This window comes from Carboxylicivirga taeanensis (assembly GCF_051851475.1).
Classification (GTDB): domain Bacteria; phylum Bacteroidota; class Bacteroidia; order Bacteroidales; family Marinilabiliaceae; genus Carboxylicivirga; species Carboxylicivirga taeanensis.
This window is the reverse complement of record NZ_JBPUSJ010000005.1, coordinates 115,344-346,029: the sequence shown is the minus strand read 5'-3', so window position 1 is coordinate 346,029 and position 230,686 is coordinate 115,344. Positions and strand designations below refer to the sequence as shown.

Annotated in this window: 186 protein-coding genes (2 of these 186 only partly in view); 78 read left to right on the top strand and 108 right to left on the bottom strand. The window is 42.3% G+C overall.

Going from position 1 to position 230,686, the window contains the following annotated elements; genetic code table 11:
• A protein-coding gene (locus ACSX1H_RS10330) for an acyl-CoA carboxylase subunit beta (protein ID WP_439183792.1) crosses the window boundary here: on the bottom strand, positions 1-218 show its 5' portion. It extends 1,339 nt beyond the left edge of the window; only the first 218 of its 1,557 coding nucleotides appear in the window; the start codon lies at positions 216-218; its stop codon lies off the left edge, out of view.
• Positions 219-1,029: 811 nt separating this feature from the next.
• Between ACSX1H_RS10330 and ACSX1H_RS10325 the strand changes: the two genes are divergently transcribed.
• The 8 genes from ACSX1H_RS10325 to ACSX1H_RS10290 all read left to right on the top strand — a co-directional run bounded on the left by ACSX1H_RS10325 (position 1,030) and on the right by ACSX1H_RS10290 (position 9,188).
• Positions 1,030-1,614, top strand: a complete 585-nt coding sequence (locus ACSX1H_RS10325) for a DUF998 domain-containing protein (protein ID WP_439183791.1) — start codon at positions 1,030-1,032, stop codon at positions 1,612-1,614.
• A 49-nt stretch (positions 1,615-1,663) separates the two neighbouring features.
• Positions 1,664-2,377: an ankyrin repeat domain-containing protein gene (locus tag ACSX1H_RS10320; RefSeq protein ID WP_439183790.1), complete on the top strand. Its 714-nt coding sequence runs from the start codon at positions 1,664-1,666 to the stop codon at positions 2,375-2,377.
• A 241-nt stretch (positions 2,378-2,618) separates the two neighbouring features.
• Positions 2,619-4,037 (top strand): SDR family oxidoreductase, encoded by a 1,419-nt coding sequence (locus ACSX1H_RS10315; protein WP_439183789.1) that lies wholly within the window; start codon positions 2,619-2,621, stop codon positions 4,035-4,037.
• 208 nt (positions 4,038-4,245) lie between these two features.
• Positions 4,246-5,100 carry a helix-turn-helix domain-containing protein gene (locus tag ACSX1H_RS10310; RefSeq protein ID WP_439183788.1) on the top strand — a complete coding sequence of 285 codons (855 nt, stop codon included), beginning with the start codon at positions 4,246-4,248 and terminating at the stop codon, positions 5,098-5,100.
• Positions 5,101-5,226: 126 nt separating this feature from the next.
• The gene (locus tag ACSX1H_RS10305) at positions 5,227-6,564 is read left to right on the top strand and encodes an amidohydrolase (RefSeq protein ID WP_439183787.1); all 1,338 of its coding nucleotides are present in this window, start codon (positions 5,227-5,229) and stop codon (positions 6,562-6,564) included.
• A gap of 11 nt (positions 6,565-6,575) precedes the next feature.
• Positions 6,576-7,241, top strand: coding sequence for an ankyrin repeat domain-containing protein (locus tag ACSX1H_RS10300; RefSeq protein ID WP_439183786.1), 666 nt, complete (start codon positions 6,576-6,578; stop codon positions 7,239-7,241).
• A 649-nt stretch (positions 7,242-7,890) separates the two neighbouring features.
• Entirely contained in the window at positions 7,891-8,994 is a 1,104-nt protein-coding gene (locus ACSX1H_RS10295; protein WP_439183785.1) for a lipid II:glycine glycyltransferase FemX, read from the top strand.
• 35 nt (positions 8,995-9,029) lie between these two features.
• Positions 9,030-9,188 (top strand): hypothetical protein, encoded by a 159-nt coding sequence (locus ACSX1H_RS10290; protein WP_439183784.1) that lies wholly within the window; start codon positions 9,030-9,032, stop codon positions 9,186-9,188.
• Here ACSX1H_RS10290 and ACSX1H_RS10285 read toward each other — a convergent pair.
• On the bottom strand, positions 9,160-9,933 hold the full coding sequence (locus ACSX1H_RS10285; protein ID WP_439183783.1) for a phosphatase PAP2 family protein: 774 nt from the start codon (positions 9,931-9,933) through the stop codon (positions 9,160-9,162). The two genes, ACSX1H_RS10290 and ACSX1H_RS10285, sit on opposite strands and share 29 nt — an antisense overlap.
• Before the next feature lie 266 nt (positions 9,934-10,199).
• Here ACSX1H_RS10285 and nqrF point away from each other — a divergent pair, with 266 nt between their 5' ends.
• Positions 10,200-11,447, top strand: coding sequence for an NADH:ubiquinone reductase (Na(+)-transporting) subunit F (gene nqrF, locus ACSX1H_RS10280; protein WP_439183782.1), 1,248 nt, complete (start codon positions 10,200-10,202; stop codon positions 11,445-11,447).
• Positions 11,448-11,473: 26 nt separating this feature from the next.
• Here the strand turns inward: nqrF and ACSX1H_RS10275 are convergent, their stop codons facing one another.
• The 3 genes from ACSX1H_RS10275 to ACSX1H_RS10265 all read right to left on the bottom strand — a co-directional run bounded on the left by ACSX1H_RS10275 (position 11,474) and on the right by ACSX1H_RS10265 (position 12,950).
• Positions 11,474-12,130: a hypothetical protein gene (locus tag ACSX1H_RS10275; protein WP_439183781.1), complete on the bottom strand. Its 657-nt coding sequence runs from the start codon at positions 12,128-12,130 to the stop codon at positions 11,474-11,476.
• Positions 12,131-12,262: 132 nt separating this feature from the next.
• Positions 12,263-12,643, bottom strand: coding sequence for a DUF423 domain-containing protein (locus ACSX1H_RS10270; RefSeq protein ID WP_439183780.1), 381 nt, complete (start codon positions 12,641-12,643; stop codon positions 12,263-12,265).
• A gap of 49 nt (positions 12,644-12,692) precedes the next feature.
• Complete coding sequence (locus ACSX1H_RS10265) at positions 12,693-12,950, bottom strand: hypothetical protein (RefSeq protein WP_439183779.1); 258 nt, start codon at positions 12,948-12,950, stop codon at positions 12,693-12,695.
• Between the two features lie 71 nt (positions 12,951-13,021).
• On the opposite strand from ACSX1H_RS10265, the gene ACSX1H_RS10260 reads away from it, so the two are divergent.
• The gene (locus ACSX1H_RS10260) at positions 13,022-15,547 is read left to right on the top strand and encodes a DUF3857 domain-containing protein (protein ID WP_439183778.1); all 2,526 of its coding nucleotides are present in this window, start codon (positions 13,022-13,024) and stop codon (positions 15,545-15,547) included.
• Here ACSX1H_RS10260 and ACSX1H_RS10255 read toward each other — a convergent pair.
• Genes ACSX1H_RS10255 through ACSX1H_RS10245 form a run of 3 tightly spaced genes read right to left on the bottom strand, consistent with a single transcriptional unit; the run spans position 15,544 to position 18,010 of the window.
• Positions 15,544-16,131, bottom strand: a complete 588-nt coding sequence (locus ACSX1H_RS10255; RefSeq protein ID WP_439183777.1) for a YiiX/YebB-like N1pC/P60 family cysteine hydrolase — start codon at positions 16,129-16,131, stop codon at positions 15,544-15,546. The two genes, ACSX1H_RS10260 and ACSX1H_RS10255, sit on opposite strands and share 4 nt — an antisense overlap.
• A gap of 44 nt (positions 16,132-16,175) precedes the next feature.
• Positions 16,176-16,448: a hypothetical protein gene (locus tag ACSX1H_RS10250; RefSeq protein WP_439183776.1), complete on the bottom strand. Its 273-nt coding sequence runs from the start codon at positions 16,446-16,448 to the stop codon at positions 16,176-16,178.
• A 41-nt stretch (positions 16,449-16,489) separates the two neighbouring features.
• On the bottom strand, positions 16,490-18,010 hold the full coding sequence (locus tag ACSX1H_RS10245) for a hypothetical protein (protein WP_439183775.1): 1,521 nt from the start codon (positions 18,008-18,010) through the stop codon (positions 16,490-16,492).
• A 178-nt stretch (positions 18,011-18,188) separates the two neighbouring features.
• On the opposite strand from ACSX1H_RS10245, the gene ACSX1H_RS10240 reads away from it, so the two are divergent.
• The 5 genes from ACSX1H_RS10240 (at position 18,189) to ACSX1H_RS10220 (ending at position 25,771) form a co-directional block, all read left to right on the top strand.
• The gene (locus ACSX1H_RS10240; protein WP_439183774.1) at positions 18,189-19,778 is read left to right on the top strand and encodes a DUF2339 domain-containing protein; all 1,590 of its coding nucleotides are present in this window, start codon (positions 18,189-18,191) and stop codon (positions 19,776-19,778) included.
• Positions 19,779-19,878: 100 nt separating this feature from the next.
• Positions 19,879-21,120, top strand: a complete 1,242-nt coding sequence (locus tag ACSX1H_RS10235) for an MFS transporter (RefSeq protein ID WP_439183773.1) — start codon at positions 19,879-19,881, stop codon at positions 21,118-21,120.
• 82 nt (positions 21,121-21,202) lie between these two features.
• Positions 21,203-23,881 (top strand): AMP-binding protein, encoded by a 2,679-nt coding sequence (locus tag ACSX1H_RS10230; protein WP_439183772.1) that lies wholly within the window; start codon positions 21,203-21,205, stop codon positions 23,879-23,881.
• A 44-nt stretch (positions 23,882-23,925) separates the two neighbouring features.
• Positions 23,926-24,909 carry an oxidoreductase family protein gene (locus ACSX1H_RS10225; protein WP_439183771.1) on the top strand — a complete coding sequence of 328 codons (984 nt, stop codon included), beginning with the start codon at positions 23,926-23,928 and terminating at the stop codon, positions 24,907-24,909.
• 4 nt (positions 24,910-24,913) lie between these two features.
• On the top strand, positions 24,914-25,771 hold the full coding sequence (locus ACSX1H_RS10220; RefSeq protein WP_439183770.1) for a 3'(2'),5'-bisphosphate nucleotidase CysQ family protein: 858 nt from the start codon (positions 24,914-24,916) through the stop codon (positions 25,769-25,771).
• On the opposite strand, the gene ACSX1H_RS10215 is transcribed toward ACSX1H_RS10220, so the two are convergent.
• Positions 25,766-27,112: a DUF5723 family protein gene (locus ACSX1H_RS10215; protein WP_439183769.1), complete on the bottom strand. Its 1,347-nt coding sequence runs from the start codon at positions 27,110-27,112 to the stop codon at positions 25,766-25,768. The genes ACSX1H_RS10220 and ACSX1H_RS10215 overlap by 6 nt on opposite strands.
• Positions 27,113-27,197: 85 nt before the next feature.
• On the opposite strand from ACSX1H_RS10215, the gene arfB reads away from it, so the two are divergent.
• Both arfB and ACSX1H_RS10205 read left to right on the top strand, forming a co-directional pair.
• Entirely contained in the window at positions 27,198-27,608 is a 411-nt protein-coding gene (gene arfB / locus ACSX1H_RS10210; RefSeq protein WP_439183768.1) for an alternative ribosome rescue aminoacyl-tRNA hydrolase ArfB, read from the top strand.
• Between the two features lie 39 nt (positions 27,609-27,647).
• Complete coding sequence (locus tag ACSX1H_RS10205; RefSeq protein WP_439183767.1) at positions 27,648-28,115, top strand: hypothetical protein; 468 nt, start codon at positions 27,648-27,650, stop codon at positions 28,113-28,115.
• A 7-nt stretch (positions 28,116-28,122) separates the two neighbouring features.
• Here the strand turns inward: ACSX1H_RS10205 and ACSX1H_RS10200 are convergent, their stop codons facing one another.
• The 3 genes from ACSX1H_RS10200 to ACSX1H_RS10190 all read right to left on the bottom strand — a co-directional run bounded on the left by ACSX1H_RS10200 (position 28,123) and on the right by ACSX1H_RS10190 (position 31,755).
• Entirely contained in the window at positions 28,123-28,710 is a 588-nt protein-coding gene (locus ACSX1H_RS10200) for an RNA polymerase sigma-70 factor (protein WP_439183766.1), read from the bottom strand.
• Between the two features lie 164 nt (positions 28,711-28,874).
• Entirely contained in the window at positions 28,875-30,329 is a 1,455-nt protein-coding gene (gene gnd, locus ACSX1H_RS10195; protein ID WP_439183765.1) for a decarboxylating NADP(+)-dependent phosphogluconate dehydrogenase, read from the bottom strand.
• A 316-nt stretch (positions 30,330-30,645) separates the two neighbouring features.
• Complete coding sequence (locus tag ACSX1H_RS10190; RefSeq protein WP_439183764.1) at positions 30,646-31,755, bottom strand: glycosyltransferase family 4 protein; 1,110 nt, start codon at positions 31,753-31,755, stop codon at positions 30,646-30,648.
• A gap of 163 nt (positions 31,756-31,918) precedes the next feature.
• Here ACSX1H_RS10190 and ACSX1H_RS10185 point away from each other — a divergent pair, with 163 nt between their 5' ends.
• A complete protein-coding gene (locus ACSX1H_RS10185; RefSeq protein WP_439183763.1) occupies positions 31,919-32,983 on the top strand; it encodes an NUDIX domain-containing protein in 1,065 nt (354 codons plus the stop codon).
• A gap of 82 nt (positions 32,984-33,065) precedes the next feature.
• Positions 33,066-34,427: an MFS transporter gene (locus tag ACSX1H_RS10180; protein WP_439183762.1), complete on the top strand. Its 1,362-nt coding sequence runs from the start codon at positions 33,066-33,068 to the stop codon at positions 34,425-34,427.
• Between the two features lie 59 nt (positions 34,428-34,486).
• Here ACSX1H_RS10180 and ACSX1H_RS10175 read toward each other — a convergent pair whose 3' ends face one another.
• Positions 34,487-35,149 carry a Crp/Fnr family transcriptional regulator gene (locus ACSX1H_RS10175; protein WP_439183761.1) on the bottom strand — a complete coding sequence of 221 codons (663 nt, stop codon included), beginning with the start codon at positions 35,147-35,149 and terminating at the stop codon, positions 34,487-34,489.
• A gap of 266 nt (positions 35,150-35,415) precedes the next feature.
• On the opposite strand from ACSX1H_RS10175, the gene ACSX1H_RS10170 reads away from it, so the two are divergent.
• A complete protein-coding gene (locus ACSX1H_RS10170; RefSeq protein ID WP_439183760.1) occupies positions 35,416-36,051 on the top strand; it encodes a MarC family protein in 636 nt (211 codons plus the stop codon).
• Positions 36,052-36,409: 358 nt separating this feature from the next.
• Here the strand turns inward: ACSX1H_RS10170 and mazG are convergent, their stop codons facing one another.
• Entirely contained in the window at positions 36,410-37,195 is a 786-nt protein-coding gene (gene mazG / locus ACSX1H_RS10165; protein WP_439183759.1) for a nucleoside triphosphate pyrophosphohydrolase, read from the bottom strand.
• Between the two features lie 148 nt (positions 37,196-37,343).
• Here mazG and ACSX1H_RS10160 point away from each other — a divergent pair, with 148 nt between their 5' ends.
• Together ACSX1H_RS10160 and ACSX1H_RS10155 are read left to right on the top strand one after the other, a co-directional pair.
• A complete protein-coding gene (locus tag ACSX1H_RS10160) occupies positions 37,344-38,276 on the top strand; it encodes a PhoH family protein (protein WP_439183758.1) in 933 nt (310 codons plus the stop codon).
• An 82-nt stretch (positions 38,277-38,358) separates the two neighbouring features.
• Positions 38,359-39,309 carry a phosphoribosylaminoimidazolesuccinocarboxamide synthase gene (locus ACSX1H_RS10155; protein ID WP_439183757.1) on the top strand — a complete coding sequence of 317 codons (951 nt, stop codon included), beginning with the start codon at positions 38,359-38,361 and terminating at the stop codon, positions 39,307-39,309.
• A gap of 128 nt (positions 39,310-39,437) precedes the next feature.
• Here ACSX1H_RS10155 and ACSX1H_RS10150 read toward each other — a convergent pair whose 3' ends face one another.
• Together ACSX1H_RS10150 and ACSX1H_RS10145 are read right to left on the bottom strand one after the other, a co-directional pair.
• Positions 39,438-40,022, bottom strand: coding sequence for a hypothetical protein (locus tag ACSX1H_RS10150; RefSeq protein WP_439183756.1), 585 nt, complete (start codon positions 40,020-40,022; stop codon positions 39,438-39,440).
• Between the two features lie 237 nt (positions 40,023-40,259).
• On the bottom strand, positions 40,260-42,425 hold the full coding sequence (locus ACSX1H_RS10145; RefSeq protein ID WP_439183755.1) for a S9 family peptidase: 2,166 nt from the start codon (positions 42,423-42,425) through the stop codon (positions 40,260-40,262).
• A gap of 448 nt (positions 42,426-42,873) precedes the next feature.
• On the opposite strand from ACSX1H_RS10145, the gene pflB reads away from it, so the two are divergent.
• The 3 genes from pflB (at position 42,874) to ACSX1H_RS10130 (ending at position 46,736) form a co-directional block, all read left to right on the top strand.
• Complete coding sequence (pflB, locus tag ACSX1H_RS10140) at positions 42,874-45,105, top strand: formate C-acetyltransferase (protein ID WP_439183754.1); 2,232 nt, start codon at positions 42,874-42,876, stop codon at positions 45,103-45,105.
• Between the two features lie 86 nt (positions 45,106-45,191).
• Positions 45,192-45,917 carry a pyruvate formate-lyase-activating protein gene (pflA, locus tag ACSX1H_RS10135; RefSeq protein ID WP_439183753.1) on the top strand — a complete coding sequence of 242 codons (726 nt, stop codon included), beginning with the start codon at positions 45,192-45,194 and terminating at the stop codon, positions 45,915-45,917.
• Between the two features lie 36 nt (positions 45,918-45,953).
• The gene (locus ACSX1H_RS10130) at positions 45,954-46,736 is read left to right on the top strand and encodes a formate/nitrite transporter family protein (protein WP_439183752.1); all 783 of its coding nucleotides are present in this window, start codon (positions 45,954-45,956) and stop codon (positions 46,734-46,736) included.
• 67 nt (positions 46,737-46,803) lie between these two features.
• Here the strand turns inward: ACSX1H_RS10130 and mnmL are convergent, their stop codons facing one another.
• From mnmL to ACSX1H_RS10115, 3 genes are all read right to left on the bottom strand, one after another.
• The gene (gene mnmL, locus ACSX1H_RS10125; RefSeq protein ID WP_439183751.1) at positions 46,804-47,742 is read right to left on the bottom strand and encodes a tRNA modification radical SAM protein MnmL/YtqA; all 939 of its coding nucleotides are present in this window, start codon (positions 47,740-47,742) and stop codon (positions 46,804-46,806) included.
• Between the two features lie 121 nt (positions 47,743-47,863).
• Positions 47,864-48,949 carry a lactonase family protein gene (locus tag ACSX1H_RS10120; protein ID WP_439183750.1) on the bottom strand — a complete coding sequence of 362 codons (1,086 nt, stop codon included), beginning with the start codon at positions 48,947-48,949 and terminating at the stop codon, positions 47,864-47,866.
• 106 nt (positions 48,950-49,055) lie between these two features.
• The gene (locus tag ACSX1H_RS10115; RefSeq protein WP_439183749.1) at positions 49,056-50,198 is read right to left on the bottom strand and encodes a hypothetical protein; all 1,143 of its coding nucleotides are present in this window, start codon (positions 50,196-50,198) and stop codon (positions 49,056-49,058) included.
• Positions 50,199-50,349: 151 nt separating this feature from the next.
• Between ACSX1H_RS10115 and ACSX1H_RS10110 the strand changes: the two genes are divergently transcribed.
• Positions 50,350-51,957: a dipeptidase gene (locus tag ACSX1H_RS10110; RefSeq protein WP_439183748.1), complete on the top strand. Its 1,608-nt coding sequence runs from the start codon at positions 50,350-50,352 to the stop codon at positions 51,955-51,957.
• A gap of 53 nt (positions 51,958-52,010) precedes the next feature.
• On the opposite strand, the gene ftnA is transcribed toward ACSX1H_RS10110, so the two are convergent.
• Entirely contained in the window at positions 52,011-52,514 is a 504-nt protein-coding gene (gene ftnA / locus ACSX1H_RS10105) for a non-heme ferritin (protein WP_439183747.1), read from the bottom strand.
• A 194-nt stretch (positions 52,515-52,708) separates the two neighbouring features.
• On the opposite strand from ftnA, the gene ACSX1H_RS10100 reads away from it, so the two are divergent.
• The gene (locus tag ACSX1H_RS10100) at positions 52,709-53,278 is read left to right on the top strand and encodes a hypothetical protein (RefSeq protein ID WP_439183746.1); all 570 of its coding nucleotides are present in this window, start codon (positions 52,709-52,711) and stop codon (positions 53,276-53,278) included.
• 41 nt (positions 53,279-53,319) lie between these two features.
• On the opposite strand, the gene ACSX1H_RS10095 is transcribed toward ACSX1H_RS10100, so the two are convergent.
• The 3 genes from ACSX1H_RS10095 to ACSX1H_RS10085 form a co-directional block, all read right to left on the bottom strand.
• Complete coding sequence (locus ACSX1H_RS10095; RefSeq protein WP_439183745.1) at positions 53,320-54,543, bottom strand: cation:proton antiporter domain-containing protein; 1,224 nt, start codon at positions 54,541-54,543, stop codon at positions 53,320-53,322.
• A gap of 80 nt (positions 54,544-54,623) precedes the next feature.
• The gene (locus ACSX1H_RS10090; protein WP_439183744.1) at positions 54,624-55,181 is read right to left on the bottom strand and encodes a PhnA domain-containing protein; all 558 of its coding nucleotides are present in this window, start codon (positions 55,179-55,181) and stop codon (positions 54,624-54,626) included.
• A gap of 4 nt (positions 55,182-55,185) precedes the next feature.
• Positions 55,186-56,484: a cysteate synthase gene (locus tag ACSX1H_RS10085; protein ID WP_439183743.1), complete on the bottom strand. Its 1,299-nt coding sequence runs from the start codon at positions 56,482-56,484 to the stop codon at positions 55,186-55,188.
• Between the two features lie 248 nt (positions 56,485-56,732).
• Between ACSX1H_RS10085 and ACSX1H_RS10080 the strand changes: the two genes are divergently transcribed.
• Positions 56,733-58,226: a sulfatase family protein gene (locus tag ACSX1H_RS10080; protein WP_439183742.1), complete on the top strand. Its 1,494-nt coding sequence runs from the start codon at positions 56,733-56,735 to the stop codon at positions 58,224-58,226.
• Positions 58,227-58,302: 76 nt separating this feature from the next.
• On the opposite strand, the gene ACSX1H_RS10075 is transcribed toward ACSX1H_RS10080, so the two are convergent.
• The 3 genes from ACSX1H_RS10075 to ACSX1H_RS10065 all read right to left on the bottom strand — a co-directional run bounded on the left by ACSX1H_RS10075 (position 58,303) and on the right by ACSX1H_RS10065 (position 62,077).
• Positions 58,303-60,015: an acyl-CoA dehydrogenase family protein gene (locus tag ACSX1H_RS10075; protein ID WP_439183741.1), complete on the bottom strand. Its 1,713-nt coding sequence runs from the start codon at positions 60,013-60,015 to the stop codon at positions 58,303-58,305.
• Positions 60,016-60,108: 93 nt separating this feature from the next.
• Positions 60,109-61,128 (bottom strand): electron transfer flavoprotein subunit alpha/FixB family protein, encoded by a 1,020-nt coding sequence (locus ACSX1H_RS10070; protein WP_439183740.1) that lies wholly within the window; start codon positions 61,126-61,128, stop codon positions 60,109-60,111.
• Positions 61,129-61,204: 76 nt separating this feature from the next.
• Complete coding sequence (locus ACSX1H_RS10065) at positions 61,205-62,077, bottom strand: electron transfer flavoprotein subunit beta/FixA family protein (RefSeq protein ID WP_439183739.1); 873 nt, start codon at positions 62,075-62,077, stop codon at positions 61,205-61,207.
• Positions 62,078-62,430: 353 nt separating this feature from the next.
• Here ACSX1H_RS10065 and ACSX1H_RS10060 point away from each other — a divergent pair, with 353 nt between their 5' ends.
• Entirely contained in the window at positions 62,431-62,874 is a 444-nt protein-coding gene (locus tag ACSX1H_RS10060) for a methionine-R-sulfoxide reductase (RefSeq protein WP_439183738.1), read from the top strand.
• 127 nt (positions 62,875-63,001) lie between these two features.
• Here the strand turns inward: ACSX1H_RS10060 and ACSX1H_RS10055 are convergent, their stop codons facing one another.
• Positions 63,002-63,463: a hypothetical protein gene (locus ACSX1H_RS10055; RefSeq protein ID WP_439183737.1), complete on the bottom strand. Its 462-nt coding sequence runs from the start codon at positions 63,461-63,463 to the stop codon at positions 63,002-63,004.
• Between the two features lie 193 nt (positions 63,464-63,656).
• On the opposite strand from ACSX1H_RS10055, the gene ACSX1H_RS10050 reads away from it, so the two are divergent.
• On the top strand, positions 63,657-64,367 hold the full coding sequence (locus tag ACSX1H_RS10050) for a (Fe-S)-binding protein (RefSeq protein ID WP_439183736.1): 711 nt from the start codon (positions 63,657-63,659) through the stop codon (positions 64,365-64,367).
• A gap of 7 nt (positions 64,368-64,374) precedes the next feature.
• On the opposite strand, the gene ACSX1H_RS10045 is transcribed toward ACSX1H_RS10050, so the two are convergent.
• Together ACSX1H_RS10045 and ACSX1H_RS10040 are read right to left on the bottom strand one after the other, a co-directional pair.
• A complete protein-coding gene (locus ACSX1H_RS10045; RefSeq protein WP_439183735.1) occupies positions 64,375-65,136 on the bottom strand; it encodes a Rossmann-like and DUF2520 domain-containing protein in 762 nt (253 codons plus the stop codon).
• 57 nt (positions 65,137-65,193) lie between these two features.
• Positions 65,194-67,587 carry a TonB-dependent receptor gene (locus tag ACSX1H_RS10040; protein ID WP_439183734.1) on the bottom strand — a complete coding sequence of 798 codons (2,394 nt, stop codon included), beginning with the start codon at positions 67,585-67,587 and terminating at the stop codon, positions 65,194-65,196.
• Between the two features lie 226 nt (positions 67,588-67,813).
• Between ACSX1H_RS10040 and ACSX1H_RS10035 the strand changes: the two genes are divergently transcribed.
• Positions 67,814-69,508, top strand: a complete 1,695-nt coding sequence (locus ACSX1H_RS10035) for a chloride channel protein (protein WP_439183733.1) — start codon at positions 67,814-67,816, stop codon at positions 69,506-69,508.
• A gap of 4 nt (positions 69,509-69,512) precedes the next feature.
• Here ACSX1H_RS10035 and ACSX1H_RS10030 read toward each other — a convergent pair whose 3' ends face one another.
• A complete protein-coding gene (locus ACSX1H_RS10030) occupies positions 69,513-70,571 on the bottom strand; it encodes a tRNA dihydrouridine synthase (RefSeq protein WP_439183732.1) in 1,059 nt (352 codons plus the stop codon).
• A gap of 25 nt (positions 70,572-70,596) precedes the next feature.
• The gene (locus ACSX1H_RS10025; protein ID WP_439183731.1) at positions 70,597-70,980 is read right to left on the bottom strand and encodes a co-chaperone GroES; all 384 of its coding nucleotides are present in this window, start codon (positions 70,978-70,980) and stop codon (positions 70,597-70,599) included.
• A gap of 282 nt (positions 70,981-71,262) precedes the next feature.
• Here ACSX1H_RS10025 and ACSX1H_RS10020 point away from each other — a divergent pair, with 282 nt between their 5' ends.
• The 4 genes from ACSX1H_RS10020 (at position 71,263) to ACSX1H_RS10005 (ending at position 76,384) form a co-directional block, all read left to right on the top strand.
• Complete coding sequence (locus ACSX1H_RS10020) at positions 71,263-71,826, top strand: NUMOD4 domain-containing protein (RefSeq protein ID WP_439183730.1); 564 nt, start codon at positions 71,263-71,265, stop codon at positions 71,824-71,826.
• A gap of 171 nt (positions 71,827-71,997) precedes the next feature.
• The gene (locus ACSX1H_RS10015) at positions 71,998-73,776 is read left to right on the top strand and encodes a chloride channel protein (protein ID WP_439183729.1); all 1,779 of its coding nucleotides are present in this window, start codon (positions 71,998-72,000) and stop codon (positions 73,774-73,776) included.
• 470 nt (positions 73,777-74,246) lie between these two features.
• A complete protein-coding gene (glyA, locus tag ACSX1H_RS10010; RefSeq protein WP_439183728.1) occupies positions 74,247-75,527 on the top strand; it encodes a serine hydroxymethyltransferase in 1,281 nt (426 codons plus the stop codon).
• 101 nt (positions 75,528-75,628) lie between these two features.
• Complete coding sequence (locus tag ACSX1H_RS10005; protein ID WP_439183727.1) at positions 75,629-76,384, top strand: sulfite exporter TauE/SafE family protein; 756 nt, start codon at positions 75,629-75,631, stop codon at positions 76,382-76,384.
• 245 nt (positions 76,385-76,629) lie between these two features.
• On the opposite strand, the gene ACSX1H_RS10000 is transcribed toward ACSX1H_RS10005, so the two are convergent.
• The 5 genes from ACSX1H_RS10000 to ACSX1H_RS09980 form a co-directional block, all read right to left on the bottom strand.
• Positions 76,630-77,604 carry a TonB family protein gene (locus ACSX1H_RS10000; protein WP_439183726.1) on the bottom strand — a complete coding sequence of 325 codons (975 nt, stop codon included), beginning with the start codon at positions 77,602-77,604 and terminating at the stop codon, positions 76,630-76,632.
• Position 77,605: 1 nt separating this feature from the next.
• Positions 77,606-78,001, bottom strand: coding sequence for an ExbD/TolR family protein (locus tag ACSX1H_RS09995; RefSeq protein ID WP_439183725.1), 396 nt, complete (start codon positions 77,999-78,001; stop codon positions 77,606-77,608).
• A complete protein-coding gene (locus ACSX1H_RS09990) occupies positions 78,001-78,390 on the bottom strand; it encodes an ExbD/TolR family protein (protein ID WP_439183724.1) in 390 nt (129 codons plus the stop codon). Before ACSX1H_RS09990 ends, ACSX1H_RS09995 begins: the two co-directional genes overlap by 1 nt.
• Positions 78,391-78,392: 2 nt before the next feature.
• Positions 78,393-79,088 carry a MotA/TolQ/ExbB proton channel family protein gene (locus ACSX1H_RS09985; RefSeq protein ID WP_439183723.1) on the bottom strand — a complete coding sequence of 232 codons (696 nt, stop codon included), beginning with the start codon at positions 79,086-79,088 and terminating at the stop codon, positions 78,393-78,395.
• Between the two features lie 113 nt (positions 79,089-79,201).
• Positions 79,202-83,623, bottom strand: a complete 4,422-nt coding sequence (locus ACSX1H_RS09980; protein ID WP_439183722.1) for a translocation/assembly module TamB domain-containing protein — start codon at positions 83,621-83,623, stop codon at positions 79,202-79,204.
• Positions 83,624-83,738: 115 nt separating this feature from the next.
• On the opposite strand from ACSX1H_RS09980, the gene tsaD reads away from it, so the two are divergent.
• The 6 genes from tsaD (at position 83,739) to ACSX1H_RS09950 (ending at position 88,608) form a co-directional block, all read left to right on the top strand.
• Positions 83,739-84,758, top strand: a complete 1,020-nt coding sequence (gene tsaD / locus ACSX1H_RS09975) for a tRNA (adenosine(37)-N6)-threonylcarbamoyltransferase complex transferase subunit TsaD (protein ID WP_439183721.1) — start codon at positions 83,739-83,741, stop codon at positions 84,756-84,758.
• Positions 84,759-84,892: 134 nt separating this feature from the next.
• Positions 84,893-85,174: a PqqD family protein gene (locus ACSX1H_RS09970; protein ID WP_439183720.1), complete on the top strand. Its 282-nt coding sequence runs from the start codon at positions 84,893-84,895 to the stop codon at positions 85,172-85,174.
• Positions 85,175-85,191: 17 nt separating this feature from the next.
• Positions 85,192-85,410: a hypothetical protein gene (locus ACSX1H_RS09965; RefSeq protein ID WP_439183718.1), complete on the top strand. Its 219-nt coding sequence runs from the start codon at positions 85,192-85,194 to the stop codon at positions 85,408-85,410.
• Positions 85,411-85,424: 14 nt separating this feature from the next.
• On the top strand, positions 85,425-86,327 hold the full coding sequence (locus ACSX1H_RS09960; RefSeq protein WP_439183716.1) for a hypothetical protein: 903 nt from the start codon (positions 85,425-85,427) through the stop codon (positions 86,325-86,327).
• Positions 86,320-86,760, top strand: coding sequence for a S24/S26 family peptidase (locus ACSX1H_RS09955; RefSeq protein WP_439183715.1), 441 nt, complete (start codon positions 86,320-86,322; stop codon positions 86,758-86,760). The genes ACSX1H_RS09960 and ACSX1H_RS09955 overlap by 8 nt, the downstream gene beginning before the upstream one ends.
• Before the next feature lie 66 nt (positions 86,761-86,826).
• The gene (locus ACSX1H_RS09950) at positions 86,827-88,608 is read left to right on the top strand and encodes an ABC transporter ATP-binding protein (protein ID WP_439183714.1); all 1,782 of its coding nucleotides are present in this window, start codon (positions 86,827-86,829) and stop codon (positions 88,606-88,608) included.
• Between the two features lies 1 nt (position 88,609).
• Here the strand turns inward: ACSX1H_RS09950 and ACSX1H_RS09945 are convergent, their stop codons facing one another.
• The 4 genes from ACSX1H_RS09945 to ACSX1H_RS09930 form a co-directional block, all read right to left on the bottom strand.
• Positions 88,610-89,938 (bottom strand): porin family protein, encoded by a 1,329-nt coding sequence (locus ACSX1H_RS09945; protein ID WP_439183713.1) that lies wholly within the window; start codon positions 89,936-89,938, stop codon positions 88,610-88,612.
• Positions 89,932-90,483, bottom strand: a complete 552-nt coding sequence (locus ACSX1H_RS09940) for an RNA polymerase sigma factor (protein WP_439183712.1) — start codon at positions 90,481-90,483, stop codon at positions 89,932-89,934. The genes ACSX1H_RS09945 and ACSX1H_RS09940 overlap by 7 nt, the downstream gene beginning before the upstream one ends.
• 159 nt (positions 90,484-90,642) lie before the next feature.
• Positions 90,643-91,104, bottom strand: coding sequence for an SsrA-binding protein SmpB (gene smpB / locus ACSX1H_RS09935; RefSeq protein ID WP_439183711.1), 462 nt, complete (start codon positions 91,102-91,104; stop codon positions 90,643-90,645).
• Complete coding sequence (locus ACSX1H_RS09930; RefSeq protein ID WP_439183710.1) at positions 91,101-91,694, bottom strand: YIP1 family protein; 594 nt, start codon at positions 91,692-91,694, stop codon at positions 91,101-91,103. The genes smpB and ACSX1H_RS09930 overlap by 4 nt, the downstream gene beginning before the upstream one ends.
• Before the next feature lie 281 nt (positions 91,695-91,975).
• On the opposite strand from ACSX1H_RS09930, the gene ACSX1H_RS09925 reads away from it, so the two are divergent.
• The 6 genes from ACSX1H_RS09925 (at position 91,976) to ACSX1H_RS09900 (ending at position 98,733) form a co-directional block, all read left to right on the top strand.
• On the top strand, positions 91,976-92,614 hold the full coding sequence (locus tag ACSX1H_RS09925) for a DUF5063 domain-containing protein (RefSeq protein WP_439183709.1): 639 nt from the start codon (positions 91,976-91,978) through the stop codon (positions 92,612-92,614).
• Between the two features lie 20 nt (positions 92,615-92,634).
• Entirely contained in the window at positions 92,635-93,231 is a 597-nt protein-coding gene (locus ACSX1H_RS09920; protein WP_439183708.1) for a 3'-5' exonuclease, read from the top strand.
• An 11-nt stretch (positions 93,232-93,242) separates the two neighbouring features.
• The gene (locus ACSX1H_RS09915; protein ID WP_439183707.1) at positions 93,243-94,433 is read left to right on the top strand and encodes a class I SAM-dependent rRNA methyltransferase; all 1,191 of its coding nucleotides are present in this window, start codon (positions 93,243-93,245) and stop codon (positions 94,431-94,433) included.
• A gap of 19 nt (positions 94,434-94,452) precedes the next feature.
• Positions 94,453-95,715, top strand: coding sequence for a DEAD/DEAH box helicase (locus ACSX1H_RS09910; protein WP_439183706.1), 1,263 nt, complete (start codon positions 94,453-94,455; stop codon positions 95,713-95,715).
• A gap of 52 nt (positions 95,716-95,767) precedes the next feature.
• Complete coding sequence (locus tag ACSX1H_RS09905; RefSeq protein ID WP_439183705.1) at positions 95,768-97,888, top strand: Tex family protein; 2,121 nt, start codon at positions 95,768-95,770, stop codon at positions 97,886-97,888.
• Between the two features lie 200 nt (positions 97,889-98,088).
• Entirely contained in the window at positions 98,089-98,733 is a 645-nt protein-coding gene (locus ACSX1H_RS09900; RefSeq protein WP_439183704.1) for a Crp/Fnr family transcriptional regulator, read from the top strand.
• 112 nt (positions 98,734-98,845) lie between these two features.
• On the opposite strand, the gene ACSX1H_RS09895 is transcribed toward ACSX1H_RS09900, so the two are convergent.
• From ACSX1H_RS09895 to ACSX1H_RS09850, 10 genes are all read right to left on the bottom strand, one after another.
• On the bottom strand, positions 98,846-99,190 hold the full coding sequence (locus ACSX1H_RS09895) for a TM2 domain-containing protein (protein WP_439183703.1): 345 nt from the start codon (positions 99,188-99,190) through the stop codon (positions 98,846-98,848).
• A gap of 11 nt (positions 99,191-99,201) precedes the next feature.
• A complete protein-coding gene (locus ACSX1H_RS09890; RefSeq protein ID WP_439183702.1) occupies positions 99,202-99,501 on the bottom strand; it encodes a DUF2752 domain-containing protein in 300 nt (99 codons plus the stop codon).
• Between the two features lie 150 nt (positions 99,502-99,651).
• On the bottom strand, positions 99,652-101,010 hold the full coding sequence (locus ACSX1H_RS09885) for a peptidylprolyl isomerase (protein ID WP_439183701.1): 1,359 nt from the start codon (positions 101,008-101,010) through the stop codon (positions 99,652-99,654).
• 163 nt (positions 101,011-101,173) lie between these two features.
• On the bottom strand, positions 101,174-102,028 hold the full coding sequence (locus ACSX1H_RS09880) for a hypothetical protein (RefSeq protein ID WP_439183700.1): 855 nt from the start codon (positions 102,026-102,028) through the stop codon (positions 101,174-101,176).
• Positions 102,029-102,073: 45 nt separating this feature from the next.
• Positions 102,074-103,984, bottom strand: a complete 1,911-nt coding sequence (locus tag ACSX1H_RS09875; protein WP_439183699.1) for a peptidylprolyl isomerase — start codon at positions 103,982-103,984, stop codon at positions 102,074-102,076.
• Positions 103,985-104,272: 288 nt separating this feature from the next.
• On the bottom strand, positions 104,273-105,592 hold the full coding sequence (locus tag ACSX1H_RS09870; protein WP_439183698.1) for a DUF3472 domain-containing protein: 1,320 nt from the start codon (positions 105,590-105,592) through the stop codon (positions 104,273-104,275).
• Between the two features lie 110 nt (positions 105,593-105,702).
• On the bottom strand, positions 105,703-107,190 hold the full coding sequence (locus ACSX1H_RS09865) for a Gfo/Idh/MocA family protein (RefSeq protein WP_439183697.1): 1,488 nt from the start codon (positions 107,188-107,190) through the stop codon (positions 105,703-105,705).
• A 105-nt stretch (positions 107,191-107,295) separates the two neighbouring features.
• Complete coding sequence (locus tag ACSX1H_RS09860; RefSeq protein WP_439183696.1) at positions 107,296-109,116, bottom strand: RagB/SusD family nutrient uptake outer membrane protein; 1,821 nt, start codon at positions 109,114-109,116, stop codon at positions 107,296-107,298.
• A 48-nt stretch (positions 109,117-109,164) separates the two neighbouring features.
• Positions 109,165-112,407 (bottom strand): SusC/RagA family TonB-linked outer membrane protein, encoded by a 3,243-nt coding sequence (locus ACSX1H_RS09855; protein ID WP_439183695.1) that lies wholly within the window; start codon positions 112,405-112,407, stop codon positions 109,165-109,167.
• A gap of 71 nt (positions 112,408-112,478) precedes the next feature.
• Complete coding sequence (locus ACSX1H_RS09850; RefSeq protein ID WP_439183694.1) at positions 112,479-113,489, bottom strand: FecR family protein; 1,011 nt, start codon at positions 113,487-113,489, stop codon at positions 112,479-112,481.
• 274 nt (positions 113,490-113,763) lie between these two features.
• Between ACSX1H_RS09850 and ACSX1H_RS09845 the strand changes: the two genes are divergently transcribed.
• Positions 113,764-115,380: an ABC-F family ATP-binding cassette domain-containing protein gene (locus ACSX1H_RS09845; RefSeq protein ID WP_439183693.1), complete on the top strand. Its 1,617-nt coding sequence runs from the start codon at positions 113,764-113,766 to the stop codon at positions 115,378-115,380.
• A gap of 88 nt (positions 115,381-115,468) precedes the next feature.
• Here ACSX1H_RS09845 and ACSX1H_RS09840 read toward each other — a convergent pair whose 3' ends face one another.
• Both ACSX1H_RS09840 and ACSX1H_RS09835 read right to left on the bottom strand, forming a co-directional pair.
• Positions 115,469-116,506 carry a fasciclin domain-containing protein gene (locus tag ACSX1H_RS09840; protein WP_439183692.1) on the bottom strand — a complete coding sequence of 346 codons (1,038 nt, stop codon included), beginning with the start codon at positions 116,504-116,506 and terminating at the stop codon, positions 115,469-115,471.
• 291 nt (positions 116,507-116,797) lie between these two features.
• A complete protein-coding gene (locus ACSX1H_RS09835; RefSeq protein WP_439183691.1) occupies positions 116,798-117,337 on the bottom strand; it encodes a GNAT family N-acetyltransferase in 540 nt (179 codons plus the stop codon).
• 163 nt (positions 117,338-117,500) lie between these two features.
• On the opposite strand from ACSX1H_RS09835, the gene ACSX1H_RS09830 reads away from it, so the two are divergent.
• Both ACSX1H_RS09830 and ACSX1H_RS09825 read left to right on the top strand, forming a co-directional pair.
• The gene (locus tag ACSX1H_RS09830) at positions 117,501-118,241 is read left to right on the top strand and encodes a lysophospholipid acyltransferase family protein (RefSeq protein WP_439183690.1); all 741 of its coding nucleotides are present in this window, start codon (positions 117,501-117,503) and stop codon (positions 118,239-118,241) included.
• A gap of 116 nt (positions 118,242-118,357) precedes the next feature.
• On the top strand, positions 118,358-120,130 hold the full coding sequence (locus tag ACSX1H_RS09825) for a hypothetical protein (protein ID WP_439183689.1): 1,773 nt from the start codon (positions 118,358-118,360) through the stop codon (positions 120,128-120,130).
• Positions 120,131-120,170: 40 nt separating this feature from the next.
• On the opposite strand, the gene tilS is transcribed toward ACSX1H_RS09825, so the two are convergent.
• The 6 genes from tilS to proS all read right to left on the bottom strand — a co-directional run bounded on the left by tilS (position 120,171) and on the right by proS (position 127,241).
• The gene (gene tilS / locus ACSX1H_RS09820; RefSeq protein ID WP_439183688.1) at positions 120,171-121,499 is read right to left on the bottom strand and encodes a tRNA lysidine(34) synthetase TilS; all 1,329 of its coding nucleotides are present in this window, start codon (positions 121,497-121,499) and stop codon (positions 120,171-120,173) included.
• Positions 121,500-121,505: 6 nt separating this feature from the next.
• Positions 121,506-122,807 (bottom strand): anthranilate synthase component I family protein, encoded by a 1,302-nt coding sequence (locus ACSX1H_RS09815; RefSeq protein WP_439183687.1) that lies wholly within the window; start codon positions 122,805-122,807, stop codon positions 121,506-121,508.
• Positions 122,808-122,923: 116 nt separating this feature from the next.
• Positions 122,924-123,556, bottom strand: coding sequence for a peroxiredoxin (locus tag ACSX1H_RS09810; RefSeq protein WP_439183686.1), 633 nt, complete (start codon positions 123,554-123,556; stop codon positions 122,924-122,926).
• Positions 123,557-123,633: 77 nt separating this feature from the next.
• Positions 123,634-124,863, bottom strand: a complete 1,230-nt coding sequence (pepT, locus tag ACSX1H_RS09805; protein ID WP_439183685.1) for a peptidase T — start codon at positions 124,861-124,863, stop codon at positions 123,634-123,636.
• Positions 124,864-124,963: 100 nt separating this feature from the next.
• A complete protein-coding gene (locus tag ACSX1H_RS09800) occupies positions 124,964-125,653 on the bottom strand; it encodes a hypothetical protein (RefSeq protein ID WP_439183684.1) in 690 nt (229 codons plus the stop codon).
• 115 nt (positions 125,654-125,768) lie between these two features.
• Complete coding sequence (gene proS, locus ACSX1H_RS09795; protein ID WP_439183683.1) at positions 125,769-127,241, bottom strand: proline--tRNA ligase; 1,473 nt, start codon at positions 127,239-127,241, stop codon at positions 125,769-125,771.
• Between the two features lie 231 nt (positions 127,242-127,472).
• On the opposite strand from proS, the gene ACSX1H_RS09790 reads away from it, so the two are divergent.
• Both ACSX1H_RS09790 and ACSX1H_RS09785 read left to right on the top strand, forming a co-directional pair.
• On the top strand, positions 127,473-128,984 hold the full coding sequence (locus ACSX1H_RS09790; RefSeq protein ID WP_439183682.1) for a hypothetical protein: 1,512 nt from the start codon (positions 127,473-127,475) through the stop codon (positions 128,982-128,984).
• A gap of 36 nt (positions 128,985-129,020) precedes the next feature.
• Positions 129,021-130,628 carry an OmpP1/FadL family transporter gene (locus ACSX1H_RS09785; RefSeq protein WP_439183681.1) on the top strand — a complete coding sequence of 536 codons (1,608 nt, stop codon included), beginning with the start codon at positions 129,021-129,023 and terminating at the stop codon, positions 130,626-130,628.
• A 79-nt stretch (positions 130,629-130,707) separates the two neighbouring features.
• On the opposite strand, the gene ACSX1H_RS09780 is transcribed toward ACSX1H_RS09785, so the two are convergent.
• The 8 genes from ACSX1H_RS09780 to ACSX1H_RS09745 form a co-directional block, all read right to left on the bottom strand.
• Positions 130,708-131,985, bottom strand: a complete 1,278-nt coding sequence (locus tag ACSX1H_RS09780) for a sulfate adenylyltransferase subunit 1 (RefSeq protein WP_439183680.1) — start codon at positions 131,983-131,985, stop codon at positions 130,708-130,710.
• 28 nt (positions 131,986-132,013) lie between these two features.
• The gene (cysD, locus tag ACSX1H_RS09775; RefSeq protein WP_439183679.1) at positions 132,014-132,919 is read right to left on the bottom strand and encodes a sulfate adenylyltransferase subunit CysD; all 906 of its coding nucleotides are present in this window, start codon (positions 132,917-132,919) and stop codon (positions 132,014-132,016) included.
• Between the two features lie 175 nt (positions 132,920-133,094).
• Positions 133,095-133,940 (bottom strand): enoyl-ACP reductase FabI, encoded by an 846-nt coding sequence (locus ACSX1H_RS09770; protein ID WP_439183678.1) that lies wholly within the window; start codon positions 133,938-133,940, stop codon positions 133,095-133,097.
• Between the two features lie 130 nt (positions 133,941-134,070).
• Positions 134,071-135,726, bottom strand: coding sequence for a DNA repair protein RecN (gene recN, locus ACSX1H_RS09765; RefSeq protein ID WP_439183677.1), 1,656 nt, complete (start codon positions 135,724-135,726; stop codon positions 134,071-134,073).
• Position 135,727: 1 nt separating this feature from the next.
• Positions 135,728-136,624: a type IX secretion system protein PorD gene (porD, locus tag ACSX1H_RS09760; protein ID WP_439183676.1), complete on the bottom strand. Its 897-nt coding sequence runs from the start codon at positions 136,622-136,624 to the stop codon at positions 135,728-135,730.
• Between the two features lie 28 nt (positions 136,625-136,652).
• On the bottom strand, positions 136,653-137,858 hold the full coding sequence (gene coaBC / locus ACSX1H_RS09755; RefSeq protein WP_439183675.1) for a bifunctional phosphopantothenoylcysteine decarboxylase/phosphopantothenate--cysteine ligase CoaBC: 1,206 nt from the start codon (positions 137,856-137,858) through the stop codon (positions 136,653-136,655).
• Positions 137,859-137,960: 102 nt separating this feature from the next.
• Positions 137,961-138,302 carry a DNA-directed RNA polymerase subunit omega gene (locus ACSX1H_RS09750; RefSeq protein WP_439183674.1) on the bottom strand — a complete coding sequence of 114 codons (342 nt, stop codon included), beginning with the start codon at positions 138,300-138,302 and terminating at the stop codon, positions 137,961-137,963.
• Positions 138,303-138,312: 10 nt separating this feature from the next.
• Positions 138,313-139,146, bottom strand: a complete 834-nt coding sequence (locus ACSX1H_RS09745; RefSeq protein ID WP_439183673.1) for an outer membrane protein assembly factor BamD — start codon at positions 139,144-139,146, stop codon at positions 138,313-138,315.
• A 369-nt stretch (positions 139,147-139,515) separates the two neighbouring features.
• On the opposite strand from ACSX1H_RS09745, the gene ACSX1H_RS09740 reads away from it, so the two are divergent.
• A complete protein-coding gene (locus ACSX1H_RS09740) occupies positions 139,516-140,769 on the top strand; it encodes an aminotransferase class I/II-fold pyridoxal phosphate-dependent enzyme (RefSeq protein ID WP_439183672.1) in 1,254 nt (417 codons plus the stop codon).
• Between the two features lie 72 nt (positions 140,770-140,841).
• Here the strand turns inward: ACSX1H_RS09740 and ACSX1H_RS09735 are convergent, their stop codons facing one another.
• The 7 genes from ACSX1H_RS09735 to ACSX1H_RS09705 all read right to left on the bottom strand — a co-directional run bounded on the left by ACSX1H_RS09735 (position 140,842) and on the right by ACSX1H_RS09705 (position 146,242).
• Entirely contained in the window at positions 140,842-141,687 is an 846-nt protein-coding gene (locus ACSX1H_RS09735; protein ID WP_439183671.1) for a hypothetical protein, read from the bottom strand.
• A 3-nt stretch (positions 141,688-141,690) separates the two neighbouring features.
• Positions 141,691-142,308 carry a cytochrome b/b6 domain-containing protein gene (locus ACSX1H_RS09730; RefSeq protein WP_439183670.1) on the bottom strand — a complete coding sequence of 206 codons (618 nt, stop codon included), beginning with the start codon at positions 142,306-142,308 and terminating at the stop codon, positions 141,691-141,693.
• A 1-nt stretch (position 142,309) separates the two neighbouring features.
• Entirely contained in the window at positions 142,310-143,248 is a 939-nt protein-coding gene (locus tag ACSX1H_RS09725; RefSeq protein WP_439183669.1) for a hypothetical protein, read from the bottom strand.
• A 94-nt stretch (positions 143,249-143,342) separates the two neighbouring features.
• A complete protein-coding gene (locus ACSX1H_RS09720; protein ID WP_439183668.1) occupies positions 143,343-143,756 on the bottom strand; it encodes a c-type cytochrome in 414 nt (137 codons plus the stop codon).
• A gap of 24 nt (positions 143,757-143,780) precedes the next feature.
• The gene (locus tag ACSX1H_RS09715) at positions 143,781-144,659 is read right to left on the bottom strand and encodes a DUF5777 family beta-barrel protein (protein WP_439183667.1); all 879 of its coding nucleotides are present in this window, start codon (positions 144,657-144,659) and stop codon (positions 143,781-143,783) included.
• 11 nt (positions 144,660-144,670) lie between these two features.
• Positions 144,671-145,051 (bottom strand): hypothetical protein, encoded by a 381-nt coding sequence (locus ACSX1H_RS09710; protein WP_439183666.1) that lies wholly within the window; start codon positions 145,049-145,051, stop codon positions 144,671-144,673.
• A 69-nt stretch (positions 145,052-145,120) separates the two neighbouring features.
• On the bottom strand, positions 145,121-146,242 hold the full coding sequence (locus tag ACSX1H_RS09705; RefSeq protein WP_439183665.1) for a hypothetical protein: 1,122 nt from the start codon (positions 146,240-146,242) through the stop codon (positions 145,121-145,123).
• A 353-nt stretch (positions 146,243-146,595) separates the two neighbouring features.
• Between ACSX1H_RS09705 and ACSX1H_RS09700 the strand changes: the two genes are divergently transcribed.
• On the top strand, positions 146,596-147,294 hold the full coding sequence (locus ACSX1H_RS09700; protein ID WP_439183664.1) for a Crp/Fnr family transcriptional regulator: 699 nt from the start codon (positions 146,596-146,598) through the stop codon (positions 147,292-147,294).
• A 2-nt stretch (positions 147,295-147,296) separates the two neighbouring features.
• On the top strand, positions 147,297-148,130 hold the full coding sequence (locus ACSX1H_RS09695) for a UbiA prenyltransferase family protein (protein WP_439183663.1): 834 nt from the start codon (positions 147,297-147,299) through the stop codon (positions 148,128-148,130).
• Here ACSX1H_RS09695 and ACSX1H_RS09690 read toward each other — a convergent pair.
• A complete protein-coding gene (locus ACSX1H_RS09690; protein ID WP_439183662.1) occupies positions 148,127-150,499 on the bottom strand; it encodes a DUF5686 and carboxypeptidase-like regulatory domain-containing protein in 2,373 nt (790 codons plus the stop codon). The genes ACSX1H_RS09695 and ACSX1H_RS09690 overlap by 4 nt on opposite strands.
• 109 nt (positions 150,500-150,608) lie before the next feature.
• Complete coding sequence (locus tag ACSX1H_RS09685) at positions 150,609-151,493, bottom strand: pseudouridine synthase (protein WP_439183661.1); 885 nt, start codon at positions 151,491-151,493, stop codon at positions 150,609-150,611.
• Between the two features lie 265 nt (positions 151,494-151,758).
• On the opposite strand from ACSX1H_RS09685, the gene glmM reads away from it, so the two are divergent.
• From glmM to dnaK, 6 genes are all read left to right on the top strand, one after another.
• Entirely contained in the window at positions 151,759-153,144 is a 1,386-nt protein-coding gene (glmM, locus tag ACSX1H_RS09680) for a phosphoglucosamine mutase (RefSeq protein ID WP_439183660.1), read from the top strand.
• A gap of 111 nt (positions 153,145-153,255) precedes the next feature.
• On the top strand, positions 153,256-154,563 hold the full coding sequence (locus ACSX1H_RS09675) for an efflux RND transporter periplasmic adaptor subunit (RefSeq protein WP_439183659.1): 1,308 nt from the start codon (positions 153,256-153,258) through the stop codon (positions 154,561-154,563).
• 11 nt (positions 154,564-154,574) lie between these two features.
• Positions 154,575-155,954: an ABC transporter permease gene (locus ACSX1H_RS09670; RefSeq protein WP_439183658.1), complete on the top strand. Its 1,380-nt coding sequence runs from the start codon at positions 154,575-154,577 to the stop codon at positions 155,952-155,954.
• Positions 155,955-155,958: 4 nt separating this feature from the next.
• The gene (locus ACSX1H_RS09665; protein ID WP_439183657.1) at positions 155,959-157,455 is read left to right on the top strand and encodes a TolC family protein; all 1,497 of its coding nucleotides are present in this window, start codon (positions 155,959-155,961) and stop codon (positions 157,453-157,455) included.
• A gap of 2 nt (positions 157,456-157,457) precedes the next feature.
• A complete protein-coding gene (locus tag ACSX1H_RS09660) occupies positions 157,458-158,699 on the top strand; it encodes an efflux RND transporter periplasmic adaptor subunit (RefSeq protein ID WP_439183656.1) in 1,242 nt (413 codons plus the stop codon).
• A 171-nt stretch (positions 158,700-158,870) separates the two neighbouring features.
• The gene (gene dnaK / locus ACSX1H_RS09655) at positions 158,871-160,778 is read left to right on the top strand and encodes a molecular chaperone DnaK (protein WP_439183655.1); all 1,908 of its coding nucleotides are present in this window, start codon (positions 158,871-158,873) and stop codon (positions 160,776-160,778) included.
• Between the two features lie 200 nt (positions 160,779-160,978).
• On the opposite strand, the gene ACSX1H_RS09650 is transcribed toward dnaK, so the two are convergent.
• The 8 genes from ACSX1H_RS09650 to ACSX1H_RS09615 form a co-directional block, all read right to left on the bottom strand.
• Positions 160,979-161,800 (bottom strand): EFR1 family ferrodoxin, encoded by an 822-nt coding sequence (locus ACSX1H_RS09650; RefSeq protein WP_439183654.1) that lies wholly within the window; start codon positions 161,798-161,800, stop codon positions 160,979-160,981.
• 198 nt (positions 161,801-161,998) lie between these two features.
• Positions 161,999-163,423 carry an amidohydrolase family protein gene (locus ACSX1H_RS09645; RefSeq protein ID WP_439183653.1) on the bottom strand — a complete coding sequence of 475 codons (1,425 nt, stop codon included), beginning with the start codon at positions 163,421-163,423 and terminating at the stop codon, positions 161,999-162,001.
• 381 nt (positions 163,424-163,804) lie between these two features.
• A complete protein-coding gene (locus ACSX1H_RS09640) occupies positions 163,805-164,437 on the bottom strand; it encodes an energy transducer TonB (RefSeq protein ID WP_439183651.1) in 633 nt (210 codons plus the stop codon).
• 101 nt (positions 164,438-164,538) lie between these two features.
• Positions 164,539-164,979 carry a hypothetical protein gene (locus ACSX1H_RS09635; protein WP_439183650.1) on the bottom strand — a complete coding sequence of 147 codons (441 nt, stop codon included), beginning with the start codon at positions 164,977-164,979 and terminating at the stop codon, positions 164,539-164,541.
• Positions 164,980-165,243: 264 nt separating this feature from the next.
• Positions 165,244-166,644 carry an RNA-binding domain-containing protein gene (locus tag ACSX1H_RS09630; RefSeq protein ID WP_439183649.1) on the bottom strand — a complete coding sequence of 467 codons (1,401 nt, stop codon included), beginning with the start codon at positions 166,642-166,644 and terminating at the stop codon, positions 165,244-165,246.
• A gap of 115 nt (positions 166,645-166,759) precedes the next feature.
• The gene (locus tag ACSX1H_RS09625; protein WP_439183648.1) at positions 166,760-167,317 is read right to left on the bottom strand and encodes a hypothetical protein; all 558 of its coding nucleotides are present in this window, start codon (positions 167,315-167,317) and stop codon (positions 166,760-166,762) included.
• Positions 167,318-168,184 (bottom strand): YkvA family protein, encoded by an 867-nt coding sequence (locus tag ACSX1H_RS09620; RefSeq protein WP_439183647.1) that lies wholly within the window; start codon positions 168,182-168,184, stop codon positions 167,318-167,320.
• A gap of 2 nt (positions 168,185-168,186) precedes the next feature.
• On the bottom strand, positions 168,187-168,603 hold the full coding sequence (locus ACSX1H_RS09615; protein WP_439183646.1) for a hypothetical protein: 417 nt from the start codon (positions 168,601-168,603) through the stop codon (positions 168,187-168,189).
• 779 nt (positions 168,604-169,382) lie between these two features.
• Here ACSX1H_RS09615 and ACSX1H_RS09610 point away from each other — a divergent pair.
• From ACSX1H_RS09610 to ACSX1H_RS09550, 13 genes are all read left to right on the top strand, one after another.
• Entirely contained in the window at positions 169,383-169,766 is a 384-nt protein-coding gene (locus tag ACSX1H_RS09610; RefSeq protein ID WP_439183645.1) for an HU family DNA-binding protein, read from the top strand.
• A 240-nt stretch (positions 169,767-170,006) separates the two neighbouring features.
• Positions 170,007-170,861, top strand: coding sequence for a toxin-antitoxin system YwqK family antitoxin (locus ACSX1H_RS09605; protein WP_439183644.1), 855 nt, complete (start codon positions 170,007-170,009; stop codon positions 170,859-170,861).
• Between the two features lie 4 nt (positions 170,862-170,865).
• Positions 170,866-172,464: a S8 family serine peptidase gene (locus ACSX1H_RS09600; protein WP_439183643.1), complete on the top strand. Its 1,599-nt coding sequence runs from the start codon at positions 170,866-170,868 to the stop codon at positions 172,462-172,464.
• A 4-nt stretch (positions 172,465-172,468) separates the two neighbouring features.
• Positions 172,469-173,854 (top strand): exodeoxyribonuclease VII large subunit, encoded by a 1,386-nt coding sequence (gene xseA, locus ACSX1H_RS09595; RefSeq protein ID WP_439183642.1) that lies wholly within the window; start codon positions 172,469-172,471, stop codon positions 173,852-173,854.
• Positions 173,855-173,910: 56 nt separating this feature from the next.
• Complete coding sequence (locus tag ACSX1H_RS09590) at positions 173,911-176,151, top strand: tetratricopeptide repeat protein (protein WP_439183641.1); 2,241 nt, start codon at positions 173,911-173,913, stop codon at positions 176,149-176,151.
• Positions 176,152-176,153: 2 nt separating this feature from the next.
• Complete coding sequence (xseB, locus tag ACSX1H_RS09585; RefSeq protein ID WP_439183640.1) at positions 176,154-176,354, top strand: exodeoxyribonuclease VII small subunit; 201 nt, start codon at positions 176,154-176,156, stop codon at positions 176,352-176,354.
• A 239-nt stretch (positions 176,355-176,593) separates the two neighbouring features.
• Positions 176,594-177,634, top strand: a complete 1,041-nt coding sequence (locus ACSX1H_RS09580; protein ID WP_439183639.1) for a GMP reductase — start codon at positions 176,594-176,596, stop codon at positions 177,632-177,634.
• 259 nt (positions 177,635-177,893) lie between these two features.
• Complete coding sequence (locus tag ACSX1H_RS09575) at positions 177,894-178,469, top strand: glutamine amidotransferase-related protein (protein ID WP_439183638.1); 576 nt, start codon at positions 177,894-177,896, stop codon at positions 178,467-178,469.
• 202 nt (positions 178,470-178,671) lie between these two features.
• Positions 178,672-180,822, top strand: coding sequence for an ATP-grasp domain-containing protein (locus ACSX1H_RS09570; RefSeq protein WP_439183637.1), 2,151 nt, complete (start codon positions 178,672-178,674; stop codon positions 180,820-180,822).
• Between the two features lie 290 nt (positions 180,823-181,112).
• Positions 181,113-182,150 (top strand): tRNA 2-selenouridine(34) synthase MnmH, encoded by a 1,038-nt coding sequence (gene mnmH, locus ACSX1H_RS09565; protein ID WP_439183636.1) that lies wholly within the window; start codon positions 181,113-181,115, stop codon positions 182,148-182,150.
• Positions 182,128-183,168 (top strand): selenide, water dikinase SelD, encoded by a 1,041-nt coding sequence (gene selD, locus ACSX1H_RS09560; protein ID WP_439183635.1) that lies wholly within the window; start codon positions 182,128-182,130, stop codon positions 183,166-183,168. Before mnmH ends, selD begins: the two co-directional genes overlap by 23 nt.
• Positions 183,169-183,264: 96 nt before the next feature.
• Complete coding sequence (locus ACSX1H_RS09555; protein ID WP_439183634.1) at positions 183,265-185,106, top strand: sulfatase family protein; 1,842 nt, start codon at positions 183,265-183,267, stop codon at positions 185,104-185,106.
• Between the two features lie 103 nt (positions 185,107-185,209).
• Positions 185,210-187,648, top strand: a complete 2,439-nt coding sequence (locus tag ACSX1H_RS09550; RefSeq protein WP_439183633.1) for an ABC transporter substrate-binding protein — start codon at positions 185,210-185,212, stop codon at positions 187,646-187,648.
• A 69-nt stretch (positions 187,649-187,717) separates the two neighbouring features.
• Here ACSX1H_RS09550 and ACSX1H_RS09545 read toward each other — a convergent pair whose 3' ends face one another.
• The 8 genes from ACSX1H_RS09545 to ACSX1H_RS09510 form a co-directional block, all read right to left on the bottom strand.
• Positions 187,718-187,945, bottom strand: a complete 228-nt coding sequence (locus tag ACSX1H_RS09545; RefSeq protein WP_439183632.1) for an immunity 17 family protein — start codon at positions 187,943-187,945, stop codon at positions 187,718-187,720.
• Between the two features lie 18 nt (positions 187,946-187,963).
• Positions 187,964-189,304, bottom strand: coding sequence for a Trk system potassium transporter TrkA (gene trkA, locus ACSX1H_RS09540; protein WP_439183631.1), 1,341 nt, complete (start codon positions 189,302-189,304; stop codon positions 187,964-187,966).
• Between the two features lie 96 nt (positions 189,305-189,400).
• Positions 189,401-191,479: a ComEC/Rec2 family competence protein gene (locus ACSX1H_RS09535; protein WP_439183630.1), complete on the bottom strand. Its 2,079-nt coding sequence runs from the start codon at positions 191,477-191,479 to the stop codon at positions 189,401-189,403.
• 42 nt (positions 191,480-191,521) lie between these two features.
• On the bottom strand, positions 191,522-192,676 hold the full coding sequence (locus ACSX1H_RS09530; RefSeq protein ID WP_439183629.1) for a sugar transferase: 1,155 nt from the start codon (positions 192,674-192,676) through the stop codon (positions 191,522-191,524).
• A gap of 246 nt (positions 192,677-192,922) precedes the next feature.
• Complete coding sequence (locus ACSX1H_RS09525) at positions 192,923-194,380, bottom strand: class I adenylate-forming enzyme family protein (protein ID WP_439183628.1); 1,458 nt, start codon at positions 194,378-194,380, stop codon at positions 192,923-192,925.
• 11 nt (positions 194,381-194,391) lie between these two features.
• On the bottom strand, positions 194,392-195,372 hold the full coding sequence (gene nadE, locus ACSX1H_RS09520) for an NAD(+) synthase (protein WP_439183627.1): 981 nt from the start codon (positions 195,370-195,372) through the stop codon (positions 194,392-194,394).
• 12 nt (positions 195,373-195,384) lie between these two features.
• Positions 195,385-197,355 carry an asparagine synthase (glutamine-hydrolyzing) gene (gene asnB / locus ACSX1H_RS09515; protein WP_439183626.1) on the bottom strand — a complete coding sequence of 657 codons (1,971 nt, stop codon included), beginning with the start codon at positions 197,353-197,355 and terminating at the stop codon, positions 195,385-195,387.
• A gap of 5 nt (positions 197,356-197,360) precedes the next feature.
• Positions 197,361-197,603 (bottom strand): acyl carrier protein, encoded by a 243-nt coding sequence (locus ACSX1H_RS09510; protein WP_439183625.1) that lies wholly within the window; start codon positions 197,601-197,603, stop codon positions 197,361-197,363.
• A gap of 803 nt (positions 197,604-198,406) precedes the next feature.
• Here ACSX1H_RS09510 and ACSX1H_RS09505 point away from each other — a divergent pair.
• Positions 198,407-200,074: a choice-of-anchor Q domain-containing protein gene (locus tag ACSX1H_RS09505; RefSeq protein WP_439183624.1), complete on the top strand. Its 1,668-nt coding sequence runs from the start codon at positions 198,407-198,409 to the stop codon at positions 200,072-200,074.
• A gap of 190 nt (positions 200,075-200,264) precedes the next feature.
• Here ACSX1H_RS09505 and ACSX1H_RS09500 read toward each other — a convergent pair whose 3' ends face one another.
• The 13 genes from ACSX1H_RS09500 to wecB form a co-directional block, all read right to left on the bottom strand.
• Complete coding sequence (locus ACSX1H_RS09500) at positions 200,265-201,230, bottom strand: acyltransferase family protein (protein WP_439183623.1); 966 nt, start codon at positions 201,228-201,230, stop codon at positions 200,265-200,267.
• 49 nt (positions 201,231-201,279) lie between these two features.
• Positions 201,280-202,221, bottom strand: coding sequence for a polysaccharide deacetylase family protein (locus tag ACSX1H_RS09495; RefSeq protein ID WP_439183622.1), 942 nt, complete (start codon positions 202,219-202,221; stop codon positions 201,280-201,282).
• 105 nt (positions 202,222-202,326) lie between these two features.
• Positions 202,327-203,439: a glycosyltransferase family 4 protein gene (locus ACSX1H_RS09490; RefSeq protein ID WP_439183621.1), complete on the bottom strand. Its 1,113-nt coding sequence runs from the start codon at positions 203,437-203,439 to the stop codon at positions 202,327-202,329.
• A 9-nt stretch (positions 203,440-203,448) separates the two neighbouring features.
• Positions 203,449-204,696: a hypothetical protein gene (locus ACSX1H_RS09485; protein WP_439183620.1), complete on the bottom strand. Its 1,248-nt coding sequence runs from the start codon at positions 204,694-204,696 to the stop codon at positions 203,449-203,451.
• Positions 204,696-207,002: a GumC family protein gene (locus ACSX1H_RS09480; protein WP_439183619.1), complete on the bottom strand. Its 2,307-nt coding sequence runs from the start codon at positions 207,000-207,002 to the stop codon at positions 204,696-204,698. Before ACSX1H_RS09480 ends, ACSX1H_RS09485 begins: the two co-directional genes overlap by 1 nt.
• A gap of 15 nt (positions 207,003-207,017) precedes the next feature.
• A complete protein-coding gene (locus ACSX1H_RS09475; protein ID WP_439183618.1) occupies positions 207,018-207,788 on the bottom strand; it encodes a polysaccharide biosynthesis/export family protein in 771 nt (256 codons plus the stop codon).
• Between the two features lie 147 nt (positions 207,789-207,935).
• Entirely contained in the window at positions 207,936-208,877 is a 942-nt protein-coding gene (locus ACSX1H_RS09470; RefSeq protein ID WP_439183617.1) for a glycosyltransferase family 2 protein, read from the bottom strand.
• A gap of 28 nt (positions 208,878-208,905) precedes the next feature.
• On the bottom strand, positions 208,906-210,447 hold the full coding sequence (locus ACSX1H_RS09465) for an oligosaccharide flippase family protein (RefSeq protein WP_439183616.1): 1,542 nt from the start codon (positions 210,445-210,447) through the stop codon (positions 208,906-208,908).
• A gap of 7 nt (positions 210,448-210,454) precedes the next feature.
• On the bottom strand, positions 210,455-211,672 hold the full coding sequence (locus ACSX1H_RS09460) for a T9SS type A sorting domain-containing protein (protein ID WP_439183615.1): 1,218 nt from the start codon (positions 211,670-211,672) through the stop codon (positions 210,455-210,457).
• 51 nt (positions 211,673-211,723) lie between these two features.
• Positions 211,724-212,704: a GNAT family N-acetyltransferase gene (locus ACSX1H_RS09455; protein ID WP_439183614.1), complete on the bottom strand. Its 981-nt coding sequence runs from the start codon at positions 212,702-212,704 to the stop codon at positions 211,724-211,726.
• Between the two features lie 9 nt (positions 212,705-212,713).
• The gene (locus ACSX1H_RS09450; protein ID WP_439183613.1) at positions 212,714-213,418 is read right to left on the bottom strand and encodes a hypothetical protein; all 705 of its coding nucleotides are present in this window, start codon (positions 213,416-213,418) and stop codon (positions 212,714-212,716) included.
• A gap of 220 nt (positions 213,419-213,638) precedes the next feature.
• On the bottom strand, positions 213,639-214,853 hold the full coding sequence (gene wecC / locus ACSX1H_RS09445) for a UDP-N-acetyl-D-mannosamine dehydrogenase (protein ID WP_439183612.1): 1,215 nt from the start codon (positions 214,851-214,853) through the stop codon (positions 213,639-213,641).
• A 144-nt stretch (positions 214,854-214,997) separates the two neighbouring features.
• Positions 214,998-216,116: a non-hydrolyzing UDP-N-acetylglucosamine 2-epimerase gene (wecB, locus tag ACSX1H_RS09440; protein ID WP_439183611.1), complete on the bottom strand. Its 1,119-nt coding sequence runs from the start codon at positions 216,114-216,116 to the stop codon at positions 214,998-215,000.
• A 461-nt stretch (positions 216,117-216,577) separates the two neighbouring features.
• Here wecB and ACSX1H_RS09435 point away from each other — a divergent pair, with 461 nt between their 5' ends.
• Positions 216,578-217,636: a hypothetical protein gene (locus ACSX1H_RS09435; protein WP_439183610.1), complete on the top strand. Its 1,059-nt coding sequence runs from the start codon at positions 216,578-216,580 to the stop codon at positions 217,634-217,636.
• 103 nt (positions 217,637-217,739) lie between these two features.
• Positions 217,740-219,314, top strand: a complete 1,575-nt coding sequence (locus ACSX1H_RS09430; RefSeq protein WP_439183609.1) for a right-handed parallel beta-helix repeat-containing protein — start codon at positions 217,740-217,742, stop codon at positions 219,312-219,314.
• 168 nt (positions 219,315-219,482) lie between these two features.
• On the opposite strand, the gene asnB (ACSX1H_RS09425) is transcribed toward ACSX1H_RS09430, so the two are convergent.
• From asnB (ACSX1H_RS09425) to ACSX1H_RS09415, 3 genes are read right to left on the bottom strand one after another with little or no spacing between them, the layout of a single operon-like run.
• A complete protein-coding gene (gene asnB, locus ACSX1H_RS09425; protein ID WP_439183608.1) occupies positions 219,483-221,321 on the bottom strand; it encodes an asparagine synthase (glutamine-hydrolyzing) in 1,839 nt (612 codons plus the stop codon).
• Positions 221,297-222,520 carry a prenyltransferase/squalene oxidase repeat-containing protein gene (locus ACSX1H_RS09420; protein WP_439183607.1) on the bottom strand — a complete coding sequence of 408 codons (1,224 nt, stop codon included), beginning with the start codon at positions 222,518-222,520 and terminating at the stop codon, positions 221,297-221,299. The genes asnB (ACSX1H_RS09425) and ACSX1H_RS09420 overlap by 25 nt, the downstream gene beginning before the upstream one ends.
• Before the next feature lie 23 nt (positions 222,521-222,543).
• The gene (locus ACSX1H_RS09415) at positions 222,544-223,641 is read right to left on the bottom strand and encodes a glycosyltransferase (RefSeq protein WP_439183606.1); all 1,098 of its coding nucleotides are present in this window, start codon (positions 223,639-223,641) and stop codon (positions 222,544-222,546) included.
• A 304-nt stretch (positions 223,642-223,945) separates the two neighbouring features.
• Between ACSX1H_RS09415 and ACSX1H_RS09410 the strand changes: the two genes are divergently transcribed.
• Positions 223,946-225,016 (top strand): hypothetical protein, encoded by a 1,071-nt coding sequence (locus tag ACSX1H_RS09410; RefSeq protein ID WP_439183605.1) that lies wholly within the window; start codon positions 223,946-223,948, stop codon positions 225,014-225,016.
• 456 nt (positions 225,017-225,472) lie between these two features.
• Here the strand turns inward: ACSX1H_RS09410 and ACSX1H_RS09405 are convergent, their stop codons facing one another.
• A protein-coding gene (locus ACSX1H_RS09405) for a DUF8693 domain-containing protein (protein ID WP_439183604.1) crosses the window boundary here: on the bottom strand, positions 225,473-230,686 show its 3' portion. It continues 4,839 nt past the right edge of the window; 5,214 of the gene's 10,053 nt are visible here — the last part of the coding sequence; the start codon falls outside the window, past its right edge; the stop codon is at positions 225,473-225,475.

Below are 230,686 nucleotides of genomic sequence, written 5' to 3'. Positions count from 1 at the left end.
GAAGGCACCTCAACTTTGTCGAGACCAAAGTTTACTGAGCGATGCTCTACAAACATGTCAACCTCTCTAAAGCTACCTTCGTCAAAAAGAACGTCAAGACGCTCACGAGCCGACAGCTTGCCTTTTTCATGCTGCTTTGCTACACGTGCATCGCCGCCCATTTTTTGGACTTCTTCACGTCTCTTTTTAAGTAGCTCAATCTTTTCAGATACTTTCATAAATACAGATAGTTTACAATTACACCAAAAATTCTTTAATTGTCATTTGTGCTGTCAAAAATATATACTACAACTGATAAGTTGGCCTTTTAAATGTTAAAAAAATGAAAATTCAGGATTTATTTCTTTAATTAAAAGCATTCTACAAAACCTGCCCAAACATTTTATAAAAAATCAGATGGAGGAATTATTTGCTTATAATTTATAAGTATTATGCTGAATTTATTTGAAAACTGTTTTCAGACACTTACCAACTCCCAAAGCACCATTTCAGATGTGATTATCCAGCATGCCGCCAACAATACAGGCGCAAACCTCATAACCCTCACAACCTCAATTCCATTAGCCCATCGCCTTCCTAACTTACGGTCCAATAATCTGTAGATGTTTAAATCCGAACAACATCACTTTTCCTGCCAGGCGTATTGTCATTAACACAAACTATGTCATGCACACACCTCCTTCTGTAAATAATGTTCCAAATAAGTTAATGACCATTTTCAAGGAGATGGCGCATTGAATTTTGCACAGGTAACATCCTTATCAGAAAGACTGTAAGTATCTTTAGCCATAAACAAGAGAAGCCTGCTTGCCTTTAGCACCGTCCATTCGGCGAAATACTTTCTATCTAAAATAATATTTTACATCTTTATAATTTACAATTAACATTAACCGCATGGCACATTATAGAGTATTGTAATTTTCCTCAAAAAATAAGCACCAATGGCGGTTACAAGCAAGGAAACATCCAAACAGCAAACGAACAAAAGCCTTGGTTTTTATTCACTACCTCAAAGAAAATACTAGCACCATGAAAAATCTTCTCATTAAACAAGCCATCTATGTACCCATCCTGTATTTTGGAACAGTGATTATCGCCAGCCTGTTTGCATCAAATTACAGCCATATTGGACAACACGCAAGCGAACTGGCTGTTAATAATGAACAAACGGCGGTAAAGATTTTTACAATTGGCATTTTCACTACCGGACTAGCACTGATTTTTTATAGTCTTGGCTTACTCCTGAAATTCAAGAGGCAATTTCTGCTCACAGCCCTGCTAATTGGTATTTTCGGATTAACATTTCTATTTGGGGCTTGCTATAAAATTGGTTCCCCCTGGCACGGGCTATATGGCATTGGTCTGTCCATTATGCTTCTTCCCCTTGCTTTCCTATACGAGTTACGAGATAAAAACAGGACAAAAGCAACAGAAACGCTTTCAATCCTGGCCACAGTCGTTATTTTTCTCTATTTCTGGGCTATGATTGCCGGCTTAGATCCGATGGAAAAACGCGGCCTCACACAGCGTCTTTTCGGAATAGTTGTTTTCGGATACATTGCCTTTTCAGCCTATACGCTGGCAAAACTAAAACCCGAACACAATCCGCTTTAGTAAGCACCTGAAAACAATAAACATTTATATAACAGACAACAACACGCACATGAAAGTATTTTTAATTTTAATCGCAGGAATTTTTTGGAGTTCCACCACCTTCTCTCAATCGCTATTTGAAGCCATCGAAAACAGAGACCACGATGAATTAGAGCGCCTGATCAAAAAGAGAGCGAAGCTTGATAAACCCAATGCAGATGGAGTCACTGCTTTGTGGAAAGCTGCCTTAATACCCGATACCGTTTCGATGAACATTTTATTAAATAAGGGCGCCAACCCTAATGCTCCTACTAAAGGAGGAACAACACCCATTTTTATTCCCACCTTAAACGGAAAGACTGAGCTCGCCCATCTGCTTATTCAACATGGTGCGGATGTGAATTACAATAACAACCAGTACCATTTAAGTCCTTTGAGAAATGCAGCACGAAACGGGCACCTCAATGTTGTAAAGCTCTTGGTTGAAAATGGGGCCGACATTGATGCCCGGGCTAAAGATGAGGCCACGGCTTTGGCTGTAGCCTGCGGAAAAGGACATATTGACGTTGCCAAATACCTGATTGACCAGGGAGCCAACATTAATGCCGTTGACAAGGATGGCGACACCCCATTAAGCAATGCTTGCGCAAGAGGGCGCTTAGACATTGTGAAACTCTTGATAACCATTGGCGCCGACAAGCACATTGTTAACAACAAAGGATATACAGCCAAAGATGTTGCACGCAACTCTGGTTTTCCTAAGCTTGCTGAACTATTCCAATAACTAAAAAGAAGTCGCATTTCAGTTATCTGAACACAAAAGCCAATAAAACAGTCGAACGAGCATTCATATGGGGCATCGCCCTGAGATACCTGGGATTAAAATGACGGCTTCAGCGCTTTTAAGGCCCAGAGCACAAAATTGCCCTTTTCATTCTCAAAACTTAGCCTTATTTTTAACAGGAGCATGCAACTATCACTGCTTGCTCCTGCTTACGCAATGCACGTACTAAAAAATCACCATCATGAGAATTTTGCTAACCGGCGCCACCGGGTATATTGGAAAAAGACTGCTCCCTGTGTTGGTTGACAAAGGCCATACGGTTATTTGTTGCGTTCGGGATAAAAGCAAATTTCATGTAGAAAGCTCAATCAAACAGAAAATTGAAGTTATTGAAATAGACCTGACTCAAAAAGACAAGCTTAGCAGAATACCCCAAAGTATTGATGTTGCCTATTACCTGGTTCACTCCATGTCCACCTCCAAAAATTACAGCGAACTGGAAAAAGTATCGGCAATCAATTTCAGAGAAACGCTCAACACCACCAATGCAAAACAAGTCATTTATTTAAGCGGCATTGTCAACTCCCAAACCCTATCAAAACACCTTAACTCACGAAAAAATGTAGAAATTGAATTAGGCCGGGGAACATATGCACTCACCACCGTTCGGGCGGGCATCATCATCGGCTCTGGCAGTGCATCATTTGAGATCATTCGCGATTTAGTTGAGAAATTGCCGGTAATGGTTGCTCCGCGATGGTTAAAAACAAAGTGTCAACCCATCGGAATATCAGACGTGATTAAAATACTAACCGGCCTGATTGATAAAGAGCAGGTATTTAATAAAAGCTATGACATTGCCGGCAGAGATATTCTTACCTACAAAGAAATGCTTTTGGCTTTTGCCGAAGTTCGGGGCCTAAAAAGATACATTTGGACAATACCACTGATGACACCAAAACTATCATCGTATTGGCTGTACTTTGTCACCTCAACCTCCTACAAGCTAGCTGTATCATTGGTTGACAGTATGAAAGTAGAAGTAATAGCCAAAGATGACGAAATCAATAAAATACTCAAGCTCGAGCCCTTACCTTATAAAGACTGCATTAAGCAGGCATTTAAAAAGATAGAACAAAACGAAATTGTTTCCAGCTGGAAAGATTCCACCATTAGCGGAAGACTTAATTTTAAAATCTCAGATTACATTAAGGTGCCGCAGTTTGGCTGCTACAAAGACATTCGCATAAAACCGGTAGCCAATCCACCTCGCTGCCTTGAAAAAATTTGGCAAATAGGCGGTTCAACAGGGTGGTATTATGCCGATTGGCTATGGAGACTAAGGGGGCTGATTGATAAACTGTTTGGGGGTGTGGGCCTGAGAAGAGGCCGTACCAACCTGAACAGCATCAAAGCTGGCGATACACTGGATTTTTGGCGAGTACTGTATGCCAGTAAGTCGGAAATGCGCTTACTGTTATTTGCAGAAATGAAGCTGCCCGGAGATGCCTGGCTGGAGTTTCATATTCAGGAGGGCCAGCTCATTCAAACAGCCACATTCCGCCCTAAAGGACTATTGGGGCGAATGTACTGGTATTTTGTACTACCTCTGCATGGCCTAATATTTAAAGGCTTAATCCGGGAATTGACAAAACCATAAAGTCAAAATAATACTTACAAACGTGTTAGACAATACGGCTGATAATTAAACCGGTTGCATTGTAGCAACCTATGTCCTCTTTCTAACGCATTGGGCATTTTCCAGATTTTTTTAATACATTTCATATACTCGTGGACGTTGGCGGGCACAAACTTGCTGCGTAAGACATAATACATCATGCTTTATTACACCTTATAGGTTTACCATTATGCTAAACGAAAAAAAGGGCTCAATACCTGTTATCAACCTAGAAGAATTCAGAAAAGGACAACTAGCCGGAAGAGAAGAAATTATTTTTAATGAGCTAAATGGCGAAAGGCATATAGAAAAGCCACATAAACATGATTTTTTTATCATCATTCTATTTACCCATGGCCGGGGCATCCACAATATCGATTCGGTGGATTATGCAGTGGGCGACCGCGAAGTGCATGTGCTTTTTCCGGGACAAATTCATAAATGGGATATAAAAGCAGAAACCGTTGGCGATCAACTCATGGTGGCTCAACCATTTTTCGAACATTTTGCACCTTATTTCAGGTATTCATTTACCAACTACCAAAGCCATCCGGTTATTCAATTAACCGAGAAAGCGTTTAACCAGCTACTTTATGAGTTCAATGCCATTAAAGAAGAACTAAAAAGAAACAACTCACTGGCACAACTCATCAGCGCCCGTGCTGCCGTAATTGCTGCCATAGTGAGCAGGGAAGCCGAAAATGAGTTTACGGAATTTAAAGTCTATCAATCCAATCCGAGGCTGGCCAGGTTTAACATGCTGATTGATGAGTACTTTAAGGAGCAGAAAAATGTTACTTTCTACGCCGATCAACTTCATATTTCAGCCAATTACCTGAACATCCTGTCGAAAAAACACCTTAAAATACCCGCCACCCAACTGATTCAACAACGCGTATGTACCGAAGCCAAAAGGCTTTTACAAAGCACTCCCCTTTCCATCAAAGAAATAGCGTTTGAATTGGGATTTACCGACCATGCCCATTTTTCAAATTTCTTTAAAAATAAAATTGGCATGCCCCCTTCTGCGTTTCGCGAAAAGTGATAAAATTTACAACTATTGAAAGAAATCGTTCACGTGTTAATGCCACCGGGAGCTTTACCTTTGTCAGTATCAGGGGTTTTTACAATCAATCAGCATAAAGCTGCAAAAACAAGAAATGAATCAGGCATGAAACAGACAAACATAACACGCAAGGATTTCATCAGAAATTCAGCATTAAGCATTGCAGGACTAACACTCACTCCACTACTAATGAACACACAAGCAAGCAATCCCAAACTTAAAGAAAAGGACCTGTCAACTGGTCATTATGTTCTAAAGAATGTACGCCTCGAAACGGGCTTTGAATATGAAGAGGGCGAAGTGAGCGCCACAAAAACAAAGCTTTTCGCTGTTGAAATAGAAAATGGAAAAATAAAAAAAATAAGCGCCAACAAGCCAAATAACAACAAAGCCATTGATGCCAAAGGAATGCTGATGCTTCCCTCCTTTAAAGACATGCACATCCACCTGGACAAAACATTATACGGCGATAGATGGCAGGCAGTAGCAAAAAGAAAAGGTGGCATAAAAGGGATGATCGCATTGGAACAGCAGATATTACCCGACTTGCTGGAGAACTCTACTTACAAAGCCGAAAAAATGATTGAACTGCTGCAATCGAAGGGAACCGCTTTTGCACGCAGCCAGGTCAACATTGAGCCCACGTCGAAACTGCAATCGCTCAAGAATCTGCAGGCGGCCCTTGCCAATAAGCAGAATAGTTTTGGAGCTGAGCTGGTGGCCTTCCCTCAACATGGCGTCTTCTATACCGATTCAGCGGCCTACATGAAAGAAGCGGCTCAAACAGACATCGATTTCATTGGTGGCGTTGATCCATATACGATTGACGGAGCCATTGAAAAAACAATGGACTTCACCATTCAACTGGCATTGGACCACAATAAAGGCATCGATATCCACCTGCATGAAACAGGCGAATCCGGCTTAAAAACAGCTGAATACCTGATCGATAAAGTCAATGAAAATCCAGTACTAAAAGGTAAAACCTATTTGAGTCACTGTTTTGTTCTAGGCAAGCTGGATGCCGCAAAACAAGAAGAAATGGCTGTAAAACTGGCAGAAGCACAAATTGGAATCATCTCAACCATCCCATTCGGCCGATTGGTTATGCCTATCCCCACGCTGTTTAAGCACGGTGTTAAGGTAATGACGGGCAATGATAGTATTGTGGACCATTGGAACACCTTTGGCACAGGAAGTGTGTTGCATAAAACCAACCTGGCGGCCCAATTATACGGACAGGTAACTGAGTTTAATCTATCGAGAATGTTAAAACTGGCCACAGCCGGCCCTATGCCGCTTGATGACAAAGGTAATCGTCAATGGCCCAAGGAAGGAGACGAGGCCAGCCTGGTATTAGTAGATGCCAGCTGTTCGGCAGAGGTAATCGCACGTATGTCGCCCATTCAATCCTTGATTTACAAAGGAAATGTAGTTTATTAACCAGACGAATAATGAGAGTTCTGATTTTTACCCTGCTACTTGCAGCCACATCAGTATTGTGCTATTCAAAAACGACTAAGATGATATTCAACGAGACAGATATAATTGTGTTTGTACAAACCAATAACATAGAAGGCGTTGCGGATTTACTTAACAAAGGCGCCAATGTTAATACAAGCGATAATAATCAGCGCTCCCTGCTGTTAATTGCAACGCAAGAAGGCCTTACGGAGATGGCCGCCTTACTGGTGAAGCACGGTGCCGACGTTAATCAGCAGGCCGATAATTTAGACAGCCCTTTTCTGTATGCCGGAGCAAGCGGGCAAACAGAGTTGGTTCAGCTTTTTTTAGACCATGGCGCCCGGTTCGATATTTTCAACCGCTACCATGGTTCTGCACTGATACCTGCCTGTGAACGCGGCCATGTGGAAACGGTTCGTCTTTTGGCAAATACCAAAAACTTTCCCATCAACCACATTAACCGCCTTGGCTGGACAGCCCTGATGGAAGCTGTTATTTTGGGTGATGGCAGCAAAAAATACCAGCAAATTGTGCAAATACTGAAAGAAGCAGGCGCTCAGTTAGATATTGCTGACAACAATGGCATTACACCACTTCAGCATGCTGAAGTAAGAGGCTTTAAAGAAATTACAGAGCTACTCAAGCGTAAGAAATAGCTGTGATTTGTATTACTAAGTCCGATCAAACCAACTTTATACTGCCAGGCAAATATCCAAAGCAGGAAAAGAAGGTGATTCAATAAGCGTATTTTTAAAAGCTTAGAGAGGCAAATTATTCTATATCTGTCCTATTGCCTCTCTAAGCATCTTTACTTGTATCAATCAATACGCATCAAAGGTTAGAATTTTCTACTCTATCAAAAGGGATTTCATACTTAGAACCATGAAAAAAGATGGCAAGCCTGATAATAGTCACCTGTCAACTCTTAGTTAGCCTACTTATATAATCTCAATTCAATACAACACCAGTCGTGTAACCGTGTGAGAAATAAATACCAGCATGGCACAGCATTGTATGCGCTTCTATATTTAATATAATTTAACACATTTAGCTACTAGAACTCACCACCCAAAAGCGCCAACACGCCAGACGCTCCTGCTTAGCAACTGCCGCATGAATGATTCACTCCCAGGGCTTAGTGTCATTTCTTTTATTTACTAATCAACTATTTAAGCTCATCAGCAAAGCTTCAAAAAGCCATGCCTGAGTCCAATACCCATTAAAGAATATTTAAGAATTCTTTAAAATCATTACTCTACATAAATATTTACGCCCGCTTATTGTTTGTAGCTTTGTAAAAAAAAGATGTTTTGCGAGTTAGAGAAAAAAGACCTTGAAGAGCTAAGAGCTACAAATATTTTACCTCAAACTCCGTTCTGGGGACGTGTAAAAAAAGAGCAAGGTTTTATACCAAAAGGATTTGAATTAACAATTTCGAAAAAAGTATTGCTAAGCAATGGAAGCTCTCTGGAAAAAAAAGACGACGACCTACTCATCTTAATTAATTACATTGATGGTAACCGTTGTTTTGCCTACGTGCCTTATGGGCCCGAGATAGAGCCGAGTTATGAAAATCAGGGCATATTTCTGGAGCAGCTATCTGAGGCTTTGAGATCCTACCTGCCCGGCAACTGTATTTTTATTCGCTATGATCTTAACTGGGAAAACCAATGGGCAGCAGAAGATGACTACTTTGATAATTCGGGCAACTGGGTGGGCCCTCCTCCTATTCACACACAGGAATATCGAGTAAATTTCAACACCATCAACGGAAAACTCAAGAAAAGTGTTGTCGACAATTTACCCAAAAACACCTTCTTTCTGGATTTGACCCACAATGAACAGGATTTGCTTTATAACATGCGGTACAACACCAGGTACAACGTAAAGCAGGCCCTAAAAAAGGGAATTAATGTGCGTGAGTATGGAATTGAGCACATGAACGATTGGTATAAATTGTACACAGAAACAGCCAGCAGGCACAATATGCCCATGCAAAATCAGGATTATTTTTCAACCATTCTGAAGAATCAGGACAACAGTAAAAATGGTGTCAACGTTAAAATGTTAATGGCTGATTACAATGGAGAATTTTTGGCCGCCATGTTTTTGGTACTCTCCAACCAGCGGGGCACCTATCTGTTTGGGGCCTCTTCAACCTGCAAGAATAAACCAATGGCAAGCTACCTACTTCAGTGGGAATCCATCAAAATGGCTAAACAGCTGGGATGTACCGAATACGACATGTTTGGTTCGGCACCCAACCTTAATAAATCGCACCCTTTACACGGGGTTCATGTTTTTAAGAAAGGGTTTGGAGGCGATATCTACCACCGCATGGGCTGCTGGGACTACCCCTATCAGCAGAAAGAATATGATTTATATAGAATTTTTGAAATGAAGAATTAACCCGGTTTACAGCCGGTCAATAAGTGGTACAAAATGTGGACCTGAAGAAAGAAGCGAACATCTTTTTATCAGGTGAGCAGCAATCTCTCACCAGAGATGACAGAACGGATTTGTTCAATTTCCCAACACTATCCGTTCTGCTGCCATCCACCACCAACCCAACATCTACTTCTGTATCAGTTGCCGGTCAATAAATCCGGTTACAATTACCAGATAACCAATAACACTTCCCAATAAAGCCCCTGCATTGACATCAATAGGTGAATGCACCCCCAGATTGACTCTGGAGAATGCTACAAGAACCGCCCATACAAGTGGCAACACAAAGAACATCCTTCTCCTAAAGTCCGAATAGATGTAAAGAATAATGTATGCCATCAGCGTTGATAGCAGAAAAGCATTGAAAGAGTGGCCCGAGGGAAACGAATAGCCTGTTTCATCTATCCAATGCTCAAGCACAATTGGCTGCACAGGCTTGCTATTGTAGGTAATGGTTCTATTGGGTTGGTTCGCGAGAAAACCCTCAATAAACACTTGTCGTTCTTCCTTTTCCTCGAAAGCGTAAAATGTTTGGCTGTCGAACCCCATGTGCTGGTTCAGATACTTAATATTGGGCCGTTCCACCCGCAGCTGTTCTTTGATAAAAAATTCGTTAAGCCGCGCAAATAGTCCTAACACTACCGAAAAAACCAGCAGCGAAATCACAATGGTCAGCAGTTTATTTTTCAAGCCCTGGTAATGCAAACTAATGATTACGCAAAATGCAATGGTTATCAGCGGCACCCCAACCACTCCTCCTGAGTTGGAAATAAACAGCCAAAACGAAGCCTTCCATTGCTCATCGACTGCAGAGAAACTAAAGGGCAAAAAAAACGCACTGGATAGCACCAGTAAACAAATAACTGAAGGAGAAAGGAGTAAACGAATACGCTGCTTCATATTAGTACTTTTATCGGACAGCAAAAGTCCTGTTCTGTCAGGAGCTTTAAGTTAGGTATAATGAAGGAACTAACCTCGTAATTTATTGGCGTTTTAGTAACCCGGGCACAGTCATTAATGTTGCCAGAATACCTCATCGTCTCAAGAGGACAAATTAGCTCACTGCCGATGAGCCATAAACAACAAATAATAGGAGCACTTTAATATTGACACGCGGCTGTTTTTTGCGTAATTAGTAAACAGGGAAACAATTTGCTGTAAAAATAATGCCGGCACCGTATCTTTTATCGGTTGTGCTGCTTAGCATGGTGGTATTCTTTATCATTATTATGCTATTTGTGGTGATGTTGCTAGTTGCCAAAGCCAAACTAACAGCCCAGGGCATGGTAACGCTCACTATTAATGAAGATAAACAGTGGCAGATAGCCGCCGGCACCACCTTACTCAACAGCTTAAGTGCCATCGATATATTGCTGCCCTCGGCCTGCGGAGGTAAAGGCACCTGCGGCATGTGTAAATGCAGAGTTACAAAGGGTGGTGGCAGCATACTGCCCTCTGAAACCATTTTCTTTAACCGGAAAGAACGACTTAACCACTGGCGCCTCGCCTGCCAAACCAAAGTGCAGGAAAGTGTTTCAATACAGATACCCCAGGAAGTTATAGGCATCAAAAAGTGGGAGTGCCGGGTTGTTTCCAATCGCAATGTGGCGGCTTTTATTAAAGAGTGTATCATTGAGCTTCCTCAACACGAAACACTCGACTTCAGGGCTGGTGCCTATATCCAAATTTATGTGCCTAAAATAAACATCGACTACTCTGATATAGTGGTGAACGAGCCATACACCGCCGAATGGAACGACCTGGATATGTGGAAACTGAAAATGACCAATAACGAAGAGACTTACCGCGTGTACTCAATGGCCAACTACCCGGGCGAAGGCGACACAGTGACCCTTAACGTGCGCATTGCCACCCCGCCTTTAACCAAACAAAATAACTTTAAAAAGGTAAATCCGGGCATCTGTTCATCCTACATATTCTCGCGCCAGCCAGGCGATAAAGTCACCATGTCGGGGCCCTACGGCGAGTTCTACGTTAAGGCCAAAGCCCGGGAGATCATGTTTATAGGCGGCGGTGCCGGCATGGCCCCTTTACGCTCGCAAATATTTGATTTGCTGTTTAACAAACAATATCCATACCCCATCGGCTATTGGTACGGTGCCCGCTCCAGAAGAGAAATTTACTACGATGATGATTTCAGGCAACTGGAAAAAAGGTTTCCGAATTTTCGTTTTGAAATAGCCTTGTCTGCGCCCAAACCCGAAGACCAATGGACTGGTCATACAGGGTTTATTTCTGATATTATCTACAAGCAGTATTTAAGCCAACACGAAGAACCTGAAGATATTGAGTATTACATTTGCGGCCCTCCTAAAATGCATGAAGCTACCCTTAAGATGCTTTATAATCTGGGAGTACCGGACGACAACATCGCCTTTGACGAATTTAGCTGATAACTGCTAAAGTGGCTGCTCACACGCTATTCAGTCTGGTTATACTGCTGCACAATCGACAGCACATTGATAAAGCCATTGGCTTTAGTACCCAGTTGATCCAATTGCGCCTGCAAAGAACCTGTTGCTCCAAAAAATTGAACGAGTTGCTCTCTGACTGTATTCACCTGATCATTCTTCAGTTTGAAGGTGACTGGCACCACTACGCCTGCCGCATCAAGATTAGCACGTTTTAGAACGATATATTGGTCGGGCTCGCCGCCAAACCTGGTTATGTGCAGCACATAAGCGTTAACCGTTCCTTCCTCTAGCAATACGCCAAAACAGGCCGGCACGGTCTTCTCTTTCCCATTTCGACCAATCAGGTTCAGCTCAGGCAGGCTATACACATCAGCCTTGCCATTGGTAAAATGTTTAACATCGGCCGGAGTGAGCTTGTCCACACCAGCCCCTTTTTGGGCCTTAAAAAACACTACCTGGTTATCATAAATACTAAACTTAAGCAGGCCGGCATGGCGGGCGTCTGCCCAATCGGTATAAGTGCCTTGCACAAACACAAGGGGATTGAAATCCTGAGCTCTATCCTGCCCCCGAACAACCGTTGAACAAAAAGCCAGGAGCCACACTGTGCCCAAAACGACAATAAGCTCATTTCGATGCCAAATAGGTGTTGTTGCAGCCATAACAAGTAGTTACATCCTTGTGCTAAAATAGTGCTGAAGCAAAGCCATGTCAACCTCCACGACTGGGTAAAAAATAAATAATCATAGCCTTATGGACCGACCACCAAACAGTGCTGCACCAAAGGCTGCCTGCTAGCCACGCCAAACTTGCACGAACAACAAACACCAACCCAAAATCATTAGCAAGCCTCCCAAAGGTGTTACCGGCCCTAAAAATTTAAGGCTAACTCCCATCAGAGGCGATAAACTTAGCAGGTAAATACTAAATGAGAACAAAAACGTACCAGCAATAAAACTCCACCCCATCAGGTGCTGCAGGCGCGTTTCAAAAGTTAAGAAGAAGCCAATCACCAAAAGCACAATGGCATGGTACATCTGGTATTTCACACCTACCTCAAAGCTTTGCAGCTGCGCCGCGGTTAATACTTTTTTTAAGGCATGAGCGCCAAGTGCACCCAATACCACTGCCAAGGCCCCATAAATAGTAGCTGCTATCAGAACGATTTGTTTCATGTCAACCAAATATTGTTACCTGCATGTAACAGGCATCATCTGAAAAGGTTTAGCCCTTTACGTTCACCAAATCTTTAATCTCAAACTGCAGCTTTTGTGAGAAATCAATCTTTAAAGACTCAAACTCCTCGTCCATCACAAATTGATAGCCTTCAACTTTTTGACTGGGTAAAGGCTCTTTCCCTTTGTACTTCTTCCGATAAGCCTTAATTTGCTTACAATCGTCGCGCTCGATAGCCACCAGACATTCCAGACTTACGTTTTCGTAAACCTCGTAGTCACTTTTTATGTTTCGTAGTATACTCATAATTATTAGTATCAGATATAATCTTCGTTTCGTAAATAAACTATATTTTTAAGTCGCAAATTTACTTTCTTATGAGCTTACGAACTAATCTACTTCTCTTTTATTTATTGTTTTGTTGTACTGTTGCTGATTCATTTTCAAATACACCCAATTGGATTAATCCGGTTGCATTTTCCAGTACTCATTCCATCCGTGATAACGAAATACCTAATGGATACCTCTACCTACTTTATGACAACCAGGTTAATATCGACCAGGAAGAAGACTTCTTTCATTATGCTATAAAAATCATCAATTCTAATGGTCTTTCGGAAGCTTCAACCATCAACATCAACTACGATCAAAACTATCAAAATCTAGACTATCACTATGTCAAAATCATCCGCAAGAATGAAACCATTGATGTACTATCAAAACAGCAACCTGAAATACTGAGGCGTGAAACCCGACTGGAAAGTGGCATTATCGATGGAAGACTTACTTCCTTTCTTGAAATACAGGATTTAAGAGTTGGTGACGTTATAGAATATGCATATTCCATTACCGGCTTTAACCCAATCAAAGAAGGCTTATTTTACAATACCTGCAACCTCAATTATTCTATTCCAATTGGTGAAACCTACTTAATGTTTCAAACCAATAATCAATCGCAATACCAATACAAACTAATCAACAATGCTTCGCAACCATCCATAAAAACCAAAGGAGAGACCACTCAATTTGTGTGGCACATTCAAAACCCTGAAGTAATCGATTATGAAGATGATATCCCTGGCTGGTTCACCCCCTACAAACAAGTCATATTCAGTTCAAAAATCAGCTGGCATAAATTAGCTCAATACATATCTGAACTATACAAAACAGATGCACCTTTATCAAAGGAACTAAGCACCTTTATAGCTGAACAAAAGCAGAACTACCAATCCAAGGAAGCTATTGCCAGAAGTATTGTAAGGTATATACAGAATGATATTCGCTACTTAGGCAATGAAGATGGCATCTATAGCTTTAAGCCGCGAAATCCTAACGAAATCTTCAAAAGAAAATCAGGTGATTGCAAAGAGAAGTCCTGGCTTCTAACAACATTACTCAACAAAATTGGCATAGAAGCCTATCCCGCTTTGGTTAACACTTATCTAAGTGATAAAATAAGTGATCAACCGCCAGGTTTTGAAGCCTTTGACCACTGCATAGCTTGTGTAATACTCAACAATGATACCCTATTTATAGATCCTACTATTACAGGTCAGGTGGGTCAATTAGCCACGAACATAATACCGGACTATGGCTTTGCCTTGTTAATCAATGACAACACCACCGACCTCACTCGAGTGAATTCAAACCTGTTTTATGAAACCAAAATAACGGAAGAATATTCAATAAAGGATTATAGCGGGAATGCCCGACTACATGTTACTACAAGATACAAAGGTTACGATGCAGAAATAAACAGGCAACACTTTAAAAACAGCACTACTAATGATATTCAAGAGCAATATTTGCAATTTTATGCCTCTACTTATCCTCAAATAGACACTTTAAAGTTATTGACTTTTAAAGACGATAGTATTAATAACAGTTTCGAAGTGAAAGAGTCCTATCTGATCAAAAACATATGGTCCAGAGAGGATTCAACAACAAGTAAGATTACCGCTTTTTTTAGTGCCAAAGCACTAAACTACGAAATATCGCGAACCGTATACCCGGAACGAAAGAGCCCAATGTGGCAAAAGTTTCCGCTTCGTTACCGACAAGAATTAATCTTAAATCTACCTGAAGAGTGGACCATTTCCGATTCTAGGTCATCGATTCATGGCCCAGGATTTAATTTCTACAACACTATTATCAAGAATGGTAAATCGATTTTCTTGTCCTATGATTATCAAACCACCACTAAGTCGGTTAATAAAGAAGATTACCAAGAATTCATTGTAAAAAACGAAAACGTAGGTGACGAACTCTCCTATGAATTATATAACTATGGAGGACTAACTGACAACACAACTTCAGGGAGTCTAAATATCCAAATGATAATAATCGCTATTTTCACATGCATATTCGGCATTTATCTTGCATCTAAGCTGTATAATTACGACTTGCCATCGCCACTTTCAAATAACGAATCCCGACCTATTGGCGGATGGATTGTGTTAATCGCATTTGGGGTGACTCTTACTCCCTTTATCCTAAGTTACTCAATCTATTCTATTGGCTATTTTCACTTAAACAATTGGGAGCATATTTTTAATGCCTCATCCGATGAATACTCCTTGGAGCTAGGCACTTTTATTATTATTGAAATGGTATTCAACATTCTTTTTCTTATTTTCTCGTGCTTGAATGTGATTCTGTTTTATCAGAGACGCTCTATTTTCCCAAGAGTCTTTATAGCCTACATCACGCTTAACTTCATCTTTATAGTAATTGACAACATTATAGCCACGTCTTTCGACATTGCCTCTTTTGACAATGAAACAAACCTTGATTTAGTTCGTCGAGTAATTTACATGTGTATCTGGATTCCCTATCTTCTGATATCGGAACGAAGTAAAGACACCTTTGTTAGAATACTTAGAACTAATAGAATAAATACCTAGTTAATAAAGCCGATAAACTCCAGCCGTTCGCTGGCAGCCATGCCATTGGGATTACAGCCGGGCTCCCCTTCGGGAATGGCCACTCCCAGCTCCTGGTAATGGTGCTTCCAGCCCTGATGAAAGTCGCCGGTTTGCGGATCGACGAAGGTCATTGGATTTAGGGTAAACACCGAATCGGATGCAAAGGCTTCGTAAACAAACTCGGAGCAATAAAAGCCCTCGTCCTCCAGGATGTAAGAGTAATTGTAGGGCTGCCCCCATTGTTGATTGGCAAACACCAATGCCTGTGTGATGCTTTCGGCGGTAAGGCCTTTAATGCGGTAATGCCCAACAACAACCGAGTCTGTTTCCTCCAGGCAAAATTCGACAAGCAACTCTTTACAAACGCCTTTATCCGGGGCGGCATGCCACACCCACACTGTATCGTCAGCCACCTCAACCAGGCCCATGTGAGTGTAGTGATGGTTATGGTCGGTTTGCGTTACTGCATCAATGGCCTGCGATAGCGAACCATTCTGATACCCTCTGAAAAGAACATCACCCGATTGATAGATTGGATGACGCCCCGGCTGTTGACAACTCATTAACACAAGTATTTGAGCTATAAACAACCACTTTACCAAACTGTTTATTTCCATGTCAGTTGAATTTCGATAGGTTTGGTGCTGAAATCATTCATCATAAAGCGTAAGCCCTTAATATTGCTGGCTTTTATTTGAGGCACGCACTTTTCGAGTGGCTTCCCTTTCGATTGGCCGTTCTCATCTACTACTTCGAGCAGCACATCCTTACAGTTGTGTCGCGATACCTCGATGCTTACCCACCGGGCAGGAACCTCTAACTCCAGGTACGCATTTCGGTTGGCAGCCGACAGATGAACTATTGCCTGATTATTTTCCATGCTGCAAAATTAGAATAATCTGCCACTCCTCACAAAGCTTGTTAAACACTTTGATTCTCAATCAAAACCAAATCGAGCAACACTTTGTAGGCTTCCTTTCCCACAATCTTTGATTTCAGCCAGGCATAGTACACCGAAGCATGTAAATCTTCCTGCTCAATGGGTATCCAGTCAAAAGATGCTTCAACGGCCTCATTAAAAGCTGCGGTAGAAGCCACCGATGGCTCATCAACGATCTGATTAACCAACTGCAGAAACACCTTCACCCGCTCCATTTGGGGCCTCTTCTCAAACAGCTCTTTCTGGCGGAGTAACCCACGAATTTTGTTGGAGGCAATATCGAGCTTACCCAATTCAAATTGAATGTATAAATCCAGAAGTTCTTTCTTCAGAACCCACTCTATACCCGCCACTTTGGTGCACCAGGCATTGCTGTGCTCAATACTCATTAACTCATTCAGGGCCACCTTATATTCCCCATTGAAAAAATGATAGATGGCCTTATTCAGTTTCAGGTTAAGCACCTCCTCCGGCTTCAATCGCAGCTTCTGCATAAAGGCGGCATCCACCATGCGAATGGCCTCATTGATGTGTCCCGTAAAAAAGCGCAAGGCACAATACAACTGGGTGAAGCGTGGTAACAAACGTGTGTATTCACTCCGGGCCACCTGGCGCATTTGTTCCCTTAGCTGGTAAATGAATTCGAGAGACTGGCTAAACTTTTTATTACGAAACAGCGCATGGGCCACCATGTATTGCAAACGGGCTACATATACTTTGTCGTTGGCTGATGGATTGGCCACCAGCTCCATGTTCCGATAGAAGTGTAACAAAACCGGCTCAAACTGGTAGTAGGCTTTGCCCGACTTGGCAGCACTGCGCGCAATGGACATCAAACGGTACACCACCGAAGGCCTGTTGGAGATGGCTTGCGTGAGCTCAAACTCTTCCAGTGTTTGCTCAATGATGTGCTGCAAATTGCTTGTTTCGCCTTCCACTTTAGCGCGCTGCAAATGGTGCTGAATAACTTTGTAAGCCGTATCAATCTTATCGTCTTCAATGGCCAGCTGCAGGTAACGTTTCTTTCGGGATAAGATTTTATCCATTGGCTGGTTGAGCTTCTCCAGAGGCATGTCGAGCTGCAGCCGGCATATTTGATTGGCCAATGCATATAGTTCATTATTCACTGCCAGCTGCTCGGCCTTTTTAAGCTTCTTCCAGGCCAAATAAATAATATCAAACTCCTTAAGGTACCGGGCCATGGCCACCTCAGCCGAAACCAACGCTTCAGCCGTATAATCATTCCGTAGCTGTTTAAAATAGATAAAATCGGTCAGATGCTTCATCAGCTTCTTGCGCAAAGCATGATAAGCCACCTGATTGCCATCGGGATATAGTCGGCGTACTGCTTCAGCGGAGCTCAGTTCCCCTTCTTTGTGCAAGAGCCAGAAAAGTTCCAGATCTTTTCGCTTCGTTTTTTGCTTTTGCCGGTTAATGAACGAGGCAAATTCACTCACCTCCGTTTTCGAAAGGGTATTGATGATATCAACAAGCGCATCCATATACCAATATTAAAAAGTCCTTTAATAATCATCTAAATTACTCTTTTTGTTGAACTATTTGCATATTAAACTCATTTTTAGAAGTCCTTTTTTATCAATTATTGGTTTGCTTTCACCTCTAAAAGCGGCGTAAGTTTACATCGTGAACAAATTAATGTATAACCCAAATTTGAGAGTCATGATTGAATTAATAAAGAAACATTGGATAACCACCTTGGGCATTCTGTTCTTGTTTTCATCATTCACCTACTTTTTAAAGATTGTATTCGAAAACAACTGGTTTCCAGCCGAACTTAGAGTTCTTTCGGGTTTTACCATTGGCTTAACCTTGCTGTTTGCCGGGTTCAGCTATTACCGCAAGAACCAGCTAAACACCTGCCAGCTGCTGACCGGAACCGGTATGAGCGTTGTGTACGCCACCTTCTCTTATGTGGCCTTCAGCACCAGCCTTAACTGGCCCTACAACATTACGTTTATATCAGTACTCAGTCTCACCGCACTCACCACCTTTCTGAGTTACCGATACCACTTGCGTGGTCTCATATTTATCAGCATCATGGGAGGCTTGCTATCGCCACTGTTTATGAAAGCAGAGCCGCATCACGACTGGCTGCTATTTGCCTACGTACTGATTCTGAATGTTGGGGCCTTGTATGTCAGCATCTCCAAGCGCTGGATTGAATTACGCGCCATGGCATTTGCCATTACCGTACTCATCTATGCCACCTACTTTATCTATTTTGAGCCATTGACCTGGGGGCGCCCCTTCTTTTATGCGGCATCGTTTTTTGCCACTTATATGGGCGGAATTATTTACGCCTCTTATTGCGAAAAAGATCGCTTCACAGGCTGGAATCTATACATCAGCTTAATTAACGCCATGCTGTTTATCTTTTGGTCGATATATATCTTAGGCAGCTTCGAAATCACTTTTACGCTTCCTTTATTGATTGTAGGCTTAGGTTTTATGGCAACATCCGCATTCATCTATTACTTATCGGATAAAAAGCCATTTCCGGCCATTATTTATACCTGCCTGGGCTTACTGCTTTTTGCCATATCAGCATCCAACATCCAGCCAATGAGCATTTACGGCCTTGAGTATGTGGCAACGACTTTACTTTGGCTATTGGTGGTTATCAGCACCTACTCCATTGGGCGTTTCACCAAAACATTTGAATTAATTTATGTGAGTTACGCCGCCTGGCTGATGCTGATTATCTACTGGTTTACCGTCGCCTGGGATGTGAAATGGATAGAGCTGTTGGGCATTAAATATCTGCCATTTCTAAATGCCGGAGCCCTCACCTGGATGGCTTTAGCCGCCTTTGGTTTCTATGGTTCTAAAATGGAGCAGGCGAAAAGCCCCAACCTGAGCACGCTGATGGCCATAGCCGCCAATATCATTGTAGCCGGCCTGGTCACCATCCAAATCAAAAACCTGTGGACAGCCTATGACATTACGTTTATGAGTCGTGCTTTGGCGATTTCCATATCCTACATTGTGTATGCACTACTCATCTTTGCATGGGGAGCACACACCCGGGCAGCCGCTTTCAGAGCCATGGGCTCATTGGTACTGATCCTGACTACGGCAAAAGTGTTTTTCTGGGACATAGCGGGAGATGCCAGCATCAGTAAAATGCTGTTTCTGTCCATCATAGGTTTACTGACCTTAGGCATCGCCCGCATCAATAAATACTGGCTGGATAAAGAAAAGGCCGAAGCTGAGGCTATTGCTGATCAACACAGGCCTGAAACCGAGTAGCGTACTTTAATATCCAACCATTAGGTGAAGATCAAGTCTGCATCGTTTATATTTGCAGGGGTAAGTTGCTTCACTGCACTTACCCCTTAAACCATTTGCTATGAATAAAACAGTCAATACAAGCTGGCTTCCGCTTTTCATCACCAACTTTTTAGGGGTGCTGAACGATAACTACCTGAAATACCTGGTGTTTTTTATCTCCACCACCTGGATGATGAAAGATCAGGAGTCCATCGTCATTATGCTGGCATCAGCTTTGTTTGTGGTGCCTTACATTGCCTTTTCACCTATTGCCGGTAAACTGGCACGAGATCATTCCAAGGCTAAAATTATCCAGCGAGCTAAATTGTACGAAATACCTATCATGGCCATCGCATCGCTGGGATTCATCTTACAGAATGTGGCGATTACCATGTTTGCCATCTTCCTGATGGGCCTGCAAAGCTGCCTGTTCTCTCCAGCTAAATATGGCATCATCCGGGATATTGGTGGTAAAGAAGGGATTCCTTTTGGAACCGGCGCCATGGAGATGCTGACCTTTATGGGTGTACTCATAGGGACATACATAGCCGGGGTTACCTCGGACATTAGCCTGGTTGAATCCTTATCGCCTTACAGAACACTTATTGTTTGCGCGGCCCTTATCTTTTTTGCCATAATAGGCTGGCTGTTCAGCTTAAAAATTGCCCCAAAAGAATCGGTGCCTGACGATGAAGATGAGACCACGCTCAATCCAATCCTTTTTCTGATTCGTTCCTACAAGTGGAGTAAACAGATTAAGGGCCTGAATATCGTGATTATCGGCCTGGCTACTTTTTGGGCCATTGGCTCACTGCTGCAGATGAACATCACTGTACACTGCCGCAATATGCTTGACTTATCTGATACGGCCACCAGTACCATCATGGCCTTAGTGGCGATTGGCATCGGTGCCGGCTGTTATGTAACCGGCGTCATCTCCAACCGCAAGCTTAAGATGTACCTGGTACCTATGGGCGGATTAGGCATGTTACTTTGTGTCTCCACCATTTTCATTGTCAATCCATCCACTCTATTATTTACTGTACTAATTGTATTGACCGCCTTTTTTGCAGGCATCTTTAAAATACCCTTAAATTCGTTTATACAAGATCGGGTTCACGGACGCAAGCTGGGACTGATACTGGCCTACAACAACCTGATGCTATTCTCATTCATCCTGTTATCAGCCGGTATTTTTGGGGTGGTTGAATCCATGGCCGACTCACTGATGGTATTTGGTGCGGTGGCTGCTATCACACTCATCATAACGGTTGTGGCCTGGCTGCGCATACCTGGCGCCAACCAACTGAAGTCCTTATAGTTTATCAGTTAAAAGGCAGAAATTTAGTTGCCATAGCTGATAGCCAACAGAAACATTACAGTTATTATCAGAACTAATAACCATGAAACAACATCATCCAATCATAATAGGCATCGCCAAAGCACTGTTTGCACTGCTGCGTTTTATCCTTGGCGCCCGCTACAAGGTGAGCGTAAAGGGACAGGAACTACTGAATACCCCTTCAGCCAAACTGATTCTCCCCAATCATCAGGCCATAATGGATCCCATCCTTCTGTTTGCCTATTTGTACAAGTACACATCGGCCGTACCCGTTATGCTGGCATCCTACTTTGACATACCGGTTGCCAAATGGTTGTTTAAAGCCTGGGGAGCCGTGCGCGTAAGTGATTTAGAGGGTGGCAGCCGAAATACCAATGTACTGGAACAGATTGTTTCGTCGGTTGATAAAGGGCTGATGATGAACAAGAACATTGTACTATACCCCAGCGGGCAAATAGCCGGACAGGGTTACGAACGCATCATCAACAAGCAGAGTGCACAGTTAAGCGTGCAAAATATGCCCGATAATGCCGAGGTGATTGCCGTGCGCATTGGCGGACTGTGGGGCAGCCGCTGGTCCAAAGCCTGGATGGGGAAGTCACCCTCATTCTTCACGACTCTGCTCCAATCAATCGGACTTGTGCTGGCCAACCTCTTGTTTTGGATGCCGAAACGATCTGTAAGGGTTGAATTTGTAAACATTACAAATGAAGCAAGGGCTAAAAGCCATGAAGGCAAAGCAGAATTTAACCGTTACCTGGAAAAGGTTTACAATGTGCATGGAGAAGAGGCCGTATCCTTTATCCGCTACCACTTTTTAGCACCGCAATTAATCAGGGAACTGCCCGAGAACATTGCCGGTTCGGATAAAACACTTAAAAACCAAACCACGCCATCTAATCAAACGATACCAGATGCTGTTTTGAAGCAAGTACGGGCCAGCATTGCCTCCATCCTGGGGATTGATGAGCAGAGCATTCAGCAAGAGAGCTTTTTGCAATTGGATCTGGGTGCTGACTCACTTAATATTGTGGAAATTATTTCTGAGGTGGAGAATCAGTTTCCGAGTTTTTCAGCCCCACAAATCAACGAAATTAGGACCGTAGAGGATTTATGCCTGGTGGCCATGGGTGAGTTTAAAAGCGAAAATGACCTCAAACCATCCACTCTGCATCGTCCACTTAGCGAGGTGAAGCGACTGGCCGTTCCCAATCAGGATACGATTCTAAAGCAATTCATTTCCACCTTTTCGCAGCACGGAAACGATCCGTTTTGCTACGATGCCATGCTGGGCTCTACCTCCCGAAAAGGGTTCTTTTTAAAAGCCTGTGTGGTGGCCGAGCTACTCAAAAAAGACATCAAAGAGCAGCGTGTGGGCATTTTACTGCCTGCCCTGCAAAGCACCACCTTGCTGATTGCCGCCTGTTACCTAGCCGGCAAAGTGCCGGTGATGCTCAACTGGACCGTTGGTAAAAAAGTGCTTCTTCACTGCCTGGAAACCACCGGCGTCAATACCATTCTGTCAGCCGGCGCATTTGTCGATAAGATAGATGAACAGCTGCCGGAGGAGATCAAGCAAAAAATCATCCTGCTTGAAAAGAAAGTCCCACAACTATCGCTGCTCACCAAGGTGAGAGGCGCACTAAAAGCTCGGTTTCCTAAACTGCTGATCAATACCAAAAACAAACCAGATACAGCAGTCATTCTCTTTACTTCAGGAAGCGAAGCCTTACCTAAAGCCGTGCCTTTATCACATCGTAATATAATCAGCAATCTATCAGCTGCCTTTCAGTTGGTTGAAATCGATAACAACCAGGTTTTCTTGTCGTTTCTACCTCCGTTTCACAGCTTTGGTTTTACGGTACTCAACATTATGCCTTTGCTAACAGCAGTAAAAGTGGGTTATACCCCTAATCCAACCGATTCGCGGGAAGTATTGCGCATTCTGAAACACATTAAAGCGAATGTATTACTTGGTACACCTGGCTTTCTAAAGCTCTTATTGACCGAAGGAACCAGTGCTGCCTATGCTTTCAAGTCGGTGAAATTTGCCATATCGGGCGCCGAAGCCATGCCGACCTCGTTAAAAGATCATTTCGAAGCCGTTACCAACAACGGACTTATCCTCGAAGGCTATGGCATTACCGAATGCTCGCCCGTACTAACGCTCAACCCTCAAGCCAAGCAGAAACTCAACAGCGTTGGTCAGTTTCTGCCGGGCATCAACGCTAAAATTCTGGATTTAGAGACCAGACAAGCTCAACCAGCCGGACAAGCCGGGATGATCTACGTGAGTGGCCCCAATGTATTTGAAGGCTATTTGAACCAACCAGAATTGCAGCCATTTGAAACCATTGATGGTAAGCGCTATTACAAAACGGGCGATTTAGGTTACCTGGATGATGAAGGCTATCTGTTTATTACAGGTCGTCTCAAACGATTCATTAAGATTGCCGGTGAAATGATTAGCCTGCCATTCATCGAAAAAATATTGCTCGACAAATACGGTAAAGATGATGAGCAGGTGCTGGCCATTGAAGGCAGCGACAAAAGTGAGCCACCGCGCATCGCTTTGTTTTCCAAAGAAAACATTGACCTGAACGAAGCCAATGACTACCTGCTTAAAAACGGAGTAGCCCCCATTGCTAAACTGCGCGAAGTAATCAGAGTGGATGAAATACCCGTATTGGGCACTGGTAAAACCGACTACAAAGTACTTAAAGCAATGCTTGAAACCTAAAAAAGCAAAATAGTATCTTTGCGCCTCAATTATCACGGGTAAACATGAATCAACAGTTAACAGACATCCTAATACAAGCCACCGGTGCAACGGGCATTGGCAAGATAGAAACCATCCAGAACCTTTGGAGCGGCTACGGTCAAATCATCCGGGTTGAGCTGCATGGCGCGCCATACCCAAGCGCGGTAGTGAAACACGTTAAACTGCCTGATAGCACCAGGCATCCGCGCGGCTGGAACACGAACTTCTCACACCAGCGCAAACTAAAATCCTATAAAGTGGAAACGGCCTGGTACGAGTTCTGGAATAAGGCGTGCGACAACAATTGCCGCACACCACACATTCTGGCCTTAAGGCACTTGGGTGAAGAGGTGGTGATGGTAATGGAAGACTTAAATGCCTCAGGGTTCTCTAAACGGATGACCAGTGTCAGCTGGACCGAAATCCAAACCTGCTTGCGATGGTTGGCGTATTTCCATGCTACTTTTCTGCAGCAATCGCCTGATAAGCTTTGGGAAGTTGGCACCTACTGGCATCTGGATACACGGCCCGATGAGCTCAAAATAATGGATGACCAACAACTTAAGGCAGCTGCTCCGGCCATTGATCGATTACTAAATAGCTGTCAGTACCGCACCTTTGTGCACGGCGATGCCAAGCTGGCCAACTTTTGTTTTTCGGAAGATGGCAAACAGGTAGCTGCTGTTGATTTTCAGTATGTGGGCGGTGGTTGTGGCATGAAGGATGTGGCCTACTTTATTGGAAGCTGTTTATATGAAGACGACTGTGAAGCCATGGAGAAACAGATTCTGGACTTCTACTTTGATGCATTAAAAACTGCCGTAACAAATAAACAACCAAATATTGATTGTGAACAACTTGAACAGGAATGGCGAGAGCTGTACCCGCTTGCCTGGACGGATTTTCATCGCTTCCTGAAGGGATGGAGCCCAGACCACTGGAAAATTAACAGCTATAGCGAACGCCTGGCCCGCGAAGTGATTGCCCAACTCTACAATAAAGACTAAAAAAATGCAACTCACCCAGCAACATATAGAAGAATTAGCCTCCTGTGCCATCAATGCCGCTACCCAAGCCGGTGAGTTAATTCACCAACGCAGTCAGGAACAATTTGCTGTTCACCAAAAAGCAGGAGGCAACAGTTTAGCCTCGCAGGTGTTTACCGAAGTTGATTTGGCCAGCGAGCAACTCATCCTTAACACCTTACAGGCGTCCATCGAAAAATATGACTTGGCACTGCTAAGCGAGGAAACCGCTGACGACCACAGTCGCTTTGAAAAAGACTTCTTTTGGTGCATCGATCCGCTGGATGGCACGCTGCCTTTTATTGAGCAAACTGATGGTTACTCAGTCTCCATTGCTTTAGTGGACAAACAGGGCCATCCGCACATAGGCGTTATTTATAACCCGGTTGAAGCTACGCTTTATCACGCCATCAAAGGGCAAGGAGCCTTTAAAAATCAGCAGCCCTGGACGGTTCATCAGCAAAACGAAGCCTTGACTCTGGTTTGTGATCGCAGTTTGACACTGCACAAAGATTACAATGCAATTATCACCCAACTGAAAAGCTTTGCATCCGGAGAGCTTAATATTATCAGTCATGGAGGTGCAGCCATGAACGCCATGTGGGTGCTGGAGAATTCGCCGGCCATCTATTTCAAGTTCCCTAAAAAGAACGATGGCGGCGGCAGTATATGGGATTTTGCTGCATCAGCCTGCATCTTTAACGAAATAAAAGCCTCTGCTGCCAGCTTTAATAATGACGTACTGGACCTCAACCGCAGCGATTCAACCTTTATGAATCACCAAGGAATACTGTATGGCTCCCATCATTCGTTGGCAATACACTGCAAGCGCTTACTTTCATAGTGAGCCAATGGGAACAGACATTCCAAAGTAAACAAACTGCTGCCCGTTAACCTTGCCTAGTATATTACTTAACACCGTTGAAGATCCAATGAAAAAGTTGCCATAACGAGCTGCAAGCCCCATATTCCATCCTAACACATTGTTATGGCCAAGTGGCAAATAAACGCCAATCTTTCGGGTCTCATATCTCATTGTTAAATTATATTGCCAAATAGATACATTTACAAGGCTAAGCAATGTGCCGTAGTAGTTGGGTTTATAAAGTACCGTTCCATGAATAAACCACTTGGGGTGAACACAGTAATCAGCACTTAAGCCAAAAGAAACTGGTAAATTAGTTTTGAAGTTTCCTCCGACTGTTTCCGATATATCAACCGATTTGATGATTGAATCCTTAAGTGCTTCGAGTGTTGGCACGCCCATAAAGCGACTATAGGGAACATCTTGCATTGCAACGGTAATGGCTGTTCGCTGTTTGGTTTCGCGGTGACGAATGTAACCAATATCTGAAACTACAAACCCCAACTTATACTTATAGGGCAGATCCTTAACACCCGCAAGGTGATCGGGCAGGTATGAATAGCTCACACCCAAATCTAAACCTATGCCAAAATCACCAGACTGCTCAACAATATCGCCACCATCAACTGTTTTGGCCAAACTTTCGTTAAAGCCATAGGACAGATTCATATCGAAATGTGCTATCCGTTCTTTATCAAACATCACATCAATTCCATTCATTTCCAAATAACCGGCACCCGACCCTTGCAAAAGCTTAACCACCGCACCGCCCGTTAGCCAGTGGTTATCATCTCTGAAAAAGGTAGATGACCAAGCAAACCCATATTCAACCCAACTGCTCACCAGCGAACGGAAATACTCATCCTTAATATCTTTTAAGCCATCCGGATCATCAATCCCTTTGAATATTTTAAGGAAATCATCGTTGGAGGAATTATAAATTCCATCGGCACGCACACTCATGGTCAAGCCAAACGAATGACGCTCATTCAACTTATAGGTAATTGATGGAATGATCATGCGTCCCTTAAGGTAGAGCAGCGACTCTTCTGCTGCCAGAAAATACTTTAAATCGCCCATCCCTACCTTTCCCAACATATCCCAAAATCCGTGCGAAGCGAAGCTCTGACTTTGCAACAAACCAGCATTAGCCATGAGGAAATTAATGTTCCATCTGGCATTGTGCCTGGCTAGCTCAGCTGGTTGATTGCTTAAGCTCACAAAGGGCAGGTATGGACTGGTATGAACGCCAATAAACTCCTGACACATACTACCCATGGTTACAGATAGTGAAAAAATGATTATGAGTAGATGCCTCATGTCGAATGGATAAATAAAAATAAAGTAACTACAAATTACTGTAATCAAAAATCAATTTAAATACCTTTACTCAATAATTTGTCACATGCGTCCAATTAATAACAGAAACTTTATACCCGAACTGGACTTCCAATCAGCCAAAAGCAGTGGCCCCGGTGGTCAGCACGTTAATAAATCAAACACGAAAGTTATTTTACGATTTAACATCGAACACTCCCAGCTGCTTAGTTTAACTGAAAAAAAGCGACTTATTGAAAAGCTGAGCTCAAAACTCACTTCAGACAACGAATTGATTATCACCAATCAGGAGAGTCGTTCACAAATAAGAAACAAAGAAGCGGCCATCGAGCAGTTTTACATGCTCCTGTCAAAAGCTTTAGCACCGGTAAAAAAGCGCTTTAAAACCAAGCCAACACGAGCATCTGTTGAAAAGCGTTTGAGTAATAAAAAAAATCAAGCCTTAAAAAAAGCCAGCCGACGCCTTAAAGGCATCTGATAATTAGCTACTTTTGCAACAAATTATAAAGACAACACAATGAAAGAAATTTCCTTAGGACAAGGCCTTGATACTATTATATTTGGCTTATCGCGCCCTGAAGTTTTAGAACTTTTGGGAGAGCCAACAGAAGTAGAGCCGATGGATGGCGATGATGAATCGGGTGCGATGGAAGCCTGGCACTACGACAATCACCATTTATCATTGTCGTTTGAAGAAGACTGTAACTGGCGCTTAACCTCCATCACCACAGCATCTCCAGAAGTACTATTCGAGGGCATTGACCTGATTGGCCTTAGCCAGGGTGAAGTGATGGAGCAAATGGAAGTGTTTAACTTAGGTGATTTTGAACTCGAAGACCTATCGACAGAGGTGGTCCCTAACCAGAGCTTAGCCTCTAATTCGGATTTCAGCCTAAACCTGTTTTTCGACCATGATGTGCTAACAGAAATTCAGTGGGGCCCGTATTGGGATGATGAAACAGAAATGCCTCTCTGGCCCGAATAAGCACTAATTAGTGCAAGATATTATAAAGAACAAGTGTAATGGGTAAAAACTCTTGAAGTTCCTTTCGGGCAACTTTTAGGGCTTTTCCCATTTGATTTTCAACTGTTTTTTCAGCAACGCCCAGCTCCTGGGCAATTTCCTTGTAGCTTCGCCCCTCGAATCGACTGAGAACAAATACATTACGGCATTGAGGTGTCATTTTATCAATAGCAGCATGCAAGCGCTCCATTATTTCTGCCTCCAGCAAGCGCTCTGCACTTTTATCCTTCAAGGCTTCGTAGTTTAGGCTCATCACACTCACCTGTCCGACATACCGGTCGGCCACCTTCAAGTGACGCAGGTAATTCAGACAATTATTACGTACCGATTTAAATAAATATGCATTGAGAACGGTACCCTCCTTTATGCCATTACGCCTTTCCCACAGCCCCAGAAAGGCTTCCTGCACCAGATTAGCCGCCATATCAGCATCAATCACATATTCTTTGGCATAACTCACCAATGCCGGTTGCAATTCAGTAAAAATCATTTTATACCACTCTTCATCTCCCTTACGCAAACGAACGAGCATCGCCTTATCAATTGTGATTGACATATCTATTCTCCCCAATGACATTTCTTATGCAATAATAAAAAAAATAAGGTATTGAAAGGATGATAAAACTTATCAATTTACGAATCCATTCTACAAGGGGCAAAAAAAACCGCCCAATCAAGCATTTGACTGGGCGGTTTTATCTCAATTTCTTATATCAGGACCTAAACATTATAGGTTGTACTCGCTGTATCGCCTCCTCTACCAGTCCAGTTGGTGTGAAAAAACTCGCCACGAGGCTTATCAATACGTTCATAAGTGTGTGCTCCAAAATAATCGCGCTGAGCCTGCAACAGGTTGGCAGGTAATTGAGCTGAACGATACCCATCGTAGTAACTCAGTGCAGTCGCAAAAGCCGGTGTGGGAATTCCATTCATTACCGCCGTTGCCACCACCTGACGCCAGCCCTTTTGGGCCTTATCAATAGCTGCCTTAAAATAAGGATCGAGCAACAAGTTGGTTAGTCCCGGTGCCTTATCAAATGCATCCTTGATCTTACTTAGGAAGGCGGAACGAATTATACAGCCACCCCGCCACATTAACGCGATACCCCCGTAGTTTAACTTCCACCCATACTCGTCGGCCGCAGCCTGCATCAGTGCGTATCCCTGGGCATACGATACAATTTTTGAAGCATATAAAGCATCCTTAATGGCGGCAATAAACGCTGTTTTATCACCTTCGAAAACAGGTTTTGGTCCGGTTAATATGGTTGATGCCTCTACCCGCTCATCTTTAATGGCTGACAAGCAACGCGAGAACACCGCTTCGCCAATTAAAGTTAAAGGAACGCCTAAATCCAGCGCGGTAATACCGGTCCATTTGCCCGTTCCTTTCTGGCCTGCTTTATCCAGTATTTTTTCAACCAATGGCTCTCCATCTTCATCTTTAAAAGCCATGATATCGCGAGTAATCTCAATCAGGTAAGAATCCAGTTCCTGCTCATTCCACTCTTTAAATACTTCATGCATTTCATCAGCCGACAAGCCCAACAAATCCTTCATAATGTGATAGGCCTCCGTAATTAACTGCATGTCGCCATATTCAATGCCATTATGCACCATTTTTACAAAATGGCCGGCACCATCCTCTCCAACCCAATCGCAACAAGGCGAGCCATCTTCAACTTTGGCTGCTATGGACTGAAAAACAGGTTTAACAGATGCCCAGGCCGCCTTTGAGCCACCAGGCATAATCGATGGTCCCAACAGAGCCCCTTCTTCTCCACCCGAAACACCAGCGCCGATGTAATACACACCTTTGCTTTCTACGTATTGAACTCGTCGGTTGGTATCGGGATAATGGGTATTTCCTCCATCGATAATAATATCACCGGGTTCCAGCAACGGCAACAATGCATCAATCGTTGCATCAACGGCCGCTCCTGCTTTAATCATCATCATCACCTTTCTGGGGCGTTCAATGGAGTTCACCAATTCTTCCAGCGAGTAGGTACCAACAATACTTTTTCCCTTTCCTCTGCCATTTATAAAGCTATCCACCTTTTCAGTTGAACGGTTGTAAACGGCCACGTTGTAGCCTTTACTTGCCATGTTTAGCACCAGGTTTTCTCCCATCACGGCTAAGCCAATCAGGCCTATATCTGATAATGTTTTCATGTGTTTATGTTTTCAATCTATTGCCTTTACTAGTACCGCCTTGGCGGCTTAGAACTTACCGATTATAACTGCAGTTTAATGTTTTGCGACCGGCTTGCTTCATTAACTTTTTAACCCTGAAATTTATGAATTTTGCTTTACATCTCAATAACTCCAAACGCTATTCAGTAGCAAGGGCCTTATCCATAAATATCAGACTATATAACAGCAATCTAAAGCCAGATGTTTACACCAATAAACGCCATACAACTTATCAGCCTGATAAACAGTGGGCCCTTTTAAAAAAAAGCGCCCAACCAGTAAGCAAAGAGAAGTATTATCTCACTTTTTTTATACTGCGCAATCGGCGTATAAAATGTCGGCGTTTGTAGGCCAGTACTATGGATGGCACGTAGGCCACTGTAAACCCTAATGAAAGTACGAATATACTTAATTTGAGCATGCCCCAATTACGCAATAGAAAAGCGATAATAACAAATGCGATATTGACAGCCCCAATGATTAAACTAATCTGTAAATGCGTTAAACCTAAAGCCAGCATTCGGTGGTGAATGTGATTCTTATCGGCCATAAATGGCGAATTTCCCTTAGCCACCCTCAACATAAAAACGCGCATCGTATCCACGATTGGGACAATCAAAATAGCGATTGCCACTGCCGGTGCACTGTTCATGGTATGCAACAGTTTATACTGGTTATCAGGACGATTAAACTCGCTAAAATGGACTGCCACCACTGCCACCAAAAAGCCCAACACAAGAGAACCGGTATCGCCCATAAATATTTTCTGCCGTTTCGAAAAAATATTATAGTAGGCAAACGCCAGAAGCCCGCCCACTAGAGCAGCAGCCAGCGTAGGAATGTGGTATTCCTCATTAACGAAGTACCATACAGAAAAGGATATCATGGTAATAATGCCAGTGATAGCAGCTAACCCATCAATCCCATCAATCAGGTTAAAACCGTTGATGATAAACACCATTCCAACAATGGTTAAAACGGTTCCCCAGAAAGGGTCAGGATGCAATCCGAAAAAACCATGAAAATCGGTAATTTGCAGGCCTCCCAAACCAACAACAATAAGCACAGAAATAAGCTGTCCTGCCAATTTTACCATGGGTGCGGTCACTAGTATATCATCCTTAATACCAATGCCAAAGATGATGAGCAAAGCCGGAATCAGGAACGGTATCTCAATAAACTTAAACCAGTCGACAAACAGCGAATAGGTAAACAAGAAGCCGATAAATACGGCTAACCCGCCAAGTGTTGGAATACGCATGCGATGTACACTCCGCCGGTTGGGTTCATCAAATAAATTTTTAGAATGGGCCACCCTCAAAATGGTTGGTATTGACAAGAATACCATCATAAATGAGATGAAGGAAGCAAATGGAATCAGTAACTGAATTGTATAACCGTTCATAAGTAATGTTTCTCCAGAATCAGTAGGCAAAAGTAATAAAAAGGATTGGAGCAAGGTCTAAAAACATTAAATATCGAGCACTATAGCACCACCAGGAGACGATAAAAAACAAGCTTGTAATTAATTAGGTGTTTCTTATCTTCGCAGCTCAAGCGAAGCATTTATGAGTAAATTACAACTGCTAAAACAGCTACTACCGGGCTTTTTGCCAATCATTGTTTTTATTGTTGTTGATGAAATTTGGGGAACCATCTACGGGCTGATTGTAGCCATTTCAATTGGGTTGATCGAGCTCATTATTGAATACATCAGAAACCAAAAAATAGAACGCTTTATTCTATTTGATGTAGGTTTGATTATCGCGCTGGGATTAACTTCTATCGCATTAAACAACGACTTGTTTTTTATGCTCAAGCCAGGCATCATCAGCCTCATCATGACAGGATTAATTGGGTTTTCGATTTTTTCGAAGCATAACCTGATGCTACAGATGAGTCAACGCTATTTAAAACACATCAACATGAACCCCTACCAGATATGGCTTATGCAGCAAAGCATGAAACGATTATTCTGGCTCCTTTTGGTTTATTCTCTGGCTACCATCGCGTCGTCTTTTTTAGAAAACACAGCCATCTGGAAGTTTTTAGGCAGTGCCGGCTTATTCGTGGTGATGGGTATTTTTCTGGCATGGGAATGGTGGTCTAAAAAAAGACAGAATCAACAACTCAAAAACGAAGAGTGGCTCCCTCTGGTGGATGATGCAGGACGCATTATCGGCTCAGCGCCCCGCAGCCATGTGCACAACCATTCGTTCCTGCTTCACCCGGTAGTTCACCTTCATGTAGTGAATGATAAGGGCCAAATTCTGTTACAAAAACGCCCCATAAACAAGCTGATTCAGGCGGGTAAATGGGATACTGCTGTAGGCGGCCATGTGGCATCGGGCGAAAGTATTGAGCTGGCTCTCCAACGCGAAACACACGAAGAAATAGGCCTGCAGCAGTTTAATGCTCAAGCCATTAAACAATACATCTGGACAAGTGAAGTTGAGAAAGAGCTGGTTTTTGTTTTCAAAACTCAGCATAAAGGTCCATTTCAGATTGATACAAACGAAGTTGATGAAGTCCGTTTTTGGTCGGTTGACGAAATAAACAGCCAACTAAGGAAAGGCATCTTCACTCCCAACTTCGAATACGAGTTTGAGCATTTCAAAACCATGCTGATCTAACTTCGCTATCAAAAATCAGACAATAAGATAGCGGAATTAGCTATTTTGCCAACTAATTCAAAACCAATACTAGATAAAACCAATGGATACAATAAAAAAAGCACTGAACGAGTCACCTGCCATGCGCTGGGGCGTTCTTCTTCTGGTTGGCTTTGTTCTCTCAGTCAATTATTACTTTTACGATGCCTTTTCAACTTTAAAAGACCTGCTTAGAGCCGAATTTGATTTTACCAATAAAGACTACGGCTTATTCGTGTCTTTTTACTCCGTGCCCAACACCTTTCTTTTAATGGCAGTTATTGGCGGGGTTATTCTCGACAAGCTGGGAATCAGACGAACCGGCTTTTCTTTTGTATTTTTCATGGCCCTGGGCGCAGTTCTAACGGCCTATGGCGCATCCGATTATTACGGCAATGACGGCTTTGGCTACCAGTTGATGGGTGCCTTCCTCCCGAACTACTCCCCCGAATTAAAAATGATGCTGATCGGTCGCTTCTTTTTTGGCTTGGGAGCGGAAACCAGCATCGTGGTTGTCAGCAAAATTTTGGTCAAATGGTTTAAAGGTAAAGATTTAGCCCTGGCCTTTGGCCTAAAAGTTGCTTTTGGACGCCTGGGAACTTTTGCCGCCCTAAATATTTCTCCGGCTGTAGCAAAAGACGGTGCCAATCTGACCGGAGCCATCTGGCTGGCAGCTATTTTAGTTTGCACAGGCCTGCTGGTGTTTATCATCTACACCCTGCTCGATGCTAAACTGGACAATCAATTACAGGCAGAGACTAAGAAAAGCGTGCCCACCAAATCGTTCGAAATCAGTGACCTTACCAACCTGTTGGGCAACAGAGCCTATCTCTATATTGCTTTATTGTGTGTTACCTTTTACTCCGCTGTATTTCCATTTCTGGCCTACGCACCCGACTTTTTTGCCGATAAATTTGGTTTAACATCTGTCGATAGTGGCAAACTCACCTCGCTACTGCCTCTGGGAACTATGTTTTTCACCCCGCTGTTTGGATGGCTCATCGACCGCAAAGGAAAGAGTGCCACCGCCATGATTTTTGGCGCTTCCACTCTTCTGACTGTGCACCTTATTTTTGCCCTGACCTACTTTCCACCACAGGCTCCAATTATCTTTTTAGGAATCGCATTTTCATTAGTGCCTGCCGCCATGTGGCCAAGCATGGTGAGACTAGTTGATGACAGCCAAATTGGCACGGCATATGGACTTATGTATTCGATACAAAATTTGGGCCTTTGGGGATTCCCCATCATTGCCGGAAGCATTCTTGATGCCACCAATCCAGGCAACCCGGAAGTAGCAGATTATACCGCCACCATTTTAATGTTTGCAGCCGTCAGCCTGCTGGGCTTAATCTTTGCTCTTCTCCTTAAATACGAAGACAAAAAGAAAGGTTTTGGTATTGAACTACCGTTGAATAGAAAATAGCATTAAAAAAGGATGGTGCACAAGCATCATCCTTTTTTTATCTAAAGGCTTGTAATCGCTTATGATAGCATTATAATTCTTTCCAGCTTTTCTTTATTGGCAATAATCAATTCGCGACGATCAAATCGAATGATATCATCATTTTTAAACTCTGTAATTAAGCGACTAACCGACTCTTTTGATGTGCCAATCCACCGGGCCATATCTAACCTTGAGATAACAAGGGGAATGGCTTCATCGGACGACGTTTTAAATGAATCGTGAAGTTTTAGCAGTAAGTTAGCCAAACGACCACGCACCGTTCGCTGCGACAATTCAACAAGCGAATTGTATGAATTCTTCAACTCGTCGCATGTTTTCTTGATGAGTAAATCTGCTAATTCTTTGTTTTGAGTGATGGTCCGCCTAAAGGCATCTCCGGGAATCACACACACTTCACTGTCCGTCAAACTTTCGCAAGCGGTTACTTCGGGCTCATCGCCCAGTAAGGAATGAAAACCAAATAAATCACCTTCTTTCACCAGGCGCACAATCTGTTGCTCCCCCTTAGAGCCTATGCGATAAATCTTTAGCAGTCCGCTGTTTACAAAATAGGCATGTTTCATTTTTGTATCCTGCTCATAAACAACCTCTCCACTTTTATAATACGAGCACTGCTTGATGGCCTGGCTCCATAACTCTTCATCGGCCTGAAGATGTTTTATAATACTATTTAATGGCATATCGACTCTATAAATAAAAGATGAGAGCAACATACAAATTTCTTTTCAGATACGCTGCGTTCGCAATAATTTTTTCAGTTATATCATCCCAAGCCGGGCCAATCTCATCTTCTTTGCGTTGAGGCAAAGACACACCATTCATAGAAACACAAGAACACAATCTCCTTAGGCGCCCCACCCTTCAACGCCTTCTCTAATGACAAAAATCACCCCCGGTATGCAGCTATATATTAACATCGACATATACATTTGCGAAAAATACAAGAATGAGTGAACTAATCCCTTTCGGCATTTTAGCGTTTACATCCTTTTTTACCTTGATCAACCCATTGGGAGTGATGCCCATATTTATGACCATGAGTGCCGACCTCACGGCAAAAGACAGAGCCCAAACGGCCAGAAAAGCATCGCTGGTAGGCTTCATTATTATTGTATCGTTTGCTCTATCCGGCCAGTTACTGTTTAAGTTTTTTGGCATTTCGGTTAATAGCTTCCGAATTGTTGGAGGTGTTATCTTTTTTATCATGGGCATGGATATGCTGCAGGCCCGCCTGACCAAAGTAAAGATTAAAGACTCAGAAGTAAAAAAGTATGTCAACGACATATCAATCACCCCCATGGCCATTCCGATGATAGCTGGCCCGGGGGCAATAACCAACGCAATTGTTTTGATGGAAGATGCCAACGGATTGGCCGGTGCTTGCGTGTTGGTGTTTGCTTTGGCTGTAGTAACACTCCTCACCTACTTTATACTCTTGAGCTCCAGTAAAATAATAAAAGCGCTGGGCGAAACCGGTAATAACGTGCTGATGCGACTTATGGGACTAATTGTAATGGTAATTGCCGTGGAGTTCTTTTTCAGTGGCCTTAAGCCCATTCTGGTCGACATTTTACACCAATAAAAAACCCCTGCAGTAAGGTTATACTGCAGAGGTAAAAGGATGTTGAATAGTGTTGGGTGTTTTATGAAACCGTCCGTTTCGGGTTCATTGAGTGTTTAATGAATTGTGAATTCAATATGGTTTACTCAAACAAACCCCATCATGTTATTTAGTTTTGATAAACAGTAAATTAAATGTGACTAACGATAGTTTTTATTTGATTAAAATATTTTTTCTGTGGATTAAATTTATACTTAAACATTCTTCCTATATAAGCACACAGCCAACCATCATTTTTTTGCCACCACTAAAGACTGTTAATAAAATCCTGTCAAAACCAGGATGTTTGCACAAAGTCGGGTGCAAAGACACGAGAACACTAAAGTTTCTTTGCTTCTTCCCATAGTTCATCCATCTCAGCCAAACTCATCGTTTTCAAATCCCTGCCCACTTTTATTGTTTTCTCCTCAAGGTAGTTAAAGCGTTTGATAAACTTACGGTTCGTTCTCTCCAGCGCATTTTCCGGATTAACGCCATACAAACGGGCAGCATTGATGACAGAAAACAACAAATCGCCAAATTCAGCCTCCATCTTATCCGCATCATGCGCCTCAATTTCTGCCTTCAACTCCTCCAGCTCCTCTTTTACTTTATCCCAAACCTGTTCTTTGTGTTCCCAGTCAAATCCAACACCTCGTGCCTTATCCTGAATACGATTGGCTTTAACCATGGCGGGTAAGGACATTGGCACACCTTCGAGCACCGATTTGTTCCCCCCTTTCTCTTTGAGCTTTAATTGCTCCCAGTTTTCTTCGACTGTTTTGGCATCGTTGGCTTCAACATCACCAAATATATGCGGATGACGATAGATTAATTTTTCATTTAACGACTGAACAACATGCTTCAAGGTAAAATCGTTGGTTTCGGAGGCTATTTTTGAGTAAAAGACAATGTGCAACAAGAGGTCACCCAGCTCCTTTTTAATTGATGCCGGGTCATTCTTTATGATGGCATCGGCCAATTCATAGGTCTCTTCGATGGTTAGCGTACGCAACGATTCATTGGTCTGCTCCTTGTCCCAGGGACATTTCGCACGCAGCTCGTCCATTATCTCCAATAACTCCCTAAACACAATTAAAGTTGACTCGTGTTGATGTTTCCCCATAATACGCGGATAAAAAATTTAATAATTTAAGTGCAAAAGGGGCCTGTTTTTTATCAACCAGACGCAACGAATAGCGTTTTTGGCACCCCACAAATGCAAAAAATATTGTTACTTTGCAAAATACAAAATTAAGGATTTAAACCACTTTATGATAGAAAAGTTAATCTACCTCGAATCAGTTGATTTAGTGGAATTTTTAGGCGTTAAAAACGCCAAACTTGAGCTTATCAAAAATCGCTTTCCTAAATTAAACATTGTTGCGCGAGGCAACTGGCTAAAAGCGATTGGCGATGCCGAAGAGGTGGCTGATTTCGAAGAAAAAGTGAACTTACTGCTTAAACACTACAACAACTATAATGTTTTATCCGAAAAATCGCTAAACGAAATACTGCTTGGCGACCGCCTGACTGAGGCAAGCAGCGACAGCGATATTATTCTTTTCAGCACCAGTGGCAAACCCATTAAAGCTCGCACCGAAAATCAGGAAATACTGGTGAAAAGCTTTAAAAACAACGATTTACTATTTGCCGTTGGTCCTGCCGGCTCTGGAAAAACATATGTGGCGATAGCATTAGCGGTTGCTGCCCTCAAAAGCCGTCAGGTCAGGCGCATCATTTTAAGCCGTCCGGCAGTTGAAGCGGGGGAAAAATTAGGTTTTCTGCCAGGCGATATGAAAGAGAAAATCGATCCCTACCTACAACCTCTTTACGATGCACTGCAGGATATGATCCCTTCTGCCAAGTTAAAAGAGTTTATGGAGAACGGAACCATCCAGATTGCTCCTTTGGCCTTTATGCGCGGACGAACCCTTAACAATGCCTGTGTCATACTGGATGAAGCACAAAACACCACCAATAATCAAATGAAAATGTTCCTGACCCGTATGGGTGAATATGCCAAGTTCATTGTTACGGGTGATGTGACACAGATTGACCTGCCCAACAAACAGCAGTCGGGATTAGTGCAGGCCATGCGCATACTAAAAGGAATAGAAAGTGTTAAGCGAGTGAACTTTACAGTTAAAGATATTGTTCGACATAAATTAGTTCAGGATATTGTTGAAGCATACGATAAAGAGTAAAAACAGGTAATAATTAAGGAAACAACCCAACAGGTACAGAAACATAACTAAAGGAAACAAATATTGATATAAACTAATAATTATGAGTAAAGCGATTGTTAAAACGGATTACAATTTTCCGGGACAAAAAAGCGTATACAAAGGAAAAGTACGCGACGTTTATAACATCAATGACGATTACCTGGTGATGGTTGTATCAGACCGCATCTCAGCCTTTGATGTGGTGCTACCTAAAGGAATTCCGTACAAAGGACAAGTTCTGAACCAGATTGCCGCCAAATTTCTGGATGCAACAGCAGACATTGTTCCCAACTGGAAAATTGCCACACCCGATCCTAACGTGACCGTTGGTCATATGTGCGAAACCTATCCTGTTGAAATGATTGTGCGCGGTTACCTGACCGGCAGCTCATGGCGTTTATACAAAGAGGGTGGTCGCGACATTTGCGGGGTACCCATTCCGGATGGCATGAAAGAACACCAGGCTTTCCCGGAACCTATTCTAACACCAACCACCAAAGCTGAACTTGGTGCTCATGATGAAAACATTACACGCGAAGAAATCATCAAGCAAGGTTTGGTAAGCGAAGAGGAATATAAAGAACTGGAGCGCATTTCATTAGAACTATTTAAGCGAGGCAGCGAAATGGCTAAAGAAATGGGATTAATTCTGGTTGATACAAAATATGAGTTTGGCAAGAAAGATGGCCAAATCTACCTCATCGATGAGATTCACACACCTGATTCTTCACGCTATTTTTATGCTGATGGCTACCAGGAACGCTTCGATAAAGGAGAAAACCAAAAACAGCTGTCTAAAGAATTTGTGCGCGAATGGCTGATGGAAAATGATTTCCAGGGCCGTGAAGGTGATACTCTGCCAGAAATGACCGATGAGTTTGTTAATGAAGTATCGGATCGTTACATTGAGCTTTACGAAAGCATCACCGGCGATAAGTTTGAAAAAGCAGATGTTTCGCAGGTAGTTGATCGCGTTGAAAAGAACGTGACTGAATACTTAAAGTCGCTCTAAAAGCATCGATTATAAAAGTTGAGGGGAGCATTTTGCTCCCCTTTTTTATGAAGATTCCTTTTTCATTTTTACACCAACAGACTTCGCACGATGTGTGTTTTTATACACTTCCCTTGCTCAACGAGACTTTAAAAGGACAACGAAATATTAAAAACACGATAATGACCATCGGCGTGAGGCAGATAGCAGTGTCCGTCTTTGTAATAAAAGCGCCTTCCATCGACCACCCTCACATCACAGTGGCGAGGCAAATGCGAAACTGTTTGAAAATGAATATCCACCAATTGGTAGCCACAACCCGAATGGTAAGCATAAAAATGACCATCGCAGTAGTAGTAGGCTTCATCGCCAAAGTACACCCTGGTGTAATGGCGCGAAGGCAAACAGCTTAAATATCTTACTTCAGAATGCTTGTAGACAGGGTAATGACGACGGTGTTCATGATGCTGATTATGGCGGTGATAATGCTCTCGATCATACTTTCTGTGGTTTTTAGCATGATAGTGAGAAGTTTTATGCCCGTAGTCATCGTGATAATAAGTACGACTGTCGCGCTCACGAACAACTTCGTGCCGATGTTCTTTCGAAGCCTTCCACTTCTTATTTCCTTTATGCCCTTTGCTGTGGCGACTATTTCCCTGGGCACTCACTGGTTCACTCATCACTGACATCAGGAAAAAAGCTATTGCTGCTGGTATATATAATCGTTTCATGACTTTTGTATTTAAGGTTCAACAATCATTCAGGCCCGAATATCTTATATGTTACCCAAATCAAAACAAACCCTATGCCAAAAGCTTAACACTTGTTAACAGACCTACTACTTAAGCCATATAAAAGGTAGCATGCCAAGTCTTTATAAGTGCATATTTTTTTCAGTACAGCCAACCAAATGCAACAAAAAACCCGCCGATTATTAACCGACGGGTTCGCTCTTGCTAAAACTATGCTTATTGGCCGATGCCTTCCAGCATCATCATAAAGGCATACTCCAAAGCTGTTTCACGGTAGCGTTTAAAACGACCGGAAGCTCCACCATGCCCTGCCTCCATATTGGTATGCATCAACAGAATATTATCATCCGTTTTTAGTGCCCTTAGTTTGGCACACCATTTAGCCGGTTCCCAATACTGCACCTGCGAATCAAATAAACCGGTGGTGATTAGCATATGTGGATAGGCTTTTGCCTCCACATTATCATAGGGCGAGTAGCTAAGCATGTAATCATAATACGCCTTCTCCTTTGGATTACCCCACTCATCAAACTCATTGGTTGTTAAAGGGATGGTTTCATCCAACATGGTTGATACCACATCAACAAAAGGAACGGCAGCAATCATGCCATTGTACAGTTCGGGGGCCATATTAGCAACTGCCCCCATTAATAAACCACCAGCACTGCCTCCCATCGCATACAGATGGTCTGATGAAGTGTAGTGGTTGTCAATTAAAAACCTACTACAGTCGATATAATCGTTGAAAGTGTTTATTTTATTAAGCATCTTGCCATCATCGTACCATTGTCGTCCCATGGCCTGACTCCCGCGAATATGCGCCACTACAAAAATAAATCCCCTATCGAGCAAACTTAAGCGGGTAGAGCTAAACCACGGATCCATCGTCGCCCCATAAGAGCCATAAGCGTATAAAAGCAAAGGTGCTTTACCGTTCTTCTTCACACCTTTTTTATACACCACAGACATTGGCACTCTGACACCATCGCGCGCCGTTGCCCACAGGCGCTCTGTTTGGTAATTATCAGGGTTGTGTCCTCCCACCACTTCCTGCACCTTTTTCACTTCCTTCTGCCTGGTATTCATATCATAATCGATAGTTGAAGCAGGCGTGGTCATTGAGCTGTAGCCAAATCGCAACAAATCAGTATCAAATTCTGGATTTGTTGAAATATAGGCCACATACACCTCTTCGCCAAAATCGATATAATGTTCTTCTTTTGTTACCTGATTAATAATGCGCAAATGCGGTAAAGCATCTTTCCGCTCACTTACTACCAGGTGTTCTTTGAATACTTCCATCCCGTCGAGCAATACATCCTCCCGGTGAGGAATCACCTCTTTCCAATTGCTTAATTCGGTCGCATCAACGGAGGTTTCCATTAAGCGAAAATTTGTCGCCTCCCAATTGGTTAGAATGAACCACTTATCCTGAAAATGTTCAATCATATACTCGTGCTTATCTCCCCTTGGTGTAAAACTCATAAAGTTTCCTTCTGGATTATTGGCATCCAGAATGTGGTAGTCACTCACCAGTGTTGAGCCTTCCCCTATCACAATGTATTGATCCGATTTAGTTTTACTAACCCCAATATAAAATGACGGGTCCGTCTCATGGAAAACCAGCACATCATTGGATACAGGTGTTCCCAACTTATGTCGCCATATCTTTTCGCCCAACAGCGATACTTTATTCTTAGTGGTATAAAAATAGGTGCTGTTATCATTGGCCCAGGCGCCCCCCGCCTGAGCATTGGTGAGCTCATCGGGCAGCACCTCTCCGGTTTCCAGGTTTTTAAAGCGAATTGTATAAATGCGGCGGCTCACATAGTCTTCAGCAAAAGCCAGCAACTTATTGTCCTTACTCACGCTGAGACTGCCCAAGGCATAAAAAGCCTGATTTTTCGCCCTTTCGTTTTCATCAAAAAAGACTTCTTCGGGTGCTTCCATCGTGCCTTTTCGACGGCAATGGATTCGGTACTCTTTCCCATCTTCATACTTTGAATAATACCAATAGCCATTTGAATAGTAAGGAACCGACTCATCATCTTTTTTTATCCGGCCAACAATTTCATCAAATAGCTGCTCCTGCAATGGTTCTGTTTTTTTCATAACAGCATCGGTGTAGGCATTTTCAGCATTTAGGTAGTCGATAACCTCCTGCGTCTGCGCATCGGGCGTTTCGGCATTCTTTTGTTCATCGGTCAGGCGCATCCAAAAATAAGGATCGGTGCGGGTGTGTCCATGAACTGTAAGCAGCGAATCCTTTTTCATAGCCACAGGTGCATCAGGTAATTCATCGGGTATTAAAGCTGATTTTTTTGTATTTGTAGTACACGCCACCAGTAAGATGGCACTTAAAAAATAAATAAGTCTATTCATTGTTTATTGTTTTGGTTATAACAGCATTAAAGTTATTGATTAAGACTATTAAAAACATAATCAAACCTTATTTTTTTCTACAACTACACAATAACCCCATCCATTTAAGTAAGGTTTTACCTGTTTAAATGTTAAAAAGATATAAATCTTTCAGCTACTCTTTTTTTCTCCGGAAACAAGTCTGAGACAATTTTGAAAACTAAACATTTTGCTTCTTAAAAATTACAATCTTGAATCTTGTTTGTAATCTGCACATTACAAATTTTATTCGAATATTGCATGTTCATATTCTAATACAAACCCATTGTACTTCCTCTAAATTAAGACCAAAAACTCTCCTTTATCCCTAATAATGAGGATTGCACAGTTAATTAAAAGAACGTTTCTTTGTCGTCTCAATGATGAATTAACGCACAAATAATAATACGTACAGGTTAACAGGTAAATTATGAGTAAAATTAATGAAGCGTTTGTAAAAGGAGAATGGAACGAACGAGTAAACGTTAGAGATTTTGTTCAGAAAAACATCACCCCTTATGAAGGAGATGCTTCCTTCCTATGCGGCCCAACCGAGAGAACAAAAAAACTTTGGGACATTTGTTTGGAAGCCATTCAGGAAGAAAGAGCAAACAACGGCGTTCGTGGGATTGATACCGAAACCGTATCTACAATTGTTTCTCATGAGGCCGGATACATTCAAAAAGACCTTGAACTAATTGTTGGTTTACAAACCGATGAGCTTTTGAAACGTGCGATGAAACCATACGGTGGTATTGCCGTTGTAGAAAAAGCATGTTCAGAGCAAGGCCTGGAAGTATCGGACCGTGTTAAAGACATCTTCCGTAATTATGCCAAAACTCATAATGATGGCGTATTTGATGTTTACACTGATGAAATTCGTAAGTACCGCTCTTTAGGTTTCTTAACTGGTTTACCCGATAATTATGCACGTGGACGCATTATTGGTGACTACCGCCGCTTGGCCTTATATGGTATTGATCGCCTGGTAGCTGCCAAAAAAGCCGACTTAGCTGGTTTAGTAGGTCCAATGAGCGATGAAAAAATTCGCTTGCGCGAAGAAGTAGCAGAGCAAATTAAGGCTTTACAGCAAATTAAAGAACTGGGTAATAAGTACGGTTTAGACCTCTCGCGTCCGGCTGAATCGGCACAAGAAGCTGTACAGTGGGTTTACATGGCCTACCTTTCTGCGGTAAAAGAGCAAGATGGCGCTGCCATGTCACTGGGTAACGTTTCATCCTTCCTGGATATTTACATGGAGTATGACTTGGCCAATGGCAACATCACCGAAGAGTTAGCTCAGGAATTTATCGACCAGTTTGTAATGAAACTGCGTGTTGTACGTCATTTAAGGATGAACGCGTATAACGAAATTTTTGCCGGTGACCCCACTTGGGTAACTGAGGCAATTGGCGGACGCTTAATGGATGGTCGTCATAAAATTACAAAAACCTCATTCCGCTTCTTACAAACGCTCTATAACTTAGGTCCTTCGCCAGAACCAAACATGACGGTTCTATGGTCGCAAAGCCTGCCTGAAAGCTTTAAGGCTTTCTGTGCGCAAGTGTCGATCGATACATCATCAATTCAATACGAAAATGATGATTTGATGACTGAAACACGTAAGTCGGACGACTACGGTATTGCCTGCTGTGTATCTTTCCAGGAAATTGGAAAACACATTCAGTTTTTCGGAGCCCGCACCAACCTGGCTAAAACCTTGCTGTTAGCCATTAACGGTGGCCGTTGCGAGATGAGTGGAAAAACCATTGTAGAAGGCATTCCTGCATTGAAAAGCGATGTGCTTGACTTTGATGAAGTGATGGCCAACTACAAATTAGCAATGAAAGACGTAGCACGCGTGTACAACGAGTCGATGAACATCATCCACTACATGCACGATAAGTACTACTACGAAAAAGCCCAAATGGCTTTTGTAGATACCAACCCAAAAGTGAACCTGGCTTATGGTATGGCTGGTTTATCAATTGTGGCTGACTCATTATCTGCTATCAAGCATGCCAAGGTTACCGTTGTACGTAACGAAGAAGGTCTGTCAACCGATTTTAAAATTGAAGGGGAGTTCCCTTGTTATGGTAACGATGATGATCGGGTAGATAACTTAGCGGTAGACATCTCAAACCATTTCAACCATTTGCTATGCGGATTGGCTACCTATAAGAATGCAGAGCCAACCATGTCTATCTTAACCATTACTTCGAATGTTGTTTATGGGTTAAAAACAGGGGCTACACCTGACGGACGTGCACATGGCGTACCATTCGCACCAGGAGCGAACCCAATGCACGGACGTGATAAAAACGGTGCCATTGCTTCATTAAATTCGGTAGCTAAACTAGACTATAAAAATGCCTTGGATGGTATTTCAAACACATTCAGCATCATTCCAAAATCATTGGGTGCCGATGCTGAAACACGCAGAGAGAACCTGGTAACCATGATGGATGCCTACTTCTCAAAAGAAGCTCACCACCTGAACGTAAACGTTCTGAACCGTGAACTTTTAGAAGATGCCATGGAGAATCCGGGAGAATACCCACAGTTAACCATTCGCGTATCGGGTTACGCCGTGAACTTTGTTCGCCTGACCCGTGAGCAGCAGCTGGAGGTTATCTCACGCAGTTTCCACAGTAATATGTAAAAACACAAATACAGGCTGAAGTAATTGGGCAGAAGAAGGATAACTTTCTTCTGCCTTCTGCCTTCTGGCTCTTAACTTTGAAAACTATGTTACGAGTACATTCATTTGAATCATTAGGCACATATGACGGCCCGGGCATCCGCCTGGTTGTCTTTTTACAGGGGTGTAACTTTAAATGCCTGTATTGCGCCAATGCCGATACCATTGAACTGAAAGGTGGAACAGAAACATCTGTTGATGAGATTGTTGGCATGGCAAAAAATCAAAAACCTTTTTTCGGTAAAAAAGGCGGACTAACCTTCTCAGGAGGAGAACCTTTGGTACAGGCCAAGCAACTGCTGCCAGTGGTGAAAGCCTTAAAAGAGGAAGGTTTTCATGTGTGCATCGACACAAACGGAGGCATCCTGAATGAGGACGTTAAAGCCGTGTTGGAGTATGTTGACATTGTTCTGCTGGATATCAAACACATCAATGCCGCGCAGCATCAGCTCTTAACTGGCAAAAGCAATGAGAAAACATTGGCTTTTGTTGATTACCTGCGTGCAAATAACAAGCCTGTTTGGCTACGTTACGTATTGGTACCTGGCTACAGCGATAATCCGGAGCATTTGCACCAACTGGGAGAACATTTCAAGGATTTTACCAATATTGAGAAGCTCGAAATCCAACCCTACCACGAGCTGGGTGCTCACAAATATGAACACCTGGGCTGGGAGTATCAATTAAAAGGCGTTAAAGCCAATACCCCTGAACAATTGGACGCAGCCTACAACATCCTGACCAAGTACTTTAAAGAGGTAGTCATTAACTAATCCATACGTTAATATTCAACGCTTAAATCTATTCAAATGAACTATTATTCTGCGAAAGAAATTGTAGCGCAGGTAAACGAAGTGGCCAAAGGGAAAGCTAACACAAGCGTGTCAAAAACATTTGTTCTGGCTCTGCTGGCAGGTGGTTACATAGCCATGGGCGGACTATTGGCGGTTGTTATCGGGGGCGGACTTCCAGGCTTAAGTGCCTCTAACCCGGGCATACAAAAACTCCTTTTTGGGGCGGTCTTCCCACTGGGACTCATTTTATGCGCCATAGCGGGAGCCGACCTGTTTACAGGCAATACGGCCTATTTCATTCCTGGCCTTCTGTCGGGCAACACACAGGCAAAAACCATCCTGAAAAACTGGGGCATTGTATACGCTGGTAATTTTGTTGGATCCCTGATTGTTGCATTTCTTTTTGCCTATTATACCGGCCTTTTCGCCGACGACCCATGGCACTCAAGTGCAGTAGCCATTGGTGAATACAAAACTTCGGCACCCTTTCTAAAGGCACTCGTTAAAGGGATTGCCTGTAACTGGATGGTGGCGCTGGCCATGTGGCTGGCCTATGCTGCCAAGGATTTATCAGGTAAAATTTTAGGCATTTGGTTTCCTATTATGGCCTTTGTTGCCATGGGCTTTGAGCACAGCGTAGCCAACATGTTTTTTATCCCAACAGCAATTTTTTATGGTGCTGACGTTAGCTGGACCTCATTCCTGATTGACAACCTGCTGCCGGTTACAATTGGTAACATTATTGGCGGCGCCATGTTTGTGGGAGCAGCCTACTGGTTTATCTATGAGAAAAAATAATATTTGAGGCTTAACTTTCTAATGCAGAACGGGCATCTCCAAATGGGATGCCCGTTCATTTTTGTGCTTATCCGTTATATCTTTTCCCTTGCCAACTATCTCTTTCGGCGAGGCGCTTCTCTACTTTGGTGACAAACTCAAAATTTTTCAGTCCCCATTTGGGAGCAATCAGCAAATCGTGCGGCGCCTGACTAATGAACCGCTCCATTACAATACGTGGGTCCATCAGCTCCAAAAAATCAACCACTAACTCAATAAAATCTTCCGCGGTATACAGGTTGAAATAATCTGGTGACGCATCGTATAGTTTGGCAAAAGCACTGCCTTTAACAATTTGCAGCTGATGCAACTTCAGAAAGTTAATCGGCAATTGACTCACCTCACTGGCGTGCTGCAAAAGCTGCGCCCTATCCTCTCCCGGTAATCCTAAAATCAAATGCAGACCAACCGGTATGCCTACTGCAGCAATGCGCTGAGCGGCATCAACAGTTTCGGCATAGTTGTGCCCACGGTTTATTTGCTGCAAAGTTGCATCAGACGTTGATTCGGCCCCCAGCTCAATGGCAATGTAGTAGTCCTTTTGCCACTCTTTTAGGTGCAACAGTAAATCATCCGAAATACAGTCGGGTCGTGTTCCCAGCACAATACCTGTTACTTGCGGATGATTCAAGGCCTGTTGGTATTGCTCCAGCAGGTAAGCTGTTTCTCCGTATGTATTACTGTAGGCCTGAAAATAGGCCAGATAGCGTTGTGTCTTGTATTTTGGCCGAAAGAAGGACGTGCCCTTCTCAATCTGTTCAACAATGCTCAACTCAGGGCCACAGTACGATGGATTAAAGGTACTGTTATTACAAAACGCACAGCCCCCTTTACCTTTAGAGCCATCCCTGTTCGGACAGGTAAAACCGGCATTTACCGATACTTTCTGTACCCGTTCGCCAAAAGTTCGTTTTATGTATGAACTATAGTCGTTATATCGCTTGTTTTGCCCCCAGTCGTATTGCATCACCTCTTTCTTTTGGGCGACAAAGATACAGATAATAAGTCAATGAAAGATTGAAAAAACAAAGAGGAAAACCTGGTTACTATTACACCGTTCTCCCCTTTCCCAGCCCATAGACTTCGGCCTATTCAAACAGGACACAAACTGGCGTATCAGCGCTAATATCGCTCACATGAGTCAACAGGCCAGACTGCCTGTTGCGCTGAAAAGCTACCAGGTTATCGGAACGTTGATTGGCCACTACCACAAATTTATCATCGGCAGTGAGGGCGAAATTACGTGGCCAGTCGCCTCTTACGTCTTCATGGCCTGCCAGCTCTAGCTGCTCTCCCATCACCTCAAAGATGGCCAATGAGTTATGCCCTCTGTTCGAAGCATAAACAAATCGTCCATCGTTGGTCACATGGATATCTGCACAATAGCTTTCACCTGAATACCCGGCGGGTAGAGTAGAAACCGTTGAACGCACCTGCCATCCATCAACAGTTTTAGCCACCACTGTAACGGTACTGTTCAGTTCGTTTACCACATACATTAGCTCTTTTCCAGGATGCATGGCCAGATGTCGCGGACCGGCACCGTTTGCCAGCTTCAAACTATCCGATTTTTGAAGCTCGCTACCATTCAGGCGATAAAAAATCAATTGGTCGATCCCCAAATCGACGGCCACCGCCTGCTGTTCATCTATAAACCAGGTCGAGTGAGCATGTGGTCTGGTCTGGCGTTCACTCCCTCCTTTTCCGTAATGCTGAGCCAGAGATAGCAGCGGACTCAAGTTCCCCTCGGCATCTGCCTGAACGTATCCAATGTTTCCGCCTGAATAGTTGGCCATTAACACATCTCCATGGGAGTTGGCCGTTACGTGGCAAGGATGCGCCCCGCCCGACTTAGAGCTGGATACTTTTTTGAGTCCATCAGCCTCAATCCTATAACTTTCGACCGTGCCCGTTCCATCAATGCTCACCTCATTAACGGCAATCAGTAGTTGTTGCTGATTGGCAAAACACAAATAGGACGGGTTCGTAGTTTTGGCAGCCAGCTGAATCGAATCGAAAGTACCATCACTATTTAATATTCCCTTGTAAATTCCTTCACTTTCCTTTTCAGTATAAGTTCCCAAATAAAACGGGTAGGTAGGGGTGTCAGTTTTTGTTGAACACGCCACCAGCGCAAGTCCAATAGTCATCAGCAGCAATAGATTTTTTTTCATGGCAAAAATTTTACTTTTAGTTCCCACATGAAACACTCACATAAATCTTAATCAGTCAACTGGAATTAAAATTCCTGCATTCGTTTCATATTTATAATCAATAACCTTACTCTTGCTTGTTAGTGGAATGATGTGACTTAAACCGGGCTTTTGCCAATAAATAGCCCAGTGTAAATGGCAATCCAAAGATAACGGCTACCAAAATTACTACCACAATCACAATCAGCCAGGATATGTTTTGGATAAAACGAATAAGGTTATCGGTTGTTTCCTCAATCAGCACTTTCCCGGAAGATTGCAAATCATCGCGCAACAACACGCGCTGTTCATTCAGATACTTTTGCAAATGCTCGCGCTCCTTCGACAATTCAGTAATACTCCTATGCATACCGCTGTTAAAATCGTAAACAACAGGTGCCAGTTCTTCCCGCAAACGAACAGCAATCACACCCATCATTTCGGGCGACTCCTGAGCGACAATGGCTAAACGATTAAGCATAAGCGAGAGGGAATCAATACGAGCCAGGTAAGGCTCAGTCAGGCTATCATTACCCAAAGTCAATAACAACAACTCCTTTTCCCATGCCAGCTGAGATTGAATCTGTTCATTGTACACACTCATGCGCTCCGTAAAATCATTCATTACCTCTGCTCCTGTTCCAATGGTGCTGGTGTATAAAGAATCAGGAATACCAAGGTGCTCAATCAATTTCAGACGAGTATCTATTTTATTAAACTGCCAATCAGTAATTTCCGTTGGCATGGGATACTGTTCAACAAAGGTTCTTAACTGTTTAAAGTGTCCCTCATCGTTACTCCTTTCTGCTAAATACTCAATCTCATCACACAAATTAGCTGCGCAGTTCTGAGCAATCGGAGCTAACTCTCCAAATACGTTTTCCCCTTCGGCCTGCAGGTAAGCTTCCATCTGACGGGCTAAGAGCCAGGTATCCAAAAGGGCAATTTCAGCATCTGTTTGGAAAGCCGTTCGTGTACAGGCAGCTGTGGCAGCGCCCTTCCACCTGATGGCCTGAGCTTTTACATCGGGATCGTTGCTTAGGTTAGCAATAGAATCGGCCGCCTGAATAACCTCACCACTAAATGTTTTATAATACGAGCGCACCGCTAAACGCGTATTTAGTTCCTGCTTAGGCAAGGAATCAGTACCAAATTTAGGTTGAAATTTGATAAGCGAACAACTGCTAAAACTAACTATCAGCAGACTTATTAAGATAAATTTATATTTCATTACTCATCTTTTATTGTTGATTGTTGCAATATATAAAGGTAAATATTTAGTTGATTCAATGCATAAACAGCTTATCATGATGTTTGTTAGTCTATTAATAGTCAGGTTTTATTATTTTGGCATCCCGTAAACAAGTTAATCGTAAATAGGTATGAAAAAACAACTGACTGCTTTATTACTACTCTTTAACATCATAGGCATGAGTGCCCAAAGCATTTATGACCAGGTAAACGATCCTTACTTTGGAGAAACCTGCACCAGCATATTGGTCAGTAAAGGCGCCTCCACCGATGGTTCGGTGATTACCTCTCACACCTGCGACGGCCGTTACCGCACCTGGTTGACCATTGAGCCAGGCCAGCAGTTCAAAAATGATACCACAACAGTTATCTATAAAGGAAAATTAAAAACCGAAACCGCCTGGGACATGCGAAACGTTAAAGTAGCTGGTGAAATCCCTCAGGCCAAAGAAACCTTCAGCTTTTTGAATACAGCCTACCCTTGCTTAAACGAAAAGCAGCTGGCTATTGGTGAAACTACCTTTGTGGGCCCCAAAGAGCTGGTGAACGAAAACGGCATGTTCCTGATTGAAGAACTGGAGCGAATTGCTTTGGAACGCTGCTCCACAGCCCGCGATGCCATTCAATTGATTGGTGAACTGATTGAAGAATATGGCTATGGCGACTGGGGCGAATGCTTCACCATAGCGGATAAAAAAGAGGTATGGCAACTGGAGATTGTTGGCGAAGGACCAGATCAGATTGGCGGCATCTGGGCCGCTCAACGTATTCCCGAAGGCCATGTGGGTGTGTCGGCCAATATTTCACGCATAGGCGAAATCAACCTGAAAGATAAAGAGCACTTCATGGCTTCTAAAAATGTATTTTCGGCTGCTAAAAAACTGGGCCGCTGGGATGGCAAAGAGCCTTTTAAATTTTGGAAGGTGTATGGCGGGGTCGAAAAACCCTTCAAAATACGCGAGTATTTTATCCTGAATGCCTTGGCCCCATCACTTAAGCTGGATTTTGAAGCCGATGAGCTGCCCTTCTCCGTAAAACCAGATAAAAAGCTGTCGGTACAGGATGTGATGGCCCTTTATCGCGAAACCTACGAAGGCACCAAATACGATATGACCCAGCATCTGTTGGTGACCAAAAAGAAGTACAACGACCAGAAAGAAGAAATTGGCGTTGACACCCTTAAATCGCCTATAGCTAACCCTTGGATGGGACGCAATGAACGTAACCTGTACAATGCCCTCAAGCCTGAAATAGTTGAATTCCAGAGAACTGTTGCCGTGTCGTGGTGCTCGTATTCAGAAATTATTCAATTGCGCGATTGGTTACCTGATGAGATTGGTGGGGTAGCCTGGTTTAGCTTCGACAACCCGGGACAGTCGCCACGTATTCCAATATACGCCGGCGCCACTAAACTTCCCGAAAGCTTTAACTACTGCGGACAAAAGCGCTACCGTGATGATGCAGCTATCTGGCAATACCGCAAAGCCAATAAACTGGCAACGCTGGAATGGCAGAGCACCAAGGACGATTTACTAAGTGAAGTTGCCTATTTTGAGGGAAAAGGACTGACTGAAACCAAAGAGTTGGAAGCTCGTGTTAAACAACTCATCGAAGCTGGAGAAAAAGAACAAGCCCAGAAGCTATTAAACCGCTACACCAAAGATTTTACCGGTGCAACAATGCTGCGCTGGAAAGAACTGGAAGAACAATACTGGGCCAAATTTGGCTTAGGATTTTAAGAGATGACCAAAAGCATCCCTGCCATTTTTGTTGCAGGGATGCTTTTTTTTCTTCACGCGGGAGCCACCACTGCCAGTTTCCCAATCTCCTTATCAACCATATAAAGGCCCCGTCCATCAAAGCCGATCACATCCATCCGGTCAAGAATTCCCATAAATAAGGCCTCCTCTTCGTGCTGCTCGGCTACATACCACTGTAAAAAATTAAAGCTCGAAAAATCCTTTTCACCAAAGGTTAATTCCACCAGTTCATTAATCCTGGTGCTTACCAGTTTTTCATGCTCGAACGTTTTCTCAAACACCTCCCGTAAATCTTTATATTCGGTTGGAGGCGCATCTATCGCACTGATTAAAGCCATACTGCCTGTTTCGTTTATGTAATTGAAAAGTTTGTGCATGTGCATCATCTCTTCACTACTGTGGGCATACAGAAATTTCGCCGACCCATCCAATCCATTGGCCTTGCACCACGAGGCCATTGCCAGATACAAATTAGCCGAATAATGCTCAAGTTGTATCTGCTCATTGAGCTTCTTTAAAACATTGTCTTTTAGCATACTTATTGAGTTTAATAATTGAAACAACAAGTTATTAAGATTCAATTAGAAAGTACAGACGGTTAACAAATGGAGTTTTAAAGAATACCTCAGAGTTAATTTTTGTTTCAGATAGCCTTAACACCCTTTTTATGGAGCCGCCATAAATTGCGATTACACAAAAAGAAAAGATTACTAACTTAATTATTAGCATTATGAAACGCTTTGTAACCTATGGACTATTTATCCTTACCCTTGTGAGTTTTAACAAAAACATGGACGCCCAATCGCGTTTGGCAATACAAAAGGAGCTGCTGGTCAATAATTATAAAAACACGAACCAGCTCATCGATGACCTGGTGCTTGATTTGATTGAGGCAACAAACGGAGAGGTGGTTTACAAAAGCAACTCCAAGGCAACAGCTATTATAAAAGGACAACTGCCTTTGGTTTTATCGGAGTCGTGCAATGATATAGCCAAGCAATTTAACGGTCAGATCAAGTACAAATTAACCATAAGCTGCCAAAAGGATAAACTTGTATTAACATTTGTCGATTTGTACCATCATGCCGCGGCTTCGATAAATGGATTTGATTTTGATTATGGCTTTTTACAAACCAACCATGCCACTCAAAAGCGAGCTATTTATTCCAATTATTTGTATTTAAGTGAGGATTACAATCGTATTCATCGGTTTAGTGACGATCAAAAAATTTCATCCCTTATTCATTCAAAAACTCTTCGCAAAATTGACCAACTGCTGGCAAAGGCGAGTCAAAGCTAAAAGTCTTAACGCCTTTGTTCTTTTTGAATAAGGGCGTTATTTCACTCACTCTCCTGCCCTAAAAGTTTAGGGCCAAACAATTTAATCCCTATAGCTCCAACGGGTGCAGTGGTTACAATACTTAACACGGCCATAGCAAGTATCACCTGACCAGTTTCGATAGGCACATCACCCAATTTCCCTTCCTGTATCAAGGTCAATGGCACAGCTCCAATAGCCGCCTGCACTGTTGCTTTGGGCCAGTAAGCAATCACGCAAAACAGTTTTTCTTTATGATTTAGGCCCGAGCCAACGAGTGAGAGCCAAACCCCAATGCTTCGGGCTGTTAAACCCAGCAAAAGGATGCCTATACCCAGTCCCACAATCGAAGTATCCAACTGGTTTATCTGAACTTCTGTTCCGATATACACAAACAGCAATATTTCGGACAGCACCCATACTTTATTAAACTTTGCAGCCAACCGTTTGGCCAGCTTGCTATACCGCTCCAGAATAATAAAGCCAATGGCCATAATCCCAAGCAGTCCCGCCAAAGGAATAACCGACTTCACAGCCTCCAGTTCTGTCAGCTCATAAAAAACAACAGCCACAATCATAAAGATGATGACCTTTTTAGTATCGCGGATATGAAACTTTTTGAAAAACCAAACCAGTCCCCATCCCAATGCGAGCCCCAATAAAGCTCCCAAGGCAATACCAGCCGGTACGCTCCATATTAGGTGACCAATATTAATCGATGTTCCGGCAGCCAAACCAATAAACACACTGAAAATTGTAATGGCAAATACATCATCCACCGAAGCACCGGCGAGCACCAAAGTTGGTACCTCCTTCTTTTTACCAAAACCTTTCTCTTTCAGATCGAGCATGGCAGGCACCACCACGGCCGGCGAAACCGCGGCTATCACAAACCCTAAAATACCACCTTCTACCCAGCTAAAATCGAACAGGAAATGCGCAGCTGCCATCACAATGCTCCCTTCAATAACTCCCGGAATAAAACTCATATTGATAGCCGGTCGCCCTACTTTATGCAAGGTTTGCCGGTTAATACCTAATCCGGCACGGATGAGTATCACAATCAAAGCAGCTGTTTTCAGCTCCTTTAATAACCTGCCAACTTCGGGGTCCACCACATTTAAAACACCAGGCCCAACAACAACACCGGCAACAATCAAGCCGAGTATACCAGGCAGTTTAACCAGTGAAAATAAATAATACAGTACCAGTGCTAAGGTGACGATTAAAGCGATATTCAGAAGCATGCAATTGGTTTATTAACAATCAAGGGGTGACTATTTAGTTCTAAAGTAGTCACCCCCTGAGTAATTATCAAATACCTTGATTAATTTTTCTTGACATATTTGGTCAGGATAAAAATGGTTTGACCATTTACCTTACCTACGATATGCTCAGGGTCGTCAGCTGCCAAGCCGATATTTCGAACGGCGGTACCACGCTTAGCAGTAAAACCTCCACCTTTAACGTTCAGATCTTTAATCAACACCACAGAGTCGCCCGCTTTTAATTCTACACCATTGCTATCGATGTACTTCAATTCTTCATCTTCCGCCTTGGCCCATTTCAGTGTTTCATCATCGAGGTAGAGCATATCCAACAGATCCTGTGTCCAGTCTGCCTCGAGGCGGTTCAGTAGGCGGTAAGCCATCACCTGTACAGCAGGCTCGGTGCTCCACATGCTATCATTTAAGCAACGCCAGTGATTCGCATCCATTGTTTCAGGTTGCTCTATCTGCGAACGACATATTTCACAGCACATGATGCTATTGGCAACATCTTCACCCTCTACGGGAGGTACTTTATACACGCCTAAGCCATCCTCACTTCCACATAGCTCACACTTATTGCCGCTGCGCGCTAACAGCGCTTTATCAATACTCATTATTCTATTTTTTAAACAATTGATTCAATACCTTTTTCACATCATCTTTTGATGGTGTGATGTCGAACACGTGCACCGGCTTAAGGTAAACGATGTCTTTGTCACTTTTAAAGCGTTTCTCGCCACCACCTGTAATGTTTAACATGATGCAATCAGCCTTATCAACCACTCCATCCTTAACAGCCTGAATTAGGGTTGCTGTTGCAACGGCAGCTGCCGGATGAATATCGTTCCCTTCTGTTTCTTCAAAAATACGAGCGGCTTCCTGAGCGGCTTCGTTAGTGGCAGTTAGTACATCACCGCCAGCCTCTTTCATGGCATCGTACAAGCCTCCAAAAATGGCATAAGGCGGTTTGCGATTTGACAGCACCTTGGCATCAATGGCCTCCACCTGCTTGCGGGCTACATCATCATCCAGAGGCAGCATTTTACGCGAGTCAGCCTTCCAGGCATCATGGATGGGCAGAAACGGGGTGTTTTGCGATACCATCAGCTTCATCAAATTAGTACCAAATCGCCCATCTTCAATCAAGCGCTTATTAGCTTCCCAGGCAGCAATGGCCCCAGTTCCGCTACCCACAGCCTGAAAATAGTATTGAGGAATACGGCCAATGGTTGTTACTGCCGACAAAGTTGTAGTGCCCATACCATCGCGGCGAGCCACATTTTTAGCACCTCCTTCGGCAACGAAACCATCCAACTCACAAGCCAGATTCGACAAATGGATGGCGTCGAAATAGTCACTTCCCGATTTAGTCACCACCAGCTTAACGTTGTCATTTATTGGCTCATCGAACCACATGGCATCGATATTATCCTCAGGCACACAAAGCAATAAAGGAATATTATTATCGGAACAAACACGGGCAAAAGCACGGGCGGTATTACCCGCCGAGGCCACAACCAACACGGTTCCATCCTGATTATTTAATCGACCTCCTACCGAGTAGGCCTCAGTCTCCTTGAAAGAACAGGTTTTGAAATTGGCGCCTTTCTCGGGCCAATAACCACTAAAGGTGATATATAACTGTGATAACCCCAGGTATTTCGCCAGTCCTTCACTTTTGTAAGTCACCGGAGCCGATGAGCCTTCCAGCATTTTATGCACTGGCAGCCAGTCGGCAAAACGAAATACACCGTAGGATTCGTCTTTTACTTCAATCTGTTTCTTGTTGTAGATAGCCCGCACTAAGCTACATTCATGCTCATTGGGCGCATCCAGTGTCCAGCCTTCGTCCTCAAACTGTGCACCGGTTTTAACCGACTCCAGCTTGTAAGGCGTTGCTTTGAATTCTTTAACCATAGTAACGTAGTGTTCTTTGAGCCACAAAAATAGAAGTTTTTAAGCGGCTTGTTAAATAATCACCCATAAAAACATAGCGTTTTAATAGATTAAAAGCACACCCAACTAACTAACAGACTATTAGAAAAACAGATCATCGCTAACAAAACATTAGCTTTTAAACAATATTTGGCTGATTCTAACACCAGCATGCCGTGGTCTACCACATCATTTAATAGTTTTGTACTTAAATCCTATTATTTGACTTAATGAAACTACGCATATTAAAATTATTCATTGTTTGTATCCCGGTATTTATCGGCTGCCAAGAGAAAACAACCACTGTTGCACCAAATATTATTTACATTCTGGCCGATGACATGGGCTATGGCGATGTAAAAGCATTAAACGACGGTTCTAAAATTCCAACGCCACACCTTGATCAACTGGCCAAAGAGGGCATCACATTTACCGATGCGCACAGTAACTCGGCCGTATGCACACCCACCCGTTATGGCACGCTAACCGGACAATACAGCTTTCGAAGCCGTTTGAAAAGTGGCGTTTTAGTTGGGCATGAACCGGCGTTGATCGAAACGAACACCCCAACGGTTGCCAGGCTTCTAAAGGCAGCTGATTACCAAACAGCGTGTGTGGGCAAATGGCACCTGGGACTCAACTGGGCTAAGAAAGACACAAGCCAGCCCCTGTTTCACGGTGGTAACCTGTGGGACATCTTCCACACCGAGAATGTTGACTATGCGACTCGTGTAAGCGGTGGCCCATGTGATTTAGGTTTTGACTATTCGTTCATCATTCCGGCTTCATTGGATATTGCCCCTTATGTCTACCTGGAAAACGATCAGGCCACAGCAGCTGTCACGCGTCAGGTTCCTTTTTTCAAGGATGAAAGTGCTCGTGGCATCTGGTACCGTCGTGGCGATGTAGCCGAAGATTTTGATCACACCACTGTATTGCAAACAATCACCCAAAAAGCGATTGATTTTATTACGAACAGCGAACGCTCTCAACCCTTCTTTTTGTACTTTCCGCTAACGTCGCCCCACACACCATGGTTTCCTAGTGAGGAGTTCAAAGGCCGCTCGGACGCTGGCGTTTATGGCGATTTTGTAGCCATGACCGACGATGTGGTTGGCCAGATTATGACGGCTCTGGAGAAAGCAGGCATCGCCGACAACACCTTATTGGTGTTCACTTCCGATAACGGAGCTTCGTGGCAACCAGCCGATATTGAACAATTTGAGCACCGCGCCAACGGACCTTATAGTGGCATGAAATCGGATGTATGGGAAGGTGGCCATCGTGTCCCTATGATAGCCCGCTGGCCCAAAGCCATTAAAGCAGGCCAAAAAAGTGATGTCCTCATCTGCTCAACCGACTTAATGGCTACCTGTGCTGAGATAATTGCACAGCCACTTCCAGAAGCAGCCTGCGATAGCTACTCGTTTTTGGGAGCACTAACCGGCCAAACAAGTCCTCAAACGCAGCGAACCTCAATCGTACATCATTCTGTAAATGGAACTTTTGCCATCCGCAAAGGAGAATGGAAGCTGATTGATGCGAAGGGTTCTGGTGGCTGGAGTTTACCGGAAGATAAATGCCCGGAGGAGCCCCCTCAACAGCTGTACAATCTGCAGGCAGACCCGCGAGAAACCAACAATTTATATAGCGAATATCCGGAAATTGTAAAGGAGCTAAATACTCTTCTACACCCCTACAAGGCCGGCAACGAGGCCAAATAGTAACAATTATGACTAGTCCTAAAACGGCTGCTCCACCAGGAACAGCCGTTTTATATTTATTTTATTGTGATTTCAATTAGGCATTTGCCAAATCGGGCTTATAGAAACCTAAATCATCAATAGATGAATTGAAGATAAAACCAGCTTTTGCATGGTTATCCGCTTTACCTCTCGAAATAAATATTTCGGCGGAAGTACGGAATTTATCATCACGTTGCGTATCGTGCAACAGCAAATAACCAAAAATGATGTTACCAGCCATTTCCACCATTCGGCGGGCATGGTAATCGATGTATTCGTTATCCTTAACTGCCACAACTGCCTTCACAGCACGCTCATATTCATCGGTCATGCCAATAAGTGTACGTCGCAAACCATGTAATTCAGGTTTTAGCTCCATCATCTCAAACTCGCGGATACGATCCAGATAGCCACCGGTAGTTACCCCACGAATTGCTGCCACCACCTGTAACTGAGTGGTTCCCTCGTAGATAGACGTGATACGGGCATCGCGGTAAATACGCTCCACCGGATAATCTTTCATAAACCCTGAACCACCGTGAATCTGCACTGCATCGTAGGCCAACTGGTTACTGTACTCGCTGGTCATTCCTTTCAACATCGGTGTAAATATATCAGCCAGCTTTTGGTAGCGTTTCATCTCCTGTCGCTCTTCCGGCTCCAGCTTGCGCTCTTCCGAAATGTGCATGTATGTTTTGTAGATATCCACGTAACGCGATGTTTCGTATAGCATAGTGCGTCCGGCATCGAGCTTGGCTTTCATGGTGGCCAGCATTTCATATACCGCCGGAAACTGAATAATTGGCTTACCAAACTGTTCGCGCTCTTTCGCATATTCCAAAGCTTCGCGATAGGCGGCCTCACAAACACCGACTGACTGTGCTCCAATACCTAAACGTGCGCCATTCATTAAGGCCATCACGTATTTGATGAGTCCCATTTTACGCGAACCAACCAGTTCGGCCGGTGCATCTTTAAATACTAACTCACAGGTTGGCGAGCCCTTGATACCCATCTTGTTCTCCAATCGGCGAACGATAACAGATTGATGGTTGCGATCGTAGATAAACATCGACAATCCACGTCCATCCTGCGTACCGCCTTCAGAGCGGGCCAAAACAAGAGCAATGTGTCCATCGCCATTGGTGATGAAGCGCTTCACGCCATTTAACACCCACTGACCATCTTTCATCTCGGCTTTCAGCTGAACCGCCTGCAAGTCGGAACCGGCATCTGGTTCGGTCAAATCCATTGCCATGGTTTCACCGGCTGAAACACGGGTCAGGAAGCGCTCTTTCTGATCCTCATCAGCAAACTCATTAATGGTTTCAGCACAGTCCTGTAAGCCCCAGATGTTAACAAAACCGGCATCGGCACGCGATACAATATCAGCAGCCATAATGTATGGCACAATCGGGAAATTCAAGCCATCGTACTTACGCGGCAGGGTGATGCCCATTAAACCGGCCTTCACCAGTGCATCCAGGTTTTCTTTTGTGCCACGGGCATATACCACCTCGTTATTCACGATTTTTGGTCCTTCCTGATCGACACTTTCGGCATTAGGCGCCACCACATCCCCACATATCTCCCCTACAATCTCCAATGTTTTTTCGTAGCTATCCATGGCATCTTCAAAATCCATGGGTGCGTAATCGAATTTATCTTTATCAGCAAAATTGCGCTCTTTTAGTGCCACAATCTTCTTCATCAACGGATGCTCCAGGTGGAATTTTAAATCCGGGTTATCTGTGAAAAAATTTGCCATTTTTCTTTTTATTTTGAGTTCCTTGCGGAATTCTGATCCAACAATTGTTTTAATTAAGCGGTTAGCCATCAGCTGCCAGCCAATAGCTTTCCATTACTTGGTGTTCTGCTTATAGAACTTAATTAATTTTGGCACCACCTCACCCACATCACCAGTAATGGTATAGTCGGCTAACTTATTGATTGGTGCATTCGGATCATTGTTAATGGCAATGATCATTGACGATTCTTCCATTCCGGCCGTGTGCTGTATCTGACCTGAGATACCACAGGCGATATATAGTTTTGGACGTACCGTTACACCTGTTTGACCAATCTGTCGATCGTGCTCGGCATAACCGGCATCAACGGCAGCACGAGAAGCTCCTACTTCTCCTCCAAGCACATCGGCCAGCTCCTGCAGCATGGCAAAGTTTTCCTTCGAACCAACGCCATAACCACCGGCCACGATGATGGAAGAATTTTTAATGTTCACCTTTGATTTTTCCATGTGGCGCTCAATCACTTTCACCACTAAATCTTCGGGTTTCAGTATTTTATCAACCTCCAGATTATTGACCTTTCCTTTATAGGTCGCATCATAGATTTCTTTTTTCATCACCCCTTCGCGGACGGTGGCCATTTGAGGACGACAGTCGGGGTTAATGATGGTGGCCACAATGTTCCCTCCAAAAGCAGGACGAATCTGGTACAACAGATTTTCGTAGCTTTTACCTGCTTTCTTATCTTCGTGGGGGCCAATTTCCAACGAGGTACAATCGGCAGTTAACCCGCTATATAGAGCAGAAGAAACACGCGGGCCTAAATCGCGGCCAAAAGTGGAAGCTCCTAAAAGAGCCACCTGAGGCTTCTCCTTTTCAAACAGATTTACGATAATTGTTGTAAAAGGCAAGGTTGTATATGGTTCCAGGCGCTCGTCATCACCAATGTGAACGACATCAGCACCATATGGATACAGTTCTTTTTCAATTCCTTTTAAGTTGTGGCCCAGCACTAAGGCCTCCAACTTACAATTTAACTGGTTGGCAAGAGAACGCCCTTTCGTCATTAACTCTAACGACACATCGGCTACTTTTCCCTCATCTATTTCGCAAATAACAAATACGTTGTTCATTTTTTCGATTTTTTACCGGCAATACCGGTCGGTGAAACAAAAGCTATTAGCTAAAAGCTATTAGCCATTAGCTTTATTAACCAATAGTGTGATTAGCAATTAACTCTTTCATTAACTCGTCAATCTCCTTATCGGCAGGCGTCAGACGCTTCGCCTCTTTAGCCTGGAACACGACGTTCTCAATTTTCTTCACCTTAGTGGGTGAGCCTGATAAGCCTAACCAATTCACATCTGTTTCGATATCGTTGACGCTCCACTCTTCAATATTCAGGTAAGGGCGATCAGCTGTTAAATCAATGTAGTCTTCTGATTCGCTCTGACGCTCGGTGATGGTGCGTGCATGCTTAAATTTCATCAGCAGCTTGGCGTTTCGCGGTCGACAGTCGGGGGCACTGGCATTAACCGTGATAACACCCGGCAAAGGCATCTCAACAGTTTCAACTCCACGCTCTAAACGACGCTTGATGACAATCTTATTCTTATCGGCCGACAGAACTTGCTCGGCATAGGTTACTTGCGGTAAGCCCAGCTTTTCGGCTACCTGGGGACCCACCTGAGCAGTATCGCCATCAATTGCCTGACGGCCAGCAATAATCAGGTCACATCCTTTCATTTTCTTAATTGCACACGAAAGTGCATATGAAGTAGCTAGTGTATCGGAACCGGCAAAAGCTCTATCTGTTAACAAGTAACCATTATCAGCTCCACGGTATAAACCTTCGCGTATGATATCCGCTGCGCGTCCGGGTCCCATCGTTAAAATGGTTACTTCTGTACCCGGGTAGTTATCTTTTAATCGGAGGGCTTGCTCGAGGGCATTTAAATCCTCTGGATTGAAGATAGCCGGCAAGGCCGCACGATTCACTGTCCCATCAGCTTTCATGGCATCTTTGCCTACATTTCGGGTATCAGGTACTTGCTTCGCAAGAACTACAATTTTTAATCCCATTGCTTCAATTTTTGGTAAAGAATTATTATCGGTTGACAAATATATAAAATCAGCCCAATTAACAAAGCCAATCGTATATCCCTGTTGGACTGTTAATTATATACTTTCATTTAACATCAAAACTATTAACAATACCTGCTGCAACACCGCCTCACCCTATCTTACTTTTCACATTATCTGAACATTAGAGACATCACTCAAACAAATTCATGCGTAACCGGTATGAGGGAGCTTGATTGAACAAAATTGCCTGACATTTGCTTTATTTAAAATGAGTTTAAGTAACAACACTGATTGTTAGCACTTAATAAGCCAATCGACTAATTTACGGTACCCTATAACGAATAGTTTGTATGAAAAATGCTCTATTTTTTACTCTAATAGCTCTGATGATAGTCAGTAAAAGTATGATGGGACAAGACACGACAAAAATTAAGCTTAACCCCCTAACCGAAGAGGAAAAAAGGGTTATTATCAATAAGGGAACAGAATTTCCGTATACCGGAGAATATACCAACCACAAGGCTAAAGGTCAGTATGTTTGTAAGCAGTGCGATGCGCCATTGTATCATTCAAGCGATAAATTTGACGCTCATTGCGGATGGCCTAGTTTCGATGATGAAATTGACGGGGCTGTTGAACGGATGCCCGACCCCGATGGACGACGGACAGAAATCATTTGTGCCCGCTGCAAAGGCCACCTTGGTCATGTTTTTATTGGAGAAGGCTTAACCAAAAAAAATACCCGCCACTGTGTCAACTCCATTTCGTTAAAGTTTATACCAGATAAAAAATAGCCTTATCAGAGGCAGGTTTAATATTAAGATGGCGTTCCTAAAATTGATGCGTGCTTAATCAGACCTAAAAAAACGTATTCTCCGCAATGGCATTGAGCGCCTCAGGCGGATGTCAGGGCCTTCATATTCAAGCTCTTCGCTTTATGACGCAGCAAACCTCATGTGCATTAAAGAGTGAGCACATCTGAAAAAAAGGACAATGCTGTGGCAGATAATCACACATCTCAAGGTCAACCAGCTGATCTTTAACTGGAAAAACTTGCTGCTCGAGTGCAATGCGTAAATGACCATATTTAATGCGATCACTAACACAGCGTTCAAAAATAGGGTTTAAACCATAGGCTTCGAGCACTTTTGTTATTGTTTTTACCACCTCGGTAACTTCAAAATCGGATAAATAATCAATATTCGGAAAACAGAATTGCTCAATACCAATTAATTCAGACAACTTTACCCCTCCAAGTTCCTCATCCTGAACCAACTCATACTCATCACCTTCAGACACCCAGAAAAAACGCTTCAGGCGCTCCAACGCTTCAAGCTGTATGCTTTCCAAATCTTCTATCAGCTGTTCTATATACCTTTTCATTGTAGCTTATTTTTTTCACCCATGTGCCTTAAACGCAAATCGAACCCGTACAGTTACATAAAATTACAAACACCTCCTAGGGTATTGATAGTATGACCATTACAGCGTAATTATTTTTTAGACTTTTATTAAATTGCTTTTTATTAACATCTTTTATGCGGGTAAGTTTAACTTTGATGCCACAAAAATACTAATGATGGTAGTAGATTTATTCGTTCCGTGCTTTATTGATCAACTATTTCCTGATACAGCATGGAGCACAATTAAATTATTGGAAAAAGCAGGGTGTGAGGTGAATTACAACCCCAAACAAACCTGCTGCGGGCAGCCCCTTTTCAATAGTGGAGATATTAAACACTCTACGCACCTGGCTCAAAAATTCATTAAAGATTTCCCTCACAACCGGCCCATTATAACCCCTTCGGCCTCTTGTGCTGCTTATATACGCACGCATTATGCCAGTATGGTTGACAAAGAGCAAGCGGTGCGTTTGCAAAACAACACCTTTGAGCTGTGTGATTTTTTGGTAAACAGACTAGATACCACCAATTTCAATTCAGTTTTTGCTCATAAAGTGACTTACCACGATGCCTGCTCGGCACTTAGAGAATATGGCCTTAAAAATGAACCTCGCCAGTTGTTAAGTGAGGTTAAAGACCTCGACTTGGTAGAGATGCCGCAACGCACCGATTGCTGTGGCTTTGGTGGTACATTTATGGTGAAGTACGCCCCCATATCCACCGCCATGACAGAGCAAAAGGTTGAAAATGCCTTATCAACGGGAGCCTCCTATATTGTTTCGACTGAAGCATCGTGCCTGCTAAATATCCAAAGCTATATCAACGCCAAGAAACTGCCAATCAAAACTATACACATCGCCGATATTTTGGCCAGTCAGCTCTAAAAGCATGCTAAACTTTGTTTTTTAGAATACTCTCCGATAAAAGACGATAGATGTCCTGCTCCTCCCTATTGTCACTGAGGTAGTGAAGGTGCTTTTGTATAATTTGCTGATCGTTGCGCACTGCAGGGCCGGTTTGAGCATCTGATGGCGACATGCGCAACACTTTATCGGCCGTTTCTTTGATTAATGGATGCAGGAGTTCAAAAGGCAATCCACTACCTACTAATACTTTTTCGCCCAAACGGTACATGTGGTTCACAAAATTACAGGCAAAAACTGCTGATATATGCAAGGCGCCCCGCTGCTCGCTACCTGCCTTTAACACACTACTGCTTAATACCTTTCCTAGCTCAAATAGCAGCTCTGTATTCGACTCGGTATTAGCTTCCACCAAAATGGGAATCGTATCAAAACTCAGCTGCGCCCCCTTTATGAAGCTTTGAAACGGGTAAAAAACGCCATGATTAGCAAAAGTCGATACGGCATTAATGGAAACACTTCCGGCCGTATGCACAACCAAGCCATCAACAGGCGGCATTTGCCCGATTACCTCTGCAATGGCATCATCTTTAACTGAAATAATATATAAATCGGCTGTCTGCTGCATCGCATTCATTTCGGCAATTGGCTCTGCTCCCAGTTGCCGGGCCAACTCACGGGCATTATCAAGGCGACGGCTGTAAACCTGTTTAACCGTATGATTTATTTGACACAAAGCCTTTCCCAGATGCGAGGCCACATTTCCAGACCCAATTAGAACAACATCCATACTCGTCTATTTTTTTTGTAACAAAGATAGAGATGTTAAGCTGATTTATACCAGGTATCAGAATTCAATCATCAACCCAATGGTTGGTAAAATAGTACCCGAGGTATTGTTCAACTCTTTTAACAAATAGCGCTGCTCCTCAAAGGGGGCATTTGGATTTTCGATAATTGGCCTGTTATTTTCATCAAACTGCTGAATCAGTTCAGGTGGCTGAGCAGCTTTCTGGTTATAAAGGTTTTGTATATCGATATAAAATCCGAGTGTTAATTTTTTCAGGTACCAGGTTTTATCAACCCTTGCATCCAGCTGATGAAAACTACTCAGACGCTTGGTGTTAAACTGCGAATAATCAAGATATTGACGATTTTGAGCATCCCAGGCCTGCACCAACGAGGATTTGTTATAGTCATAAGGCGTGTAAGGCAGGCCACCTACAAATCGCCATTTTAGCCCTAAGCTCCAGTTTTTACCAATGTCTTTGTTCCCGGTAAATGTGAAGATGTGGCGGCTATCCCACGAAGATGGAACATACTTATCCTCCCAGTCGGTAAACTCACTGCGCACGTAAGTATAGGCCGCAATCACATTCAGTCCCTTAGTTGTGCGTGTTCGCACTAACAGCTCGGCGCCGTAGGCTTTACCTTTGGAGGTGGAGGTCACTTCCTCATCCCCAAAAACCCCGAAATCACCGCCTTTACTGGCCATGGATATGGAATCCTGCACCGAAAAAGGATAATCATCATACAGCTTATAAAAAGCCTCCAGGGTCACCCGGGTTTTCCTGTCGGGACGGTACTCCAATCCACCCACAAGATGATCGGATCGCAAATACTTTAAGCCATTGTTTTTATTAAGTAACACGCCTTCATTGTCTCTGTAGCCCATTGTTGTATATGCCGGGCTCTGATAATACCGGCCGGCATTCATATTCAGATATAAATCGGGCAGCAGCAGATAAGAGGCCGATAAACGCGGGCTTAGCTGCTTTAAAAGGTTATTCATTTGTGATGAATAGCTATTGGCATCCATGCGAAGACCAAGAGACAGGGTTAAACGATCGTTAAAAAACGGGTGCGACACCGAACCAAAAACAGACCATTTAAAAAAATCAAGCTCCGACGAATAATTGATTTCCATGGGCACATCATCCCTGAAAATTTTATTGTATGTATCATTGAAATATTGAACATACTCAGTTCCGGCGCCAATGTTTATCGTAAAATTATTAGGGCGTGCTGTATACTCTAAGCGAAACTTATTTTCCACCTCATCCGAAGAATAATCTGTCAGTAAATTTTCGGCCGTCTCTATATTATCCTGATATTTGTAGGCTTCATTATTGAGATGGTTACGACTCAAGTAAAGGGATAAATAGCTCTCGCTAAAAAAGTGCTTGTACCCCATGCCTACCGTATAATTCCATTGATTATTAACAGGTAAGTAATTCAGTATATAATTATTTTCCTCGGTTTCTTCAGCATCTAAATTCAACTTAAACTTATCGATGGCACCAACCCCTAAGAATGTGATTTCGTTTTTCGCATTTATTCGCGTTTTGGTTTTAAATTGAAAATCGGTAAACGTTGGCAGAAAAGGCAGCTCCAGAGCTGAAAACAGAAACTGCAGATACGAACGCCGCACCGAGGCAATCATTTCTGTTTTTTCACTTATGGGCGCTGTTGCTGTCAACGATAATTCTGAAGCACCAACAGTCCCTTTAAAATGGGGCTTATCATCCTGCACATCTATTTGTTTAAACTCAAAAACAGAACTCAAGGCATTGCCTTTTGACACCGGGAAAGCACTGGAGTAAAAATCCACTTCCCGAATGAAATCCACATTCAAAATCCCCACCGGGCCGCCAGACGCTCCTTGAGTGGCAAAATGGTTAAGGTTAGGAATCTCTATCCCATCTATAAAAAAACGGTTTTCAGAAGGACCTCCTCCCCTTACAAATAAATCGTTTCGAAAGGTACTGGCACTTCCTACCCCCGGAAAAGATTGTAACACCTTAGAGATATCACGATTGGCTCCCGCACTTTTTTCAATCTGGTCGATACCAATTCGACGCAAGGAAACAGGAGCTTCGGGCTTTACAGCAAAGGGCGATGCCGTTACCTGCACCTCTCCAAGAGTTTCTGAGCTTGTTTCTAAACCAATCTCAATAAAATTATTTCTAACCTGTGAAATATTTAATTCTTCTGTGATAAACGGTTTGTAACCTATGGACGAAGCCTGAACCTGAATGAAGCCAGGCTGCAAATTTTGTAACTCAAAACGACCAACAGAATCTGTTACAGTACCAGTTGTAGTTCCATAAACGACAATATTCACAAACGGAATGGGCTCATTGGTATACTTATCCTTCACTACGCCTTTGAGCGTAGCATTTTGTGCAACAAACGAATGAGTAATAAAAACAAGCACTAACAGCGTTAATATTCGATACATACTTTAAGCAATTAATAGCGGTGTAGTAATACGATGTTTAGTTTTTACATCCATCCTTTAAACAGGAATTTCCTGAAAAAGTTTTTAATATTGTAATGAACCCCTAAAAACAATTAAATCTACAATTTTCATTACCTTGCTCTAACAATCAGTTACCATGAACCGAAAATCCCTTTTCCGACAATTTTTAGTCTGGCGCTTAAGGCATGTAAGCAATCGTCAGTTTATGATGATTTTAAGCATACTGGTAGGCATAGGCGCCGGATTGGGGGCTGTTATCATAAAAAATTCGGTGCATTTTATAAGTGAGCTGGTTCACCATTATACACAAAACAGCAAAGGCTACCTCTACCTTATTACCCCTTCCATCGGCATATTACTATCGGTATTATTTATTAAATATGTTATTAAACGCCCGGTCAGACATGGGATTCCCAACGTGCTGTATGCCATTTCTAAAAGTCAGGGGCAGATGCGGCCCCACAACATGTTCTCGTCCATCATAACCAGTGCATTAACCGTAGGGTTTGGTGGCAGTGTTGGTTTAGAGGGGCCAACTGTATCCACCGGAGCGGCAATTGGCAGTAATGTGGGTCAGTTGTTTCGGCTCAACTATCGTCAGATAAAGTTGCTGCTGGGCTGCGCCTGTGCCGGCGCAATGGCGGCCATATTTAAAGCCCCGATTGCAGCCATTGTGTTTGCCCTTGAAGTCATCATGCTCGACTTAACACTGGCTTCACTGGTCCCCATATTAATGGCCTCCATTTCTGCTGTTGTGACCTCCTATTTATTTATGGGGCAAGAAGTTGTGTACCCTTTTGAAGTGACACATACCTATGAGTTAAAAGATTTGATCTACTACATTCTATTAGGCATTATTGCTGGTTTTGTGGCCACCTATTTCACACGGGTTTACATACTGATTGAGCAGTGGTTTGAAAAGTTCAAGCGGCGGCGTTACAGACTGTTGGCTGGCAGCCTGTTACTAGGGTCACTCTTGTTCTTTTTTCCTTCCCTGTACGGCGAAGGCTACGAGTTTATTAACCTGGCCCTGGCAGGTGACACCAGCCATGTATTTGATGGTTCAATATTTGCGCCACTAACCAATAATTTTGTAGCTCTGGCCAGCCTGTTGAGTATAATTATTTTACTAAAGGTTGTAGCCGCATCGCTTACTTTTGGCAGCGGTGGTGTTGGTGGTATCTTTGCCCCCACCCTGTTTATGGGCGCCAACACCGGATTGCTTTTTGCCACCATCATTAACAAGCTGGGTTTTCACCAATTGCACGCTCCTAACTTCGCTTTAATTGGCATGGCAGGCCTCATTGCAGGCGTATTGCAGGCCCCGCTGACTGGTATCTTTTTAATTGCTGACTTATCGGGTGGCTACCAAATGTTTTTGCCACTAATGATTACGGCAACCGCCTCATTTGCGACTACTAAAACATTTGTTAAACACTCGGTATATACCCATCAGCTGGCCCAAAGACGGGAGCTTATTACGCATGATAAAGACCAGGCTGTTTTAACCATGATGGAGATTAAGAACCTCATAGAAAATGACTTTGCCAAGATTCAGCCCGATGCTAACTTGGGCGATCTGGTGAAAGTAGTTTCTGAGGCACACCGCAATTTATTTCCTGTAGTTGATGAGAATGGGCAGTTGCATGGCATGATTAAGATGGACGACATCCGTAAAATCATCTTTAAACCTGAGCTTTACACCACCACTTTTGTGAAAGACCTGATGTACATGCCCGAATATTACATCAGTCCGGATGACAGTATGGAAGATTTAGTCGAAATATTTCGCAAATCGGGACGCTTTAATATCGCTGTAATCGATAAGGGTAAATACCTTGGATTTATCTCTCGGGCCAATGCATTTACCGCTTACCGTAACCAGCTGAAACAATTTTAATAAACTATAAAGCTTCCTCGTCCGCTCCAGTACCGGCATGCTTTCGCCTTTCCTGTTCGGCCAAAAAATCATTTAAAATTGCTTCGACTTCCTCAAAGCCATTAGTTTCCATTAGCTGCGCCCTTAACTGCACCGCTCCCGGAAAACTATTGGTATATATTTTAAAGAAACGTTTGAGAATCGACCAGGGCTTCACTCCTTGCCAGGTTTGGGCATAAAGTGACGCATGCAGACGCAAAGCTTCTATACGCTCTTCCATATCCGGTTCGTAAGAAGGGTTATAAAACCACGGATTATGAAATATCCCGCGGCCCACCATAACACCATCGACTCCAAACTGATCCACTTTAGTCAAAGATTCCCCAATGGACATCACATCACCATTACCAAGCAACTTGATGTTTGGGTTGATCTGATCACGTAAAGCTACGGCTTTGGCAATTTCGTTCCAATCGGCTTCCCCTTCCGACATCATTTTTTGGATGCGTCCGTGCACAATAATGGCATCGGCTTCAGAATTTAACAGGTTCGTAATCCAAGGCTCGGTCACCACCGATTTAAATCCGACCCGGGTTTTAACGCTCAAGGGTAAATCACTGGCTTCGTGCACCGCTGTTATTATTTCCCGTGCTAATTCGGGTGTATTGATTAATGCCGAACAAGCGCCTTTTTTGATGATGTTTTTCATGGGGCAGCCCATGTTAATATCAATACCATCGAAAATGGTTTCTTCAGCAATGTATTTAGCTGTCTGGTAAAACTTTTCTGGATCGGTTCCCCATATTTGGGCCACCAGTTTAACGTTATCACGTTTTGCAAGCGCTAACTCACTGGCGTTAACATGAAAGCGATGAACCACCTTTTCTTTCCCAACCGGATGACAAAATCCATCGGTCGACAAAAATTCACTAAACAGCAGGTGCAGATTACCGGGCTTTGATAAGCGCATAACCACCTCTCTGAAAACCGTATCTGTTACATCTTCCATAGGCGCCAGCGCCCAGAAAGGCCCATTGCCTTCTTTCCAGTAATTCATCTTATTAGTGATGACTTTTTCTCCCATTTCAATCTTTTTCTGAGCCTTTATTTTAAACAAACAGCCCTTCGTCTCTAATCACCATTAACACCGATGACTGCGAAACAATTACATATTTCTCATTCTTATACTCAATCTCATACCCGCCACTTTGCAGGTAAATGGCCAAATCTCCTTCTTGAGGTTGTAAAGGCACATACTTTACGGCATCGGACTTTTTCTTCCACACCTCATCCTCTTCGGCCACAGCGGGTATCGGGTAGCCAGGTCCCACCTTTACAATGTAGCCGCTATGCACCTTCTCCTTTTCCTGAACACTTGGAGGCAGATACAGGCCCGACTTCGTTTTACTCTGCGGCACGCGGGGTTTTAGTAAAATACGATCGCCAACTAAAATAAATTTTTCTAATTCCTTATCATCTATTCCTAACGACATTGTAATAGCATTTTAGGCCACAAAGATATAAAATGCCGAATATTTTGAATCAATTCTGCTCCTCCAATCAGGTGCGAAGATTCTGAAGTCTTTTAAACTTAACTTTTTTTAACAACACTATAGGTCAGCTGCATATTGGATTGACCAATCCTTTTTATAATTTTGCTAATACTTTTTAACGGTTAGTAGAAATCCCTAAAATTTCTCTCAAAAAAAGTACTATACCCCTGATGGATGCCAGAAAGAGGATATCTGTTATTTTCAACCTTTAACCTGAAAACAATGAAACCAAACATGAATGAGCGCAAGCTTCGAAAAATTGACGACGAGCAGTGGAAAGAGCTTACGTTTACCGACAAAAAGTATGAAATAAGTAACTACGGACGAATAAAAAGCTATTGCTACGACAAGGTTGATGGCCGCATTGTTAAACTTGGCAACATCAAAGGCTTCTTTAATGTGAGCCTGCGGGTACAAGGCCAAAAGAAATCGTTTTTAGTTCATAAACTCACAGCCGAGTACTTTGTTGAAAAAACAGCGGAAGATCAGGATGTTGTTATCCACCTCGACTGGAACAAGCAAAACAACTACTACACTAACCTGAAATGGGTTACCAAAGCCGAAAGCTACAAACGCATGCACAAGGTGCTTCAGGAAGCGCGCAAGAAAGCTGGCAAAGTAGTAACGAGCTCCAAACTATCGAAAGACGATGTAGCTGTAATTAAAGGCATGCTTGAAAAAGGCGTTAAACAAAACCTCATTGCCAAACTTTTTTGTGTGAGTGAGATGCAGGTAAGCCGTATTGCCCGAAAGGAAAACTGGGCAGAGATAGAGCCAAAGATGTAGCCTAAGCTAAAAAATAGAATAACCTGGAATAAAAAGGGAGCTGACAGCTCCCTTTTTTAGTTAAAAAAATTAATGCTTACCTTAACACAACAGGCTATTTCTATTAAGATTCGTTAAAAAAAATACTCCAAAAAATATTGTCGTTGTATTTGTATTACTTTTGTGCCCACTATGAACAAAATCAATCGGATAATCGGGAAAATTCTTATTTGGCGGGTGAAACACATCAGCCAAAAACACTTTATTCTGCTGCTGAGTCTGCTGGTTGGAGTATTCAGTGGCCTGGCAGCTGTAACACTAAAAAACACAGTTCATTACACCCATCATTTCCTGACAGAAAATTTCAGTCTCGAAAATGGTAATTACCTCTACCTGGCCTATCCGATGGTAGGTATCCTGATAACCATCCTGATCATAAAATATTTTGTAAAAGATAACCTGGGACATGGTGTGAGCAAAATCCTCTATGCCATCTCCAAAAAGGGCGGAAATATTAAAAGTCACAACAACTACTCGTCCATTGTTACCAGTACGTTTACCATTGGCTTTGGTGGTTCAGTTGGTGCGGAGGCCCCCATTGTATTAACCGGAGCCTCCATTGGTTCTTCACTGGGGCGCCTGTTCAGAATGAATAACAAAACCCTTATTCTGCTTATGGGCTGTGGCGCTGCAGGTGCCATAGCTGGTATCTTTAAGGCCCCTATTGCCGGGCTGGTATTTACTCTGGAAGTGCTCATGCTCGATTTGACCATGGCCTCATTGGTCCCTCTGCTTATTTCAGCCATTACCGCCTCCACTATTGCCTATTTCTTCCTGGGCAAAGGCGCCGAGTTTGCCTTTACACTGGAAGCTCCTTTTGTCCTAAATAATATTCCCTACTACCTCCTATTGGGAATTATTGCCGGGTTTATATCCCTCTATTTCACCAGAGGCATTATGAGCACCGAAAAGCAGTTTGGCAAAATGAAAAATCCGTTTTCAAAATGGATTGTAGGCGGCTTATCGCTGAGTTTACTTATTTTTCTCTTTCCCCCACTTTATGGTGAAGGATACAATACCATTATTGCCCTTTTAAACGGTAACAGCCAGGCCGTTATGGGCGAGAGTTTCTTCTATGCCTGGCACGATAACACCTGGGCCTTAATCGCCTTTTTGGTGTTGCTAATCATTTTTAAAGTATTTGCTACGGCAGCTACAACCGGTAGCGGCGGTATTGGCGGAATTTTTGCCCCTACGCTTTTTATGGGTGGTGTTACCGGATACCTGTTTGCCCGTTTGATTAATACACTGGGAATATCTAACCTGCCAGCCTCGCATTTTACCTTAGTAGGGATGGCCGGACTGATGGCGGGTGTGATGCATGCCCCCTTAACAGCTATCTTCCTGATTGCTGAAATTACCAACGGCTATGGTCTTTTCATTCCGCTGATGATTACCTCCACCATTGCCTACCTCACCATTATGTATTTTGAGCCGCACTCTTTATACACCAAGCACCTGGCCCAGAAAGGCGAGCTCATTACCCACCATAAGGATAAAGCGGTACTAACGCTCATGCGCCTGGAGAAAGTACTCGAAACGGACTTTAAATGCATCTATCCGGAGATGACGCTTGGAGAGCTGGTTAAAGTAATTTCCACCTCACGACGCAATATCTTCCCGGTTATCGATCATCAGGATAAGCTCCGCGGCATTGTGCTGCTTGATGATATTCGAGAAATCATGTTTAACAATGAACTTTACAGCGAAACCACTGTTGAAGAGCTGATGTCTATCCCGCCGGCCATGATTGAGATTGATGAAAACATGGATCGGGTGATGCGGAAATTTGAAGACACCAGTGCCTGGAATCTACCAGTTGTTAAAGGTGGAAAATACCTCGGTTTTGTATCTAAATCGAAAATATTCTCGGTGTACCGACGAGTTCTCATCCACTATTCGGATGATTAGTGTTACGCCCGGAGCACCTTGTCCGAAGTGCGTGGCAATACTGATTTTGGGTGCAAGGTGTAGATTTAAAGCCCTTGGTTAAACAAAATCAGTTGGCCAACAAAGCTGGGTTAATAGCTTTTTCACAACAATCAACAAAGTATTTCTCCCGAGGCACTTTTATGAGCTTTGCAAGCCAAAAAGATGAATGATATCAATGTTGCTGTTTGTCATTTTTGCATCTCATAAAAAGTTATAAACTGCAATGTTTTTTTTATCGACTGGTTCGCGTAAATTTGTGTTCCCTTGATAAAAACAGCGTGTTGAAGCATGACACCTAAGTGCCATATTCAATAACAGTTGACTTGCAACGGCAGGCAAAAGAGAAATAGTATAAATCAATTATCATAATCAGTCAGTATTCATCACTCAGCAACCAACAGGAGGTTGCCTGGTCTTGATACTTACATCTTGATACTAATATCTAAAAGATGAAAAGAGATACTGTAATTTTCGACCTCATTGAGAAGGAGTACGCTCGCCAAAAAGAAGGCATTGAGCTAATTGCTTCAGAAAACTTTGTTAGTGAGCAGGTAATGGAAGCCCAGGGCTCCTGCTTAACCAATAAATATGCCGAAGGCTATCCGGGCAAACGCTACTATGGTGGTTGCCAGATTGTAGACCAAACCGAGCAGCTGGCTATCGACCGCGCTTGTGAATTATTTGGTGCTGAATACGCCAACGTACAGCCTCACTCTGGTGCTCAGGCTAACGCAGCAGTATTTTTTGCCGTATTGAAGCCGGGCGACACATTCATGGGCTTAGATTTGGCACACGGTGGTCACTTAACACACGGGTCTCCGGTTAACTTCTCAGGTGTAACTTATAACCCGGTTTGCTATCACGTTAAAGAAGATACCGGATTGGTAGATTACGATGAGATGGAAGCCATTGCCCGTGAGCACAAGCCTAAAATGATTATTGCAGGTGCTTCGGCTTACTCACGCGAATGGGATTATGCCCGCATGCGCCGTTTAGCGGATGAGATTGGTGCCTTGCTACTTTGCGACATGGCTCACCCAGCTGGTTTAATTGCCAAAGGTCGCTTAAACAATCCGATTGAGCACTGCCACATTGTAACTACTACAACGCATAAAACATTGCGCGGACCACGCGGCGGTATGATTCTGATGGGTAAAGATTACGAAAACCCATTTGGCTACAAAACACCAAAAGGTGAAACCAAGATGATGAGTGCCGTACTGGATTTCGCCGTATTCCCAGGCCAGCAAGGCGGACCACTGGAGCACGTAATTGCCGCTAAGGCTGTGGCTTTTGGTGAGGCCCTTTCGGATGATTTTGCCGTGTATGTTGACCAGGTACGTTCAAATGCTCAGGCCATGGCAGATGAGTTTGTGAAGCTGGGCTATAAAATCATCTCTGGTGGAACCGACAACCACTTAATGCTGATTGACCTGCGCACTAAATTCCCTGATATCTCGGGTAAGAAAGTAGAAAACACCTTAGTGAAGGCCGATATCACCATTAACAAAAACATGGTGCCATTTGATACCCGTTCGCCATTCTCTACTTCAGGTTTCCGTGTAGGTACGTCTGCAGTTACATCACGTGGTTTGAAAGAGGAGGATATGCGCACCATCGTTGGTTTGATTGATGAAGTAATTTCGAACATCGACAACGAAGAGGCCATTGCCGAAACACGCAAAAAAGTAAATGCACTGATGGCTGACAAGCCAATGTTTGCATGGTAAGTAAAGCTTACAGCTGTTTGCTAAGAGCTAAAATAATATTAAAGAGCCGCTTTCTTTTAGAGGGCGGCTTTTGTTTTGTCTGAAAACCATACATTTACAATATGGATATTTCATTACTCAATGCCTTCTTCCTGATTCTTGCCGGCCTCTTTGCCGGTTTCATCAATACCCTGGCTGGCAGTGGTTCATTAATCACCTTGCCCCTCCTGATGTTTCTGGGCCTGTCGCCACACCAGGCGAATGCGACCAACCGTGTAGCCATCTTGTTTCAGAATGTGGTGGCAGTGCGAAATTTTAAGCAGCAAGGGCTCATCAATTACAGGAGCAGTTTATTTCTGCTTATACCTGCTGTTGTGGGGTCCATTATTGGCGCCTCCATAGCGGTAAACATCAGCGAAACGACATTAAACCTTTTTATTGGCTCCCTGCTGTTTGTGATGTTCTTTGTTATCCTGCTAAAGCCGGATAAGTGGGTAAAGACACAAGCCGGTCAGGCAAAAGAGAAACCGGCCTTCTGGCAGGTTATTATCTTCTTTTTTATTGGTGTCTATGGCGGTTTTATACAGGCCGGTGTGGGCTTCTTTTTACTGGCCGGACTGGTACTCGGCGTGGGTTACGACCTTATTAAAGCCAATGCCATTAAGGTGCTCATCGTGCTGGCCTACACCGCTATTGCGTTGGGTATTTTTATCTGGTCGGGACAGGTTAACTACCTGTATGGCATTATCCTGGCCATTGGCAATGCCAGTGGCGCATTCATCGCATCGAAATACGCCCGGCAAATTGGCGTTAAGTACATCCGCTACATCCTGCTGGCCACTGTGTTTGTAGCAGGTATTAAGGTACTGTTCTTTTGATTTCCGCGGTATATATATCACGCCCTATTCAAACAAAGCCTCTCTCCCTTCAGATTTCTCCCTGAGGGAAAGAACCTGTTTGGGCCAACTGGCATCTTGGCGTTAAAATGCGCCTTCGCTCTGCAAGAGGATGCTCAAAGGACTGGGAATCCCCCCCGCACTTTGCAGCACGGGTTCCAAATACATGGAAGAGCTCCCGCAATTTGCAGGAACTTTATACCCCTTAGTGAATAACCGTTTTGCTCCTAATCGAGCTGGAAATAATAGGTGATGGTACCTTGTGCGTAGGCACTGGCACTCTTATCTGCATTAAACTTAGCCCGGCGGGCTGCCGCTTTGGCATTCTCCACCAGTTCACGATCCTGTGTATTGGACCCCTTCAGCTGAAACTCGGCCGATGTGACGTTACCATTGCGATCAACAGTAATTCCAATCACCACAATGCCCTCCTTGTTGGAGTTGTGTTGGGGTTTAGGCAAACTCCCTATCAGCGAACGTCCCTGCAGATCAAAACCACTGCCCGAATCGCCCAGTCCCGATCCGGTCCTGTTTTTCGAATTAGGATCACCGGTTATATAGCCCTGGTTACCACTTCCACCTGTTTCGCCTTCGGAGGTGCTCTCCCCACTGCCTTTGCCACTAAAGGCCCCCAACACCCGGTTACGTGCCTCGGCTGCCTGTCGCTCCTGCTCCTCACGCTTTTTGCGCTCCGCCTCTTCGCGTGCCCGCTGTTCGGCCAGCTCTTTCTGGCGCTGGGCCTCTTTTTCGGCTTCAATCTGGCGCTGACGCTCCAATTCCTTCTGGCGTTCTATCTCATGTTCACGTTCTATCCTCTCCTGCTCTTCGCGCTCGCGCTGCTCTTTATCCAAACGCTCCTGCTCCTCTTTCTCTTTCTTTTTTTGGGCATCGGATTTTACCACTGGGGCTTCATCAAAATCCTGCGTTTGCACCTCATCTTCACTTTCCGGTTCGCTGACCTTCGGCTCTGGCACCGGCTCTGTTTTAGGTGGCGGAGGCGTTGTTTGCTGTTCAACAGGTGGAGCCTGCGACTCCTTTGGCTCAACCTCTCCCTGTCCTAAAACCGTGTCTCCAAAATTCACCAAAATGCCCTCTTCCTCTTGTGGCAGGCTTTGTAAGCCAAAATACAGTAGAAGTAACAGTATTCCTACATGGAAAATTACAGACCCAATGATGCCGTATTGTTTATCCTTTTCCTCCATATTATTTACCCTGTGTAGCCAATATCAGTTTGTACTTATTGCGGATAGCAATATCCCTAATCTTACCAACCACCGAAAAAGGAACCGACTCATCAACATGCAAAGCAATGTAGGTATCCGGACTCAGCTCAATGATTTCTTTAAGACGGCGTTCTATTTTCCAGAAGGGCACTTGCTCCCCTTCAATAAAGTAGCGCATATCCGAGGTAACAGACAGGGTTGTATTGGGTTTGGCCGATACCTGATGATCACTTTTAGGCAGCACCAGTTCCCGCACTGCCGGTGGTGTTACCAAGGTGGAAGTAATCATAAAGAAGATCAGCAGCAGGAATACAATGTCGGTCATTGATGACATACTAAACCCCGCATCCACTTTACTTTGTCTTTTTAACGCCATTACCTGATATCTAGTATTACTTTAATTCCATTCGACTCCGCGATGTCCAACACACGAGCCACATCGCCGGTAGAAGCATTTTTATCGGTTCGCAGCTTAACGATGGTGCGATCGCTTTGGTTGAATGCGCCCACCAAGCCCGTCTCCACATTGTTTGTTCCAAAGCGCTTCCCCTCTACATAATACCTGCCTGAGGCAGTTACCCGCACATTCAGATACTGCTCAACCACTACTTTTTTGGTGGCTTTTTTGGGAATAAGGAGCTTGATGGCATTGGGATGCACCATGGTTGATGTAATCATAAAGAAGATCAACAACAGGAACACAATGTCGGTCATTGATGACATGCTAAAAGCTGCACTTATTTTTGTTCTTCGCTTTAAAGCCATTATTAGTGAGCTGGTTCGTTGAGTAAATCCATAAACTCCATGGTGCGAGCTTCCATCTTAAACACCACCTTTTCTACTTTGGCTACCAGAATGTTGTAGGCAAAGTAGGCGATGATGCCCACCACCAATCCAGTTACTGTCGTAACCATAGCGGTGTAAATACCCGACGATAAGAGCTGTACATCGATATTATTGCCCGCATTGGCCATGTCGAAAAACGCCTTCACCATACCAATTACCGTTCCTAAAAAACCAATCATGGGTGCTCCACCGGCCACTGTTGCCAGGGTTGGCAAACTTTTCTCGAGCCGGCTAATTTCCAGGTTACCAACATTCTCAATGGCCGTATTCACATCATTAAGAGGGCGTCCGATGCGAGTAATGCCCTTTTCAATCATGCGCGAAACAGGAAAATCATGTGACTGGCAAAGTGCCAAAGCCGATTCAATTTTACCGTCATGAATATAGTCTTTGATTTTATTCATAAATCCTGCATCTTCCATTGCTGCCCGGCGAATAGCCAGGTAACGCTCGATAAAAATATACACCGCCACAAACGACAACAACACTAAAGGTATCATGATAAGACCTCCAGCCTTCGCCATCTCAAAAAGATTCATGCTTTTTTCAGCTCCTTCGGCCAACTCGTCGGCAGGTAATGTTTCGGCATTTGCCTGAATGAATAATAACAAATTCATATTAATTATTTTAGAACAATCACTAATCTTAATAGGGCTTAAAAGCCACTTTATCGAATATTTTATTCAAGGCTAAAATAGTAAAATAGCTACGCAATATAGAACGAAAAAGTTTATTCTTTATTCTCTTCGTCTTCATCCGGCTGGCTCTGCGTCTCTTCCTTTTTACTCTGACCAGAAATTTTCATCCAGTACTTATGCATCAGCTCCTCCAGCGAATCAAACTCCTCCCGGAAGGATATGCCGACACCTTGGGTGGTTGGGGAAATACTGTATTCCGATGAATACAATAAATCGTTATTGGTATGCGTATAGGCTTTGGCCCTTAAACTCCCCGATTTATTCAGTTTGACCTCAACATCAAAATCGCCAATCAGGTTACTGGCCTGCGTTTGATCCTGACCATACCCCACATTGCCATTCACCAGCACCCGGTTATTAAACATTTGGGTAGATAAGGCCACCTCTACCTCATCATCGGTGAGCTCACTGGCCGGCCGGTAACTTACTCCAATATCAATATCACGACTTATTTGCGACAACCAATGGCTTAGCTGGTTGGACAGCATTTCGGTTGTTGTTACCAAAGCCGCATTATTACCCGTAGAAAGGCCATTTGGATTATTGGCAGCCGCACTCTCTGTTGTATAAAACTTATTTAAAACCAGCAAAGAAAGTACTTGACGGTTGGTTTCCTCCTCGGTATTGATATAAGTATCAATAATGTTTTGATTATAATCCTGACTGGATGGTGTTTCAATCTCAAATTTAATATTCGGCTTTGTTAATCGATTACTCAATAACAGGTTACAATGAACAGGAATCCGTCGTCCAAGATCCTTTTGCGTATCCTCTGTGTAGCCCACCAAATCGAGTAAACTTGTTTTTAACTTATAGGTGGCATTGAGGTCGATATTGGCATCGTAAGGATTGCCGTCCCAATTGATAGACGAGCCCTGGTTGATGACAAACTTCTTATTAAGTACATTACGCAGGGTGAACATGTAATCGCCATTGTCGAAATCAAAATCGCCATAGAAGTTGATGCCTCCTTCCTTATCCATCTTGATCTGGAGATTCCCATAACCACTTCCCCGCAGTATATCTCCCACAGTTGAATCAAAAATAACCTGACAGCGGGCATCGGGTGTAATGTCCAAATCCATACTGACAGTCATACCAGCCAAATCCACAGCATAATCGCTACTTTCGGCACTGCTGCCGTTGTCTTTGGCCTCTTCCTCATCGGATGCGCCAATAAAACGAATAAAACTGCTTTCCTCGGCACTCTCTTCATCGGTGAGCGGGATAAAAAACAGTGAATTCTCCCGTGTCCGTCCCGCAATATCAATCACGATATCTTTGGTAGTTCCGGTTATTGACATGTTTCCATCGGCATACACTTCGCCATAATACAAGGGGTTATCCGCATACTTGGTATCAAGCACTAACATGTTGCTAGTGGTTAAGTACAAGTCATACTGCATATCACGAAACCCATTGTGGCGAATTGTTCCGTTAAAAGTACCCTGCTTCCCATTCCTGTCAGCCACCGTTATCTCTTTAAATTCCATCACACCAGGACGGAATAAAACTGAATCGGTAATAGAATAGGTTGTTTTTAATAAGCCTACATCAAAGAATGCTTTATCAACCTTTAGTTTGCCAACCAACTCCGGACCGGTTAACGGGCCTACAACAGCTATTTGACCGCTGGCTGTCCCATTGAGGTTTTGCATTATCTTGCTCAGGTACAAATTAAGAAAGCCAATTTCCAGATGATCGATGTCAAAATTAAGATCGACCTCGCGACTATTAACATCGATAAGTCCCCCTCCGTTTAAAGACTGATGACCATCTTTCATAACATCGGCCTTTAGCTGCACCTGATTTTCTTTGGGCAAGTAGTTCGCTGCAACCGAAAAGTCGCCTACCTTATCATCATTAAAAACGAAATCTCTAATATTTAAGTCGCCACTTACAAAGGGCATCTTATAGAGGTTATGAACATCCAACGCGCCACTGAGAGCACCAGTCATTTTTATTCGTTCCAGATTCTGAGCGCCAATTAAGTCCGATAAGCTGATATTTTGCAAGTGAATACGCAAACCATCTTTAACATGGCGATGGGCGAAACCATTAATACCAACCTCCTGATTACCATGAAACAACCTGAAATTCTTCATCGAAAAGCCATCGGGATGGTAATGCATTGTTGTTGGTTGCATTTCCCAGACACTGTCCCTCACCATGATGTAGGAAGGATGCAGGTTGGTTGTTGCGTAAACCCCGTTGTCCCTGGCTTTAAGACTTGTTGTACTTAATATTGAGCCGCTGTTGGTATAGTCATCCCAGTTATTCCAAAATATATTAAACTGTAAAGTATCGCTATAAGCGGTATGGTGAAAACTCAAGTTATGAAACACGGCTACATTATTAACATTGAGCTCCCTGAAACGCGTGATCACCTTCAACTTGTTATTATCAGCGGTTGAAATATGCACCTCTGGATGACTGGCATTAAGACCTTTTACATCCAAATACTGCAACTCAGCCTCCACATCTAACATGCCGGATGAAGAATTGTAGTTCCCAATTAAAAGACCATGGTCAGAGATATTTAACTCTGGCGCAAACACGGCTACTATATCCGAAATACGCTTAAAAGTGCAGGAGAAAGTAAAATCGTTTTGCGTAAAATCCTTATCCTTTATCGAGAGTTTATTAGTAAAAGCCGGCAGGTACTGCACCAAATTCTTCTTTAACAAATTCCCGATGTGTTTAAAATTATAGACCCCTACCAAATCTCCTTCGGCCACATCCGACTGAAGCACAATGCGTTTCTGTTCACCCTCTCGCACAGAAACCAATAACAATGAATCAACGGCAACATCATGCTCATCCGACACATAGGACAAATTTTTCAGGTGCATGTAGCCCACAATATCATCCAAGTCCTTCCCCGAAATATCAGTTTCTATATCTGCCGTAACGGAGCTGTTTTTATGTTTAGTTGCGAGGTTTAAGCGATCTAATCTTAAATCGGTCAGGCGGGCAGAGAAACTAAAATTGGGTATATCACCCGACAAATCTATTTTCCCGTTAAAACCAACCTGCCCATTGGGATCATCGATTAGAAAATCGCCGTCGAACTTATTATTTTCAAAAAGGCCATTTAACTGAATATTTGTATAATTATATCCATTCAGTGTTAAGGTATCGACGACTCCATTTAAAAAGGCATCAAACTTTTCGCTGGAGCGACGGCGCCCATTTATTGCTACCGACATTGAAACATTTCCAACGAACTGTTCGGCCCCCGCCAACTTCCCAATATTAAACTGCTGGGTTTTTAAATTACCGGAAAACACTAAATCATCATTGCCATCAATCTTTAAACCAATGTCTGTATTAATTTGCCCCAGAACGGTTGTAAACTTACCGTACGCTACCAAGTCGGTTAAAAAACCGGTAAAATTACCGCTGTAATTAATTTCATGAAGGCTGTTTAAGGCCTCCGGCAGTTTTAGGGCCTGCCCTTGAACGTGCGAAAAAAGCTGCTCCAGGTCGGCAGGGGTAGTGCGCAGCTGGTTCACCCCAATATATAAAAACGTTTCATCTACATTTGGGAGGCCGCTTATATCAAAATCCGAAACCACACGGGAGTGCGGACCAAAATAGAGCTTCACATTACGGCCTTTAATATTATCTACTGTTCCATAAACAACACCAGACAGCCCAATATCGGCAGCGCGTTTTAATGGGCTCAATTTCACAATATCAGCAGCACTAAAATCCGATTTGTGAATATTGGCATAAAAATGTCCGATCTGTTCAAGCCCTTTCTTGCCCCTATTCAGCTCCAAAGCCAGTGAGTCAACATGTAATGATGAGTTGCCACTCTGAATCTTAGCCTGGCTCATAAAGATAGCCGAATCACTAAAAGCCAGTCTGGCCTCCACTTTATCCACGCACGAACCTTTACTATGTTTCACATTCAAATCCCGAATATCAACGTGCCATAAACTATCTTTATATATATCATGCAACAATAAATTCGCATCGGTGAGCGAATATCCTGCACGGGTTGTATCATCGCGGTAATGAAACACGCCTTTTTTAACCTCCAGGTTAGTCAGGTCAATGTTCCATGCTACATTGGCTGAGTCGCGATTGACTAATCGTCTGGTTAGAAAGCTGAAATTATAAACCGAATCCTCTTTTAAGATATTTACGGTTGGTTCAGAGATACTTAGCTTACTTAGATAAACTTCTCTTTTTCGGAAATAGAGCGAATCAATATTGGCAGCAAGCCGCTGGATAGCTACCAGCGTATCCTTATTTTGATCGTAGATGACCATGTCATCCATTACCAATGTTTTAAACGGTCGGATATGAACTCGGCCGATCGAAAGCTCCGTATCGAGATCTTCACTTAACTGCCGGGTTACATAATTAAGCACAGTTGTTTGAACTGCAGGTAATAACAAGGCAGAATACAGCAATAGCGGAACTAAAATTAGTCCCACTACCACAGACAATCCTATTTTGATATTTTTTTTTATATTTTTATCCCGTTTTAACCCACCAAAATTAGCAAAAAGGTGGGAATAATAATTTGATTAGGGATAATTCTATCGGACAAAAGTTATGAGTGTGATAATTTTGGGAATTGAATCATCATGTGATGATACTTCAGCAGCTGTTTTTAAAGATGATGTAATTTTATCGAATGTAGTAGCAAATCAGGAAGTTCATAAAGCTTATGGAGGTGTGGTTCCTGAGTTGGCTTCACGCGCTCATCAACAAAATATCATTCCGGTTGTCGAAAAAGCCATTAAAGATGCAGGAGTGAGCAGAACAGACATCAATGCGGTTGCTTTTACACGCGGACCGGGACTGATGGGTTCCTTATTGGTTGGTACCTCGTTCGCCAAAGGCTTTGCCCTGGCTAACAACTTGCCGCTAATAGAAATTAACCACCTGCATGCACATGTATTAGCCCATTTTATTAAAGAAGATGAAAACGATACGAACCAGCCAGAATTCCCATTTTTATGCCTGCTGGTTTCGGGCGGTAACAGTCAAATCATTGTTGTTAGAGACTTCCTGGACATGGAAATCATTGGGCAAACCATTGATGATGCAGCTGGTGAGGCCTTTGATAAATGTGCTAAAATTATGGGATTACCCTACCCTGGAGGCCCATTAATTGATAAGCTGGCTAAAGAAGGAAACCCGGAAAAGTTCAGTTTCAGCAAACCAAAAATAAAAGACTACGACTATAGTTTTAGTGGCTTAAAAACATCGGTTTTATACTTTTTGCGCGATGAATTAAAAACCAATCCAAATTTTATAGAGGAAAATAAAAAAGACATCTGCGCCTCTTTGCAAAAAACCATTATCGACATACTGATGGACAAGGTGATAAAAGCAGCTGAAAAGACCGGCATAAACCAGGTTGCTCTGGCCGGAGGTGTTTCAGCCAACTCAGGCCTGCGTGAGCGTCTGACGCAACTTGCCGAAGAAAAGAACTGGAAGACTTTCATTCCTAAATTTGCTTATACAACTGATAATGCAGCAATGATTGCCATTAACGGCTACCATAAGTACCTTAACAAAGAATTTGTTCAGCAAGATGTTGCCCCTTTTGCCAGAACTGAGTTCTAATTGATTTATTTTATTTAAAATATCTGTTTAAATGGCGAAACGAGTCGTTGGTCAAATTAATTGTTTGTTTTGGCAACGCAAAAGCATTAGATTTTTGATTTTTTATAGTTTTGCCAATGCTTTAAATGTATTTCGTGGGAGAGTTATATAAGAAACAAACCGGGTTTGTAGAAAAAACAGTGGGCGACGAAATGGTCATTGTGCCGCTGGTGGGGAAAGTCGCACAAATGGAGCACGTGTTCTCGTTAAATGAAGTGGGCGCCGCCATCTATAACGCGTTAAACGAAGCAAAAACGCAGGAAGAACTTTTAGCATTAATACTCTCTGATTTTGATGTAGATAAAGAAACAGCCCAGCGCGACATGGAACTTTTTTTAGACAAAGCTGTTGACAAGGGGATAATACAAAAGCTGTAAATAGAGACCAATTAGGTATGAACATTAAAAAGACCTATAAAAAACCGGAGCTGGAAGTGCACCTGATTGACAGGATGATTAATTTAACCGGGGATAGCTGGGCTGAACCTCCTATCGAACCTACGGGGACTTTGGGTCAACCACAAGAAGGAGACCCGCTATTAAAATCAACCCCTAACTACGAGGGAATGCCTTCTCAAATAGATGCTTTTGGAAGCGAATCTCCCGAATATTAATATATGTAGCTTACATGAAAACGGTTGTTAAAACCAATCAATACACTATTGGGGGCATAGGGATACAAGTTAATTTCCTTTGCCCTCTTTTCGACTTTGACACACTGGGAGGCAGTCACCATTTCGCCAGACCAGGCACAGCTGAAGCACCCCAATGGACAATCAACTATCGTCTGACAGACAGCATTCAAACAGAAAACTTTGAAACACTATTTACTGGTTCTGAGGCATTCGATGCAGCAACCCCCTATAAATGGTCAGTAATCAAAACTGAAATGAACGAGGCTATTTACATTGAGTTTGAAGAGGATTCAATGATAAAGAGGGTTTTGGCCTGTGTCGATACCAAGCAGCAAGTGATAGCAGTTAGCCTTTGCCTACAAAAGCAAGCGCCCATTAAAATTGACCCCTTTCTGCATCCGCTTGGAGTTTTAATGCTCCAATACCTTGCGCACTATAACGGTGGATTTATCATTCATGCATCCACTATTGCCTATAAAAATAAAGGCTACCTGTTCTCGGCCGTTTCAGGAACCGGCAAGTCAACAATGGCCGAACTATGGCGACAAAAAGGTGCGACCATCATCAACGACGACCGACTAATCATTTTACCGGATGGCGATAAATTCAGAGCCTGGAACACGCCCATGCCCTACTATCAGGATAAATGTAAAAGTGTAGCACTTCATAAAGCATTTATTATTAAGCAATCGCCAAATAATTACCTAAGGAAACTTAGTGTAATTCAAGGCACATTAGGTTTGCTAGGTAATTGCATGCAATTCCAGTACGATAGTGAACAGGTGCAAAACAGATTGAACTGCCTGCAGGCTGTCGCCCAAAAATGTGAGGTATTTGAATGTGGCTTTAAACCCGATAAGGATATTGTTGAACTAATTTTGGCTGAAGTTGGCTAAACAAAAACTACAACAGACGTTAATTGAGTTGCTTAAAGAGGGACATCAGGTTGAAGTGCCTGCTAAAGGCATGAGTATGTACCCGCTGCTCCAACCGGGCGATAAACTGCTAGTGAAACCAATTAGGCCCCAAGTGGGCGACATTGGTGTTTTCTGTAAAAACAATCAACTCATCGCTCATCGCCTAATACACTTCAGCAATAACACTTATTACTTTAAAGGCGATGCACTTACCAGATATGATTCTGCGACAACCGCGCAAGAGGTTTTAGGGACGGTTATTGCCAGAAAAAGAGGCAAGAAACAAGAGACTTGCCACCAATCAATTTTCAAGCTTTTCAAAATACTTATACCCAAATTTACAATTATCACCGGGCATTTATTCTATTATTGCGGACGCCTGCACAACAAAATTAGTCACCTCCAAAAGTAACACCAACCGCCCACATCTTGTGAAAGATATTATCTTTACAACAACTAATAAACCCAATTTAGCTGAATGAAAAGCATCAACAAGCTATCTCTCAATCATCTTTTAGAATCGTTGCGGATTGTTTACAAAAGTTCGCCCAAATGGACAATCATCAATGCATTCATTACCATTATAAGAGGCTCCATCCCCTTATTGCTACTCTATGTGGTAAAGCAACTTATCGATGTGGTGAGCAACCACATCAGCAGTGCCAACACCACTTCTCAGCATCTGTATTTCACCATTGGGTTAACGGCCTTATTTTTCCTCCTCAATGCCATTAGCGGATCGGTAAGCAGCTTAGTCAGAGAGCGCCAAAGCCATTTTGTAAACGACTATGTACAAAACATTATCCATCAAAAAACGATTAACATTGAGTATAAATACTTTGAAGACGCCAACTATCAGGACACTTTTTACAGAGCCCTGAATGATGCCAATTTCAGACCGGCAAGGGTGTTCAACAGCATTCTTCAATTGGGACAAAACAGTCTTACGCTTTTGCTATTACTGATTATTTTAAGCCACATTCACTGGGCCATGATTCCCCTTTTGATTATCTCAGGGGCGCCAATTTTCTACTTCAGAATTGGTTTCACCCGAAAAATATACCAATACAGAAAGGAACATACCGAAGACGAAAGACGAGTTCATTACTTCAATCGCCTACTCACGGCAAAAGATTTTGCCAAAGAACTGCGGGTGTTCAACCTTGGCCCAACGTTTAAAAACGAATATGAGTATTTTAAACAGGATTTGCGAAACAAGCAATGGGCACTGGCAAAATCAAAAACTGCATACGAAGTGGCCGTGCAGGTGTTTTCAACCCTGATTTTACTTTTAATTATTGCTTACGTGGTGCAACAAACAACAGCAGGCCAAATCAGCAGTGGCTCAATGGCCATGTATTTTTTGGCACTGCAAAGGTCTTATGCTTTGTTGCAAGGACTTTTAAATAGCCTCAGCGCTCTTTACGAAGATAACCTGTTCCTCAAAAATTTTATTGATTTTAAAAATATTGCGATCTCAAAATCACATTCAAGCAAACAGTTCCCTTCTCCAATACAAGAAGCCATTGAGTTTAGAAATGTATCCTTCAGGTACCCCAATACCCACAATTGGATTTTGAAGGATATAAACCTAAGCATCCCTAAAGGCAAAACGGTAGCTCTGGTTGGGAGAAATGGCTGTGGAAAAACAACTCTGGTTAAGTTACTAAGCGGCCTTCACCAACCCAGCAACGGGCAAATACTGGTAGATAATACCGATTGGCAATCCATTAATCAGGAAGAGCTGTCGAAGCACATATCGGTCATCTTTCAGGACTTTACACTATACAATGTGAGTGCCGGCGATAACGTAAGATTTGGCAACACAAGGCATCTCGCCGATAAAAATGCCATTGAAGAGGCAGCCCATAAAGCAGGTATTAAAGAACTTTTTTCCAAGCTACCCAATGGTTTCAATACGCTTCTTGGTACTCTTTTTAAAGGCAGCCAGATGCTGAGCAGAGGCGAATGGCAAAGAACGGCATTGGCCCGCTCGTTTTACAATACCGATGCTCAACTAATTATTCTTGATGAGCCTACAAGTTCACTGGATGCTTTCACAGAGGCCAAGCTGATTGAGCACTTTAAAGACATCACCAAAGATAAAACAGCCATTATCGTCAGCCACCGTCTCTCCACTATTAAACTGGCGGATATTGTGGTCGTTATGCAGGATGCCGGAATAGCTGAAGTGGGCGCACCAGAAGAGCTCCTCAAGAAAAAAGGGGTTTATTATGAAATGATTGAATCCTTAAAGTAACCTATTTGACAACAAATGTAAGTCCGCCATATACACCAAACGAGTAGGGCTGAAAACTTCGATTATCATTAGAACTTACTGAGTTAAGAAAGTATTTAAAACGCGGTTCGAAACTCAGCCTTAATGCTTTAGTAACAGGTATATCAATCCCAACACCAACAGAACTACTAATTACAAAAGGTTTTATATCACTGGTTTCCCCTATTTTATCACGGCCACTCCCGTCTATCGCGTAAGCCGTATTATCCACTAAGAAATTGGAACTAAAACCACCAGCAACTGATAAATAAGGAAATTGTTTAAACAACGAGTAGCGGGCCATCACGGGCACTTCGATGTAATCCAGCGTCTGCTTGAGGGAACCCTTGGCATTATCATAATTCATCACGGCCTCTTCCATCAGATTTGCGCCACCTGCACTCACCTGCTGTTCCGAAAAATTTTCACTGGCAATAACATTCCCCAATGAATTATATACCGCTGCCCTACCGGGAGAACTCTGCGTATAGGCACTACCGGCACTCATTTTTGTCACACTTTCGACCGACTGACCAACCTGCGAGTAGAGTACACCTGATTCGAAACTCCAACGCGACCCTTTACTCACTCTTACCTGCACGCCACCACCCAATGAGCTGATTCCACTTTCATCAATGGCAACATTTGATTTGAGGTAATTCTGAGGGCCACTGCCATAACTAACCTTGGAACTAAAAGCAGGCGATACCACTCCTCCAATACTTATGGTGGCTTTCTGCTTCTCACGGGCAGATGGGGCCGATGGGTAATAAAGCGGATAGTACTCCTGCTTTTTTACTTCCTGCTTTAGTTGCTCGTTGATCTTATAATCGTGTTTAATTTGCACCTCGGTATTAGAAGCCAAGTAAGGTAAGTTTGTTTTAAAACCCTCAATAGCAAACTGCTTAACATCCGCTTGCTTTTCTTCCCGAGCACCGGCAGCAGTGCTTACAATGTTACTTTTATTCACTTCAACATCAGTCTGCCCGCTAGCCAGTGCCTGCTGCGTTTCTCCTAAAACCAGGCGCTGTTCGCTATCCACTGCTTTTTCTCCAAGGGCCGGTTCCATTACAATCATTGTTGACTCCTTGAGTGGTTCACTCACCCTGAAAAGCAAGCCAACAGAAAGACCTATCAGGCCAACAATGCAAGCAGCAGCAAGACTTATCCAAAGAAGCAACGCTCTTTTTTGTTGGCGCTGATGACCTAGTGTTTTCTCTATCGAGTCCCACACGTACCCTTCCGGAACGACTTCATAGTCGGACAACCCTCTCTTAAAAACAGCATCTATGTTCTTTTCGTTTTTTAACATACCACTTGTTTTTTCTCTGACAATTTGTGTTCGATACTCTTTTGTAACCATTGGCGCGCTCTGGCCAAGTTGGATTTTGATGTGCCAATGGAGATGCCAGATGTTTCTGATATCTCTGCATGAGAAAACCCTTCCAGAACATACAGGTTGAAAACGAGTTTATATTTGGGTGGTAACTCCTGAACCATAGCCATCAACTCTTCGTGCGAAAACAAAGAGTCATAGACCTCCTCCTCTCCTCCCTCGGTTAGTAAAGGAAATTCATCAACTAATAACTCAGGCTGTTTTTTGCGGAACATTTCAATCACAGTATTCACCATAATGCGTCGAATCCATCCTTCGAATGAACCCTTAAACCCATACTTATCAATGTTATTGAATACTTTAATGAATCCTTCCTGTAAACAATCTTCAGCTTCTGTTCGGTCTTTACAATACCGCAAACAAACAGCAAACATTTTTGGGGCAAATGTTTGATACAATAGCCGTTGTGCAGAAGCTTTTCTTTTCTGACATCCTTTTATTATGTCCTTAAGATCATTCACAGCAACCCTTAATCAGTTTGTTTGTTGAGAAAAAGTTATTACACCCTGAAACTGAATAAAAAACTGCTCTGTCACCGAATTTAAACCCATCTTTTCATCAAAATATATTTGCCTGTTAGATGGAATAAGAAAAAAGAGGTTGCGTCAAGAAGCAGTGATTTAGTATTTTTTTCGGGCACGATCCATTTCCCGACCGGCATCTTTCCTTTTAAGCGTCTCACGTTTATCGTGTTGCTTCTTTCCTTTTGCCAAAGCAATCTCAACCTTCACGTAACCTCGCTCATTAAAAAACAGCTTGACGGGCACAATGGTTAAGCCTGATTCTTTTGTTTTTCGCTCCAGCTTTTGCAGCTCCTTCTTTTTAAGCAGCAGTTTGCGTTCGCGCTCGGGTTGATGATTATTAAATGTCCCGTAGAAATATTCGGATACACGCATACCTTTGAGCCACAACTCTCCCTTAACAAAGTAACAGTAGGAATCCACCAAACTGGCCTTGCCTAAACGAATTGATTTAATTTCGGTTCCCACCAACTGAACCCCGGCCTTAAAACGTTCGATCAGTTCGTAATCAAATGTGGCTCTTTTATTTCTTATGTTGATGCGTGATGTTGGTAAACTCATACGGTCAGATTACTTATAAAAACAAACAATCGGCTTATTAATGCTGGAATTACTAGAATCAGTAAACTAATTATAATGCTCATTCCAATGCGGCTATCATCCGTTTCCGGCTTCATAACGGTAACCGCCTGCCAAACAAGGTAGATCACATACAAATTAACTAAACTTGCAATAACAATCGTTTCAGGGATTAGAGCTATCACGCTCCCGGTTATATAAGTGATGCCGGCAGCATATGCTAAAAGATGAAACAACTTTTCCTTTTCAACATCCGACTTCATTAATCCCGCAAGCTTAATAAGAATGAAATAGCCTGCATATAAGCCAAAAAAGTTTGATGAAAAAGTAAAAACAGCTTGTTTTAGTGCTGTTCCAAAATCCAATACCTGATGACTAAGCAAGTAGCCAATAAAAATTGTAATTGTATAAACGCCTAATAACGGAAAACTAAACTGAGCCAGCACTTCGTTGATTGTTTTTCGCTCAGAGAATATTAAACTCCATTCTTTCTGTGGGCTAATAACCAATCCCTTCAAGCGACCAATCAAATTTTTGTACATTAAGCCCAAACTAACTGCTTCTTTATCCATCTGTCGTTTTTTAATCCAAAATTTGTTGCCAAACAGTTTTGCTTATGAACATAGCAATGCAAAAGTAGTATTTTTCTCCAACACTTCCGGCCCTTAGCTCAATAGTTCTATCTCTTGCTACTGCGTTAGCTAAACGGCCTGTTGCATACCGGCCGTTTGGATGACTTACACCACGCTGTTAATTGTTTATAGGCTACTCTCAAAGATTAGTCACTAATTTTTTTTACTTTTGCCATTTAACGTCAAATCTGCATTGTCTCAACTTAGGGTGATTATTTAGTATGGAAGAAGCATTTGAGCACACCGTTTATTCTAAAAATGTTATTGAATTTGTTACTGTTGCCAAGGAATACTGCACGTTTCTGGAATCGACAAATGAGCTTAACCGACAACAGTTTGTAACCGTAGCAACCCGTATCATCCCTCTTCTTTATCTGAAAGCCTCTGTATTACCGAAGGTAGAAAGTGAGCTGGAAGACAGTATTGAAAAAACAGTGGATGAAATGATGTACACTCACGTTTTAGATGCGGTAACCAGCAAACTAGGACGCTTTAATGATTATCTGGAGGTATTCACCGCGGATATGCAAAGAAGCGACACACCGGTTATTTCATTTATAGCGGAAGACTTGACAGACATCTATCAGGATATTAAAGACTTCATCTCGGCCTACCGATTGGGCGTTACCGAAATAATGAATGATGCGCTCGCCGAAGTAGTCAGTAATTTTGAACTTTATTGGGGACAAAAACTGGTCAATACATTAAGAGCCTTACACGCTATTCTTTATGGTGATGAGCCGCTGGAGGAAGAAGAAGGTGAAGACACTTTTCAAAGTAATCAGCAAAGGGATAACTGGTATGACCGAATGCAACAAGACTGGCAGGATGACAACAATGAACCGTCCCCACTACTGTAAAATAGCCAACGAAAATTTAAATGGAGAAAACCATTACAAAAGAAGAATTGAACCAATTGCCTTTAAAACACTTTGATGGGCGCGTTGATGTCATTGAAGACAATGATGTGATTGAAAACCTGGTAAATGAGCTGGAGCAACACACATGCATTGGATTTGATACAGAAACCAGACCTTCGTTTCAAAAAGGAAAAATAAACCAGGTAGCACTCCTACAATTAGCCACCAACAAAAAAGCATATTTATTCCGACTGAATAAAACGGGCTTTCACCCCGCACTTATTCGCCTCTTATCTAACCCTAAAATTAAGAAAGTTGGGGTAGGCATCAGAGATGATATTAAAGGATTGAACAGACTAACACCTTTTAAGCAAGCTGGATTTATTGAAATACAAGACCACGTAAAAAAAGTGGGTATTGAAGATACTAGTTTGAAAAAACTGGCGGGCTTGGTTCTGAAGATCAGAGTGAGCAAGCGTCAGCGACTCTCCAATTGGGAGGCTCCTCATTTATCAGAAGGACAGATACTTTATGCGGCAACAGATGCCTGGGTAGCAATTGAATTATTTAATAAATTACAGGAAGCGTTTCCGGCAACACCGGCACAAACAATATAATAATAGCACTAATGGCAGAACGTCCACAATTAGTTCTCAAACAAGGAAAAGAACAAAGCTTAAGCCGTTTTCACCCATGGGTTTTTTCAGGAGCCGTTAAAGGCGTAAAAGGACCTGAATTAATCGAAGGTGATATTGTTGATATCTTAGACAGTCAGGATAATTTTCTGGCAACCGGCCATTACATTATAGGTTCAATTGCGGTAAGGGTACTTACGTTTGAGCAAACACCTATTGACTATAACTTTTGGAAAGAGCGCATTCGAAAAGCCTATGAACTGCGAAAGGCAGTAGGTCTGGCAAACAACGAATCAACCAATGCATACCGTTTGATACATGGCGAAGGGGATTATCTGCCTGGCTTAATTATTGACTTCTATAATGGTACTGCCGTTATGCAGATGCATACCGTGGGCATGTACCTGGTAAAAGACACCTTGGCCAAAGCCCTTCAAGAGGTAATGGGCGATCAGCTTAAGTCAATATTTAATAAGTCAGAGGGAACCATGCCTTATAAAGCCGATATTGAACCGATTAACGGTTATATTTTTGGCAGAAGCACAGAGAAGGTTGCACTCGAAAATGGTTTAAAGTTTAAAGTTGACTGGGAAAAAGGTCAAAAAACAGGCTTTTTTGTTGACCAACGCGAAAACCGATCATTAATTGAACACTACAGCACCAACCGTGAGGTGCTTAACATGTTTTGCTACACCGGTGGTTTTTCGTTTTATGCCATGCGAGGCGGCGCCAAGCTCGTTCATTCAGTCGATAGTTCGGAGCGTGCAATTCAAATAACCAACGAAAACGTTGAACTTAACTTTCCGGGAGACAAGCGGCATGAAGCATTTGCTGTCGACGCTTTTAAGTACCTGAATAAAATTAAAGATAAGTACGATCTGATCATTCTGGACCCTCCGGCCTTCGCCAAACACATTAACGTGGTAAAAAATGCGCTTCAAGGCTATCGCCGACTCAATGCAAAAGCCTTGGAACAAATTCGTTCAGGCGGCATCCTGTTTACTTTTTCCTGCTCACAGGTCATCACCAAAGAACAATTCAGAACAATGGTGTTCTCGGCAGCCGCCAAAGCAGGACGAAAAGTAAGGGTACTGCAACAGCTCACACAACCGGCCGATCACCCGGTTGATATTTACCATCCCGAAGGAGAATACCTCAAAGGGCTGGTTGTTTATGTAGAATAATTATAGTAAAACAAATACCTTGGAATTTAAAGAATTTGGATTTTCGGAAGAGTTGCTGGACGGACTAAACGCCATGCGTTTTGAGAAAGCAACGCCAGTGCAGGAACAAACCATACCGGTTATAAAAGAAGGCAAAGACCTGATAGCCTGCGCTCAAACAGGAACCGGAAAAACGGCCGCCTATCTGTTGCCAGTTTTAGATAAGCTGGTACGAAACGGTCATAATAAAATTAATGCCCTTATTCTGGTTCCAACCCGTGAGCTGGCTATTCAAATTGACCAACAAATGGAAGGCTTTGGATACTTTCTCGACGTCTCTTCAACAGCCATCTATGGTGGGAACGATTCGGGCGAATGGAACAGGCAGAAAAATGCCCTCACAACAGGGGCCGATATTGTTATTGCAACTCCCGGCCGACTGATTCAGCATCTGACCATGGGCTATGTGAGCATGGACACGCTGCAACATTTAATTTTAGATGAGGCTGACCGCATGCTCGACATGGGCTTTTTTGACGACATTATGCAAGTAGTTAAATACTTGCCCAAAGAGAGACAAACACTAATGTTTTCGGCAACAATGCCCCCTAAAATCAGGGAGCTGGCTAAAAATATTCTGGTCGATCCTGATGAGGTAAACATCTCTATAAGCAAGCCTGCGGAAGGAATTTTACAGGCAGCCTACATGGTTTACGACACACAAAAAATTCCACTGCTCAACTCCCTGTTAAAAGATAAAGATTTACCCAGCATTATTATTTTTTCGTCCACCAAACAAAAGGTTAAAGAAATTGCCCGCTCATTAAAAGGCAATGGCTTTAATGCCGAAGCCATCAGCTCCGACCTGGAACAGGCTGAACGGGAAAATGTACTGCGCGACTTCAAAAACAGAAATATTCAGATACTGGTAGCGACCGATATTATTGCCAGAGGTATTGATATTGAAAAAATTGACCTGGTGATTAATTTTGATGTGCCGCGCGATGCCGAAGATTACGTGCACCGTGTTGGTCGTACAGCCAGGGCACAGACACAAGGAGTTGCCATCACCCTGATTAATGACAAAGAGGTATTAGAGTTCCATAAAATTGAGCGCTTAATTGAAACTAATATCTACAAAATCCCCCTTAATCCTGAGCTTGGTGAAGCACCTGTTTATAACCCCGAAGAGCTCCTAAAGGGGCGAAAGCGAAACAAAGGAAATGGAAACAAGAGAAAGCCGGCGGGAAATAATCGAAAGAATTTTAACAAGAAACCTGGAAAACCCAGCAAAAAAGATTAATCATCCGTTTTAGCCAATAACAGCTAAGACCCATCTAGTGCCATCAAACCACATGCAATTAACACAACTAATCGCGCAGGAGTTAAACCTGCCCATAAAAGGTGTTCAAAACACAATTACATTATTTGATGAAGGAGCAACCATTCCATTCATAAGCCGCTACCGAAAAGAAATGACTGGCAGCTTGGATGAGTTGCAGATTGGCGCCATTAAGGAGCGATACGAAAAGCTTCAGGAACTCGAAAAACGGAAAGAAACCATCCTGAAGTCGATTGACGAGCAAGGCGCCTTAAGCGCAGAGTTAGAGCAAAAAATAACAAACTGCTATAACACCACGGAGCTGGAGGACATCTACCTGCCTTACAAACCTAAACGAAAAACAAGAGCCGTTAAGGCCAGGGAAAAAGGGCTCGAACCGTTGGCCAAAATTCTAATGAAGCAATATGAGCGCGACATAGAGGGGCGCGCAGCTGCCTTCGTCAATGATGAGGTGGCCGATGTGAATGAGGCCCTGCAGGGAGCGCGTGATATTGTGGCAGAATGGGTAAACGAGCATCAGGTAGCCCGTGAAATTGTTCGCTCAGTATTTGATAAAGAAGCAACAATAACCTCCAAAGTTGTGAAGGGCAAAGAGGAAGAAGGAGCAAAGTACAAGGATTATTTTGAATGGAGCGAATCGCTTAAGCGCTGTCCTTCACACCGCTTTATGGCCATGCGGCGGGGCGAAAAAGAAGGGTTCCTGAAACTGTCGATAAGCCCCGATGCAGAAAGCAGCATCCACAGGCTGGAGCGCTTTTTTGTAAAAGGGAACACCAATGCATCTGAGCAAGTTGCCGATGCCGTTGCCGATGCCTATAAACGCCTGCTGGCGCCTTCTATTGAAACCGAGTTTACCAAGTTATCTGCAGAAAAATCAGACACCGAAGCCATCCGCGTTTTCGCAGAGAACCTAAGACAACTGCTGCTAGCATCCCCATTGGGTCAGAAAAAAGTTCTGGCACTGGATCCCGGCTATCGCACCGGCTGTAAGGTGGTGTGTCTGGATGCACAAGGCAACCTGCTGGATAATACAACTATTTATCCCCATGCGCCGCAGAACCAGTACCAAAAATCGGCTCAAACAATAACCTCATTAATTGATAAGCACCAGATAGAAGCCATTGCCATAGGAAATGGCACGGCATCGCGAGAGACAGAAGCTTTTGCCAAAGGCCTGCAACTAAAGCATCAAGTTCAAATTTTTGTGGTTAGCGAAGATGGCGCCTCGGTTTATTCAGCCGGGAAGGTGGCTCGCGAAGAATTTCCTAACCACGATGTGACCGTGCGCGGTGCTATTTCGATTGGCCGACGGCTGATGGATCCATTGGCGGAGCTGGTAAAAATAGATCCCAAATCCATTGGTGTTGGGCAATATCAGCACGATGTTGATCAAACACAACTTAAAAAATCACTGGACACTGTTGTTGAGTCGTGCGTTAACTCCGTTGGTGTTAACCTCAATACAGCCAGTAAGCACTTACTGACTTATGTTTCGGGGTTAGGGCCTCAACTGGCGCAAAATATCGTTGATTACCGGACTGAAAACGGACCTTTCGAATCGCGTGATAAGCTTAAAAAGGTGGCTCGTCTGGGCGCTAAAGCCTTTGAACAGGCAGCCGGTTTCTTACGCATTCAAAATGCCAAAAACCCATTAGACAATACCGCTGTACACCCCGAATCGTATAAGCTGGTTAAGCAGATGGCGGCTGATTTGGGCTGCACGGTTGACGACCTTATCAGCAGCAAACAATTGCGCGACCAGGTTAACCTGCGCAGCTATGTCACTGAAACGGTTGGACTGCCAACGCTTACCGACATTATGAAAGAACTGGACAAACCAGGCCGCGATCCGCGCAGTGAAATAAAAACTTTCGAATTTGCTGAAGGGATTTATTCAATTGACGATCTTCATGAAGGAATGGTGCTGCCGGGGCTGGTAACTAACATCACCAACTTTGGTGCCTTTGTCGATATTGGCGTGAAACAGGATGGCCTGGTGCATATCTCGCAAATGGCCGACAGGTACATTAGCGACCCCAATTTAGTGGTTAAACTACAGCAGCAAGTAAAAGTGAAAGTGCTTGAGATTGATCGAATACGTAAACGTATTCAGCTAAGTATGAAAAATATATAACAGTCAAGCATCTGACTATACCAAAGGGAATCGTTAACGATTCCCTTTTTTAGTATCAATTTTATATCCGCCTGTCACCCATTTTGAGGTTTAGAGTGTCTTAATAAGTACAAAAGGTTTGAGTTAATAGGGGTGCTATTATTTATAATCAGTGCCTCTTTTTTTAAAACTTAGAAGTCACACAACCACAAATGAAGCAAATGGAAATAACAACGGAAATCAACGGTCAGATATTCACTTCATTTGATAAATGCTCAATGTATAGAACCGGTGAAGTAATATACGATGCCAATAGCAAAGCCAAAACAGCCTATCTGGTTAAAAAAGGAATGGTAAAACTATTTAGCGTCGGCGCCAAAGGCACTAAACAGATTGTAAGAATGGTAAGAGAGGGTGAAATTGTTGGATATTATTCACAATTTACTGATGAACCAGAAGTTACAGGCTGCGAATGCATGGTTAATTCTGTTCTGTGCGAGCTGCCCGAGCGCAACCTACAGGAAGTATTTAAAACTGATAGCAACCTGGCTTTTACCATGTTACAACGAGCCTGCTCAGAAATGAAAGAGACATGTAACTCAATTATAACAATGAGCCAAAAAACGGTTAGAGCCAGAGCTGCCAGTATTTTGCTCAAACAAATGGAACTGTTTGAGGTTGAAGAAGGTCATGAGTTTCCGGTTCGCATCTCTCGTACCGACATGGCCAGCTGGATTGGCACATCGAAAGAATCGGTGAGCCGCACGCTTAACGATTTTTTGCGTGAAGGACTCATTGAAATGAATAAAGAAACCATTAAAATTACCCACCTAAAAGGACTTAAACGGGTTTGCATCATCAGCTAAAAGCACGCAAATAACACTCAAAAAAACAGGTAAAGCAAACTATTTAGTTGGAACGCTTTGCCTGTTTTTTTATGCAATTGAACCGGATTTTAAAATATCTGGACAATCTTGCTTATCTAATCAATAGTTGAATTTCGCGAGCCACCTGCTGGTTATATTCAAAAGCCAGGTTCTTATGGTTCACCAGGTCGACAATGGTACCGATAAAGCACAAACCAGCAGTAAAGAAATACAAAATTCCCATGCCAATATGGTTAATAAAAAAGCGATGAATACCAGCAAAACCGAGAAAACCAAGCAGAGCGGTTAAAAGAATAGTCTGCGGATCTTTACGGCGCCCCCGGTAAATCAACAGGAAGTTCTGCACTTGCTCCTCATTTAAATCTTTTAGCAGTGAATCCAAGAAGATGGCTTCTTCCCCTTCTACCTCGGGTAATAAGGTGTAAATTTTGTTCATAGCATCAAATGTTATTGTGTATAAATTATACCGTCCTTCAAAATTTTAAATATTCTAAATAGCAGAACTACAACCGCCATCAGTGCCAGGGGATGTGCCTGCCAGGAGTCTGCAAATTGTCCATGAAAAAGGAAGGCAATACCATGTCCTAATCCACATCCGGGGCAAAAATCAAACCCTAAATTTTTAAAAATACATAATGTGTAATGCGTTGCTTGTTCAGGAGAGGAAAGCGCTAGTAAGACAAGGGCGATTAACCAAAAATAAGCTTCTAAATGGGAGTTTTTATACCTGTAGGTTACTCGTCTCACACCTCTCTTGTTGCAATTAACCAAATGTAGGAATTTTTGTTTGTTGTTGCCAAGCTACAACCAGTCTTTTTTCAATAAATCCTGAAAACAAGCATAAAAAAACTCCGATACAAAAATGTATCGGAGTTGTCAATGGCCTTTGATAAGACCTTATTCTTTCACCCAATGGTCATAATTAAAATCACAATTAACCCAATTCTTATCAATGGTAATATAGGTTTCCTGTTGTTTTTCCCTGATCCACTTATCCAAGGTTTCCTGTCGCATGCTATTTTCCAACATCGACTGCAAAAGCTGGTAGTCTTCTTTCAGGTTCGCTTTATGCGGCTCCGACTTGCGCTTTAATTTAACCAGCCTGTAGGTTTCCTGCCCTTTGCGTTCGTCCAACATAAAGAAAGAAGGTGAGATATCTCCTTCGCTCATGCTCTGCAATTGCTTGTTAATCTCTACTGGTATTTGCGACATCTCAAACTTAGAAGTCCCGGTTTGAGGGTTCACCATTTGCCCTCCACTAATGCGAGAGTCTTTGTCCATGGAAAAACGCAGAGCCGCTTCCTCAAAAGACATTGTTTCATCAGTAATTAAATTCCGGATAGTATCTAAACGAGCCTTCGCTTGTTCACGCGCTGCTTCGTTTACTTTTGGTTTTATCAGGATGTGACGACAGTTTATCCGCTCACCTTTTCGGTCGATTAACTGAATAATGTGAAAGCCGAATTCGGATTCTACAATCTTCGACACTTTCTTTTTATCCTGCAGGTTAAAGGCCACGCTGGCAAACTCAGGTACCAGACCTGAACGAGGTGTCCACCCCAATTCTCCGCCTCTGGTTGCCGAACCTTTATCTTCGGAATACAACACGGCCAGAGTCGCAAAATCACGTCCTTCATTCACCTGCTTTTGGAAGTCACGTAGCTGGGCCTTAACCCGATCAATCTCTTTCTGATCAACCTTGGGGTGCAATACAACCTGTTGTAGCTCGAACTGAGTAGGCACCATAGGCAAACTATCTTTTGGCAGATTACGATAGTAGGCTCTGATATCGGCCGTAGTCACCTTTATATTCTTGGTTATTTCCTGCTGCATACGCTGTGTTAGCATTTGTGTGCGTACCATTTCCATTTGGTCGCGCTTTATCTGCAACAGTGATTTATTAAAGTACTCTTCAACTTTTTCCTTGTCGCCAATCTGTTGAATGAAATAGTTAATGCGCTGGTCAACCTGGTTAACCACCTCATTCTCTCCCACCTCTATACTATCCAACTTAGCCTGATTGAGCAGAAGCTTACTGATGAGTGCCTGTTCGAAAAGATGGCATTTTAAATCACCTGCATAATTAGCACCTTCCACCAATGCTTGCTCATATTGGTGCTCAATATCCGACTTTAGAATGGCATTATCTCCTACCACAGCAATTACCTCATCAATAACATTACTTTGTGCATGCAAGGTCTGAAATGAAAAGAAAACAGATAGTAGAAACGCGCTTATCTTAATGAATTTCTTCATATTAAGTAATTTGTAAATCTTTTTCGTAAACAACTTTAATTTGCAGATGCAACACCTGTATCATCTCTCCAATACATGCGCATCTAAAAAGGCAATTGCAAACCTACATAATTTTTTGTTGCTATTACTAATAGTTTATAAGTTTTTAGCCCATTGAACACCACTAATAGAAGGTGATACTTTTATTTTTCAGTGCCTCGTCGTATAGGTCTGTTTCCAGCTGCTTAATAAACTCCAAACGCTTTTTATTGAGCAGAATGGCTTTTATTTTGCTTTCGACAAACTCCACCGGCGCCACCTCGTTACTTAGTTTATACTCCTTAATTGACAAGTAATACTGATACAAGGAATCGGTGGTATGGTAATAGGTGTTGTTCTTAATAAAACGCTCAGGCCTGTCGATGGGCTCGGGCAGCCACTTATTAATATCGTCAATCACTAACCAATGGTCGAGAAACACTTCATACTTTTTGGCATTTTGAAAACAGTAGGCTTCTAACTTTATCAAGTCTTCAGAATCATCGGAGCGATATAATTCTTTTAACACATTGATATTAGGCGCTGATTGTGGCACGATAACAAACACCCCTTTGATAATGGGCCTCGATAATTTAAAATTATCAACCATTTCGGTATAGTACTCTTTGATTTCTGAACCAGTGATTAAGGGGCTGTACTTTTGCTCCAACAGTTTCTGCTGGTACTGATGGATTAACAACGAACGGCGGTACTCTTCGAGCAGCTGGTCAACATTTTTTTCCTCTGGTGTGAGGTTCAAATCAGCTTTACTAATCATGAGCTCCGAGCGAATCCACCTGTTGATGTAATCCTGCGCAAATATAACGCTATCTTCCTTGGATAGACCGTCGGGAATGGCCTGATAAACCATCCCTTTTGTTAGTATTGTTTCATTGATCCGCACTAATGGTTCATCGCTGATTGAATCACCAGAATGGGTACATGCCGTTAGCCACATGACCATAGCAACAAGGCCTGCAAAAGCATACTTTCCTATCATTTGCATTCGTTTAAACAAATTGGTATGGCTAAAGTATATCATTGTCTACTCAAAAACAAAAGTGTCGACTCTGGGTTTATACTTAGCTCTTAGCCGCTCTACCCATTTCTGCTCTAATTCTTCCTGGTAATCAGCTATTACACGCCCTTTAATATTTTCCAGGGGCTGTACCTGTTTTAATACCAGCTGCCCATCTATTAACAGAAAGGGATAAGCTGATTCGGTTTTGGCCGCTTTATCCTTCCACAACTGTTTATCGAGCATGGCCTCATCACCTCTAAAAAATGGCCCTTGCTTAATTAAGAGCTCTTTTCGAATGGATTGATCCAGCGAATCCTCATGCAGCAGTGTTTCCCTTTTTAGCCGCTTTTTTAAGTGCTTATAGGCAGCTTTGGTTTTACAGTAGAAGATGCGGCCATCGAAGTGCTCGTCCAAAATATAATTAGCCTTATTTTTCTCATAAAAATTGACCAGGCCTGTACTGTCGCTGGATGCCTTGTTCCACACCTCATTCTGGCTAATTTCAAATATCAGTAAACCATCGTGGTACTCATTCATCAGGTATTTAAAGTCGAGGTATTTACTTTCAAGGTTCGCTTTCTCCACCTCAATAAGGTGGTTATCGGCATAGGACGTCCACATCTTCTGAAAAACCGCTTCGCTGATGCCTGCCTCTGGGGTATTAAACCGGGCTGCTTCCTTAGCAAAATCGGCCGATACAATTTTTCCGCTATCGTATGAAGCAATCAACCAGTTGGTGGTCTTAAGCTTTTCAATCCACTTATTCTTATCATTTTGACTATTAGATAGGACAAACCTCTTCAATTGTTCAAAGCCCGGATGCTCTGTTTTAAACTGATACTCTGCCTTCAAACGCTTCACCGTGGCTTTTTTCCCGGCAATCGCCCGCTCATCGTTTCTAATTTTTTGCATTATCTCACTGCGGCACTCATCCAAAGGCTTTACAAGACGGCTATCCAGGCGCTTAATAATGTGGTAGCCAAAGGGTGTTTTTACAGGTTTTGACAGCTGTCCATTCTCGCTTAGGGCAAAAGCGGCCTCACTGAATTCAGGTACCATGCGCCCCACGCCAAACCAAGGCAGCTTGCCACCGTTCGACGCCGTTTGTTTATCATCGGAATACTGAGCTACCAATGAACTAAAGGACTCGCCGTTCATGAGTTTCTGATAAATAGAATCAATGGCCAACTTCGATTGATTCTGAATAAGCTCACTGGCGTTATAAGGAAAGGCCTTCATAATATGTGCCACCAATACCTCTCCCCTGTTTTTTCGCTTATCATGTATTTTTATCAGGTGATAGCCAAACGCGCTGCGGGTAATTCCTGATACTTCACCAACCGGAGTTTCATAAGCTGCTTTTTCGAATGGATACACCATCATAAATGCCGTAAAATAGCCCAAACGGCCATTGCTTTGCTGGGCTGATGGCCCTTCGGAGTATGTGCGCACCATCTCTTTAAAATCGGCTCCCTCATCCAGTAGCTGCTTTACTTTAGCAATTTTAGTATATGCCTTTAAAGTGTCGGCCGGCGATGGCGAAGGAGGCAGGGTGATAAGAATATGCGAGGCATCAACCTCCTGGCACATGTGCTCATACGCTTCTGTAACCACTTCGTCAATAGCTTTTTTATCGTTCAGATAGGGCTTAGCCAGCTCATCGCGGTAATAGTTCAACTCTTTTTGAAACGAGGGCAGTGTATCATACCCTAAGGCAATGGCCTCTTCTACTTTTAGTTTATAATTAACAAATAAGTCAATGTATTCGCTTTTGGAAACAGGCTGCTGGGTGAGCGCATTGTTCTTCTCATAGATATAATTAAACTCTTCCAGCGTGAACTGCTTGTCTCCAATGGTTAAAAACGGAGTTTTCTGGGCCGACACAAGCTGCATCATAAATCCCAGTAGGAATAAACTGCTAATTAATTGCTTCATTTTATTTTTGGATGAACTTTATAGATTAATCTTCATTGAAAACGCAAGTAAAAATAGTTTATTGTTGAAAATACGTATGAACCAAAGTTAACTCGATATTTTATAGTCTTATTTACCCTTAAATAACATGAATGCCTCGGACTAGAAACCCACTAAAATACAAATAGTGGTCGCGGCCTAAATCAAATTTTCAGGATGCGGAACTGTTAAACTCCTCAAATTAAAACAAAAATCCCTGGCCAATATTTAATTAACCAGGGACTATACAATTTCAAAGACTGCAAAAAACTATGGGAGCTTTTCCAAATCAATTATGGGCTGAACTCCTAAAGCTTCGCGCTGATGGTAGCTATCAATTTTTGTTGTTTCGTTAAAAAAACCGCAATTACGCATGAAAAATACGCCATCTTCAACACCGCCGGCATAATCCATGCGCGACTCTTTACGAGCAGTGGCATCGGCCGTAAACTTAGCTTCAGTTAGCTCGTGCCAGTTCCCCTTTGTATCGCGCACCCATTGGTTGTTATAATATGCTTTGCGACTAATGGCTCCTGTTTCGGTATGGAAATTTTCCAAAAACGAATACTGACTGGTTAGCCAGGTTTGAGTTTTCGGCCGCTTGAAACTGGCAATTAGCTTCCAATCATTCAGCTCAGGCCCGTTAAACCAGGCAGTGTACTGCGTGTAACCATCGTTCAGAGGCTGTGCTTTCAGTAAAAACTGATAGGTATTGCCTGTTATCCAGTTATACTTCCAGTAACTTTGGCCTCCCGAACCTTCATTACCAAACTCACCCGTTGTTACACCATCTCCCTTTTTATGAAGAAGAATTTTTTCATCCTCAGGAATTGAACTGGGGTCATCAGTATGGTAAGGGCTCCAAACGGAAAACAACACACGGCGTTCGGTTTCTGAATTGACCTGAATACCAAAATACCCTTCGCCAAAGCCATTGGCCATATAATATGAGCCAACCACATCTTCTCCTTCAGGCACTGTTATTTCATTATAGAAATACTCAACATCTGAAGCTGCTTCGGGCACGATATAGCTTAAGTGCACCGATGGACCACGGCGCCCCCAGTAAAACTCGTCTTTCACAAAGTACATGTTACCTTCTGTGGCTTCTCCGCCTAGCAGCACTTCTTTAACGTTAGCAAAAACACCTGCCTCTTTGGATACACCTTCCAGTTCCACAAAATAGTAGCCTGGCGCATCAATTACAAAGGTTCCTGCAAAATGCGATGACAAATCTACACTATTGATGTCCACTTCTTTAGTTACTCCATTTACAGTGCATTTTACAACCGAAGGTTTACCGCCCGATGCTGCATTGAGTCCTACATGCAAGTCGCCTGCTTTTGGCAGTTTAAAGTAGATACGGAATTTATCTGAAGCACTGCTCCACCCGCTTATTCCTTCTTCGCTAATTAGCTGCTCGCCCTTGAAAGGCTGATCAACCACCCAGGTATTGCCTCCTGCCGGTACCCGCACTCCCATGGTTGGCGTTTCCCTATCTAAAGTACTTTTGTCATCCGTACTGCAACTGGCACAGCCCATCAGTATCGCACAAACCCATGAAAAAACCAGGGATGTTAATAATCTCATTACGTGTATCTTTATAGTTGTTTTAACAGGCTATCGCCAAGATGCTTCCTTTGCCCCATGGGCTCAGTTGCACCAATCGTGCCTGTTAAAACAAGTTAATAACTAATGGCTTAAACAGACAATTGCTTTTCTGAATCTGCTCTATTCAGGTTTCGAACCCCTGTTGTGCCGCCTCCTTTTAGGGTGAGCTCAACCGGCTTATTGGTTTTCCATTTACCGCGTGTAAAGTCGGGGATATCAATTGGCTTCGACCCATTTAAAATAGACCATTCGCTTAATGGGGTGATGCAACTCCAGGCGGCAGCATCGTATACATCCATATCCATTGGTAAACCATTTCGTAAACAGTCGATTAAACGCCAGTCCATCATAAAATCCATACCTCCATGGCCACCAACCTGCTTGGCCATTTCACCAATGCGTCTTACAATTTCAGGTGTATATTTTTCCTGCAACTCTTTCATTTTAGCCTCGTCAGCCACATCGTGACCAAAAGCAATGTGCTCCAAAGGCCATTTTTGAGCAAAACATTTAGTGCCGCTCAGCATGTGAATGCGTGAATAAGGCCGCGGTGAACTGATATCGTGTTGAATCATTATGGTGCGACCTTTGACTGTACGAATCATTTGCATGTCCATATTACCGCGCATTTGCTTACCAATAAACTGTTGCAAATCGGGCCTGTCTGGTGCCAGCTCTTTGATGCGGTTAGCCAGGGTGAAATCGTCCGACATCATGGCCGTCAAATAATCCAATCGATCACCCCGATTAATATTCATGGCCTGACAAATAGGTCCTAATCCATGAGTTGGGTACACATTGGCCATGCGTTTGTTTTCGTGCAAGCGCCATAGCTTATCGTAGGCACCGTCACCGCGTGGCTTATCGTCCTTTGGCTTGTTAAAATGCCAATAGTCCAAATCATGAATATAGGCTCCTTCGCCATGAATTAAATCGCCAAAAGCCCCTTGGCGTGCCATATTTAAAGTTAATAGTTCAAAGAAATCGTAGCAGCAGTTTTCCAGAATCACGCAATGCTTTCGGGTTTGCTCCGATACCTCTACCATCTCCCAGCATTCGTCCATGGTTTTTGCCGTTGATACCTCAACCGCAGCATGACTACCGCCCCTCATGGCTGCTAAAGCCACGGGCACGTGCCATTCCCAAGGCGTCGCAATGTATACCAGGTCAACCAAACCACTATCGCAAAGTGCTTTAAAAGCAGTATCGCTGCCGGTAAACTCTTTAGCTTTTGGCAGGCCTGATTTGGCCAACGAAGCCTGCGCACCATCGATGGCTGCCTGACGGGTGTCGCACAAGGCGGTTACCTCCACACCTTCGATAAAACCCATGCGGTCGACAGCACCAATACCTCTGTCGCCAATACCAACAAAACCAACACGCACCTTATCCAATTTTGGAGCGGCATACCCGCACATGTTAAACTCCATTTTTGGCAAGCGTTCGGCATTTTTACGTATATATGCAACGGCTTCTTGCTCTTTTGACTTAGAGCTACAACCTGCTAAAGGGGCGGCTGCCGCAATACCTGCACCCAGCGCCATATTTTTTAAAAATGCTCTTCTATCTGATCCCATAATTATTTAGTTTCTGTCATTTTTTGAAGTTGCCAGGACGCACCTGTCTTATCTGATTAGTAAAGAAGACGATTTAAAAATCGTCTTCTTATGTGTTGTCTTTGCTTATGGATTTTGAATCAAATCAATTTGCGCCTGAATTTCTTTTTCAGGAAGGTATTCAACAATATCGTAGGAGGTTGGTAATATTTCATAGTATGGCTCATTACCCCGCAAGTGAGTGCCCGGGTAGTGACGATCCATTGTTCGGCCATTACGGAATACATCAAATTTACGATGCCCTTCGTAGGCTAACTCTAAACGACGCTCTTTAAGCACCAAATCTAACGCTGAAACTTCAGCTGTAACATCGCTTGCTGTATATTCTGCTTCAACACCAATTGCTCTTCTTCTGATTTCATTTACATTTAATAATGCATTTGAAATATCACCTTTTTTGGCAAAAGCTTCAGCCTTGTTGAGATACATCTCGGCTAAACGAACCACTACAGGTGACCACAAGTGACCTTTACTTTCTTGACCTGAACACTTAGTTATAAAGTACTTAGGGTACGTCTGACGTGTTGCCAGCATTTTATTGATGCGCAGCTTAACAGGGGCATCCAGTTGAGTTGTGGCACCAGTTGATGTATTCACCATATAAGGCATTACAGTGTAATGGGTAACACCAGTCTTAGGATCCACTTCAGCTTTAATAGGCGATGTTTCTGTTATGGTTTCATCTTTGCCATCACCATTGGTATCAATCGTCCATGTCTGTGTTAAAACAGTCATATCTGCATTCACTTTATCCTGGTGAAATAAATAACTGTTATACTTCTTAATGGCCTCAGAGTCATCATTTTTATAGGCATTTAATCCGTACCACACACCGTATAACTCTTTACTACTTTCATCCTTAACCATCGCTGTTACAAAAGCACCACGGGCATCATCTGGCCATTCCTCTACTATGTCACGATAGGTTACTGAGGCATATAACTCACCCCATCCTGCACCGTCTAACGATGGATTACCCTGCGCATCAACAGCTGCATACATTCCCGGGAAAGTATACCAATCGTCCCACTGTCCTGTGTTATCAGCACCATCCACATAACGTAATGCAAAAATTGTTTCGCTGTTTTCATCAGGTGTGAACTTTGGGTATTTCTTAAAGTTCTCTTTTGACAGCAATGAATAGCGTCCTGAGTTGATTACTTTATCAGCATACTCAATGGCTAAATCATTGTTTTCCATATACAGAAAAACCCTTGACAACAATGCCTGAGCCGCCTCTTTTGTAGCATAACTAGCCGTTTGGTTAAGCGTCATTAATTCCTCTGCTTTTTGCAGATCACTCACAATTTGGTCATAGCACTCTTTTACCGTTGAACGAGCTGGCTGATCATCCACATCGGTTGTTAGTTTTAACGGCACTCCCAAATTAGAAACTGCATCCTGATTATATGGACGGCCAAATACATTGGTTAAATAGAAATAAACCATACCACGCAAAAAGTAGTTCTGCCCAATCATATGGTCAATTTCTGCAGAAGCCCCCTCTTCAGCCCTTTCAATAACCGTATTACACCCTACAATTGTTTTATACGATGCGGTCCATAAAGATTGTTTACGATAACCTGTAGTCTGGCGCTTATAGTTATAGATAAACATTAATGGGTCTGTTGTACTACCACTCAAAGCTACATTATCACCAGGATATTCAGCAAAACGATAGAAGTTGTTCACCCATGAATAGCCATCAGCAATACCAGAACCTTTTAGTATTGCGTAGTTTCCAAGCGTTAATGCTTCCAAGGCATTTCCTGACGAGTACACATCGTCCTTTTCGATTGATTCAAATGGCTTTCTGTCCAATTCACAGCTAAACAGCCCCAAAATAATGGCAGGAATCAGCAACCATGTATATATTTTCTTATTCATTTGTTTCGTCTTTTTTGTTACCATTTTGATTAATGCTTATTCAGCCATTTAGAATGTTAAGCTTACTCCAAACATAAAACGCTGCGGAATGGCGTAATCATCATAAGCATCACCTGTTCCTTCTTCACCTACTTCTGGGTCGATACCTGAATAATCAGTAAATGTTACCAGGTTTTCTGCAGAAACATAAACACTCATGTTTTTAATAAACTCAACATTTTTAATGCTGTTCAATCTATAGCTAAGCATTATATTTCGTAAGCGCAGGTAGCTACCGTCTTCTATGTATCGAGATGATGTTTTATTGGATAAGCTATTACCTCCGTTATAAGGTTGCGGATGCGTTGCAATATCCCCAGGCTTTTCCCAACGACTCCAGCCATCAGCCAATGCCATGGAATTAAAAGTAGGGTAAGCGCCATCATTATCATACAACTCACGTGCATAGTGATAAATATTGATGCCCGATACATAATCCAGATTCATCAATAGTGAGAAGTTTTTATAGCTCATGGTTGAGTTGATACCACCAAAGAAATCTGGCGTTGATGTTCCAACTTTTTGCAAGGCTGCCTTGTTGTAATCACTAGTCAGGCTTACGTTACCATCCTCGTCAATGGCCTCCCACTGAGGCATTCCATCATCAGGATTAACGCCCGTCCACTTGCGCATGTACCAGGTATCAATATCTTCTCCTATACTTCTAATTTTGTTACCGGAAATTATGTCATTCCCTTCATATAACTCGGTAATTTCATTGCGATTCACTCCAACATTCGCATCAAGACGCCATTCAAAGCCATCGCCAGTAGATTTAATAATATCGGCACCAACTACCACCTCAAAACCTTTGTTCTTGACAGCTCCAATGTTCTCCCAATAACCTTCAAAACCAGAAGTTGCAGGCAGCGTTACATAGTACAACAGGTCTTTAGTATCCTTTATGTAATACTCCATACTCAAATCAAAACGATTGAAAAAGCGCGCGTCTAGGGCAAAGTTGGTACTAAACGTTTTTTCCCAGGTTAAATCTTCGTTCCCCAACTGGTCGGCTGAGATAACTGGTACTTTATTATACTGGTTGGTTATAGAGTATAATTCTTTACTTGGATGATAATTATCCGGTGTATTTCCGAGCGCACCATAACTTGCTCTGAACTTCAATACATTAATATTATCCAAGGTAAAGAAATCTTCATTATGAATGTTCCAACCGGCACTGAACGAGTAGAAGTTACCAAATTGTGAATCTTTACCAAATTTTGAAGAACCGTCGCGACGGAAAGAAAATTGTGCCATATAGCGGGAGCCATAGGTATAGTTGGCATTGAAAAGATAAGACTTAAAAGCGTACCCGGCCTTTTTTCCTTCAATGCGCTTCATCTCAGAACCTGCATTTAAAATCTCTGTACCCGATACAATACCTTTCTGCTGGGCCAAAGTGGTTAAATACTCAAAGTCGTTAAACTCATAAGCCACTAAACCCGTAAAATAATGATCCCCAATACCTTTCTGATAACGCAATAACTGATTGGTAAAACGGTTCATACTTTTGTAGTGGTAGTTAGTAACAGCCCCTACATCATTTCGTCCAGTTGTTGATTGTGGATCGATATAATCAACTCTACTATGGTGCTGATAATCGAAACTATTTGAAGAAACAAAAGTTAGACCATCTGCTAATTTTATATCAAATCCCATATAGGGAGACAAACGTAATTCGGATGTTTCAGAATAATTCCACTGTAAATTATAGATAGAGTTGCTTTTATCGCGACCAATCCATCCCGATTCAGGATCTGTTGCATCTATAATATTACCCTCATTATCACGCGGACGGTCATATGGCATATTTAGAAACATTTCACCAACGCTCTGCTGCTTATCCATAATATCACGATAAGTAAAGCCTAATTTTGGATGTAGAGTCAACCAAGGTTTGATATCATAGTCAATATTCATACGCCCCGAATAGCGGGTATAATCGTAACCTTTAACAGCCCCACTTTCATCATAGACATTTCCAGAAATATACGTTCGCATCTTTTCGTTTCCACCAGAGAATGAGATACCGTAGTCCTGTACAACACCTAATTTCGTTCCTTCGTCAAACCAGTTGGTATTGCGTGCCTGTGCTTCTTCAGTGAACCAGTCTAAATCAGCATAACCATTGGCAAATGATTTAATATAATCTGTCATCTCAGTGTTATTCATCATCTTGAAATTACCCAAAGACAACTTAGTCACACCTGTTTTAACAGCTACATTGATTTGATCACTTCCTTGCTTAGCCGAACGTGTTGTTACAAGAATAACTCCATTGGCAGCGCGTGAACCATACAAAGCTGTTGCGGAAGCATCCTTCAAGATAGACGTAGACTCAATATCTTCAGGGTTTAACTGAGGTGCTTCGGCCTGAATAACACCATCAACTACCCAAAGAGGATCAACACTACCACTTAAGGTTGATTTACCACGTATACGGATTTTAGGGGCAGAACCGGGACGACCTGAACCTTGAGAAACAAATACACCAGCAGCCTTACCCTGTAACAGGTTACCCACATTGGGCGAAGTAATACCTTTCATATCCTCCGTGTCCAGATTAGCCACCGAACCAGTCAGGTTCGACTTTTTCTGCACACCATACCCAACTACCACAACTTCATCAACCTCTTCGTAAGCCGACATTAAGGTGATATTGATGTTGCTTTGACCAGCAAAGGCCACCTCCTGGCTTTCCATTCCAATAAATGCAAACACCAATGTTTGTGCATCTGTTGGCACTCTCAACTCATAATTCCCTTCAATATCGGTAATGGTACCAACTGTATTATCCTCTTTAAGGTAAATGGCAGCTCCCGGAAGCGGATCGCCATGGGCATCAACAATTTTCCCTTTAACCACTTTGTCTTCCTGCTGAATATCGGCCACCACATTGGGAGCTGAAGGCGTGATAATAACCAAATCTCCTTCTTTCACAGTGAAAAAGATGTCGGTACCATCAAACGCTTCGCTAAGAATAGACTCCAATTCGGCATTGCGCTTGGAGATGCTCACCTTCTTATCAACATCCACCAAGTCTGTTTTATACAGAAAGCGGTAAGAGCTTTGTTGCTCTATGGCTGTAAACACTTCCTGCAACGAGGCATTTTTTAAAACAACGCTTAAGCGCTCTTGCTGCCGGGCAAAAGCGTGTGTGCCCGACAGTAGAATACTTGCCATTAGCAACACTGTAACCTTCCATCTGTTAACAGATGTTAAAGTTATTCCTAATCTGGTTTTTTTCATAAATTTGTATTTAACATTTAGTAACTATATGAGCATCTTTAATTTCCGGCCAGAGATTGGGTGCTCATTTTTTATTGATAATTCTTTTTAGATTTAACATATATTTTTCGTCCTGAAAATTCAACATCGAAAGGAGTGGCTATGGCGAAGTTGTTCATCACCTCCCGCACCGTTTCATCATCAATTTCCCCGGTATAGCGCTGAAACTTGAGCGCGTCATCCATGGTTATTTCCACGTTATACAAGCGCTCAATTTTTGCGGCCAACACATGGAAAGGCATGTCTTTAAATTTCAACTTACCCTCCTTCCAGGCTGCCTGATTATGACCTTTATCTGTCGCTTTGATTTTAAACACGCCACTCGACTTGTGGTAATAAGCGGTTTCACCAGGCTTAAGAAAGGTCCCGTTTACCTTGTTATTATTAGCTCCAACAAATCGAATTTTTCCCTCATCGAGCATAGTCGTTACCATCTCATCATCCTTATAGCACGACACATCGAAACTTGTACCAAGCACTTCAATGTTAACACTCTCTGTTTCCACTAAAAAAGGACTGTCGGAGTTATGCTTCACCTCAAAATACGCTTGTCCGTCAATCTTTAACCGTCGGTTCGTTTCAGAAAAGGTGGAGGGCACTTCCACACGGGTATCAGCATTAATATACAGGTGTGTACCATCGGGCAGAGTCAACTCCGATTTCTCACCTTTTGGCACATAGGTTTCCGTATAAAAAACAGGCGTCTCATTGCCTGCCAAATGCAGCATGGTTAACTTCGCTACACTGCCAATAAGCGCCAGAAAGAGCACAGCGGCTGCAACTTTGAACGCAGCCAATCGACCACTCAAGCGCTGAATCGTAAACGCTTCATTTTTTTTTGCATTCAGCTTGTATAAAAAATAATCGGCATCATGCTTTTGGGCGTTACCTTGCCCAAGAGAGGTGGATACAGCCCATAGATTCTTCTGCCGAATAAACTCTTTCCTGAGTTTAGTGTCCTGCTCGATGGCTGACAAGAAGCTTTCCTTCTCTTCGTCACTCATCCTGTTTGACAGGTATTGTATAATGTTTGTTTCGTCCACGTTAATTTATTCTTCCATTCACTGCTATAACACTCAAACAAGGACTACCCCCCACAGAAAAATTATAAAATTTTCATCTTTTTTTACACTTTTAAGCTATAATGCAATCCCACAGCACTTTAGATAATAATAGAGCAATCTAACACGCCTGACTATCCAAATTTTAAGCATGCTGACACGGAAGAATTGGACCAACCAACCTTTTTTAACACTATAAGGACCCTTATTCAAATAAAACTTTCTACTTTTGCGCCCTGAAAAATCGAGTTGCAACATGATTACAGTTTCTGATTTAGCCATTCAATTTGGCAAAAAACCTTTATTCTCTGATGTTAACCTAAAGTTTACACCTGGTAACTGTTATGGGTTAATCGGGGCCAATGGTGCCGGAAAATCAACATTCCTACGTATCCTTTCGGGAGAATTGGATTCGACCCGTGGTAACATTAAAATGGAACCAGGCGAACGCCTATCGGTTCTTAAGCAGGATCACTATGCTTTTGATGAATTCACGGTACTAAACACCGTGATGATGGGCCACAAGGAAATGTGGAACGTCATGCAGGAAAAAGATGCACTGTACATGAAACCCGACTTCAATGAGGAAGACGGCATGAAAGCGGCTAAACTGGAGGATGACTTTGCGGCCATGGGTGGCTGGAATGCCGAAAGCGACGCTGCCGAGCTACTTAGTGGATTAGGAATTAAGGAGCATTTGCACCATCAGCAAATGAGCAACCTTACAGGTAAAGAAAAAGTACGCGTGCTGCTGGCACAAGCCCTGTTTGGAAATCCTGATAACCTGCTGCTGGATGAGCCAACCAACGACCTTGACTTAGAAACTGTACTTTGGCTGGAAAATTACCTGGCTAATTTCGAAAATACAGTGATTGTTGTTTCTCACGACCGTCACTTCCTGGATAATGTATGTACGGATATTGTAGATATCGATTACGGCAAAATTCGCATGTTCTCGGGTAACTACACTTTCTGGTATGAATCGAGTCAATTGGCAGCCCGTCAGTTAGCTGCCCAAAACAAAAAGGCCGAAGAGAAAAAGAAAGAGCTTCAGGAATTTATTTCCCGCTTTAGCGCCAACGTGGCGAAAAGCAAGCAAACTACCAGCCGTAAAAAAATGATCGACAAGCTGAATGTTACCGAAATACAGCCGTCTACACGACGCTATCCGGGCATTATCTTTCAGCCTTCGCGACCAGCCGGCGATCAAATATTAAAGGTTGAAAACCTGAGCTACTCCATCGAGGGTGAAGTGATGTTTAAAGACGTTAACTTCAATATAGAGAAAGATGAAAAGGTGGTTTTTATTTCACGGGATAACCGGGCTGTAACAGCATTTTTTCAAATAATTAATGGTGAAAAGAAGGCGGATAGCGGAACGTACGAATGGGGACAAACCATTACCAGCGCGTATCTGCCAATGGATAATACCGAGTATTTTCAGAAAGAAATAAAACTATACGATTGGCTGGCGCAGTTTGCCAAGGACACCTCTGAAGATTATATGCGTAGCTTTTTAGGAAAGATGTTGTTTTCAAACGACGATATTGAAAAGAAAGCAACCGTTTTATCAGGAGGTGAAAAAATGCGCTGTATGATTGCACGCATGATGATGGAAGAACCCAATGTGTTGATTTTGGACCACCCAACCAACCACCTGGATTTGGAATCAATTCAAGCCTTTAACAACAACATGAAAACCTTTCCAGGTCAGATATTAATGGCTTCGCATGACCACGAATTTATTCGGACAACTTGTGGACGCGTTATTGAACTGACACCTAATGGCATAGTTGATAAACTGATGGATTTTGAAGAATACCTTTCAGATGAAGACATAAAGGCGGTTCGCGAAAGCAAATATCAAAAATAGGCACACAACAAACCGATATACTACGATAAGGGAAAGGGGTAAACTGTAGCTGTTTACCCCTCTTTCTTTATTATTACCTAATGATGATTTAAGGAAGTGTTGGTAGGATAACCCGATCAATCACATGAATTACCCCGTTGGTACCTTGTATATTAAGCAATGAACCTACCAGGCCAGCTTCCCTGCTGTTAACATCTGTAATCGAAGGCACCGTAACATCAATGGAAAAGGCCTCCCCCTGAAGGGTGGTTACAGAAAGTGGTTCAGCTGGCAAATCGCTCGAATACACCCGCCCATCTACAACATGATAAAGCAGCACTTGCGTCAACAACTCAACAGGAATATCATCGAGACTATTAAACTCAGGTCCCAGTTCATTAAGCAGGGCAACAAAAGCATCATCAGTCGGAGCGAATACAGTATATGGTCCACCGGTTGCCAAAGTTTCGGCTAAATTGGCCTTTATTACAGCCTGCACTAAAATAGAAAACGCCTCATTACCTTGAGCTATCTCCACTAAATTTTGTGTGGGTGGCAATAACACTTCATCAATAATATGAATGATTCCATTCAGCGCACGAATATCTGCATACTGCACATTCGCGTTATTAATCATGACTCCGTTATCTAAATTAACCTCCACAGCTGCACCGTTAAGAGTAGGTACAAAGCCATTAGTAAGCTGGTCTGATTTTACTTTTCCTTCAATTACATGATAAAGTAAGATTGCTCTTAGCTGTTCTACTGGCACTTCGCGAATACTTCTCACGCCAATTTGAGCAAACAACTTCTTAAATGCTTCGTCGGTTGGCGCAAATACAGTCAGCTGATTTCTAACTACAGTTGAAAACAGTCGGGTCTTAAACAAGGCATAAGTCAAATTACCAAACGATGGATAGCGCTTCCAGCGTTTCAAATCACCCTCCCCTGTTTCAGCCAGGAAATCGGGGTTTTCTGTAATCATCTTTAGAGTCGTTTCGATATCATACAGTTGCTGTTCATTTTGAGGCTCTGGCGACACATTAGCATCTTTTTCACATCCTGCAAAAACCAAGGCAAAAGCCAATAACCCCAGCGTAAGAATACGAATGGTGGTTCCTTCTCTCTTAATTGTCGATTTTTTCATACCTCTAAGTTTTAAGTGTTTACAAGAGTGAAACCACGGATGCATTTTTTTGTTTACACTTTAAAAACAACAATTAGTCGTTTATGAATTAATGCAGGCATTTTCATGCAAAAACAGGCATTCTTAAAGGCTTTAAAACACTTGTTAAATATTGTTAAAACAGACGATGGGCTTCATATCTTTAACCCACACACCTTTTCTGGAAGCAGAAAGAACAAGAAGACAACCAATTAGCCATCAAACCATTACAAAACTTGCCTGTAAGTTTATTTAAGTCAATAATGCAGCCAGCTAGTTGGGATCTGATTTTAACTTACTGTAAATCTTCAGGTCAAAATACGTATCTGCATCAAAGCGCTCACCTGCCCGCTCAATTCCTTCAAAAGTAAAGCCCAACCTTTCTGGTATCTTTTGGCTCGATAAATTTCCAACGGCACACTTTATTTGCAACCGGTGAAGCCCCAGCTTATTAAAGGCATGGTTGCACAACACACGAACACATTGGGTTATGATGCCATTTTTTTGGCAAGGTTCAGATAGCCAATAGCCAATCTCCGACTTGCTGTTTATCGAGTCTGTATCCTTGAAGCCAATTATCCCGGCAAACTCATTATGAAACCAAATTGTAAAGATTAACTCGCGCTGCTCAACGGGCTGTTGAACAACCCCCTTAATAAACTCCTCTGTATCGCGGGGCTGCTGCGTGCTTGTTACAAAAGGCAGCCACTGCCCTAGGTACTCTCGCTGCTGATCAATTGTTGTGAAAATAACTGTAGCATCAGCTTGTTTTAGTGGTCGTAAAACGATGTTTGAATTAACGATAATGTTCATTGACTTGGCTTTTTATGGGATTGCAAGATAGACATTCTTTAATAAACATAAGATAATTCGGCAAAATATAGCTGCACCCCGTAATCATATTTTAACTCTTTGATTTGATTTAATAACTGTATTTTTTTTGTTTTTTTGTTCCCGCAATTAAATAAACAGACCAATGAAAACATTTTTAGGCTACCTCTTAACTCCAATATTCCACCTTTACTTCGGTACAGTACTGGTTATCTTTCATTTGCCACAGGTTATTGCCAGGCATGTGTTTGGTGATAATGCCCGTCGCCGTGTTGTAGACAGTCTCAATTATTTTCTGGTAAAAGGACTTTATCTGATGGGCTGTCGCATTCAATTTAAGGGATGTGAACAGGTGCCAGAAGGACGTCCAATCATCATTGTTGCCAACCATCAGAGCTTATATGATATTCCGGCAGTGGTGCAAGCCTTTAAAAAATTTTATCCAAAGTTTATCTCCAAAATTGAGCTGGGCAAGAACCTACCCAGCATTTCGTATAATCTGCGCCATGGGAAATCGGCATTAATAGACCGAAAAAATGGAGCTCAATCGGTCAAAGAGATCTTTAAACTGGGACGCCTGATACAGGCCAACAATTATGCGGCCTGCATTTTTCCGGAAGGCACCAGAAGTAAAAACGGGCAGGTCAAAAAATTTATGACGGCGGGTGTCAATACCCTCTTAAGAGCTGCTCCCAACGCCATAATTGTCCCATTTGTAATTGATGGACATAGCCGCTTAATGGAAAAAGGCATGTTCCCATTAAAATTTGGTGTTAAAATCAGCTACACGGCATTGGCACCAATTGAACCTAAAGGAAAAGATGTTGAAGAGTTGGTTGCTGATATTCAGCTGCTAATACAGAAAGAATTGGGACAGTCAATTTGAACAACAGAGCCAAATATTCTAACTTACTGAAATATAAAAAGAAACGACCTCCGGGTCGTTTTTTTTGTAGCATTTATTAATGTACCTTCGGGCTGTTAATAAAACCATAATAATCAATGGACTTTTTGAACAAACACACTTTCCATATTCCGGTACTCGGACTTGGATATACTTTGGACACACCAATTAAAGTGGCTCCATACGGCATCTCTTCAGTCATTTCGCTGGTTGATGATATGCTCATGGAGCAGTTACGCGAATTTTATTGTCAGAAATTTGATTTGCCATTTAAGGCAATTTCTGAAAAAGCAGAAGATTTTAGAGCGAAGCGCATCACCTCCTACCTAAACATGGTAGATGAAATTGTGAGCTCAAAAGTGGCAGAATTAAAAAAATCAGCTCTTAACAAAGGAAGTGAGCTTGAAAAATATATGCATATGCTGCCTGACTTGAGCGCCATCAAGGAAAAATTTAATCTGGGACAGAAAAGTCGCCAACTGCGCGATGAACTATCGCACTGGATTCAGGATCACCTGCCTGTTGGAAGCATTGATGTCAACATCATGACAAAGCTGGATAAGGTAAATTACAAAAACGGCGAAGCTCTGCCTATTGAGTACAACGATGCCCATGCTGCTGTGCGTGGTTTTGCCAATAGTAAGCTCAGCTCATCATTAGTACTATCGGCTGGTATGAGCCCGCGTTTATATAGCTACCTTGAGCAGTTTGAAGATTTTTACCCGGATAACAACGGCCTGCTGAAAAAGAAAATTATTCTGAAAGTAAGTGATTTTCGCTCGGCTTTGGTACAAGGCAAAATGTTAGCCGCCAAAGGGATTTGGGTATCAGAATACCGCATCGAAAGCGGTGTTAACTGTGGTGGCCACGCGTTCCCAACCAATGGCATCCTATTTGGCCCGATACTGGAAGAGTTTCGCTGTAACCGCGACAAGCTGATTGAGACATGTAAGGCAGCCTACGAATCGGCGTTAACGAAAAAAGGCAAGCCTGTGCCGGCCAATACCCCTGACATAAAAGTAACGGCTCAGGGCGGTGTTGGCACCAATGAGGAACACAACATGCTGCTCGATCATTACCAAATGGATGGCGTAGGCTGGGGAACACCGTTTATGCTGGTGCCCGAGGCAGTGAGTATTGATACGGCAACTCTGAATCTATTAAAAGGGGCCAAAGAAAAAGACCTGTACTTTAGTGGGCTATCACCTTTAGGTGTGCCTTTTAACAGTGTTAAATGGGCCTCTATGAGTGAGCAGCGTCTGGCTAATGCCCAAAAGGGACAGCCTGGAATGCCATGTACGAAGCAATACCTTAAATTCAACACCGAGTATACAGAAAAGCCGATCTGTACGGCTTCCAAGTTCTATCAGAACAAAAAGCTGGCCGAACTCGAAGCGCAGAATCTAGCGAAGGAAGACTATGAAAAAGCCTATGCCTCAATTATTGAGAAAGAGTGCTTATGTGTAGGATTAGGTGTTTCATTACTTCAATCGAAAAGCATTGAAGTAGGTCCAACAGACAAAGTAACAGTGTGCCCTGGACCGAACTTGGCCTACTTCTCCAACGAGATGAGTTTAAGCGATATGGTGGACCATATTTACGGTCGCAAAAACTTACTGGATAATCGTGCCCGGCCACATATGTTTTTAAAAGAACTGGGTATGTACCTGGATATTTTCAAAAAACGGGTTGAGAGCTTTTTGGCTCAGCCAGAAGATGTCAAGGAAAAAAAGCAACTGGTAAGCTTTCAGCAAAATATGCTCAAAGGCATTGAGTACTACACAGAACTATTTAAAGAGAAAAAGCAAGAAGTATTTGCCGAACTCGAAGAGCTAATTAACAGCTATCCTGTTCTGAAGAAAGAGTTTTAATAAAAAGGCCGGAATCACCAATGCGATTCCGGCCTTTTATTTATAGCAGTTTAATTTCTAAAATTCGCTTGGTGCGTTTCATCACTTTAAAACGCTCATCGAGGCGTTTACCTGGCACACAAACAATTTGCTCGCTACTAACCATTAGCCAGGCTTCCTCTTTATCTTTCAACGAATATTTTTCGTCAATAAAAAAATCACTTATTTTCTTAAAGCCTTTCATCCCCAGAGGCATAAATACATCGCCCTGCTTCCAGCGGCGCACCAACAAAGGTAAATCAACCAAGTCAGCATCGAAATGCATTAATCTGGGGTTGCGCGAAAAGGTAAAGTCAGCCGGTTTATCATAGATACGTATCTCCATGGGCAAATCATGAGTTGTCATCCCCTCTTCGACCCAAAAATGCTGCACCCCTAAATCCTCAATGGGCATCACCAACAGGTTATGCCTGTCTTTGATTAAGCGGTTCGAGGCACTAAAAAACTGCTTACCCGACGAGCTATCCAAATGCTGCAGCACCTCACCTACTACAACTGGGTTAAAGCCATAGGGACGCAGCACCTCAAATAACAAGGAGGCATAATGAGGATAGCCTTTTAGTTTCGAGATGGGAATGATGATGGTACCAGCCTCATTAACAACATCTGTCTGGATAAAGCGCTCCACTTCCTGCTCCAACATGTATTCAGCATCTGTTAAATGCTGCATATTGGCTTGCATTGTTTCAAAAAACGATGGATTGATGGACTCCAGCACAGGAATGACCTCATGCCTGATTTTATTGCGAATGAAACGTGTATCATCATTGGAAGCATCGTGACACCAGCTAATGGCATGCTCGAGGCAATAATGCTCAATTTGCTTCCGCGCAAAAGCCAGTAAAGGACGAACCACATACTTATTACGATAGCTTATCCCAGTTAGGCCTTTAACACCCGTTCCACGAACCAGGTTCAGAAAAAAGGTTTCGATGGAATCATTACCATGATGCCCGGTAACCACCAAACTAAAATTATGCTCCTGCAGCAGCTCATTAAACCAGTTATAACGCAGCTCGCGCGCCGCCATTTCAATCGATATTTTATTGGCTGAAGCATGCTCGCGGGTTGCAAAAGTTGTTTTAAATAAGCGTATACCGTTAGCCGTGCAAAAATCGCTAACTAACTGCTCATCGCTATCCGAAGCCTCCCCCCGCAGCTGAAAATTGCAGTGAGCAGCAGCTAACTGATAACCGCCTTGCTGGAGAATATGAAGCAGCGCCATAGAGTCGGCACCGCCACTCACAGCCACCAGCAGTTTATCGCCCATTGAAACATGGCAGTTATGGTCGAGCACCGTTTGAACCAATTGTTGTGTGAGCTTCGGCATAAATTTTTATTGTTCGATGTTAAATACTTTCATTATGGCTGAGGCCTTTAGTAAACACTCTTCGTACTCCTTTTCTGGCTCCGATTGATTGGTGATGGCTCCGCCCACCATAAATGAGGCGCATTGTTTTTTGCGATTATACAAAACACTTCGTATCACTACATTAAAATCAAAATCCCCGTTTGGCGATACATATCCAACGGCTCCACTGTACAGTCCCCGCTTACTGCTTTCATATTTTTCAATCAGCTCCATAGCACTTACTTTTGGTGCACCAGTCATCGAACCCATAGGAAACGATGTCAGAATTGCATCCAGCCAGTTCTTATCCTCATCCAGTTCGGCCGAAATGGTTGATATCATTTGATGCACCTGCTTGAAAGAGTAGATACCACATAACTCGTCGACATTAACAGTGCCGCGCCTTGCCACACGCGATAAATCATTACGAACCAAGTCGGTGATCATGATGTTTTCGGCCTGCTCTTTTTCCGAATTGACTAAATAGCGCTTATTGGCCTGGTCGATAAAGAAATTATTCCCTCGTGGCGACGTCCCTTTAATTGGCTGAGATACAATACGGTTCCCTTCTTTTTTCAGGTAGCGCTCGGGCGAAGCGCCCATCAGAAATTTATCGTGGTATTTAATAAAAGCCGAAAATGGGGTTGGTGAAATTGCTTTTAAGCGCTCATAAACACACTGTGGCACCAGATCAATATCCTGAATAAAGAACTCCATGCAGTAGTTAAGTTCGTAGATATCTCCCCGCTGAATATGCCACAATACTTTTTCTATGGCCTCTATGTACTCGGCGTGCGACACCTGATGATTGAGCTTTAAATTCCCAACCGGCTCTTCTATTAAACAGGTATTCTCAAGCTCATCTATAAAGTCAAAAACAGACTGCTCATCATCATAATCAGATAAATAGCCAACCTGCCAGCTATTCCCATCAAACAAGAAGAGGTAACGGGGCTGGAAGAAGTAAACATCTGGCATCTCAATGCGATCCGGGTGATGGGAAGATAAATCTTCCAGCTGGTTTTTAACATCGTATGCCAAAAAACCGAGTATCCAATCTTTATGCTGATCATGAAAGGCCTTGAGCTCGTGAATATCTTTGCTATAGCTTTCTACACTTTGCAAACCTCCTATAAAATCGTAGTTTTTTTGGCTGCGCACACATGCCGGCGATTCAAATCCGTTACTGTCCAAAAGAATGGCTGCCCCTTCGTTGCGAGACGCCCGACAAATTTGCTCTTTAAAAACCCGATCATCTTTCGGATGAATATTAAGATACTTACGCATGGCACAAAAATAGCAAAAAACAATGGTGTGAGCTTTTATCTGCTATCCGATCTTATTAAAAACAAAGAAGCACCTTGCCAAACAAGGTGCTCCTCAAACTCAGTATACTTTAACTATTAATTACTGCTCAAGTAATCTGCGATACCATCTTGCGTAGCGACCAGCCCTTTATCGCCTCTGTGCCAGTCAGCCGGACAAACTTCGCCATTCTCTTCGAAAAACTGAAGCGCATCTACAATACGAATTGCTTCATCCACACTGCGGCCAAGTGGCATGTCATTCACCACCTGATGACGCACTACCCCTTCCTTATCAATAAGGAACAGGCCGCGGTAGGCCATAGGCGTTCCTTTGAATACAATCTGACCTTCGTCGTTGTAATCATATTCGCCAGCCAGCACATCGTAGTTTTCAGAAATGGTTTTGCTGTTATCTGCTACCAAAGGATATTTAACCCCTTTAATTCCCCCATCTTTTGGCTCTGTTTGCAACCATTTCCAATGCGAAAACTCTGAATCAACAGAAACACCAACCACCTCAACGTTGCGGTCTTCAAACTCCTTCATCTTATCCTGAAAAGCAATAATTTCTGTTGGACAAACGAAGGTAAAGTCAGCAGGATAGAAATACAGAATCACATATTTTTTCCCTCTAAACTGATCCAACGAGAAATTTTCTACAATTTCTCCGCCGTTTACCACAGCACTTGCACTAAATGAAGGGGCTTGTTTCCCTACTAATACAGCCATAATTTTTTATTTAATTGTTCAACTTTCTTTCATTAAGCCAACATTCAAACAAAGATGCTTAAAGGATGTTCAGGCATTTAGTCTTTTTTTGCAACGAGCTCTGCAATTTTTAAAATAACCTCCACGGCCTTTTGCATGCTCTGAACCGGTACAAACTCAAACCGGCCATGAAAATTATGACCGCCGGCAAAAATATTTGGGCAAGGCAAGCCCATATATGACAAACGTGAACCATCTGTTCCTCCGCGAATTGGCTTAACAATAGGCACTACTCCTACCTCTTCCATTGCCTGCTTGGCATAGTCGACCACGTACATTACCGGCTCAATCTTTTCGCGCATGTTGTAGTACTGATCATTGATTTCAATGGATGCAGTACCTTCACCATATTCAGCATTGATTTTATTGACCAAATGCTGCATCTCACGCTTGCGATCCTCAAACCGATCGCGTCTAAAATCACGTATGATATAGACCATTTCGGTTTTTTCCACATGCCCATTAAATGACATCAGGTGGTAAAATCCTTCATATCCCTCTGTATGCTCAGGAGTTTCACTACGGGGAAGCATGGTAATAATCTGATTGGCAATGCGAATCGAATTGCGCATTTTATGCTTGGCATAGCCCGGATGCACCATCCTTCCATTAACAATTATTTTGGCACCGGCTGCATTGAAATTCTCAAACTCCAACTCCCCAATCTGAGACCCGTCAAGAGTATAGGCAAAATCAGCTCCGAATTTCTCAACATTAAAATGATCGGCACCGGCTCCGATCTCCTCATCCGGTGTGAAGCCCAAGCGTATTTTACCGTGCTTTATTTCAGGATGATTAATCAAATATTCGGCAGCGGTTACAATCTCAGCCAAACCAGCTTTATCGTCGGCGCCCAGAAGTGTTTTTCCATCCGTCACCACTAAATCTTGTCCGATGTATTTCTCCACTTCGGGAAAGTCGGCCACTTTTAATACAATACCGTCGGCCTCATTAAGGGTGATATCACCTCCCTGATAGTTATTGATCACCCTTGGGTTAACGTGTTTACCTGAAAAATCAGGGCTCGTATCCATATGGGCCACAAAGCCCACAACAGGCACCTCTTCATCAATAGTAGCCGGCACGGTAGCCATTACATACCCATTCTCATCAACACTCACCTCATCCAAACCAATACTCTTCAGTTCTTCGGCAAGGGCCTGTGCAAATTTCATTTGCCCCGGCGTTGATGGGGTAAGCCCAGTATCGGCATCCGACTGTGTGTCTATCACTACATATTTTAAAAATCGATTTAATACTTGTTCCATAATATTATAAAGCTGAAAGCTATTAGCCGTTAGCTGCAAGCGTATGTTTAAAAATAATTTTTAATTCTGATAGTTTTAAAACTGAATTACAGCACCTCATTTATTGTTTTACATCATCCGCATTATACACAAAGCCCAAACGTTTGCCGGTCTGCATTTTTGAGCTAAGTATTTCGCTGCTCATCTGCATCATTGAAATAATCTTCACATCATCGTAGGGAGGCACTAATAAATCGAATTCCAGGGCGTACAAAATCGCCGTTTCAATTATCTGCTGCCAATTGGCTGCATTGATTAAGGAGCTTCCAAAATGATTAATTCCGGTTCCTTTCTGGCGCTTTCCTTCAACAAAGTAATGACCTTCCCGATTAATAAAAACTCTCGCAATGAGGTATCCTGCATCGTGCTCCCGGTTATACCTGAATGAGTCGTGTAGGAAGTTATAAATATTAACAACACCGCAATACGAGTTGTTTTCATCAACTTGCACGTAGTCGCTTTTCCATACTTCGTGGTCGCGATCGAATTCAAACGTGTTGGTATGCATGTGGAACACCAGCACATCGCCAGCCACTTTTAGCTGAGCTACAAACTCACCTTTATCCTCAAATAGCAGATGAACCCTCCGGTCTGCATCTCCCAGTTGTTCGTTATACTCGCGCTGAACAGTTTTAAGCACCTCTTTGAGTAATTCAAAGTTCTTTTTGGTCGATTCAAACACATCTTGCTTGATGACGGCTTTAGTTTGTAAGATATCGACTATCCCTTTTTTAATGCTTGTATTATTCATAGAAAGTGCTTTTTGTTTAGACTCATTAAAGGTTGGCTAAATTTAAACTTTTTCGCACAAAAAAAGGGAAACCATCATCATAGTTTCCCTTAAGAATATTGTAATTCGAAATCTTTTAATAGGCACGTGCAAACATTACACGCTTATTAGATGGCTTACCTGAATAGATACAAACTCCTTCTTCCTCTGGCTGATCCAATGGAATACAACGGATAGTGGCTTTCGTTTCTTCTTTAATCTTCTGCTCAGTTTCGGGCGTTCCATCCCAATGAGCCATGATAAATCCACCCTCTTCCAGGCGCTCTTTGAACTCATCGTAAGTATCGACAGAAACTGTATTTTCAGCTCTGAAATCCAGCGCTTTTTTGAAGATATTCTCCTGAATCTCATCGAGCAAGTTTGTTATATGCTCATCAATTCCATCCAGGGCAACCACTTCTTTACTGAGCGTATCGCGGCGCGCCACTTCAACTGTTCCATTCTCCAGATCACGAGGTCCCATGGCCAATCGTACAGGTACCCCTTTCAGCTCATACTCCGCAAATTTCCAGCCTGGTTTTTTATTGTCATTATCGTCAAACTTCACATCAATGCCTTTAGCACGCAGCTTAGACATAATACCTCCTGCTACTTCTTTAATTTTTGCCAACTCCTCATCCTTACGGAAGATAGGCACAATCACCACCTGTATAGGTGCCAATTTTGGAGGCAATACCAGTCCATTATCATCGGAGTGCGCCATAATTAAAGCACCCATCAGGCGCGTTGAAACCCCCCATGAAGTAGCCCACACATAATCTTCTTTTCCTTCTTTACTGGCAAACTTCACATCAAAGGCTTTGGCAAAATTCTGCCCTAAAAAGTGAGACGTACCCGACTGCAGAGCTTTACCATCCTGCATTAGGGCCTCAATGGTATACGTTTCTAAAGCACCCGCAAAGCGCTCGTTAGCCGATTTAATGCCTTTTACAACCGGCACTGCCATGTACTTCTCGGCAAAGTCACCATATATATTAATCATGGTTTCTGTTTCCTCGATAGCCTCTGCTTTGGTTGCATGAGCCGTATGTCCTTCCTGCCACAAAAACTCGGCCGTGCGCAAAAATAAGCGCGTACGCATCTCCCAGCGCACCACGTTGGCCCACTGGTTACATTTAATCGGCAGGTCGCGGTAAGACTGAATCCAGTTTTTATAGGTATTCCAAATGATGGTTTCTGATGTAGGGCGAACAATCAACTCCTCTTCGAGCTTGGCCTCGGGATCAACCACAACCCCATTTCCATCCGGATCGTTCATTAAACGATAATGAGTTACAACGGCACATTCTTTGGCAAACCCTTCCACATGGGCGGCTTCTTTACTAAAAAATGACTTGGGTATAAAAATCGGAAAGTAGGCATTCTCATGTCCCGTATCTTTAAACATACGGTCTAATACACTTTGCATTTTTTCCCATATAGCATAGCCATAAGGTTTAATAACCATACATCCACGTACGGCTGAATTTTCGGCCAAATCGGCTTTTAATACAAGGTCATTGTACCACTGTGAATAACTTTCACTCCTAGGCGTTAATACTTTTGCCATTTTCTAATTCTTAATTTGTATCCGTTACTTAACAAGGGCTACAAAAATAACAAAATTTAAGCCAATCTGTTAGGCCATAACCCTTGATTTTTTAATATTGCACTGTTTGCCATTTACCTGGCAAGAGACTGTTAACGTTTACTAAAATAAAATTTACATTTTTTAATACAACGGCATGGTATTTGCTAATTTTTACTTGAGTTTTAACCATGTAAATCCGGAGGATTAGTGATGAAAACCTATACAATATTCAGCTTATTTATCCTGCTTATTTTAAGCGGATGCAGTTCTTCTCAATACCTGGACAGCAGCTATTACGATGACGACTTGTATTACAAACCCAAAAGTAATCCAGTAGTTGTTGACGATTCATATGCCCCTGTCCAACAAGATAAGGCATTGAGAAACGAAGACCGAAAGGCAGAGAATCAACTAAAAACCGATTATAAGCAATCGGAATTAGCCCTTGAAGACAACCGCAATTTTTCCCAGATTCAGTCTGACTATCTAAACCTGCTGGCCAATGATTCACTGGCACAAATGGATACACTGGTTTACTATAACGAAGAAACCGGGTATTGGGTTGACGGATTCGATGGCTCAGCTATGGATCAGGATTATGCCGAGCGACTCATCAAATTTCACGGGCCATTTAACGGCATCCCCTATTGGTCACCCCTATACAACGACATGGTTTACTTCAACAACTGGGATTGGAATGTTTACGTAGATGGTAACTATGCCTATGCTTTTCCAACCTGGAGCAATCCCTGGTACAACGACTACCGTTGGAACTATGGTTACAATAATCCATGGCGCTGGAATTTCTCGATGAGCTGGGGATGGAACTACCCTTATTATGGTTATTATGACCCTTGGTATTCACCTTGGCACAATCCATGGTATTATCCCTACTACGGACATCATCACTATCACCCACACTATGGCGGTGCCTATTACCCACCTGCCCATTATCCGGGTGGTGGCGGCATGGCTCAGCGAAAAATTAATGCCCCCAGAGGAGGTAGTTCAACTGCTATCAGTTCATCCAGAGAGCAGAGCAGTTCTTCAACCAGATCTTCGGCTACGCGCAGCAGTTTAAATTCATCCAACACCTCCGCCCCTTCAAGAGGCAACTATACCCTTGATAATAACAATACGGATAGAACCAACACACGTACCGTAACAAGCCAAAGAAGTGGCAGAACTTATACTTATACAAATAATCAAAACCCACAGAAAAAGAGCACGATAAGCAATTCTAACACTCAAAATACCAACACCGGAAGCAGGACGATACAAACGACCAGACGTAGTTACACGCCCAGCTACTCTAACACAAGAAGTAGTTCGAGCCGTTCTAGCTACAACCGCAACGCCACCTACTCTCGCCCCTCAACAACGCGCAGCACGGGCACATCAAGCAGAGTAAGCAGGCCCAGCACAACCAGGTCGCAAAACTCTTCGGGCAGTTACAGGTCCAGCAGCAGCTCGCGCTCATCCTACTCATCAGGTAGCAGAGGTAGCAGTTATTCGCCTTCCAGATCATCAGGTAGTAGTTCGAAGAGCAGCTACACACCAAGCAGATCATCGGGCAGCAGTTCGAAAAGCAGCTATACACCTAGTCGCTCATCCAGCAGCTCGAGCTACTCAGGCAGCTCCAGAAGTTCAGGCAGCAGCACCAGAAGCTCAGGTTCCAGCAGTGGAGGAAGTTCCTCGCGCAGCAGTGGCACCAGACGATAGAAACTTTTATCTCATCACCCTCAAAAAGAATGTCTCATGAAAAAAATAGCATATACCCTACTTTTTGGCTTACTGACAGCAGGAGCGGTCGTTGCACAAAACATTGATGACGCGCTTAGATTTAACAAACATGAGTTGACCGGCACATCGCGTTCGCTTGGTATGGCCAATGCGTTTGGTGCACTTGGAGGCGACCTAAGTGCCATTAGCATCAACCCGGCCGGCATTGCTGTTTACCGCACCTCAGAATTTGCTTTTACCCCTTCCATCTCAATCAATCAGGTAGAATCAGAGTTTCTGGGATTAAAGAGTAAAGATGACAAGTTTTCGTTTCCCTTTAACCAAATTGGAGGAGTTACAACGATTAGACCCTTAAGAGAAAAAGACAAAGGACTAATCAGCACCCACTTTGGTTTCACCTACAACAGAACAGCAGACTTCAACCAAAATTTAAACATGCTGCTTGGTCAGAATATTAAAGATTTTTACGATGGTAGCGGTTTTAACACCCTACTGAATAACATAACCATGCAAAGCAATGGTTATATACCCTATGAGCTGGAGGATATTGAAAATAACGACAACGGATTCAACCCTCTTCATCGCTCCTATTGGGCCTACGAAAGCTATTTAACCGATGTAGTGGAGGGTGAAGAAGATATTTACCTGAGTCAATATCAATATGTAGATTCGGATCGCCCCGGTGAAATCATTGATCGAAACATCAACGGCATTGATCAATACAACCTGATAGATCGCAGTGGTTACGCCGGCGAATATGGCCTTACTTTCGGAGCCAACATCAGCCATATCCTGCTAATGGGTGCTTCAATCAACTTCCAGACCTACCGATTCGAACAAAAGGAAAGCTTTAGAGAAGTAAATGCCTATGGTTTCAATCCCGGCTACAATGAAGACCTCGATTATTATGATATGTACTCACAACTTTCTCAGAAAGGGTTTGGGGTGAACGGAAAATTTGGGTTAATCGTTAATCTGCATCCCATTCGATTGGGTGCCGCCATTCATTCCCCCACCTTTTATGATGTAGATGAGGAGTTTTATTACGGAATGGAGTCTTACTTTAAGGACCGCTTTTCGGCGCAGAAGAAATCAAGCTATATGTTTGATTACAGTTACAACTACCGCACGCCCTACAAAGCAACTGGTAGTGCGGCCATCGTTTTAGGCAAATTTGCACTCTTATCGGTAGATTATGAAATGACCGATCACACCTCTTCTAAATTCAGTTCGAAAAACGGCTATGACACCTACTACAGGGAGCTTAACGACCAAATTGATGAACAGATGAAAATGACGCACAATTTTCGTGCGGGAATCGAACTTAAACCGGTTCCGTTTTTCGCAATTAGAGCAGGTGCTGCCTATTTTGATTCACCATTAAAAAAAGAATATACAGATAAGGAGCTGACGAAATGGATGGCAACTACAGGAATTGGGTTTCGTAACAAGAACTTTTTCTTCGATGTAGCCTATGCCATGCTATTTAATAAGGAAACATATAACATAAATGCCAATCCTGATTACTTGAGTCATCCTCACATTGATCCCTTATATTTCACGGGCATCGAGTTAAGTAACAAAAACCACCAGGCAAGCTTTACCTTTGGTTGGAAATTTTAACCTTCTCCAACCTATTCTTAACCAAAGAAAGGCCGCTACCCAAATGAGTAGCGGCCTTTTATTTTAAGTATTTATTGTTCTAAATAATCATACCAGCAGCAACGGTTTCATTAGTTGCTTCATCAACCAGAATAATACTTCCGGTAATGCGGTTACGGCTATATGAATCGAAGAAAAGCGGCTTGGTAGTACGGAGTTTGATACGTGCAATATCATTCATACCAACCTCTATATCATCTTCATTCTTCTCCAGCGTATTGATATTCATTTTGTATTGAACATCGGTTACCATACAGCGCGCATCAGAAGAGGTATGTCGTATCACATACTTACCGCGCGGAACCAGCTTACGCTCATTGAACCAACAAACCATTGCTTCGATATCCTGACTATTTTTCGGTACTGACCCGTTATTAGTCTTAATCAACATATCGCCACGGCTAATGTCAATCTCATCCTCAAGCGTAATGGAAACAGACTGCGGTGCGAAACCAACTTCCAAGGCCTCCTCCATCATGTCAATAGATTTAACCTTTGAAGAAAATCCGCTAGGTAGAACGCTTACCTCATCCCCCACATTAATGGCACCACTGGCAATACGCCCCGCATAACCACGATAATCGGGCCATTCTGCCGATTGAGGACGAATCACATACTGTACCGGGAAACGGAAGTCTTCGTGATTAATATCGCTACTGATGTGGATGTTTTCCAACAGGTACATGAGTGTAGGGCCATCATACCAATCCATGGTCGCCGAGCGCTCAACCACATTATCACCTTTAAGGGCACTAATTGGCACAAAGCGAATGTCTTTTACTGATAATTTTGACGATACAGCATCAATATCAGACTTAATTTTATCAAATGTTTCCTGGCTGTAATCAACCAAATCCATTTTATTGATACAGAAGATAACATGAGGAATTTGCAACAGCGACGCAATATAGGCATGGCGCAATGTTTGCTCCAATACTCCGTGGCGCGCATCAACCAATATTAAAGCCACATTAGCGGTGCTGGCGCCAGTAACCATATTACGGGTATACTGAATGTGCCCCGGGGTATCGGCAATGATAAACTTACGCTTAGGCGTTGCAAAATAGCGGTAAGCCACATCAATGGTAATGCCTTGCTCACGTTCAGAGCGCAACCCATCAGTCAGCAGTGCCAGATTCACCTCCTCGTGCCCCGAGCGCTCACTAACACGCTCAATGGCCTCCATCTGATCTTCAAAGATGGCTTTACTATCATATAACAATCGACCTATAAGGGTGCTTTTACCATCATCAACACTTCCAGCTGTGGTGAAGCGTAAAAGCTCCATATCTAGATATCCTGATTCTTTTCCGGACATATTTTTGAATTTTCAGATTTGACAAAGATTAGAAATAGCCTTCTCGCTTGCGGTCTTCCATGGCTGACTCCGATCGCTTATCGTCAGCGCGACCTCCGCGCTCGGTAGTGCGACTTGCTGCAACCTCATGAATAATATCTTCCAGCGTATTAGCTGTTGACAGCGTCAGCCCTGTACAGGTTACATCGCCAATGGTACGACAGCGAACATCCATCTCCACCACCTCTTCAGTATCCTTGAGTTGCATAAATGGCTCTAAAGCTAACCAGGCGCCATCGCGATTGAATACCTTTCGCTTATGCGTAAAATATAAACTTGGCAGCTCTATTTCTTCCATGTAGATATACTGCCATACATCCATTTCTGTCCAGTTACTGATAGGGAACACACGAAAATGCTCTCCCATATTTTTACGGCCGTTAAATATATTCCATAATTCAGGGCGCTGATTTTTTGGATCCCACTGCCCAAACTCATCACGGTGCGAGAAAAAACGCTCTTTTGCACGTGCTTTTTCCTCATCACGTCGACCGCCGCCCATTGCTGCATCAAACTTATTGTTTTCAATGGCATCTAAAAGCGTCACTGTCTGCAGCTTATTACGGCTTGCATTCACCCCTTTTTCTTCCACCGCACGGCCCTGGTCTATAGAATCCTGTACCATGGCAACGATGCACTTGGTGCCGGTTTCCTCCATGACGCGATCGCGATATTCAATGGTCTCAGGGAAGTTGTGCCCTGTGTCAATATGCATCAAAGGGAATGGTACTTTGGCAGGCCAAAACGCCTTGCGTGCCAGATGAAACATTACAATTGAGTCTTTTCCTCCAGAGAATAACATCACAGGATTTTCAAATTGAGCAGCAACCTCTCGAATAACGTAGATAGACTCTGCTTCCAGTTCCTTAAGGTGATTTATTCGGTATTGATCCATGATAAGTTGATTTGTCCTACAATATAACTTGGCAAATATTCTGTTCACTGCCATTTCTAACAAAAACGTCGCCAAATTTAATGATAAATAAAAGACTTTAAAAATTTTGAGTGCAGTGCTTTTCGGGAAATTAACCCTATGAAAAAAGGGTGCTTTAGGCACCCTTTCTATCATATTAGTATTTGGTATCTAAATCATCCGTGTCGAAACTCTTGTTATATTGAGTCATTGCTCTCAAACTCATTCCAACATTGGAGAACCCACCGTCGTGGAAGAGGTTCTGCATCGTCACTTTTCGTGTCAGATCAGAGAACATCGTGATACAATAGTCGGCACAATCGCCGGCATCGGCATTACCCAGCGGCGACATACGATCTGAGAAATCAATAAGGCCATCGATACCTTTTACACCGCTACCTGCTGTTGTAACAGTAGGCGATTGTGAGATGGTATTGACCCTTACCTTGCGTTCGCGGCCATAGATATAGCCAAAACTGCGAGCAATTGACTCTAACAGGGCTTTTGCGTCTGCCATATCGTTATAGCCATAAAAGGTGCGTTGCGCAGCCACGTAACTTAATCCTAAAACAGAGCCCCACTCATTAACGGCATCCGTTTTAAAAGCTACCTGTAACATTTTATGAAATGAAATAGCCGAAATATCTAAAGTCTTATTCAGATAATTATAGTCTAAGTCATGATAAACCCTCTTTTTGCGAACGTTTAACGACATTCCGATAGAGTGAAGAACGAAGTCTACTTTTCCTCCTAGTACCTCCATCGATTTTTGGAAAACATTCTCAAGGTCGGCTACATTGGTAGCGTCGGCAGGAATAATCTCTGCTTCACATTTCTTACCTAACTCCACTACCTCGCCCATACGACAAGCAACCGGGGTATTAGATAGAGTAAAACGTGCTCCTTCTTCGTAAGCTCTTTCAGCCACTTTCCATGCAATAGACATGTCATTAAGGGCACCAAAAATAATCCCTCTTTTTCCTTTTAAAAGATCAAATCCCATATTAATTTAATTTTGAGCGCACAAATATACTGCATATGTTGCACAACACAAGTTTCAATGTTAATAATCTGTACTAACCCTTTTAAACAATCAATTATAAAAAAGGTTCTTTTAAGTTATAAATTGCTGATTAGTTATTCAATAATGAGCGCGCATTTTCGATGGCTGCATCTGACAGTATGGCGCCACTTAGCATTTTAGCTACTTCTACTACGCGATCTTCGTGTGATAGTTTTCTAATATTTGAAATAGTTTTTTCGGCTTCGTCGGTTTTATAAACTTTAAAATGATGATTCCCTTTTACGGCAATCTGTGGCAAGTGAGTAATACTAATCACCTGCATGGACTGGCCCATCTGCGACATAATGCCCCCCATTTGATCAGCCACTTCTCCCGACACACCTGTGTCAATTTCATCAAAAATAATGGTAGGCAGGCCTTTGGATGCTGATAAAAGTGATTTGATAGACAGCATTACGCGCGATATTTCACCACCGGACGCTACTTTATTGATTGGTGCTGGTTGTCCGCCTTTATTGCCGGCAAAAAGAAACTCAATTTCATCCTTCCCATCAGCCGTAAAATGATTGCTCACATTGTGTTGAATCACAAAATTGGCATGTGGAATACCAAGTATTTGCAATTGCTTTTCAATGTTGGTTTTCACCACATCGAAAACCTTTGTGCGACTTTTGGTAATAGTTTTACAAGCTTTATCCAGCTGCGTTTCCATTATCTGCAACTCCTCCTTTTTAGCATTCAGCTCATCGTCAAAGAAGTTCACTTTATCAATATTCTGCTGCAGCTCATCTTTCAGACCTATCAACTCCTCCACCGTCTCCACGTGGTGCTTTTGCTGCAAGCTATATATTAAATCGAGGCGCTCCTGCACCTGTTGAATCTGCTCCGGATTATAGTCCAAATCCTCTGAGCGGGCCTCTAAATCCTCTGCTAAATCTTTCAAATCAATTCGTGCCGATTCCAAACGCTGAATCAACTCTTCACCATCGGGCAAGTAGTTGGCAATACGCCCCAGCTTATTTACCGAATCTGCCAACAAATCAATAATGGGTGCTGGTTCCTGTCCCAGATGATTCACGACCTCAACCAGATTAATTTTTATCTCTTCTGCATGAGACAATTGCTGCAATGACTGCTCCAGTTCAGCCTGCTCGCCAGCTTTTAAAGCTGCGCTATTCAACTGCTCAAACTGAAACTGCATATAATCCAAATCGGCTTTCTGCTTGTCATTTTCAGTAATCATCACATCAATGGCTTTCTGCAAAGCTTTATAGGCATCAAACTGACGTTTGTAATCGGCCAGTAATGCTTTGTTATCGGCCAAAGTATCTACCACCATCATGTGAAAACCACTGTCATCAAGCAGTAAGTTTTGATGCTGCGAATGAACATCAATGAGATGGGCACTAATATTTTTCAGAAAGGCCAAAGTAACGGGTGTGTCGTTAACAAAAGCCCTCGATTTGCCTGACGGCAATAACTCCCTCCGAATGATGGTTACCTCATCATAATCAACATCATTTTCCCGGAAGCTCTCAATTAACCCATAATTGCCAATATAAAACTCGCCTTCAACGACGCACTTCTGGTCTTTATCGAGCAGCACATTAGTGTCGCTGCGTTGACCCAAAATAAGCGACAACGCGCCCAGCAATACAGATTTACCAGCACCGGTTTCACCAGTGATTACAGATAAACCGCTGTCGAATAAGATATTCACCTTATCGATAAGGGCGTAATTGGAAATAGATAATGACTTGAGCATATTACTTTGATGATAATATCTTTTCGTACTTCTTATTATTAGCAGGATCAACCTCCTGCAACAACTCAACCACCCGTCCCTTTTCCATGGAAAAGGATTCCTCAAAGATTTTTACCAACTCATCGGACTTGGCAGTAAAAAACACCTGAGTAAAAAACGAACTAGGCCGCTGGCGATGCACCTTGCGGGTAAGCTCCAACGCTTTGGCAATCTCCGCTCTTCCATCTTCGGGTTTATCACTCATTACATCGAGTCCCTTGCGATGGTACTGATACATACACTGACGCAGTGGCCGATGGTATTCGTTGAGAATATTCTCTACGAGCCAATACCGGTTACGCTGGCTTTCGAATGATTTCCAGCCCGATTCGCGGGCTCCTTGCGCCCGATTAACAATCCGTTCAGCTTCCTGAAAAAATGGAGTTCCCCCATTATTACTAAAAGAATCATAATCGAGCCCCAAAACCACGTTGGCATAATAGGCCAGCACAGCAACTAAGTTAGATTCAAAATTATTGGGATTATACACTAAAGGCTCAAACTCAACATATTTAAAATGAAAATCCTGATCCTGGTGATTAAACAGTACGGTGTAATAATTACTTCCGTACACCGGACGTCGGGCCTGAATCTGAAAAGAGCCTTTAAACTCATCAATCGATATCATTTCGGACACATTAATCATGATATTACAATCTATGCGTTCTTCAGGCGCAAACTTATCATTGGTCCATTTCTGATTATTCATAAACTCCATAATGGCTGTTTGCAGGGTTTCAAACACCTTTTTATTGGTGCTTTGTATTTGTGGTGAAACAACCTGTACGGCACATTGAAACTCCTGCGCTTGAAGCGCCAAAGCTGAAATAATCAGAAGAACAGTGATGTAATATCTCATAATGCTGAATGCTTACGTTAACCTGTAACTATTTAAAATAAATCGCCAACTCATCGATAATATCACAGGCCACCTCTTTCTTAGACTTTAACGCAAATTCCTTCAGCTTATTATCCTTATCGATAATGGTAATCTTATTTGTGTCGGAATTAAAACCTGCCCCTTCATCGGCCAGACTATTTAAAACAATAAAGTCGAGGTTTTTCTTTATAAGCTTTTTGTTGGCATTTTGAACGGCATCGTGCGTTTCCAAGGCAAAACCAACCAACACCTGACCAGCCATTTTCTTTGTCCCCAAAGCCGCAGCAATATCAACCGTTGCTTCTAAATGGATAGACAGTTCGTTGGACGTCCGCTTCATTTTTTCATTAGCTGGGCTTACGGGAGTATAATCTGCTACCGCAGCAGACATAATGGCACCGTCAACCTGCTCAAACTCTTTCTCGCAGGCGTTCAGCATCTCCTTTGCACTCGTAACATCAATCCGCTTGATGTTCGGATGATCTGCCGATAAAGTGGTGGGACCACTCACGAGCGTAACCTCTGCCCCTCGCCTTGCCAACTCCTCGGCAATGGCATACCCCATTTTGCCCGATGAATAGTTACCGATAAAGCGCACGGGATCAATCTTTTCATGAGTCGGTCCGGCCGAAACGAGTATTTTCCTACCCTTCAATTGCGGGCGGTTGTCCTGATTAAAAAAGTGCTTTAAAGCCGCCACAATTTCTTCTGGTTCAGCCATTCGTCCTTTTCCAATTAAGCCACTCGCCAACTCACCAGCGTTTGGTTCAATCAGGTGATTTCCGTATGAACGCAGTGTGTCCATGTTGCGACGCGTTGATGGATGCTGGTACATATCCAAATCCATGGTGGGTGCCACAAAAACAGGGCATCGGGCAGACAGGTATGTTGTGATGAGCAAGTTATCAGCCACTCCATTGGCCATCTTACCCATTGTATTTGCTGTTGCCGGCGCAACAATCATGGCGTCAGCCCACAGGCCACTATCAACATGGCTGTTCCAGTCGCCATTTTCGGGATTAAAAAAGTCAACTAAAATTGGTCGCTTGGATAAAGTTGCCATCGTCAATGGCGTGATAAACTCCTTCGCCAGTTTCGTCATAATAACCTGCACCTCAGCCCCCTCTTTTACAAGCAAACGAGTAAGTGCAGCACACTTATAGGCTGCAATACCACCTGATATTCCAAGAATAAACTTTTTTCCTTTTAGCATAGTCAAAAATAAAAAAAGATAAAAGAGAAAATACCATCCTCCTTTACCTTTTATTATATTAATCTTTTTTTAACCTCTAAACAAGCCCACATCGCGCTTGTTCTACAACTCTTCGCTGCCGTCCTTTTCAGGGTTACGATGGTAAACATTCCCTTCAACAAACTCTTGCGTAGCAATACAAACAGCCTTTGGTAAGCGCTCATAGAAACGTGAAATCTCTATCTGCTCACGATTTTCAAAAACCTCTTCCAAATTATCGGTATAAGAGGCAAACTCCTGAAGCTTTTTATTCAACTCCTCTTTCATTTCAGAGCTGATCTGATTAGCACGTTTCCCCAAAACTACGATAGATTCGTAGATATTACCGGTTGGCTCTGATAAAACGTTTTTATCCCAAGTTACGGTTGATACCGGTGCGTTTGTTTTTTTGTAGTCGATTGACATATGATCACTTTTAATTTACTGCAACTTCTTTACTATAAACTTTTAACATCTCATCGGTATCCTCAAATATCCGATCAGCTTTTTTCCGGAATTTACCTTCCGGAAATTCATTGATGAACGAATAGTATTCATCCATGGTGTCACGCACTCGCGTTTCTTTCTTCTCTTCAACGCTATTTACTGCCTGAATATATTTCGATTCCAAAATCAGAAAAGATAACTCCTCCCTGTACTTTGTATCCGGAAAATCTTTCAGACTATTTTGAGCAGCGATAACAGCCGATTGATAGTTATTGCCTAAATAATCACCCAAATTATAATATAACTTAGCATTCAGGTAAGACTTAAACACCAATTTATCACGCAGTTCATCCATCAGGCGGGTAGATTCATCGACCCTGGCGCTATTCGGATACATATTAATGAATAGCTGAAATTCCTGTATAGCCTCCTCCGTTGTTGTTTGGTCCAAACGAGGCTTTGGGGAACGCATGTAATAGCAATAAGCACTCATATACTGACACTCTTCGGCATAATCTCCAGCCGGAAAGTTTTTTACATACTCCCTAAAATAGTGACCTGCAGTCAGGTAATCACTTAATCCATATAAACAGTTAGCGTACACATAATTAATCTCCTCCGATTTATCAGTACCTCTGTAGATAGTTACCAACTGCCCCAGAAGCGTTGCTGCACGCGTATAATCTTCTTGTTCATAATACTTTATCGCCTCTTCGTACCATAGCTCATAATCCTGGCTCTTAAGCAGTTTCTGATATTTACTACAGCTGGTACTCAACAGCCCAAGTACGGCAACGATCAACAATAAGTATTTCAACTTCATATATCTGAGATTATTACGATTCCAAAAAAAATGTTGTTTTGAGATGAAGGTTAACCTTTAAACTCATTTACAACGTGCAAAGATAATCTTTACCTTTTAACCACACAACCCCGAACCCGATATTATCAACAAGCACAAATATTTGCACCTACAAATATTTATATTTTCTCAACCAATGAATGCAAAAGCTTGAAAAATGACCATCACAGCGCAAATGCACACAATATCCTATCCGCCTGAACGTTAATCACAACTCTTCTTGATGATAATACGACCTGACACTGGGACTTTCCTTTTTTAATTAGGTTTCCTTCAAAAAGATAAGGAAAAACATTACATTTGCAGCGAAAATTTTAAAAGCTCAGTATAGTGGATATTTTCGATAAAATAAAAGTACATATGGGCCCCCTTGGGCAATATGGTAAGGAAGCACACGGTTATTTTATGTTTCCAAAGTTGGAAGGCGAAATAAGCCCAAAGATGAAATTCCGTGGAAAAGAAGTACTTACTTGGAGTTTAAACAACTACCTTGGGTTAGCTAACCACCCGGCAGTACGCAAAGCGGATGCTGATGCTGCAGCAGAATACGGAATGGCCTACCCAATGGGTGCACGAATGATGTCTGGTCATACCAGCAAGCACGAAGAGTTGGAATCTCAGCTAGCTGAATTTGTAGGTAAAGAAGATGCTTACCTGCTTAACTACGGCTACCAGGGAATGGTATCAATTATTGACACATTAGTAAGCCGAAATGATGTGATTGTGTATGACTCTGAGTCACATGCATGCATTATGGATGGTATTTTCCTACACAAAGCCAAAGGAGGCAAGAGCTTCGTATTTGCACACAATGAAATGGACAAATGCGAAAAAATGCTTCAGTTTGCAACTAAGCGAGCCAATGAAACCGGAGGTGGAATCCTATTGATTACCGAAGGTGTATTTGGTATGGCTGGTGACCTTGGTAACTTAACTGGTATTGTAAAACTTAAAGAGAAGTACAACTTCCGTATTTTAGTTGATGATGCACACGGCTTCGGTACAATGGGTGAAACAGGCGCTGGTGTTGCAGAACACTTTGGCGTAACTGACCAAATCGATGTTCACTTTAGTACTTTTGCCAAGTCCATGGCTGGCATTGGAGGTTTTGTTGCTGGTACTGAAGAAGTGGTTAACTACTTACGCTACAACTTACGTTCACAGATTTTTGCAAAATCATTACCTATGCCTATGGTAATGGGAGCGCTTAAGCGCCTTGAAATGCTGCGCGATGAGCCTGAGCACAAAACGAACCTTTGGAAGGTAGTTGAGCGTCTTCAATCGGGACTTAAGGAAGCTGGTTTCAACCTCGGAGATACTGAGTCGCCAGTAACACCTGTTTTCCTCGAAGGAAACGTAGCTGAAGCAACCCAACTGACAATGGATTTGCGTGAAAATTACAATATCTTCTGCTCAATTGTGGTGTATCCGGTTATACCAAAAGACCAGATTATGCTTCGTATTATTCCAACAGCAGCTCACACAATGGAAGATGTGGATTACACAATCAAGGCATTCCGCGAAGTTCAGGAAAAACTTAAGGATGGAAAATACAAAAGCGATAAAATAGCGAGTGTATTTTAATCATCAATAAGTACAAATTATAAAAGGGGTAATCACAATGTGATTACCCCTTTCTTTATCTTCTATCCAAAGTTAGAACTTTATCTTTACTGCTAAACTAATAAGTAGTAATACAAGGCTAATGTACTTCAACTCAATCCAGCGGTCAAAAACCAGATTCACATCGGCCAGCTCAACAGTTGTTTCATTTAAAATAGCTGCGTCCATCAAACTAACCTCCCAGCCTTTTGTCTGAAACCCATTAGCCAAACTAACATCCTTATAATCACTTACGGTATTAAAAACACGAACCAAAGTTTCCTCTGCGCCGTCACCTCCTGCTTCCAACTGAGCATCGTCACTCAATAGCTTAACCGCAAAAGGCAAGCGATAAAACACGCCTGCAGCATCTTCTGCCTCAAATAAGGCCCGGTCGGTGCCAATACGCATTTTCAGATCGTAATAATCATGCTGTCCGACAACTGTGGAAAATACAAACAACAGCATTGTTAGAACCAACATAATCCCTGACCATTCGTGTCGCCAGCGGCCAGCATTCGAACCGATATAAGCCCCTCCTGCAAAAAATACAAAGGCCGACAAAAACAAAACGGGGGTTTCCAAGAGGCGATTCATAACTATAGAATCATATCCTTGTGGCTGAACAAACAACAACACCCCAAATACCCCTATACACAAGCTTGCCGGAACAAGCATGGTTTTACTCACTAAAATTTTAACGGGATTGGAATCAGATATGATGCCAACAGCCAAACCAATTGCCCCAATCAATGCCATAAAGTACAAATTATGTGGCCAGGTGAGCTGCACTATTTTAAGCGTTCCCAATAGTGGGTTTAAAATATAACCAAGTAATAAAAGTCCCAAAGTTACGAGGATACCTCTCAGGTATCCTCTCATGTTCGATAAATCATCCATATATTAATGAGATTCGTGATAACCGTTTAAAATACTCTTAAAATTTGCACTTACTGTCGCGCCCATGGTGGCAAAATACAAGTGTATAATCAGAAACATACTGGCCAAAAAGCCAGCACTGGCATGCAGCAGTGCGGTCAACAATGTTCCGCCAACACCAAAGAAGTTATCAATAATAAGCTCTGGAAACATAAGAGCTAAACCAGTAGCAATTAAAATAGGATACAAAACAAAAAGAACGCCTACATAAGTTACTTGCTGCAGAGGGTTAAACTTAGCCATTTCGGTTGTTGGGTAAGGTGAACTTTCTCCCTTAAACACCCCAAAGGTATAATAGCTAATCTGCTTAAATAAGCGCTGAGACAGTCCTTTAAATACAATCTTATAGTGCCTTTTATTGGACGTAACTACAAAGGCCGCCAAAAAGAAAAGATAGGCAATAAAAATAATAATACCGGAGATATTATGACTTGACACGGCAATATCAAACGGTAACAATGGATATTCGGGATTAGAATACTGCATGCTAATTCCGGATACCAGGAGTACTAGAAAACACAAGGCATTAATAACATGCCAAACCCTGATCCATACAGGATATAAATATAATTTATCACTCATACTACTTCTTTTTTGAAATGACACGTAAGATCGCATGCACCAACAAGCCAATTACTAATGCGCCAAATAAGCCTATACTGACGAAATTTAAGGTTCTGTTTCGGTTGGCCCCGATAATATAACCCTCGTTGAGAACAACTGCATTAAAGAAGCCGGATTCAGCTCTGCTCTCCTTAGCCCTGTGCGCATACAACGACTCCATCAGTACCGAATTAGAACTATGACATTCCACACAATTTCTCAACGCCTTGTCCTTAGGCAAGATATTATGCGAAACCAACAGGTCGGTCTGCACCTTTGTGTGGCAATCGATACACCTCACCTTATTAAAATGGTGGCTTTGATTGGGTAACCAGGAATGAATGGTGGCCATATCCTTTGGCTCTTCTTCGGACAATAAACCATACTTAAATTTATTATCATGACAGCTGAGGCACATATTATTACTGAGTTCCACCACTTCTACAATTGGCTTTTCTTCTCTCAAAGCAAGTTCATATCCATGAGCATCGTGACACATCCAGCAATTAAAGCGCTCATCAGAGGACTTATAGTGCACACTTTCCATAAAAGCTTCCTCAATACCTTCGAAATTAAACTTTGCAAAAGTATCGTCTCCCCCATGGCAATCCATACATTGATACTTTTCCTCTAGCCTAAGTTCTCCGCTATGAGGAAAGGTTTCGTATTCCATGGAATGACAATCGACACACGCAAACATCCTGTGGACTGAGTTGTGCAGCTTAGTGCTGTCAATATGATGAAACGGATTGAGTGGTTTCCGATCAATCTGATCGGTCCATTCATTATGATATTCGTAAAATACCTGGCCATGGCACTTTAAACATTGGCTGTTGTCTGCTGTATCCTGAGCCATCAGGTGAAACCCGGACACCATAAAAACCAGATATATGGGAATAAGCTTTAATTTTAAAACCATTGTATCAATTACTATTGGATAAAACAAAAAACTGCCAGCATAAAAGGTAAAACATTACCTCTTGCGCGGGCAGTTTGTAATAATGGTGAATAATTTACTTCTTAAGCGTACGCAAATACGTTATAAGTGCCCAACGATCTTCTTCATCAGGAATTTTCTTTTCAAAGTTTGGCATGTCATCACGACCAACAAACGACTGATAGTAAATCACTCCATCTTTTTGTGCCTGAAATTCAGCTGAAGTAAAATCGCCTAAATCAGCATCTATACTTCGGGCTTTTGGACCGTCGCCTTTACCTATATTGCCATGACATGACTTACAGTGACGGGCATAGTTCATCTTACCAATCTTTATCATTTCGGCATCATCGGCAGCCTGTGGGTTTTCCATGCTTTGATAATTAGCAGGCACATCCCAAGGCTTCTTCTCCTGAACAAATGACATTAAAACAAAGCTTAGCATCACCAATGCACCACTTACCATTATAGACATCTTCAACTTTTTCATAATACAAATTTTACATTTATCAAATTAGAAGTTCCAGAGTCGAGTAATATTAAATCCAAATCGTATACTCTTACTATCGAACTCACTAAGGTTATACATATAAAGTTCTTGCGGCAATATTCCTAATCCATTGGTTATGAATATCTGGAAAGCATGCGTACTTGTTGAGACCTCATAACCAATTGAAAAGTGAGGTTTAGGATGGTCGGTAAAAGATGTATGCTGCGACAAACTTTCTATTTTAAGCGGCACCCCCAACTCAAAGGTTAAAGATGATTGAGGACTAAACTTCATGCGAGCACCAAAACCCAGCCCCATTTTGTCGTTGTCCAACAAACTATCAACCGAGTTGTAATGGGTAAAGTTGGCACTGGCCTGCACCGATAACCAATCATTTACTTTACGACCAACTATCACTTCAGAGAAGTAAGATAGCCTGTCTGAAAATGCATAGTCCACACCAAAAGCGGCATCTTCTCTTCCATCAATGGCCGCATTACCATAGAGTGTTAAACTTACCGGAATGGTATTTTCACGCGTTTGCTCAAACGGGGTGTATTTCGCCTGAAAATCCTGATACTTCTTTTGGCTATTCGTTCCAAAACCTACAGCTAAATTATCCAGAATGGAATAGTTAAAGCCAATACGAATATTCGCACCTGGCGCCATGATTCCAAACACATCACTGATGCCGTTTTCAACAGGACCAAAGCGGTGACTTATCACCATTTCCAGCGTGTTTTTATATTGAGTAATACTGGTTTGATGATTCACCAAAGTCCCTGATTCCCAGGGAGCCCTCACGGGTTTATCTACTTTTTTTTCTTTTTGTGCTTCTTCCTGAGCCAAAACAAAGTGACCAGAAAACAACACTAAAACAATCAGATATACTATTTTTTTCATTGTAATCGTTTTTAGTTATCCTCTGCGCCTTGCTCAATCCAGGTTTCTATTAACGCTTTTTGATTACCCACATAATTATAGTTGTTATGCGGAGCACTTCCTCCCGGCACCTTCACAATCAAACTATTAGCAGGATTCTCAAGATCCAGGAGATTAAGATTCGTTAATGATTGATATGCACTACCCTGCTCAAGACTAAATGTTACACTTCCGTTATGACAGTTGGTACAGCTTTGTGCTGTCCAAATCGGTTCAATCTCGTCTGAAAAGCTAATTGGCACCTCAGGATCAACAGGAGCTCCTGTGTCTGGCTTAACAAACTTATAATCGCACCCTACTGCTAGCACCAACGAGAGTAACACAGAAACAAATAATATTTGAAATGCTTTCATATGACTTATTTAGTTAGTTAAACAAATGATTGAATGGCCATGCGGAAACATAGCCATTCGTTACCTTCATTAATTCGTTCCTAAATAAGTTCTGGCAGCATTAATTAGGTTCTGAGTGTATTCTTCATTATGAATACCGTAGCTGTGATCGTTCTTAACCAATGCGAAGTTCCAGTAGGCAGCCAACTGCTGGTGCGTCCAAGTTCCTCCAACCAGATGTCCAGTTTCATCAGCAATACCGGCATCCATCAAATCGGCATGCAAAGCCTCTAATAAAATCTTATTAGCTGCCATTTTACCAGGTAAGTCGATGGTTGCGCCTCTTTCTGTATGGCATTCATCACACGCAGTAAATACAGGATTTCCTCCTTCACTAGCTGCCATTTTCATGGAGTGTCCCCCTACATAACCACCATAATTACCGGTTAGTGAATTAAATGACATGTGACAACTCTTACAACTATGGTGACCTTTAGTGCCAGATGGCGCTGTTGGGTCTGTTGTTCCTATATATCCACCAACACCACCAAAGATTGCACCTTGTGCGCCATAGTGTGGTCCCCAATGGCCCGCAGCACCGTCTGAGATTACAATCGTACCTTCTTTAGTAGGATCCGGTTGACTATCTCCTCTGTGTCGAGGTTGGTGACATTTAATACAAGTATTACTTAATCCATCAGGATCGCTATATTGATTTGTTGCATCAACTTCCAACTCTGCAAAAACGCCTAAGTCATTTTCATTCAGATATAAATTAACAGGATCCGTATAGTGCAAGGCATAATCCTCACGGGTATAACTGGTGTGAATTTGGTGACAAGTATAACAAGACATGGACGCCGCCTCAGGATGCACACCTCCGAAGTTGGTTCCGTCTTCAACAGCTGTTAAAAACCCATTATGTGAGTGACACATCGAACATGATCCTCCAGCATAATTGGCATAACCAACGTGCTCCTGTCCTCCAGAAAAGTGTACTGAGTGCTCAAACTGAGCAGTTTTTATAGCTAATTCACTATCATCGGTGTGACAGGTAATACATCCGGCAGTGCCGTCAACTCCATTTGTTCCATCTATTCCATTGGAACCATCAGATCCCGGAGGGCCTTGAGGGCCTTCTTTTGTACAGCTAGCGAATACAATAGCAAATGCCATTACAACGAGCCAAGTTAATTGTTTTAGTTTTTTCATAACTCTTGGACTTAATGTGATTACGCGGTTTCTTTTTAATAAAATTCTAGTAACAAGTTTAGATATTTCCAATTGAACTAGCACAATGTAAGTTATACGTTAAAAAATTGATATAAATCAACGAAATGATTACATTTAGTTGAATTTTAGATAATTAAAGACTATCTTTTGATTAAAGAAGTTTAGGTCTATTTAAATTCAATCCAACTAAACAAAAACTTATACCGTTAGATATGTGATAATTAACAAAAAACAGCGTCCATCTAGATATAACTCATAAGGGTTAGCTATTTGTATATATGCTTGAAACTTTATACTTTCATTTTTTACCAATGCAACAATTAGGTACTAATATGACAAATAATACCGTTGATATCACAGGGTGCAGCCGCTGCCACATTAAGTTCTATGGCTTTGACACCCTTAGCGACGATGAGCTGAATGCCTTCAAAAAGTCGCACTGTAAAGTTGTTTATCAAAGAGGCGAAACACTGATAAAAGAAGGTACGCGGTGCAGCAATATTATTTGCATAAAAAAAGGATTCGCCAAGCTCTACATTAAAGGTTTGGAGAATAAAAGAATCATCATTAGAGTGCTTAAAGAGGGGGATTTTATCGTGAGTCCCGGCCTGTTTACCGATAACCTGAATCATTTTTCGGTGAGTGCATTAACCGAAATGGACACCTGTCTGATTAGCACTGAAGCATTTACCAATGCCTTTCGCCAAAATACCAGGTTTGCCGAACAAATGTTAAAGCTTAACCATCAAATAACCAACGACCTTTATAACCAACTAATCAACCTGTCGCATAAAAAAATGACCGGACGAATAGCTAATACTATTTTATACTTATCGGAGAACATCTATAACTCACGAAATTTTCACACCACCCTCAGTCGTCAGGACATTGCCGACCTATCGAGCGTGTCGAAAGAGAGTTTAATCAGGGTTCTTAAAGACTTTAAGGAAAGTGGAATTATCTCCATTAATGGTAACCAAATTGAAATTAACTCTCCAAAGACACTGCACAACATTAGCAGGGTAGGGTAAATATGTCAACTGCCCCAACTTATTACGAGAATTTCAAAAAAGGGTTGGTTTATTCAAATGTTTGGGTGGCAATAGCCATGGCAGCCTTAACCCAACTAATGACCTGTCTGTCGGATTCGCCTCATTATGGGATAGCTGCAGCCAACTTCCTGCTCACGTTTGCCGGCTATAATTATTTATATTTATCGGTATTTTTTACGATGCCCAGTAAAATTGGATCAGCCAGACGAAAATGGTTAGAAGTCCATAAGCTATTACTAATAACAGCATCTGCCCTTTCGGCCATAACCGCTTACACTCTCCTGTACATATATAGCCCTGATGACAAACTCCGAATTGCTTTCATCTCTGTACTTGCCATACTATACACTATCCCATACAAGAAAAACACTGGTCTTCGCTGGATTCCTGCTGCTAAAATTTTTATTATTGCCACCGTTTGGGCTGCGTTGGCAACACTTCCATTTCAATTTGAATCAGTTAACTCCTTCACGCCTTTCATCGCCGTTTGGCTGTTTATGATCGGTCTAACCATACCGTTTGATGTTAGAGATGCTCAAAATGACCCGTCGTCACTGAAAACGATTCCTCAGTTGCTGGGCTCCGATAAAGCAGCCATAAATTTGGCAATAGTCTGTATTTTCTTAGCATTGGGCATCCTAACCATCTACTTCTTTTCGCTTAAACTCTTAATAACAAACAGTATTTTTATGGCCATCTCCACTCGGGCACTGCTTGGTATCAATAAACATACAAGCAATAGCTATATTAGCTTTCAGATAGAAGGGTTACCTCTCATCTGGCTAATGATTTACTATACCATTTTACTGATTTAAAAGGCAAACTCTAAACCTAGTTTAAATGCCCAGTTATCGATTGGCTTAGGTAAGCTATATGTTCCATATCGGTAATGAACAGACAAACCATATTGGAAAATGAAATTAGAAAAGAGATTTTTCAGGTAGAGACCCGACTCATAGTAGCCTTTTCTAAAAGTAGTGACTCCTGCCGGAGCATCTCCGAAAGCAACATTTGTACTGAGTACAATTTCGGGCTTAATCCGCTTATTGGTATTCAAAGCCAACGGAAACCCATGTGAAAAATACACGGCCGCAAATTGATTGGCTGCGAATTCATTGAGGCGCATGGTTCCGAATGAATAAGGCACTAAAACAGTAAATGACTTATAACTACCAAGGGCACTATACAATAGAGACCCCGGATAATCGCCATCCATATAACCTCCCTCCACGCGCACGGTGGTATACATCGAATTGGGATAATTAAACTGCTTATGTACCCTTGATTCAAAACGGGTAAAATTATATTCTTTGTCGGCCTCCCATTGACCCGCTAATGCATTTATCCAAATAACCGGCCAATTAGTGCCGTTGGATATTTTTCCGAGTGGTGTGTGTGAGAAAGTCTCCTTATGTGCCCATTTTAGCCTAACTCCCATTGTACTCATATTGAAAGCAGGTTCAATAGTACTGGTTTGATCAAAACGATACACCTTTTGTGGACTAACATCTCTTTGCTTATAAAAAACATCCGTTTTGAAGTACTTAGCAAAGCGGAATTCAGCACCTGCTTCCCACCCTTCGCTTAAATCCATTGTTTCTGTCATGAAACGACTAAACCGTTCACTGGACAGGTTTTTAATGCCATCGATAAACTCGTAAGTACCCGTCGCATAAACATCGTCATAATACCTGGCATACAGCTTATTTTCCTTATTGGCAAATGGAGTAAGATCAAGCTTCACACCAAATTTACCGGCTTTATCGCCAAAACCATATGTGTAGTATCCGCCGGTTGTAAAATTCTTTGACAAACGAGGACTGGTGTACAGACCGGCACCCAGCTTCAATCCTTCATAATCATTATAATCCACCAGCTTAGAGAGATCTAGCTGAAATTTACCCATTGGCACATACCCTTTCACCAATGAAATTTGTGTTTTCAGAATGGCATCCAAATGGTTCTTTCTTCCAATACTATCTAGAAAATGATAGGTCAGCGAATCGCGAGAGGTTAAAGGTTCATAACGAAAAGCGGCCACATCGGGAGCATCTTTCTCCAAAGCCAAATCCTCCAGAACCACATTATCAAATTCACTTGCGGACATCTGTGGCTGTGTGTTAATTGCAGTAACATAGCTCTTTCCCTTACCAACGATAGGGAAAGGCAGTTTTCGAAATACCCCTACACCGCCCAATTCCAAACTGCTTTCCAACTGTTTGGGAAACCAGGTGCCATTGGCCACGGGTTGATAATTTTGCCGGATAAACAGACGCATGCCATTTTCGGTTCCGGCGGTTGTGGCAGCTACAGTTTTAATAGCAGATGTTTTACCATCAATATGAAAAGTTCCGGTTAATCCTCTAAAATTACGTTCTTCGCGCGGCCTGTAGGAGATATAAAATATTGAATCGCCCGCATGGTTTGTATAGGTATCTTCCAGAATAAAGCGGTAGGCCGATAGTCCTGCTTTAGAGGCAGGGTTCAGGTAGGCGTAGCCCAGCAGGCTTATCTGCGGATCATAAAACGAGAATGGCTGAATCATAGCGGGAAAGGAAGCTAAGATTGGATCTTTAAGGCCGCTCACGCGTCCTGACAAAATCTTTTCTTTTCCAAGCCCTTTTTTCCAGTGCTTTTTTTCAGAAACCGATTCAAATAAAAAGAGGTAGCTATCGTTTCGAATACCCAATGAGTCCCTGAGCTCCTGCTTCTCCTCTTCACTTAAAGCCGCCGGCCACTCAAAATCAAGGGTCATTTTATGATAAATGATACAACTGAAAGGATCGTAATTATCCGGATTGTGCCGACGCTTATTGTCTACCACCCGCTTCATAACAACAAGTGCCGGATTTTCGCCCGGAAGCACATTAACAGCCTGCAGCTGATATTCCTGAGGCATGAGGTAAATTATATCATTATTGGAAAATGCATTAATTGGGATAACTTTGGACTCGTAGCCCAAACAGCTCACCCGTAACTCATTAACCTGAGCTTCTGTTCTTATTTCAAAGCGCCCATCAATATCAGTAACAGCGCCCGCTCCCTGGCTATACACTATGTTTACAAACGCTATTGGCTCTCTGCTCTCGGCATCGGCAACCATGCCTTTATAAACCTGAGCATTGAGTGCAAACGGGCAATAAATGAGTAGATAAACAAACAGAAGTCGCAATGAAACATTCATCAGTATCAATAGTTTACGTTGGTTAACTGTTCTAAATTATAAAACAGAAAGATAATTAAAAAATATCCCCTGCTATTCTTCAATAACAAGGGATACCTTTTGCATTATATTATTTTAGCATTCCTGCTTTTAATCGAATCACCTCTTTATCGGTCAGGTAACGCCATTTACCACGGGGAATTCCCTTTTTGGTTAAGCCGGCAAAATAAACGCGGTCCAGCTTCATTACTTTATAGCCCAGGTGCTCAAACATACGACGAACAATGCGGTTACGCCCCGAGTGTATTTCGACGCCCACCTGAGTTTTATCCTCCTTTTCCACGTAACTGATGGCATCGGCATGTATTGGACCATCCTCCAGCGTAATGCCAGCGGCCAGCTGATCAACATGACTGCCAAAAATTGGCTTATCGGTAAATACGTGATAAATCTTTTTGGCATTGTATTTAGGATGAGTCAGCATTTTTGTCAGCTCCCCATCATTGGTCAGCAACAATAAACCGGTGGTTTGCTTATCAAGTCGACCTACCGGATAAATGCGCTGCTCACAGGCATCTTCAACCAGTTCCATAACCGTATGCTTGGCATGCTTATCTTCAACAGTGGTTACAAACCCTTTTGGTTTATTTAACAGCACATACACCTTTTCTTCCGGATTAAGCCGTTTACCCTGGTAGCGTACATCATCGTTTAATCCAACAGCCAACCCCATTTGGGTTACCACCTGCCCATTAACAGTAATTTCTCCTTCTGCGATCAGTTTATCCGCATCACGACGGCTGCAAACACCTGCGTTGGCAATATATCTGTTCAGCCTTATTTTATCTGACGATTGCTTTTCTTTGCTTTCTTCAACCTTTTTAACCGGTTTACGACGCCCTAGCTTCGAAGAATCATCCTCCACCTTATTGGGCCTGAATGACTTTTGTCTTCTTTCCGGGGTAGCTGCTCCTTCATACCGTCTCCCCTTGCTATTATTTCGTTCTCTTTTCATTTATATACTTTCAGTCATCCACTTACGAACATCCGTAAGTTCAATTAAATAACACTGCAAAGGTGATAAAAAAGACGCTAAAATGTGTGGTATCTGGAATAAAAATATACGTCTGAGTGTTTGAACGTAAGATTTGCCCCTTTCGAAACCTTACGTAAGAAAACAACAATGAAACAATTAACTATAAAATGTTTCGTAAGAAATTATTGGCTTTTTAAAAAATTACAGCCAATTTTGCGTTCTTATCTTTTAAAGCAATTGATATATGACATTAATTAAATCCATTTCTGGAATCAGAGGTACGATTGGAGGTCAGGTAGGAGAAGGTCTCTCGCCGCTCGACGTAGTAAAATTTGCATCGGCATACGGACAATGGGCGAAGCAACGCCATACCGGTAAAAAAATAAAAGTTGTTGTTGGACGCGATGCCCGCATATCGGGTGAGATGGTCAAAAATCTTGTGATCGGAAGTCTTCAGGGACTAGGAATTGATGTTATAAATATAGGACTGGCCACCACACCTACCACCGAGATTGCTGTAACAGAAGAACAAGCACATGGTGGAATCATTTTAACAGCCAGCCACAACCCCAAACAATGGAATGCGCTGAAGCTACTCAATGAAAAAGGTGAATTTTTAACGGCTGCCGATGGTGCTGAGGTGCTGGACATTGCCGAAAAAGAGGCCTTCATGTTTAGTGAAGTGGATGAGTTGGGGCAGGTAACCGAATTGGATACATACACAGACTTTCACGTTCAACACGTGCTTAACTTAAGAATGGTTGATGTGGAGGCCATTAAAAAGGCCAACTTTACTGTTGCTATTGATTGTGTTAACAGTGTGGGCGGCATTGCTATCCCTAAATTATTAAAGGCATTGGGAGTTAACAATACCATCGAATTGTATTGTGAGCCCAATGGTCAGTTTCCGCACAACCCGGAACCTCTTCCTGAAAACCTGACTGAGATTTCGAAGCTTATCAAGGAGAAAAAAGCCGATGTGGGCTTTGTGGTCGACCCTGATGTGGACCGTTTAGCCATTATCAATGAGGATGGCTCGATGTTTGGCGAAGAATATACGCTGGTTGCTGTAGCCGACTACCTGCTTGCTGAAACAGCAGGAAATACCGTTTCCAACCTTTCATCATCGAGAGCCCTGGCGGATGTTACCCGCGGTTTTGGCGGCGAATACCAGCCGGCAGCTGTGGGCGAAGTAAATGTGGTTGCCAAAATGAAAGAAACAAATGCGGTAATTGGCGGTGAAGGCAATGGTGGAGTTATCTATCCCGAAAGCCACTATGGACGCGATGCCCTTGTCGGCATTGGCCTGTTTTTAACGCATTTGGCCAAATCAGGCATCAAATGTTCTGAGTTGAGGGCCAAGTATCCTGAGTATCATATCTCTAAAAATAAAATTGAGCTAACACCCGAAATTGATGTGGATGGAATCCTTAAGAAAATTGAGGAAAAATATAAAGCCGAAGACATCAACACCATCGATGGATTAAAAATTGATTTCCCTGATAAATGGGTGCAGTTGCGCAAATCAAATACAGAACCAATCGTTAGAATTTATGCAGAAGCACAAACTATGGACAGTGCTAATGAGCTTGCTCAAACGATTATTAATGATATTAAAGCACTCCTATAAGTGCCTGTTAACCTTTTTTAACAGAGGCCCGTTGAAAAACGGGCTTTTTTTTGCCTTGGTCTGTCAGTTTTTGACTAAAATCGTATTTGCAGAACCCGCATCAAGCATATTATGAAAAAGCAACTCATTATCATTGGAGGGATAGTCATTGGGATACTAATCATACTTTTTATCCCTGAAACCCAATCGACCGCTCACCTCCTATCGGTAAAAGTTAAAAAAGGCGATTTTATTGCACAGGTGTATTCAACCGGTCAGCTACAAACCGAAAACTCAGAGCTGATTGTGCTTCCCAAAGAAATGTCGAGCCGAAATATTGATCTCTATGAAATAAAAGTATCGCACCTGGTGGAGGAAGGCACTGTGGTTGATTCTGGCGGGTACGTTGCCACACTCGATCATGCGGCGGTTGAAGAACTTAGAACCAAAGCACAGGAAGAGTTAGAAACGGCCCTTAATGCTTACGAAGATGCCAAGATAGATACCAACCTCAACTTAAGCATCCTTCGGGATGAATTACTGAACGGCCTTGTGGATTTGGAAGAGAAACAACTAATTCTGGAACAATCGATTTACGAGTCGCCGGCGGTAAAGCGAAAAGCCAGGCTCGATGTTGAGCGTTCGCAGCGTGATTTGGAGCAAAAACAACGCAATTACAAGCTTAAAGAAAAGCAGGACGAATACAAGGTTTTCAGGGCCTGGGAGAAAGTAAAAAAAAGACAACAAAAGGTCAAAGACATCAACGAGCTGTTCAAAGTGCTTGAAGTTAAAGCACCCAAACCGGGCATGGTCATCTATAGTTACAGCCAGTTTGGAAAAAAAATTAAAGCCGGGTCATCCGTCAGCCGATGGCGCCCGCAAATAGCCGAGCTGCCCGACTTCAGCTCCATGCTTTCCAAAACGTTTATCAACGAAATTGATATATCAAAAGTTAAAGTTGGACAGACAGTTACAGTGGGCGTTGATGCGTTTCCGGAAAAAAGTTTTAAAGGAGAAGTAATAACCGTTGCCAATATTGGTCAGGTCATTCCCAATAGTGACACCAAAGTGTTTGAAGTGGCCATAAAGTTAGAGGGGACAGACAGCGATTTGCGACCGGCCATGACAACCAGCAACATTATTAATACGGCACATATCCGCAACACCCTGTCCGCCCCTCTTGAATGTATTTTCTCCAACGACTCGCTGAGTTACGCCTTTGTTAAAGCCGGAAAGAGTGACTACCGAAAGCAAATTATAGAGCCCGGCATTAGCAATGAAAATTACATTCAACTGCTGGCCGGTGTTGACGAACAGGATGAATTGCTGATGAACACACCCGATGGTGCCGACAAAAAGCCATTTGATGGCATAGAAATATACAAGCGCCTGATGCACAACAGGGCTGATAGCTTAACGCCTGTTGATACTACTAACTGATTGCTTTGACGATGAGAAAAACACCCCTTCAGATCTACCTGCGCTACAGCCACAACATAACCATCGCTGTTGAAGCGATTTTATCCAACAAGCTAAAATCGTTACTAACCGCATTAGGCATCATGTTTGGCGTGGCAGCAGTTATTAGCATGCTGGCAATTGGAAAAGGTGCCCAGCAAGAAGTGCTTGAGCAAATCAAGCTGGTGGGGGTCAATAACATCATTATCACGCCCGTATTTCAAGCATCAGAAGGAAAAGAGGAAAACAACAGTGAGGACAAGTCGAAGAAGCAATTCTCCAGAGGCCTTCATCAATTAGATGCCAAAGCCATTCTGGAAACAATTCCTTCCGTTAAAAAAGTAAGTCCGGTTGTTGCTCTCAACTACTATGCCATCAAAAACGGCAAAAGCTATCCGGTAACTCTGAACGGCGTTTCGCCCGATTACTTTGAGATGCTCAATATTCAGATTGATAAGGGCAAACCCTTCAGCCTGCAGCATACGGATAAAGGCACACCCGTGTGCATCATTGGCAGCACCATCCGAAACCGTTTCTTTAGTCAGAGTAATCCCATCGGCCAATACATTAAATGCGGACAGGTATGGCTGCAGGTTATTGGGACGATTGAAAAGCGCGATTTCACGACCTCGGCATCTGACGAGATGGGCATTAGCAGCAGTGACAACACAATCTTCATCCCCCTTAAAACCATGCTGATGCGCTTTAAAGACAGAGGCGCAATAACACCTGACGTAATGGACAACATGGCAGGTGGCGGTGCCGTTTTCTTTTTGGGAGGAAGCCCCGACGATGAAGAGCGCTCCCAAGGGCCTGAAAAAAACACCCATCAACTCGATAAAATAATTGTTCAGGTAAAGGAAACCGAACAACTCTCAGCAACAGCCGATGTGATCAAACGCCTCGTGCTCAGGCGTCACTCCAACAACTACGACTTTGAGGTGACAGTGCCCGAACTGCTGCTCAAACAGCAGCAAAAAACCAATGAAATATTCAACATTGTGTTGGGAGCCATTGCAGGCATCTCGCTCATCGTAGGAGGAATTGGCATTATGAACATCATGCTGGCGTCGGTGTGGGAGCGTGTGCGCGAAATCGGTACCCGTCAGGCCATTGGCGCATCGCGCAAAGACATCATTGTTCAGTTTTTGGCCGAATCAACTTTAATAAGCATTACCGGCGGACTCATTGGCATCCTTTTAGGGCTGGTGTTGGCCCACCTCATCCACCTGATGGCCGATATTAAAACCATTATTTCTTTCTATTCGGTAGTGGTCGCTTTTGGTGTTTCTGCCACCGTGGGCATCATTTTTGGCTATATACCGGCCAAAAGAGCAGCCAGTCAGGACCCTGTTGAATCGTTAAGACACTAAGATTATGCGTTATTATTTAGTAATCATCCTCATAACTTCGTTTTTATCGGGCCGGGCACAGTCGTCGCCCGATTCACTGGCACAAACCATGCGCCTCACGTTGCAGGAAGCCGTTCAGCTGGCAAAGCTACAGTCGCTATCCAGCTTCCGCTCCAAAAACATGTACCTGGCAAGCTATTGGGACTTCAGAAGCTTTAAAGCATCGCAGCTGCCTCACCTGCGACTTAACGCCACCCCCTTTACCTACAACCGCTCGGTAACGCCCCAGTACAATTTTGAAACCGGAGATTTTGTATTTGTGCCCGATGAGCGTATTTCGAGTGACATTGGCTTATCCATCAACCAAAATGTGATTTTTTCCGGTGGTGAGTTAAGCCTTTCATCCGATGCCCGGCGACTGGAGAATATGGGCTCTGAAAATGTGAGTTACACCTCCATCCCCATCAGCATCCGCTTTTCTCAACCACTCACTGCCTATAATGAATTCAAATGGCAGGCTAAGCTTAAACCACTGGAGTTTGAACAGGCCAAAAAAGAGTTTCTCTCCGAGATGGAGGCTTTATCGGAACAGACAGTCCGCATGTTTTTCAATTTGGTAGGTGCACAAATCGATTTACACATCGCTGAAACCAATCTGGCTAATGCCGACACACTTTATAATATTGGAAAAGGGCGCTTTCAAATTGGCACCGTTACACAAGATGATCTGCTGGACATGGAGCTGACCTACCTGAATGCCAAAATGGCTAAAACCAAGGCGCAGGTCAACTTGATGCAGTCACAAAATTTACTGAATTCGTTTTTGGGTTTTAATAAAAATGTGGCAATCATCCCGCTAATTCCCGATGAGATACCCAGCCTGAAAATCAATGCCGATGAAGCACTTGAAATGGCAAAAGCAAACAACCCGCAAGTGCTGGCCCTGGAGGCTCGCCTGATTAAAGCCAATGAAAACGTTGCCCGCACCCGCTCAACCAGCGGATTAAGTGCTGACTTCAGAGCAAACATAGGGATTAACAAACAAGCAGATAAGTTTAATGACTTATATACACCGCCGTATGGCGACGACCGGGGCCTGGGCATCACCCTCAATGCACCGATTATAGACTGGGGAAACAGGCGCGGGCAAATTCAGATGGCCAAATCCAACAAACAAGTAGCGGAAGCTGAGATTGAACAGGCACTAATCGACTTTGAACAGGATGTTGTTATGCGCATATTGCAATTCAATCTGCAGGAAGAGCAGGTAGCCATCTCTGCAAAGGCCGAAACGGTTGCTCAGTTGGGCTACAACGTCACCAAACAGCGCTTTATGATTGATAAGGTGGATGTTATCAAACTCAATTCGGCCCGTAACTCCCTCGACAATGCCAGACGCAGTTACATTGATGCATTATCTGAATTCTGGCGCGACTATTACACCATTCGTCAAATTACACTGTATGATTTCGAACGCAGCGAGAGCCTCATAAAATCACTGGATCATCTTTTGGAAGACTAAGCATGAAGAAAACAATAACCGGCATACTGGCAGCAATTGGCCTGCTGACACTACTGATTTGGCAGCCCTGGAAAATTGGCCAACAGACTGGCAATACAGTAACTGTTAAAAAGGGTAAGATTGAATCTACTGTGTCGGCCGCCGGTGAGTTAAAAGCAGAAAAAGCCATGGACATCCTCATACCCGAAGTCTGTTTTGATGAAGAACTAGACATTTGGTCCATAAAAATACTGAGCATTGCCGATGAAGGAAAAATTGTTACAAAAGGCGAACAGGTTGCCCAGCTCGACCCAACCGAAGTAGAAGAAGCCATGGCCATAGCGCGCGATAAGCTCAGCGAGCTGTACACCCAACTAGAAGATGCCAGAATTGATTCGAGTCTGGCGCTGGCGGCGCAAAGAGAAACCATTCAAAAACAGCGGGATTTGGTGATGGACACAGAAATAAAGGTTGAGCAGTCATCCTACGAATCGCCCGCCATTCAAAGGCAAACACAAATTGAACTGGAAAAAGCACAACGCTCTTTGTCTAAAACACAGCGCGACCTGATTACCATCGCTCAAAAACACAAAACACAAATTGCACGCAGCCACCGTAAAATCAAACGCTACGAATACAAACTGTCACTTTTGGAACAACTCAGAAGCCAACTCATTATAGCATCGCCCGGCGATGGCATGATTGTGTATGGCAACGGATACGATGGGCAGAAAATTAAAGTGGGCGCCACTGTTGGACGTTACATGCCCCTCATTGCCACCCTCCCCGATTTGAGCTCTCTGATCTCTGAAATATATGTCAAAGAAATCGACATTGCCAAGATTGAAGTGGGACAAACCGTCAATATTGCTGTCAGCGCCCTGTCTGATAAAGTGTTTCAGGGACAAATAAAGAGCATTGCCAACATTGGCCAGGTTATCCCCGGCACCTTTCAAAATGGCTTTAAGGTAATTGTGGAACTGCATAACCATGAAGCCGCACTGCTTCCGAACATGACCACCAACAACACTATAATTACCAACAGCCGGGCCAATACTTTGCTGGTGGATAAAAGAGCTGTTAAAGGCAATGATTCCATAAACTATGTGTTTAAACGAACAGGCTGGTCCACCATTAAACAGGAAGTCGAGGTGGGCATCGAAAACGAAGAATTTATTGAAATACTGCAAGGGCTTAACGAACACGAGCAGGTATACCTCAACGCTCCCAAAGGAGCTGAGTCGGCTGAGGTCTTCAGTTTGTAAGCGCCGGCTTGTCATTCTGTCACTCAACCTGACAGAGTTTTCCTGCTTTTGGGATTCATCCTGTCATTATTGCACAAAAAGAAGCGCATTTACTAATGGCACACCATTTGATTATCCCTCACCGTAATTTTGAAATAATCATTAAAAGAATAACAAGATAATTGCATAACAATGGGAAAAATTATTGGTATCGACTTAGGAACAACTAACTCTTGTGTTTCTGTAATGGAAGGAAATGAGCCGGTTGTAATTCCAAACAGCGAAGGTAAAAGAACAACACCTTCAATCGTAGCGTTTGTTGAAGGTGGAGAAAGAAAAGTAGGTGATCCGGCCAAACGCCAGGCTATTACCAACCCACATAAGACTATTTATTCGATTAAGCGTTTCATGGGTTCGATGTATGATGAGATCCCTAACGAAGTAAAGCGTGTGCCTTATGAAGTAGTTAAAGGGGACAACAACACACCACGTGTAAAAATCGATGACCGTTTATATTCAGCTCAGGAAATTTCTGCCATGACTCTTCAGAAAATGAAGAAAACAGCAGAAGATTACCTGGGACAAGAAGTGACTGAAGCAGTAATTACCGTGCCTGCCTACTTTAATGATGCACAGCGTCAGGCGACTAAAGAAGCGGGTGAAATTGCCGGTCTGAAAGTTAGCCGTATCATCAACGAGCCTACAGCCGCCTCATTGGCATATGGTTTGGATAAGATGGACCGCGACATGAAAGTTGCCGTATTCGACCTTGGTGGTGGTACGTTCGATATTTCGGTATTGGAATTAGGTGATGGCGTATTCGAAGTAAAATCAACCAATGGTGATACTCACCTGGGTGGTGATGACTTTGATGACGTAATCATTAACTGGTTGGCCGATGAGTTTATGAAAGACGAAAACATCGACCTGCGTAAAGACCCAATGGCGCTGCAGCGTTTGAAAGATGCGGCTGAAAAAGCGAAGATTGAATTATCTTCATCAACTAATACTGAGATCAACTTGCCATACATCATGCCTGTTGACGGTATTCCAAAGCACTTGGTACGCAGCTTGTCGCGCTCACAGTTTGAGCAACTGGCAGACAACCTGATTCAGCGCACCCTTGAGCCTTGTAAAGCGGCATTGAAAGATGCTGGCATGAGCCCTTCTGAAATCGATGAAGTAATTCTGGTGGGTGGTTCAACACGTATCCCAGCTATCCAAAAGGTAGTTGAAGATTTCTTTGGTAAAGCGCCGTCAAAAGGTGTAAACCCTGATGAAGTAGTTGCCATTGGTGCGGCTATCCAGGGTGGTGTATTAACCGGAGAAGTAAAAGACGTTCTGCTTCTTGACGTAACGCCTCTTTCATTGGGTATTGAAACCATGGGTGGTGTAATGACAAAATTAATTGAAGCGAACACAACGATTCCAACCAAGAAATCAGAAACCTTTACAACTGCGGTTGACAACCAGCCATCAGTAGAGATTCATGTGTTGCAGGGTGAGCGCTCAATGGCTAAAGACAACAAAACCATTGGCCGTTTCCACCTGGATGGTATTCCACCAGCACCACGTGCAACACCTCAGATTGAAGTAACATTCGATATTGATGCCAACGGTATTTTGCATGTAACAGCTAAGGATAAAGCTACCGGCAAAGAGCAGAGTATTCGTATCGAAGCTTCTTCAGGCCTTTCTGATGACGAAATCAAACGCATGAAAGAAGAAGCGGATGCAAATGCAGATGCTGATAAGCAAGCCAAAGAAAAAATCGATAAGTTGAATGGTGCTGACAGCTTGATTTTCCAAACTGAAAAGCAACTGAAAGAGTTTGGTGACAAATTGCCAGCCGACAAAAAGCAACCTATCGAAGCGGCGCTTGAGAAGCTGAAAGAAGCCCACAAAGCACAGGACATTGCGGCTATCGATGCTGCAACTACTGAGTTGAACACAGTATTCCAGGCAGCTTCGCAAGAGATGTACAACGCCAGCCAGCAGGCAGGTGCTCAGGGTGGTGCACAACCAGGACCTGATGCCGGCGCACAGCAAGGCGGTAAAGATGACGAAGTAACTGATGTAGACTTCGAAGAAGTAAAGTAAACCACTATCGTAAGCGATAGACGAGAATAAACAAATCCCGGTAAAACGCTGTTTTACCGGGATTTTTGTGTTGTATTAGTTAGTAAAGGAACGGAAAATTGCACGAATTAGTAGGAGATTGCGTGGCAGTAACCTATCAAGCCACTAAGCAGTTTGAGCAGGCTACAAACCTTGATATTTACCACTTCGCCTGCCATTACTTATACAAAATATTTGGGTTCTTTTCTCATTGAACAATTGAGAAACAGGTTATCTCTAATTGTATTGACTATTGAGTTATCCAAGGTTCTCGCTTCATCAGGACAATATTTTACACAAGCACAGCATAACGTGCACAATTCACCGTTTGTTATAACTGTTTCTTGGATGGTTATCGCATTGGTAGGGCATGAATCGACACAAACACCGCATTGATTGCAGCGATCATTATCTGTTTCTGGATGTGCAGTTGCAGGAAATTGTTTATGCGCTTTATAGGGATGGTTACCCGGTATATTCAGTTCTGAGGGCGAGTTGATATCCTTCATTTTTTCAGTTATCATCCCAGCAAAATCCCTACACTTTTCTAAATCTTGTTTATCCGGTCTGTTCTTGGCTATCGGTTTTTCATTCGTTGAATATGAATGTTCTCCGATAAATGCAGCGCCGGCAATTATCTTAAAGCCACAATTACTTGCAATTTCCTTAAGTTCTAACAGTGAATCATCATAATCTCGATTACCGTACACAACCACAATGACTGCCGGCGATTGATTCGACTGAACCTTTTTTAGTGTCTCAACAGCTGTTATTGGCAAGCGTCCTGCATATACAGGCATCCCAATTATAGTGAGGCAATTATTAGTTATTTTGGCCATTGATTCGGTCCTATTTTCGGCAATGTTATTCTCTGAGATAAGTTTAAATCCCATGTTTTGACCAATTTCCCTAACAATTTTTTGTGTCGTTTTTGTCGGTGAATAATAAATCAGACTTAAAGTTTCCATTGTTTCTAATCCTCTATTTAAAAGTAATTCATTCATCTGATAATGGACTCCTTCGCTCCCTCTATATTGCCAAAGGCTTGCCGCTTATCATCGTAGGCGAAATTAACCTCACCAACCCTCCAAATTGAGCGGAGCCAACTCACCAATTTGCCGTGGTCTGCCGAAGTCACAAAACATCCAAAATTAGTTGGCCTCCATATGCGTTATGGGCCACTGTAAGGCACAGTTTTTTTATTAATTTTTTAAACTATTCAAGAGGTCGTTCCAATCATATCTTTCTTTGTTGGCATTATTCCATTTCTCAACATCTGAAAGCATTATATCTATTTTGCTTCTGTCAATCCATTTACCATTTACGAATACACCTGAAATTTTTCGTGTATTGCTGATGTTATCTAAAGGGTTTTCATCTAACAAAATCAAATCTGCAAACTTTCCTGTTTCTATTGTTCCTAATTTATCGCCAATTTCAAGCCATTCAGCTCCTAATCGTGTTGCAGAAGCCAATGCCTCTTCATTAGTCAATCCAGATTCTACTAACAATTTAAGTTCGTCGTGAAGCGAAAATCCCCAAACAATACCAGAGATTCCAGCATCTGTTCCTGCCACCATAGGCACGCCAGCTTCCTTAAACGCTTTTACAATAAGAATATGAAAGTTGTAGAGTTTATTATAATATTCAATTAATTTATCAGATGCTCCATAGTAACCATTTGAAGTTAACCATTTACTTTGCATAAGAGGATGGACATATTTAAAGCCTTGTAAGTTTTGGATGCTCTGTAATGTTTTAGCCTGTTGGCTAATGGAAAGCATATTGGTTAGATTAGGAATTAACCAAGTGCCATTATCTTTTGCTAAACGTGCAAATTCCTGTGCTTTTTCATAGCTGTAATCGCCTGTTTGTTTCGATAACTCTTCGGCGTGTGCAATTAAACCAAAATGGGGAACAAAAAAATCTTTGGCTGGTTTCCCCTCGAAAGCAACTGGAATATGACCTACCACTTTCATATTTTGTTTTTTGGCTTCATCTATAACCGCTTTAAAGGTTTCTTCATCTAACCAAGTGTATACCTTGATAAATTCATAGCCTTCCTCTTTGGCAAAACGTACTGCATTTCTTCCATCAGATGGGGTTTTAGCTATTGGATTCGATTTTTTGCCTCCAATTACTTTGGCTAATGCCATCCGCGGACCAATTACATCGCCTCTTATAATTTCATTACGTTGCCCAAAATGTTCTGTTCTTGCTCCTAAATCAAAAACAGTTGTAACACCATTAGCTATGTAAGGTGTCATATTGTACTGTGTATTATAGCTTACTAATGGTCCTTTAGTTGGATAAATTACAAAAGGACTTCCATCGGCAAGTGTATGAACGTGCATATCAATTAATCCAGGAATTAGCCATTTATCGGTTCCGTCAATAATTGTAGCGTCTTTAGGGATTGACTTATTGATAGAGTAGATTTTGTTTTCCTTTATTAAAATTGTAGTGTTTTCAATGACTTTATTTTCTTTGGTCATTGGAATTACATTCACATTCTTTATGGCATAAGTAGTGTTCGCTTGTTGGTTGTTTTTTAAACTTGAATTGCTTTGGGCGTTTAAATTGAAGCTGATAACTGTAAACAGCATTAGATGTTTTAAGAATTTCATTTTGATTGATTTTTTACTTTATTAGACAGAAAGCCTAATCTTTTGTTACAGTTTTTGGTCAAAATTCTGCCTAACGCAAAAATAAACGTCGGTATTTCAGTGATTTATGTTTTTGTGCTAATCTCTAAATTTCACCTGTTTAATGCTCCCAATTTTACCTTCGCTTCAGAAATCAATAAACCCTTAAGAGATTGATTAGCTTGTTTTAAAATCAATCTCTAGGTTTATAGGGGGAGTGTTGCCCAACGGTTGCTGGATTTAGTCGTGGCGAATTGGTCGTGGTGTCGTGTCACCCTTTAGGATTTACAGGACGCTAGACAAAGGCGTCAGGACGAGCAAACCAAGCCATGCTTTATTCCAGCGTGTTGGCAAGCTTAATTATTAGTTTAGCACAAATTTTATTGGGATCGTAAAAGTAACTTCAACAGATTCTCCATGGAGTTTACCAGGTTTCCAACCATTTGCTAGGCTGACTACTCTAATCGCTTCTTCATTTAATAGTTCGCTAGGGGTTCTGACTACTTTAGGGTTAGTAATATTGCCATCTTTAGAAAGAACAAACTCAACATAAACTTTACCTTGAACGCCATTTGATTGAGCTTTAAGTGGATAAGTTAGGTTTCTATTGATAAAACTTCTAAGCGAATCAAGTCCTCCTGGATACTCTGGTTTTTCTATAATATCATATTGCTTTACCTCATTTCCTTCTTTATCCCAATAGGTTCCTTTTTTAAAATGATTATTTTTATATATCTCTTTACTACAAATTTTACCTGAGTCATAATACCAAATCCGTTCTCCATGTTTTAATCCATTTTGATATTCGCTAATAGCTATAAGTTTTCCTTCCGATGTATAAGTTTTCCAAACACCTTGTTTACCACCATTACCTTTCTTACCAATTTCATAGCCAAGATTATTAGCCCTATAAATAGTGTCAATTTGACCTATTACGTTAGTCGTATTGATGAGAAAAAATAGAATAATAGTAGTCAGTGTAAATTTGTTTTTCATATCGCTATTATTATGCTTGCCAACGTTACGGCTTTGAAGCTGTAGGCTTGTGTTGCGCCTGCGGCAAGCCTATGCTTTATAGCCATTGTTAAAGCATGCATTTATTCATCTTTTAGTAAGTCAAATTTAGCAGCTTCTTCTAAATCATCGTCCAAATCATAGTCATATGAAAAGCTGTAAGTTATCCACTTATCCTTGGGTTTATAGAATTCAAATGTAAAACGAAAGGGTTGGCGGTCATATTTCACTAGAAAAACGTAAAGCTCAAAACAATCACCGAGACTCTTTTTTGTTAAGAGTTGATACCCGTTATATTCTCCAACAAGTTGTTTTAAATCCCGGAATTGAGTTTTCAGTTTAATAACTACATCGGCCTCAGAATTCAACCAAGGAGAATAGGTATAGAGGTTATCAATCGCTTTATCTGGTTTATTTTTACCATAAGTGGTAAAGAAATCTTCGATAATCTTTTCTGGCGTGTCTTGGCTAAAAGTATTAACTGAGAATACTAATAAGGATAGAATCAAGAAAGTTGTTTTCATCTTTTTATCTGTGTTGAGTTAAATAATTCATTTCTGAGATTAAAATGTACTTTGCATGCATGGCATATGAAATGGGATTTTATAAAAAGGCACTATAGTGTTTGTTTCTTAATGCCAACGGTAAATTGCATGAGTAGTGGCAGATTGCGTGGCAGTTAGCTATCAACCCAGTACAAATTTTATTAAATGTGCAAAAGTTTAAATTACACACATCCCATGGCTTACGTATATTGCGTGTTAGCTGCTGACCTTTTAATCAATTTATTAAGCTTTATCGATAATCTTGTAAGAAAAGTTAAAAGCAGACGCATTCTCATCAACAGGTTCAATTTTTCCTAATTTTCTTAACTTCTGAAAAGCTTTTTTTATTTTATTCACATCATCCTCTCCACTTAAATCTCTTACCATCCGATTCGTAATCGTTGAATTACTAGAGTCTTCTGAAAGATAATTTAGAATTATGTCTTCTAACGAAGCAAGTCTCTTATGTTTTATTGTAATTTTAACGGAATTATCCAATTCTTCAATAATAGGGTCAATTAATCCTGCTTTTTTCATTTCATTTTTCACTGTATCAAGACCTTCACCTATATCATGATTCACAGGATCTGGTAAATTATGCAGCAGCCTTACTATATTAGGATTTCTTGAAAAACGTTCATTATATATATTATTTAAAGTAATATATCCAGGTAGTTTTCCTGGACTAATAACTTCAATTCTGTTATCAAATATGCGAATATGTATATCATCGTTTAAACTGTAATCACGATGAATTACAGCGTTAACTAAAATTTCATGAATTGCTTTACTTGGATAAATGAATTTTTCCAATTCTCCATTAACTGTTATAGATGTATCCTTTAATAATTCATTAACTAATTTGATGGCTTCATGTATCTGGTTTTCAATTGGACCATTTATCGTTTTGGGAGCTTCTTTTAATTGTTCCCTTTTATATGTATCATCGCTTGTCAAAAGACGATATACTTTTATAGCACATCGGGTATCTAATGTTGCCTGAGGTTCTTCTTCAAAAAGTAAAGCACAAGCAACATTAGGTTTTAATTCTTTTTCTCTGAAACTTAATAACCTTTGTTTCTTTAGAAAAATTGGAACATCTAAATTAGATTTTACTCTTACCATATAATCGAATAGAATTTCATTATATTCAAATTCATCTACATCCAAAATGTCAATTGGTTGTTTTTCATATACTAAAGCACCCTTAGCATATCCTAACTGAGTAATTCTATCTCCTTTTATCTTGTCTTTCCGTGCGTTTATTCTTAAGAAGCAATCACCATTTGAACAATAATGAACCTTAGAGCTTTTGGGGATGTTTAAATGAAGAACAAAACCTTTATCATTAAAATCGATAAATTCTACATCTACATTTTCAACAGCAGGCTCTGTTAATTCAAGTACAGTATGTAAAATATCATTTGCTTCTTCTTTTGTTTGAAATCCTTTTAATCTATCTTTTGTTTTTTTTTCATCTTCAACACCAATCCAGATTTCACCTCCGTCTGCATTAGCAAAAGCAACAAAAGTTTCTTGCAATTTAGAAGGCTTAATATCCTTGCTTTTTAAATCATTAAAGTGATCTTCCTTTAAATCTAATAATTTTTTATACTCATCTTTTCCTGGTAGTCTTGTTTCCATAATATATAGTTTCAAGTTTTGCGGTTCGTTCTTTTTGTTTGCAGCCAACGGTGGCTGCATGCATGCAGCGTACCTTGTGTTGTGCCTGCGGCAAGGTATGCTTTATGGCAGCGTGTTACAAGCTGCCATTTTTATTTAGAAGATGCTGCTTCAGTTTTTCTTCGATTTGTAAAAACCTCAAAATAGGCGATGTTAATGCCTGAGAAGTTTCTTTAGCTCTAGCTCTAAGTTTATTTATACAATCTAAATAACTTTCGTTATAGATAAGTTCAAGGTCTATACTCTGTCGTTCTAATAATGTGTTTTTTATTGTAATAATATCATTTAATTGATTATTCTTCGCATTCTCTTTTTTCGGTATTTTAATGATTGGAGTCCATAACATAAAATGACATTTATAACCGCTAAAATTCTTACGTGCATATTTTACATTTTTTGTGAATTTATCAACAAACCGATTCACATTGTCAGGTCTATTATTTTTGGTGTATTGTAGTCCCGTTTCCAAATGAGTTGCAACTTCACAAATAAAAACTTCTTTCTTTACTGAATCAATGCCGACCACGTCAATTTCCCCCTGGGTAAATTTTGTTTGGAGATTATACTCAACAAAGTCACATTTTTTTATTTCTCTTAGGTATTGTCCAACTAAATGTTCACCAGGATTCTCCATCTAATTTTTATTTGTAAACCAATCATTATTATAGCTTCGTTCTATTTTATTTTTATCAAATTTTGATAAGCCAACTTGTTCTGAAAAATAATCTAGAAATTCACGCTCTTGCTCATTAATTTGATTATCTGAATTTGTTATAGAAAAGGCATAGAAATACCATAAATCTACAAACTCATTATTATCATTTATGAAATTAAATATTTCATTGGTATTTAAAGGCTTTATAAATGTTTTCGCAATTGTATCTTCTATGATATCCCTTTGGACATCAATAGATTCTAGCATTGATTCAGGTAAAATACCTTCTTCTGAAAATATATAATCATTTATAATTTCTTTACACTTTTTATCTTCATCTTCTGATAATTCATTGTCAGAGTATGCGGCATGTGATAACAATGAAATAAACACCTTTACTCTTTCAATTTTTTCTTCTTGGGTGCTTTCGCCTGATGTTTCAATAAGTGAATCGCCATTCTTTTGACTCGATGAATCTGAAGCAACTTTATACACCATTGCAGCAAACATGGATGCTGCAGTAACAACAACAGTTGCATCATCACTTAATCCAAGCATTGGAACAACATCTGGGATTGCATCAATCGGTGTTATAACATACATTAATGCTCCAATTGGCACCGTTTTTTGAGCAATTGAAACTTCCTTATCTTTAATGCCTTCCCACAATACACCTACCTTTTCCCATACAGTCTTTAATGGCCCTTTATTCATTGAAGAAATCTTTTCACTAATTTTTGTAATATCATTAATGTTAACTTTCTCCTTAAAATCATTAAAGATTGACATAGTCAGTTCGTGTACTTTTTGTTTATCAAAGGCTTTTGATTTAATGTTTAAACTCATTATTAATTTTTCGATTTATTGATGACTTCTTTAACTTCATCAATTACATTCTCAACAACTTCTTTTACGATAGGTACGATTACTGCCGCAGCTATAGCACCTCCAATAATTTTCTTCTTATTGATATTTTTCAAACTAATTGTTTTCGAAGATGACATTTGAGATTTAGATTTCTTTTTTTTCTCATTTGCTTTTTTAGCATTTACAACATTTGTATCCACCAGAGGATTAATCTTATAGCCAAGCGAATTTTCTTTGATTTTTATACCTGGACATTCTTGTTTTACAAATTGGATTAAATTGTTCTTTGAACGAAGCTTATAGGCTAATTCTGAATCCATTTCTTTTTCTATATCAATTTTGTAATTGCCATTTAGCTCTCCGTGTCCATGAACTTTAAAAATTACTTTCTTAGCCATTATTTTTATTTAAGATTATTCCTTTTGTGCTATTTGAATTTGGTTGCTTGTAACTACTCTCCATCCCCACCCTTCTGCCCAATATATTTGCTACATCAACAGTTAAGGGTGGCAGCTATCCCGTTTAGCCAATGCTAAATTAAATATTTTGTTTAATCCACAAGGGTGGAGTTGATAAATATTATTAGTGTTAATAAAGGGAATTACGTAGTTGGTGCCTCACTGTAAATCAGGTGCTGATGCACCTTGCTTGTTTACCCGCCCGGCCTGTAGCAGGCGTATTAAGTCTCCCCTGCATTTTTAGGTCCCATCAATCATCTTGCATCTTATGTGGTGTGTCTTACACCTTCGCCAAACAGCTATTACACACCCTCAATTAATTTTATAAGAATTTTTCCACTCTATATACTTAATTATTATCACTTTACAAATACACTCAAACTAACGGTTGATTATTTTTTATGTTACTATTTTCGTTTTCTGCTATTAATAGATTAGAGGCCCTTATTTACGCCTTGCAAAAACCAAAAAACCAAACACATAACCAATATGCACACAGAAGTTTTTTCGCCCGACATACCAGTCCCCTCAAAAAGTCTCTTGCTACTTTTCTAAAAGTGTCTTGTTACTTTTCAAAAAGTGTCCTGACACTTTTCAGAAAGTCTCTTGATGATTTTTTGAATGGCCCTGCAGACTTTATAACAACCAGATAACCAAACCGATTTTTCTATCTGCAGCAACGGCTGCAACTAAATCAATAACCATAAATTTTAAAACGTATGTCAATTATTAAATTCAAAATCATTACGCGGGGCAACCCCAGACAACCAGAATTACCGAAAAAGCACTACGCCACTATTGTGCGCCCACGCAACGTCACCCTCGAAACCCTGGCCAAACGTATCTCGGAGATATCGCCCGTTAATGAGCTGGATACCCTAACAACCTTAACGGCCTTATCCAGGGTAATTCCGGAGTTTTTAACCGCAGGGGCCACGGTTGAAATGGGCGATCTTGGCCGCCTGCAGGTCAGCATCTCCAGCGAAGGTACCGACACCGAAGAGGACTTTAGCAAGGCGCTGATTAAAAACTGCAAAGTAAGCTTCCAGCCAAGTGTAAAAGTAAAAGAAACCCTCAAGGCTGCTAAGTACGAGAAAGCTTAAAAGCAATGGATGGTTCACGAGTGAATCACTGCATTGATTGCCTGCCCCTTAATTTTGCAGACTGTTACATACCAAACATAAAGCAATTGGCCTACACCTGGGCAGTACATCAATAAATTCTAAAAAAGTCGCCTCCCGAGGGGACTTTTTTTTATATTTTTGAAACTTGATGTTCAAATCTGAGTAACCATTAACGAGTATTTTCACTCAGGATTATTTCAATTATAAAAGTAATTTAACATGAGACTGAAGTTCTTTCTTCTTTCGATAGCTTTACTGGTAGCCGCTGCTACAGCCACTGGTCAAACCGATGTGTTTGGGAACAAAATACCGGCTAAGAAGAAGCAGGTTACGCCCATCCCCTACAACTATAACCAAACCGATGCCAATGGTCTGAAGCAAGGCCCCTGGGAAAAGCGCTACACCGATGGCTCCGTATTGTACAAAGCCACCTTTAAAAATGATAAACCGGTTGGGAGCTACACCCGCTACTACCCCAACGGCCAGCTAAGTGTAGAAATTATTTATGATCAAGAAGGAAAAGAGGGGAAAGCGCAACTGTTTGATGAAAATGGCGAGCTCACCTCCACGGGAAGTTACCTGGGGCGCCAAAAAGCAGGCACCTGGACGTATTATGGCCCCAAGCAATTGGTGGTGGCAACCGAGGAGTATGTCAATGGCCGGTCGCACGGCCAATACACGGTGTATTACCCCAATGGAACGGTTGCCGAAACCATCAGCTGGAAGCATGGACAAAAAGATGGTGAATGGCTTAAGTATTATGAGAATGGGACGCTGCGCCTGAAAACCCAATACATTAACGACCAGCTACACGGAAAATACCTGCATTATTTCGACAACGGACAGCTGGAGATTGATGCCAACTACCACAACGACAAGGAAGATGGCGAATGGCTGTTCTACCATGCCGACGGAACAATCAATTACCGCCTTAAATACGACGATGGCCAGCTTCTGAACCCCGAAGTAATTGAGCAGAAAAGAGCTGAAGAACAGGCGGCATACGAACAGAACAAAGCAACCTTAAAAGACCCGGAAAAACTACAAAACAATCCAGACTTGTATTTAAGATAAGCCCATGTTGAAACGCGTGCCAGCCCTAGCCCTGTTACTGTTGTGTCTTATTCAGACGCATGCACAGGATGGCTATTTCGTTTCATTTACCGATAAAAACGGCTCGCCCTACGCCATTGATAAACCCGAATCTTTTTTGTCGCCACGAGCCATTCAAAGGCGCATCAGACAAAACATCCCGCTTGTGGAGAACGATCTGCCGGTTAGCACGGTATATACCGACAGCTTAATTAAGGCCGGCATTGACGTTCGTTACACCACCAAGTGGCTCAACGGGGCCATTGTTTTTAGCCCTAATGGCGAAATGATGGATACCCTGCACCGTGTATCATTTATCAGAACGGTTGAAAAAACCAAACCATCCGCAACTGCCGGAACCAGCCATAAACTGGAACCAAGCTACCCCTCGTTAAAAAGCTTGTCGAATGCCATTTATGGCGAGGCCTGGCAACAGGTAAGCACCGTTAACGGGCACTACCTGCACCAGGCCGGTTATACGGGTAAGGGCCTGCATATTGCGGTGATTGATGCCGGTTTTTACAAAGCCAATGAGCTCCCTTTAACCCAGCACCTGTGGGACGCAGGACAAATACTGGGGACTAAAGATTTTGTGCAGCCCAACGCCGACCTCTTCACCGAAGATGCCCACGGGATGTACGTACTATCCATACTGGCCGGCCAGCAATCCCACCAGTATTACGGAACCGCACCCGATGCCGCCTTTTGGCTATTACGCACCGAAGATGCCGGCTCCGAGCACCCCATTGAACCCGACTATTGGGTTTGTGCTGCCGAATTGGCCGATAGTGCCGGCGTTGATATTATCAGCACTTCACTCGGTTATTACGAGTTTGATGCTCCCTCCACCAGCTATACCTATGCAGACATGAATGCGGGCAGCAGAGCCTCCCGCGCTTCGGATATTGCATCATCAAAAGGGATGCTTGTTATTACCAGTGGCGGCAACGAAGGAAACAGCCCCTGGCGTTACATAGGCGTACCAGCCGATGCGCAGCAATGCCTGGCGGTGGGCGCCATTGAAATGGACAGCACGCGGGCCGCCTTTTCATCCGTTGGCCCTACCCCCGACGGACGGATAAAACCAGAAGTGAGTGCCCTGGGAGTGGCCGTTGCCGTGCAAAATGAGGCAGGCGGCATCAGCCGCGGAAATGGCACCTCTTTTTCCACCCCGCTTATTAGCGGACTGGCAGCCTGCCTGTGGCAATCCTTTCCCGAAAAAAGTGCCGAGCAAATCAGGCAGCTGATAATGGACAGCGGGCATTTACACGCTCAGCCAAACAATGAGCTGGGCTATGGCATTCCGAATTTTGCCAAGGCCGGCCAGGGCCCGGATGAACTTCCAACGAAATGGCACGCTGCGCCCAACCCGTTTAACAAGCAACTGGTACTAAAAGGGCCACTGGAGGCACGTATTACCATTTCAATTGTAGATGTCCTTGGCAACCTTAAGTACCAAAATACCTTTCAGAATGCATCCGTCATTCGCATTCCTGAAGCCGCAGCACTGGCCAATGGAATATATATTGTTACCATTGCAAACAAACACACAAAGCAACACGTTAAAGTGATTAAAAGCCGCTAATACCATGCATCAGAAACACCTTAGCTTATTTGAACTCAACACCAATATTAAAGCACAGTTAAAAGAGGCCTTTCCTTCAAGCTATTGGGTGATTGCTGAAATTAGCGAAATAAGAACAGTGAGAAGCGGGCATTGCTACCTGGAGCTCATCGAAAAAGACAGCGATTCAGATCAAATTAAAGCCAAAGCAAGAGCCACCATCTGGGCCTTTACCTTCCGGATGCTGAAACCGTATTTTGAAACAACGACTAAGCAAACGCTGAACGTGGGACTAAAAATACTGGTCAAGGTTACCGTTGAGTTTCAGGAGGTTTACGGTTACAGCCTCAACATCAAAGATATTGACCCGACTTTTACCCTTGGTGACATTGCGCGCAGAAAGCTCGAAGTGATTCAGCAGCTGCGAGAAGATGGCGTGATGGAAATGAATAAAGAGCTCGAACTGGCGCAGGTACCACAAACCCTGGCAGTTATTTCATCGCCTACAGCAGCAGGTTACGAAGATTTTGTGAACCAGATTGATGCCAATAGTGATGGGTATAAAATATACCACAAACTATTCCCGGCCATTATGCAAGGGGATGGAGCCGAATATTCCATCATCGCGGCTCTTGAAAAAATATATGCCCACGAGAACCTGTTTGATGCAGTCGTTATTATTCGAGGCGGAGGCTCCAGCTCCGACCTGATGTGTTTCGACAGCTATGATTTGGCACTGAACATTGCTCAGTTTCCCCTTCCGGTACTTACCGGTATTGGCCACGAACGCGATGAATCAGTGGCTGACATGGTTGCACACACACGCCTGAAAACACCAACGGCAGTGGCCGAATTCATTATTGAGCGCGTCGGCCTGTTCGACGCCTATCTGCTGGATTTACAGGAACAGTTTGTTTCAGAAATCAGGCAGCTGGTAAACAACGAATCTCACCGCCTGGAATTGGCCGCTCAGCGTTTCCACCCGGTCGTTAGACAGGCGCTGGGCAAAAAAAAGCAGTTTCAAATCGATACGGCTCATCGCCTTGATTTTTCCGTTCGCTCGTATTTTGATAAACAAAGCTCCTTTTTTTCGCATGTCAAAGAGTCGGTTCATTACCTCACAAAAAAGCAGCTGCGCAGCAATACTCAACATCAACATTTTCTGCAAACCCGCCTTAAGCTGGAGGTAAACGCCTTTATTAAAAATCAAAAGCAAAAACTAAAACTGGCCGAACGAACTGCTCAGCTGAGCAACCCGCACGAAGTTTTAAAGCGAGGCTACTCATTAACCTATCTGGAAAACAAGCTTGTCAAAAAACTGGATGACATCCCCGTGGGATCTCAACTTCGAACTCAGCTGCATGAAGGAGAAATAATCAGCCGTGTTGAAAAAATAAGTCACAAAAAATAACATTTTTTTACATGCTTTTTATATTTTGTAGCACTTATTGCTTTTAACGCACTCCAATGATAGCCAAACTTACAACCATTCAATTTGCAACACTGACCCTTTTCTTCTTACTATGCGTGCCCGTCTCTGCTGAAGCCAATGAAACAGCCAGCCAAAACAAGGCCTACCAGCTAATCAAACAAGCACAAAATACCAAAGGAGGACAGCAGGTCATCAGCTTATGCGAACAAGCTGCAGAGGCAGTCTTTCCCGAACAAGATGCAACAGTCAAGTTTGACATCTATTTAAAAGCGGGCGTTCTTCTTTTCGATCAGAAACTGTATGATAAAGCCCAAAAGTACCTGAAAGAAGCGCTGCTATTCGAAGAACACATTGAAGACCAGACCGGTTTAGGAACTGCTGAGGAATACCTTGGGTGGATAGACAATGCCAGCAATAATTACCAGGAGGCCATTGAGCATTTTAACCGGGCAAAAGCATTTTTTACATCTACCAACGAGCTGGAAAAACTGGGAAACACGCACAACAGCCTTGGAGCAATGTACTGGTATCTGCGCAATTACGCTCAGGCACTTGAGCATTTCGACCATGTTTTAACCATTGGCGAAACTATAGACAGCTCTCCACTGCTGAGAAAAGGATTTACCAATAAAGGCGTTGTTCTAAACAACCTGGCCCAATACAACGAAGCACTTATATGCTTTGAAAAAGCCCTGGAACTCAACCAGCTGGACAGTGATGCACAAAACAGGGCCATTCTGCTCAATAACATCGGCAATATTAATAGTGTCTTGAAAAACAAGGAGACAGCCATCCGGCACTATCAGGAGGCACTTGGTATTTACACCCGTTTAGGCGATAAAAAAGGCATTAGCAGCTGCTACAATAACTTAGGTGAGGTATACCTTGACATGGGTAATGTGTTTCAGGCCATCGAAAACTATCAGACCTCTTTGCGCATACAAAAAAAAGAAGGAGACAGCTCAAAAATAGCTGTTTCGTACGTCAATATTGGCCGGGCACACCAGGCCGGTGAACAATACAGCAAGGCCATATCCTATTTCGAGAAGGCGCTTAAATTAATGCTCACCTTTGACGACCCCTCATTAAAAGCCGAAACATATCTGCACCTGGGACAAACACTATTGGTGAATAAACACTACACCCAATCGGCCGAATACCTTAATCAGGCATTAGCGCTGTCTACATCATTAAACGAAAAGGCGCTCTTAGCAAAGTGCTACGATACCTTTGCCAAATGGCACAGCCAACAGGCCAACTATAGAGAGGCGCTGGATTATAAAACTAAATATGCCGCACTAAAAGACTCCATTACTGATGAGCAGGCCATGCTTAGCAGTGCCCGTATGGATGCAGTCTATAAACTGCTTAATAAAGAAGAGCAAATATCTCTTCTCCAACAGGATAACATCACAAAAACAGCCAGCCTGCAAATGGTGCGCAACAGCCGCACAACCTACCTGATTATTACCGCTTTTTTATTGATTGTGATTATCATACTGGTATTGAGCTACAGAAGTCGCCAAAAAACAGAGCGCTTACTCAAGCTGAAAAATGAAGAGCTAAAGCGACTTAACGCCACAAAGGATAAGTTTTTCTCCATTATAGCTCACGATCTGAAGAGCCCTTTTAGTTCACTGATGGGCTTTGCCGAAATACTTACGCTTAATGCGGAATCGAAAAACACGAAAGAAGTAATTGAATATTCACACATCATTCACAACTCAACCAAACGCCTGCTTGGCCTGGTTGAAAACCTGCTGCAATGGTCGCGCACACAGTTGGGCACCACCGAATACCAGCCCAGCCAACTGGATATTTCCATACAAACGCATAACATCGTATCGCTATTGCGCCTGAGTGCCGAAGAAAAAGACATCGTTATCAGTCCGAAAATCCAACGTAACCTCATTGCCTGGGCCGATGAGAATCTTTACAACACGGTGCTGAGAAACCTCATTAGTAATGCCATCAAGTTTTCGCGCATCGGAAGCGTTATCTATGTTACGGCCAGCATTAAAAATAACATGATTGAGGTATCGGTGGCCGACTCGGGCGTGGGCATCCGACAAGAACACCTCGAGAAACTTTTTATGGTCGACTCAACATTTAGTACCAAAGGCACTCTCAATGAAAAAGGCACTGGCATTGGACTGGTGCTGTGCAAGGAGTTTGTTGAGATTAACAAAGGCACAATATGGGCCGAAAGTGAATTGGAGAAAGGCAGTACTTTTTATTTTACATTACCTTTGCACAATACCGCAAACAATAATTAGACATGACCAAAAAAAAGCTCACTTACAACGAAGCCGTTAGCGAAATAGAAGAGATTCTTCAACAAATTGAAAATGAAGAATTAGACGTTGATGATTTATCGGCCAAAGTTAAACGGGTTAGTGCCTTGATAAAAACCTGCAAAGACAAGCTCCATAAAACAGAAGAAGAAGTGGATAAGATTCTTAAAGAAATAGAGTCGTAGGTAAAAAGTCACTCCTGGCTCCGCACCTGCAACATATTTTCTCAATCCACCAAAGCCAAACTGCGGCTAAATACCTCTTGTCAAGTTACTAATAATCAGACTACTGCAGCCCAAATAGCAACTTAATTAAAGCGCAGGAATTAATAGGCTTGCAGGTTAGATCTGTTAGCCGAACAATACATGACTTCTATTTTAGAATAATCATGTATCTTTGTTCGTAATCAAAAAGGAATAGAAAGATGAGAGTAGAATACGACATTAAGTTGGGATTCAAAGACGTCATGTTCAGACCTAAGCGTTCAACACTAAAAAGTCGTTCGCAAGTCAACCTGAAACGCACATTTAAATTTCTGCACACCTCCATTGAATGGACAGGCGTGCCTATAATGGCGGCGAACATGGACACTGTCGGAACTTTTGAGATGGCTACCAAACTAGCCGAAAATGAACTTTTTACCGCTATTCATAAGCACTACACTATTGAAGAGTGGAATAATTACCTGGCTTCGGCACCCGAAAATATTGAGGACTATATTGCGGTAAGTACCGGAACAGGCACCAATGATTTAGATAAGGTAACCAGCATTTTCAATGCGAACCCTCATCTTAAATTTATTTGCATCGATGTGGCCAACGGCTACTCAGAGCATTTTGTTGATTTTGTAAAGCAAGCCCGGGCCTTGTTTCCCAATAAAGTTATTATGGCGGGCAATGTGGTAACAGGTGAAATGGTTGAAGAACTGCTTTTAGCCGGTGCCGACATTATTAAAGTAGGAATTGGTCCCGGGTCAGTATGTACAACCCGGGTTAAAACCGGTGTTGGCTACCCACAATTATCAGCTATTATTGAATGTGCCGATGCCGCTCATGGATTAGGCGGACAGATAATCAGCGATGGTGGCTGCTCTGTTCCCGGCGATGTAGCCAAAGCATTTGGTGCCGGTGCCGATTTTGTAATGCTAGGCGGTATGCTGGCAGGGCACGACGAAAGTGGCGGCATGCTCGTTGAAAAAGATGACAAGAAATACAAACAGTTTTATGGCATGAGCTCAGCCACTGCGATGGATAAACATGCAGGTGGTGTTGCTGAGTATCGGGCCAGCGAAGGTAAAACCGTTGAGGTAGAGTACCGCGGGCCCGTTGAAAATACGCTGCAGGATATTTTAGGCGGTGTGCGCAGTACCTGTACCTATGTTGGTGCGGCGCAACTTAAGGAACTCACCAAGCGCACTACTTTTATTCGTGTGGCCGAACAGGAAAACCGCGTTTACACAAAATAGTTCCAACAAAAAATACCTTTATTAAAGCCGCCTTGTGCGGCTTTTTTTAGTTCGGGCTGCAAGCAGCTTCTCTACATCGGCGCTTATCTCCCTGGGCACCAAAGTCAGATACACTTGCCCTGAGGCGATTCAGGACAGGACAAAAACTTTACAAAATCTTTAAAAAGCGCAGTTAGGTATTGGTTTTTTAGCGTATTTTAGTTTCGCAAATAATTTATTACAGTTATATTTTGTTACGTCTAATTTAGTTTTTAGCTAGATGCTGTTAATCATAGATAACCAAAGTGCTTTCATTAAGAAATTCAAAAGACAATTTCTTTCAGAGCAAGATTTTGATTATGTCTTTTTTGATCATAATCAACCCATTACTTTATCTGCTAAAACCAAAATAAAAGGCATTATTTTATCCGGAGGCAAAGGCAACCCTTACGAGCCCCTCAACCTTACCTCAAACTACGTAGCACTGATGAACTTTGATGTGCCGGTTATTGGTTTTTGCCTGGGCCACGAAATTATTGCTGTCAGCCAGAGAGGAAGAATAAAGAAACTCTCTGAATACCACGGCAAAAAAGAAATCATTACCATTACCAAGCCGGAAGATCCCATATTTGAAGGCCTTAATAAAACCGAGGTATCGCTGGTTAAACGACACGCTTTTCACGTGTCCGAACTACCGGCTTCGTTTGAAAGTTTGGGCACATCGGAAACTTGTTCCAACGAAATTATCAGGCACCGCTCTAAACCTATTTATGGGTTTCAGTCCCACCCTGAAGTATCGGGCGAAGATGGCATGCTGATGGTCAAGAACTTTTTGAAAATATGCAACATCATCTAAACCGCATAACAATCGCGCTTCTTATTGGCTTATAAACTTATTGATGCATCCCTTACTGTGTGCCAACCAGAAGCGGGCAAAGCACTAAGCTAATGTTGATGCACCCTTGCAAATTTGATTATCCAATGGTATATTAAACGCTTGCTGGCTAAGCCGGTGCGTTTCATTCCTGTAAATTCTCTATCATAAAAACATAATTAACATGAAAGTCGCTCTAATATATAATAAAGACATCAGCGGGGTTATTAACACCTTTGGCATGCAGAACAAAGAGTTCTACAATGAAAAAACCGTTAAAAGGGTCGCTGAGAGTCTTGAAAAAGCCGGACATAACGTGGCCATACTCGATGGCAATAAACAAATAATTGAACGCCTCGAAAACTTTATGCCCCGCGTGAACAAAGGAGAGCAAATGGGGATGATATTTAATATGGCATACGGCATTCAGGGCGAGTCGCGCTACACACACATACCTAGTTTGCTTGAAATGCTTGGTTTGCCTTATGTCGGCTCCTCCCCTTCAGGCCATGCGCTGGCACTCGACAAAGTACTCACCAAAATTATCTGGAAAAACAACGGCCTGCCAACTCCCGATTTTTGGGTCTTTAACAATCATGAGGAGGACATGTCGTCGGTGAAGTTTCCGGTAATTGTTAAACCAAAAATGGAGAGTGTTTCGTTTGGTTTAAAAGTGGTTTATAACCAGGAAGACCTTCGGGAAGCCGTTCATTTTATTGTGGCTGAATTCGGACAACAAGCACTCGTCGAACAATTTATCCGTGGTCGTGAGTTTTGTGTTGGCCTCATTGGCAATTCACCGGTTGAGCCCTTCCCGGTACTCGAAATCGACCTGGAGGGCGACCCAGATGCCATTCAAACAGTTGATGACAAGCAGCATAAACCCAAAAAGAAAGTATGCCCGGCTCATATATCAGAAGAACTGGCCGAAAAGATGCAAAAACTGAGCATTGAGGCCTTCAAATCGCTTAACCTGCGCGACTTTTCACGTGTTGACATTCGCCTCGATGAGGACGATAACATCTACCTGCTGGAAATAAACTCCATGGCCAGCCTGGGTGAAACAGGCTCCTACCCGACAGCTGCCAAGGTGGCAGGCTACAATTTCGAGTCGCTGGTAAATAAAATGCTTGATGTGGCCTCGGTGAGGTATTTTACCAATACACTTCCGCAAACGGATAACCAACCGGCCAATTCCCATCAGAATCAAACATCGCGCATGCGTACCTTTATTAAAACACGCCAGCAGCGCACTGAGAAACTTCTGAAGAAACTGGTAGACACCGATACCTATGTGAGGAATGTTGAAGGAGTGAACTACTGCTCCGGCCTGATTAGTGCTGAATTAAGCCAGTTGGGCTTTACACAGGAGATATATCCGCAGCTCGAGGTAGGTAATATCCTGTACTTTTCCAACTCGTTTAATCAGGAGGTGGACTACCTCATTATACAGCCATTAGATAACCGGATTAAACTGGCCCGACACGAAAATTTCCATGAGCAGGAACAGTACCTTGAAGGTACCGGCATTTGGGAAAACAAAGGTGGTTTGGCTATTTTAATATCGGCCTTACAAGCTTTAAAATTCTCCCGAAACCTCCGAAAACTAAACATCGGTATCCTGCTCATCACCGATTCATCCATCGATGGCCAATACTCCAAGTCCATTATTCAGCAAAAGGCCGAACTGGCTAAATCGGTTATTTCATTAAGCGGGGCCTCTAAAAACGGCGGGCTGATCTTATCACGTTCGGGCTCGGCCATGTATCGTTTAGAAACAAAAATGACCCAAAAAGACAACCCCGAAAACGTGTCTTTAACTGCCATGAACTTTAACAAAACACTGGCAGCCATTAGCGATATTTCGCAAAACGACAGCAATAACATTATTGCACCCTTTGATATTCAATACAAAAGCAACATTTTTAAAAAGTATGCCTATGGTTCAGCAGGTATCAGCGTGCGCTATAATACGCCCGAAGTGCTGGACGAAATTGAGAAAAAGATAAAAAAGATACTGTCCGTACAAAAACGCAGTAAAATATATCAGGTGAAAATTGAAGGCGGCCTAAAACGACCAGCCATGGCGGTATCTGACCAAACTAAACAACTTTACAGCAAGGTGTGCCAGTTGGCTAAACAAATAGATGTTCGCATTAGCGAAGAGCACCGCTGGAGCTCTGCTGATATTTGCCACATTAAAAAAGCGCTGCCTATTATGGATGGCCTGGGGCCCGTTGGCGAGTATTTGCCGTCGGACAATGAACGAATTATCAGACACAGCTTAATAGAGCGCGCCTTATTGGTAGCCCTGCTGTTAAAAGAAACAAAGTGATGACTACAAAGTGTTGAAGCTACCAGAATAAAGCGAAAAATTCTATTCGAGCTTTAAAGCACGGTGGCGAGCTAAATATTTGAGCTAAAAAGCGAATTTAAGTAGAGGCTGTTTTTCACAACAGCCTCTTTTAGTTTGCACTTTGGGGCTGCTGACAGGTGCTTCATTGTCACTTCAAAAATAATTACAAACACAAACCTTAAAACAGGCAGCGGCGGATAAAAGGCTAGCAGGCTACCATCTTTTATCCAACAATGACAACGTATAGAGTAAATCATTAACTTTGCGTCATGCCAAAAGATATTAGCATCGTTAAATATTTGAGTGAATACAACCACGTTCCGTTAGTTGATGTTCGCTCCCCGGGTGAATTTGAAAAAGGACACATCCCCCATGCCATTAATATACCACTGTTTAGTAATGACGAAAGAGCACATGTTGGAACTGTTTATAAGCAGCAGTCGCAAGAGGCAGCTATTGAACTGGGCTACCAGTACGTTACCCCGAAACTACAATGGTTTATAAACGAATCGGAAAAAGTAGCACCTAACAAGAATATTGTGATTCACTGCTGGCGCGGTGGCATGCGTAGCCATGCATTTGCTCAGCACCTAAAAGATAATGGCTTTGCCAATGTATATGTAATCGAAAAAGGTTACAAAGCCTACCGCCACGAAGCACAAAACAATTTTGATAAAGGACAACTCCTTATTTTAGGCGGTTACACAGGCAGCGGAAAAACTCATATCCTCCACAAAATAAGCGAACTGGGACATCAGGTGCTCGATTTGGAAGGCCTTGCCTCGCATAAAGGGTCGGCTTTTGGGAATATTGGCATGAACCAACAACCCACAACAGAACAGTTTGAAAACAATTTGTATTGGCAATGGCGTCAGTTTGACTTTAACCGTCCCATCTGGGTCGAAGATGAAAGTCCAAATATTGGCGATGTAAATATTCCTATGCATCTGTTTCAAAAAATGCGTCAATCCCCCTTATATTTCATCGAGATTAGCACCGAAGAGCGGGCCAGACTGCTGGTTAAAGAATATGCGTTAGGAGATAAAACCCTATTAGAGAGAGGCATTTATCGCATCTCAAAGCGACTGGGGAATGATATAACCCAAATGGCCCTTCAGCATCTGGATAACAATAACTATTATGAAGTAGCCGTGCTAACACTGGGCTACTACGATAAGTATTATAAACGAGGTATCGAAAAAAGAACCACCACGAATATTCATTTCATCCCAATGCGCACTACTGATGCCGTTACAAATGCAGAAACCTTAATATCAATAGTCAATGAGCAACTTGTCAGAAATTAAACTCACACAATATAGTCATGGTGCCGGATGTGGTTGTAAAATTGCACCATCGGTATTAACCGACATCTTAAAAAGCAACATCACACCTGTTATTGACAATAAGTTATTGGTTGGCAACAGTAGCCGCGATGACGCAGCCGTGTACGACATGGGTAATGGAACGGCGATAATCAGCACCACCGACTTTTTTATGCCCATAGTTGATGATGCTTTTACCTTTGGGAAAATTGCTGCCGCTAACGCCATCAGCGATATTTATGCAATGGGAGGACAACCACTGCTCGCCATCGCCATATTAGGCTGGCCAATTAATAAGCTATCGCCGCAGGTTGCCTCACAGGTGATGGATGGTGGACGACAAGCCTGCAAGGAAGCCGGAATTGTGCTCGCCGGAGGACACAGCATCGACAGCCCCGAACCTATTTTTGGACTGGCCGTTACCGGACAAGTAGAGATTGCTAAACTTAAGCGGAACGATACCGCTACCCAAGGATGCAAACTATACCTGACCAAACCCCTCGGTGTTGGCATCTTATCCACAGCTCAAAAGAAAGGCTTATTAAAGGATGAACACGCCTCCATAGCACCCCAATTAATGAGTCAGCTAAATAAAATAGGTCAGCAGTTAGCTGATATAAATGGCATCAAAGCCATGACGGATGTGACTGGTTTTAGCCTTATCGGCCATTTAAGCGAAATGTGTGAAGGCAGTCAGCTATCGGCCAGACTATCGTACGACCTGGTACCCAAACTACCCATGCTCCAGGGCTACATTGAACAAAACTGCATGCCCGGTGGCACCAGCCGCAACTGGTTAAGCTATGGCCACCAGGTACAATTAAAGGACGACAGCTATCGACACATCCTTTGTGACCCGCAAACCAGTGGCGGTTTATTGTTAGCCGTTGAAGAACAGGCATGCGAAGAAGTTGAACAGCTGCTGGAACAGAATGGTTTTAGCCCCGTTTGTTTTGGGGAGCTCCTAAAACAGCAAGACAAGTTAATCTATGTTGAATAAATGGTTGTGAACATCTCTCCCATTTTATGAACCCAGGCTAATCGTTGGTCCGTTGGCTTAAAAGTATCTTTGTTTTATTTACAATTCGAAAACAAAATGATACGACAAGTCTTACTATTACTGGTGTTTATCACCGGCCTTTCAATGAGCTATGCGACGGGCAAAGATAAGCGCCCCAACGTTATTCTGATCCTGACAGATGATCAGGGGTCCATCGACATGAACTGTTATGGCGCCACTGATTTATACACGCCGAACATGGATGCACTGGCTCAATCGGGAGTTCAGTTCAACCAATTTTACGTAGCCGCTCCCGTTTGTTCGCCCTCGCGTGCTTCCATGCTCACCGGACAAAACCCGCACAAAGCAGGTCTGCCCGGCAATGCTTCATCGCAGGAAGGACACGAAGGAATGCCCGGCCAGAAAACAACCATTGCAGAAATCATGAAAGCCAATGGCTACCAAACAGCACACATTGGTAAGTGGCATATTGGCTACACACCCGAAACCATGCCTTTGGGTCAGGGTTTTGACTATTCCTTTGGCCATATGGGCGGTTGCATCGATAACTACTCCCACTTCTTCTACTGGAACGGCCCCAACCGTCATGACCTGTGGGAAAACGGTGAAGAAGTATGGCACGATGGCCAGTACTTTGGTGATCTGATGGCCGATAAAGCCAGGCAGTATATTGAAGAACATAAAAACAAGCCCTTTTTTATGTACTACGCCATCAATATGCCACACTACCCGCTTCAGCCAAAAGGAAAATGGCGGCAACACTATGAGCATTTAGAAATGCCCCGATGCGATTATGCGGCCTTTGTATCAACCATTGATGAATACATTGGTAACCTGATGGCCACACTTGAAGAGCAGGGAATCAGAGACAATACAATCGTTATTCTTCAATCGGACCATGGCCACAGCAATGAAACACGCACTTTTGGCGGCGGTGGCAGCGCCGGCCCCTACCGCGGTTCGAAATTCTCTTTGTTCGAAGGTGGCATTCGCGTACCCGCTATCATTAGCTATCCCAAAAAAATTAAGCAGCAGCAACAGCGCAATCAAATGGCGCTCAACATCGACTGGCTACCAACCATTGCCGACTACTGCGACATCCAATCGCTTCCGAAAGATGTGGAAGGGAAAAGTCTGCGAACCGTGATCGACAAAAACAGCAAGTCCCAACATCAGCAATTTATTTGGAAAAGCGGCGGCAGCTGGGCCATCAGGCAAGGAGACTGGAAATTACTGGGCTACCCGCAGGATAACAGCGGGAAAGGACAACTAGACCCAGATAAGGACCTCTTGTTTTTGGTGAACCTCAAAACAGACAGCACCGAAATGAAGAATCTTCTGCCCCTCTTCCCCGATAAAGCAGAAGCCTTAAAAGCCGAATATTTGAAATGGGAATACGCCAGCATAGATGACATCCCTGTTAAGCGCCAAACATTTAAACACAAGGCAATTGGTAAAGATATTCAACTAACAAAAGCACCACACCCTAAATATAAAGGTAAAGGAGCATCTGCACTTATCGATGGAGAAGCAGGGACACGCTTCCATAATGACGGCTACTGGCTAGGGTTTGAAGGCAATGATGCAGAACTGGTTATTGATTTTGAAACCACCATTACGGCGAACGAAATTACGGTTGGTGCGATGCATCATCCCGAGGCTTGGATCTTCTATCCTGAATACATAGAAGTTAGCTGGTCGGCCGATGGAGAAAGCTACTCACCAGCCCTTAAGCAGGTTATTGATGAGCCACAGCAGCGCCAGGTATATGCTCGCGGGCGATTCAGTATCCAACAAGAGGATATACATGCCCGTTATCTGAAAATTAAGATTAAAAATACAGGGACCTGCCCCAACTGGCATAATGGTAAAGGAAATACATGCTGGATGTTTATTGACGAAGTGACAGTTAATTAACATCTTATACATTATCAGCTAAAAGACTGCACGCGCACATTTTTAATGATCCAAAAAAAGGTTGTATATTCAAAATGTCGAATTAGCATGCAGTCTTTTACTGATGAAACAAGCCCTTATACCACTTACAGCCATTTTTATCCTATTTTTTAGTCAAATAACACTGGCTAACCAGCAAACAGATACAGTAGTTCTGCAGCTCAAATGGCAACACCAGTTTCAGTTTGCCGGTTTCTATGCAGCCATCGAAAAAGGTTTTTATAAAAATGAGGGTCTGGTGGTTATTGTTAAGGAAGGTAATACTTCCATTGATTTTGTGGATGAAGTTATTTCAGGCAGGGCCGATTTTGGAGTAGAGACTGCCAAACTGATAATCGCCAGAAATAAAAACCTGCCGGTGGTAGCTGTGGCAGCTATCTTTCAGCACTCTCCAGAAGTCATCTTAACCCGAAAAGATGCCGATGACATTCGGTATATTGAAGATTTAAGAACTAAGCGCATCTCGTCCGGCCTTAATGGTCTGCCATCAAACAAAGCCCTGCTGGATAAATTTAATATTCCAGAGGAAAATTACATCACCAAAAGCAATGTGGGCTATGTTAATGAACTGATACAAGGCAATACAGACGCCATCTCCACTTACATCACGGTTGCCCCCTACCAGCTGGAACAGGCAAATGTTGAAGTTAACATATTTAAACCGCGCTCCTATGGCATTGATTTGTATGGTGATATCTTATTCACTTCACAATCGATGGTGGAAGAAAATAAAACCATCGCGGATAAATTCATCAAGGCATCGTTGGAGGGCTGGGTATACGCCATGGATAATAAGGACGAGCTGATAAACATTATTATTAAGAAGTATAACCCATCATTATCCCGCGATTTATTACGTTACGAATCACTAACCATGGAAGATTTAGTGATGCCCAAACTGATTGAACCCGGCCATATGAACCCTGACCGATGGGAATATATAGCTGACACCTTTGTGAAGATTGGACTCCTGCAGCCCGATTACTCATTAGATGGCTTTTTATATGAAGACTATCAGCTTTTTAACAACCAACAGATTAAAAAAGCACTGTACTTTCTATTGGCCACAGTGGCCTTATCACTGCTGGCTCTCCTTGTTTTCTTCTTATTCAACAGGCACCTGAAAAAAGCAGTATTACAGCGCACCATCGATCTGTCAGAAGCCAACAAAAACCTGAAGAATGAAATTCAGAGGCGGCAGCTGATGCACAGCAACCTCACGCTAAGTGAGGAACGCTTTAAACTACTGTTTGAAGATTCTCCCATATCGCTTTGGGAAGAGGATTTTAGCGCCACCAGGCAACTGCTTGATCAACTAACCGAAGACGGCATTGAAGACATCGAAAAATACCTCAGAGAACACCGGGAGTTCGTTAAGCAATGCTCACTCAGTGTGAGGATAATAAATGTAAACAAGGCGACCGTTCAATACATGGAGGCTGACGATAAAGCGTTCATCATCAATAATATTGACAAAGTTTTTAACGACGAAGCACTGGATGATTTCACAGAGGAACTGATTGCTTTTTACAAAGGCAACAGCCAGTATGACAGTGAGTCGGAACACCTCACATTTAAAGGAAATAAAATACACGTGTCCGTCACAGTAAAAATACCCGTTGGCTACGAAAAGTGCTGGAGTAAAGTTATTGTATCCTTGATTGATATAACCGATCTGAAAACGACCACCGAGGAGCTGAGAAACAAAGAGGTATTGCTACGTCAGCAAAATGAGGTACTAAAAGGTATTAATGACGAACTTAAAAAAGCAAAGTGTAAGGCGGAGGAAAGTGACCGGCTAAAAACAGCCTTTCTCTCAAACATGAGCCATGAAATAAGAACACCGATGAACGGCATTGTGGGCTTTACAGACCTTCTTAAAGACCAGTGCATCAGCCGGGAAGAAAGAGAGCACTACCTGAATATTGTTGAGGAAAATTCTCAACAACTCCTGCGCATTATTTCTGACATTATCGACATCTCAAAAATAGAGGCTTCACAACTAAAAATTGTGAAAAATAACGTTGCTATTAAGCACCTCTTTGACCACTTGCTGGAGATATTTCAGCTACGCATTAACCGACTTTCCAAAAAAGAGTTAAGCTGCAATTACACCATCGATCCGGCCCTAAGCAATGGTGATTTCACCATTAACACTGATATGACGCGACTGCGACAAGTTCTTACCAACCTGCTGGAAAATGCGGTTAAGTTCACCGAAAAAGGCCACGTTGAATTTGGCGTTGAACTGACGGCCAATAAAAACATGCTTGTTTTTTATGTGAAAGACAGCGGTGTGGGAATTAAACAGGAACGGGTAAAGCAAATTTTCGATCGCTTTTTCAGAGAGGAAGAGCGCTTTGGCGCCAACCTGGGAGGCACGGGCCTGGGCCTTTCAATTGCTAAAAATTTGGTGGAACTATTGGGTGGCAAAATTCATGTTGACAGCACGCCTGGAGTTGGCTCTAAGTTTTATTTTACACACCCGTTTAACCCCAATTAATCCCTCTCTTTCGGAGTGTTTTGGAACGATCGATTGAAAATGGCACTTATTGATGTACGCCAGAAAAAATTAAAATAGCGAAGCTATATCAATTTGTCCAGATAGCACCAGCCAACCAAAACCTGCAAAAAACGCGCCCAGTATCGCATAAAAAATACGTGCCCCATTGCGCCCCATTAACTTAATCATGCTCTGAGCTCTGCGCTGTTTAAAAAACCATTCCCAATTTGTTAGCGAGGCAATAAAAATGAGCACACCAACACCAATCATCAGGTAAAAAAGAATATCCTTATTCATAACTTGGCAGATATGTGATTAACTAAACATTTTTTCAATTTTGGCGAAGCTGGATGGCATGGCAAACAGTACCACTTTATCGTGAGCTTCTATCTCTGTATCGCCACTGGCTATAATGGCTGATTCGCCTCTGATAACACCTCCGATATTGACATCCTTGGGCAGGTTTAATTTTCGTAAGGAGCCTTTGGTAATTTTAGAACCTGGTTGTGCAATGAGCTCCAACACCTCGGCATCGGTAGCTGTAAGGCACTTAACATGCGACACATGCGCACGAAGCGTGTAGCGATAGATGTGACTGGCAGCAATCAGCTTTTTATTGATCAATGTTCCAATACCTATGTTCTCGGCCAAATCGATGTAGTCAATATTCTCTACTTCAGCAACTGTTTTTTTCACCCCCATTTTTTTAGCTAACTGGCAGGCCAGAATATTCACCTCCGAATTACCGGTTACGGCAACAAAAGCATCCATTTTTTTGATTCCCTCATCCTTGAGCAGCTCCAGATTTCGCCCATCACCATTAATAACCAAGGTGTCGGCCAAAGCGTCGGCCAAACGCGCCGCCTTATCCTTATCTATTTCAATCAGCTTAATACTGTATCGACCTTCCAGTTTTTCAGCCACTTTTTTACCTATGCGACTGCCGCCCAGAATCATTACATTTTTAATTTCAAACTGCTTTTTACCGGCGTCTTCCATCACCTGCTTTACTGCCGATTTGGTAGTAATGATATAGACGAGGTCATTGTGCTGAAGCGTCTCTTTTCCTCTCGGAATGATTGTTTCACCATCGCGATTAATGGCCACAATATTGTATTCCTGCTTTTCGTACATAGCCGAAATTTCGGCCAGTGTTTTATTGATAATCGGGGCATTATCACGCACTTTGAGGGCAAACATTACCAATTTACTGCCAGTAAATTCATACATCTGCCGGGTACCTACCTGCTTTAACGAGGCAAATACTTCTTGTGCCCCCAACTGTTCGGGATAAATTAACTCATCAATACCTAGCTTACCGAAGAACTCTTTATTCTCCTCCATCAAATATTCGTGGTTATTCACCCGGGCAATCGTGGTTTTAGCCCCCAGCTGTTTTGCCAGTATACAAGATAGGATACTCATGTCCTGATAGGGAGGCACGGCAATAAAAAGATCACACGACTTGACATTCGCTTCCCGCAAATCCTCAATGGACGAGATGCTTCCCACAATGGTCATCAAATCAAAATGCGCATCAATCTGCTTAAGCTTTTCTTCCTGTTCATCCATTAGAATGACATCATGATTGGCAGCGCATAACATTTTGGCCAAATGTGTTCCTACTTCACCTGCCCCTGCAATAAAAATTCTCATAAGTACCCGTTCTTTTAAAATGTTTTTGCTCGACAAAAACACCGCAAATTAATAGATAATACTACCAATCCTCCAAATAAAAATGGACATAAATATTTAATTGCGACTTAAAGCCATCAGATATGCACCATCTTTGGACACAACATGCACGTTATCAACAGAATCCCTTTCTTCACCTAACCATTTCTTTTGATACCATTTCCACCCGCTGGGTAGAATAATGTGCTTAGCTGGCATTGTTTGTTTTAAATTTTTGAACGACATTGCTGGCTGCCCCATAAGTACAAGGTAATTCACAGGAGTAGCTCTCAGGGTATCTGGCCAATGGGCCCCTTTGGGCAAAATTACCAGCGACTCACCTCCCACTAAATAAACAACTGGTAAGCTGTTAAGTTTATCATTCGTTTTGCTCGCAATGTGGGCTGATTTCGCATTGCAATAGGCCCATAATCCACTAAATGCAAAACTCACCTCTTTCTCTGTCAGGTCAGCATCGCTATAAACAACATTCGCATCGGGCCCAATATAATTCACAACACTTTTATTACTGACCTTAGCTACATACACCACTTCATCGGGTATAAAAAGCTTTCGAACATGAAAGCTGCTCCCCACAATAATAAAAGCCCACAGGGCATATTTCAGGTGATTAAGAAAACGGTAGTTGATATAGACAAGCAAAAGCACAATGGCCCCATAGCACATTGGCAGCTGCCACCAGGCCACATATAAATTATTGATGATGGAAAACGGGAGGGATTCAATCCATAAAGTAACCTCCTCCATTAAACCCAAAAGACTACTGAGGGCCGGAAGAATCAATTGCAAACAAAAGCTGGAAAAGGATAGTAGCGCGCCAAGAAGAGCTAACAGCAGTATGGGGGTTACCAGTGGAATCAACAACACATTTGCCAGCATAAAGTATACCGGAAACTGATGAAAGGCATAGATGCTTATTGGGAGCGTGCCGATTTGTGCAGCCAAAGATACGGCAATGATCGACCACATCCATCGGAAAGGCGGAAATTGAAAATGCACCCAATTATTTATTTTTGGGTAAAACATCACAATAGATGCTACTGCCACGTGACTTAACCAAAAACCAATATTGAAAACAGACAACGGTTCAATAAGAATGATGATAAACATGGACGCTCCAAGCAAATTAAAAATACCAGTTTGCTTGTTCGAAATGCGCCCAAACTCAAGAATTGTAAACATGAGGCTTGCCCTCAACACGGATGGAGAAAAGCCTGTTACACCCGCATAAAACCAAAGACAGGCAATGACGAAAACAGCCATTAAAACCTTTTTTCGTTTAAGCCTTACAAGCGATGCCACACCAAGCAGCAGCATATAAATGATTCCTACATGCAACCCGCTTACAGCTAATAGATGCATGGCCCCGGCCTTTGAAAAGGCACTTTTTTGCTCATAGCTTAAAAGGCTTTTATCACCTAAGAAAAGGGCATTTAAAATGGCTAACTGAGCATCACTGAGTCCACCATTCAAGTAGCTGTTTCGCAAATAGTTTTTAAGCTTTACACTTAACAGAGTTGGATGCAGGTAAGCAGGCTCAACATCTACTACATCCAGGCCTTGCACCAAGTATCGAAAAACTATTCTCTGATTACGCAAATACGTGCTGTAGTCAAAATCAAATCGGGTATCAGGTTTCAAAAATGGAATAAAATGGCCGGACAGATAAAGTTCGTCACCCGTATTATGCTTAGTACTAGGTTCCTCTTTGGGAATATAAATAATGCCTTTACCATCAACGTAACTCAACAATGAATCACAAGCCACTCCTTTCAAAAACACTTCATATTTGTGGTTCTTATCTGTTTCACCTATGAACTGTATCACCTGGACTTGTATGCCTGTTGAACTGTCTGAATCGATACTTGAGGGTTTTCGAAGCTGAAAATAAAGCACAGCAAAAGCAAAAAGCATGATGAAACCGATAAACCCTGAAAAGAACCGGTATCTGTACGTGCCCACTTTATGTTGCCAGAAGACAATAGCACTAAAAGAAACAAATAACGTTATGCAAACAATAGCACTTGCATATACCGATGATGGCAACTTATAAGCGCTGTAAATACCAATGATGATAGGAATAACAATCCTTACAAAAGGAGCCTTCCTGAGAAAAAGGTTTAGCATTGATAACATAAAAATAAATTTATGCTATCTTTTACTCATTATCAATAGTAATTATGAACTCTTTATTTTGCCCGTTAAAATGTTATATACGGCCATTATAAAGTATTTAACATCAGTTAGAAAAGGGGCCTTTTCTTTGGCTGCCATGTAAATCCGCTCGGCTTCTATATTCTGCTCACTATCAGGCATATTTAACGCAACATACGGTGGAATACACCCGGGTTTAAAACGAATGCGTTTTTGCCTTACATCCTCGGGTAATTCATTAAAACGGGTTTGACTCAAGGGACGCACGCCAACTATCGCCAACTCCCCTTTCAGTACATTGATAAATTGAGGAATTTCATCCAGCCAGTATTTTCGGTAAAGACGGCCCCAGTCGGCCAACCTAAAATCATTGGCTGGTTTACCCACTTCATTGTAACCATTAAGTTTCACCACAAAGTCCTGCAAAAATTCAGAATAGGGGTGCATGGTTCGCAATTTATAGACTTTGATGAGCTTACCGTTTTTTCCAATTCTATTCATGGCAAACAAAGGTCCGAATGAAGGTTTTTGGTTGTTGGTTGGCTCGTGGGTTTTCATCACAACAAAATACAGCTTACCTTCAATTTCTTTGTATTCGATAATCTCAAAGCCACAGCTAACAAGGCGTCCGAGCATTTCAGCCATTGTTAACCAACGGAACTTCCCTTTGGTAATGCCAAAGTAGACTTTTTGTACATATCGGATTTTGGGCATCACTCGATGAAAAATAAAACAAAAAAACCAGTAGAGAGATTTAAAAATATTACGCCCGTTGGCAAACAGCTTCCTTTTTCTGATTTGAACGGTTTCAATACATCCAATAAACAACCCTGCATCAGGCAGATTGGCATTGACCCGTTTCAGGAATTTATTGATGTACTTTACATCGTTAATTTGATGAATATTAATTAGACTTCGGGCTCTTTCCGTGGCTCTATTATCCAGTTGATCAATTTTATAGATATCCATCACCCTCACACTTTCCCTCTCTGGTATAACATGTTGGGCAATGTAATCATACACCTTTATGTCCATCTGCTTTAAAAGCGCCTCTTTAGCCTGGCCTGCTTTTGTTTCTTGTTTGGGGCCTGCAGATGAAATAATTGCCAGCTCACTCTGAGTAGTATTTTCGATCTCCTGACTGACTCCTATAGCACTAATTGATTCGATACTTCTCATCCCAGTTGATATCAGTTTATTATAAAACAATGTACGAGTATATTAAGCATTTGTACAGTTCTATTAGACTTTAATCTTCTCAATAGCAACCCTCTAATCACCACCAATCACCACTCGCCATACATATTTCTAACTTCCTGTACGAAAATCCTTCACTAATCAAAAAACATAAAATCGCGATTGATTTTTATGAATTGTAATAAAAAGTAGATTAATGCAACGCATCTGATAGTTGCAACCAGCTACTCATCCTTTTACCTTTTTACCGGTAGCACTCACCTTAATGTCGCTCAAAAACTCAATAACTTTTGGCACCTTATAAATTGACAAACTATCGGCACACACTTTTTTTATATACAACGCAGTCACCTCCGCATGATTCTTATTCAATACAACAGTGGCTTTTACAGCCTCTCCCTGCAAGTCATCCGCTATAGCCTCAACAGTGCAATCAATCACACCATTAATTCCTACAATCACCTCCTCAATCTCTTTAGGGCTCACCCGCCTTCCTCCTACCTTCATAATATCTTTACGACGCGCGGAATGAAAGATAAACCCTTCATCATCCACTGTGGCCAGATCACCTGTGTACAGCCAACCTTTTTTTAGGGTTTCTGCCGTTTCTTCAGGGTCCTCAAAGTAGCCCATCATCACATTATCTCCTTTCGCAATAATTTCGCCTACTTCACCTGCCTTAACCGTTTTTCCTTCCTTATTAACAACCCTTAGTTCAACTCCGGGAATGCCTTTCCCCAATGAACCCAGCTTATCTTTCAACCGGTTTGGAGGCAGGTATGATAAACGGGCGGTGGCTTCTGTTTGCCCATACATAACAATGAAATCAATTGTTGGATGGCAGGCACAAAACTCTTTAATGAAGGCATTATGCAGCTTACCGCCCGCTTGGGTCACATACTTCAGGTTTGGGAACTTCTGCGTTTTGAAGCTCTCTGACTTTCGCAATAAAATTTGAAAATGGCTGGGCACCCCTGCAAAACCAGTGCACTTATACTTTTGCAAATCGTCTAAAACCGAGTTCAAAAAAATAAAAGTGTTATTGAGTACAACACTTCCGCCAACCTTCAAATGCGTATGCAATAAGGACAGTCCGTAGCAATAGTAAAAAGGCAAAACTATTTCGATGATGTCGGTATCTGTAAGGTTCAAATAGGCAACAATTGAATCGGTATTGGCAATAATGTTGCGGTGCGAAAGCATGACCCCTTTAGGTTTTGCCGTTGAACCAGACGTGAAAATGATTTGTGCCAGTTCGCCTGCTTCGCTTGTTGCATAGCTCCATAATGGCGTTTGTGGATGCTGCATTATATCTTCCAGCTCTGCTTCACAAAGTATTATCTCTATGGACGGACTCAACCGCCTTGCCACCTGCTGACTGGCTACCATGCATTGAGCAGCGGAGCAAGCAGCAATTTCCTTGAAATTACCCTCTTCCATAGCTGGATTTAAAGGCACAACAACATTGCCTGACTTCATAATCGCCAAATAAGCGACAACTGAAAGAGCACTATTGGGAAGCATCAATATCACATTATTTCCCTGACCAATGTTTTGTTGGAACCAGCCCGATAGCTTCAATACCCGCTCAATAAGCTGTGGGTATGATAAAGTTGTGTTTCTCCCCAGAATAAAATCGCCCTCACGAGCCAGATGCTCCTGTAACAAATAATCAACACAGTTCATTTAAGCGGCTTTTAATAGTTGTGAATAGGTGACCTCCGTAAATAATCTGTGGTTTTCATTTTACGCTCAAAATTCTTGAATATGCTACTTACTTCGGAGGCATCCTTACCGACCACAGGCCCTACTTCAGCTGGTGCATATTCGCTTTCCCAGGCATGCCACAATAAATCCATTGTTTCAAAAGGCATCTGATAGAAAAACTCTTCCTGCGTTTGCTCTGCCGTATAGGTATCGGTAGTTGGTACCCGGTTAATGATGTCGTGAGGAACACCAAGTACACTGGCCAACTCATAAACTTGTGTTTTATATAAGTTGCCTATGGGCATAACATCTGCACCGCCATCTCCATACTTTACAAAAAAGCCTTGCTTAACTTCATGCTTATTGGGTGTACCGATAACAGCATAATGCCTGGCTTCTGCATGGTAATAAAGCATGGACATGCGGCTTCGTTGCTTAAAGTTTGAAGCCGCCACAATCTGGAGGTATTCATTCAGGGGTAGACGTTCACTTTTTTCAGTGTTATCAGCAAATATAACTGTTACATAAAAAACCGGAGGAAGCTTAGAGTTTAAAAACTCATCGGGAATTCCGATCTTCATCTTATCAGTTTGTGGATTAAACTCCGGTATAACGCGCTTCACCGCCTCATCTCTTCGACTGTAGCAGCCAAACCCCTCAAGTGCTCCACTTATATTTTCTTCTACAACGTCTACACCAAACTTCTGTGCCAGCTGTAACGCTAAAGCCTTACTTTCGTCACTCGAGTCTTTTTCGGGCAACATCACCCCTAACACATTCTTTGCTCCAAATGCCTTCACTGCCAGTGCCAGCGTTACCGACGAGTCTATCCCGCCACTAATTCCAACCACTCCTCCGCGCCGTCGCAGCACTCGATATACATCATCTTTCAACTTTGTTACAATCCGATCAATGGTGGCATCTACATTAGCTAACTTAATTATCTCCTTAGTAAATTTAGGTTTAGTCATTGTTTTGCGTTGTCAAATAATTACTTGTTTATTTTTCACTTCCCCATTCAGGAGGGTCTCCTCGTGCATGGTCCGGTAATCAGATATAAATTGCTTATACAATATTTGTGATGTTAAAACCCCTATTAGAGCCATACTATCTTGCTCTGTAACCGATGGACTTGCCTGTATTTTTTTAAGTAGTGCAGCCACTTTTGCAGGATTAAACAAGCCCGATTGCTTTAAGAAATCAGAATTCAGGTACTCATCCAATAATTGCGGGTCGTGCACAAGCGACTGAGCAACAGGTGCTCTATAAGCCTGTTTTGGTCTGTTGATAACCGAAGGTGGCAATTGGTTTTGCATCATTGTTTTAAGGAGTACCTTTTCGTTTAAGCCCTTAATTTTATAATCATCGGGCAACGTTGCACAAAACTCAACCACACGATGATCGAGAAACGGATAACGACCTTCAACTGAATTGGCCATTGCCATTCTGTCTCCTTGCGAGGAGAGCAGGTAACCCGACATAAACAGTCGGCTCTCGATTAGTTGTGCTTTTTCGAGTACGCTATACCCCTTGACTTCCTCAAACAACCTTTCGGATAAATTCTGTATAGGGTGGTAATTCTCTATGCTTTTGGCAACATCAACTGCCAGAAGATTAGTGAGCTGCTGTCCATTTCGCCACCGCACTAAATGAGAGTAAACCGGCGAATCGGTGTGTTCCAGCTGATAGCCAAAAAACATTTTTAAGTGTAAAGCTGAAGCCCCTTCCAACTGAGGAATATATGGATACAACCTTTTTAGCAAAAGAGGCCTGATTTTGGAATGTGGCTGCCTCGACCAAAACTGTCGAATGATTGCTTCTTTAAAGATATTATAGCCGCCCAATATTTCATCAGCTCCTTCTCCGGTTAAAACGACTTTAATATTGTTTTGTCGCACGAGTGATGATAACAGCATCATTGGAATTGGAGAAGTGCGCAAGAGTGGCGTCTCGGCATGATAAACAGCCAATGGTAACCATTTGGCAATGTCTTCATTGGAGCAGGAAATACTTTTATGGTTGGTGTTGAAAAAACCTGCCACCTCATTCTGATAAGCTGACTCATCAAAAGAGCGCTCATCAAATCCTATTGAAAAAGTATTTAAAATATCGGGCTTTATCTCTTTGACCAAAGCAGTGGTAACACTTGAATCTAAGCCTCCGCTTAAGTAGGCGGCCACCGGCACATCAGCGCGCAAGCGCAACTTCACACTATCCTTCAGCAACATGCGCAACTCTTCAGCTGCCTCGTCTCGCGATCCTTGAAAGTAATTATCAGTAAACTGATGTTTCCAATAGTGTTCAATGCTAAAACCACTGCTATCTGCTTCCAGGTAACAACCAGCAGGGAGCTCTTTAACGCCGTCGAAAAAGGTGCCGGGCGACAGTGGTGCCCAAAAGGTTAATGATTCTTTAAGGCCATAATGGTCAACAGCTCTCTCGACCTGAGGGTGTTCAAACAAGCATTTTATTTCCGATGCATAGATTAATTGATGATTGACCTGAGTATAAAACAATGGTCGAATTCCAAAGCGATCCCGGGCCAAAAAGAGGCGTTTTCGCTTTTCATCCCAAATAGAAAAAGCAAATTGCCCGTTGAGTTGACTCAGACAAGCAGCACCATACTCCTCATACATATGCAGTACCACTTCTGTGTCACTCGATGTTCTGAACTGATGTCCTTTTTTCTTGAGTTTGGCACGCAACTCTATGTGGTTGTAAACTTCACCATTATAGGCAATCCACATAGTACCATCCTGATTAGTCAAGGGTTGCTGCCCCGAACTAAGGTCCACAATACTTAATCGCACACTGCCCATCGCGCACTTTGGGTGAAGATATAGTCCTGTTTCATCGGGTCCCCTATATGCAATGCGTGTCAGCATCTTATTAAGAATAACCTGTTGATGGTCTGCTATAAAGTTATGGTTCAGAAATCCAACAATTCCACACATCTATTCTAGCTTTGTGAGACTAACTTTCTTTCAAGAAACGCCACAATCGCATTTACGCTCTGGAAATTCTCTTCTGACAAATCAGTATCATCTATTTTTACGCCCCACTCCTCATCCAAAAAAGTAATCAAACTTAACAATCCCATTGAGTCGAATACCCCTTCTTCAAAAAGCATTAATTCATCGCCTAGTGATGAAGTATCCATGAACGTAATCTCTCCAATGAATTCCTTAATTTTCTCTTTCATATCTCCCTATTAATTTAAGTACCAATATACTTAACTAGAGGTTATGTAGAGCCATTTTTTGTCAGACACACAAAATAATTCCACTAAACAATGGTTTCGTGGTATTAACAAAATCAGCTACTTATAAGTCATTTTGAGTTTTTGGCGCCATCCCTGATTTATGACCATGCAATCTTCTGCCTCACCTCACCTGGCCATAAAAAGCACCAACCATTAGCGGCGTATCAGTCGTTTGACAAACGACTATCCATGATCAACAAACCACCTCCTGTAATCTTAAAAAATACCACAGATGCCATAGTGCATCCGAATCACCAGATGTGACGAACCACATCCTCCAACAGCCCCGTACTTTCTTTTAAATTTACGCAATGATACCATCTGTCATCTACTCCGCCACCCTCACCCTATCCACTTCATCACCCCACTAATTGTGAAATAGTTATACTGACACTTAGAAATAGAATGACAAATGTCACTTTTCTGGCTAAAACAAATGTTAAGCCGAAAATCACCTTCATTCTTTGCAAGCCCTTACGCTCTCTGGGATTGGTCACAATAACATATCCCACTGAATGTTAAAACATTAAAAAAACCGGAATTTTTAACAACATTTTTGATGAACATTCGTATTTGATACATAAATTGCGCCAGATTATTGACATAGACCTTATGCATAACTGATACATTTTTTTGCGATAGAGGGTACCTAAATAAAGCATAAAAAAAAGAAGTATAGTGGGGTGAATGTTTAGAAGCACTGCTTTTAAACGTAATGGATTAATTATGTAAAAAATTTAATTATGAGTAGGACGGTTTTCTTTTTATTATTAGTTATAACATCCATCTTTTATGTTGGATGTGAACAAGATGCAATTATCGATGAATCAGGCCCAACAGTTCCTGAAGAAAAACCAGATGAAATATTACCCCCAAGCATGGGAAAGTTTCCAACTCCTGGTTTACTGGAAACCCCAATCAGCAGTAGCGAGATCAAATCAACCGACGGAACACAGTATTACGTAGCCAACGTTAGTACTAACGGAGACGGTACTAAAGCCAACCCATTTAACGACATTAACAACGCACTGGCAATAGCTGAACCAGGCGATCAGATTTACGTAAAATCAGGAACTTACCTGATCAACAGCAGAATAGCCACAATGAATGATGCCACACAGGAAAAACCAATTCTTATTGAGGCTGAAGATTTGTATGATAGACCAATTCTAAAAAGAGCCCCCGGCTACGGCGGCGAAATCTTCCTGATACGCAATCAGTACTACATTGTGAGTGGTTTTGTTATGGACGGCAGCTGGGCACATGAAGACTTTAATATGAAGTACTGGAACGAAGAGCTTCAATTGAATGAAAGAGCCTTTAGAGAACTGGTAGTTTTTGCTCACTACGGCATGCCAAGAGAGGTTGATGGCCAGAGTATTAGCTTTGACAACTACCTTGGATACAATGGCGATAACTCAACTCTTCGCAATTGCGAGGTTAAAAATGCAAAAGTAGGTGGCGTAACCGTTGCTGCAGACAATATCACAATTGAAAACTGCGAAATTCACCATATTTTGAGAGGCTCTGAAAATGGCCCGGTTGATGCGCACGCCATAACAGGTACACACTGTAACAACTTAAAAATTATACATTGCGATATACACCACGCATCGGGAGACTGTTTACAGGTAGATCCGGACAGGTATAATAAATGTGCTGAGAAGCTTTGGGATAACCTGACTGTGGAACACACCAGATTATGGACAGGACCATTAGCCCAAAATTCGGGTGACTGGAGTGCAGGCGCTTCACCTGGTGAAAACGGGATTGATACCAAAACTTACGAAAACGAACCATTAACACATCGCCCTAAGGTAACAATTACAAATATCTTAGTGCATGATTTTGCCAAGGTTCCATTCTTTAGTAACCGCTCGGTATTCAACGTAAAGTACCAAACAGATTGGACATTCAATGCTGTTACAGCTTATAACAACCAGTTTGTTTTCAGAATGAGAGGTGAAGTTAATAATGAGGAACAAGGAGGTGCACATGCTACCATCCACAATGTTCTTGCCTTCAACAACGAGTACGTTTTCAGGTTTGAACGGATGATAAAGAATATGACCATTACACATGCTACCTGTGGCCCAAATGACAACTTCTTCTTCCATGACCAGGGAGAGCGAAACGATGATGGAGAGACCTGGGCTGCTGATTTAGATACCTATGTAATGAAGAATTGCTTATTCTATTCAGATACGAAGCCTTACGAAGCCTTTGATGCTTCAAACATGATTGCCGATGAAGATGACTTTGTCGATATGTCGGCCAATAACTTTAGGCTAGCCGGAGGGGCGGCTGCAATTAATGGTGGTGATGTCATCTCAGGACTTGGTAATGACATTACCGGCAATACAAGAGTTCAAAGTGAGCGCCCTGATGTTGGAGCCTACGAAGCACAATAATACGCATAGACGGTTGATCTGAGTTCTAAAATTTATGTCGAACTGAGGTTATTATTAATAAATACAAAAAGCAGAGCCAGGCATATTGCCGACTCTGCTTTTGTTTTTTTTGATTTGACCAAATACACCTGGAGCTTCAGCCTGAAAAAGCCCATCTGATAAATCCGTTCATGCCGAAAACCATTACGCGTTATTTCTTGAACACAGCCAAGTGCCGGATGAAACCCGGTAGCCCTCTTTTAACTTTTAAGCCCAATGTAATTAGCACAACAGAAGTTAAAAAAACAATTACCGGCAACAGTAGCTTGGGTAAGCTAAAAAAAGTGCGATAAAACACCAAAAGCCAGACATGTATTAAATAGATGTTCGTTGAATAGACCGCCAACATCTTCCCATCAACATTCATCTTTAGATTAAATTTTGAAGTGAGAATAAATAATGACGGCGCCAACACTAAAGCTGAGAGTTTTATATCTATTTCCCTGTGCAGGTTAAGTTGATTGTAAAAAAAATAGCTCTCCAGATTTATCAAAACAAGCCCCACACAAACGAGTAATATCGATTGTGCCCGATTTAGCTTTGCTGCTACATTTTGTTGCCGGATGTAATAGCCAACATAAAAATAAGGAAAGCCAATAAAAATAAAGCTTCTATAAATGTAACGCGAGTGTTTACTTAAGTAGGGGAAGTCAGTGAAAAAATCTGTAATAAATCCCAGCTGAATTATATATCCGGTAACAAGTAGAAAAAAAGCTAAACCAATAAGTAGTGATGCCTTCACATCCTTAAGCGCATAAACACATATACCGGCATAAACAATTGCAATCAAGTACCATAGATGATGCCACCCCATAAACAGCTTCATCATGAAATTCGCAAAATCCATCACAAACCACATTGGAATGTATACGGCCATCCATATCAGATAGATGAGTAAAATCTTTTTAAACCATCTGATGACTTTATGACCATTAACGGCATTACTAAAGTAGTACCCACTAATTATTAAGAAAATAGGTACAACAATCCTAAAAAGTCCATTATTCAGGTAATAGCTTAAACTTTCACTTGTATCTGTTAAAAACTTTGCATGGCCGGTTATCACAAGAAAGGCCAATAACAATTTAAGCAGATCAAGCAGCTTATTTCTTTGCATGTGAAATACTTAAGCGACCAGCTACTTTTCTATACTGCGGGAGCCCAATTTAATTATACTGCACTCCAGCCAGTTGCTTCCAGTCAATTAAAAAGATATCGTTTTGAGAGATGATATTTTTTAAATCAGGATTACTAAAAAAATCATAATCCTTCTGCCTCCATAAAGCCCCATAACTAACATCTTCACCCATAAATGATCGGAGAACACTATCTGCCAGGGCCGGATGGATTAAAATTTGATTAATTCCCGGCTCCAATGAAGTAATAAACTCCAAATAACCATCACCATGGCTTTCATTGTCTGCAACAGTGCCTCTCAAATAAGTATTGTCGATGATAATAATGTTGTGGTCAAATTCAGCCAACACTTTTGACAGCTCTCTGGTAATGGCCCTCTCCGGAATAAAGACAGGTAAATTGTATTCGGTTCCAACTTTAATGTAAACCCTCAGAAAATCGGCACTGCCATAAAGCACCCCCATATGGCTATCGAGGTGTGTTATAGGAATTCCGCTGGCAATAGCCTTGTCTATTTGCGCCTTAAGCTCCTTATAAACCTCATCAGGGTTGGCGTGCTTATAAACATCTTTCTTATGGGAATAAAAGTATCCTTCACTGGTAAGTAAAGACGGTATTTCATTAGGCTCTGCTATTGCCCCCCACTTATACTTATCCCATTCGGAAGTCAGAGTTAAGTGCACACCCCAATCAAACTCTGGCCTGACCTTAGCATACTCTGCAATTTCGTCAAACGCCCTGCAGTTAACCATAATACTGGCCGAGTTAATCAAGCCATTTTCTTTCGCATCAATAAAAGCTTTATTGGTAGAAGAAGTAAGTCCCAAATCATCAGCATGAACAATTAAAAATTTATCCCCTGCACCAAACCCCAGTTGTGTAGCAGAGTTATTGAAATAAGGCTCAAGCCAATAAAAGCTGGAGACAAGACCAACAACCAGTATGCTCACAACAAATAATTTTCGTCTCATATTTTAGGAATAATGTTGGTTTTTGAAGCCAGCTTAATCGTATGTTCTTACTCATTTGTCCACCTTAAGAACAATTAAGTCAAGTGACCTTTTTATATAACCAAATTAACTATCAATAAGTTCACTATAAATGTGATGCATTTCATCTATCATTCTTTTGTAGGCAAACTTTTCATTAACAGTTTTCTGTGCTTCATCACCCATTGCAGCTAACAGTTCGCTATTATCTAACAAGCGGCTTAATAACTTATATGCCTCAGTAATATTATTGTCTTCAATTTTAAACCCATTAACGCCATCCTCTATTATCTCATCATTTCCCATGGCCTTGGTGGCAATAACCGGTTTTCCGGCAGCCATATACTCTAATATAGAATTTGATATTCCTTCGGAGTGGCCGTTGGCAGTGAATAATATGCCAAGGTCAAAGTACTTCAAAAGGCTTTCTACGGCATTGATATGCCCCATAAACTTTAAATTGGGCGTCATCAGTTCATAGTCTTTACAGGTAGCTGTTTGCTGTTCATTGCCACTGCCTATGCCAATAAAATCAACATCTCCTCTCTCCTTCTCCACATACGCAGCTAAATTGGCAAAAGCAGCCCAGTCTTTTCTGGCCGACAAAGCACCTATCATCACTACCTTGTATTTTCGTTTAAGCTGGGCAGTTACCCTGTTTTTTTCTTCTTCTATCTCTCTGTGATGCCTTGCAAAATCATAGCCATTATGCACAAAACGGCTCTTCCCAAGAGGAGCCGAATAAGTGGCCAGCCCGGCTTTTGTATTAGACATAATTATATCTGACAAAGGAAAGGTGAGTATTTTTTCGAGCCAAAGAACGGAAAATACTTTCGGCTTTTTCGTGTTCGTAATCATTGAGTTAACCGTAGGTACGCCCATAAAGCGGGCAACAGGCAGGGCATAAAACGCACTCATCCCTCCCCAGGCTTGAATCACATCTGGCTGATGTGCTTTCAGGTATTTATAAAGCCTCCCATAGACCGTAATATCTTTTTTTACTTTTCGCTTTATTACCTTCACTTCAACATTTATATCTTTAATATAATCATACTGAATACAATCACGTAAAATAATTATTGTGACCTGATAGTTATAAAACTGTATCAACCCCCGGGCAATCTCCAGCATGCGCCTTTCTTTCCCTCCGATACCCAAATTCTCGGTGACCATCACTAGTTTAAGTTTCCTATTTTCCATCCTTTTTTTTCAAATATTGCTGATACGCTGTGTCTCCACAACTTTTATTGCAAGCCCCAAAAACATAAAAATAATCGTTCTAAACGTCAGCTCGTAAAAACCTCCAATGCTGGAAACAGCCAAAGAAGTCAATAAAATAGCCCAGAACATGCCATGCAATTCAACAACAATGGGTGTCTTTTTTGCATTCCGGTAGGCAATAATAAACTTCAGAATAATTTGTATATAAATTAAGAGATACAAGAGAGTACCTATCAAGCCTAACCCGTGAATCAGCTTATTGTAATCGAGGTGAATAGGCCGATGACCCAACAAACCATGATAATAGTTTCCCTTGGAGTTTAGGGCTTCTTTTCCGAACAGAAAAGTCCAATACGACACGTCGTTGCCAAGCCTTTCGGTGGTCACTGCCACGCTCTCAATATATCTGCCCTCTTCTTCAATAGAGTTGGCATGCTCGCCAAATACGTGCTCCCGGTTGGCCATACTATCCATCAGTATATCTCCATACAAAGGATAAGCTAAAAAGGCCAGCGTTACGCCAACTACCAGCGTCAATATAAATTTTGCTTTGCGCTGTGTAAAAACAAACATAACACATAAACCAATTAGCGGAAGGGCAATCGCTGTGCGACGCAGCATAAGTACCAGTTCTATGAAAATAATACCGGTTACCACAAAAAGCGGAATGACAAACCGGTTATACCTCCTAAAAAATAGTATTAGAGGAAATAGAATAATGAAATAGGAACCAGAATATAGTTTGTTGATAACGATTGAGCCCATTACGAAACTTCCTCCGTATGGATTGGTCCCTATCTTAAAAGTAGCACATATAATACCATTAAGCATGAATACAATGCCCATGAGCACAATGCCATCAAAAAAGTACTTTAAATCCCGACCGTCCTTGCACGCCTCATAAGCCAAAGGCAACATTATTAATGAATCAAAAACACGAATATAGTTCTGAAATGCTTCTGAATAACGCGTTGATCTTAGAACAGATATAAACACATAAAACAAAAACAGCCACACGGCGCTATAAGAACCTATTTTTTCGGGTTTTCTAACATAATAAGTAATTGCACATGCCGCTACAATCAGTGCCCGCAAAGTTCCTATACCTGGTATGGATACATAACCCTGCATGACCTCCAATACCAGCAGAAACAATGGCAAATAGAAAATAAACTTTTCAAGCCCCCATCGGTCATTCTGCTTAAGTGATAGACTGTCGGTATTCAGTGAAAGCATTATTTATAATATTTGCCGTAATAGCCCGAGTTAACTTTAATATCATTAATGATTAAGTTAACGTTTTGACGTGGCACATGCGCCTCCAAGTTCTTAAGCGATTGCTCAATTTGCACAATATCTGAGACTCCCAACCTCACCACAAAGGCGATAATATCCAGATTATCGATTACATGCAGATAATCGGAAACGATGCCAACTGGCGGAAAATCGAGTATTATATAATCATAGGCCGTTTTCAGTTGCTCCAGAATATGGCTTATCCGCTTTTGCCCATCTTCACCCAATATTGACAGGGAAAAGCCTCTGCCTGGCTCAATGTAATGATACGGCTGATCGACTTTTATAACATCCTTGAGTTCTGCCTTCCCGCCCAATACATCGTATATTCCTCTGCCTGATTTTTCTTTCAGAGCTTTACTCTTCCGATAGTCCATATTAATACAAATAACATGCTGCTTACTATCTGCCAGCACCTGCGCTAAATTGAATGAGATAAAGGATTTCCCTTCACTACTCATAGAAGACGTCATCCCCAGTACTTTTGTTGCCTTATTCTTTGAATATACATCGATGTAGTAATTCATATAGCGTAACGACTCCTCAAAAGGCGTATTCTTAATAGATGCTTTTTTTGAATTATCCAGGTGCTTTATTCTTCCAATCACAGGCAGCTTAAAGCCATCTTCGATTTCTTCAAGCGTAAATATTTTTTTATTATACAGGAAAGTACGCAACACAAACAACGAAGGGATAAACACGCCCAAAAAGACTGAAATAAAGTAATTTACCTTCTTACGGGGCAAAACCGGATCATCGCTAACCAGCCGAGCCGGATTAACGATTTCCTTATTGGGCAGGTTTGACTCTTTCGACATTTCCGCCTCTGCCCGTTTTCTAAGCAGAAATGAGTACAACTCATCCTCAAGGTTAAAACGCCGCTCAAACTTGGCCAGCCTAATTTCCTTATCGGGCGCCCTTCTGGCCTCATTAGCCAACTCATTGATACGCGCATTTAAGTCTTTTCTCCCCAATTCGAGACGACTGAGTTTACTTTTCAAATGGTTTTGAATATTATCCATTTCGGCATTTATGCGACTATCCAACTCTTCAACAAAAATATTTTTTGAATTGTCCCCATTGTTGGCTACCCCTCTTCGTTGAGCGAACAATTCTAAAAGGCCGGTTACTAATTGAGAAAGTACCATGTCCTCTACACTCCCTTGCGATGGTAAGACAAAATTCTGAAAATCATTCTCAATCAACTGATCATTAAGCACTTTATAGTATTGATAGGAAAAATCCAGTTCGGCCTTTTCGCGCTGCAATTCTGCAATCAATTGAAGGCGCTGCTGGTTTTGTGCACTTATATCGGTCAGGTTCTGAGATGATTTGTATGTTTTCAATAACGATTCAGCACTTGACAGTGAATCCTCAACCATGGCAATTTGATAATCGATGTAATTGATTGTTGCCTGAGCCAGTTGGTTTTTCTTTTCCAGATCCTCCGACAGGTACTCATCGAGTAAGTAGGTCATAAACAACTCTCCCCGCTTGGGAATTGTGGTAAGAAGATTTACTTCAGCCGCAGTTACCTGAGTGCCTAATATATTTACCCGAATTGTATTGCGGTAATGATCAACCTGTTTGTAGAAGTTGTTAATTTTAAAGGAATAGCTGTAATTAGGATGAAATTCGACCTCCATATTATCTTCCAGCACAAACGAGAAACATGCCGTGGTAATGGTATCATTAAGGGTCACATATTCATCATATTCATATTTGGGCAGTTCTCCAATCTTTTGCCAGGTTAGGGTGTTAAATAAAGAAACTTCTTCGCCATTTGCTTTTAGGCGAAGCCTCCCATCTTCTTCCCGTTCTATCTCAAACTCCATCTCAACCCCCTGCACGTGGCTTCTATTCAGTTGCACCTTAAACGGATAGCCAGACCACACTTCTTGCTTTCTCTTGAAAAACCCTTGCCTAACAAAGTAGCTCACATTAATATCCAGGCGCTTTAGAACCGCCTCAATGTTCTTATAAGATGTCAGGTACAGAATTTCATTCCGAAAACCTTCTGCCGTCCTGCTACTCGAAAAGCCCTGTTGAATCTCAACCGGAGCCAGCGAACGATCATACTGCTGGCTGGTTCGAACAAGAACAGTTGCCTGAACCTGGTATTTCTTTTCGGCCAGTTTGGTTAAAATATAACCACTAACACTACATATTATAACTGACAGGATGTAATAGTATCGGTACTTCCAAATGATTTTAAACAACCTGTCCTGATCTAATTTTAAAGGCATTGTAAAACAGTTTAATTACTCATTTAAATTGGTAATAAAATAGTACACTGTAATTGAAGTAGTTAGCAATGCAAGAATAGTCGTCCAGTTTAGGGAACTCAACTGGCGGTTCTTTTGCTTAACGGCATTGATAACAATAATGTCATTTGGATACACGAAATACTCCTCCCCATTAAAATAATCCGGTTCAGTCAGATCCACCGTTAACGTTTTCAATTCATTACCCGTTCGCCGAAGAATATGGACCTCATCCTTCTTACCAAAATCAGATACTCCGCCAGCTAAAGCAATTGCCCGCAAGAGCTCAATTTTATCCTCTGAAAATTCATACATGCCAGGGGTTCTTAATTCGCCCACCAGGGAAACCAGATTACTTTGAATACGGACCTTAACCACCAGCTGATTTAGGTATTCCATCAATTCTGACTCGATTTTTTTACCGGCCTCTTCCTGTGATAAACCATAAACCTCTATGCTCCCAATGAACGGAAAATTCACTTTGCCATAATCGTCTACTATGTAGGTGGTGTAGTTGACGTCCTGGCTGCTTGTTCCACGAAAAATACTATTCACCCGCTCATTCACACTCAACACTTCTATTATCAGACGATCGCCATATTGAATGAGACGCTTTTGGGCTTCAGGAATTTCGAGATTGAAGCTGGTGTGATCCTCAAGCTCCTTAAAGTAACTAACTTTTTTATGTGGAATACAAGAAGTAAGGTTTAGAAGTATTCCCAGACAAAATAGTTTGATTATCGAATAAACGACTTGTTTGTTTGCCATTTGACTCATCGATTAATTTGTTAGGTTTGATTCAATTTTTCACCGTAAAGGTGCTTGTACGCCGTCACTGCTTTTTATCAAAAATCAGCCACTAACATACCAGCAGCATTTTAACCGCCACTTTGAGGCCTAAAGCCAATCGGCTAGCTAGTAACCATAACACTTGGCCATGATTTTATTAATTAACTCTCCGTTCAGACCATTTTTACCTAAATAGCAGTACATGTTTAGAACAAACTTCTTTTTACCAATGTTCCAATTCTGCCACACTTCTTTCATTTCAATTAACTCCCGAAACTTGCCATCCCTAATGCCCACTCTGAAACAGCGATCATATTCCTGTTTCATAAACTCTTCAATACCATCTAATCGGCTCTGCTCCGTTTCCTTTCTCATTTCTTCCAGCGCCTTAACTCTTCGCTCGAAACGCCTTTCAGCCACCGAACTTAATGAATTAGGCATAATGTTATAATTATTTACATCGCTAATATTATAGCCAATATGTGGATATTGGAGAGCTATACGTAGCCACAGCTCCCGATCTTCGCCGGTTGTTAAATGCTCTTTAAACCCTTTCAGATCTCTTAATATGTCTGTTTTTATCACTACACTGGTAGTTGACACCAGAAACCCATCATTTATAAAGGCATCATAAAAGAAGTTTCTCACGTTCCCATTAAGTCCGGCTTCTTTACTTTTAGGGGAATAGTTCATTTTACTGCTACTGCCCTTACTCTTCCTAATAACACCGGTATACCAGTGTATGTTAGGATTTTCTGACAATGTTTCAGTAGCATAACGAAGGTGGTGCGGGTGCCAGGTATCATCGGCATCTAAAAAGGCGATAAAGTCTCCTGTTGCCAGCCTGATGCCTTCATTGCGGGCCGATGAGGCTCCTCCATTCGCTTTGTGAAGCACTTTTAACTGCGCTTGATACTTCGACAGAATTTGAGCCGTACTATCTGTTGAACCATCGTTTACTACAATCACCTCAAATGGTTGATAGCTCTGCTTAAATACACTTTGAAGCGCATTTTCGACGGTATCGGCACTATTATAGGTCGGAATAATTACAGATATTTTTGACATAGCAATGGCGAAAGGTTAATTAATACTCTTATATTCTTAGTAGGCGAAAAGTTCTTAATTTAGCGGGTAACATATTTACCAGCTCTTCTCTGTCTCTTTTATGTAACAAAATGAGCCAAAACACGATAAATCCAAGCAGTGCAAAAACCGCCCCCAGCACAATGACTGAAAAAAGAGACTCCAGAGCAAGATATTCGTAGGTCAGCTTAATTAGAAAAAACATAGAAAACAGGTAACAGGTACCAATTATCAAGTCTTTGAAAAAATAAAGTTTGTTTTGTCCCAATACATGGGCCGCGTAGTAGGGTGCAAATACAGCTCCCTGCAGCAAAACAACAATTCCATTGGCTACAGCAACACCAACAATGCCCCAGGCCAAAATTTTAACAAACGCGAGCGCCAGAATTACATCCAGCACGCCCAGAATAATCGTTACGAGTGCCGGCACCTTTATTTTATTATACGCTCTGAACACGGCAAAAAGGCTACCTATTGCAAAGGTAAAAGACAAGGGAAGTATTTTAATTATTAAAACGGAACTAAGGTGCTGAAACTCCTCTCCAAGCCAATGAATCAATAACGGAACAGACAGGCCACAAAGAATAGCGATGATGGTCCCCAATGTGAGGTTTAAAACCTTAACACCCAGCCTGCAAACTTTTAAGATTTTATCCTTTTGTTCGTGAGCAAAATAAATTAAAATAACAGGACCAAACAGGCCTGAAAAAGTCACTGATACTGCTTTTAACAGGTTGCCCCAAGTGAGAATGGTACCATATTCACCAGCGGCCAGACTGCCAATAAGGAGGTTAACAATTAATACATCGACGTTAAAAATTAGTAAATCCCCTCCCTGGTGCACAAAAGTCCACCCTCCAAAGCTCAACAGCTTTTTTGTCCATTTTTTAGAAAAGGCATCTGGACGAAAAACCAATTCACTATATTCTTTATTCCCCAGGTAGTAAGAGCACATTAACACTATTATGGAGGCTACCAATGAAGCAATACCAACAAACTGCAGTTTAGGACCAAAAACAATAAATAATAAAATAATGACTAACAAGCGAGTGGCAATTCGTATGATGTCGATAATTTTAATACGGTCGAGCCTGTTATTGGCATACAGAGGTATTTTGTAGACGCTGCCAAACAGGTTAATTAAAAATGCCAGAAACGAATAAAAGAACAAAGCAATACAGTCCTTAATTAACTCCGAAGGAATATTAATTAAGGCATCAATCTTGTAAGCGACGTAGGTAAAAGCCGGAAATAAAACAATAACAATGCCCCCTAGCAGCATCAGGGCAGTACTATATATCTTTATAGCATTATCTATCTCACTCTTCTGTATCTGAATGGACAAAAACCTGGATACAGAAACAACTATGGCATTGGTAAAAAAACTAACATATTGCGTAAAAACTGCCGTCAGCGGAATAAATCCGTAGGCTGCTGCTCCCAAATGTTTTACCAGGTAGGGCACCAGCCAAATACCAACAAAAAAATTGATTAAAAACCCTGCTACACTTAAAACAAAGTTCTTTGGTACTTGCTTCTTTATTTGTCCCACTATTTACTTATAAATTTGCCACTTTCTTACTGTACACTTTTCCCTTTTCGGTGGTTGCCTTAATTATATACAGCCCTTTAGAATAAGCTGTCAGATCGATTGTCCACTCCTTTACCCAGGTTTTCTCCATAATTCTGGTGCCCAAAATATTGTATATCTCAACATTCCGACAAGGTTGCTGGCTTTGCACCTGAAAAAGACTAGTCCCAAGTTGCGCTACCACAAAACGCTTGTCTTCTTGCTCCTCTGCCACCGTTGTCTCACCATTTCCATCCCATCCTACTAAACGTGCGAACATCCACCAGGCTGCTGTTCCTTTTAGCACACAATGCAGGCGACTTTTATCAGGTGTATAGGCATTCTCCGGTTCCCCGTCAGAGTGGGCACAATCAATACAATGAGGAGCAAGCAATGTATAAATAGACTGCGGATTAGCTGCCATCCATTCGTTGCCGGCATTACCCAGTGCCTGATCGTCACTGTTCCAATACGAGTTATCGGTATTGAGATAAAATTGAGGTGTATAGACCTGATCGCCATCGCCAAAATACTGTCCGTCGGGCATATAGGCTTCGAGGGCATAGAAGTCAAAGAGAATCTTTCCGTTATCGCGGCAATACTGTCTTATTTGGGCGTTGTTTTCGATGGACTCTCGGCACTCTCTATTATCTTTATCCACATCCACAGGCCGATCAGCGCTGGCATTACCGGTCATAAAAATAAAGGTTACCGGCACAGGTCGGTTTTCAGTTCCTCCTTCACCATACTTACCTATCAGGTACTCCATGTCTTCGAGGTATTGAGGCACGTTAATTGTGTAGGTATGATAGTCGTAAATCCGGCACCAATTCCACATCACCACATTACACTCCGGATGGCTGTTCAGGTACTCCTCGGTTGATGGCACAAAGCTGGAATAATCTTGCGTCAGATTCTCTGTTCGCTCTTCAATAAACAGGCTGTTCTCTGTTTCGCTATTATTAGAATACCTGAACTTCTCCTCGTATTCGCTGCTGTAATTCATTAAGGCAGACATGCCACCTTCCGTTATCTGGTAGCCGTGCGACGAATGCGAATAAAATATATGCAGTTCGTCTTTCGCTTTTTGAATAAAATTATCCGGTATCTTCGTAAAATCAATACAGTGATGGTCGATAATTATTGCCTCTTGAGCAAATAAACTAATTGGAACACACATAAGCAGCACCAGTAAACCTTTTTTCATAATCATCCAATTTAATTTATATCAAAACCAGTTGAATCTCCAACCAGCAAGTCAAATATTGCGATACCCCTTATCAGATTCAGCAAACGTCAAATGGAAGGGGTAAGCAAGTAATTCATTCACAATATTTTTACCTCCTTTCAGTGTTATTGGTCTTTTATATCTTTCAAATAAATACCCGGCGTTTTTAATATCATTAATTAAGGCCGGGTGTGTACTCATTATAGAAACCGAAATAACTTTCAGCTTACTCAACTCTTTATCAATACTGTGCAACAGCCGCTGTCGGTCGCTTGCAGTGTTCAAAAATGGCAGATGTACAATTTCAGCTCTGTGCTTATTGTTGATGTATACCAACACATATCTTTTGTGGCCATTAACCTTAAATTCAAAGGCATGTAAGCGGGCAAAAGGACAAGAAGCTAACCACTGAACATGCGCTTTGCTAATCCTATTTTGCACTACAGCTTCGTTCATTGGTGATGAAAAATCCACTTCATCCAGCTTGACTTCTTTTAATTCGAACAGCTCGCCCGGCTTGTTAAACAGTCTTAGGCCGCTTGTGTAAATCAAAAATGTCTTCACTATCAGGCGTGGCGACCATTTACCAGCACTTACTATATATTTGAAAGGCCGGATGATGCGCTTCCCAAAAGCCGCCTCTGATGCGGGTTTGAATCCTAAGGTCTTAAAAATACCTTTCATATCGTCAGAGCCGCCAATGCCCATGTAAAAATCTGCTTCGTTGAGTATCTTGAAAAGCAGGTTAATGCCTGTTAACCCCTTGTATTTTTCACTCACTCTCCAAGAAACAGGAATCAGTCCTTTATAGACCTTATCATTGATGACATAGCTTGATTTGACATATCCAATAACCCCAACCACCTTTCCTTCTTTAACTGCTACATAGGCACTGCCATCTTCATCACATGGATGGAAAAACAACCAAGCCAACTCCTCTGTTGATTTGCGATCATTAAAAAGACGGACAACCTGCTCCAAGTCGTCCTTTACTATTTTCCTTATCTCCATGCCTCTTTGCTACCGAAGCGTTGTTACAAAATTCACAAAGTGAGCAGCCAGCATCCGTTTACCTGTTTCATTCAGGTGTCCTCCATCGTAGGTGTATGCGGGGTTCAATGAGCGAACGCTTTCGCCTTTAAATCGCACCAGTGTTTCCTCATTACTGGGTTTAACCGTTTCTAAATAGGCAATATCAAACAACCTGGCATTGCCATATTTCTCTCTTAATAAGGTATTATATTGCTCCCTTACCTGATTGGCTTTGAACTGTGTGTTCCGGTTAAGAAACTCCTTGGCCCAAAGCTTAACTCCGGTATCAACCTGGCGAAGCGGCACCGTAAAGTGTACGATTCTGATATGCGGCTGCTTTGTTTCGATTTCCCGTACAGCCTCCACATAACTGTTAAACACGGTTTGTACATCTGTTGACTCATTAAAGTCGATGTAACAAAATTTGAAGCCTGCATATTTAAAAGGCTTCCCATTATCTACCAGGTAGGATTTAAAGGCATCTATTTTGGAATGGGGATCCCTGTTTTCGCCAATATAATCGTGATAAAAGCCCAATGAGTCAATTTGGTTGCTGTCCTTTAAACCAGCTATCTTCTGAAGGCCATTAATCATCTCAAGTCCATCAACTAAATCCTGACCAACAGACTGGTGACCAAAAAAGAAGGCTTCCGTTTCAACGTTTGTTTTGACTGTCATCTGCTCAATTTTCATTTTTTGTGTTACTTCCTCATTATCCGAACAGGATAGAAATGCAACTCCAATAATAAAACATAGATACCTGAACACTAAATAATTACTTCTTATTTCACGCACAATCATACTTTTGATGTTTTTTACAAATTGTCACTTTTTTTTTCAATTGTCAATTGAGTGCCATGATAGAAAATACGAACTAATCACACCCGACACTCTCATATTCAATTTATTATCTCTACTTAAATATCCCGCAAAAATCAAGAATCACTTTATTATCATCGTATTTAAGCGTTTTGAATTCATCGTGTGCAACCAGAAAAGCTACTATATCGGCCTGCTCATAGGCCGTTTTATATTCGGTTAATTTAAACACCTGATGGCTTTCAATATTGGGCTCTACAAAAAAGACTACCTCATCATTTAAATTCTGAATCACGCGCTGTGCAATGTATTTTGCAGGCGACTCCCGCAGATCATCAATATTCGGTTTGAAGGCCAGTCCCATAATAGCCAATTGCGGACTCCGACCACGAGTTAGCTGAAAAGACTTAATAGTATTTTGGATTTTTTCGGCCACCCAAAAGGCTTTGTAATTATTCGTTTCTCTTGCTTTGCCAATGATTTGCGACTCGCGGGGGTAGTCTGAAACAATAAAATAGGGATCGACAGCTATGCAATGACCTCCAACACCACACCCCGGCTGCAAAATATTTACACGCGGATGTTTATTGGCCAGTTCAATAAGCTCCCACACATTAATTTCAGCTTTGTCACATATCAGTGAAAGCTCATTAGCGAAAGCTATTTGCACATCACGACTGGCATTTTCTGTGAGTTTACACATCTCGGCTGTCCGCGAGTTGGTAGGATGCAGCTTACCTTTCACAAACAAACTATAGAACTCCATGGCTTTCTCCGTCGATCGGCTATCAATACCTCCTATTACCCGGTCGTTTTCTACCAATTCATACATTACATTTCCTGGCAACACCCGCTCGGGACAATAGGCCATAAATAGTTTGTCCTTTAGCTCTGGTCGTTCATGATAAATAATACTCCGCATTTTCTCAGTAGTACCCACCGGTGAGGTCGACTCAATAATATATAAATCGTTGGGTTTGAGATGTGGAATAATATTTCGGGTAGCGGCCTCCACATAGGAAATATCTGGCTCATGATTGTTTTTGAATGGAGTGGGTACAACCACTAAATACACATCGGCTGACTGGACCTCCATAAAGGCTTTCAAATTACCAGCCTCCACGGCCTTTGTAACGTATAGGTTCAGATCTGGCTCTACAATGTGTATTTTGCCTGAATTAATGGTGTCCACCACCGATTCATTCACATCTACTCCACACACCTTAACCCCTTTAGATGCTACTAATGCACTCGTTGGAAGACCAATGTAACCAAGACCGAGGGTGCAAACTGTTATGTTTTTATTCATGTAGTAAGATTTAGTTAAAAGTGGTCACGCATCATCCCGGTAAAAGCGAGATGGTGCAAAAAAGGTTTTGGCAGGTATGAAAGCATGCTGCTGAAATCCAGCAATAACCAATGCAAACAGTTCAGCACCTATACACTAATTCATCTAAACTCGTTTTAAAAAATCGGCAATACGCTCAGCTGCCTGTCCATCTCCATAAGGATTATCCAAGCCACTCATTGCCTCATACCTCGTTTTATTTGTGATTAAGTCACAGGCTTCCTTAACAATCTTTTCCTGATCGGTTCCGACCAACACAACGGTTCCGGCGGTCACTGCTTCTGGCCGCTCGGTTGTTTCCCGCATAACGAGCACAGGCTTACCCAGGCTGGGTGCCTCCTCCTGAACCCCGCCACTATCAGTAATAATAAGTGTAGATCTGTTCATCAGCCAAACAAAGCATTCGTAGGGTTGTGGTTCGATAAGTAAGATATTGGGTACATCACTTAGCAACTCCTTCACCGGCTTCTGCACATTAGGGTTCAGATGCACCGGATACACAATTGTCCCGTCAAAATCACTGGCAATCCTCCTAAGTGCATGACAGATATTCTCAAAACCTCTGCCAAAATTTTCGCGTCGGTGACCGGTCACCAATATCATATCTGTATTATCCGGTATAAGCTGTTTTATACGGGCCAATCCCTCATGATTATCCAAATGCTCAATGGTTTTTAAGCTTTCATATAAAGCATCTATCACGGTGTTACCTGTTACTTCAATCTGATGCTCATGAACACCTTCCTGCAGCAGGTTGGCTTTGGCTATCTCTGTAGGTGCAAAATGATAATCGGTGATACGTCCTGTAATCTGCCTGTTCATTTCTTCCGGAAATGGCGCCCATTTATTGTAGGTTCTTAAACCGGCCTCAACATGGCACACCTTTGAACCATTATAAAAAGCAGCCAGAGCGGCAGCCATTGAGGTGGTGGTATCGCCATGTACCAACACAAAATCGGGCTGGAAGGCTTCCAATACCTCTTTCATTCCCGTAACAATATCGGCCGTTAAAGAATAGAGGTTTTGCCCGGGTTTCATCAGGTTCAAATCGTAATCAGGCTGTATTTGGAAAAGATTCAAAACCTGATCAAGCATCTCTCTGTGCTGAGCTGTAACGCACACCTTCACATCAAATGCGTCTCTATCTTTTTGTAGTGCTTTGAGCACAGGCGCCATCTTAATGGCCTCGGGCCGGGTGCCAAAAGTGACCAATACTTTTCTCATCTATTCAGGTTTTTTTGTTGGGTAAGTGTTCTATATGCTAACAGCTTGTTGACAGCTTTGTTTTCAACAGCACTTTGTGCAACGCTAAACTATGTATACATAGCTCCGCCTGCTCAATCACAAGGTCGCAAAGCGGTTTGAGTCAGTCATTTCACAATCTAAAATACAATTGATATTCTAAGGTTGAGCCTAAAAATGATTAACCACCAGTATTACTTGTTAAAAGGCTAAAAAACAAAGACAAAACTCTTACACCTTAAACCTATTTGTGATATCGATAAACCCGTCGCTTTTTCAACGCCCTGATAGCCAAAATAGTCTGCTTTTAGCATTTTAAAATTTGCACATTGATAACAGAATTAATGCCACTCATCAAATATTACGCGTTTGAGAACTGAAAATATAAGATATTGTAGTCTTAAAATAGAGTTTTTGACCAGCAAATAGATGGATAATTAACCATGAAAATCTTATTCGAATTAAACCACCCGGCACACTTCTACCTTTTTATAAACAGTGCTTTAGCTTTGAAGAAAGAATCACACCAAGTGGCTTTCGTTATCAAAAAGAAGGACATTTTGCAGGATCTGGTGATGCCATATTCTGACGATTTTATTATTTACAACCGCAGGAATAAGGAAAAATACAAAGGGTTGATTAGTAATATCTTATGGATGTTTGAAAGTAACTATAAGATGTGGCAGTTTTGCCGAAAATTTAAGCCTGATGTACTTTTAGGCTCCAATTTTTCGTTCGTCCACATAGGCAGTCTGCTTGGTAAACCAACCTTTGTGTGTCAGGAAGATGATGCTGAAGTCATTCAATCGCTTGTCAAAATCTCTTACCCTTTTGCCTGCAAACTGATCCTACCTGATGTATGTAGTGCCGGTAAGTATGCGCACAAAAAAGTGGCTGTTAAAAGCTATCATGAACTGGCCTATTTGCACCCGGAAATGTTTACGCCCGATGCTTCATTAATAGCTGATGTGATTGATGTGAATAAGCCCTATTTCATCATTCGTTTCTCGGGCTTAAATGCCTACCACGATAAAGGGAAAAAAGGAATTAGTGATGCGCTGGCCACCAAACTGATTGAAGTCCTTAAGCAGCACGGTAATATCTACATTACATCGGAAAGACCCTTAAGTGAAGAGTTTGAGCCATACCGCATCAATTTGCCTCCACAGCTGATTCACCACGCTCTTTACTATGCACAGATTTTTATTGGTGACAGCCAAACAATGGCTGCTGAAGCGGGTGTATTAGGTACCCCATTTATCCGCTTCAATGATTTTATCGGTCAATTAGGTTACCTGAAAGAATTAGAAGAAACCTATCACTTAGGTTTTGGCATTCCATCATCCAATGAGGATGAGCTGATATCCACCTTACAACAACTGGTTCACACCCCGAATCTGAAAGAAGCCTATGCAGCTAAACGACAAAGAATGCTCAAAGAAAAAATTAACTACACCACCTTTTTAGTGGATTTTATTAAAAAGTACCTGCCCACTGACTAAATCACCTGTATTCGCATGGCGAAAGAGCCAACAGCTGTATAATTGGAATCTATCCTTTTTACCGAAAGACGGACTGGTTGCCAATCAATTAAAACAATTGCCTATGATGACTTCTAAAATTGCCATTAGCTTATTCATCACTCTTACTTTGGTATCCCTTACTGGCGTGGCCCAAACAACCGCGTATCCAACTCCCGGATTTAAGGGCGTTCACGCATTCAGCTATCAACAAGCGGGTAAAGCCATCTATGTCGCTCCCGGCGGATCAGGCAATGGCTCAATGAAGAACCCCTTAGGCAGCATACAGGATGCAGTAGCAGCTGCCCGCCCTGGTGACATTGTATATGTTTTCCCTGGGTCCTATGCCATCAACAGTCGCATTGCCACCCACACGCATGGCACCAAAGCCAAACCAATCGTAATTAAAGCCTATGACATTAATCGGCGTCCTGTGTTGTACCGTGCGCCGAATTTTGGAGGGGAGATTTTTCTGGTAAAGCACCGTTACCATATCATTGATGGTTTTATTATTGATGGCAAGTGGGCTAAGGAAGGGTTTAGTAAAAACTACTATAACACCCGGCTTAAAATTAATGAGAAGTCGTACCGATCGCTGGTTGTTTTTGCCCACCATGCCCTGGCCAGAAATATTGACAATAACTGGATTAGCTACGAAGAATATCTCGGACACGATGGTGACTACAGTCGACTAAGAAACTGTGAATTGCGCAACAGCCGCTACGATGCTTGTTTGGTGCATGCCAACCACATTACCATTGAGCACTGCGAAATTCATCATTGCCTGCGTGGAACACCAAATAATCCGAAAGATTGCCACGGCATCAGCTGTTCCCACATGAGCAACCTACTCGTAACCAACACATCCATCCACCATGTATCTGGAGATTGCATTCAGGCCGACCCCGACATTCATAACAAATCGAACACCAAGCTATGGGATAACCTGGATATCCGCCATTGTAAGTTTTACACCTCCCCATTAGACCAAGCATATGCCGATTGGCCGGCTGGTGTATCGCCCGGTGAAAATGGGGTTGACACCAAAACCTTTGAGTCAGAAACGGCATTGTCGCATCGCCCCAAAGTAAATATTTTAAACACCGAAGTACATGGCTTTAGTGCAACACCATATTTCAATAACCGCTCAGCCTTTAATATAAAATTCCGGACCGACTGGACATTAAACGCCATCCATGCCTACGATAATGAGATCGTTTTTCGTATCAGAGGCCAACATAACAACCTCATGCAGGGCTCAGCTACTGCAGTGATAGCTAATGCTTTATGCTACTCCAACCACCTGGTGTTTTTATTTGAACGTAACGTTGATAAGGTAGAAATAGCCTTCTCCACTTTTGTGAAGAACGATACATTCAGCGATCATGCCAATGGTGAAAGAGATGAGATTGGTAATGAATGGGCCGTAAAAAAGGACCACTTCAAACTGCTTAATTCGGTTTTCTTTTCGCTGTTTAAACCATTTGAAGCGACCGACCGCAGCAACCTGGTTGCCCGAAAAACTGATTTCGTTGATTTTGACAACAACGATTTTCGACTGCTCGATAAAACAAATGCCAGAGGTGTTAAGTACCCCCTGATACAGCGGGATATTAAGGGCCAACAACGCACGCGGCCAACGATTGGGGCTTATGAGTAAAATTGTCTGTCAAAATATAAAGCATCTGAACTGTACCACCAATCAATAGTGGATGGCCCACAGAACAAGTTTTTCATCAATTACCTTCAACTATGAACCAGATATACTATTCTTATTTTGCGTGTAATAACAGCATATTTTTCTGTGCACAATGCCCCATTCCTTTGACTATTCATCCACAAACAAACTAAACCACCTTTCAATATTGATCCATTTCCATATCTCCTTCGAGTAGTTGCTCTTTCTCTTTAGGTGCTCATCCAGTTTTTTTTCGCAAACAGCTACATCAAATAGCTGCCTGTTCCTGAATGAGGCGGAGTGGATCATATCATTCACATAGCCTGCAAGGATGGGCTCGCGCAACCACTCGTCTGATGGCGTTGTAAAGCCCTTTTTATCTTGCCGGTTTATTATTTTGGAAGGTACCAGCTGATGAGCTGCCTGGCGAAGTATTTGCTTGGTGGTTCCGTTTTGTATTTTGTAATGGGGCTTTAAAGCCAGTGTTTTCTCCACCAGATGATGATCCATAAATGGCACCCTTGATTCGACTGAAAAAGCCATCGAATTTAGATCGTCCCAACGCAGCAGATGCTCTATTTTATAATTAAAGTGGTCGAGCAGTGATTGGTTAAGAGTTTTTGGAGAGTATAACTGTTGGGCAATTTTAGACTTATCCTTATAGGAATTAAAGAAATCACTATTAATGACTTTATTGCGTGCAGTCAACTTATTTTTAAGCGATACTGGAGCCGCGTAAAATAGTAAATATGACAAAGGTGTATACCGCTTGTGCTTTTTATAATAGGCCTGCAATTCGCTGGTAAAAAGGCCCACCTTTAATTGCCGGAGCAATTCGAGGTAATAGCTTCCGAAAAAGTTATGATAGCCGCCCAGCTGCTCATCGGCTCCTTGCCCATCAAGGGTTACAGTTACATCTTTACTGGCCAGTTCCATCACCTTAAACTGTCCGTAGGGTCCTAAATCTGAAACCGGCTCATTATGTGCATTCACAAACTTATCAATGTCGTTCAGCAAAATCCCACTATTGGGCACGGTAAACTTCATGTGCTCAATTTCATTGCGGTAGGCATCAATATACTCCGATTCATCGGCCCATATCCCCTTTCCGTAGGTTGCTGAGAAGGTGCGTAAATCATGAACTCCTAGCACCCGCTTAACCACCGAGGTAATGGCCGACGAATCAAGTCCCCCACTTAAACTAATGCCCAGTGGCACATCGCTGCGCAACCTTAAACGTACTGATTTTACCAGCTCATCCAGGTATTCATCAGGAGCAATATCGCTATCGTGTTTATTCACTTCCTCTTCAAGATGGTACCATCTGCTAATAACCAATTCCCCTTTGCTCCAGGTAAAGTAGTGGCCATGAGGGATCTTTTTAATCTGAGAAAAAAACGTAGTGGCATCGTAATCGGTCCGGCTATAGACCATGTAATTAAAAATAGCCTCGTAATTCACATCTAGTCCGCCATTACTTTTAAGCACTGGTAACAAAGCTTTTATTTCCGAAGCAAAACAAAAGGTATCGGCATTATTAAAATAATATAAAGGCTTGATGCCGTAGCGATCTCTGGCCCCAAATATTTCTCTGGTTTCCAGATTGTAAATAACAAAACTAAAATCCCCATTAAGCTTATGCAGAAAGCCTTTTCCCCACTGCAGGTAGGCCGCCAGAATGACTTCAGTGTCTGTTTTGGATGAGAAGGTATATTTTCCCTCCAACTCTTTCTTTATCTCAATGTAATTGTAGATCTCCCCATTAAAAATAATGCAATACTTCCGATCGCGACTATAAAGCGGCTGATGCCCGTCTTTGGATAAATCGATGATACTTAAGCGAACGTGTCCAAGTCCTATGTTTCTATCCACTAAAGTACCCTGGTCGTCAGGTCCCCGATGCTGCAGTATCGCCAGCATTTCATGCAGCTGATTATGGTTTACATCGTGCTCTGCCTGTTTATTTAAGATTCCTGCAATGCCACACATAGTTTATTCGTCTTAGTTAAATTGGTTAATGCATAAAACAATTGAGCCTGCGGCCAGCGATGGTAAGGAATGGTATTTCGACTGCCCAACTGGCTGATGCGCGTAACAAAATGGCCATCGCTCAACTGCATGTTATCAATCAAAAATTCGGCTATTTTACCGGCAATGGCAACTCCTTCCTTCAAAAATGGTTCGGCCATGATGAAGAGCGATATTGCCTCCGCAAAATCATACGCCTCATATTTACTCATCTTTTGCTTTTTACCACTGGCATATGGAACAGGTGTGTAATCGCTTCTTAGCAACCTGTTTTGATAATAGGTAAGTCCTTTTCTTATTACATTTGGTGCCTCCGGATGTTGAAACACGCGATTAAAGGCAATCAGTCCTTTAATCGTAAAACAGGTGTGAAAATTATCAATGAATCTATCGCCAGGATGAACCGCATCATAGAACCAACTGCCATCCTCATTCTGATAACTGGCAATAAAATTAAACACTTCCATTGCTTCCTTTTTTACCAAATCATCAGGACGTAACTCATAAGCACTGGCTAATACTCCCAATAAATAGGCATTGGCATTTACAACCGCACGCCGGTCGACGGGACTGTAGCTATAGCATCTGGTTCCATTAGGTAACTGCACTTTATTGAGATCATTTAAAGCAAACTGCATTACCGAAAGGGCTGTGGCCTTGCTGGTTTCATCGTTGGTTAAACGGTAATGCTGCAAAAAGGCCTGGAAAGGATACGGTGTAACTGTAATGAAAGGTGTTCCCGGCCCACAAAAGCCGCCACTGTTTTGCCAGCCAAAAGTGTATCCCCAGCAATGGCCCGAATAGTTCACTTTTAAGCTGCTTTTGTAAAGCTCATCCAGATAATGTTCAGCTTTTCTCAGGTCGCTCTTTTGACAGAATACTTCATAGAGATTCATGTACGCCATGGCATAATGAGCATCGGCAATGCTCTCTCTCCTTTTTTTAACGAAAGGATGGACCGCTGATGGGAAAAAATTTTCTATAAAAATAGCCAAAGCCGCAAAGGGCAGGCCTGCTAATCTATTTTTATAAAAGAGCTTCTTGCCATTAATGCCAAGCCATGTCGAAAAAAAGTCCTTTACATCGTAGGAGTATTCACCGTAACTATCCAGCCAGGCAGTAAATCTTTGTATTGATTTTTCGAGTTTTTTATCCTCCATATTATTTATTACCAACTATAAATTTACTTACTCAGGCCTATTGATTCAAATGCTTGACTCCAAACAGACAGCAAATAAGGTAAAGAGAAATCTTTTGCTTTGTCTGCCTTAATTTTCTCCGCATTCAAACTAAACTGCTCCAGTTTTTCCCGATCACTCAGGAGCACGTTAACACGCTGTGCAAAAGCATCCACATCGTGCAAGGGCACCAGGTAGCCATTTACGCCATCAATCACGAGATCGCTTATGTCGGCATCATCAAAAATGACAGCTGGAATTCGACAGCTCATCGCTTCAATTAGCACATTCGGTAGGCCTTCCCCCTGACTGGTCATGGCAAAAATCTTAGACTGGTTAAATACTTGCTGAATATAGGCTCGATCACCAGGCGGTAAAAACGTAATATTATCCTTTAAGCCGAGCGCATAAACCTTTTCTTTCAGTTGAGGAATTAAGTGACCGTTACCTACCAATGCCACGCGCAAACTTTTCTGTTGATACTTGCTAACCAACTGCTCACAGGCTTCAATTAATAGGTCAATGCGCTTATAGAAGCTCATGTATCCCACATAAACCAAATCATATATTTTTTCGTGCTGCTGATAGCTAAAGTTTTCAAAATCGAACAAATGGTGGGGAATAAACACCTGCTGTTCCGGTTTACCATGCTTGATAATATAAGCCCTGGAGTTAGTTCCTTTGGTTCCCACGGCGCTGGCTTTGGTGGCCAGCCAGGTTAATAGTTTCTGCATGCGCCTTTTATCGGGGTAGGTTAAATACAAGTCATTTTTCCCCATTAACAGCAAAATTGATTTTCGGAAAGTCAACTTTGCTAACAAAACAGCAGACATTCCATGCGGTATCATCCCAATTCCAATAATTACTTTAGGCCGATGCATTATAATGATCCTCAAAGCCTGCCATAATCTGAAAAACTCAAAAAAGAGGCTTTTTCGCAGCCATGCTTGCCTGGGATAAATGCAGGTCACTTTTTTATTCCGATAATCGCCTGGCCGAATTATAAATACCCTGTCCACCTGATCCATTTCTAAAACAGGTGCTATTTTATAAGTCAGGGTGTGCTCTCTTCCTCTAAGGCCCGCAAATACGAGTAAATTCATGCATTAAGTTGGTTAATCATTTATATCACAAGCCGTTTAGCTATTGTAACAATAATATAAAAAATAAAGACTTAACAGTCTATTATTTGACAGAACCAGCATTTTTAGGGCTAAATGACAAATGCCAGCCATTAAATATTTTTGGAAAGAAATAGCTAAAAACTTCTTCATTTACAGCCTCTAAAGCGCAAATCCAAGTTTTTGGGGATTTGGTCACAAGTAAAGGCTCTTTGCTGTAATAATAATTGACATTGAGGGCAAATACTTAAAACTTTGCTACCAAAACAACTTAAATTTAATGCTTATGAATAGATGGGTAAAGGGTCTGTTAATGATTGGAATCATTGCAGGTTTAGCAAACTGTACGGAAGACAAATATCTGGATGAAAATGTGAATGAGGCTGGACTCAAAACAACCGAAACAGAATTTACTGAAAGATATGTTGTTGATTGTGAAGAAAGTGCCAATTTCGACTTTGGTACGTCAGCCAATGTCACCTTAACAAACGATGGTGAATACCTCAATTTTACCATTACAGGCATTGAAGATTGGATGGTTCGGTTTTTAGCAATTTATGTTGGTCCTTTTGAAGATATACCATACAAAGATGATGGCCGGATTGATCATAACAGCTTTAATGACGTGATGTATTACAGCCCGATGCTGTCGCAGGTAACCTACCAAATTCCTATTAGCGAAGAGTGGGATGGTTGCATTACCATTGTGATTAAGATCATTATGATTAAAGAACTTAGCGATGGAAGCAAACTGACAGAGTACGATTACGTTCTTTTAAACGGATTGCCTTATTTTGACTACTGCTTTGACTGCTGCGAAGTGACCGGTTACCGCACTCAAACGCCTGGTGGATGGGGTGCCCCTGCCAAAGGCAACAACCCTGGAAGCTACCGTGATGCCTACTTTGATATGGCATTCCCTGAAGGATTAATGGTTGGATTGGATGGTGAAGGCTTCAGCTTGACATTGAGCAGTGCTTATGCAGTTGAACACTTCCTGCCTTCGGGAGGCAAGCCATTACCTTTAACAATGGATTATGTGGATCCTACTAGTGATGATTTAGGAAATACACTCGCCGGACATGTTGTAGCTTTGAGTCTCAGTGTAGGTTTCGACTACTATGACGAAGACTTTGGCGCATCGGACTTTAACCTTGGCGACTTAGTTTTATCTGATGAAACTGGATTTGGAGGCATGACCGTTAATGAAGTTCTGGACCACGCGAACACTGTTTTGGGTGGTGGAAGTTCCATGTATTCTGCTTCTCAGCTTCAGGAAATTCTGGATATGATCAATAACAGCTTTGTTGATGGTCAGTACGATTCGGCATACGATATTTTCGAATGTGAGGAATAGTTATTTCGCTATTTACTCCTTTAATTATTTAATTGACATGCGTAGGGATTGCCTTTAGGGGCAATCCTTTTTTTGGACCTTATTCATAGCACTCTCATTAACTGAATCCTTCTATGATATGCCCTTACTTTACAAAGGATAATCTGTTTGATACATGGAGTGATAATCGCAGAAAGACTAAACCATCAACAATCTCCCCCTCAGGGCAATATGGTTATAGATTGTAGTGAATAATAACCAACTTATCCAACATCTGCCTCTAAATTGCTGCCAGTGCAACAATCAAAGCATTTGCCTGTTTTGAAAGCCGTATAAAACAAAAAGCCTGCTTCAACCCTGATTCAAGAGCCAACGCACTTTTGTTGTGCTCCTGAGTTTAGGTGGAAACAGACTTTTTACTTTTCGGTGCGATAGCTTACTGGCTGCTATCAGCAATCAGGCTAACACCTCGCAACATTAATTTATAACTACCTTTTGTTCGTGTCTCTTGTCTTTACTTTGCACTTTCACAATATATACTCCGTGCTGTAAACTAAGCTCCTGATTAAAGATAGAACCATTAAATTCTTTATTAAATACCAGGCGACCATCAACTGTATAAACCATCACGCGCTTCTCGTCTTGCCAATCACACTCAACCACGAGAGTTGATGCATGACGCATATAAACTTGCACATTCCCCTTATCAGGTGTCTCTAAATCACCAAGACCACTCGTAAAGTCCTTATCCTTAAAGTGGAGTACAAACCGATTATTGACTTCTCCCTCTTCGGCCACAAAACTATAAGCAGTACTCTCCACCATTTCCGTCCATGTGCCCGCTTCAGTATCCTCCAGCATCATTTTATATTCTTCACTCAGAGAAGCCAATCCATCAATTTGAATCGTATGCTCACCCGCAATAGTTTGAATACCGAGTGGAACTGCTTTATCTATCATTGCAAAAGGTACGACATTAATTACGGCCCTGATGTTATCAATCATTGAATAGATATAGGAAATATCATTGGGTGCAACTAACTTTTGCTCAGAATCCAGGCGCGTATACCCTTCACTGCCATCGGCTCTCAATGCAATCACTGCCTCATCTTCATGCATTGTATTGCTCAGCTTCACCCTTAAAACATCCACCTCTGGTTCGGCCGCTTTCAGCGACGATTTATTGGCATCATGCATCAAATTATTTTTGCGCATATAAACCGGCTGACCTGCCTGCCCCACCTCTGTTTTTATGAAAAAAGCCTGTGAAGGCGCTATCACTCCATCCGCAAAAGTTACCGGAGAAGCTAAGCCTGAAACCGTATTAAAGGTCTCTACTGTAGCGTCGCTGTTGCCTGACGAAACCATGCGGTAAATGGAACCGGTAGTGTGCTCAAAATCGGTACCAATACCGTTTTCGGTTGGTAGTTGATAATACGAAGCATACGGGTTGGCCACAATTTGCCACTCATCCTGAAGATTCCGCTGATAAAATGGGTCATTGTTCAAATGACCGCTATGCGTCACAAGGGCTTCATTATTTGACAGAGTCAGTAAAAAACCTTTCAGCTCATTCTGTATCGCCAAATCATAAGCTTCTGGCGCATCCGAAATACGTTCAAGCACTCCATCATTCTTATAGTCGAATAGCGCATAATCATTGGCGGGAAGCAGCGATTGGTAAGAAGCCATACTCGGTTCAGATACAGCATGGCCAATATACCACTCCCGCGAGTTGTTAAAACTCCACCGAACGATTGCTTCACCATTAATGGTTCCTTTTACCATTAAGGAGGCTGGCTGTTCATGCGTTGATTCGAGGTATAGCAGTTTACTGGTCATCAGATTACCCAACACACTCAATTGCGAACCGGCTGCTAAGGTTAAGCCCTGCCTATGGTAGATGGCCAGATTATTGACTTGAGCCGGCGCTTCATTAACGGGAATAAATGGTGCATGACCTGTATTGCCAATCGTGATATCTGTTGAAGCATCTGGTACAGAGCCGCTATACCAGTTGAGAGGATCGAACCAGTTACCATCTGCTCCTGCTCCTAACCAGGAATACTGCTGTGATGCAACTGACCCCAGAGTAAAGTAGCTTCCGGTATTATCAAACGCTTCAAAAGGAATGCTCTCTTCTGTTTGAACTTTGCCAGCTCCATCGTTTATAACAGGAGCCGCAACAGCCAATTCATTCCAGAGCATATTACTTCTCCATTCAGCTATTCTCAAGTTATTATCCGGTACAACACCGCTCTGGTTATCCCAGCGGATAGCCAGCTCTGCCTGGCTTCCTTCCGGAGCCTTAATGCGCCAATATTCATTCTCATTTACAAATTGCAAGTCTCCTGTCATGCTATTGGTTGACTTTCCGTCACTGTCTGCAGACTGATTATTGTACTCCACTGTCCATAGCTCGGCTCCCGTGCTGAGCGTATTACTAAGAATTACACTGCCTGCTCTGCCATCATCACCCACAGGAAAGCAAAACTCGCCACCACTGGCAATTTGTTTTGTCAAAGGTCCCTGCACAAAAGCCTCTGCTCCACCCCCAATAACTTCTGTTTCAATATCGGTAAGGGTTAAGCTATTGCCTGCATCATTATAAATAACGCCGCGCAGAAGCTCCAAACAACTTCTAACCTCAACATTGGTCAATAATTCAACTCCCCCTTGATTATTAATCACCAGGTGTTCGATTCCATTGTTGCCAATTAGGTCAGAAGAACCCTCGATGGTTTGGCGCATATCTCCATTTAAAGTTAGTTGAGCGGTATTACTCCCAGACTCAAAACCTCCTCCATTAAAGGTCAACTGCCCTTTTAACACTAATTTCTGATTGTAAGCATTACTCACCAATGGCCCGTTTACAGCTAAATTTCCGTTAATGACCAGCTTATGAGCGGGCAGCCACCTTTGGCCGCTTCCGGTAAATGAAAGACTATTTACCTGCCCTAAGTTCTCCAGTACATCATACGAAGTGGTTCCGGCAAACTCCAGCACACCACCACCTGAAGCTGTAAAGATTAGATAATCGGCGATAGGCAGTGCTCCTGTTTCGGTAGATAGCGTTCCTGTTCCTGTGACATATCCAAGTCGATGCCCGGTTGTAGAGCCTTGCACTAAGGTGCCATTAATTGTTGTCTGGTAGGCATTGATGCCATTTACCGGCATGGATACAGTCGTTCCTGCATCGATTATTACAACAGCTCCCTGGGGGCCGTTTGCCGGAACCGCTCCTCCAGTCTCCGGATAGGTATCCCAAGTTGCTGGCTGATTCCAGTCACCATCGGTCACTGAAATAAAGCCCGAAACCTCGTCGGGAATAACAGTGTCAAGCCCGGCAGTATAATCACCATCCAGACCAGCTGCCAAAGCAGGCAAATCAAATACCAATTCCTGACTTGATGCATCTATCACGCCCTGATTCTTACTCCAGCTATTGGCACCATTAGCGGGCAAATGAGCAGTTATCCAATCATCAATTGATTGACCTTCATCCAAAAGAATATCCTCTGCCTCGTATTGCAATCGCAACTCTCCACTTAAGCCCGTCATGTTCTCCGACGTAATCCTCCAGTAGTAACCCAAAATATTTGTTTCCGCCACCGCCACAGGATGTAATTCGGCTACAGGCTTCACCTCCACATAGCCATCCGTTGACTCATTGGCAGACAGATCCAGTGTAACAGGGGTGTACTTTCGTCCGGCCCCTGCAGGATAAATAAACGTAACAGGTGTTGCATTGAAATACTTGCGAATGCCTCCGTCAGTAAAAGACAGGTTCGTTTGTATCATGTTATTGATTGAAAAAGGACTGATCGCCTCAATCGTACATCCACTGTTCAGTACCAGAAGGTTGCTATTAATGTTCAACACACCATTTTGCAACCGCAACTGTTTATTGACCGTCAGCTGGTTGCCGGTTGGAATAGTTACTCCGGAGGGATTACTGATTGTGAGCACATCCATTACTCCTTCACCGGATAAACTTTGAACAGATGTTCCTCCCATGATTATACCGGCTCCATCAAAACTATGGTGTGTTCCGTTAAATACCATGTCCCCCCTTACGGTTAGACTATTTCCATTGTCCAATAGTTTACCACCTTCTATGGTCAACTGATTATCCACTAAAACAGGTGTAACTTGGGGATTTAGCTTGAGGGCAGCTGAACCTCTCTTTACAAGATTATAAAATTGTGTACTGCCCGTTATCAGATGGTCGGCCTGCCCGGTAAACACACAAGTACCTCCATTTGCAATAAAGGCTCCCTGATTATTTAAGTGAGCACCTATGTGCAAATCCAGTCCCGATTGATCGAGAGAACTACCTTCATCAATGACCAGATCACCATCCAAAACCAGAGGCTTTTCCAACAGTTTTACCTGCGGGTTGTTTCCACTGGAATTATCCACGTGCAGGTTCATAAGAGCAACAGAAGCGTTAACGCCAAAAACCTGATTGGTGAGTGTGGCGGCTCCGCCGATAGAGACACCAACCTCTTTACTCACCTCACTTTTTAACGGTTGAAGGTTGATGGTGGCTACTGATGAAGAGAGTGCGGCACTTTCAATGCTTAACATGCCACTGGCATGTATAAACTCACTGCCACTGCCCATCACCTCAAAAACACCTCTTGTGGCAACTGTTGAAGGTTTTATCCCCACTCGTACCATTGAAGCGCCCGACTGCCAGTACTTAAGACTTCCATCCTCAACATCTGTGCTTCGACGGATTTGTCCGCCAACCATTAAGGCTCCTGCCGACACCTGCAGCTTTGACTGTCCCGAGTTGCGATAAACAATCGAATTCTCAGCTCCTCCCATATTAAGCGTTCCTCCACTCACAATGAGTGTGCCATCAAGCCGAATACCCGATTGGCCACTTACTACGGCTGTTCCTTCAGCTATTTCCAACAAAGCATTATTGGGGATAATAAAGTAATCATCACCGCTACTCAGATCGATGCTTATTGATGGCTGGTCAACAATCAGACTTCCACTTATTAATTCTAGGGCCTTGGGCACACCTGAACCTGCTGTGGGGCCATGCAAATTAACAGGACTGTTGATGCGGGCTGCTACAGACTGATCGCTTCCTTTGTTGACCACCAGTCGGTAAAGGTTTGAAGAGTTCTCGTCATTCAAGTCGAAAACCATATTGCTGTTTCCTAACAGCTTAAGTGTTACCAGAGCGGCACTTTCTTCAGAAAACAATTGCAGGCCCTCTCCGTCCAAATTTTGTGAAATATTGCCATAAACATTCAGCTGGTGGTCGATAGCAACATCCCCGCCACTCTGCCCGTAAATACTTGCTCCTGTGTTCGAAAAAGTAAGATTCCCGTGCACGGCAACAAGCCTTGCACTTCCGCTACTGGCAAACACCAGCTCTGCTCCACCTCCAGTGGCTACATCACTGTTGCGCTCCATAAAAAGCAAATCGCCTCCCACGGTCACATCCCCTGATTGCCCATCAGACAACAGGAGGTTAGCATTGCCCATTATTTCGAGGTTTCCCTGCGTTGTGATGTCCTTTGAAAAGCTTATGGTTTGATCACTCTGACCATCATTAGCACTAATTACCAGTATGTTTGGGCTGATGGACGGAACATTAGAGAGTACCGTTCCATTGAGGGCTGTATCAAACTCATAAATAAGATAGGTGCTGTCATTCCTCACCCACTC

What these genes read in the sequence shown, in the direction of transcription:
- ACSX1H_RS10325 (WP_439183791.1), top strand. Translation starts at nt 1,030, where the DNA reads ATGAAAAATCTTCTCATTAAACAAGCCATCTATGTACCCATCCTGTAT.
- ACSX1H_RS10320 (WP_439183790.1), top strand. Translation starts at nt 1,664, where the DNA reads ATGAAAGTATTTTTAATTTTAATCGCAGGAATTTTTTGGAGTTCCACC.
- ACSX1H_RS10315 (WP_439183789.1), top strand. Translation starts at nt 2,619, where the DNA reads ATGAGAATTTTGCTAACCGGCGCCACCGGGTATATTGGAAAAAGACTG.
- ACSX1H_RS10310 (WP_439183788.1), top strand. Translation starts at nt 4,246, where the DNA reads ATGCTAAACGAAAAAAAGGGCTCAATACCTGTTATCAACCTAGAAGAA.
- ACSX1H_RS10305 (WP_439183787.1), top strand. Translation starts at nt 5,227, where the DNA reads ATGAAACAGACAAACATAACACGCAAGGATTTCATCAGAAATTCAGCA.
- ACSX1H_RS10300 (WP_439183786.1), top strand. Translation starts at nt 6,576, where the DNA reads ATGAGAGTTCTGATTTTTACCCTGCTACTTGCAGCCACATCAGTATTG.
- ACSX1H_RS10295 (WP_439183785.1), top strand. Translation starts at nt 7,891, where the DNA reads ATGTTTTGCGAGTTAGAGAAAAAAGACCTTGAAGAGCTAAGAGCTACA.
- ACSX1H_RS10285 (WP_439183783.1), bottom strand. Translation starts at nt 9,933, where the DNA reads ATGAAGCAGCGTATTCGTTTACTCCTTTCTCCTTCAGTTATTTGTTTA.
- nqrF (WP_439183782.1), top strand. Translation starts at nt 10,200, where the DNA reads ATGCCGGCACCGTATCTTTTATCGGTTGTGCTGCTTAGCATGGTGGTA.
- ACSX1H_RS10275 (WP_439183781.1), bottom strand. Translation starts at nt 12,130, where the DNA reads ATGGCTGCAACAACACCTATTTGGCATCGAAATGAGCTTATTGTCGTT.
- ACSX1H_RS10270 (WP_439183780.1), bottom strand. Translation starts at nt 12,643, where the DNA reads ATGAAACAAATCGTTCTGATAGCAGCTACTATTTATGGGGCCTTGGCA.
- ACSX1H_RS10265 (WP_439183779.1), bottom strand. Translation starts at nt 12,950, where the DNA reads ATGAGTATACTACGAAACATAAAAAGTGACTACGAGGTTTACGAAAAC.
- ACSX1H_RS10260 (WP_439183778.1), top strand. Translation starts at nt 13,022, where the DNA reads ATGAGCTTACGAACTAATCTACTTCTCTTTTATTTATTGTTTTGTTGT.
- ACSX1H_RS10255 (WP_439183777.1), bottom strand. Translation starts at nt 16,131, where the DNA reads ATGAGTTGTCAACAGCCGGGGCGTCATCCAATCTATCAATCGGGTGAT.
- ACSX1H_RS10250 (WP_439183776.1), bottom strand. Translation starts at nt 16,448, where the DNA reads ATGGAAAATAATCAGGCAATAGTTCATCTGTCGGCTGCCAACCGAAAT.
- ACSX1H_RS10245 (WP_439183775.1), bottom strand. Translation starts at nt 18,010, where the DNA reads ATGGATGCGCTTGTTGATATCATCAATACCCTTTCGAAAACGGAGGTG.
- ACSX1H_RS10240 (WP_439183774.1), top strand. Translation starts at nt 18,189, where the DNA reads ATGATTGAATTAATAAAGAAACATTGGATAACCACCTTGGGCATTCTG.
- ACSX1H_RS10235 (WP_439183773.1), top strand. Translation starts at nt 19,879, where the DNA reads ATGAATAAAACAGTCAATACAAGCTGGCTTCCGCTTTTCATCACCAAC.
- ACSX1H_RS10230 (WP_439183772.1), top strand. Translation starts at nt 21,203, where the DNA reads ATGAAACAACATCATCCAATCATAATAGGCATCGCCAAAGCACTGTTT.
- ACSX1H_RS10225 (WP_439183771.1), top strand. Translation starts at nt 23,926, where the DNA reads ATGAATCAACAGTTAACAGACATCCTAATACAAGCCACCGGTGCAACG.
- ACSX1H_RS10220 (WP_439183770.1), top strand. Translation starts at nt 24,914, where the DNA reads ATGCAACTCACCCAGCAACATATAGAAGAATTAGCCTCCTGTGCCATC.
- ACSX1H_RS10215 (WP_439183769.1), bottom strand. Translation starts at nt 27,112, where the DNA reads ATGAGGCATCTACTCATAATCATTTTTTCACTATCTGTAACCATGGGT.
- arfB (WP_439183768.1), top strand. Translation starts at nt 27,198, where the DNA reads ATGCGTCCAATTAATAACAGAAACTTTATACCCGAACTGGACTTCCAA.
- ACSX1H_RS10205 (WP_439183767.1), top strand. Translation starts at nt 27,648, where the DNA reads ATGAAAGAAATTTCCTTAGGACAAGGCCTTGATACTATTATATTTGGC.
- ACSX1H_RS10200 (WP_439183766.1), bottom strand. Translation starts at nt 28,710, where the DNA reads ATGTCAATCACAATTGATAAGGCGATGCTCGTTCGTTTGCGTAAGGGA.
- gnd (WP_439183765.1), bottom strand. Translation starts at nt 30,329, where the DNA reads ATGAAAACATTATCAGATATAGGCCTGATTGGCTTAGCCGTGATGGGA.
- ACSX1H_RS10190 (WP_439183764.1), bottom strand. Translation starts at nt 31,755, where the DNA reads ATGAACGGTTATACAATTCAGTTACTGATTCCATTTGCTTCCTTCATC.
- ACSX1H_RS10185 (WP_439183763.1), top strand. Translation starts at nt 31,919, where the DNA reads ATGAGTAAATTACAACTGCTAAAACAGCTACTACCGGGCTTTTTGCCA.
- ACSX1H_RS10180 (WP_439183762.1), top strand. Translation starts at nt 33,066, where the DNA reads ATGGATACAATAAAAAAAGCACTGAACGAGTCACCTGCCATGCGCTGG.
- ACSX1H_RS10175 (WP_439183761.1), bottom strand. Translation starts at nt 35,149, where the DNA reads ATGCCATTAAATAGTATTATAAAACATCTTCAGGCCGATGAAGAGTTA.
- ACSX1H_RS10170 (WP_439183760.1), top strand. Translation starts at nt 35,416, where the DNA reads ATGAGTGAACTAATCCCTTTCGGCATTTTAGCGTTTACATCCTTTTTT.
- mazG (WP_439183759.1), bottom strand. Translation starts at nt 37,195, where the DNA reads ATGGGGAAACATCAACACGAGTCAACTTTAATTGTGTTTAGGGAGTTA.
- ACSX1H_RS10160 (WP_439183758.1), top strand. Translation starts at nt 37,344, where the DNA reads ATGATAGAAAAGTTAATCTACCTCGAATCAGTTGATTTAGTGGAATTT.
- ACSX1H_RS10155 (WP_439183757.1), top strand. Translation starts at nt 38,359, where the DNA reads ATGAGTAAAGCGATTGTTAAAACGGATTACAATTTTCCGGGACAAAAA.
- ACSX1H_RS10150 (WP_439183756.1), bottom strand. Translation starts at nt 40,022, where the DNA reads ATGAAACGATTATATATACCAGCAGCAATAGCTTTTTTCCTGATGTCA.
- ACSX1H_RS10145 (WP_439183755.1), bottom strand. Translation starts at nt 42,425, where the DNA reads ATGAATAGACTTATTTATTTTTTAAGTGCCATCTTACTGGTGGCGTGT.
- pflB (WP_439183754.1), top strand. Translation starts at nt 42,874, where the DNA reads ATGAGTAAAATTAATGAAGCGTTTGTAAAAGGAGAATGGAACGAACGA.
- pflA (WP_439183753.1), top strand. Translation starts at nt 45,192, where the DNA reads ATGTTACGAGTACATTCATTTGAATCATTAGGCACATATGACGGCCCG.
- ACSX1H_RS10130 (WP_439183752.1), top strand. Translation starts at nt 45,954, where the DNA reads ATGAACTATTATTCTGCGAAAGAAATTGTAGCGCAGGTAAACGAAGTG.
- mnmL (WP_439183751.1), bottom strand. Translation starts at nt 47,742, where the DNA reads ATGCAATACGACTGGGGGCAAAACAAGCGATATAACGACTATAGTTCA.
- ACSX1H_RS10120 (WP_439183750.1), bottom strand. Translation starts at nt 48,949, where the DNA reads ATGAAAAAAAATCTATTGCTGCTGATGACTATTGGACTTGCGCTGGTG.
- ACSX1H_RS10115 (WP_439183749.1), bottom strand. Translation starts at nt 50,198, where the DNA reads ATGAAATATAAATTTATCTTAATAAGTCTGCTGATAGTTAGTTTTAGC.
- ACSX1H_RS10110 (WP_439183748.1), top strand. Translation starts at nt 50,350, where the DNA reads ATGAAAAAACAACTGACTGCTTTATTACTACTCTTTAACATCATAGGC.
- ftnA (WP_439183747.1), bottom strand. Translation starts at nt 52,514, where the DNA reads ATGCTAAAAGACAATGTTTTAAAGAAGCTCAATGAGCAGATACAACTT.
- ACSX1H_RS10100 (WP_439183746.1), top strand. Translation starts at nt 52,709, where the DNA reads ATGAAACGCTTTGTAACCTATGGACTATTTATCCTTACCCTTGTGAGT.
- ACSX1H_RS10095 (WP_439183745.1), bottom strand. Translation starts at nt 54,543, where the DNA reads ATGCTTCTGAATATCGCTTTAATCGTCACCTTAGCACTGGTACTGTAT.
- ACSX1H_RS10090 (WP_439183744.1), bottom strand. Translation starts at nt 55,181, where the DNA reads ATGAGTATTGATAAAGCGCTGTTAGCGCGCAGCGGCAATAAGTGTGAG.
- ACSX1H_RS10085 (WP_439183743.1), bottom strand. Translation starts at nt 56,484, where the DNA reads ATGGTTAAAGAATTCAAAGCAACGCCTTACAAGCTGGAGTCGGTTAAA.
- ACSX1H_RS10080 (WP_439183742.1), top strand. Translation starts at nt 56,733, where the DNA reads ATGAAACTACGCATATTAAAATTATTCATTGTTTGTATCCCGGTATTT.
- ACSX1H_RS10075 (WP_439183741.1), bottom strand. Translation starts at nt 60,015, where the DNA reads ATGGCAAATTTTTTCACAGATAACCCGGATTTAAAATTCCACCTGGAG.
- ACSX1H_RS10070 (WP_439183740.1), bottom strand. Translation starts at nt 61,128, where the DNA reads ATGAACAACGTATTTGTTATTTGCGAAATAGATGAGGGAAAAGTAGCC.
- ACSX1H_RS10065 (WP_439183739.1), bottom strand. Translation starts at nt 62,077, where the DNA reads ATGGGATTAAAAATTGTAGTTCTTGCGAAGCAAGTACCTGATACCCGA.
- ACSX1H_RS10060 (WP_439183738.1), top strand. Translation starts at nt 62,431, where the DNA reads ATGAAAAATGCTCTATTTTTTACTCTAATAGCTCTGATGATAGTCAGT.
- ACSX1H_RS10055 (WP_439183737.1), bottom strand. Translation starts at nt 63,463, where the DNA reads ATGAAAAGGTATATAGAACAGCTGATAGAAGATTTGGAAAGCATACAG.
- ACSX1H_RS10050 (WP_439183736.1), top strand. Translation starts at nt 63,657, where the DNA reads ATGATGGTAGTAGATTTATTCGTTCCGTGCTTTATTGATCAACTATTT.
- ACSX1H_RS10045 (WP_439183735.1), bottom strand. Translation starts at nt 65,136, where the DNA reads ATGGATGTTGTTCTAATTGGGTCTGGAAATGTGGCCTCGCATCTGGGA.
- ACSX1H_RS10040 (WP_439183734.1), bottom strand. Translation starts at nt 67,587, where the DNA reads ATGTATCGAATATTAACGCTGTTAGTGCTTGTTTTTATTACTCATTCG.
- ACSX1H_RS10035 (WP_439183733.1), top strand. Translation starts at nt 67,814, where the DNA reads ATGATGATTTTAAGCATACTGGTAGGCATAGGCGCCGGATTGGGGGCT.
- ACSX1H_RS10030 (WP_439183732.1), bottom strand. Translation starts at nt 70,571, where the DNA reads ATGGGAGAAAAAGTCATCACTAATAAGATGAATTACTGGAAAGAAGGC.
- ACSX1H_RS10025 (WP_439183731.1), bottom strand. Translation starts at nt 70,980, where the DNA reads ATGTCGTTAGGAATAGATGATAAGGAATTAGAAAAATTTATTTTAGTT.
- ACSX1H_RS10020 (WP_439183730.1), top strand. Translation starts at nt 71,263, where the DNA reads ATGAAACCAAACATGAATGAGCGCAAGCTTCGAAAAATTGACGACGAG.
- ACSX1H_RS10015 (WP_439183729.1), top strand. Translation starts at nt 71,998, where the DNA reads ATGAACAAAATCAATCGGATAATCGGGAAAATTCTTATTTGGCGGGTG.
- glyA (WP_439183728.1), top strand. Translation starts at nt 74,247, where the DNA reads ATGAAAAGAGATACTGTAATTTTCGACCTCATTGAGAAGGAGTACGCT.
- ACSX1H_RS10005 (WP_439183727.1), top strand. Translation starts at nt 75,629, where the DNA reads ATGGATATTTCATTACTCAATGCCTTCTTCCTGATTCTTGCCGGCCTC.
- ACSX1H_RS10000 (WP_439183726.1), bottom strand. Translation starts at nt 77,604, where the DNA reads ATGGAGGAAAAGGATAAACAATACGGCATCATTGGGTCTGTAATTTTC.
- ACSX1H_RS09995 (WP_439183725.1), bottom strand. Translation starts at nt 78,001, where the DNA reads ATGGCGTTAAAAAGACAAAGTAAAGTGGATGCGGGGTTTAGTATGTCA.
- ACSX1H_RS09990 (WP_439183724.1), bottom strand. Translation starts at nt 78,390, where the DNA reads ATGGCTTTAAAGCGAAGAACAAAAATAAGTGCAGCTTTTAGCATGTCA.
- ACSX1H_RS09985 (WP_439183723.1), bottom strand. Translation starts at nt 79,088, where the DNA reads ATGAATTTGTTATTATTCATTCAGGCAAATGCCGAAACATTACCTGCC.
- tsaD (WP_439183721.1), top strand. Translation starts at nt 83,739, where the DNA reads ATGAGTGTGATAATTTTGGGAATTGAATCATCATGTGATGATACTTCA.
- ACSX1H_RS09965 (WP_439183718.1), top strand. Translation starts at nt 85,192, where the DNA reads ATGAACATTAAAAAGACCTATAAAAAACCGGAGCTGGAAGTGCACCTG.
- ACSX1H_RS09960 (WP_439183716.1), top strand. Translation starts at nt 85,425, where the DNA reads ATGAAAACGGTTGTTAAAACCAATCAATACACTATTGGGGGCATAGGG.
- ACSX1H_RS09950 (WP_439183714.1), top strand. Translation starts at nt 86,827, where the DNA reads ATGAAAAGCATCAACAAGCTATCTCTCAATCATCTTTTAGAATCGTTG.
- ACSX1H_RS09945 (WP_439183713.1), bottom strand. Translation starts at nt 89,938, where the DNA reads ATGTTAAAAAACGAAAAGAACATAGATGCTGTTTTTAAGAGAGGGTTG.
- smpB (WP_439183711.1), bottom strand. Translation starts at nt 91,104, where the DNA reads ATGAGTTTACCAACATCACGCATCAACATAAGAAATAAAAGAGCCACA.
- ACSX1H_RS09930 (WP_439183710.1), bottom strand. Translation starts at nt 91,694, where the DNA reads ATGGATAAAGAAGCAGTTAGTTTGGGCTTAATGTACAAAAATTTGATT.
- ACSX1H_RS09925 (WP_439183709.1), top strand. Translation starts at nt 91,976, where the DNA reads ATGGAAGAAGCATTTGAGCACACCGTTTATTCTAAAAATGTTATTGAA.
- ACSX1H_RS09920 (WP_439183708.1), top strand. Translation starts at nt 92,635, where the DNA reads ATGGAGAAAACCATTACAAAAGAAGAATTGAACCAATTGCCTTTAAAA.
- ACSX1H_RS09915 (WP_439183707.1), top strand. Translation starts at nt 93,243, where the DNA reads ATGGCAGAACGTCCACAATTAGTTCTCAAACAAGGAAAAGAACAAAGC.
- ACSX1H_RS09905 (WP_439183705.1), top strand. Translation starts at nt 95,768, where the DNA reads ATGCAATTAACACAACTAATCGCGCAGGAGTTAAACCTGCCCATAAAA.
- ACSX1H_RS09900 (WP_439183704.1), top strand. Translation starts at nt 98,089, where the DNA reads ATGGAAATAACAACGGAAATCAACGGTCAGATATTCACTTCATTTGAT.
- ACSX1H_RS09895 (WP_439183703.1), bottom strand. Translation starts at nt 99,190, where the DNA reads ATGAACAAAATTTACACCTTATTACCCGAGGTAGAAGGGGAAGAAGCC.
- ACSX1H_RS09885 (WP_439183701.1), bottom strand. Translation starts at nt 101,010, where the DNA reads ATGAAGAAATTCATTAAGATAAGCGCGTTTCTACTATCTGTTTTCTTT.
- ACSX1H_RS09880 (WP_439183700.1), bottom strand. Translation starts at nt 102,028, where the DNA reads ATGATAGGAAAGTATGCTTTTGCAGGCCTTGTTGCTATGGTCATGTGG.
- ACSX1H_RS09875 (WP_439183699.1), bottom strand. Translation starts at nt 103,984, where the DNA reads ATGAAGCAATTAATTAGCAGTTTATTCCTACTGGGATTTATGATGCAG.
- ACSX1H_RS09870 (WP_439183698.1), bottom strand. Translation starts at nt 105,592, where the DNA reads ATGAGATTATTAACATCCCTGGTTTTTTCATGGGTTTGTGCGATACTG.
- ACSX1H_RS09865 (WP_439183697.1), bottom strand. Translation starts at nt 107,190, where the DNA reads ATGGGATCAGATAGAAGAGCATTTTTAAAAAATATGGCGCTGGGTGCA.
- ACSX1H_RS09860 (WP_439183696.1), bottom strand. Translation starts at nt 109,116, where the DNA reads ATGAATAAGAAAATATATACATGGTTGCTGATTCCTGCCATTATTTTG.
- ACSX1H_RS09855 (WP_439183695.1), bottom strand. Translation starts at nt 112,407, where the DNA reads ATGAAAAAAACCAGATTAGGAATAACTTTAACATCTGTTAACAGATGG.
- ACSX1H_RS09845 (WP_439183693.1), top strand. Translation starts at nt 113,764, where the DNA reads ATGATTACAGTTTCTGATTTAGCCATTCAATTTGGCAAAAAACCTTTA.
- ACSX1H_RS09840 (WP_439183692.1), bottom strand. Translation starts at nt 116,506, where the DNA reads ATGAAAAAATCGACAATTAAGAGAGAAGGAACCACCATTCGTATTCTT.
- ACSX1H_RS09835 (WP_439183691.1), bottom strand. Translation starts at nt 117,337, where the DNA reads ATGAACATTATCGTTAATTCAAACATCGTTTTACGACCACTAAAACAA.
- ACSX1H_RS09830 (WP_439183690.1), top strand. Translation starts at nt 117,501, where the DNA reads ATGAAAACATTTTTAGGCTACCTCTTAACTCCAATATTCCACCTTTAC.
- ACSX1H_RS09825 (WP_439183689.1), top strand. Translation starts at nt 118,358, where the DNA reads ATGGACTTTTTGAACAAACACACTTTCCATATTCCGGTACTCGGACTT.
- tilS (WP_439183688.1), bottom strand. Translation starts at nt 121,499, where the DNA reads ATGCCGAAGCTCACACAACAATTGGTTCAAACGGTGCTCGACCATAAC.
- ACSX1H_RS09815 (WP_439183687.1), bottom strand. Translation starts at nt 122,807, where the DNA reads ATGCGTAAGTATCTTAATATTCATCCGAAAGATGATCGGGTTTTTAAA.
- ACSX1H_RS09810 (WP_439183686.1), bottom strand. Translation starts at nt 123,556, where the DNA reads ATGGCTGTATTAGTAGGGAAACAAGCCCCTTCATTTAGTGCAAGTGCT.
- pepT (WP_439183685.1), bottom strand. Translation starts at nt 124,863, where the DNA reads ATGGAACAAGTATTAAATCGATTTTTAAAATATGTAGTGATAGACACA.
- ACSX1H_RS09800 (WP_439183684.1), bottom strand. Translation starts at nt 125,653, where the DNA reads ATGAATAATACAAGCATTAAAAAAGGGATAGTCGATATCTTACAAACT.
- proS (WP_439183683.1), bottom strand. Translation starts at nt 127,241, where the DNA reads ATGGCAAAAGTATTAACGCCTAGGAGTGAAAGTTATTCACAGTGGTAC.
- ACSX1H_RS09790 (WP_439183682.1), top strand. Translation starts at nt 127,473, where the DNA reads ATGAAAACCTATACAATATTCAGCTTATTTATCCTGCTTATTTTAAGC.
- ACSX1H_RS09785 (WP_439183681.1), top strand. Translation starts at nt 129,021, where the DNA reads ATGAAAAAAATAGCATATACCCTACTTTTTGGCTTACTGACAGCAGGA.
- ACSX1H_RS09780 (WP_439183680.1), bottom strand. Translation starts at nt 131,985, where the DNA reads ATGTCCGGAAAAGAATCAGGATATCTAGATATGGAGCTTTTACGCTTC.
- cysD (WP_439183679.1), bottom strand. Translation starts at nt 132,919, where the DNA reads ATGGATCAATACCGAATAAATCACCTTAAGGAACTGGAAGCAGAGTCT.
- ACSX1H_RS09770 (WP_439183678.1), bottom strand. Translation starts at nt 133,940, where the DNA reads ATGGGATTTGATCTTTTAAAAGGAAAAAGAGGGATTATTTTTGGTGCC.
- recN (WP_439183677.1), bottom strand. Translation starts at nt 135,726, where the DNA reads ATGCTCAAGTCATTATCTATTTCCAATTACGCCCTTATCGATAAGGTG.
- porD (WP_439183676.1), bottom strand. Translation starts at nt 136,624, where the DNA reads ATGAGATATTACATCACTGTTCTTCTGATTATTTCAGCTTTGGCGCTT.
- coaBC (WP_439183675.1), bottom strand. Translation starts at nt 137,858, where the DNA reads ATGCTAAAAGGAAAAAAGTTTATTCTTGGAATATCAGGTGGTATTGCA.
- ACSX1H_RS09750 (WP_439183674.1), bottom strand. Translation starts at nt 138,302, where the DNA reads ATGTCAATCGACTACAAAAAAACAAACGCACCGGTATCAACCGTAACT.
- ACSX1H_RS09745 (WP_439183673.1), bottom strand. Translation starts at nt 139,146, where the DNA reads ATGAAGTTGAAATACTTATTGTTGATCGTTGCCGTACTTGGGCTGTTG.
- ACSX1H_RS09735 (WP_439183671.1), bottom strand. Translation starts at nt 141,687, where the DNA reads ATGGATGATTTATCGAACATGAGAGGATACCTGAGAGGTATCCTCGTA.
- ACSX1H_RS09730 (WP_439183670.1), bottom strand. Translation starts at nt 142,308, where the DNA reads ATGAGTGATAAATTATATTTATATCCTGTATGGATCAGGGTTTGGCAT.
- ACSX1H_RS09725 (WP_439183669.1), bottom strand. Translation starts at nt 143,248, where the DNA reads ATGGTTTTAAAATTAAAGCTTATTCCCATATATCTGGTTTTTATGGTG.
- ACSX1H_RS09720 (WP_439183668.1), bottom strand. Translation starts at nt 143,756, where the DNA reads ATGAAAAAGTTGAAGATGTCTATAATGGTAAGTGGTGCATTGGTGATG.
- ACSX1H_RS09715 (WP_439183667.1), bottom strand. Translation starts at nt 144,659, where the DNA reads ATGAAAAAAATAGTATATCTGATTGTTTTAGTGTTGTTTTCTGGTCAC.
- ACSX1H_RS09710 (WP_439183666.1), bottom strand. Translation starts at nt 145,051, where the DNA reads ATGAAAGCATTTCAAATATTATTTGTTTCTGTGTTACTCTCGTTGGTG.
- ACSX1H_RS09705 (WP_439183665.1), bottom strand. Translation starts at nt 146,242, where the DNA reads ATGAAAAAACTAAAACAATTAACTTGGCTCGTTGTAATGGCATTTGCT.
- ACSX1H_RS09700 (WP_439183664.1), top strand. Translation starts at nt 146,596, where the DNA reads ATGACAAATAATACCGTTGATATCACAGGGTGCAGCCGCTGCCACATT.
- ACSX1H_RS09695 (WP_439183663.1), top strand. Translation starts at nt 147,297, where the DNA reads ATGTCAACTGCCCCAACTTATTACGAGAATTTCAAAAAAGGGTTGGTT.
- ACSX1H_RS09690 (WP_439183662.1), bottom strand. Translation starts at nt 150,499, where the DNA reads ATGAATGTTTCATTGCGACTTCTGTTTGTTTATCTACTCATTTATTGC.
- ACSX1H_RS09685 (WP_439183661.1), bottom strand. Translation starts at nt 151,493, where the DNA reads ATGAAAAGAGAACGAAATAATAGCAAGGGGAGACGGTATGAAGGAGCA.
- glmM (WP_439183660.1), top strand. Translation starts at nt 151,759, where the DNA reads ATGACATTAATTAAATCCATTTCTGGAATCAGAGGTACGATTGGAGGT.
- ACSX1H_RS09675 (WP_439183659.1), top strand. Translation starts at nt 153,256, where the DNA reads ATGAAAAAGCAACTCATTATCATTGGAGGGATAGTCATTGGGATACTA.
- ACSX1H_RS09670 (WP_439183658.1), top strand. Translation starts at nt 154,575, where the DNA reads ATGAGAAAAACACCCCTTCAGATCTACCTGCGCTACAGCCACAACATA.
- ACSX1H_RS09665 (WP_439183657.1), top strand. Translation starts at nt 155,959, where the DNA reads ATGCGTTATTATTTAGTAATCATCCTCATAACTTCGTTTTTATCGGGC.
- ACSX1H_RS09660 (WP_439183656.1), top strand. Translation starts at nt 157,458, where the DNA reads ATGAAGAAAACAATAACCGGCATACTGGCAGCAATTGGCCTGCTGACA.
- dnaK (WP_439183655.1), top strand. Translation starts at nt 158,871, where the DNA reads ATGGGAAAAATTATTGGTATCGACTTAGGAACAACTAACTCTTGTGTT.
- ACSX1H_RS09650 (WP_439183654.1), bottom strand. Translation starts at nt 161,800, where the DNA reads ATGAATGAATTACTTTTAAATAGAGGATTAGAAACAATGGAAACTTTA.
- ACSX1H_RS09645 (WP_439183653.1), bottom strand. Translation starts at nt 163,423, where the DNA reads ATGAAATTCTTAAAACATCTAATGCTGTTTACAGTTATCAGCTTCAAT.
- ACSX1H_RS09640 (WP_439183651.1), bottom strand. Translation starts at nt 164,437, where the DNA reads ATGAAAAACAAATTTACACTGACTACTATTATTCTATTTTTTCTCATC.
- ACSX1H_RS09635 (WP_439183650.1), bottom strand. Translation starts at nt 164,979, where the DNA reads ATGAAAACAACTTTCTTGATTCTATCCTTATTAGTATTCTCAGTTAAT.
- ACSX1H_RS09630 (WP_439183649.1), bottom strand. Translation starts at nt 166,644, where the DNA reads ATGGAAACAAGACTACCAGGAAAAGATGAGTATAAAAAATTATTAGAT.
- ACSX1H_RS09625 (WP_439183648.1), bottom strand. Translation starts at nt 167,317, where the DNA reads ATGGAGAATCCTGGTGAACATTTAGTTGGACAATACCTAAGAGAAATA.
- ACSX1H_RS09620 (WP_439183647.1), bottom strand. Translation starts at nt 168,184, where the DNA reads ATGAGTTTAAACATTAAATCAAAAGCCTTTGATAAACAAAAAGTACAC.
- ACSX1H_RS09615 (WP_439183646.1), bottom strand. Translation starts at nt 168,603, where the DNA reads ATGGCTAAGAAAGTAATTTTTAAAGTTCATGGACACGGAGAGCTAAAT.
- ACSX1H_RS09610 (WP_439183645.1), top strand. Translation starts at nt 169,383, where the DNA reads ATGTCAATTATTAAATTCAAAATCATTACGCGGGGCAACCCCAGACAA.
- ACSX1H_RS09605 (WP_439183644.1), top strand. Translation starts at nt 170,007, where the DNA reads ATGAGACTGAAGTTCTTTCTTCTTTCGATAGCTTTACTGGTAGCCGCT.
- ACSX1H_RS09600 (WP_439183643.1), top strand. Translation starts at nt 170,866, where the DNA reads ATGTTGAAACGCGTGCCAGCCCTAGCCCTGTTACTGTTGTGTCTTATT.
- xseA (WP_439183642.1), top strand. Translation starts at nt 172,469, where the DNA reads ATGCATCAGAAACACCTTAGCTTATTTGAACTCAACACCAATATTAAA.
- ACSX1H_RS09590 (WP_439183641.1), top strand. Translation starts at nt 173,911, where the DNA reads ATGATAGCCAAACTTACAACCATTCAATTTGCAACACTGACCCTTTTC.
- xseB (WP_439183640.1), top strand. Translation starts at nt 176,154, where the DNA reads ATGACCAAAAAAAAGCTCACTTACAACGAAGCCGTTAGCGAAATAGAA.
- ACSX1H_RS09580 (WP_439183639.1), top strand. Translation starts at nt 176,594, where the DNA reads ATGAGAGTAGAATACGACATTAAGTTGGGATTCAAAGACGTCATGTTC.
- ACSX1H_RS09575 (WP_439183638.1), top strand. Translation starts at nt 177,894, where the DNA reads ATGCTGTTAATCATAGATAACCAAAGTGCTTTCATTAAGAAATTCAAA.
- ACSX1H_RS09570 (WP_439183637.1), top strand. Translation starts at nt 178,672, where the DNA reads ATGAAAGTCGCTCTAATATATAATAAAGACATCAGCGGGGTTATTAAC.
- mnmH (WP_439183636.1), top strand. Translation starts at nt 181,113, where the DNA reads ATGCCAAAAGATATTAGCATCGTTAAATATTTGAGTGAATACAACCAC.
- selD (WP_439183635.1), top strand. Translation starts at nt 182,128, where the DNA reads ATGAGCAACTTGTCAGAAATTAAACTCACACAATATAGTCATGGTGCC.
- ACSX1H_RS09555 (WP_439183634.1), top strand. Translation starts at nt 183,265, where the DNA reads ATGATACGACAAGTCTTACTATTACTGGTGTTTATCACCGGCCTTTCA.
- ACSX1H_RS09550 (WP_439183633.1), top strand. Translation starts at nt 185,210, where the DNA reads ATGAAACAAGCCCTTATACCACTTACAGCCATTTTTATCCTATTTTTT.
- ACSX1H_RS09545 (WP_439183632.1), bottom strand. Translation starts at nt 187,945, where the DNA reads ATGAATAAGGATATTCTTTTTTACCTGATGATTGGTGTTGGTGTGCTC.
- trkA (WP_439183631.1), bottom strand. Translation starts at nt 189,304, where the DNA reads ATGAGAATTTTTATTGCAGGGGCAGGTGAAGTAGGAACACATTTGGCC.
- ACSX1H_RS09535 (WP_439183630.1), bottom strand. Translation starts at nt 191,479, where the DNA reads ATGTTATCAATGCTAAACCTTTTTCTCAGGAAGGCTCCTTTTGTAAGG.
- ACSX1H_RS09530 (WP_439183629.1), bottom strand. Translation starts at nt 192,676, where the DNA reads ATGAGAAGTATCGAATCAATTAGTGCTATAGGAGTCAGTCAGGAGATC.
- ACSX1H_RS09525 (WP_439183628.1), bottom strand. Translation starts at nt 194,380, where the DNA reads ATGAACTGTGTTGATTATTTGTTACAGGAGCATCTGGCTCGTGAGGGC.
- nadE (WP_439183627.1), bottom strand. Translation starts at nt 195,372, where the DNA reads ATGACTAAACCTAAATTTACTAAGGAGATAATTAAGTTAGCTAATGTA.
- asnB (WP_439183626.1), bottom strand. Translation starts at nt 197,355, where the DNA reads ATGTGTGGAATTGTTGGATTTCTGAACCATAACTTTATAGCAGACCAT.
- ACSX1H_RS09510 (WP_439183625.1), bottom strand. Translation starts at nt 197,603, where the DNA reads ATGAAAGAGAAAATTAAGGAATTCATTGGAGAGATTACGTTCATGGAT.
- ACSX1H_RS09505 (WP_439183624.1), top strand. Translation starts at nt 198,407, where the DNA reads ATGAGTAGGACGGTTTTCTTTTTATTATTAGTTATAACATCCATCTTT.
- ACSX1H_RS09500 (WP_439183623.1), bottom strand. Translation starts at nt 201,230, where the DNA reads ATGCAAAGAAATAAGCTGCTTGATCTGCTTAAATTGTTATTGGCCTTT.
- ACSX1H_RS09495 (WP_439183622.1), bottom strand. Translation starts at nt 202,221, where the DNA reads ATGAGACGAAAATTATTTGTTGTGAGCATACTGGTTGTTGGTCTTGTC.
- ACSX1H_RS09490 (WP_439183621.1), bottom strand. Translation starts at nt 203,439, where the DNA reads ATGGAAAATAGGAAACTTAAACTAGTGATGGTCACCGAGAATTTGGGT.
- ACSX1H_RS09485 (WP_439183620.1), bottom strand. Translation starts at nt 204,696, where the DNA reads ATGCTTTCACTGAATACCGACAGTCTATCACTTAAGCAGAATGACCGA.
- ACSX1H_RS09480 (WP_439183619.1), bottom strand. Translation starts at nt 207,002, where the DNA reads ATGCCTTTAAAATTAGATCAGGACAGGTTGTTTAAAATCATTTGGAAG.
- ACSX1H_RS09475 (WP_439183618.1), bottom strand. Translation starts at nt 207,788, where the DNA reads ATGGCAAACAAACAAGTCGTTTATTCGATAATCAAACTATTTTGTCTG.
- ACSX1H_RS09470 (WP_439183617.1), bottom strand. Translation starts at nt 208,877, where the DNA reads ATGTCAAAAATATCTGTAATTATTCCGACCTATAATAGTGCCGATACC.
- ACSX1H_RS09460 (WP_439183615.1), bottom strand. Translation starts at nt 211,672, where the DNA reads ATGAAAAAAGGTTTACTGGTGCTGCTTATGTGTGTTCCAATTAGTTTA.
- ACSX1H_RS09455 (WP_439183614.1), bottom strand. Translation starts at nt 212,704, where the DNA reads ATGGAGATAAGGAAAATAGTAAAGGACGACTTGGAGCAGGTTGTCCGT.
- ACSX1H_RS09450 (WP_439183613.1), bottom strand. Translation starts at nt 213,418, where the DNA reads ATGAAAATTGAGCAGATGACAGTCAAAACAAACGTTGAAACGGAAGCC.
- wecC (WP_439183612.1), bottom strand. Translation starts at nt 214,853, where the DNA reads ATGAATAAAAACATAACAGTTTGCACCCTCGGTCTTGGTTACATTGGT.
- wecB (WP_439183611.1), bottom strand. Translation starts at nt 216,116, where the DNA reads ATGAGAAAAGTATTGGTCACTTTTGGCACCCGGCCCGAGGCCATTAAG.
- ACSX1H_RS09435 (WP_439183610.1), top strand. Translation starts at nt 216,578, where the DNA reads ATGAAAATCTTATTCGAATTAAACCACCCGGCACACTTCTACCTTTTT.
- ACSX1H_RS09430 (WP_439183609.1), top strand. Translation starts at nt 217,740, where the DNA reads ATGATGACTTCTAAAATTGCCATTAGCTTATTCATCACTCTTACTTTG.
- asnB (WP_439183608.1), bottom strand. Translation starts at nt 221,321, where the DNA reads ATGTGTGGCATTGCAGGAATCTTAAATAAACAGGCAGAGCACGATGTA.
- ACSX1H_RS09420 (WP_439183607.1), bottom strand. Translation starts at nt 222,520, where the DNA reads ATGGAGGATAAAAAACTCGAAAAATCAATACAAAGATTTACTGCCTGG.
- ACSX1H_RS09415 (WP_439183606.1), bottom strand. Translation starts at nt 223,641, where the DNA reads ATGAATTTACTCGTATTTGCGGGCCTTAGAGGAAGAGAGCACACCCTG.
- ACSX1H_RS09410 (WP_439183605.1), top strand. Translation starts at nt 223,946, where the DNA reads ATGAATAGATGGGTAAAGGGTCTGTTAATGATTGGAATCATTGCAGGT.